Raw genomic sequence first — 230686 nt, forward strand, 5'->3', positions numbered from 1 at the left:
TGTAGGAAGAATAAATCGTTGACATGGCAAACTTTACAAGAATAGAAGTAACCACAAGTATGTATAAGACTGGCATTGTGCCAGTCTTTTATCATCCCGATCCAGAAGTCTGCAAAGCATTACTGAAAGCTTGTTATGATGGGGGAGTTAGGGTTTTTGAATTTACAAACCGGGCAGACATGGCTCATGAAGTATTTGCTGAAATCAATAAATATGCTTTGGCAGAGCTTCCTGGAATGATGCTAGGAGTAGGTTCGATAATTGATGCACCTACTACAGCACTTTACCTTCAAATTGGTGCAAATTTCATAGTGTCGCCCATTGTAGATTCAGAAATGGCTCGTATTTGTAATAAGCGAAAAGTGGCTTGGTCTCCTGGATGCGGAAGTGTAACTGAAATATCACTAGCCCATGAATTAGGGGCTGAAGTGGTTAAAGTTTTCCCTGGTGGATCAGTAGGAGGGCCATCTTTTGTAAAGGGAGTGAGAGGGCCATTACCTTGGGCCAGCATTATGCCAACGGGAGGGGTAGAACCTACTGAAGAAAACCTATCTACTTGGTTTAAAGCTGGAGTACATTGTGTTGGACTGGGGTCTCAATTATTTACTAAAGATGTAATCCAAAACGGTAATTATTCAGCGCTAGAGTCAAGCGTTAGAAAATCGATTCAGTTTGTAGAAAACTTCAGATAAGCCCAATAAAAACAAACATAGATATATGTGTTAATTCAGCTGACTGCCTGATTGTCCATAGGAAACTTGAGTAAAACAAATTTGAAATCTGCAAATTCAGATTGTTAAGTAAAACCCCAATAGACAATCGGGCAGCTCGGGTGATTTGAGTATTGACACAGATTCATTCTTAGCTTTAATCAAAGCCCATTTAATAACATACACTTCCTTTTCGATTAATTCCTTCACTCAAGCTTGTGTAATAGCTCAAACCTCGAATTTAAGTCATTCCGTAGGTGTCATTTTAATCAACTCAAGAAATAAGCTGAGTCTATAGTGGTGATTAAATGATATACTTAACCTACTTCTCCCCATAAAAATATTTCTGCAATTCTTAGCGTATTCTGTGGTGAACACTTTACTCACATCAAAAAACATCTCCTATAAAAAAGTACAGTTCTAAATCATAAGGATAAGCTGTATATTGATCGACATCACCATTAACTTTTAGAGAAGCTTCCTTCTCATATAACCTTAAATGCGCTTTTGTCATGCAGAAACTCTTCAAACCACATTTTTACACACTCCTTTTTGGATTATTACTTTTCAGTCAAGTAGCCATAAGTCAAGAAAAGAAAGCTTTATCGCTTGACGATTATGACCAGTGGAACAGCATCAGAAACACTTCTATTTCACCCAATGGGCTTTGGATGACTTATTCTTATGTGCCCAATAATGGCGATTCACGTCTTTATATTCGCAAAGTAGACGGTGATACAGTCCGCAGTGTCATTAACGGAAAGCAAGTGAATTTCTCTATGGACAATCAATGGGTGGCCTACCTTACCGATGTTCCAGAAAAACAAAAGAAAGCGGGGCAACCAAGTTCCAGTACGCTTGAATTATTTAATCTAGCCTCTAATACTGTCTTAAAGATCGAAAACACTAGCGGTTATAGTTTTTCCGAAGCATCTAATTATATAGCCATACAGAAAAACCCAAACGATAGAAAAGCTGAACATAAGGGTAGTGACCTTATTCTGAAGAACTTGAAAAGTGATAAAACGCTGAATATCGGAAACGTATCAAGCTATGCCTTCAATGAAAAGGGATCTCTCTTCGCTTATTTGGTAGATGCTGATGGCGACAACGGCAATGGTTTGTACATCATCGACCTGAGCAACAATCGCTCTTGGCCATTACATACTGGAGCTTACACCTACAGCCAAATGGCTTGGAACGAAGAAGGAGATAAGATTGCTGTATTGTTTGGCAGCACTGAAAAAGGAAATGTAGAACAGGATAACAAGATTTACTGGGCTTCTAACCTTACTTCTGGCATGTCTGCTATCAATAATGAAAATACTTACTCGCCTGATTCAAGCTTTCCATCCAATATGGTTATCAGTGAATATGGTCGATTAGCATGGAATGAAAATAGCACGCAACTCTATTTTGGAGTGAAGGCACAAACAAAGGAATTAAAGAAGGAAGATGAATTGAAAGCTAATGTAGATGTATGGCATTGGAAAGATGAGCGTGTGCAGTCTGTGCAAATGGTGCAGGCAGGCAGAGACCGCAGGGCTACTTACACAGCTGTTTTGAACTTGGGAAATAAGAAGTTTATTCAATTGGAAAATGAGGACATGCCCAATGTAAGTTACAGTGAAAAGAGTCAATGGGCAGTTGGCCAAAATAATGTGAAGTATCGTGGTGATGTTACCATTCCGGGTAATTACGCAGATATTTATAGTGTAAATACACAGACAGGAGAGAAGAAGCTGATTACGGAAAGGTTATATTGGAAATTAGGTTTGTCTCCGAATGGTGAATGGACGGTTTTCTCAAGGGAAGGAGAAATATTCGCTTACAATTTCGGAACAGGTAAAACCACCAATATGACTGCCAAAACTGGGGTGAGTTTTAAAAATGAAGACTACGATACACCTGTGGAAAAGCCTTCATATGGAGTAGCAGGCTGGTCAAAAGATGGCAAGTGGTTACTTTTGAATAACAAATATGATATTTGGGCCATTTCGTTAAATTCAAACGAAGCCAAAAACATAACCCAAGGCATGGGCGATGACGAAGAAATTCGGTTCAGGCTTACACAATTAGATCCCGAAGCAGACGACTACGACTTGAGCAAACCACTTTTATTATCTGCTTATGGCGAATGGACCAAAAAGTCGGGTTATTATTCTGTAGAAGTGGGTGAAAATCCCAAAGTACTGCGCTATGAGGACAGTATGATAGGAAGGCCAACCAAAGCAAAAGATGCCAATAAGCTCATTTTTACAGAACAGACCTTTGTGGATTTCCCGGATTATTATGTAGCAGACTTGACATTTAAGAACCCAAAGAAAATCACAGACGCCAACCCCCAACAGGCTAATTACAAATGGGGGAAAAGGGTTTTGGTAGACTATACTGACCAAAGAGGAAATAAGCTACAAGCCACTTTGGCCTTACCAGCCGATTATGAGCCGGTTAAGAAGTATCCAATGATAATGTACTTCTATGAGAAAATGTCGCAGCGCCACCATCAGTATTCTATGCCTACTTATGACGATAGACCGCACATGAGTACCTACGCCAGCAATGGTTATTTGGTGTTAATGCCCGATATCGTTTTTGACGAAGGCAAGCCAGGCTCTTCTGCTTTAGACGATGTGACCAGTGCAGCCAAAGAAGTAATTAAGTTGGGCTATGCTGATCCTGAACGCATTGGTTTACAAGGTCATAGCTGGGGAGGTTACGAGACTTCCTTTATAGTCACCCAAACTGATATGTTTGCTGCGGTTGTGACTGGTGCACCTCTGACTAACCTCATCAGTATGTACAATATTGCTTACAAGCAGTCGGGTAGTTTGAATGGACCAATCATTGAATGGTCTCAGGGTAGAATGGGCGTAAGTCCTTGGGAGAATATGCAATTGTATCAAGACCAATCTCCATTGTTTCATGCACAAAATATCAAAACACCTTTCTTGCTTTTACACGGTACTGCTGATGGAGCAGTAGATTGGAACCAAGGTTTGGAGTTTTATTCTGCCGCGCGCAGACTGGGCAAAGAAGTAATTATGTTATCTTATCCAGACGAGCCGCATCATTTGGCCAAAGAAGACAATCAGAAGGATTTCCAAATCCGGATGAAGCAATATTTTGACCATTACCTTAAAGGTGCTCCAGCTCCGTTATGGATGACTCAAGGTATTCCTAACGCAGATAAAAAGAGGGTTGGACCTGAGGTAATGGAAGGAAATAAATAAGTTAAAACTAGTAATCACTCTGAGGTTTGACTTTATAAAGTTTAACCTCAGAGTTTGTTTATTACAGAAAATTGAAAGAAGCTGGAAGTGAAGAAATGGTCATCTAATTCTTTATTACTCACTCTCACCCAAAATAAGTTTATTGTTAGTATGCGTGAAAGATGTTAACCCTAGTTATAGTTTCCCTTTGCTTTGGTCCGTATACAAAAAACATATAACAGTTTTCATTTGACAATCAGCTCATTGAGTACTAAATATGTAACCATATTCATTTATAACGATTATAGTTTTTTTGAAAAACGCACCAATAAGAAGTCATACCGTACGTGAATTAATAGAAATTCTAGGTGACGACCCAAGCCAAAGCGATGGCCTATATGTGCATATTTCTCGTAATAGGTTTGAAAGTAATCCCTTAAACTACCCATTTAAAAGAGATAGTTTTTCACTCATATTAATAACTTCTGGCACTTTAAAAATTCAATTAAATTTAATTACTCTTACTCTTAACCGTAACGAAATTATCATTGTCAGGCCTCAGGTGGTGGCACACATTCTCGAAATAAGTTCAGAGTTAAGTGTGGTTTCTGTAAGCTTTACAGTTGACTTTATTATTCAAAACGCTTTTAAGAAAGAAGACTTTGATGCCTTTGACTTCTTCTCTTCTAGCAATATTCCTAAGTTAAAGTTGTCTAATGAAGAAACGGACTCTACAATTTCAATTGCCAAAATCCTGGAGCGTAATAATCGATTTACGATTGAAGTCAATCCCTTTAAAGAAGAACTTATCAATTCATCGTTTAGATTATTACTATACCATTTCGCCTCTATTTTTAAAAAGGTTTATCCGAATTTAGAGGCAGATTTATCTCGGCAAGAGGATCTGGCACTTCGTTTTTTAAACCTACTGAATGAAAACCTAAAAAATGAACGTACAGTTAAGTTTTACGCAGACGTTCTCTGTATCACTTCAGGTTATTTATCCAAAGTTTTAAAAGAGGTTTTCGGAAAAACGGCTAATCAATTAATAGATGAAGCCGTCATATTAGAAGCAAAACTACTATTAAGCTCTCCTTCATTAAGTATTTCAGAAATAGCCTATGAGTTGCGGTTTAGTGACCAATCCTCATTCGGTAAATTCTTCAAAAAGCATGTAGGTTTCTCACCTAAAGCGTTCCGAAAAGGCGCTCAACGCTGATTATCACTGGTTTTTAATGTTTCTATCTCCTCAACTGTAAGATGAGGTTATCCGATAGTGAATAAATAGACGACTATCCAATCATAGTAAAAATAACTGTTTTGGACCAATTTGTTCTTTTTATGAACCTTTATCATGTACCTGTTTACAAGCAATTTTGCAGCATAAGTAAAAATAATTATTAGGGAAATAGACACATCAATGAAACATTTAATCGCTATAGCTGCACTTGTTCTACTTCTAACTAGCTGTTCAGATAAACCAGAGAAAATAACAGTAGAAGTAATACCAAAAGTTACATTAAGCAATTTAAAGCGTACTTCTACAAAAGAAGTACTCAATTACAGTGGTACAATAAAAGCAGACAATACTGTCTCAATAGGTTTTGCTGTTCCAGGAAGAGTTTCCGAGGTTCATGTACAAGAAGGTCAAAAAGTAGAGAAGGGTCAACTACTCGCTTCGATAGAAGAAATTAGTTACCAAAATGCTTTTGACATTGCTAATGCTAGCTTAGAACAAGCTAATGATAATTTTACTCGACTAAATGGCTTGTATGAAAAAGGAAGTTTACCAGAACGCGACTTTATTGCGGTTAAAGTAGCTTCTACCCAAGCGAGTGCTAATAAAAATTTAGCTGCGAAAAATTTAGCCGACACCAAGTTATACGCTCCATTTTCAGGAGTTATCACAGCAAAACTAACCGAACTAGGAGCTACGGCAGCACCTGGGGTTCCTGCATTTACTCTAATGAAAACCGATAAAGTTTATGCAAAAGCTTCTATTACAGAGTCGGAAATTTCTAAACTTAAAATTGGCACCTCTGCTCAAATAGAAGTTGCATCTCTAGGCGAAATATTCGATGGTAAAGTCGCTATAGTAAACCCTAGCGCTGATGCCTTGACTAGAACTTTCAATGTAAAAGTGAGGCTAGATAACTCTGATAACAAACTACTACCCGGTATGATCAGCAATATAAAAATAGAAACGGATAATGAAATAAACATTATCTCTATTCCTCCAGAAGCTGTAGTGAGAGATGCTAATAATATTGTTTATGTGTTTGTAGTAAAAGACAATAAGGCAATTAGAAAGAGGGTCACTCTCGGTGGTTTTAATGGTAATGAAATAGTTGTTACCGATGGTTTGGCTGAACAAGATGCTATAGTAATCGCTGGTCATCGAACCTTGAAAGATGGACAAACAATTACTGTCAGATCTAATTAAAAACACAGCAATAAAATGAAGAGAGTTAAGATGAATTTTATCGAAGCGGCAATGAAGTACCGACAGGTCACTATTGTTCTTACCGTGTTATTAATGCTATTGGGCATCTATTCTTTGGCTACTATGGCCAGAAGTGAGGATCCTCAGATAACGGTACGTAAGGGATTAATTATTGCTGTATTCCCTGGGGCTGATGAGCTGCAAGTAGAGCAACAATTGACCAATAAAATAGAGCAATTTTTATTTAGTTTCGAAGAAATAAGAAAGGAGAAAACTATTTCAGAAACTAAAGAAGGTCAAGTTATTATAACAGCTGAGTTAAATGAAAACGTAAAAGATACAGATCGTTTTTGGGCTACACTTCAACATGGTTTAAACACTACATTTCGACAGAATTTCACACTACCTCAGGGCATGATTGGCCCTATAGTGAATAGTGATTTTGGTGATGTGGTAGCCCAAATGATTACCGTTTCTGCACCAGGCCGTAGTTATGCTGAAATAGAATCGTATTTAGATGTTTTAGAAGATGGCTTAAAAACCATTAATGAGACTTCTAAAATAAAACGCTATGGAGGGCAGAAACAGCAGATTTATGTTACTGTTTTAGATGAAAAGCTGATGCAATACGGTTTTGATTTTACTTCAATTGCGCAGATTATTCAAATGCAAAACAACACCGGTTATGCTGGTGGGATTACTGTAGAAAACTCCGAAGTATCTGTGTTTGCGAAAAACCAGTATCAAAACAAAGCTGATATAGGTAATCAAATTATATATAGCAGTCCCGATGGCAAAGTAGTTCGCTTAAAAGATGTTGCAACTATTGAGCAGCGGTATGAAGAAACTTCAAGCTTTATTAAAGTGGACAATAATAGAGTGATGATGCTTACTGTAGAAATGCAGCCAGGAAATAACATCGTTCAGTTTGGAGAGAAGCTAAACGAGAAAATTGATCTTATCAAGCTGCAGTTACCTCAAGATGTTTCTATAAACACAATTGTCGATCAGCCATCAGTAGTAAAAGGAAGTATTAGCCACTTTATGTTAGAGTTTGTAATAGCAATCTTGGCTGTAATCATTGTGGTCATTATACTACTTCCGTTCAGGGTAGCTATTGTTTCGGCCATCGCTTGCCCCATTGCCATTGTAATCACTTTTGGAGTGTTAAATATGATTGGCATCGAAATTCATCAGGTTACACTTGCTGCCCTAATTATTGTTCTCGGAATGGTGGTGGACAACGCTATTGTTGTAGTAGATAATTACATTGAAAAATTAGATGAAGGCATAGACAGATGGACAGCCGCATGGCAAAGTGCCACTCAATTAATGGTGCCAATTTTTACAGCTACCATGGCTATTGTATTCGCTTTTCTTCCTTTAGCATTTTTCCTGAATGGTCTTGCTAAAGAGTTTATTCAAGCCTTACCAATAGCTGTTGCAGTTGCTCTATTTACTTCTTTACTCGTTGCGCTGTTACTGACACCCTACATGTGTTATATATTCATAAGAAATGGATTGAAAAACAAAGTAAGTGATCATCGGGGAAATAAATCGTTGTTAGACAGGCTTCAATATACATTTAATGAAGTCTTAGATCGTGCTTTTAGATTTCCAAGAACAACTTTATTCATTGGTTTATCATCTGTTGTATTAGCTCTAGTGATTGCTTCTGATCTTGAACAAGAGCTATTCCCAACGAGCGAGAGAAATCAATTTAACATTGAAGTTTGGCTACCCAATGGAGGGAGTTTGGAGCAAACTGAAGATGTTGTTAACCAAATAGAGTCTGAGATTAAAGATGATGAAAGGGTAATAGGAGTAGCAAGCTTTGTAGGTACTAGTTCACCAAGATTTCATTCTACCTATGCACCTGAGTTTCCTCGTAAAAATTTTGCACAAATATTCATTACAACTACAGGCAAGGAGGCAACTCAAGAATTAGCTGATGACTATGTTAAAAAGTTTGAAGGTTTTATTCCTGATGGCTATATAAGAATCAGGCAATTATCCATGAAAGATACGCCTGCGCCTTTAGAAGTACGGATCGTTGGAGAAAACTTAAGCCATCAAAAACAAGTTGCAGAACAAGTTAGGAACATATTAGAAGCTGCTGAAGGTACAAATTGGGTAAGAACATCATATCAAGATGATTACTACGGTGTAAAAGTCAATTTGAAAGATGACAAAGCCAACAGGTTAGGTGTGACCAACGCAATGGTTTCCCAGACCCTTGGAGCAGGATTGAAAGGCTTTCCGGTTTCCACTTTATATGAAGGTGATAAAGCCATCGATATCCTATTACGATATGATGCGAATAGTCGGGAAAAAATAAGTGATTTAGAGTCTTTAAGTATTTCAACTCTTTTCGGTACTAAGGTGACACTAAAAGAAGTTGCAGAGGTAACGCCTGAATGGCACACTGGAGTGATAACACACCGCAATGGCTTAAGAACATTGACTGTACTTGCCGAAGCACAAATGGGGCTGAAAGCTGCCGATGTGCAGAATAATATAATGCCAAAAATTGCCGAATTAGAGTTGCCAGATGGCATCACTATTGAATATGGAGGTGAATACGAAAGTACGAGAGAAACAGCACCAGGCATGATGATGTCATTAAGTATTAGTTTAATATTAATCTTCCTCGTTCTACTATTTCAGTTCAAAGATTTCACAAAAGTACTGGTGATATTAGCCACATTCCCTCTCAGCTTATTAGGTGCATTTTTAGGTCTTATTCTTACTGGTAATCCTCTAGGCTTTACAGCTTTTATGGGAATCATAAGTCTCATTGGTATAGTGGTAAGGAATGGGATTATTCTTGTGGATTATGCCGATGAATTGGTTTTAGAACATGGTTACTCCGTTAAAAATGCCGCTAAAGCATCGGGTAAAAGGCGTATGCGCCCAATTTTCTTGACTTCTATTGCCGCTGCAGTTGGGGTTGTCCCAATGATTATTGGTAAATCCCCACTTTGGGCACCGCTGGGCAGTGTATTGGCCATAGGGTTATTGGTTTCTATGGTGATGACATTATTTATAGTACCTGTACTATATTATAAATATGTAAAGGTAAATGTAAGTACTGAAGCTCATTCACATCAAACCACTGAACAACTAGAGTCTGCATTTCAATAATATCTTCTTGAATGCACATAAAGTCAATTGAAAATGTATTCAATAAAACTCTGCCATACTCTTAATGTGGTGAGAATCAAAGTCTTTTATAAAACCAGATTCGATATAGCAAATAACACCAATTCAAAATGAGAAAATATATTCACATCCTTTTTTATAGCCTGATACTTTTTGGTCATAGTATTAGTGCACAAAAACAAGTGCTTACTTTAGAGCAGGCAAAAACTTTAGCAAAAAACAATAACAAAAAAACGTTAATCGCCACTCAAACTATTGAGGCAGCAAAATCAGCAGAGGCATCGGTTTATTCTTCAGACAAACCTTTTATAGATGCTAGCGCTATGGGAATCCATGTTGGTGATCCTTTAAATGTTTTGTTACCCAAGTATCAAGCAACTGCTTCTTTGGGTGTAACACAGGTTATTTATTCAGGTGGAAAAATAAATACAGCAAAAAAAATGAGCACATCAGCTGTTGAATTATATACTTCTCAGAAGGAATTAACTGAATCAGAAGTCATACTAGATGTAGAAACTACTTACTGGCAAATTATAAATGTAGGTGCTAAAATAGACTTGGCAGTTAAATACAACAGCCTTTTATCAGAGCTATTAAAGGACTTAACAAACGCTTTTGATGCTGGCATTATTTATAAAAATGATGTTTTACAAGTTCAAGTTCAGCTGAACCAAGCTGAACTAGATCTAGAGAGAGCTAAGAATGGCCTTTCAATCTTGAAACTTAAAATGGCTCAATTAATTGGCTTTGCCGACAGTAACTTTGAGGTTGAAGGCACTATCGAAAACAGTGTAACAGTGACGGAAAAACCTAGTTCAGAACAGGTTTTAGGGAAAAGACCAGAAATTAAAATATTAAACAATGCTGTGGAGTTGGAAGCGCTTCAGGGTAAAATTTTGGAAGGAGACTCTAAGCCTACTGTTGCGGCAAATATTAGTGGGCTCTACACAACCGGAAAACAGATAAACTTTAAAAATGGCAGTAACGATTTAGCATCTTATTATGGTACGCTCAACGTGAGTATTCCTGTGTTTGATTGGGGAAAAAGAAAGCAAAAAGTGAAGGAACAACAATTCAAAACTGAAGCCAAACAATTAGAACTTGAAGAAACTCAAGAGTTAGTTCTTATTCAGGTTGAAAACGCATACTTAGAATTGCAACAAGCAATTAAAAGGATCGCAATTTCAGAAAGGTCACTTGAGCAAGCTGAAGAGAACCTGAGATTACACCAAGATCGTTTCGAGGCTGGAACAGTGATTGGGAAAGATGTACTTGAAGCACAAGTACTGTGGCAAAAAGCCTATACCGAGGTAATTGATGCCAAGGTGATGAAGCAAATAAGCTTAGCAAGCTACGAAAAGGCCATTGGTGAAATCAATAATTAGCATATACAATGGATGTTAAAAATAACATTTTAAAAGTGTCTACGGATTTGTTTTTTAGTCATGGTATTCAAAACATTAGTATAGAAGATATAGCAAAGCACTGTGGAGTGAATTCAAAAAGCATCTATAAGGAATTCGGAAGTAAAAGTGAATTACTAAACCAAACCATTGCCCAACAAATAGAAGGACTTTTACTCCAACTTGACAAATCGAGTTCTCAAGCTAAGAATGCCTTAGAGGCACTACACTCGCTTTTTAAATATGTTAATGGCGTATCATGTCTTATATCGCCAATCTACGGTAGAGAATTGAAGAAATTCTACCCAAATAAGTATATGGAAGTATTTGGGATAAAAAACGAAATAGTAATACCCTTTATATTGCGCAACATTGAAAAAGGAAAGACAGAGGGACTTTACAAAAGTGACATCAATACCACTGAAATGTGTGAATCGTTCAATACTATGGCGAAAGTTGTTTTTACTTCAAGTCAAGCAGTTAATTCAGAAACCAATTATAACGCAATTCAATTTTTCAATTCGCTATTTATCCACCGCTTAGTCACTGCAAGGGGGCTTGTCATTTTAAACCGGCTGAATCAAGGTTAAAGGTAATACGCATTCCTTAATCTATTTTTTGATTCAAACAGTTAAAAAACTCTTTTCTTCTATTTATATCATTAAACTCACCACCATATTCCAAAGTGGTGGTGTAGCTAGATTTATCCTTGATTCCACGCGAAGAAACACACAAATGCTTTGAAGAGATCATAACCAGAACGCTTTCTGTATTTAAAGCTTCTTGTAAATCTTTCAAAATCTGTAGGCATAGCCGCTCCTGTACTTGAGGCCTATGCGCGTAATAATCTACCAAACGATTGATTTTTGAAAGACCAATTACTCGTTCGCCTGGAATGTAAGCAACATGCGCAAACCCTGTTATGGGTAAAAAATGATGCTCGCAAGAAGAATCGATACTGATATTGCTTTCTACCAGCATTTTCCCGTAACCATACTTATTTTCGAATGAAGACAGCTTTGGCTTGTGCTCTGGGTTCAAGCCGTAAAAGAGTTCCTTTACATACATCTTTGCCACGCGATAGGGGGTTCCGGAAAGACTGTCGTCTGTTAAGTCTAGTCCGAGTTCTTCCATAATAGCTTTAAAGTGCTTCTGAATATTCTGAACCTTCTCATCATCAGTTTTAACAAAAGCATCTTCTCGTAAGGGAGTGTTCGTATTGGCAGAATAGTGCATATTGCCAATGCTCTCAAACTCTTCTGTCAGTTTCTCTTTCATTATTCTTAGTTTATTGCACAGCAATTATTATCTGCGCATTGACAATATTTTCGGTTGTAGAGGTGTAAGGCCGCCAATAAAAGTGCAGGTATATATACACTAGCTTCTGGTAAATGTATAAGTTCAAACGCTTCGTTTAAAATGGCCATTAATAATATTGACCAAACAGACCATAAAGCAGTTTTTACCCATCTTTTAGCTGTATTTTTTGAAGCATAAAACACAGCTACGAAAGAAATTATAATGAATACATAGTCGAACAAATGATACCATAATGGTGATTCAACATGACCGAGCGAAGAGCCAGCTTTAGCCAGAAATATAAAAGGAGTAGCTAGGCAATGTACAGCACATAAACTACCAGCCAATACTCCAGCTACATCTGGCTTGATTGTTCTTTCGAATAGATTCATAAATAACCATATATGCAACAGTGTTGCAAAAATAGTTATTTGTTTATAAACACAATAGATTTGATTCTAAATATCTAGAATACTTGATAACCGCTTTTAAATGTATACTCAAAATTGTACTGCTAACAACGGTTATTTGGTGTTAATGCCCGATATCGTTTTTGATGAAGGCAAGCCAGGTTCTTCTGCATTAGACGATGTTACCAGTGCGGCCAAAGAAGTAATTAAGTTGGGCTATGCCGATCCTGAACGAATTGGTTTACAGGGGCATAACGGGGGAGGTTACGAGACTTCCTTTATAGTCACCCAAACTGACATGTTTGCTGCGGTTGTGACTGGTGCACCTCTGACTAACCTCATCAGTATGTACAATATTGCTTATAAGCAGTCGGGCAGTTTAAACGGACCAATCATTGAATGGTCTCAGGGTAGAATGGGCGTAAGTCTCTGGGAAAACATGCAATTGTACCAAGATCAATCTCCATTGTTTCATGCACAAAATATCAAAACACCTTTCTTGCTTCTACATGGCACAGCAGACGGTGCAGTAGACTGGAATCAAGGTTTGGAGTTTTATTCTGCCGCGCGCAGACTGGGCAAAGAAGTGATTATGTTATCTTATCCAGACGAGCCGCATCATTTAGCCAAAGAAGACAATCAGAAGGATTTCCAAATCCGTATGAAGCAATATTTTGACCATTACCTTAAAGGTGCTCCAGCTCCGTTATGGATGACTCAAGGTATTCCTAACGCAGATAAAAAGAGGGTTGGACCTGAGGTAATGGAAGGAAATAAATAAGTTAAAACTAGTAATCACTCTGAGGTTTGACTTTATAAAGTTTAACCTCAGAGTTTGTTCAAAGAAAATAGAGAAAAGCAACAATCGCCTTGATTTGCTCATCAGTCACTGGTGGTTTAGGCTTAGGTTAGGAAAACCTTTACAATAGCATTGTCAAAGTTATTGGAATTGAACATTTTAGATTTTTGAATGGCAGACTTTGAGAGTCGATGATATAATGTAGTGTCTTCCTTCATCAGCGTGATAGCCTTAAAAAGAGAGTCTTGATCCTTACTGTCTATTAAAAAACCATTTACATGATTTTCCACCAATTCCAAAACACCACCAACACGAGGCGCTATACTAGGTAAACCGTAAGCCATCCCCTCCAAAATCGTCATACCAAAGGTTTCCACATGTTCATCCGCCAAAGACAGATTCAATAGTAATGTGGCCTTATGGTAAAACTGATGAACATCTCTCTTAGCTGAATGAACAGTGAGATTCCTGAATTCTTTGTCGTCATTAAAGATGTGCTTGATTTCATCTTCGGTGGCGTTAAGCACCAAGTCAAACTGGATATCAGGCATTCGTTTTGACAGTCCAATAAACTCATTTACGCCTTTGTACGGTGCTAAAGAACAAATCATAAGCACTCTAAAGACTTTGGAAGTAACTTTACCGTAATGAAGTGACTTAGGAACATGTGATAGAAATTCTTCTGAGAGTACATTGTGAATCCTGATGTTTTCAGCATTCTTTAGGCTTACTTCGTTAATGAGAAAGTCAGAAACAAGAATAGCTCTTTTGGCGGTTAGATTAGCAACAGCAAATAACCATTTCTTAAGTAGCATTGGGGCAGGTGCTAGTGAAATTTCATGCAAGTGATAAACTACAGCTTTTTTCATTACCCAACCTGCAAGAGCTGCTCCAAATGGTAATACAGTATTTATATAGATAGTAATACATTGACTTCTGTATTTAAGTAAGCGTATAAACAACCAAATTTGAGCAAATAAATAAGAAATAAAGGTTCCAATCCTCCGTGAGTATCGTTTATAAGGAATAGGATAAATAGAAATCCCTGGAATTTCTGACAAGAACCCCTCATAATCTATTGTAGCTGTAAAAAGGTCAATACTAAATCCTGATTTTTGGAGGGCCAAAATAGATTGTTGCAATACCCGAGTGCTACCACTAAGGTCGTTCCTTAAATGAACGACTACTATCTTTTTATCTCTTTGAATATTCTCCTTTGATGGATTCATAAAGTCTGCAATGTTAAAAAAATAAACCCATTTTAGTCATTAATATTTGCTTATAACAATTCAAAATTTGTGTAGCCGCTTGTCTATAATTATCCATCAAAAAGAGAATTAAGATTGGAGTTTCACTGATTAATTTGTTGATTTGATCTTAACGATATCATGAACCATAAGGCACCAGAATTATCTATTATTTATGTAAACTACAAATCGATTGATGACCTAAAAGTGTCTATTAACTCTGTACAGAAATTCACATCTGTTATTTATGAGATTATTGTATTAGACAATGCCTCAGAAGATAATCTTAAAAGTCTTGAAACTACTTATACATCTCTAAAAGTAGTTTATCTATCAGAGAACTTGGGTTTTGGAAAAGCTTGTAATATCGGTGTAAGTAAGGCTAAAGGCGAATTCATTCTCCTACTCAATCCAGATACAATATTGATCGATGATGCTATTTCAGATTGTTTAAGGGTTTACAAAACTTTCGATAAGGAATCCATTGGAGCACTGACATGTAGGCATCAATATCCGAATGGTGAATTTCAACATAGTAGTTGTCAACGTGATATGCTCCCTCAATTGCCATTTTTAAAGACGCTATTAAAACGTATAAAAATATCTCCTCGAGAATACTTCGTAGCTTCTGAAGGATTAATGATTCAACACCAAAAATCTCATTTCACATATGCCGTTCATGGATCATTTTTTATGGCATATAAAAAGCTTCTAATCGAGTATCCTTTTGATGAAGATTTCTTTTTGTATGCCGAAGAGATTGATCTGTGTCGTAGATTAAGCTCTCAAAATAGAAGGTCTTATTACTACGCTGATGCTATAATTATTCACTCGTCAGATAGGGCTAAGACTGTCGTACAAGTTCGCAATCAGACTTATCTATCGAATAGCCTTCTGGTCTTGAAGTTCTATGGAAAGGTAGGCTTCGCCTTCTACTATTTTCTAAGATTAATCGGAAGTTTAATCATGATAATGATTTTACCTCTTTTTCCGTCTAAAGCTAAAATGAATATTAAGTCCCACTTGGGGGATGTAAAACCTTTTTCTCAGGATTATTTAAAAATATTCTCCTACAGTCGAAAAATAAATAGCCACAAACCTTTAATATCATCAGCTTTATCGAAGCTCCAAGATCATTGAAGCTTAAGCTATGAGTTTTGGAAGAAAGACTTCACAAACCTGATTCTGAGAATAAGAATCAGAAATGAACCCAAAAGTATGGCGGCACAAACCCCATAAAGCCCCAGCGGATCTATTAATAAAAACGAAAGAATAATGGTACAAAGAATACCAAGTATAGTGGTACTGGCTAATGCTAAAGATTGCTTATCATAAGTATATGGAATCCCCATGTATATTGCCATAATGATGAAAAAATTAATGGCTGCTAACCATGGTAAAAACTCTATTCCTTCTATCAAGCCTTGAAACAAAAGAGGTATTAGAAGGTAGGCGCCTATTACTAAGCCTACAATTCCGATAGTCATGATTAGACTTACTTTCTTAATTAGTAACTTAAAACTCTCTTTCCGAGCCGAAAAGTCGGTCATATTGAGAAAGTGATCTTGAGCCGAAAAGAAGTAGAAAATCCCCAAGAAATATATGGGTGTAGCTAACTTGTCTGCAATTGCAAAAATGCCATTCATTTCATAGCCTAAGTTTGCTGAAATGATGTACTTATTAACGTTTATTAAAAGCATCCATCCCAAAGCATTGAATACTAGCGGATAAACATACTTTAATACCTCTTTAATATTTTCTAAATTCAGGTGAGTCAATGAAAATTGAGATTTTCTGAGCCCTTTCCAAACACATATAGTAAGCACCAAAAAATTGGAAATGGCGAATGAAGCCAGTAGGTTAGGTAGTTTAGCATCAGTGAAAAAAACGGCATATAGCCCGCCCATGGTAAATACAACCGACCTAATAATAGTGGCATAGGTGTAGAGGTTGACCTGTCTATTCCCACGAACTATTTGCATCATAGAACTGAGTAATATTTGGCTCATCAAAATAAGTGAGCCACCCCATAACAATGGGTCGTTATATTGTAACCATACAAATACTGTGAGGGCTCCAAGAAGAATAGTCATAGGAATTAACAGCACAATTGTAATTGTTACCCCAATTCCCTTTTGCCTTTCGTTTGAATCGCTCAGCCAACGATAAGCCACATCTCCCATCTGCAAGGAGAATATAGGCACTAAGATAGTAACAGTAGAGAGTATTAGGTCATATTTCCCTGTATCTACCAGTCCTAATTCTACCGCTATAATCGGGAATATAATTAGAGAAATAAGCTTACTAGAGTAGGTGCCCAAAGAATAAATCAAGGCGTTTTTCCCTATGTTCTTCTCTGGTAAGAGTGATGCTAAAACTTTTTTCAAAGATCGAAAAATCAATGTTTAGTAACTATTATTTATTGGATCGCTTGAGATACCCCATTATGTTGAAGGTAGCATTTTGCCCATAGAAGTTACTCCACTTCTCGTCCATTTTAAATTCAGGGTATTCGTTAAGAATTTCTTTAATGGCCTTCACTGGGCCTCCATTAAACTTTGACTTATTGATGTCTAACTGATCGAGAATTCCATCTTCTATAATATAATAAGACTCCTTTGCGACCAGTTTATTAAGCTTATCAAAAGCTTCTTTAACGTCATTATAGGTATGAGATCCGTCATCTATAATCAATATTTTTTCAAACCCTTGCGCTTCAGAGATTTCGTAGTTCTGCCATCCTCCCTCATAAAAATGAATATTATTGCAATTGTTAACAATGGTATCAAGCTGTTCCTGTTTCAAATCAATTGTATGTACAATTCCTTTCCCCATGACCTTTAATAAATCAGCAAAATAAAGCGCAGAGCCTCCCTTGTTTGTTCCAATTTCAATGAGTAAATCAGGTTTTACCTCAGAGATGATCATTTGATAATTGACCATGTCGAATGGGCATTTCAACATTGAAACACCCCTATAAGTAATTTTGTGATGAGCTACATTGATAGATTCCAAGCTAGTTTGGAATGGCTGCTCTCCGCTGTAATCATATCGAGGCTTCTTAAAGAGGTTTTGAAATAAATTCATGGCACTTATTTGAGTAGATTTCTTAGTTTAAAAAGGATCTTTTCTAATAGACTCTTATGAGTACTGCTGTAGGTAAGAACACTGTTTTTTAACGTATTGACCATTTCTGAATCTGTACAAATACCTATAAAGTATTGGGCATTCGAAACAGGGTTAATTTGGTTGTAATCACTGAAACTACCTCGATACTCTTGAAGTGCGGTATCAGTAGTTTCTTCAGTCATTATTAGTGAAGCATTAATAGTTTTTTGATAAAGAAAAGATACGTTTTCAAAATGATTGTTCAGTAAACTGGCAAACTGCTTCTTGTTTAGTTCAAGAGGGTGGAAGGGGTTTCTACCGCGAGAAGCAAGCTCATGCGTACTATCACTATCTGGTGTAGAAATGAGCAAGGCCCCATTTGGTCTAAGTACTCTTTTTAATTCCCCCATAGCCTGATCGTGTTCTGTTATGTGCTCAATAGTTTCGAAACAGGTAATTATATCAAAAGAGCCATTTTCAAAGGGTAAGGAGCGAATATCGCCTTCAACAAACACTATATTCTCTTTTTGATAAGTATTTTGAGCATGAGTGATTGCCTCTTTTTCAATATCTACACCTATAACATGCTGGGCTAGATTTGCCATTAATGAAACACCATAACCTTCACCTGAAGCAACGTCTAATACACACTTATTCTGTATAAAATCCATTGCAAAATAATAGCGATGAAGATGCTCGTAAGTATAATACTCATTCACATGAGACGTAAGCCTTTCTCCAGTAAATTTCATGCTGGCATTGAATTGTTAGGTTTTACAATAATCCCCTGACAAGTAGGTAAACAAAGAACGCTTGTGTTGTGCTTTCGAGCGAATTCATCATGTACAAGTTGTTGTTCCTCAAAACCTGGGTAGCCATAATCATCTAACACAATAATGCCGCCCGGAACTAGTTTGTTCCAAATGTAATTAAGAACGGCTTGCTCCGGTAATGCACTATTTAAGTCTAAAGAAACAAAGGCTACTTTTTTCAAATTCAGACTATCCAATACTTCTGGAACAACACCTTTAATCACTTCTACATTTGGCGCGTCCGAAAACCTGTTGATCACCTTTTTATATATTTCTTCCCAAACCATTTCAGGTTTAACACCTTGACGCTCTCGCTCAGCCTCATCTCCAGTTAATAAATTCGGAATAACTCCTGCGAAACTATCCACCAAAACGAATCTCTTAGCTTCATTCTCAAACTTGATGTAGTCCATTATAGTGGTTGAGAAAAAAGAAGTTCTTACACCGAACTCAACAAAGTCACCATCTAGTTTTAACGCCTGCTCAGAGGCCCAACACAATGTATGTAATCTCCATTCTAAATCGACACCCTTTAGAAAAACATCGTTGTCAGTAGCCTTACCTTTGTTATAGGCATTTATAAAAGCTGGTTCCGTCAGAAACGGAGCACGGTTATATGTAAATAAATTATCCTTGGCGTATGTTAAGTTTTCTTTTAAGCCAATATGGATATGCTTCCCAAAGAACTTATTAACCACTTTGACAAACAAAACATGAAGAGTGTGACTTGACATTAATTTGCGGAATAATTGATACTAGACCTTACAGAGTTATGTTTCTGCAAACAACAAATCTAAACAAATCCACTAAGTAAGAATAAGAACTTTTAAAAAGACTTTATTTGTCCCAATTCGTTCCTAAACCGAAAGTACTTGAGTAATTTTGAAGTCTTGTCAAAATCAATTTAACCATGAAAACGTTACTTTTTATTGGTCATCCAGGTCATGAACTTTTGGCTTACAAATTTTTACGAAAACATAAGCCTCTGGTGGTTTTTTTGACCACAGGCTCTGGGAATACAGGTAATCCTAGAATTCAAGGTTCAATTGAACTCTTAGAATCGTTAGGTCCTAAAGTATTTAAACCATTCGAACCCTTTACAGATCGCCAAATATATAACCTCATCATGGAGGGGAACTTTGATGAGTTTGCTAAAGTAAAGTCTGCCTTAAAGGAATTTATAAAAGAGCACAATGTAAAACGCATAGTAGGGGACGCCCTTGAAGGCTTCAATCCTTCTCATGATTTATGTAGGTATCTAATCAATGGTACTGTCCAAGACCTTTCGTCCAATAGTAGCCTTGCTAACTATGATTTCCTTCAAGACGAGGTTTTTAAAAACGTTGACACTTTAAAGAACAAAGATGACATCATCTTGACGCTCGATGATGATGAGCTTCAGGATAAGCTATCGGCCTGCCGAGTTTATAGTCAATTAAAATTTGAGGTAGACAGGTTTTTTAACAAGTATGGAGTCGACTTTTTCAGACTTGAGTATTTCAGGAAGATAACGAATACCAATCAAATAAGTACGTGGGAAGCAAAGATGCCTTTTTATGAAATTCATGGAAGGAAGAGGGTAGAAGAAGGTATTTATAAAAATGCACTCCTTTTCGAAGATCATATGAAACCATTGGCCAATTTTCTATTAAAGACAACAGGGCAATGAATGTATTGATTACCAATGTCGAAATGGATAGCTATAGCGGCACAACGCTATACGTTAAAGAGTTAGCATTGGGATTTAAAAACGCTGGAGATAGGGTAGAAGTATTTACCCTTAGGGTAGGAATCGTAGGAGAAGAGCTTCAAGCATCTGGTATTTTGGTGACCACAAAATTGAAAGCATTATCAAAACCAGATATTGTTCATCTCCATAACAATATCACAGCTTGGCCAGTGCTTTTCCATTTTAAAAATACTCCAATGGTCTTCTGGATTCACAACCGGCTATCCCCTTTAGATATACCACCGAGGCATAAGAATATAATCCAGTATATGGCAGTGGATTACAACTGTAAGGAGCGCTATACACAGCAGTATGATTTTAAACCGGAGTCGATAAAAGTCAGATATAATTGGGTAAACTTGAACCGTTTCAAGAAGAAAAAAGAACCTGCTAAATCACTTAAAAGAGCGTTGGTATTTTCTAATTATGCTACAGAAGATGGATATCTCTCAGTTATCAGGTCAGCATGTACTCAGATGAATATTGAGTTGGAGGTGATGGGAAAAGGGACGGGAACTGCTCAAAATGTTCCCGAACACTATTTGGGTAGCTATGATCTAGTTTTCGCGAAAGCAAAAGCGGCCATGGAAGCTATGGCTTGCGGATGCGCTGTGATCGTTTGTGACTTTACTGGCCTGGCAGGACTTGTTACACCCCACAACTACGATGGCTATAGGCGTTTTAATTTTGGCATGAAATTAATGGATAAGCCAATTACAGTCCAAGGTATTGTTGATGAGTGCACCCTTTACAATGCTGACGATACATTAATCGTGACAAGCAAGCTTCGAGAAGAAGCTAATTTTGATCACATTTTCACTCAACTCACTGACCTGTACAGTGAATTAATAAAGAAATATGCGGCATGTCAGATAGGTGATTATTCATTTAATATAAGAAACTACTGGATAACCCGTATAGCCACTTCTAGAATATGGATTGGGCTGTGGACAGAACAGTACTTCCCAGCATTTCGTAAGTTAATAGGTAGGTAAGGTATTGATATACAGCCTTAATTCGATGTTGCTTTCAGCATATTGGTAAATAAGAAATCTGATATGACCTTATGTCCTTTTGAATTTAAGTGCATATCACCATTGGGTAGATAAAGTACCTCAGTTTGCTTTCTGAAGTAATCTAATGGATCCATATAGTCCAAGTTATTCTGTTTACAAAATTCCCCAATACTTCGGTTAGGAAGCTCCCAATCGAAGTATTGAGTGTTAAGGTGATAATCAGTAATGGTTTTTTTAGTGTCTAATTCATTCACTTGGAATCTTTGTGGGAAAAGTATTACCTGAGTATTGAAACCTTGTTCTATCGAAAGCTCATGATACGCCTTTAGAATGGTCTCCATGTTTTTGTATAATTTGCGAATTGTCTCTGGCTGAGGAGTTAAGAATACACCTAAACCGTGGGTGAAATCATGAATATAGGGTGGTACTTTCCCTTTAATTGCAAAAATCGATTCTCCAGAATAGTTTAGGTTGGCAAACCTATTTAATAGTTTTGGGAAGACAAACTTTTCTAAATAATCATTCAATTCCGAAGCTGGTTGGTAAGAATATTCAGGCAAAACTTCTTCCAATACTTCTTTTTTAATCCTTTCTGCATTGTAATTTTCGTTTTGTATAACAGTGTTCCCTACCAGTTTCTTTTGTCCGTCATTATGTAAATGTATAAAACACTCAGAAAGATCATTACCCAGGGTTATTCCTAGAAGTACTATATCTGGCTTATATTTTAATCCGTACTTGTTCAAGTATTCCAGCCCTTGGAGCGGGTTTTGTACACATGCCACCATTATTTCATACCTAACAGAATTTTGTGCTTCATTCAAACTATTTTCCAGAAGGTAGGAATAAGTCTCATTTTGCCCCACTCTGTATCCTGCTGTAAAAGAATCACCGATAGAGAGTATTCTGATTATACCATTGGGCTTATCATAGTCGAACTCCTTGTCGTTTCTAAACCCTTTTGAGTTCGTTATCCATTGAACTTTTTCACCATAGCCATTCACCACGTTAACGCTCTTTCCTATCTTAAGAAAACCACCCTCATTCATCAACTCTTGAGAAAACACATCTCCATAGTCTAATCCAAACAAGCCAGCTCTCACGGCAACTCTGAAGCCAATCTCAACTGTTCCTATTAAAAAGAGTAGTAGAAAAAGAGTGTAACCTAAAACCCTGAGTATTCTACTCAATGGGGATTTATGGCTATTATTAACTTGAGTCTTCATGGCTGATTTGGATGCTTTTTTATTAGGCTACTGGGTGGTAGTTATAATTATGAATATGTCAATTTAGCTTTTTGTTACTTAACAATATTTCTGAAGTTGTTTTTCTTCTTGAGTAGTTCTTTCTAACCATCTAGGAGGGAGGCAAGACACGCTTCGCTAGCGCATGTGTATGGTATTTTGATGTTTGGACAAGGCTGTTATCTGAACAAGAAACAGTCCTTTTAATTGAGCTTTATATTCTTGTGTTTTCAAAAAAAATAACCCCGATGGGAAAAAGTTAGTCATTCCAGAACAATTCAATAAAACACTTAGTGGCCCATTAAGGGCATTAGTTGAGGCAACATTAACCAATTATGAGCCAATACTTCTCGTCTCTGCCAATTTTTAACATCTACTACAGAAAGTTGAATAGGGGAAGAAACCGATAGGTCTTTTCGGCTCCTAAAAAACCGACAACCGTTATTATAGCTTCCATGTATACTTTTCTAATTCTCGTCTTTAAAGAAAATTCCTATCACCAAGCTCAGCCCACCAGTTATTGCCAGAATAAATGAAAGCATAGCAATTCCTGGATAACCGAATAGAGAAAAGCTAGTTTCAACTTTCATCATTAGGGCAGAGGCTACTAATAATGCCGCTATAATTAAACCTATGGTTATTCGGTTGGCCACTTTCTGAAAACCCTTCATCAGGCTTTTTTCATCAATAGCATCTAGTTTGATTTCAAGCTCATTATTGGCCAAATTCCCCATGATGGTATTCAGCCGCTGAGGCATCTTTTCAATAAGCTCTTTACTTTCCAGTATTGTTGAAAAGAAGTTCTGTGGTGCCAACTCTTTAATCATTATCTTATTCATCAGACTCATCGCATTCTTCTGAATAGACTTATTAGGCTCAAAATCCGGTGCCAACGTATGGGCTACCAAGTCGATATTCATTAGCGCTTTACCCACAGCACTCAGCTCTAGTGGAAGTTTATAACCACATTCAGCAGCAGTTTGTATAAGGCCAAACATCATTCTCCCCGTATCAATTTGATCAACAGTAGCTTCATGCGTCTGCTGAATAATTGCAGCTATTGAAGTTTTAAATTGCTCTTCATCGGCTTCATCTGAGGCCGTACTCATTTCGATAAGCACATTTAAGGCTTCAGAAACCTTGTTGTTACTAATATTCAAAATCAGCTTCAAATAATTTTTCCGAAGGTCTTCAGAGATATAGGTCACCATACCCATATCTAATAGTGCCAACCGATTATCTTCTGTAAGATGCACATTGCCCGGATGAGGGTCGGCATGCATAAAACCATCGACCACAATCTGCTGAAGATAGGCCTTGAAAAGCTCTTCGCAAAGGCCTTCACCATCAATATCAAGCTTGCGAAGCGGATTGATTTGAGAGATGTTTTGCCCTTTTACAAACTCCATTGTCAGTACCTTATCTGTAGAATAGTCGGGTATAGATGTAGGGATTACAATACGGTCAAATTCTTTAAGGTTGTTATGAAGAATATCCATGTTTTGCGCTTCCTTCAAATAATTAAGTTCGCGCAGTAGGGTAGATTTAAACTGAAGAAATACCTGATTGAGGTTGTATTTCTTACCCAATGAAGTATTGTTTTCAAGAAATGAAGAAACCGATTCCATGGCCTCAAGTTCTTCAATCACTTTTTTGCGAATTCCAGGTCGTTGAATTTTGACTACAACGGTTGTGCCGTTTCGTAATTCAGCTAAGTGCACTTGCCCCAAAGAAGCTGCTCCAATAGGTTTCTGATCGAATGAATTGAAGGCTTTAGAAATTCTTACTCTCAGTTCATTCTGTACTAACTGCTCAACTTCTTCATAGGAAAATGGCTCCATATTGTCTTGAAGCTCTCTTAAAGCACTCAAGTAAGGCTCTGAAATAAGGTCTGGACGTGTAGAAAGCAGCTGACCCAGTTTAACATAGGTAGAACCTAGTTTCTGAAAATCTTTGATAAACGCTTCTTTATCTAAGTCATTAGTAGCGTTTTTTTCTTCTTCTATTGAAAATTCTGTAGCAAGTCCCGATTCTTTGATAATATCTGAGTTGCCATACTTTATAAGAAAAAGGGCGATGTCTTTGTATTGTGCTAGATTACTCAAAATATATAGGACTTAATGAAAAAAATAGGTTAAGAGATAACTGTAACTATTAAACCCAATTGCTGTGGCTTTGTTCTGTAAAGTTTTAGTCGATCAACTAAATAACTAGTGGCAGGCGGGGTTGGGTGTATCAGAACTATCAAGCGTGACTTATAAAACTAAATACTTACTCGGATTAGCCAGAGGGCAGTTAAAAAATTATAGGGTAAGAGATAGCCTTAGGTCTATTTTGGTAATACTACTTCTGATACTCTATTTTAAGAATTTTCCATACAAAATCACCCACTTTGGTATTAACTATAACTTCATCTCCGACAGTTTTATCAAGAAGAGCCTTAGCCATAGGGGAGTCCATAGAGATATAATTTTTGTTACCTATTAGTTCTTCGTAACCCACAATACGCAAACGGTTTTGAAGACCTTTCTTTTCGTTTTTAATTTCTACCCAAGCACCAAAACTCACTTTTCCTTCTTGGTTGGGATGGTACTCAATAACTTTAAAGTCATCAATGCATCTACGCAGATAACGAACGCGATTATCAATTTCTCGTAGACGTTTTTTGTTGTAATGGTAATCTGCATTTTCTGAACGATCTCCCAAACTTGCGGCCCATGTTACCTTAGCGGTAACGTCTGGACGTTCAACTCGCCACAAGTGATCATGTTCTTCCTTTAATTTTTCTAAACCTTCGGAAGTAATCATTTGTGAGCGATTGAGTTTTGGTAGCGTTGATTCTGGGATTTTTCGCCTCATAATAAATGCCTTGTTTTGATATTTTGTGCAAGATAATAGAATGAAGGTTAGTTTGCTTGGGAAGAATAATCTATACATTGTTATACAACTTCAACGCTTTTACCCTCGTGAAGAATCGTGGTGTTCACAGGTTGGTTGTTCCCCAAGATATTTTATGCTAAGAAGTGTAGCCAATTAGCCACATAGGAGGGGAGTAATGGGCATCTATATGAAAAGCTTGGCTGGCATGTTTGTGATATTTGTTAAAGGATTTGCAATTATCAAGTAAAATGAGTTTTACTCATAACGGGTCAATAAAGCCTTTCTCAGAAGCAGTTAGAAAAACCACACTCTTATTTTACTTCATCTAGAAAAGTTTCCTTGTTTGATTATCAAACTATCTATTAAAATTAAAAAGAGTATCTTGAATAAATTCTGGATATTAAAACAATAGACACATGAAGATTGAAAGGGTTGACATAAAAAATTACAGACTCTTAAGGGACTTTTCCATTGAATTAGAAGATGACCTTTCATTAATTGTCGGGAAAAATAACACCGGAAAAACTTCCTTACTCACAGCCTTGGATCGGTTCTTGACTGGCTCCGATCGAAACAAGTTTTCTTTTGATGACTTTAACCTGGATCTCAAAAGTGAGATTAAAACGCAAGTAAAATCAGACTTGCCAGATAAGGACAAGTATACTCCATTGGGTATTAGGCTGAATTTGTTGATACGATACTCTGAATCGGATAGCCTTGCCAATCTGAGCCGTATTATGACCGACCTTGACCCAGATCACTATTACATCAATCTTGAGTTCGGTCTATTATTGGAACATGACTCCTTAAAGCAATTGAAAAGCGACTATGCTGAATTTCAAACTAACGAGAAACAGAAGGAGGCCAAAAAAGAAGGTTATAAGGCGCGAGATCTATTTTATTTCCTTCACTCAAACCTGATTGAGTATTTCAAATTATCTAAAAAGTCTTTGTCATGCTCCAAAGCTACAGGACAGCCGGATGGAAAATTCTTTATTGATCTTGGTGGAGAGAACAACATTTCATTGAAGAATTTAATTCAGTTCAGGTATATAAGTGCAAGGCGCGATGTTACCAACAAGGAACAAAACAGCACGCTTTCTCTTCAGACTTCGCGCATTTATGAGAAAACTGAGGCTACAGACAAGCAAAATGAGCATATAGCCAACTTTAAAGATGCCTTGGGAGACACTGATTTGGCGTTGACCAAAGTATATGATGAGCTATTCAAGGAGACAGTGGATAAAGTCAGCAAGTTTGGAGGTATAGCCGAAGGTGATTCCAAGATCAGTATCAATTCCACACTACAGCATAGAGATTTGCTAAAAGGCAATACCACAGTGATGTATAGCCATGGGGAGCATACTTTTCCTGAATTCTACAATGGACTGGGCTACATGAACTTGATCAGCGTCATCTTCGAAATTGAAATTCTCCTAAAGGAATTTAAGAAAACCAAATATGAAGTGCCAGCCGATATAAACCTTCTGTTTATAGAGGAACCCGAAGCGCACACCCACCCTCAAATGCAATATGTGTTTATTAATAACATAAAAGGGTTATTAAAAGAAGGTATCAAGAGGGAAGATGGTGCAAACCGAAACCTTCAAACGGTCATTACCACCCACTCATCTCACATTGCTTCCGAAAGCGATTTTAACGACATACGGTATCTAAAAAAAGTGAACGACACCAGTGTGATAGCTAAAAATCTCAAAGCTTTGGAAGCGGAATATGATTCAGCAGGAGAAGAAGAAAATTACAGGTTCTTAAAGCAGTATTTAACTCTAAACAAAGCAGAACTATTTTTTGCAGATAAAGCAATTCTCATTGAAGGTGATACGGAACGAATCATCCTGCCGGCAATGATGAAAAAGATAGATCAAGCTGAAAGTGAGTCTCCGTTACTATCTCAGAATATTTCAATAGTAGAAGTCGGAGCCTATTCACAGGTATTCGAGAGATTCATCGATTTTATTGGACTCAAAACATTAATAATCACAGATATTGATTCAGCAGAGGTAGTAACCAAACCAGTGGCTGGAAAAGACAAAACAACCAGGGAAGCCTGTAAAGTGAGCGATCCCAAAGCCGAGTTTTCCACCAATTATTCATTAAAATTCTTCTTGAATACCGACTCACTTGCTGAATTAAAAGGTTTTGATCTGGATCAGAAGAGGGTTGAAAAAACAGAAGAGGCAGAGGGAAAAAAATGGAAAGTAAGTTCAACCGGTAATGTTCAGCTCGTTTTTCAAACTCAAGAAGCGAATGAAGCAGGTGAGGAGTACCACGCTCGAAGCTTTGAGGATGCCTTTTTCCATGTAAACAAGGCGTTTATTAAAGACCCTCATAACAAGTTTCCCTCCCTTACGCAGAAGCACCTTAAAACCTTTCGGAATGATAAGATGCATGTCTATGAATTTGCTGAAAAGGCTATAGGCAGCAAACCATCATTCGCAATTGAGATACTACTCAATAGCAAAACTAATAAGGCAGGTATTGAATTCAGCAATTGGGAAATACCTGCTTATATAAAAGAAGGTCTCACTTGGTTAAGAGATATTAAGGTATGACTGAGATAGAGGAAATTTTCGATCATATCCACAACGGTAGGAACTTCCTTTTGAGTGGTGGAGCCGGAAGCGGAAAGACCTACACCTTGGTGGAGGTCATAAAAAGAGCCATTGAAGAAAACCCAAGTGCCATGATAGCTTGCATGACCTATACCAATGCCGCTGTAAAAGAAATCGAGGAAAGGGTTGGGCATGAGCATTTAAACGTTACCACCATCCACGATTTTCTTTGGGATCAGATCAAACACTTTCAAAAAGAGCTCAAGCTTTGTTTGGTTGAATTGGCCAATGAAGAAGAAATAAAAGTCATAAAAGTGGATGGTGTTGATCCAGTACCAAATGACTATTTCGACAACTTAGAAGATGGCATTCAATACAAAGAATACTCTAGGATTAATCAAGGTGTAATTTCTCATGATGAAGTCATTGCATTAAGCAATCGAGTTTTTGAACGCTACCCAAAGTTGGGAGATATGGTCAAAGACAAGTTCAAGTTCATCTTCGTGGATGAGTATCAAGACACCCAGATCGATGTTGTACGCATTTTCCTGGACCACTTCAAGTTAACCAAGAAAAGAAATATCATCGGTTTTTTTGGTGATGCCATGCAATCGATATATGATAAGCGCATTGGCCGACTGGATGATTACAGGGGCACTGAAGAAGGACAGGTAAGAGAGGTTCAAAAGCGGCAGAACAGGAGAAACCCAAAACTCATTTATGAGCTGGCCAACCAATTAAGAACAGACGGATTGGTGCAGATCCATTCATCCGATAATTCTGCTCCAAACATGACGGGCGGGAATGTGAAAGAAGGTGAGATCACTTTTCTCTATTCAGCATCCGGAAATATCGATGATGTAAAAGCCCATTTAGCCTGGGACTTTGCTAACTCAAAAGAAACCAAGGAGTTAAATCTTACTCATAATCTGATAGCAGATAAGGCCAATTTTCAAACCTTGATGAATATTTATGACAAGGACAAAATCCTGGAATACAAGAAGCGCATTAAGGACTACATAAAGGATCATCCTGTTGATTGGGATCTGAGCGAAATGACCTTCGGTGAAGTGATTGAAAGACTTAAAGAAGGCAAAAAGGGGAGGGAATTGAAAAAGGTTGAACCAACTCCTACACAACAGGAGTTCATAGATATGCACACAAGCCTTTATCAGGTGGCCTTGGATATGGAATACGAAGCCTTTTCAAGAGTCTATGTAGATAAAGATCAACTGCTCGATGATAAAAAACAGGATGAAGACGACATTAATAAAAAGGGTAGCAAGCGTGATAACCTGATCCGGCATTTATATCGCCTTCAAGAAGTCATTTGGCTTTACCAAAACCAGAGATACTATGAGTTTTTAAGGGCTACTGATCATAAAGGCCAACTAAATACGGTGGCCGAAAAACGAAACCTAAAAAATAAAATTGAAAGTCTCGTTGATGTCGGGGAAAAGACAATCGGAAAAGTCATACAAGAAGCAAATGATTTTGGAATCTGTTTGATAGATGATAAGCTAAATAGATTCTCAGAGAATCAGAAATACATTTATGATCAGGTGATAAAAGTCCCATTCAAAGAGTTTCAAGCTTTGTTTGATTACTTGGAAGGCCGCACTCCATTTTCAACACAACACAAAACTAAAGGGACAGAATTTGACAATGTCCTAGTCATTCTGGACAATGGAGGTTGGAATAATTACAACTTTGAATATCTCTTTACAAACAGAACGGATAAGGCCAGTGTGCTTGAGCGTAGTCAGAAGATTTTCTATGTCTGCTGTACACGAGCTAAAGAACGCTTAGCAGTTTATTATCATGCTCCTGGTCAAGCAGTTATCGATAAGGCCATTGAATGGTTCGGTGTGAAGAATGTTGTCAACTTAGACGAAACCCATTGAGTCTCCTTTGAAAGCGAAAAAAGCCACCTACAACAGGAACATAGAAATGCCGGATGACCCAAGCATCATAGTAGAAAACTCCCAATTGACCTTGGAGTTTAAGGAGCCTGTTGAGCCATATATGAGATGGCCTTCACAAGAGGTTTTTCCATTAAACATTGAGGAAGTAAACAAAAGAGTTGGAGACGTATTGATGGGAGATTTAAGTGTCGCTAAGGAGTTCATTTTGCTCACCGGGTATACTTCACTTTCTCACCTAATAGACACCTTCGGAAAAGACGACTACAACAATATCAGAACAATCCGAATAGTGCTCGGCTTTGACCCAAATTTTAGAGGTAGAAAGCGATACCACATAAAGCCGCTTGACAAAGAGATCAAGGAATACTGGCTAAAAAAAGGACTTTCTATTTTACAGGGTGGGAGTGTAATTAACCTGATCGAAAAGATAAAATCCCACAGAGTTCAGGTAAGGTTTTTCAACAAGCTCCATGCAAAGATTTATGTAAGCCATAAGATGGCGATGCTTGGTTCTTCGAACTTCAGTAACAACGGATTATTGAAGCAAACCGAGGCTAACTATCGAGTTCTTGTAGACGAACACGCAAGTGTTCATGAGGACATCAAGCTTATAGCCGACAATTACTTTAAGAAGGCTACGCCATACCATGAGTTGATTGACCTTCTCGAAAACCTGATACAACCTGTGGGTTGGAAGGAAGCACTGGCGAGAGCTATTCATGAAGTAATAGAAGGTGGCTGGCTGTCAGATTTTGGAACCCTCAGCAGCAAGTTGGAAAATGTCAAATTGTGGCCTACTCAAAAAAGAGGGCTGGCACAAGCTCTCTCCATTTTACAGGAGAATTCTAATGTGTTGATAGCTGACCCAACCGGTGCAGGAAAAACGAAGATGTGTTCCACCATAATACTTGCACTTAAGAATTGGCTATGGGAGAATGGAAGAAAAGAAAGTGATAACTCAGTTATTGTTTGTCCTCCGCTCGTCATAGACAAGTGGAAAAAGGAGTTTAAAGGTCTGGCCACCGTTTCTAACAATCAAATTTCTAATGGTACGCTGAGTAACGGCAAGCAAAAGTCATTCAGAGATGCTGAAGAAGACCTAAACCTCGCTAACATTCTGGCAGTTGATGAAGCTCACAACTACCTCAATATTAAGTCCAAGAGGAGTATAGCTATCAGAAAGAACAACGCGGATTTCAAGGTTTTGATTACCGCAACACCAATCAATAAAAAGGTTGATGATCTTTTGAAAATAGTAGAGCTTTTGGATGTAGACAATTTAGGTGACGAGAGCTTTGAATCGTTTCGAAACCTGAAGGCAAGACCAGACTTGAGGCAAGATGAGGACATCAATAACCTTAAGCAATTCATCAGCAAATTCACTATAAGAAGAACAAAAGGAGAAATAAACAAGCAAATTGATCAAGAACCTCATCTATACGAAAATGCTCTTGGTGATACGTGTAAATTCCCTGATCAAATTCCAGTTCCATATCGTACCAACGAAACCAAATCGGATCAGGTAATTGCTTCGAAAATCAGCGAATTATGCACCCGGCTAAAGGGAATTAGCTACCTCAAGCAAATCAACAATTCCAAATACTTCATTTCAGAAGATGAAAAACAAGCTTACATAGACAGACGGTTTCTGGCAGCCAAACACCTTTCTATCTATATGATTCGATACCGTTTGCGCTCATCTAAAATGGCATTGATTGAGCATATATTAGGTGCAAGCGATGCTACTCAACTAGAACATTTTGAATATAAAAAGAAGCAATCCAACAAGGTCAAAATCAAGATACTTGATACTATAATCACTAAAAACACGAAGCCTCGAATCAGCAGTGATTTTAAAGACTGTGAGTTTCCTAGTTGGTTCACAAACCTCAATGAATACACTCAAGCCTGTAAGGAGGAGAAAGCACTTTATGTACAAATTGCTACCCTTGCTAAACAGCTATCAAACGAAAGAGAAAAGGGAAAAGCCAAACTGTTGGTTGAACAACTCAATGATCATCGAAAGGTGATCGCCTTCGATAGTTGTTTAATCACACTGAGCTACCTCAAGCATCTTGTAAATGAGCATTCACCAAAGACTAAGGTTCTATTAGCTACCGGAGAAAGTGAGAAAGAATCAGACGAAGTCTTAGAGAAATTCCATTTGCTATCGGATAATGAAGAAAGCATAATCGCTCTATGTTCCGATAAAATGTCAGAAGGGGTTGACCTTCAAAAAGCTTCAGCCGTTACGCTTTTAGATTTGCCCAGTGTCATACGCATCGTAGAGCAGCGCTTTGGCAGAGTCGACAGAATGGATACACCTTTCTCAGAGATTGAAATGTACTGGCCTGATGATTCTGAAGAGTTTTCATTGAACGGAGATAAGAAACTAATGGAGTTGAACGATTTAGTTCATTCAACCATAGGTTCTAATTTCAAAATACCTGATCAACTCAAGTTCAAGCATTTCAGCAAATCAGAGTCTCTCCAGGAGATGATAGAGGAGTTTAAAGCCTATGAAAAAGCAGATGATTCTTGGGAAGGGATTTCAGATAGCTTTCGCTCAATAGTCAGTTTAAAGGAAGGAGATGACACCTTATTGACAGACGAAGAGTACAATGAGTTACGAAATGTAAAAGTAACCCTAAAAACAGGAGTGAGTTTTGTCGATAGTCCAGAAGAATGGTGCTTTATCGCATTAAGAGGCGACAAACAACATTCACCAAAGTGGTACTTTATTGAGCCAAAACAGAGCGAATCAATTCATACGGACTTTCCTGTCATCTGTGAATTGCTCAAGAAGTATCTTCGAAACAAAAATCAAGACAGCATTCAGTGGAATGATCATTATTTGAATAAGTACATACAACTGTTGAAGGACAATGAACTCGAGTTACTCTCACCCAAGAAAAAAAGAGCTATTCAGGTTGCAGAACAGATTTTAACGAAGCGATATAATCAACGAAATATTCCGAATGACGAGCGAAAAATCATTCAAAGGCTACTGCAATTATTTGACAGGAAGAAGAACTTCATTGATTTTGATGCATTTTCAAAAACCTGGATTGAGTTTTTGCAACCATATTTAGATGACAAAAGGGGTAGGAATAAAGACAGAAGAAAGGTGTTCAATCTTAATGACTTAAACACTCCATACGAGATAAGAAGGATTGAATTTGATGTGGAAACATTAACTGAGATATATGAGGAAACCCCGGTCTATGAAGAAATTGACTTCAAAATCGCATCGTGTATTGTCGGGGTTCCTACTAAACAATCTTAAAAAGTATTTCAGATTAGTTGAACTAAATTACGAGAAAATGCATAAGTCATATAGCCACGAACTAAATCACCCAGAAGACTTTAGGGTAAAATACCGCTTCTACAGCAAAGAAGAAGGAGGGAGGAAGACTCTTCCATTTCAGGGTTATCGCTCAGATTTTTGGTACAACAGATTAGGAAACCAATCTGTGAGCCAATTATTTATGATATGGCCTGAGTTTGAAGATGAAAATGACCACGAAGTTCCAGCACAAGGAACCGCCAAAATGTGGATTTTAGATCCTTCTATGAGAGATTTTCACCGAGAGACTATCAGTGTTGGACTAGAAGGATTCTTTATGGAGGGTCCACGAAGAGTTGCTGAGTGTGAGGTTATTGAAATCGTTGGATTAATGGATAACCCAAGGGCTTAGCACTAATCTATTATGTTAAATAGAGACTCCGTTAAAACGGGCGCGCTGGCGAAGGAATCGCGGGGATGCGCCCGCCTTGTGTGGCTGGACGATTATTCCTTCTTGAATTCTTTGTTTACTTTCTGTTTCAAGACAGAAAGTGAAAGCCCAGCGGCTTGAGCGCACAAGACAAATTACAATGAATAAAATAATAGTCATCGGAACTACGCATTCTGAAAAGGGGAGATGTACTTCTGATTCACTATATAATATTCTAAAAGATATAAAGCCTCAAGTTCTCTATTTAGAGGCAAAACCTATTGATTATAAAAAAGTCTTGAAGAATCAGCTTCAGGATAGTTTAGAGACGCAAGCGATCAAACAATATTTGATGACTCAAACACTCAATCACCATGCTGTTGATCTAAATGATATGCCTAGCCGTGAAAAATTCCGAAAAATGCTAAACACATTTAATAGGAACCCTGAATATCAAAGAGTTATGGATGAGTATAATGATTTATGTCACTTTCATGGTTTTAAATTTCTAAACAGCGCTAATGCTGACCAAATGCAGGATTATCTGAATTTTCTTGAATCAGATATAGTAAAGTCAATAAACAATAAAGAACTAACTGATATCTACAATGAAGCATTGGATTTACATACATCTCGTGAGAATCACTGGATATCTAAGATTACAGAACAGCAGGCTAAAACAGAATTTCAGGAAGGGGTTTTTCTTGTAGGCGCTGGTCATAGAGTAACCATTAAGGAGAAACTGGATTTATTAAAGCAATCAACCATTCATTGGGATTTTGAATATTTCCGGAGCTAAACAAAGCGATGGCTCACATGTGTTTTGACAAGCAAATTCCTAAAGCCGGTGAATCGAATATTCGAAGACAATTTGTACTAAAGGACGTACACTAGAAAATAGAGCATCTGCTTTGGCTGGCAAATCTTATGTGATGGGCTGGCCAATGGCTGGAACAGACACAGCGCGGTGGGTAGAATAAAATGGTTTACGGGAATTACTATAATTGTTATATAATTTATATTATGTTAAATAAGTATGCTAAAGAATAAGGGAGATCGTTAAACCTCCCTTTCTCTTTATATTATTATTCCCCTCCGTCTAGGGCTTCAATTCTTGCTAGGATTGCATCTCTTTTCGCATCCATTCCCAACTGATCATATACAGTACTTAAAGGGTTAAGAATGTAAATATCATTTGGTTTAGATTTCTCTGCTTTCTCGAAGTGAGGTAATGCCAATCTAAACTTAGCATAAGCCTCTTCTCTTTTCTTATCGTACTCTGCATTGTCAGTAATGTCGTTTGCAGCTTTTAAGATTTCAACACCTTCGTTGAAATAAACACTACCTACAACATAAGAAGCATCTGGATAATCAGGCTGTAACTCTAATGCCTTACTAGCAGACTCTAAAGCGGCAGGATAATCTCCGGCATTATACTGTAAGAATGCAAGTGTATAGTAAAGAATAGCAGTTTTATCACCATTGTCAATGTTCTTCTGGATTCCAGCAATCGCCTCATCTAATTTGTCACCTTGAATCAAGATATCAATTTCGAAGTCTCTGTATACCTTTTCATCTGGAAATGCCTTCTGAGCCATTCTAGCATACTTCAAAGCGTTATCAAAATCCTTTTTGGTAAGATACATGTCGATAAGACCGTTGTAAGCGAAATTGGTATTCTCAAACTCTTCAGTTGATTCTACTACTCTAGTATAATACTTAATCGCATCATCCACCTTATCTGCATTATAAGCGCTATAACCTGCATAGAAGTTCATGATCACATCTGCTTTAATATCAGCTGATAAGCTGAAGTACTTATATGCATTTTCGAAATCGTCAACTTCGAAGTAATCGTTTCCTTTTTTGTTTAAAAGGTTTTGAAGAAAGATAAAACCTTCACCACCACCAATAAAGTCATTGTTGTTATTCATTACTGGCGGAAAATATAAGTCTTCCTTAAGGTCTGCGTCTCCCTTTTCCACCGCAGTGTTAAAGTAAGCGAATGATTCTTTAGCAAGGTCAATATTCTCCATATCAGCTTTAAACTGATACATCTTTGCCTTTCCAAGGATTACATACACCTCTGCATCGTCTTTGGTTTCAGCATTTTCTGAGGCCTGTTTGGCCAATGTAAGTGCTTCTGCGTATTCGCCTTTTTTCAGCGCCTTTTCGGCACTTTTTAGCACTTTCTTTTGTCCGTATACCCCCGCTACAAAAAACAATAGCAAGGCGGTAAAAAATAGCTTTTTCATGTTTTCTAGTCTCTTGTTTAATTTAAAATTTACTCTTCTGTTTTACTTTCATTTTGGTTTTCGCCTTCAACTTCTGGTGTGTCAGTAGAACCTTCGATTGATTCTACATTTTCTACCTCATCTTCTGATTCTATTTTTTGAATCTTCTCAACTGATGAAATAGCATCACCTTCGTTTAAGCGTATAAGTTTAACACCTTGGGTGGCCCTTCCCATTACTCTAAGTGAATCCACTGATATTCTAATGGTAATTCCTGATTTGTTAATGATCATAAGGTCATCGCTATCGACTACCTCTTTAATGGCCACAAGGTTACCCGTTTTCTCAGTAACGTTAATGGTTTTTACTCCCTTACCTCCTCTTTTGGTAATTCGGTAATCTTCTATTGGTGAGCGCTTACCATATCCGTTTTCAGACACAACTAATAGGTTAGCTTCTTCTCTGTTTACACATACCATGCCAATCACCCTGTCGTCTTCGCCAGCAAGCCTAAACGCTCTTACTCCTGCTGCTGTTCTACCCATTGGTCTAACATCACTCTCATGGAAGTGAATTGCCCTACCAGATTTAGCTCCGATAATGATGTGATTATCACCGTTTGTGAATTTGACCTCAAGTAAGCGATCTCCTTCGTTAATAGTTATCGCATTTATACCATTGGTACGTGGACGAGAATAAGCCTCTAAAGAAGTCTTTTTAATGGTTCCGAGTTCGGTGCACATTACTACATAATTGTTATTAATGTAGTCTTCATCCTTTAGGTTCTGAACATTGATTACTGCTCTGATTCTATCACCTGGTTCTATATTGATCAGATTTTGTACTGGTCGTCCTTTAGCAGTTTTACTACCTTCAGGTAATTCCCAAACTTTTTTCCAGAACACTTTACCAAACTCTGTAAATATGAGTAGGTAATCGTGGGTCATTCCAGTGAAGAGGTATTCAGTAAAGTCATCTGTTTTCGAGCCAGCACCTTTAGAGCCAACTCCTCCTCTACCTTGAGTTTTATATTCAGACAACAATGTTCTTTTTACATAACCCAAGTGAGAAATAGTAATTAACATTTCCTCATTCGGAATCATGTCTTCCGCACTAAAATCTTCGTATGAATGAATGATGTCTGTTCTTCGCTCATCGCCATAGCGATCTCTGATCTCAATCAATTCATTTTTGATGATTTCCATCCTAAGCTCTTCTTTTTCAAGAATTTCCTTTAGGTGGTTAATCAGCTCCATAATCTCATCGTATTCCTTCTGAATTTTATCTCTTTCCAGGCCTGTCAGTCTTTGGAGACGCATTTCCAAAATGGCTTTTGCTTGAATTTCAGAGAGTTCAAACTTCTCCATCAAGCCATTTTTGGCTATTTCAGGATCTCTTGAATTCCTGATCAATGAAATCACTTCGTCCAAATGATCTAAGGCTATTAGATATCCTTCTAAAATGTGGGCTCTTTTTTCGGCTTCATTCAGTTCATACTGAGTTCTGCGAATAACTACTTCATGCCTATGTTCTACATAGTACTTGATTAAGTCTTTGGTGTTGAGGGTATGTGGTCTTCCTTTTACAAGGGCCACATTATTTACACTGAAAGAAGATTGTAGCTGAGTATATTTAAACAAATTGTTTAATACTACATTTCCAATAGCATCTTTCTTCAATTCATAAACAATACGCATTCCATTACGATCCGACTCGTCACGTAAATCCGATATGCCTTCAATTCTCTTTTCATTGATTAATGCAGCCGTCTTTTCAATCATACTGGCCTTATTCACCATGTATGGAATTTCCGTAACGATGATTCGCTCACGACCTGAAGGCATGGTTTCAATTTCTGATTTTGCTCTCAGAACAACTCTACCTCTTCCCGTTTCAAAAGCTGATTTTACTCCAGTATAACCATAAATGGTACCTCCCGTTGGGAAATCTGGTGCAGTTATATGCTGCATCAATTCCTCTGAAGATATATCATTGTTTTCTATGTAGGCAATGGTTCCGTTTACTACCTCGGTTAGGTTGTGAGGAGCCATATTAGTAGCCATACCTACTGCAATTCCTGAACTACCATTCAATAATAGATTTGGAAGCTTACCTGGAAGCACCGATGGTTCTTTTAAGGAATCATCAAAGTTGAATTGAAAATCAACGGTTTCTTTATTGATATCAGTTAATAGCTCATCTGCAATTCTCCTGAGTCTGGCCTCGGTATAACGCATAGCCGCAGGTGAATCACCATCTACCGAACCAAAGTTTCCTTGCCCATCGACCAATGGATAACGTAAAGACCAAGGTTGGGCCATACGCACCATAGTATCATATACTGATGAGTCGCCATGTGGGTGATACTTACCCAACACCTCTCCTACAATTCTGGCCGATTTTTTATATGGTTTGTTCCAGTTTACTCCAAGGTCTAGCATACCATAGAGTACTCTTCTATGAACGGGTTTTAGGCCGTCTCTTACATCTGGTAAAGCTCTTGAAATAATCACCGACATGGAATAGTCGATGTAGGCTCCCTTCATTTCATCTTCAATATTGATAGGGATGATTGTCTCGTTCGTTCCTTCTGCCATTTAGTCTAAAAATAGTTCGAAATATAATGTGGCAAGATACTAAAATTTGTTAGAGTAAAAGGGTAAAATGAAGACTAAAAATGGCGGTTTTTAATCGTTTCCTCCGCCATATTTTACTTTCTTCTTTCTGGTTTGGCCGAACTGGCCAGTACGTGGATTTTGCGGTTGGAATATAGACCTTCCACGATAGATTTTACCATTGAAAACATGCTCCATTTGTACACGGTTTGCTCCATGTCTATTTCTTGGATATGTTGGGTATTTAATGAGTGCCCCAATATCAATGGTAAACAGGCTTAGCGAGTGTGCTGTGGTGATGAATTCATCAGACAGACTGTATTTCCTCATTTCGAAAGAAGGGCGCATATAAAGCTTGAAATACTTCGAAACTTTCTTTTCAATGATGAACCCCACATTAAAGAAAGGGTCATAGGTCACTAAGTCTTGATTAAGATGTGACGATTTAGTTTTCCAAACTCCCCCACTGGCATCGACTAGGAAGGAGAAGTCCATAAAAGTGTAAGCATTGTACGTTAGTGATCCAAAGAGTTTGGTAGTCGAAATTTTGGTTTCAGGTATATTGAAATATCTCAACCTGTCGTCCACTTCTTGATAATTGACTGTATTCGTAAATTTTAATGCACCAGTACTTATTCCTAGGCCTACACGAAGCATTTCTTTATCGGACATTACGCGCTCGCCTGTTGTTTTTAACCTCAGCTTATCTACTTTATTTAAAGAGAAAGAAACTCTTAAAGTAAGAGGATTGATTCTTCCACTATTTTTATAAATCACTGAAGCCGTATCGGTTCTTACAATTTGAGAATCGTCATCAACTCTATAAATATTTGTGGGGGTCAAATCATTGAACCAGTTAGAATAGGCATTATATGGGCCTGAGGTAGATTCTTGACCAATGGGCATGATATATAACTGATCTCCTCTTGGATTGCGAACTACAGAAACATCCGTCAATTCATTTTGATACAGAAAGAAGCCATAGCCCTTTTCTAACTGTAGATTGAATTTATTGAGCATTACCCGCACAGGGCTTACCATTTTTGCCTCTTTGGGTTCGGTAGCCTCGCCTGGGGCAAAAGCTTGTACATCGCTTTTGTTTTTCTTTTTCCAAAATTGCGCATTCACCTCAGTAGAGGCTAATGATGAAAGTAGTACCAGAAGGATAAGTAAGCGTCCGTGTTTCAAGGTTTGCAATCTTTAGACTAATAAAGGAAAACTATCGGATTTATTATCAATGACAAATAAAAAAAGGCCGCATCACTGCGACCTTTCTGACTTAGTATGTTAAGGTTGATTAAGGTTTCTCTGATACTAACTCTGCCATCATGGCGTCAATTTTTGCTTTAGTGTCTCCACCACTAGCATATGCTTTTTTTACAGCATTGTATGCTGAAGCCCCTAAAGAGTATTTTGCTAAATTATTCACTACAACACCTGCTGCATCTGTTCTGTCTTTCACTCTCTTCTGAACAATACCGTAAAATTGTTTTTCGAAGTCTGAGGCATCTGCTGGTAATTTATTGATATCTCCTTTTGCTGCAGCATCCAACTCAGCGTATCTATTACCATCAATCCCCTCTTGCTTTTCAATCAGATCATTAACATATGGGCTAATTTTGTCCGTGATAGCTTTTTGTGCCAACATAATAATGGCATAGTCTTTCATGTCTTGATCAGTGATTCCTTGAGCTTTTACTGCGGTTGAAGACAAAGTTACCATCAAGCAAACCAATACAGCTTTCGTTAAGTTTTTCATCATGTTTTCTCCTCTTAGTCGTTTAGTGTTAATTTTGATTTTACAAATAATAGCATTCGATCAAATAATACAAGAGAAAAATTGCCTAATGACTTAATTGACCGATATTTTTTTTTGTGTTCGCCAATAGTTAGCACTATTTAACGATCTTTTTAGTTTATAGACCAGAAATGCTTAATCATTGCAAATGAAAAAACTAGATAGACTTTGCATTTAGTTTTTAGAATACAAATTAGAAACATGAACCCCAATAGCACTATGAAAAAAGTATACTATCTCTCCACTTGTTCTACTTGTAAACGAATAATGGATGAACTGAATCTGTCAGATTTCGAGAAGCAAGACATTAAAACAGAAGCCATCACTCCTGATCAGTTGGAGCAGATGAAGGAAATGTCGGGCTCTTATGAATCACTTTTCAGCAGAAAGGCAATGAAATTCAGATCGATGGGACTTAACGAGATGGATTTGGATGAAAAAGATTACCGTAAATACATTTTAGAAGAATACACCTTTTTAAAGCGCCCAGTATTTATAGTCAACAATCAGATTTTTGTTGGAAACAGTAAAAAGGTGGTAGAAGAATTAAAGGCCTCATTAAACTAAGGTCGCTACTACCCTATTCTTTTTAATTCTTCTATGGTAGCCAAAGGGTCGAGTGATTTAAACACGAAGCTTCCAGCTACAAGCACATCTGCACCTGCCTCCATTAACAGTGGTGCGTTAGTAGCATTTACTCCACCATCAATTTCAATTAGGGTTTTGGCATCGTTTTCGGCAATGATTTCTTTGAGTTGACGTACTTTTTTATACGTATTTTCAATGAATTTCTGCCCACCAAAACCAGGGTTAACCGACATTATACATACCATGTCGATGTCGCAGATAATATCTTCGAGTAACTGAACATTGGTATGAGGGTTTAATGCCACGCCCGCTTTACAGTCGAGCGACTTAATTACCTGAAGGGTTCTGTGTAAATGATCGCAAGCCTCGTAATGCACAGTAATAGTGGCTGCACCTGCATTTCTAAAGTCTTCCAAATAACGATCAGGCTGTTCGATCATTAAATGAACATCTAAAGGTTTTTTAGCATGCTTGTAAATGGCTTCGCAAACAGGTAGACCGAAAGAAATATTCGGTACAAACATTCCATCCATGACATCAACATGAATCCAGTCCGCTTGACTTTCATTCAACATTTCAACATCACGCTGCAAATTGGCAAAGTCGGCAGCTAAAACGGAAGGGGCTATAATGGGTGCGTTCATGCCCCAAATATAAGGCTAATATTTTATGATTTTCTTCTTGAAACTGGTTCTTTGGCCTTTGATTCTAAGAATATAGATTCCAGCCGTTTGATTGTTCAAATCAATCTTAACACGGTTACTGCTCATTTGTGGTTCAATGTGAAAGCTACTCACCTGCTGACCATTTATATCGATTAATGTTACAGTGGCAGATTCGCTCAAGAAACCCTCTGGAAAGACAAGGTTAATGAAGTTATCTGAAGTTGGGTTTGGGTAAACCAAAACTTCATTTTCTAACGGTTCAGGGGTAAAAGCCAATTCATAAGCCCTACCATAATTTGGTATACCATAGCCCAATTCATTGTCTGGGCTATTGAATTGATGACCACTTTTTCTAATTAAATCCAACAACTCTAGGTTAGTGAGTTCTGGAAAAGCTTGCCAAAGGCATGTTGCAAAGCCTGTTACCACAGGACCAGAAAACGAAGTTCCATTCTGAAATGAGATATTGCCAGAGGCGGTTATAACGGCTGTCCCCTGTCCTAATGCACTTACATCGGGTTTTATTCGGTTATCTGCAGAGGGGCCAAAACTGCTAAAACTCGCCCTAAAACCAGTAGCATCTATGGCGCCAACTGACAATAAGTTTTCACTATCGGAAGGTGCGGTTATAAAACGCCATACTTTATTTCCTTCATTTCCAGCACTGTTGATCAATGCTATTCCTTTAGTAGCTGCAATGTTAGCGGCTTTGGTGATGACTGCTGTTTCGCCATCCATATCGCTATAAGTATAACTCATAGTAGCATCATCAAACACACTGTAACCCAACGATGTATTGATAACATCTACTCCGACACTATCAGCCATTTCTGCAGCAAAAAGCCAATTATATTCTTCTACTCTGTACTCCCCAGCCCCTTCGGTAACACATAAAATATAATTGGCCGCTGGAGCTGCTCCCACATATTCACTTGGGTTGTTGGCCGCCAGAATGGATAAAACCCTTGTTCCATGTGATTCACTGTTTTCAACAATAGTGGTATTTGTCACATAATTCTTCTGTGCTACAATTTTGTTGGATGTAAATAAATGTTGCAATGCCGCAATTTGACCAATGTTCTGAAAACCACCATCAAACACTCCTACCAACATTCCCTGCCCTTCAAAACCATCTTCATGCATTTCATCGATACCTAGCATATTGTTTTGAAAATCTGCCGCTCCTGCGTTAGCAAACTTACTATTGGCTTCATCACCGCTTATGCCACCAGAAGGCACTTGGCCTGGCGCAACATATTCTACTCTTTCCACAAAAGATAAGGCTTCCACCAAATTCACAGATGAAGTTTCCATTTCAACCAAAATGCCATTCATCCATTTGCTTCGGTGAATTGCCTTAATACCTAAGTTGTTTAAGGCATCTATATAAGTTTGGTTTACGGGCAGGTCGTTTTCAACGATCGAGATACGCTGTTTTTCCCGTCTTTGAATTGATCTTTGGGATAGGTATTGACTTGGATTGCTAATGGAATATGGAGAGTTAAACTTATCGGTAAAGAAAACCATGTATCGGTCTTGGGCCGAAAGGCTAAAACCAATAAAGATTAATATTACAATTAGTTTAGTTTTTCTACTCATTTATAAAACCATGTGCATAAATGGTTTCTCTGTAAAATCTTCCCAATTCAATTTTTTCTTCGCCCAGGCATTCTTGGCGTGAACATATCTTTACTACATTATAGAGCTTAGAAATTAAGCCAATACTATCGGCATAAACTTCTCGTCTTATATCTCTAAATGTAATTCCATCCTCGTCATTTTCATGCTCTATGGTCATGGTAGAAGTAGTCTCTAAGTCATTATTCACCGCTATATTGGTAAGAACTCCAAAATTCAAGATTTTAAACTGATCGACTGCTTTAGTATTAAAGATATTTCCATCCCAAACACGACCTGTTTGAGAAGGGAAAACCATTTTAACCACAGAAATATTGTTCTCGATCGAAACGGCCCTATCCTTTTCTACCCGAGCCGTCCACACCGAATCTAATGCCCACGGTTGAGTATCGTTGTCGCGGGTTAAACGATGAATAATTCTAGATTCCTCTCCTTGGCTATTGACAAAAGACTCATGAACCTCTTCTCTCAATTGGTACACAAGTGTGTCGCTGATATCTACTGCTGAATACCTGATTTCGCGTACATTATATTCGCGATACTTATTCTCCACCATAAAGAAATAACTCTTTCCTTGATCGGCATCCAGTGCAGGAATTGGGTCTTCACCTGTTTGGCAAGATGAAAGTGCAAGAATGACAATGAAAAAGGATAAGCAGGCTTTTTTCCACATAGGACAAATATAGAACTTCAAAACAAACGAAATATCAATCGATACATTATAAAAAAAGTGGTACTGCAAATAATATTGCACTACCACTTTCATTCTTTGACCAAACAAATATAAGGGTTTAACTAATAGATGTTCTCACTTTTTGAGTGTATTCACGCAGGGCTGTTTTAAAATCAATCCCATTTTTTTCCATTTTCTCTAAAATAAAAATGGCCGCAAACACATGTGTAAGTTGCTCACCCTCATCATCTCCTTGAATTTCTATGGCTGGTTTCTGCTCTTCCATCAAAGCTTCTTCAGTCGCTTTTAAATCTTCTAAGGCGACTTCCTCAACTAATTTTTTTATTACCGGAATCTTCATTTCAATTCAATTTCGAAATCATTTCTACTACTTGATCTTCTTTATTCGAAGCGATGGTTTCTACCAACTCACCATTCTTAAAAATAGCGAAAGTAGGTAAATTAGATACTTTACCTAGGTTACGAGCAATTGGGCTTTCTTCGGCATCTACATCCAAGAATTTAATACCATCAAAACGCTCATCTGCTGATAGTCTTTTGAATTTCGGAGAAAACAATCTGCAGCTACCACACCAGCCAGCAAAATACTTTACTACCACTTTCTCATTTTCTTGAATTTCCTTTTCAAAACTCGTGTCGTTTACTAATACAACTGCCATTTGATATATTGTTCTTTGTTAAATATGCTTAAAAATCGAATTCTATTGCTGTCTCTGCAAAGTAATCAGAAGCTTTAAAATTGTATGCAAAACAGCATTAATTCTATTAGTTTTGCCAGCATTCCGAATTCAAACAATCAATTGATTATAGAAAAACTCAATAGGCATGGCATTAAGAACTTTTGTAAAAGTAAGCGGTATAAATAACCTGAGCGATGCTCGCTATTGTGCAGGCATGGAAGTAAATCAGCTTGGATTTGAAATTGAAGAGAGCGCATCTAATTACACTGATATTCAGAAATATAAAGAGATTACTGAATGGCTTTCTGGTGTAGAATATGTAGGTGAAATATCCTCAGCCGATAGTGTTATAAAAGTAGTAATTGAAGGTTATCAGTTAAACGCCATCCAAGTTGAACATATTGAACATATTAATGAAGCATTAGAAACGGGATTGGCAGTAAGCTTTTTAGCTCATGATATAGATTCGGTAAAAGCAGCTTGGGAAGCTTCAGGTGAAAAGTTAGCCTATGTGCTCCTCGATGCTTCTGAAATTGATCAAGACAGGCTTAAAAGCTTATCCAAAGACATTCCCGTAGTATTGGCCTCTGGATTTACAGCAGAAACCGTAACAGAATTGGCTAAAAGTGACCTGAAAGGAATATCCATTCAGGGAGGAAATGAAATAAGACCAGGCTATAAAGACTTTGATGAAATGGCTGATATCTTAGAGACCCTTGAGATTGACGACCTTGCCGATGAGTAGTTTCCTTTACTAAACGCTAAAAAACTTTTTCTATATTGGCTTGAAATAATAATCAGACCATGAAAAATTTTTTACTCGTTGCCTTATTCATTTTTTGCTTTTCAGGATGTTCCTCCGAGCAGTCAACTACTGAAGTACAAGTTGTAGAAGAAACCCCTTCTACCACCTTTATTCTTGTTCGTCATGCTGAAAAAGGAACGGATGACCCACGCGACCCATCATTAAATGAAGAAGGTAAGTTAAGGGCTGAAAAGCTACATCACATGCTATCATCGGCTGAAGTTACAGCGATCTATTCCTCACCTTATAAAAGAACCAGAGAAACAGTAGTTCCTCTAGCCTCCCAACTTGGACTTGAAATTCAAGAATATAACCCTAGCCAAAATAGTTTTGCTGATGATATAGTAAAGAACTACAAAGGAAAAACTGTTTTAGTGTCTGGTCATTCTAACACTGTTCCTAGTCTAGTCAATTATCTTTTAGGCGAAAAGAAGTTCGAACAGCTGGATGAAAGTGAATACAGTAAAATATTCATTGTTACAGTTGACACAGTAGGAAAAGCCAGAGTAATGGTTTTGAATTATTAATTGCCTTTGCTTTTTGCCTCAATAGATTTTACCTGACGCAAGTAAATTAGTCCAATGAGCGAGCTAAATAGCGTTATCAGGAAAAATAGCGAGGCAAAAGCCAATGCCGCATTCTTATCTAAGTTAAAGAGATCAGGAGCGGCTCCCAAAACCATTAGGCCTTCTCGTACACCAAGCCCACCGGGTAATGATATGGGAAATGCGGCAGCTACAGAGGAAGTCAAAAAGAGCGTGAAGTAGTCTAAATAACCATCGGTAACGCTCAGACTTTTCAACATGAAAAACGCACATAGCACCTGCAATAATTGCGAAATTAAAGCCTGTAGATTCGTAATATGGTTTACCTTCTTAAAGGTTGGGAAAAGAAAATAAACAAGAAGGTAATAGCAAGGATAAGCGATAATCAGTCCCACCCAAATGAGAAATCCGTAGCCTTCCATTAATCCATAGGCCTCTCCGCCAATAAGGGCCATCAGAAAAGTTAAGAAACCAAGTGCTACTACCCCACTGATACGATCGAGAAGTGTAGCTGCAATTAGGCCTTTAACGGGTGATTTAAAACGTTTATTGAGCAAGTACACTTTATAGCCATCTCCCCCAATTCCTCCGGGGAAAACCTGATTATAGAGCATTCCCACATAATATAACTTGAGGTTAAATTGGGTATTTAAATCAAGTTGAATAGCGCGAAAGAAATGATTGAGCCTAAATGCCGCTATTAGTTTGGATAAGTTAAATGCTAAAACGGCCAAAACAAGCCAGCCAATATCCACCCCTAAAAGTCGGTTCTTATACTCTTCTAAGTCGATTTCGCCAATTACAAAGTAAATAGCAACTACGGCTATCACCAATTGGGCGGCTAGCTTAAGCCATTTATTACGCTTCTGCTTGTCCAACAAAGACTTCTTTTAAACGATAGACTTTCTTGTCTTGCGACTCATAATAGGTGCGCATCATCAGTTCAGCAATTATTCCTACAGTTATAAACTGTATACCGCCAAGTAATAGAATGGCTCCTAACAACAATAATGGCCTGCCCCAAATATCTTCACCGTAACCAAACTTTACCACCAGTAGATAAATATTAATTAGCATACCAATACTGAAAGTCAAAATTCCTAAACCACCAAAAAGGTGCATTGGCTTTCTGAAGTACTTTTGGAAGAAGATCATCAACATCAAATCGGCCATTACTTTGAATGTTCGATTGATACCGTATTTAGATTCTCCGTGAATTCGTGCGTGGTGATTTACATTTACCTCGGTCATTTTAGCGCCTTGAAGTTTAGCTAAAACAGGGATAAAGCGGTGTAATTCACCATAAAGACCAAGGTTTTTGGCGATGTCCTTTTTATAAATTCTTAATGAACAACCATAATCTGAAAGACGAACATCCGTCAGGTTTCGGATCATCCAGTTGGCTATTTTACTCGGAAACTTACGCAACACAAAACCATCTTGACGATTGGCACGCACACCAGCCACTACATCAAATTCACCTTCTTCTAGTTTGGCAAGCATGGTAGGAATATCAGCAGGGTCGTTTTGCAAATCACCATCCATGGTTACGATGTATTCGCCTTGTGCCATATCAATACCAGCAGACATGGCAGTACTTTGACCATGGTTCTTATTGAAAATCAAAAGCTTGGTGCGATTGTTTGCAAAAGATTTGATGTTTTTTACGGTATCATCAGTAGAACCGTCATCTACTAAAATCAACTCGTAATCAATGCCTTCTAGGGCTTCGTATTCTTTCTGACAAAGGGGAATAACATTGTCTTCTTCGTTGTAAACCGTAACAACTACCGATAGCTTCATAGTGTATTTTTCTGCTTGCAAAATAAATGCTTTCAATCTTGAATACCTAACAGGACGTTAAGAGACTGAAAATGGTTCAAATCCATTCCTGATCGTTGTGTGTACGCTCATGCTGCACTTCACCCGTATGTTGTGTAGCGGCAGGTTCAAAAAGCATTACCCAAACCTCTTCTCCGTTTTCTGTGCGTGGGTTGTGCTCTACTCCTTTCGGAACAACAATCATTTCACCTTCATTGATCGTTTCTGTTCTATCTCTAAACTCCATGATCAAAGTGCCCTTCCACACCAAAAACATTTCGTCTTCGTTTTCATGGCTGTGCCAAACAAAATCATCCTTCAGTTTGGCCAATTTAACTAATTGACCATTGAGCTCTCCTATTATTTTGGGGATCCAATGGGCTGAAAACTTGGAGAACTTCTCTGAAATATTGGCTTTAGTATTTTCCATAAGTTGATAGTGGCTTTTTAGGCCCTTTCTAGTGAGTAAACTTTTATCAGTTCATGCTTACCTCTCAATTCTTCTTCGCCAAGCAATTCTGGCTTAAAACCTGTCTGATGTCGGATTTTATTATAGTAGCATTCTGAAACCAATAAAAGGCGATCGTATTGATTACATTTCTCTTGTATCCGAGATGTGATGTTCATGGTATCTCCATGATATGCGATTTCTCTTTTAATTTCACCGACTTCAGCCACACTAACTTCCCCCTCGTTGATGCCCGCTTTAAAAACAGGCACAAGTCCATATTTGGCCATATAATTGGCTTCACGTTTTTTTAGTTGATCTTGAAAAGCCCAAAAAGCCTTTAAACAAACTAAGTAGTCCATCGAAGGTGTCGACTTCCAACTTAGCACCACCTCATCGCCTACGTATTGGTAGACTTCAGCACCATATTCATGAATGGCTTGTAAATCGAAAAAACAATCCTGTATAAACTGACTATATCGAATGTGCCCAAGAGTTTCGGCTATAGTGGTAGAACTCTTGAGGTCGATAAACATGAATACTCGATTTTCCACTCGGGGAGTATAAAAGTCGCCTCTCAGTAATTTCCATAAATTACCATCGCCCAACGAGAGATTGATTTGCCTTAACAAGGCCATGATAAAATTGACAAAGATGGAGTAAAAAAAGGCCAAGATTGCCGAAGGGTTGCTTATAAACTGCCAAAAATCAACAGGCTCATGAAAGCCAAACGTAAATTTGATCATGAAATAAGCCATTATAAACATAATGGACATAATGACCACATTACTCACCAAACCAAAAAGCTCTAATCTCCACAGAGGAATCCTTCGATATAAATAGCGCTCAATTTTAATTTGGGTTAAGCCAAACATAATACCAGCCAAAGGCCCAAATATGATCACTAAACGTAAAGCTTGAACTGGCTCAGTAGTAGTCGGAATATTCAGAGTTACACCATAGCTGCGCATTACTACCCAAAAAATAATAGCTATGACCCAACCAATAATGTAATCTCGTAATATCCTTAGATTTCTTTTCTTCATGCGAACTGTTAATACGGCTCTAAGTTATATCAGATATATTTAAAGGCAATTTTTGAGTCAATTCAAATTCCCAGATTGGTAGAAAACATTAGGATTGATTGGAGCTTACGGAATTTATAGTGCATAAATCGAATATGGATTGCACATTTTCTTAAAGTAAAGTATTAGAACGAATATTTAATATCTTTGGCCCATGCCTCAAAGCTACAAAAGGTATAACTTGAAGACACCACTTCCGTTTAGCATATTGCTCTGTTCTCTGATTTTCTCTTGCTCAACACCAGAGGTTTCTAATACCGTTACCTTAGAAGTAAAGCATATAGAACTACAAAGCCCCGATGACATCCTTCCTCTGAAAGATTCCCTAGTGGCTCCCCTATTGTATTCCCACATCAAAGGTATAGACACACTTGATGTGAGTGAGAAAAAGAAGAAGTTTATTTCTGCAGTTCTTCCAGCGGTTTTAGTGGCAAGATATAGAATTGAACAGAACAGAAATAAGGTAAAGAACCTGCTCAAAAAAGAGAACTGGAGCGAACAGGACAGTACTTTTTATAAGCATCTGTGTTCTGAATTTGGTACCGATAACCAAACGGTTTTACTGAACCGAATGGTAACCCACCCCAACAGTATCATTTTAGCACAAGCCATAATAGAAAGTGGATGGGGAAGTTCAAGGGTTTTTCAAGAAGCCAATAATATGTTTGGAATATGGTCATATAGCCCGAATGAGCCTAGAATAGCAGCCAAATTTCAAAGAGATGGTGAAACAATCTACCTGCGCAAGTATGCAGATTTTGCAGATTCTATTGAAGATTATTTAAAGACAGTTGCAAGAGTGAATGCTTATCGTGAATTTAGAGCAGCAAGACTTGTTACCTCAGACCCATTTAAGTTAATATCCCATCTGTCTCATTATTCCGAACGAAGGGAAGAGTATGTTATAGAACTCTCCGCTATGATTCGGTTTAATGAACTAACAAAGTTCGACAACTATACAATCGACCCTTCTTACATCAATTTAAGCGGCAGTATTCAATGAAATACCTTTTAACCTCAACCCTACTTCTAATAACCAGCCTAAGCATTTTAGCACAAGAAAACATTCAGCATGAAGTCACTTCTTTGGTGTATCACAGGTTTGGAGACGACCGATTTCCATCTACTAATATTGCCACAGCAACATTTGAAGAGCATTTGAAATTCTTGAAAGCCCAAGGTTATACTTCTCTCACCATTTCCGAGGTGGTAGACGAAGTAAATGACAGCACAGCTGCTAAACGAAAGTTGGTAGCCATTACTATTGACGATGGTTATAAAAGCTTTTTCGAAAACGGACTTCCACTGCTAAAGAAATATGGCTTTAAGGCTACCCTCTTTGTCAACACAAAATCAATAGGTTATACCGATTACATGTCATGGGAAGATATTCGTGAAGCACAAAAGGCAGGTGTTGAAATTGGAAACCACAGCCACAGCCACCCTTTCTTTTTAAGCGTTTCCGAACGAACACGAAATAGCTTTTTCAAAAGCGAAGTGCAGGAGAGTCAAGACCTGATGAAATCCAACCTCAACTTTACGCCTAAAGTTTTTGCATACCCTTATGGTGAACATGACGAAGAAATGAAGATTGCATTATCTGAAATGGGTTTCAAAGGTGCTGTTGCTCAAAATTCTGGAGTAATCACAGAATACTCCGATGTGTTTCAATTCCCTAGGTTTCCCATGTCAGAGTCTTACGGAGATGTAGATCAGTTTAAGGACAAGATGAAAATGAAAGGATTAGCAGTAACCAATGCCGAAGCCATTTCTACGGGGTATAGTGGCAGTACCGAAAAGCCTAAAATACTTATCGAATTTAAAGAGAATGGCCTTTTTGTGGAATCCATGCAATGCTTTGTGCAAGGCAGTAAATGCGCTAAATCCATGAGAATTACCCGTGACGGAAATGTAGCACTATCTATCCGTCCGCAAACAGATTTAAAAGCCCGAAGAACTTTATTTACCATTACAATTCCCGACTCTAAAGGCAATTGGCATTGGTACAGCTATTTATGGGTAAATCCAGAAATTCAATAACTAAAGTTGCAGAGCAAACTTTCGCTATAGGGTTTTAGTTCTAATTTAAGGCGTTTCTAAACTAGTGAATTATGTTAACGAATATACACCCTAAGCTTCCGATGCGCATGAAAAGTGTGACTCAGGATTTCTATATTTCTAAATTGGGTTTTACCGAATTTGGAAACTATGAGGGCTACCTAATGGTAAAAAAGGATGATATTGAAATCCATTTTTTCGAGTTTAAGGAATTGGAACCATCAGAAAATTACGGACAGGTTTATATCAGAACCAACGATATTGATGGCCTTTATCAGTCTTTCTTAGACAATAAAATTGAAATACATCCTGCAGGACATTTGCAATTAAAACCTTGGGGACAAAAAGAGTTTGCCATCCTTGATCCTGACAATAATTTGCTCACTTTTGGTCAAAGTGTTTAATCTAATACCCTAATTAGCAATTATTTAGAAAACAAAGGTGGATGCTTTTCGTCAAAATCTGTCACATTTTGATACGCTCTAGCCAAGCCTAAAATCACTCCCTCATCGTATAAATTCCCAATTAAGGTCAAACTAGTAGGTCGATTTCTTTGGTCGAAACCTGTGGGAATTGTCACTACTGGGTGTCCGGTTAGATTAGTGGTAAGCAATTGACTACCGCGAGAAGTTTGCGAAATGATTACATCATATTGCATAAAAAGGGCATTTACTTCTTCAATCAATTGTCTTCTTTGGCGGTTGGCCTGCAAATATTCCACAGCGGGAATAAAACGGGCTTGTCGCAACGAATTCGCCCTTGAGCCTGTGGTTTGCTCTACCATATGATCTACCTCACCAGAGCGCACTAGATCATCGAAAAAGGCACCTGCTTCGGAACGCAAAATAATATCGAAAACATTGAAGGGGTAATCTGAAGGAAGTTCGATGGCCGTAGGCGTAATGCCCATATCTTTAAAAACAGCCAATGCCGACCTGATGTTATTTCCCGTAGCAGAAGAGTCTCGATCTATATCTCTTTTTAAATAAGCTACTTTAAGCTCGCTTGGCTTTTTCGTTGAACGATTGAAAGGTGCTGTGTTGGTTGTAGGATCTTTTGGATCCTTGCCGTAAATGGCATTAAACACAATTTCGCAATCTTCTGCCGAACGACACATAGGGCCGATTTTATCCATCGACCAGCTTAAGCTCATTACGCCATAGCGGCTCACCCTTCCATAAGTAGGTCGTAAACCGGTAATTCCGTTTCTAGACGAAGGTGAAGTAATCGATCCTAAAGTTTCCGTTCCTAAGGAGAAAGCCACCAGGCCTGCTGATGTAGCCGAACCGGGCCCTGCAGACGATCCGCTAGCGCCTTGATTTAAATCCCAAGGGTTTTTGGTTTTTCCTCCAAACCAAACATCTCCCCTAGCCAATGAACCCGACACCAGTTTTGCAATTAGCACCGCTCCTTGGGCTTCTAGTTGTTTAACTACGCTAGAAGTGTAATCGATCATTTGATGCTCATAAGGAGCCGCTCCCCAAGTGGTTGGGTAACCTTCTACCGCCATCAAGTCTTTCACACCGTAAGGAATACCATGCAACATTCCTTTGTAGTTTCCTGCCGCAATTTCCTGATCTGCTTTTTTGGCTTGCGCCATTCCGAGTTCTTCCGTTAGGTTAATCACACTTTGGAGCTGCCCATCATAGCGCTTAATTCGGTCGATGTAGAGTTTGGTAAGTTCTACGGAAGTGATCTTTCTATTCTTTAACAGCGAAGCCAATTGCGGAATACTATAAAAGGCTATTTCCTCTTTATTGGCAGGCAATTCTACGTTATCAGGAATAACAAATGGAGCGTTTACTTGAGCCTTTGGAATTTCAAAACCAGCAGGATGTGGATCGAAAGTCATGGCAGGGAAAGTTTCGTTGTGGGTTTCGTACTTCCTCAAGGTGTCATAGCCGCGCTTATTTCTGCCCAAATACTGATACATGGTATCGATGGCATCTTTCCCGAAGTTCATACCCATTAGCTTCTGCCCACTTCGAATATCTCTTTTTGTAAAACCATATTCATTGGTTTTACAGCCAGTAGAAAAAGCCAGAACAAAGCAGGTGGCTAAAATGATCGAGAATTGCTTATTCATAATATTTAGGTTAGAGGTTTTGTAATTGAATGTACAAGATGAAAGCTCAATAAAAAGTAAAAATAGGACGAGACACATTTTGCATGTTATTACAAGAACCGAAATTCACCACTGATTTATAAGTGCAATTTACATCAGTGGAAAATATTATTTGGTGCATTATGTTCTCGCTATTAATAGGACATTTTCAATGTGAACAACGGAAACCAATCAATTCAACCTTTCTTCATGTAAAAAATAATGGACTTCTCTTTCCAGGAAGTCCATTGTAATGATAAATACATCTGTCTTGATTATTCCGTTCTCAAAGCCTTTACCGGGTTCGATTTGGCTGCTCTAATGGCATGATAACTAATCACCAATGTGGTTAAGGCAAAAGCCAAAATCCCGCTTAATAAAAACATATCTACCCCTATATTGATTTGGTAAGCAAAGTCTTTGAGCCAATTGCTCATTAAATACCAGGTAAGCGGCACCGACAATACTATAGCGATCATCAACTGCCAAGAGAAATCACTGAACAGCATTGCGAAGATTTTAACAGGTGAAGCGCCCAAGATTTTCCGGATTCCAATCTCTTTTACTTTGGTATTCACAATCAGAATAGTAAGGCCCAATAGCCCAATACTGGCAATCAGTATACTTAATACCGTAGCAATACCGACAATTTTATTTACCCTTGCTTCATCCTGATACATCAGACGTAACTTCTCATCTATAAAATCGAACCTCAATTCTTCGTTGGGAAAAGTGGAAGCCCAAGCCTGGTCTAAGATAGATTTCACTTCCAAAAGACTTGTTCCATTGTACTTGAAAACCAATTTTGGGGTGGGTGAATCGTTGATACTGATGTCGTTGATGCCAGAAAAAATCGTTTGATCGTTTTGCGTAATCACTAAGGGGCGAACCTCACTATGCAGCGATTCAAAATTAAAATCTTCGGTAACGCCAATTATGGTATGATTACCGAATCCTTCTCCTGGTATTTTCTTTCCAATGGGTTCGGTTAAACCGAAATAGTCAACTGCTGCTTGGTTGAGAATAATCGATTCTCGCTTGTCTAAATCCAGAGCAGGGTCAAAGTCTCTACCTTCCTTCATTTGAATTTCAAAACTGGAGATATAATAAGGGTCAACCACCAATAAGTTGAATTGCTTAAAAGCATCATTGTTATCGTTAAAGCCCACTTTCATCCATCCATTCGAACCAAAAATATGGCTCCCCATGGCTACATCCGATACATCAGGGTTGGCCTCCAACTTAGTTTTCAATAACTGACCGTTCTTAAAGCCTGATGTAAAATTATCGCCTAAACCCTGCCCTTCAGGGTCTGGATATAAAGCCACCGACACCATGGCCTCACGGTTAAAACCCAAATCTTCGTTCTGAATATAATTGAGCTGCTTTTTCATAATCAAAGTACTCGAAATCAAAAATACCGTAAGCAGTAGCTGAAAGACCAAAAGTGATTTACGTAAAACGTTTTTTCCGCCCATGCTAGATTGACCACCCCTCAGTACATTGGTTAATTTAAGGCTGGAAAGCACCAATGCAGGATAAGCTCCTGTAGCCAAACCGATACCCAAAGCCATTACCAAATACACCCAAAGCGACTCGAAATCGAAGGGCATTACCAAATTTGTGTTAGCCAAATTGTTGAAAAGCGGCAAGAGCAAATAGGCCACTACCAAACCAATCACCATGGCAATAAAGGTGATCAGGACACTTTCCGATAAATACTGCCAAACCAAGCCTGATTTCTGTGCGCCTACTACTTTTCTTACCCCAACTTCTTTGGCGCGCTTCATAGACTGCCCCATAGAAAGCGTGGTGTAGTTAATGCAAGCAATAAGTAACACCAACAAGCCAATGGCTCCAAGCACATATACATATTTAGGATTGCCAACCGGCATATTACCCAAAGGGAAATCAGGGTTTAAGTGGATGTCGGTGAGGGGTTGCAAGCCCAAAGTATATTCACCCTCTTCCATCCTATCACCCAACACCGTTTTTATCATTGCAGGAAGTTTTTCTTCAACCGCTTTCAGTGTAGAATTCTCTTTGACTAGCACAAATGTCTCTGGCGAAACATGAAACCAAGCTTGTAAAGCCCGTTTTTCATACAGTAGCTCATCATTTGCATTCGAAATCATCATGTCAAAACTAAAGCCTGTATTCTTGGGCAAGTCTTGCATAATGGCCGACACATTGAATATTCGATTTTCTCCATTCATGAGTACCGAAATCGGTTCACCGATGGGCGTTTTGTTGCCAAAATACTTGGTCGCATAAGCCTCGCTAATTACGATGGAAGTTCTATCTGCCAATGGGTTTTTCTGATTTCCATTTACAATAGGAAATGAAAACATCTCGAAGAATTCTGGACTGGCTATAGCAATCGTCTCATTAATTCTTGCGTTATCTTCACCCACCAAAAAGTTATTGCGGTTGTATTGCACTGCCATTTCTATGTCTGGAATATGATCTTCCAGCGCCTTTTCTAAAGGAAGTGGCGAGTTGGTGTAAAAGAACTGTTGGTCGCCACCGTAATCTTCTAAAGTCCAGGTGCGGTAAATTCTATCTCCTTTTTCATGAAATTGATCGAAGCTTATTTCCTGCTTTACATAAAGTGAAATGAGCAAAAAGCAGGCGATGCCAATGGAGATTCCGGTTACATTTAATAGGGTATTTACCTTCTGCCGCCAAAGTACCCTTGCGGCAATTTTAAAGTTGTTGCGTGTCATTGTTACAATATTTGAGTTGAACCTTGTTGTTTTCTTGATATTGGACCACTTGAAAAAGCGCAGCACATTCCAGGCATAGCGCCAATTGGCACTTCGTTTTCCATGCGCTCGATAGTTGACATGATAGATTTCTTCTAAGTCGCCACTGATTTCTTCCAGAAATTCTTCTTTGCAGAAGAAAGTGAGGAAGCGAAATACCCAGCGTGGTGGCCTTATGGATTGTTGTTCTTTCATTAACTGCTGAATGAGATATTGGGAATGCGGTTGTACAAGCTCATGCGCTGTTCTTGCACTTCGTCCAAAGCCTTTTTACCAAAGGCAGTGAGTTCGAAAATGCGCTTTCTGCGGCCTCCCCTTTCGTTGGTAGACCCGCCCATTTCAGATTTAACAAAACCCTTTTCATCCAAGCGCCTTAAGGCAGAATGAATGGCACTGATATTTACCGATCGACCTGTCTCTTTGGCAATTTCATCCATAATGCCTACCCCATAGGCTTCTGGATAAAGGGCACCTACGGTAAGTAGCACCAGTTCTTCAAATTCTCCGAGGTATGTTCCTTTCATGTGTATGGCTTAAGTTTTATTACTTACACAAATATAAAAGAAATATATCTTTCACTTATGTACAACTAATTAACACTCGTTAACACTGGAGTTGTAATGAGTTGTGGAATGGGTGTATTGAATTGGGGATCAGTGCTCAGAGCTCAGTGTATGGAAGTGAAAAGGTTTGATATTTGTTGTTTGGTTTTTGTTGTATAGTGTTGGACCTGTGAATTGTATTTGCAGAATCAAACAAATCTCAATTAACTATTGAATTAGTTGTTCGGTCGGGATGTTTTCTGCAACTTCCCGTCTCAACCGAAAAACAACCAAAACACTACGCATGAGAACCTTCAAATACATTGCCCTTACCTTACTTGCCATCATCCTTTGGGCTGCTTTTATCATCTATGGTATTTCCGATGGTTTCATTTTAAAAAGCCTTTCTAAAAACGGAAGTCCTGAAGCTTTTATAGAAGCTACCAAAGCAAAAATTGACAAGGAGTTTGTTGGTAATATGGCTATGGTTTTGGTGGAGAATGGAAAAGTAGCGGAGCAGTTCTTCCATTCAGAGGATAAGCCAGTGCATGAAAACACCGTTTTTCAAATGGCATCGGTCAGTAAATGGGTTACCTCTTGGGGGATTATGTCACTCGTGCAAAATGGGCAATTGGATTTGGACAAACCAGTGGACGAATATTTAACCCGTTGGCATTTACCTACCAGCGACTTTGACAATAATAAAGTAACCGTGCGCAGGCTACTCTCCCACTCTGCTGGTTTGGTAGACGATTTGGGCTATGAAGGTTTTGGACCCGATGAAACAGTGCAAAGCCTCGAAGAGTCGCTTACAAAGGCGACTGATGCGGGCTATTCAGATGGCGTGACCAAAGTGGGCATAGCACCCGGAACGCAATACCTGTATTCTGGAGGCGGCTATACCCTATTACAATTGCTGATTGAAGAAGTATCAGGCCAATCTTTTCAAGACTACATGACAGAGACGGTTTTTAAACCGCTAGGAATGAACAATTCTACCTTTGATTTAGAAGTACGCCCTGACCTTGAATTGGCCACCCTTTATAAATCTGATGGTACTGTTTCTGCTCCTTACAAGTTTGCTTCATTGGCTGCTGCCTCGCTGTATACTTCTGCGGCAGATTTAACCAAGTTCTTAATGGCCAATATCAACCCGAACCCAGTATTGAAGTCTGAGACCATCACACAAATGACACAAGCGGAAACCTTTATTGGTAATTTGGGCGTCTATGGCATGGGGCCTCATTTGTATAGCCAAAACGCTGAAGATTCTTATGTGATTGGCCATGACGGCAACAGCAATAGACCGACCGTAAATACAGCGGCCCGCATTGATTTAATGGCTAAAAACGGGATTATCATTATGGAAATGGGCAGCCCTAATATTGCTACTGTGTTGGCAGACGAATGGTTATTTGAAGCCGCTGGCATTGCCGACTTCGTGGTGATCCAGCGCAATATGTCCTATTTGATTATGCTCTTCAGTATAGGCACACTTTTAATAATTATTGGTGCAGTGGTTTTAGCGAGAAGGAAATCTAAAACTCATTAACCCTGTCTTATTATTTGAATCAGCTTATTTAGTTGAGAATCCTCACCCTTCAATACCTGCGCTTCATCTGCTGGAATAACAATATCGGGAACGGTGCCATTTCCATCTAAGGTTTTTCCATTTCTCTGAAAAGACAGCATGGTCGATACCTTGATGCGGATTGCTGAGTTCTTCAAGTACAATACCTGTGAATTTCCGCTTGAACCATCGGTTGTTTCTCCAACGATTTTAACATTTGGTAAACCTTTAAACACACTCGCAAAGACGCTTGCTGCACTAAAACTACTCTCGTTTACCAAAATATAAACAGGCTGAGTATAGGTATAATCTCCACTACGCAAAACCATATAAAACGGAGCACTAAACTTAGAGCTGTCTACTGTCTTTCCAGGTTGAAAGCTCTGATTAAACTTATCAATGGCTTGTCGGTCACGGTCTGTAAATTTCTCAGAGTGATAACTGTACAGGTAGCGTCCATTCATTGATTCCTCGTCTGCATTCAAGGGTTTGTCAGTTCTCAGATAAGCTACATTAGCTACCCAAGGCGACTGTGTGGGTTGCACCACATAGCTTGCCACCGTTTGCAGAATGTCTCTAACACCTCCAGGGTTATTTCTGACATCAATAATGAGTGCTTTGGTATTTGAAAAGCTAATAATCTTGTTTTGGATAAAGTCCTTTAAACCTTCTACATCATCATAATGGTACATTTCCGGAAGATTGATGTACCCAATGTTTTGCCCTAATATTTTGCTTAGCCCATCAAGTTTTCCATTCGCTACCTGCTCACTATGTTTAGCATGTTCTTCGCTTAGTATAGACCTGTAGCCTTTATGCTCATTTGTTAATTGAAAGGTTTCAGTCCTTTCGTTTGTACCATCAGTGAAAACTACTTTTACATTACTTGTACTTTCTAGGTTGTTTTTAAAAAGCAATTCTCCGTACCTCTCAATGGCCAGTGCTCCCAATGTATTTTTTGCCGCCATCGGTGCTTTGGCCGCTTTATAGTTAAAGCTGTTGATCAGCGTTTCTACTGAAACTTCATTGATACTTTTCAGGTATGGGTAATGCTGATCATAGTAGGTGTAGCCTTTTTCAGTCAAACGCTGCTTTGTCGCGACCAACTTTCCATCTATGGTAGTTAGCCCAAAAGGAAGTCTTAAATTATAGCTTTCATGCCCACGACTATCGAATGACTCGTTCTTTATTGAGGAATGTCTATCTCCTATTTTGGCCATGATTTTTGCCATTTCGTGCGCTAACTCATCAATATCTATCGTCTCTTTTTTACTGACAATTGAGCTTGATAATTCTTTTATGGCCGCCTTATAGTCGTAACCCGAAATCTGAGCGTAAGATGATTTAGACTCCAATATTTCCTCAAACTGCTGTAAATCTTCAATGGCTTGTTTATTCGTGATTTTCTGAGGCCGATTGGCTTGTTCGGCACTGGCATTGTATCGAAGTACTTGCTGTCTATTGGCCAAAGTAAATGTGCCTGTGTATGTTTTCGAATTACCATTTCTAGACAGCACTAATTCAACTTTTGCATTGGGTTTATAACCAAGGCCTTGCAATACTTCCACAAGGTCTTCAGAAAACCGCTTTTGCCATTTACCCCCAAATTCACTTTTACTAAACGCTATAATCTCCTCTTTTTTCAGGTGGTCCAACTTTTCAAAATGATACCACTCATTATCGAATCGAACGATAGGCTGGCCTTCTTCCCACTTTATGGCAGTGAAGGGCGATGCCTTTTCCAACGCTAGTTTTTGACCAAAAACCACCAGTGCATTAAAGCTCAAAGCGATTAGAATAACATAGAATCTCATTTTCGATATTTTAGTGATTTACGATCAAACGTATTTTTATTTGAGCTTCAATAAAAATGAGATAGACAAACATGGGGTCTGCACAGATGAACCTAGCTTTCTAACCGACTTAGCAGAATTTGAATTCTATATCTTTACAGGTACTTACTACATACCCATATGTTTCCACTATCGCTTAAGACCATACGAAAGATTAAAGTCATTTTTAATGTGATTTTAATCTCAATCGTGATTCTTCAACTGATAAGAAGCGCTTACTTCTTAATACCAGACGATTGGCTTTTCTTTTGGACAAGCGATGCGCTAGAGAATCTCCTATTCGCTTCAAGCGCCTATGTCTTATATTATTACAGTTTAAAATTCCGTAGCCTTTTGAAAAAAATTGGCTTGGCCAGTGCCCTCATTATTCCCCTAGTGTTATTGGCAGCTCTGAAAAATTATAGAATATATGATGAGCTTAGTTTTGAACAGACCTTTGAGTTTTTCACTAGCTTTTTGGGGCATGCGCTTTTGTATTACTTACTCATCTATTTCGTAAATCGCTTAGAGCTTTTTAGTCGTTATAAGCAACTGGAAGATGAACTGAACCAAGCCAAAGCTCAGTTATTGCGGAACCAATTGCACCCTCATTTTTTATTCAACGCATTTAATTCACTCTACAGTTTATCCCTAAAAAACCATCCCGATACCTCAGAGTATATCCTAAAATTATCGAGTATGATGCGTTATTTGACCGATGAAACGCATTTGAATAAGGTACCACTGAGTAAAGAGTTAGACTTTATTCAGAAATACATAGCCATTGAAAAAATCAGGTTTGGGAACGATGCACGGATTAACCTGAGTATCAATAAGGCTGCTGATAATGAAAAATGGATTGAACCTTTCCTCTTAATTGTTTTGGTAGAAAATGCATTCAAGCATGGTTTTTATACCAATGCCAAAGGTGCATTTGTGAATATTACTGTCACTATTGAACAGGATGAGCTTCTGTTTACAGTAGAAAATAGTGTATTTGAGCAACAGCATTTTCAGGAAAGCAATAGACAGGGAAAAGGGCTTGAAAACTTAAAACAACGTTTAGCGCTGCTATACCCCAATAGTTCGGGTTTAAAAACCACTCATACTGAAGATGCCTATACCACAAAACTTAAATTAACTTTAGCTTAAATGAAGTTGTATAAAACCATAATCATTGATGATGAACCTTTGGCGATTGACGTTATAGCACACCATTTAAAGCGGTTTTCTAATTTTGAGGTCATCCATACATTTACCGATTCGGTAGAAGCTTTTAACTTTTTAAAAGAAGCCCCTAAAATAGACCTTGTCTTTACCGACATTGCCATGCCCGAAATTTCCGGTATTGAACTGGTCAAACTTTCCAAGGCCAATACCAAGTTTATCATCACTACTTCTTTTAGCGAATATGCCGTAGAAAGTTTTGATTTGGAGGTGGTTGATTACTTATTGAAACCTATCTCTTTCGAACGCTTTGCCAAAGCCATTTCTCGCTTTGAAGGTTTGCAAAACCATGAGTATCAAGCCCCGCAATCGCCCTCCTTTTTTATAAAAGAAGGTGATGAATTTGTGAAAATTTTAGTGAAAGACATCGACTATATAGAAGGGCTGAAAGATTACGCTAAAATTGTAGTTGGGAAAAATCATTGCTTGGCTTTAAAAACCCTTAAGTCAATTGAAGAAACGCTAAGCCCCTATCAATTTATAAGAATCCATAAATCATATATTGTACCCTTAACTAAAATAAGCCAGTACAATGGCAGCTGCGTACTGATTAACAACACTGAAATACCTGTGGGCAGCAGTTACCGCGAAGCCCTAAAGACCTATTTAAATAAGAATAAGTTGTAAGCGCATTGTTGATGCCGCTTGCAGCAGTGGTGCCCTTTTGATGATTATTGGCGCGGTGGTTTTGGTGAGGAGGAAAAGGGTTAAGGGTCTAGAGAACATACAATAGGGGCATTAAAACTAAAAAACCACTTACACTCATTTAGAATATTTCATATTCATAGTCCATTTTGTATGCGCTCCTATATCATAAGGTTCATTTCTATCAACTTGACTAAAACCGAGATTATTAATTATTATTTCATCAGCCCACTTTATATAGTCAGTGTCTCCTTTTTTCAATAATTCTATAAGTGCCATCTCTTGTTCATTAGAGGGTAGAAGATCATATACTTCATACTTTAGGATCTCTAGACACCCGAGTTTTTCAGACTTCTTAAGAGGAGTCTGAACATAACCAGCATATCTATAATTCACATGTGGGAACACTTTAAACTCTAGCACCTCATTTCTCACTAACTCTTCACAGAATTCACGCCAATGAGAAATCTCTCTACCCTTACCTGAGTCGAACCAGTCTAAGAATTCTAGAGCTTTTGAGGCAGGCACCATTAATCTCAAATCATCTCGCTTCTCCCCATTTGTTGGTAATTTCTTATCCAGTTCAACATTGTATTTTTCTTGAAGCCTTGACATTTCTCCAGGCAATACTTTATATACCCCCCCCACTGGCTGATAAAAATTCCACTTTGAATTTTTAACTAGCAAATATTTGTCACTAACTCTGATACGGTATATGTATGACATCGAAAAGCGTATTAAACTTCTTCGATGCCATATTTTAGTAAGAAACCATAGTCTGAATCTTTTAATATTCTGAAGTAAACCATCTATAAACCAAGCTATTAAAGGAGCAAGAATACTTATTGTTAAAGCCACGGAAACAGTTAACCAAAAGTTCGATTGAGCTTCATCTTCAAAGAAAGTTGCCATTGCCAAAAGATAGATTATGGCTATTAAAGCTATTATAACATATCTGTTAGATTTAGAACTCATTTTATAACTGGGCTAGGTTTAATATGATTTAAAGTTTCACGGACTATATCATAATTTAATGGTGAACTAGGGAATGCAGCAGCAATAGATTCTGGGAAAAGTCGCAATCTGAGGTCGGAAAAAGAGAAGCCAATACCCTCATTTTCATTAGGGCCAGTGAGTTCTACAATACTTTTTATTTCTTCCGTACTCAAATCTGCACCATCTAGGTCTTTTTCAATCAATTCTTTTCTTTCATCATCCGTTGGTCTTTCAAATTTCACCACAATAGCAGCTCTTCTAATAATGGCTTCATCAAGAAAATGTAGTCGATTAGTTGACATAATGACAATGGCTCTTCCATTTAAGCTTCTTATCTCATCTATTTTTTGAATAAGGGTATTAACACCCGCCTTTTCTTCTTGATGCATCTGATGAGTACTCCTTGTTGTGGCAATCGCGTCTGCCTCATCTATTAGTAAAAATGCTAACCTCCTTTTACCTGCTTGAGTGATGAGTTCGGCAAAAGCATCGTTTACGAGGTTACCCATTTCACCATGTAATCCTTCACCTCTTACTCTTGTACTTAACCTCAAGAAAAACCCTTGTTTGCCGAGCTCTCGGGTCATTCTATCTGCAAGCGCCTCGGCAGAGGCCGTCTTACCAGTACCAACATCTCCCTCAAATATTATTAATGGATACTTATCTACAAGATAATCAACGGCTGGAAGACTTCCCATGTGAAATTTTTGTCTCCACGACTCTAATCCCTCTTTGTCTAGAAGAAGCCTCAAATTATTATGGATACGGTTAAATTTTTGCTCGAAACCGACTAATGTTTCTGCTTTCTCTTTAATCTGAGAATTAGGTAACTCTAAGATGTTATCAAATACTTTGTCAGACATATTAGTTAAAATTAGTTTTGCTTAGCTCATAGCCCTTGCTTCCGTAAGTCTGTGCAGAATCTGCTCTAAGATGACTGTAGCTAGTGTCAATTGATGAATTAGTCCAGTCAATTTTGAATCCATGGTCTATATATATTTGCTCTTTTTGTTCTTCAGTAAGTCTATGCCAACTACTGCTATAAAACACTATTGCGTTGAGTCTTGTATCCGGTGTATCTGGCCAATAATTTTTCCCTGCACGATCACCTTTCATTGTTCTTCCATCCATGGCAACGTTATATCTCACCGCTTGAACCGCTTTATTATTTTTGTCTAACAATGTTATATCAACCTTATCAAGGTATTTCAGCTCTGCTAATTTCACGATATCATGACAGATATCCTCCACGTAGATTTGTGTCCACTTGTTAGTCTTTCTAGCAATCATTCTAACGTCAGCGACAAAATTTTCAAATGTTTTTCTAATGTCGACCACAGTATAGGTCGCTGTATGTGTTCCGTAACTCATTCTTCTGTAATGTTAAAATGTGGTCCAAAAATAGACTTCCACTCAGAAATAGCATCTCCCATAGTACCCCTCGCTTGCGCTAGAGTTAGAGTTTCATAGGCTTCTTCAGCCTCTTCTTGAATCTCGTTCCAATCAGACTCTGTTATCTTGTTGGTTGTACTGTTTTCGTTATTTGTCGGATCTGCGATATAGACCGGAGTAGTATAGTAGGGTATAGTATTGATAGCCCCTATAAAATTGAGCTCCTTTAACTTCTCAGAACTAGCAAACTCAAAAAACCTAATCAAAGCCTCTTCAATATTTGTTTCAACTCCTTTTGTCAGGTCCAAGTGTGATACAATTAGCTCTACAGAAAAGGATTTCAAGACATCAAGTTCTTTGTAATTTCTCCACCATTTTACTGCTCTTACAACTGAAGTAAAACTGCTGTTGGCATTTTTCCTCTCTTTTGCAAACTCCAATTGCCCATCGACACTAGTTATGTATTTGCCCTTACCACCACGTTCAGGTTGCCAAACATAGCCCTCTGGAGAACTCAATGGCACTACTGGTACAATATCAACCTCCAACCCAGTTCCAGAGAATTTAATCTTAATAGACTTGGTATTTCCAGATGCATCTACATCTCTATATATATCCTTTGATGGATAGATGCTTTCTAAGTAGTCTACCACGAAGTCGTGCAATTTTTGTACGTCATTCTTCACAGTCTCATCACCCTTTATGAAAAATACGAGATCTATATCAATGGGAAAATCTCCTGTTGGTCGTAATATTGTGCCTTTCTTCCAAGAACCTGCTCGAAGAACTCTAGTTACTCTCAAGCCAGTGCTGTCATCATTCTTAATTTTGTCCTCCAGTTTAGAAACGAGGTTCTCTATCTGACCTTTATATTTCGGCATGTTGTCCCTCTTTAGTTTTATTCTGCCGATAAAATTCTGCAATTGAGTATTGGTGAGTTTCATATTTATCCTTTTGGTGGATGAGGGTCATTACCATAAGAATTTTTCTCTCTAAACTGCCCATTCTTTCCCTGAATAGTTAACTCAGAACTGTTATTAGTAGCAAGACGTTTACCTATCTCTATTGCTTCTTTTTGAGTACTGGTGTTTGCTGAAGCTCTTTGGCTTCCTCCTGATTTCACGCTCCATCCTCCTTGAGGATTGGACACGACAAAGTAATTTTTCTTTGGCATATTGTTTGTCTTTTTAAGGTTAGGAATAACCTGATGGGCAGCTTAAAACAAACAGTTTGGATAAGAGAAAGAATCAATTACCTTTGCAGTCCAATAAAAAACTACCCCTTCAGGGTAAACACACATTGAATTATCATCGAGGCTAACCGCAAATTAGCCTCGGTCTATTTTATCAAGTGGTATGCCAAACAGTACAAATACATTTATTTGTCGTTAAAACACAGATTATAAGACAGTATGTCAGTCATTGTCATGTTGCTGCTCATTTAAAAGTCTGCCAAGGCTATAAAATCATGACAATCTTCAACACCTAAATGTCTCGCTAAAAAGCCACCCAATCAGGAGTTAGCTGGCATAATTGTATCCTGAAATGAAATTATTTGTTACGGATTAAGTCTTAAGGCATATATCCTATCCTCCCAGTCACCCCATAAAAAACGGCCATTTCGTTGACGAAAAGCTGATGAAACAATTAAATCTTACTTGAGTTTTGTACTTAATCAATAGTTTTAACAACTTTCTCTTTCACTTTTGGTGGCCGCTCCCCTCTTAAATGTATAATCAGTCCATCTAAAAATTTCCTAAGGATTTGATCGCCAGCATCTACATATTTGGGGTGGTCTTCTGCCCTAAATAAATCGCCTAACGCGCCTTTGGTAATTTCAAAGTCAGCCAGTTTTAAAATCTCTACAATATGTTCGTCACGCAGTTTATGGGCAACCCTTAGTTTTTTGAGGATATCGTTGTTTGTCAGCATAGCAATCCGAATTTAAGTGTTTTATTTCTTCTCCTTTAGCAAATTTCAATGTCTTTCATCTTCCCTCCGAACAAACAGACGCTCACGGTTTCGCTTTTCAAGCTCAACCTCAGCGTGACGGGTAGTTTTACGGGCATTCTAAGTAAATCTTCTTCAATTTTGATAAATTCAATCATGGCTTACGGAGGTTCAGTTTATATTTTGACCAATAAAAATAAAACAACCCTATATACTGGTGTTACTTCCGATCTAGGCGCTAGACTTCGACAGCATCGAAATAAGGCCTTTCCAAATAGCTTTACAGCGCGGTATAATTTGACAGTGCTTGTTTACATGGAGCATTTTTCTTCTATTGAGGAAGCCATTCAAAGGGAAAAGGCGATTAAAGCAAAAACTAGGGCCAATAAGGAAAAACTTATCGATTCGGTTAACCCTAATTGGGATGACCTCGCAAACGAAGTATTGAATTGGTAGTTGCTGCTCATTTACACCGTCTTTCTGAGGGAGAGTATTTCGCGATAGAGAAATAATCGACCGTGAGAAACTGTCAGTTCTTGACACCTCCCCCGAACAAACATAGTTACCTCCCAGTCACCCCATAAAAAACGGCCATTTCGTTAACAAAAAGCTGGTGAAACTTATGGCTAGCGTAAAAGTAATTATTGCCGAATTTATTAGATAATTCGACCATTTCAAATTTTAATAATGTTCTCTTGATGCTTCAATAATGATGAAGCCAATGAATTTTCATAATCTTGTAGCGCAAACGAATACGCATTTTATGAAGAAGCTATTATTACTGGCCACACTATTCATTTTCAGCAGCCATACCCTTAAAGACGAGACCGTTTTTTGGGGTCAAATTGGCCACCGTGCCGTAGGTCATATTGCTGATGGCATGCTAACAAAAAAGGCGCAGAAGCAGGTAAAACGAGTTTTAGGCAATGAAACCCTGGCCGTAGTCAGTACTTGGATGGACGATATTAAATCAGACCGCTCTTATAGCTATGCCAGTCCTTGGCATTACTGCACCATTCCTGATGGAATGACTTACGAGACCGCCCCAACGCAAGAAGGTGGTGATGTGGTTTGGGCCATAGAAAAAATAATTAGAGAGTTGAAAGCGGGCGGACTTACCCCTGAGCAAGAAGCCACAAACCTTAAATTCCTCGTGCACCTTGTAGGCGATATTCACCAACCGATGCACGTAGGCAATGGAGAAGATAGAGGCGGAAATGACACTAAAGTGGAATGGTTTGGTAGCAGCACCAACTTACACAGCGTTTGGGACAGCCGTATGATTGAGGGCAAACAATACAGCTATACCGAGTTTGCCGATGTGGCAAATCACCCTACCAAAGAGCAGGTTAAAGAATGGCAGGCAGCTACGGTTCGCGATTGGGCGATGGAGTCTATGAGCTACCGCGATAAGATTTATGATATTCCTGAAAACGGAAGGTTGAGTTACGAGTACTCTTATAAGTATTTCGATATCCTAGAACTTAGAATTGCCCAAGCCGGTGTTCGTTTGGCGGGTATTATCAATGATATTTATAAGTAGATAAGCATCTTCGGTGAGAAGAATACGGGTCGCTCCTACGGAGCTTAATTTTCATTTTATACATTTCTACAAACAGTTCGCCCCGATGGGGCTTTTGGCTTGCATGTCTCTGTTAGTTTAGTGGAAGGTGCGACCCTGCTAGGGTCGAGGTTTGCACTAAATTATTTTTTTACAAATGTATGCCCCTTTGGGGTCTGAAGGGTGCTTTATTGATGTTTACTTTATAAACGTATGACCTCGATAGGGCTTTGGGCTCAGCTCAGAAATTGATAGTCAAAAAAGCCCTAAACCTCTTTTTCACATCAGTCAACACCCCCTAAAAGCTGGTACAGATCAACTTTGCCAAAACCTATAATCCCATAGGGATGGCCTGTTGGTAGCAGTGAATTAATCACTGCGTCAAGCTCCGTAGGTGCGACCAGATAATAATGATGGGTTATCTAATGTCTAAAATCGCCCAATCCAGTGTTCGATTTGCCGGTATCATCAACGAGATTTATAAGTAAATAAGCATCTTACGGTGAGAAGAATGCGGGTCGCTCCTACGGAGCTTAATTTTCATTTTATACATTTCTACAAATAGTTCGCCCCTATGGGGCTTTTGGCTTGCATATCTCTGCTGGTTTGGTGGAAGGTGTGCCCCTCCTAGGGTCGAGGTTTGCTCTGCATTATTCTTTTACAAATGTATGACCCCGCTGGGGTCTGAAGGGTATTTTGTTGATGTTTACGTTATAAACGTATGAAATAGATAGGGCTTTGGGCTCAACTTGGAAATTGATAGTCAAAAAGCCCTAAACCTCTTTTTCACATCAGTCAACACCCCCTAAAAGCTGGTACAGATCAACTTTGCCAAAACCTATAATCCCGTAGGGATGGCCTGTTGGTAGCAGTGAATTAATCACTGCGTCAAGCTCCGTAGGTGCGACCAGATAATAATGATGGGTTATCTAATGTCTAAAATCGCCCAATCCAGTGTTCGATTTGCCGGTATTATCAACGAGATTTATAAGTAAGAAGAGATTCCAACCCTCAAGAGCGTCTATGAAACGTTTCTTTCCCTGAGGTTACGAAGGGTCTAGATGTCTCGTCCTGATTTTAGTTGACAGTTATCAATTGATTGTGTCAACCTATTTCAGAACGGGACCATCACTTCTGCTGCAAACTCTGCTTCCCTCCTAGAATTCTTTCTGAACGGAAAAGATTGTCTGCTGCTTGCAAAATCTTCATTTTCAACTGGGCATTATAATCAGGGTTATCCTCTAAGAAATCACGCACCGTTTTTACTGCCGAAGTCGAATTGTAATTGCCTAAAGTTTGATCTAACCAACGGGTTGGGAAGAAAATATCGCCCGTTTCTTGAATCTCTTTTAGCAATTCTAAACTTGGCAGAATGTACTTTTCAGAAGACTCTTTTCTCAATGGATGATGTAAAGCACCCAAAGCAGAAAGCACCCAAGACTCGGTCTCGCGGTTTTTCGCATCCTTCAACGATTCAAAGAATGTATCGCGCACTTGTTGTGAATTGGAAAGCGCTGGCATCACAAATTCGAATCTACGTTTGGTATCAGGGTTTTTAATGGAATCTAATTGCTGTTTCAAAATGGCATCTGCCCTATCGGGTAAACGAATGGCCAATTGCGAAGCCAGCCCAACCATATCATTTTCAGATAAATTCAAACCTTTCACTTTAGAGCCATTCCAGATGTCATACAAACGTCCAATGTTGTTTTGGGTAATGGTTATGTTTCTAAAGGCATTGAAGAAGATTTTCTTCACACTCGGCTTTTCAGATTTGGTTTCCATTAGAAAGTATAAAGTGCGCTCCAAATCTGGTGCTACGCTGGCCCTTTCATCTTCCGTTAAATACGACCAGTAAATATTGTTGAGTTGTCCTAAAACCAAATTCAGAATCAATTCATTTTCTTCTTTGGCAATTACCCATTTCACCATTTCTACATAGCCAATACGAGGAACTTTCCCATCGAGGAAATTCTCGTAAAGATTCACAAAAGTGGTTCCCTTTTCTACATCTGTCATGCGTGAATACCGCTGAGTAACCATATTGATATCCACTTCAAAAAGACCATAGCCTCTTCCATCTGCATTCAACACGAGGTCTCCCAATCGTAGAATAGGTAGATCGATATCTAAAACTGCCTGCTTTGAAACAATTTTCTTATACACTTTGGTTTGATCGAGCCAAGCAGCCGCACTGAATACCTGAGGCCAAACTCGGTTTTTCCCTAATGGATCAAACTGACTCAACCGCATCTGATTTAACATTCCTTGCTCACGAACAAGCTCCAACTGAAACTCTGGGCGACCGGGAGTATTTACCCAAACCTCACTCCAAGTTTTTAAATCCTCAGGCGTTTTCTTGTCCAGAATATTGATTAAATCAGGCCAAGTAGCATTGGAGTGCGAATAGGTTTTTAAGTACTCCTGCATGCCTTCTTGGAACAGTTGTTCCCCTATCAGCATTTCTAACTGACGCATCATAATCGGTGCTTTATTGTAAATAATGGCCCCATACATTTGTCCAGCCTCGTTCAGGTTGTTCAGTTCTTGTCGGATTGGGTTTGCTCCTTCAGTTCTGTCTACCCCATAAGCAGATGGGTAATGACGCACCAAGAAATTCAATTCATGATCGATTTCAGGAAAACTTGGATTTACCATTTTGGCGGCCATAAAATTGGCAAACACCTCTTTGGTCCAAACATCATTGAACCAGTCCATGGTGACCAAATCGCCAAACCACATGTGGGCGGTTTCGTGAGCAATCAAACTGGCTCTGCTCAATAATTGAGATTGCGAAGGGTCTTCATCCAACAAAAGGCTATTGGCTTGATACTGAATTGCGCCTACATGCTCCATTCCGCCATATTGAAAACTAGGAATTAGTGCGAAATCGAATTTTTTAAAGGGATATGGAATGCCCGTGTATTCTTGTAACCATTGAATTGAAGCGCCATGGAGGTAAAAAATCAAATCGAGGTTTCTAGCTACTTTTTCGCTGTCTGTTTCTCTGTGAAGCATGGTCATTTCCATACCCCCCACATTTCGAGTTTCGGTTTTGAACTTGCCCGCTACAAAAGAGAACAAGTAAGTACTGATCAAATCAGACTTTTCGAACTGAATATTTTTTCTACCATCTTTCACACTTAAAAGTGCCACAGGGCCATTGGCTATGGCTGTCCAGCTTTCAGGTAAGTCCAAAGTCAGGTCGTAGGTCGCCTTTAAGTTGGGCTGATCGAATGAAGGAAAAAGGGTTCTTGCTCTATCGGGAACTAGCAAGGTGTACATAAACTCTTCCTTTCGGTTGAGCGAGGTTTCTCCTGCAAAAAAGTTGATTTCGATAATGTTCTTCCCTCTTCTCAATAAATCCTTACTGATAATGATGTGCTCATTCTTAAAATTGATTTCAGTGGATTGATCATTGACAATAATACCTTTAAGCTTATCGGCTGATGCTCTAAAATCTAAAAGCAGGTCTTCAGAGTTATCGCTCAGGTTAAAAGTCAAAGTTTCTAAGGACTGAATGGGCTGAGCTAGCGCTTCAGGCACCCTGAATTCAAGCTTATAATTGATATTAGAAACAATGGCCTTTCTGGATTTGGCCAAGGCCAAGGAAACGCCATTTTCAATGCCCTCAAACTCATCTTTGCTGTTACACGAAAAGATTAAAAAGGGAAGCAGGCAGATTAAAAGTAGTTTTTTCATATCAGAATAAAGTCTTTTCTCAATTCAGGAGGAATACCAAAATGCTGGTCAATAAATCCGTCCATGTCTTCTTTGGTTTCTTTTGAAAGCAAACCGTTTAATTCTTCTAAAGCCATACCTCCAATCATATAGGGTGGCATAAAATTCGTCATCAAACGATCACCTTTAAAGGAAGCCGCCACCTGATACTCGGTCATTTCTTCTTTGGGCGTGCCATGAATCATGCAATGCGACATCCACTTCTCAGGATCTTCTGGGTTTTCCTCAATGCGTTGCTGCATGGCCGAAAAATCCATATTGTTCATCATGTAATTGGAAAGGTTCTGCATGCTTTCTGCGGAAAGGCTGTCCTTCATTTTTTCATAGCAAACGCTGCACATGCCGTACTCAAAAAGCACTTGGGTGGAATCAAGGTTTGGGTACCTCTTAAATACCTTTTCGATCATATATGAGCGATCGCCTTTAAGTAATTCGTAATCGCATTGAATACAGTGCGTGATATAACCCTTGGTGTCGGAATTTTTAAATATTTCTGGAATGGGAAGGCCTTCTTGTGGCACTTCGTCATTGAATTCTTCTTCGTTCATCGTGTTTTTTGTTCTTTCCTAGAAATTAACGCTTAGTTTCTATCCACCAAAGTTGGGGAAGCCTGTGCGGCAGGTAAAATGAGCGTGTCGGCAATATTTACATGCGCAGGGCGAGTTACGATAAAACGAATTAGGTCTGCAATATCTTCGGCACGAAGGGCTTCAAAGCCTTCATAAGCCATTTTGGCCCTGTCTTTATCGCCTTTAAAGCGCACCAGTGAAAATTCTGTTTCCACCAAGCCTGGGCAAACCTGAGAAACTTTCACTCCTGTTCCGTTCAAGTCCATTCGCATGCCATTATTAATCGCGTCTACCGCATGTTTAGAACCGCAATACACATTTCCGCCCGGATAAGCTTCTTTGCCCGCAATAGACCCAATATTCACTACATGACCTGCACCGCGCTCTACCATATTCGGTACAATGGCTTTGGTGACATATAACAGGCCTTTCACGTTAATGTCAATCATGGCATCCCAGTCATCAATATTGCCTTCATGAATTTTGCCCAAACCATGTGCATTTCCAGCATTATTGATCAATACGTCAATCTGTTTCCATGCTGTAGGAAGATTGTTAAGCGATTCTGCCACCGCGGCTCTATCACTCACATCAAAAATGAGTTCTAGGGTTTTTACACCCACTTTCGCAGACAATTCTTGTAATCGTTCCTTTCGTCTTCCACAGATAATCAATTGATAACCTTCCTTGGCCAGTGCTTCGGCAGTAGCCCAACCAATACCAGAGGTGGCTCCGGTAACCATTGCTATTTTGCTCATTCCTGTTCTAAATTCTTAAGGTTCGAATTTAGAAGAAATATGGGTAAGTAAGAAGGCATTATTTATGATGTGAGTTGGGTTTTGGAATCCTTCCCTCTATTAAAGCGACTAATACTCGTTTGTAACATGCTCAAATAGGTTGGCTCACCTCCCTTACCCTCCTCGAGGAGGGAATACTCCAGAGGTTATTTGGCTTGAGTTAGGTCTGTGAAGTTGAATATTAATGGCGATCTATTCCCCTCTATTAAGAGGGTTTAGGAAATGTTTTGTCAACCTATTTCAGGACGATACAACTAATCCGTAAAATGAAAATAGATAGAGAAATTGTGTGTGGTAATTTGGCCTATGCCATTCGAGTAGAAGTTGTTTGAAGGGTTTAGCACATTCGTCAAGCCTCTGGAGTAGCGTATTTCAGGTTCAAGCTTGAAAAACTCAAAGTAGTTCTCGAAGCCAAAGCCGATTTCAGCTTTCAAGTTTCCTTTCCTTATCTCCAACTTATCCACTCCACCCAAGTCTTCAGCTTTGCCCGAACGCATGGAGGCACTTATGCCTGCAATCACGTACATTCTGAGATTGTCGCGTCTGATAGAGCGGTATTTAAGAAATAAGCCAGGCTCTATACGGGTGCTTTCAATCAATTGTTCATCCACTGTGCCATCGGTCATATTATATTGCACCATATGTTGGTACAAACCAATTTTCACCGGCACAAACCTTAGGGTAAATTGATCGGCAAGCCTGAAGTTAACCATGAAGCCTAAATTAAACCCAGAGTTTTGCTTAGACACAATAGAGGTTACATTATCGTAATCGGGGCCTTCAAAGGCATCGGAGTATTTTATTCCGTAGTAGTTCTGATGATAGCCCAAAAAGAAGCCATAATTTGCTTTTTTATCATCACTACCAATCCGATTCAGCTTTATGGGTGCTTTTTGCCCCAATGCTAAATTGGCCGTGAACAGTGCTAAAAAGAAAACTATTTTTGACCGATGTATATTGAGCTTATACCAAAAGTTAGTGGCTTGCATTCAGTTTTGTTAAATCCTACTTCCCCTAAAATATTCAAAAATCTTTCGCCATCAGGAAAAGCAGCTACCGATTCTGGCAAATACGTATAAGCCGATTGATCTTTAGACACTACTTTACCAATGACAGGTAAAATCGACTTAAAATAAAAATTATAGAGCTGCTTCATGGGGAAAGTTCTCGGTTGCGAAAACTCTACAATGACTACCTTCCCTCCTGGCTTCAATACACGGTGCATATCGCTCAAACCTTTCTTTAAGTTCTCGAAATTCCTTACGCCAAAGGAAACGATGACGGCATCAAAGGTATTGTCTTCAAAGAGTAACTTCTCAGAATCGCCCATCTGCATATCAATGATATGATCCAGCCCTTTCTTCTTCATTTTCTGCTTACCGATTTCTAGCATTCCTGCAGAAATATCAACCCCTACTACCCTATCTGGATTAAGAGCTAAAGCCTCAATGGCGAAATCACCTGTACCAGTGGCAATATCCAAAATCTGCTTCGGCTGATGCGATTTCAGCATTCTAATGGCCTTTTTACGCCAAAGAATATCTATGCCTAGGCTTAAAAAATGATTCAAGAAATCATACTTGTGGCTTATGTTATTGAACATTTCAGCCACCTGTTCTTTTTTACTCGCTTGGTTCTCTTTGTAAGGTACAACCGCCATTTTTTCGAATTTGGGTGCAATAATACGAAGGAAACAGGGGGGATAAGAGTTTTGTTGCGATTAATTGCAGTGAAAATAGTAAGTGATCGCAGATTTTTAGGGATTACGGGATAGCGTAGAACTCACTATAATCCTCGTTTTTAACGAGGATTTACCTCCATTAGCCTTTAAAAGGCCTCATATCAAACCGAAAACCTATCTATCATAGTCAGGGAAGGACAAGGTTACACATCTCTAACACAAAAAAACGGAGGACAAAAGCCCTCCGCATAACTACCTGACATATTCAAAAGCCCCGAAAGACTGAATATTAATTACTTCAATGTACTCTTATTATAGTACTCCATTGCTTTTGGTAAGGCAGCATTCAGCCTTTCAATCCTAGTTTCATGACTTGGGTGAGTGGAAAGAAACTCTGGTGGTGCTTGTCCACTACTTCCTGCCGACATTCTTTCCCAAAACTTAGGCGCTTCACTTGGGTCGTAACCAGCTATGGCCATAAAAGTCAAGCCCAATTCATCGGCTTCTGATTCATGCGTTCTTGAGAATTTCAAGAGTCCAATATCGGTACCAATACCTACTGCCTGAAATACCATTTGCTGTGCCAAAGTTGGATCCTGACCTAGTGCCACCGCACCAATACTTAAACCCACTTGTTTAGCATAATTCTGATTCATTCGCTCCTGACCATGCTTAGCAACTGCATGCGCCACTTCGTGTCCCATAACTACAGCTACCCCTAGGTCATCTTTACAAATAGGAAGTATCCCTGTATAGAAAGCCACCTTTCCGCCTGGCATAGCCCAAGCGTTTACTTGATCACTTTCAATCAGATTAAACTCCCAATCAAAACCATCCAAAAGCCCTTCATAACCATTATTGTTCATATATTGCTCTACAGCCTTTTGAATTCTGGTACCTACTCGCTTAACCATTGCCACTTGCTCTTGATTATTCGATAACTGTACCGAATCAATCACCTGCTGGTAAGCATCTGCGCTCATGGCAATTACTTCTTCACTCCCAACCACTCCAGTAAGTTGTTTTCTACCTGTAATCGGCACAGTAGTACAACCAATTACTAAGGCTACTATAAAACTCAGTGCTATTAATTTTCTCATCACTAAAAATTCTCTTTTATTAAAAATCTATCTTCCTGAACAACAAGGTATACTGGCATATTCCTTCGTTTCACAAAATTGATCATAAATGACAGGTTGTCAAATCAGATCGAAGTTTTAATTTTGTCCATTGTTACCTTTTATAGTTATCCAACCCTAACTAAACTTATCAGAATGAAGATTGTTGCTATTGGCCGTAATTATGCAGAACATATTGCAGAATTAAACAATGAACGCCCCACAGAACCGGTAGTGTTTTTAAAGCCCGATACCGCTGTATTGAGAAACAATGCACCATTCTATCATCCTGATTTCTCTGATGACATTCATTTTGAGGTAGAAATCCTTCTAAAAATAAGTAGGGAAGGAAAACACATTGAAAAGAAATTCGCCCACAAGTACTATGATGAAATTGGCGTGGGAATAGATTTCACCGCCAGAGATGTTCAGCAGCGCTGCAAAGAAAAAGGCTTACCTTGGGAAAAAGCCAAGGCCTTTAATGGCTCTGCCCCTATTTCTGAATTTGTGAGCAAAGACAAGTTTGATTTAAACAACTTGAATTTCAGTTTACAGCAGAATGGCGAAGTAAAGCAAAATGGAAATACCAATATGATGCTTTTCAGTTTTGACGACATCATTGAGCATATTTCGAAATACTTTACGTTAAAGAAGGGAGACATCATTTTTACCGGTACGCCTGCAGGTGTTGGTAAAACGGTGATTGGCGACACACTTACTGCTTATATAGAGAATGAGAAAATGTTGGAAGTTGAGGTTAAGTAGATTTTATTTTATTCCCCTTTTGTTAATTAGCATTGCGAGCTTTGCCCAATACAGCAAAATCGAAAAAGGCTATTATCAATTCCCCATACAGCCAGAGCGCACGAACTATTTGGCTGGAAATATGGGAGAATTGCGTGCCTCGCATTTTCACGCTGGGCTCGACATTAAAACCAATGGCGTAGAAGGGCTCAATGTTTATGCTGCTGCCGAAGGCTATGTAAGTCGAATTGCGGTATCTACCGGAGGCTATGGCAACGCTGTATACGTGGTTCACCCCAATGGCACCACAACAGTGTATGCCCACTTACAGCGATTTAATGATGAACTAGCCAAATACGTATTGGAAAGTCAGTACAAGCAAAAGTCATTTACTGTAAACCTATTTCCTGATCGCGGAAGATTTAAATTGAAGAAGGGAGAAGTATTGGGTTACTCAGGTAACTCGGGTTCATCTACCGGTCCACACCTTCATTTTGAAATTAGAGATGCCAATCAAGAAGTGCTCGATCCGTTAAGAATTGGTTTTACCGAAATCAAAGATAAGATCGCCCCTATTGCTGAAAGGATTGCTTTGAAAACCATGGACATCAACTCAAGGGTCAATGGGCAATTCGGTAGGTTCGAATTCAACCTAGAAAAGCGAGGAAATGAATATGTGATTACCGACACCATTCGCACCGCAGGCAAAATTGGTTTCGAAATTTGGGCACACGACAAGCTCGATGGCGCTGCCAATAAAAATGGTGTTCCTGAAATTGATGTTTATCAAAATCGGAAATTGTTGTTCAGTCAGAGAATTGATTCTGTCAATTTTTCTTTACAATACAATATTAAGTCACTTACCAATTACCAAGCTGAGCAAGAAACTAGAAGGCGCTATAATAAGCTCTATATCGATGATGGTAATAGTTTGGGTTTTTACAACGACATGAAAGACCGTGGATTCTTTTATCCACAGCAAGACTCGATTTACCTTTTCCAAATTCTTTTGGCCGATGCCTATGGCAACCAGCGTAGGGTCTCATTCAATGTAAAAGGAGAAAAGACTGCCCCCACCGAACTCACTCAAATTGACCGTAGAAATCATTCCTACTTATTAGACAATACGCTACAAATCCACAGAAAGCGTAAAGACGAACTCAACAACATTACTGTGTATACCCAACAAGGTTCACACATTCTAGAACCCGCTTATTCTGATAGCGAAGAAAACGTTTACTTGGTAGATTTGAATAAAGGCCTGCCAAAAACCATAGATTTCGGAGACAACCAAGAGGAAATGGACTTTATAGATATGGTTCCTTCAGAAAAGGAACACTCCTATCTTTCTGAATCTTTTTCTGCGGCCTTCGGTAAAAACACTCTATTCGATACGCTATACTTAAAAGCGAGGCACTACATAAATGAGGAAAAGAAAATCGAAGTACTACAGATTGGGGATGAAATTTCTGCTTTACGAGGAATTGTAGAAATAGAGCTAGTACCACTTTTAGAATATGACACACTTGAGCAGTATCAGGCCTATGCACTGAGTAATACGGGCAATGCAAGCTTTGTAGGCGGAAATTGGAGCGAAGGAAAAATCAGGTTTGCCATTTCCTCCTTTGGTAACTTCACATTGATGAGAGATTTAACCCCTCCTACAATCAAGCAACGTGCATCAAACAACGGAATTCTCTATTTCAATATTGATGATGAACTTTCGGGCATTAAAGAATACGAGGCTACGATTAACGGAGAATGGCTTTTAATGAACTACGACTCTAAAAGAAAATTAATTTGGTCAGAAACTTTAGATAAGAGCAAACCATTAAAGGGAGATTTTGCTTTAACAGTAACAGATTACGCTGGAAACAAGAAAACCCTAACGTTAAAACTTTAATTATGGCATTACAAGCAGGCGATAAAGCCCCAAATTTTGAAGGAATCGATCAAGACAGTAACCCAATTAAGCTTTCTGATTTTGCTGGAAAGAAATTAGTTCTCTTCTTCTACCCTAAAGACAATACCCCCGGCTGCACCGCAGAAGCATGCAACCTTAGAGATAATTATAATGCCCTTTTAGAGGCCGGATACGCAATTGTTGGGATTAGTTCGGATTCGGCAAAGAAGCATCAAAATTTTATTAATAAATTCGCACTTCCATTTCCGCTAATTGCCGATGAAGACAAAAGCATTCATGAGCAGTTTGGAACTTGGGTAGAAAAATCGATGTATGGCAGAACTTATATGGGAACTGCCCGCACAACATTTATAATTGATGAAAACGGAGTGATTGAAGAAGTGATTGCGAAAGTAAAAACCAAAGACCACACCGCTCAGATATTGAAATAATTTTTAACCAATCATAAATACAGCGTGAATAAACCTAGTATTGAAACCCTAGAGAAAACAGCTTCTCAGGTAAGGCGTGATATTGTACGAATGGTACATGCCGTGAACTCTGGTCACCCAGGTGGTTCTTTAGGATGCACCGATTTCCTTACTGCTTTGTACTTCAACATTATGGACATCAAAAAACCATTTGATCCAGATGGAAGAGACGAAGACATGTTCTTTTTATCGAACGGGCACATTTCTCCGGTTTGGTACAGCATTTTGGCCCGTAGCGGTTACTTTCCTGTATCCGAACTTGCCACTTTCAGAAAATTAGACTCTAGGCTTCAGGGCCACCCTGCTACTGAAGAAGGTTTACCCGGAATTCGTGTAGCATCAGGTTCATTAGGCCAAGGCCTTTCTGTAGCCTGTGGAGCAGCTCAAGCTAAAAAACTGAACAAGGACGACAAACGCGTGTATGTTTTGATGGGCGATGGAGAACTTGACGAAGGTCAGGTTTGGGAAGCAGCCATGTATGCAGCTCACCATAAAATTGATAACCTTATTGCTACGGTAGACTATAACGGTCAGCAAATTGACGGCCCTACATCTGATGTAATGGATCTTAAGGACTTGAAAGCCAAATGGCAAGCCTTTGGTTGGGACGTGATTGAAAGCGATGGTAACGACATGAAGTCTGTAATCAACGCCATGAGCTTAGCGAAATCACTTTCTGGTAAAGGAAAACCAGTAGTTAACCTTATGAAAACTGAAATGGGTGCCGGTGTAGACTTTATGATGGGGTCGCACAAATGGCATGGTGTAGCGCCAAACGATGAACAATTGGCTACCGCTTTGGCTCAGTTAGAAGAAACCCTTGGAGACTATTAATAAGCAGCAATGACGAAATTTACATATACAGATCAAAAAGATACACGTTCTGGCTTCGGTGCTGGTTTATTGGAATTAGGACGTACGAACCCTGAAGTAGTGGCGCTTTGTGCCGACCTTGTGGGTTCTTTAAAAATGCAGGATTTCATCGATGAATTTCCTGAAAGATTTTTCCAAGTAGGTATTGCTGAAGCCAACATGATGGGCGTGGCTGCTGGTTTAACCATTGGCGGTAAAATTCCTTTCACAGGTACTTTCGCCAACTTCTCTACGGGTCGTGTTTACGATCAAATCCGTCAGTCGATTGCTTATTCTGGTAAAAACGTAAAGATTTGTGCTTCTCACGCAGGTTTAACTTTGGGTGAAGATGGCGCAACGCACCAGATTTTGGAAGACATCGGTTTGATGAAAATGTTACCGCACATGACGGTGATCAATCCATGTGATTACAACCAAACTAAAGCGGCTACTATTGCGATTGCTGAATATGAAGGCCCTGTTTACTTGCGTTTTGGAAGACCAAAAGTGCCTGTATTCACGCCAGCCGACCAAAAATTCGAAATTGGTAAAGCCATTAAAATGATTGAAGGAAATGATGTAACCATCTTTGCTACGGGTCATTTGGTATGGGAAGCTATTGAAGCAGAAGCGATATTGGCCAAAGAAGGGATTAGCGTGGAAGTAATTAACATTCATACCATTAAGCCTTTGGATGTTCAAGCGATTATTGAATCTGCTAAGAAAACGGGTTGTGTAGTAACTGCCGAAGAACACCAAATGAATGGTGGTTTGGGCGATAGCGTAGCACAGACTTTAGCACTTAACCTCCCTACCCCATTAGAAATGGTAGCGGTGAATGATTCTTTCGGTGAAAGTGGAACACCAGAGCAATTGATGAAGAAATACGGTATCGATGCTGAAAATATCGTAAAAGCCGTTAAAAGAGTAATGAAGAGAAAATAATTTCCTTTAACCCCTAAAATACTGAAAGCCCGATTCGAGAGAATTGGGTTTTTTTGTGTTGGTTGAATTGTAGCCCCCTGCCCCTCTTATTCTTGGCACTCACTCTTTGAACAGGCGGACTCTAGCGGTTTCGTTTTTGAAACTTCAACCTCAGAGTAACGGTTATTTATAGTCCCACTGTCGCGGGTTCTCCGAACCTGTGAACAACTAATAATCAAGGACTCTATCCGTTTTCTTTTCAATAAGACCAATTCGGAGCGTCATTCTGAGGGAGAGTATTTCACGATAGAGAAATACACGACCGCGAGAATCTGTTGGTTCTTGGCACCCTCTCTCCAAACAAACAGACTCTCACGGTTTCGTTTTTCAAACTTCAACCTCAGAGTGACGGTAAATTTTAGTTCCTTTCTCAGCAAATCTTCTTCAATTTTGATAAATTCAATTATGGCTTATGGTGGCTCAGTTTACATTTTGACGAATAAAAATAGAACTACCCTGTATACTGGTGTTACTTCGGATTTAGGCGCCAGACTTAGACAACATCGTGATAAGGCTTTCCCAAAGAGCTTTACGGCTAAATATAATTTGACAGTGCTGGTTTACATGGAACACTTTTCCTCAATAGAGGAAGCCATTCAAATGGAAAAAGCGATTAAAGCAAAGACCAGAATTAATAAGGAAAAGCTCATCAATTCGGTCAACCCTAATTGGGAAGATTTAGCAAATGAAGTGCTGAATTGGTGATAGCTGCTAATTCTTCCCGTCATTCTGAGGGAATTCACTTGTGGATACACAATGTGAATGACCGCGAGAATCTGTCTGCTCTTTGCACTATCCCTCCGAACAAACAGACTCTAGCGGTTTCGTTTTTCAAGCTTCAACCTCAGAGTAACGGTAAATTGTAGGACTCAGCGTTCTTTGCGGTGAAGAAACCAATTCTCTTATTATGCCACAAAGGCCAAAAGCTTTGTTAATTTAGGGCTTGCCAATGAACAAGTCTACCTTTAAGCTCCGTTCCTTTTTATACAGTTTATTCATATTGATTGCCTTGGTGATTATTACAGACTTTGCGCTACCCGGAAAATCCTTTACAGATCAGGTAATAAAAGTCCAAGCAGAACGACAACAGTATTACAATGCCGCCCAGAACTACCATTATTCATACAAACTAACTACTGGACAACACGATTTTTCTGTGTCGGAAGATTTTGCAAAAACAGTCAATGAAGGTGATACTGTAAACTACCGTATTTCCCGCATATTCAAGGAAGTTAATCGCTATCAACTAAGCGAAGATAAGAATATGCACACGGATTCTTTGAGGCGGTATTCTGGCCTTATCCTTCCATTGCTAGTGCTCGTGGTTATGGGATTTGCTTATCGGCATGGAAGAAAAATGAGTGCGCTAATTTTCGTTATGCAAACCCTTACCTTAGCTGATTTAGCCTTTCTTATAATGTGACACTTTCAATTCAACGACAATTTTTTCTAAGCTAATCACTACGAAAACCTCATGTGGCTTTGGTGCTTTCTTATCTAATATCTAGGTATAAAAAAAACACCACATTTAGCCATAAAACTAAATGCGGTGTTCTAAACAAATAAACTACTCTAGTATCTTAAGCTACTTTTTCCATCATTTTCAGTTTAACTACTGTTGCGTCAATACTGGCTTTGTGACCTCTTAGCATGTTAGTTACACTTGGTGGAAGCGATAGATCACTTTCCAAAATGTCTTTATAGTCTTCACTAGCCGTTTCTTCTCCGCGAATACACTCCTGCAAAACTTTTTCTGCATTATTAGAGGCAATTGAAGATTTCAAATCCATCCATGCTCTGTGTAAAGCTGCTTTAAAACTACTCTCAGTTACTGGCTCTCCACCTAAGGCCGTTATTTCAGAAGCCAATTCTCCGGCAAACCTAGTTCTTTCCATTACCTGGTTCTTAAAGAAGTTTTTCAATTGGGCATCAGTCATGTCATCAATAGCGTTTTCATACCCTTGAATCGCATCATATGAACGTCTTAAAACATCATTTAATTTGTCGACTAATTTTTCTGTATAATTCATGTTTCTATATTTTAATTAAAAGTTATCTAGCCTTTTGAAAGAACTATGCCAGTTCTATAAAGACCTCTCAATTAAGCGTATATGCGATTTTGCTCAACATATTAATAAAAAACAGTAGAGTGAATTCCACACTAGTGGTGAAAGAAGCTACAGGTTAAAACTCCCACATCTTAGCTATCCAATATCAGTTGTAAACCCTCTAAATATTACCCTCTAAATCAGTCTGGTTGCAAAGGAGTGCGATGACTACCCTTTAAATAAAAAAGATCATAATTTGGGTAATAGCATGGGTACAGAAATAATATTGTAAAAAGTATTTTTATCTTCAACACACCTAATCAAACATTCCATTAAACATCGCCTATTATGAAAGTCCGAACCTTATTAGTATTGTTAATATGTGTGTTATCGTATTCTGTTTACGGACAATGCGAATCTATAACAGCAAAAAGTGTTTCAACCTACACACCATTCTCCTTAGATTCACTGTATGAGGCTGATGGATTACGAAACGGTGATGATTATGATGGTGCCACTTTGTACTTTCCAACCAATAGCGAATCGAATTTAAAAAGTATCGTATTAGTACCTGGCTACAAGGCCACTCAAAGGTCTGTAAGCTTATGGGCAAGATACCTTGCCGAACGTGGTTATGTTACCATGACAATTGGCACAAACGCTCTAACCGACAGCCCCGCATTAAGGGCCAAAGCACTTGTAGATGGTATGGAAACCATTCGACAAGAGAATAATAGAACGGATTCGCCCTTATTCCAAAAACTAGATACTGAAAACATTGCTGTGGGTGGGTGGTCCATGGGTGGTGGTGGCGCACAATTAGCCGCAGCGCTCGATAAAAGAGTGAAAGCTGTGATTGCAATAACACCCTGGTTATACCCTAAAACACTTGCAGAAACGGATTTAAACCATACCGCACCTGTATTGATCTTAAGCGGACAAGTTGACCCTACAGCCCCTCCCGCCAGTCATTCGAATGTGCATTATGAATATACCCCTTCAAATACTAAAAAAATGCTTTTTGAAATTACCGAAGGAAATCATTCTACCCCGCTTTACCCAAACACAGGAAACGGAGATTTAGGTAATGTAGCCTACGCTTGGCTCGAACTGTTTGTACGCGGAAACGACTGTTATAGTCAATTACTAAGTACGAATGCACTTAATCAAAACTCAACCGCTTCAAAACAGCAAAGCAATCTAAATTGAATTCAAAAACGGATAAAAATAGTCGCCCGATATTAAAACTTAAATTATCGGGTATAGATGTTGTCATGGAGCTTTTTGGCTGGCTGATCTTGATTGGGCTTTGGGTTTTAGTATTCATTAATTTTCAGGGTTTACCTGAAACCATACCCATTCACTTTAATGCGGCTGGAAAAGCAGATGGTTTTGGAGACAAATGGAACATGTTAACATTACCAATCGTTGCTTCGGTATTATACATTGGCATGACGGTTTTGAACAAATACCCTCATGTTTTTAACTACCCTACTGAGGCATTAACAGAAGAAAATGCACTGAAAAACTACACAATGGCTACCCGTTTAATACGAATATTGAAATTAGTTTTAGTGATAATCTTTGGCCTGATTATATTTAGAACTATACAGAATATTAACGGAACGGCTGAAGGCTTAGGTCTTTGGTTCTTGCCTTTAACATTGGGGATGATCTTTATTCCAATAACATACTATATCATAAAATCCATAAAGCTGGGTAAAACGAAGGCTAAGTAAGCAGCTACCACTCCGAACAGACAGACTCTCGCGGTTTCGCTTTTCAAGATTCAAACTTAGAGTAACGATACAGTTATAAGGTATTGAACTTAGTTATTCACGCTCTGATTTTTAAAATCAGGCTTTTGCTCGTATTTTGAACCTATGACCAGAGAAGAAGCACGAAACATTCTAGAATCCATGACCAAAGGGGAAAGTCTATTACGTCATGCCCGAAGTGTAGAATTGGTAATGGAAGCTTACGGAAAGCATTTTGGGGAAGACCCTGAGGAATGGGCTATAACAGGCATGCTCCATGATGCCGATTATGAGGCTTACCCCGAAGAACACCCCAACCGAATTGTAAACATGCTTAATGAAATGGGTGAAGAGAAAATCGCACATGCTATTTCTGCCCACTACACCAAATGGGGCGTTGAATATGAAACCAAGCTAGACAAAGCTTTACTCGCTTGTGATGAACTCACAGGTTTTACCATTGCCTGTTGCCAAGTTAGGCCAGAAAGCATTGAGGGTTTAACAGCTAAATCGGTAAAGAAAAAACTCAAGCAGAAAAGCTTTGCGGCCAAAGTAGAGCGTGATGAAATCGAAAAGGGTGTGGAACTCTTAGGGGTTGACCTCACCGAACACATTGAATTCATTATCAAGGTGTTGGAAGAGAATAGAAAAGAGCTTAATATTTGATGAAAAAGCTAGTTGTACTCTCTGGTGCAGGTATAAGTGCCGAAAGTGGGTTGAAGACTTTTCGTGATGCAGACGGACTTTGGGAAGGTCATTCCGTAACAGAAGTAGCCACCCCCGAAGGTTGGCGAAGCAACCCAGAATTAGTGTTGGAGTTTTACAACCAACGCAGAAAGCAAGCCTTAAAAGCCAAGCCCAACAAAGCACATGAAATCCTCAAAGAATTAGAAGCTCATTTCGAGGTGAGCATCATCACGCAAAACGTAGACGACTTCCATGAAAAGGCAGGTTCAAGCCAAGTAATTCACTTACACGGCCAGCTTTTTCAAAGTCGTAGTGAAAAAGATGAAACCCTAATTTACGACATGGACCATTGGGAACTCAAGCTCGGAGATCTTTGCGAAAAAGGACATCAGCTGCGTCCAAATATTGTTTGGTTTGGAGAAGCAGTACCTATGATGGATATCGCTGCTAAAATTACCCAAGAAGCCGATACTCTGGTGATTGTGGGAACTTCACTTGTGGTATACCCTGCTGCTAGTTTAGTGCATTATGTAGGCAATCATGTGCCTATATTTATTGTAGACCCACATCAGCCAGAAATTAGCCGTAGATCAAACCACCATTTTATTCAAGAAAAAGCAACTATTGGAATGGTATCGCTCAAAGAAATCTTACTTGAGAAATACGCTTAATTCATAATCAGTTAATTATAGCAGAATCAAGAATCGTCAAAACATGAAGCAAAGCCCTCTCCTTTGGGGAAGTTCCGACACTCCAGAATTGATGGGTCTAAAAAAAATAATTAAAGACTACATCGGGATTTTGTAAAAAGAAAAAAAACTTACACATTTGCGTCATCATGAAGTTATGAGAATTGTGTTTACCATAGTAGCCGTCAGTGCACTGGTCGCAGAAGCGAGCAAGTAAAATAGCTCGTCCCCCTATTACTCATATTTTTACATTACTTTTTTCAAGACAACAATGACAGATTTTTCAAAATCTTCTATCAAGAAGTTTATACGCTATTTTAAAATAGCCATTACCGGTAAAGAAGAGGACTTCACTACTGGTAGCATTCGCAAAGCCATCTTTATGCTTTCCATTCCAATGATTTTGGAAATGCTGATGGAATCTACTTTCGCTTTAGTCGACATGATTTTTGTGTCGCAGGTTAGCACCAATGCCATTGCCACAGTGGTACTCACAGAATCGGTAATCACCTTGGTGTATGCTTTGGCGATTGGCTTGAGCATGGCCGCCACCGCTGTTGTAGCACGTAGAACTGGCGAAAAGGACATGGCTGGTGCTTCCAAAACGGCAGTTCAAGCCATATTTCTAGGTACAATTATCGCTACAGTAATTGGTGTTTTCGGTATTATTTATCCCAAGGAAATTCTTGGTTTAATGGGTGGAGAACCCGATTTAATCGAAGAAGGCTATCGTTATACCCAAATTATGATTGGGGGAAATATTACGGTGGTACTCCTATTCTTAATCAATGCGGTTTTCCGTGGTGCAGGCAATGCCTCTATCGCCATGTGGACCTTAGTGCTTTCCAACGGCATCAACATTATTCTCGATCCGATGTTCATTTTCGGCTTTGGTCCTATTCCAGCCTATGGCGTGGAAGGTGCAGCCATTGCTACCAATATTGGTCGTGGGGTGGCAGTAATCGGCCAGCTCGTAGTGCTCTTTATGGGCGGCAGTCGCATTAAAGTCGGTCTTAAAGATTTGGTGTTCCGAGGCAAAATCATGTGGGGACTTATTAAGGTTTCTTTAGGAGGTATTGGTCAGTTCATTATTGGAACTTCCTCTTGGGTTATTCTCACCAGGATTATTTCTGAATTTGGCAGCGATGTATTGGCGGGTTACGGCATTTCCATCCGTGTAATGATGTTTACCATGATGCCCGCTTGGGGAATGAGTAATGCTGCTGCTACCCTTGTTGGGCAAAACTTAGGCGCAGGCCAGCCTGATAGGGCCGAGAAATCGGTATGGACAACAGCTAAATACAATGCCATTTTTATGGTGAGTATTTCTGTGATCTACCTGCTCTTTGCCAAAACCATTGTCGGCTGGTTTAAAGGCGATATTGCCGTAGTAGAAGCCGGAGCCTTGAGTTTACAAGTGATTGCGGCTGGTTATGTTTTCTATGCCTATGGTATGGTGCTAACCCAGTCCTTTAATGGAGCAGGAAATACCAAAGTACCAACGGTAATTAACTTCTTCTGCTTTTGGTTGTTCCAAATCCCTGTGGCTTATGTGGCTGCGCTTGTGCTTGGCTGGGGGCCATTGGGTGTTTATTTGGCCATTACCCTTTCGGAAACCTTGATTGCAGCGGTGTCTTGGTATTGGTTCAAAAAAGGAAAATGGAAAACTTTTAAGGTTTAGCCTACTTCAAACTTTAAGGAGCGCCTTATGTTGAATTTTCAGCATAAGGCGTTTTTTTAATCGCTTGTTTTCAAGTGCTTTTATAAATCCCTTACATTTGATTCAAGTAATAAATTTGGAAGCAATGAAAAAGCCAGCTGTATTATTCACCCTATTTATTCTCTTCTGCCTTTCTTGCGGAAAACCCACTGAATCTACCGTAGAAATGAATTCAATTTCTGAAGCCTATGTGAAGTTAGTATTGGAGATTGGCCAATACGATTCAGACTTTGTGGACGCTTATTATGGCCCTGAAGAATGGAAACCAAAAGGCGAAAAACTAGCGGTATTTCCTTCCACAGATTTTAGAGAAAGGGCTTTCTTGCTACTCATGCAGCTAGAATTAGTGAATAGTGACGGATTTACCGAGCTTGAACAATCACGCTTAAGCATGATGAAAAAGCAGTTGACAGCTGTAAAAACCAAAGTGGAAATGATGGCAGGAAAATCGTTCACCTTCGATGAAGAAGCAAAACTATTATACGATGCCGAACCGCCTCATTATGACTTAACACACTTCGATAGCTTATTAAGCGATCTTGATAATGCGCTTAGTGGAGAAGGCTCTATTTCAGAACGATACGCAGCTTATGCGAGTCAGTTTGTGATCCCTAAAGATAAATTAGACGCTGTGTTCAGGGCCGCCATTACCGAAGCCCGAAAGCGCACCGATTTGCATTTCAACCTACCCGAAAACGAAAACTTTGCTTTAGAATATGTGAACGATAAATCTTGGTCGGGTTACAATTACTATCAGGGCAACAGCCAAAGTTTAATTCAGTTGAACACCGATTTCCCTATTTATATTGAAAGGGCGATCGATTTGGCTTGCCATGAAGGTTACCCTGGGCATCATGTTTTTAACGCTTTGCTAGAGCAAAACTTAGTGAATGGAAAAGGCTGGAAAGAATTTTCGGTGTACCCACTTTTTTCTCCTCAGTCGCTTATTGCGGAAGGAAGCGCCAACTACGGTATTAACGTGGCTTTTCCGGGTGCAGAAAGAATCAAGTTTGAAAAGGAAGTGCTTTTCCCTTTGGCAGGAATTGACCCGAACAAAGCAGAACAGTACTATGAAATTCAAGAGTTACGTTCTAAGCTAGACTATGCAGGAAACGAAGCGGCCAGAAAGTACTTGAATAAAGAAATCAGTAGAGAAGAAGCCGCCAAATGGCTTGAGAAATACCTACTCTACGAACCTGACCGTGCTTTACAACGCACCCGCTTTTTCAATCAATACAGAAGCTATGTAATCAATTATAACCTCGGTAGAGACTTGGTTGCGAATTATATTGAAAAACAAGGCGGTACGGCAGACCAACCAGAAAAACGCTGGGAAGTCTTTAAGGTTTTATTGAGCAATCCGCATACTGCAAGTGGATTGAAATAGTTGGGATCATCTATTATAAGATGCAAGGGTACTTAGTTATCAACTGAAAACTGTTGTATAGTTTTTCATCCTGATCCCGAAATTTCGGGAGAAGGAACTATAATTAAACTCTAGACCCTTCGTAAACTCAGGGAAAGAATTCGTGATTACCTATTACTGATCTTTCTATTTTTATCCAAACCAGCTTCGGCTACAGTGACCAATAAAGCTAATTTAATAGCATCAGCGCCATTTTTGTTTAACCACCATTCGGTCAATGAATGCCCGTCTGACCCTACACCACCACGGCCCAAAGTAACTGCTGGAATGCCCAAGGATATAGGAATATTAGAGTTAGTAGAACCTCTGGTCAATGAAGGTTCTTCACCAAAGAACTGAGTAGCCGCCATAGAACGCTGCACCAAAGCTAGGCTTGTCGGCAGTTCGCCACTGGGCCTATCTCCTATTTGCTCAAGCTCTAAAGTGAGCTTCTCGCCTTTAATGCCGCTGTTGTTGTAATCTACCAATGCACGGTTCATGGCGTCTTTAAAAATCTTATCAATTTGATTTAAACGATCAGGACTTACTGAACGCATATCTACTTCCATCCATGATTCAAAAGGAATAGAATTCACCGAAGTTCCTCCGCCCATTCGGCCCACATTAAAGCTAGTTCTTGGCCCTTCTGCTGTGAATTTAGAAGCATCTTGCGTGAAATAATCAATCGCTTTTCCAATGGCATGATGAGGATTTCCCAAACCAAAAGCACCCCAAGAGTGACCACCTGGCCCTTTAAAAATGGCCTTGTACCTTTTAGACCCCAACGCTTGATTATTGACACGACCGATAGAGCCTCCATCAATCGAAATCCAAGCGTCAATTTTAACTTCACCTTTTTCAAACAAATGACGAACACCTCTTAAATCGCCCAAGCCTTCTTCGCCCACAGTACCTATAAAAAGTAAGTCGGCTTCAGTTTGGATTTCGGCCTTATTCAAAGCCCTTAAGGTGGTTAGTACTACCACCAAACCTCGGGTATCGTCACCGATTCCGGGGGCGTACATAGTGTCGCCTTTGTGTTTTACTTTTACATCGGTGCCTTCAGGAAAAACGGTATCCAAATGTGCATCTAAAGCGACAGTTCGATCGCCTTTTATACCCTTCTTTAAAGCCAAAACATTCCCCACTTCGTCAATCCATACTCGATCAGCACCCGCTTCTTCCAGCATTTCTTTATACTTTAAGGCCCGTTTGGTTTCCTTAAATGGAGGTGCTTCAATTTCTGTAAGTAAGACTAAATCACTTTGAGTTTGAGGTTCAAGCTCATCTATCACTTGGAAAGCCTTTTCAAGCTGTTTCTCCAAAGTAAGGTTCTTAATCTCTTTCGTATAGGCCTTGTCAATCTCAGCCTTTTGGGCAAAGAGGTTAATGCTTAAGAAAGTCAAGAAAAGTATGGCTGTTAGTTTCTTCATCATTTAGGTCTTTATTCGGAATGAAGATAGCGTTTAAATTTGAGTTGATTAAAGCCTTTTTGATGAACGTTTTATGTTCTTCATCACACAATACTTCTTGTCTCGCCTTAAACTTTCAGCTATATTGAACAGTCAATCAATAAGTTAAACCCACCAAATCTATACTCACATGAAAAAGCTAACCAAAGAAGAAGTCAATCCGGAAATTTTTGATCTGTACGATGATTATGCCCATAGTAAAATTGACCGAAGGGCTTTTATGGAAAGGCTCTCTATTTATGCAATTGGTGGAATAACCGTTGGTTCCCTCATGAGCTTTATGATGCCTAATTATAAAGACACCATGCTAGTAGCCCCAGATGATGAAAGAATCAGTTCAGATTATATCAACTATGATTCGCCAAAAGGTGGAGGAACTATCAAAGGTTTGTTATCTAAACCCAACAATTCGAGCGGTAAACTACCGGGGATAGTTGTGGTGCATGAAAATCGTGGTTTAAACCCTTATATCGAAGATGTAGGACGCAGAGCTGCTGTAGATGGTTTTATCACTTTGGCTCCTGATGCACTCACTCCGCTGGGTGGCTACCCCGGCAATGACGATGAGGGAAGGACCATGCAAAGCAAGCGCGATAGAAACGAGATGCTAGAGGATTTCATTGCTGCTTATGAGTATTTACGCAATCACCCCGATTGTAATGGCAAAATAGGCGTTGTCGGTTTCTGTTTTGGTGGTTGGATCGCCAATATGATGGCAGTAAAAGTCCCTACTTTAGGCGCAGCAGTTCCTTTCTATGGTGGTCAGCCTTCGGCAGAAGATGCCGCCAAAGTTAAGGCCCCTTTAATGTTACAATATGCCGGTTTAGATACACGAGTGAATGCGGGCTGGCCTGCTTATGAGGAAGTACTAAAGGCCAATAACGTAAAGTATGAGGTATTTATCTACCCAGAGGTAAATCATGGTTTCCATAACAACACTACTCCTCGTTATGATGAAGCAGCCGCGACTTTAGCCTGGTCAAGAACCATCAAGTTCTTTAAGGATAATTTGGTTTAACTCATCACCCTTTCTTAATACAAGAAATTATTACGCCCCTTCAGGGCTTATTAATTATATATTGAACATATGGAATGGGTTGCACCCATTCCTATGATATTCCACCCCTTTGGGGCTTTTTTTGGGTGAAATGGTATTTAGTCTAAAATAGAAATCACGCTACCTATTAGCCCTGAAAGGACGTAATAACTAAACGAAGGGTGTAACCCTTCGACAAGTACAATCTAATTTCTTCAAAAGCCCTGAAGGGGCTGGATACAAAACACATCAATCCTTTCAATGGAAGTTTCCAAATAGTTCGTAATCATAAAAAAATGACTTCTCTATTCACTAGAGAAGCCATTTTATTTATAGAAGATTGAAATTACATTTCGAATTCGTTGATCAGTTTTTCCTTTAGGTCTAGCAGTTGCTTCTTTTTTCCGAGGTTAAATCGCTTGTGTTCCCAACGGCTCATAATAAAGCCTACAATAAAGAAAGCCGAGATCAAGACAATGTTAAACACAGATTGATCGCTGTTGAGTACAGTAAACATAGTGAGTGCAATCACAATCAAGCAGAACCAAATCATTGATTGAGAAAGCTTAATACGGTAATTAATATTCTCGATTGCATTCTCTAAATCTCCCAAAATAGAAACATCCGTTTGCTGATCTCTTTTAATTCTTTGCCAACGTAAAAACAATATATATACCCCAACAAACATCATCATAGCTCCCATAGTAAGTGCAGCTACATTGCCACTATTTTTCAGTAAGTGTGATATAATTACCACGCCTCCCGCACAAAGGTTAGAGGCAATAAGTAAAACTTCTGAGAAACTGGTTCTACTTTTTGTGCCCATTTTCTTCGCTTTAATTCTTCTGTGCAGTGCATCTTCATTAATAACATAAAGTGCCTCATCATTCTGCGTATCCCATATTTTTTTCATTTCCTTAAATTCCATGGCGATCATGATTTTTCTGATTTCGTTGTTAAATGTTTTTTGATTCGGTTGATCTTCACTCCTACGTTGCTTTCAGAAATTCCCAAAATCTTAGACATCTCTTTATAGCTGAACCCATCTAATAATAAGAGGGTGAGTGAACGATCTACCTCATTGAGTTGGGCAATTTCCTCATACAACCAAGCCAGCCGATCGTCTGGTGGTTGATGACTTTCAATGATGTGCTGACTAACATCAATCGACTCATGTCTATCTTGGTGCTTTCGCTCCTTGGCAGTCCATTTAATGGCCGTGTTTAGCGCTACACGATAGAGCCAAGTGGTTACCGCTGATTGTTGCTTAAAACTCGTCACAGACCTCCAAACCTGAATCGCGATTTCTTGAAAAAGATCATCTCTGTCTTCTTCGTTAAAGGCATAGGACCTCACTATTTTAAATAGTAAAGCTTTGTGCTGCTTTAACCAGGTTTGAAAAATGTGATTGATTTCGTTTTCCGTCATTTTGCCTCATTCTCAAATTACTAGTACCAACAGGCAATGGATTTCTTACACAAGGACGTAAATTTTTAGAATTTCATCCGTAGCACTTCGGTGAGTTACTTCATTTATAAAGTTGAAATCAGGTTTAATGTATACCTTTGCAGCCATAATTTTCAATCCTTTGTTTTATGAAAGAAGAGGCCGATAAACAGCTAAGTCAGGAAGAAATACAACGCTGTATTGAAGTAATGGAACGCCTTATTGGCGATACCAACCAACTCTTTGAAATGCCTAAAGAACAACGAGTGGCCTTATTTATGGCGGCTGGAAAATTAACCCGTCCCGACCGAGAAGAATTTGCAAGGCGCAGAAAGGACGCTAAAAAAGCTGCCAAACGTAAAATGATTGAGCGCGATAAACACGCTCGAAAAGCCACTGGGATTAGAAGTGCGAGAGAGCAAATTGTTTTCGAAGCGCCAAAACTCATTTCTTTGGTGGAACCAGAAATGCTAGATACCCCAGAACTAGAATCGCCAAGAAACTGCTACGTGTGCAAAACGGTCTATACCAAAGTACACCATTTCTACGATGCCATGTGCAAAGATTGCGGTGACTTCAATTATGCCAAAAGATTTCAAACTGCAGACCTTACCGGCCAAGTAGCATTAGTTACTGGTTCCAGACTTAAGATTGGTTATCACATTACTTTAATGCTCTTAAGGGCTGGCGCTACCGTAGTGGCCACTACTCGTTTCCCTGTGGATTCTGCCATTCGCTTTTCTAAAGAAGCAGACTATGCCGACTGGGGTGATCGTTTGAAGATTCACGGTTTAGATTTAAGACACATTCCAAGTGTAGAGATCTTCTGCAATTACATTGAGCAGAAATACGATCGACTCGATATTCTCATTAACAATGCGGCACAAACCGTAAGAAGGCCTTCTGGTTTCTACCATCACCTGATGGAAAATGAGGAAAAACCCATTGAGAAACTAACGCCTTATGTGAAAGACCTTTTGGCTGATCATCATTACTGTTTACAAGAATTGAGAACGCTTTCTTCAGGTGCTTCGGACAAGAAGAACAACGCCCTTTCGGTCACTTGGCATGCGCAAGAACCAGGCATTGGAATCAGGGCTTCCGCGCAGTTATCGCAGATTCCGTACAGTTTCGATAATTCGCTTCCTACTAAAGAAGTATTCCCTGAAGGTCAATTAGATGCAGATTTGCAGCAAGTTGACTTGAGAAAGACCAATAGCTGGCGTTTGAAGTTGGGTCAAATTGAAACACCTGAAATGGTGGAAGTACAACTGGTAAATGCCGTAGCGCCCTTTGTGCTGTGCAATCGCCTTTCGAATTTAATGCGAAAGGAAAACACAGGCATGAAGCACATCATTAACGTTTCGGCCATGGAAGGCAAGTTCCACCGCTTCCATAAAGAAGACCGACATCCGCATACGAACATGGCCAAAGCTGCCTTGAACATGATGACGCACACTTCAGCTTCTGACTTTGCCAAGGACGGCATTTACATGAATGCTGTAGATACGGGTTGGGTTACTGATGAAGATCCTGCTGAGCTTTCTAAGATGAAACAGGAAGTACATGATTTTCAACCGCCCTTGGACATTGTAGACGGAGCAGCTCGAGTTTTAGATCCTTTGTTTGACGGAATTAACACTGGAAAGCATTGGTGCGGTAAATTCTTAAAAGACTATAGACCAATAGATTGGTAAACTAAACTTCATTAAAAAGAATAGATTTACTCATTTAGTATTCAACTGCTCGATTATCTGATGGTAACTGTTTTATGGTTTTCTATCCTGATCCCGAAATTTCGGGAGAAGGAACTATAATTAAGCTCTAGACCCTTCGTAAACTCAGGGAAAGAAACTTCCAGCAACCTAAGTGACCTTAAAAAAAAAGCCCTTTAATGAATTTTATTAAAGGGCTGTTTTGATATATAGGCTCGCTGTTACTCGCTTCTTAACGCATCTACCGGATTTGATCTGGTGGCCAAAATTGATCGGTAACTTACCGTCAGCAAGGCAATCACCATGGTCATCAATCCCGCTACAATAAATGCCATTGGACTGATGTTCACGTGATAGACGAATCCATTCAACCAATTTTTCATGATCCAAAAAGCAAAGGGGCTCGCAATGATAAAGGCAATGAATACTTGCTTCGCGAAAGTGGATGAAAGTAAATAGAACAAGCTCAACTGACTGGCGCCTAACACTTTTCGGATACCCAATTCCTTGATTCGTTTTTCAACCGTAAACGAAGCCAAACCAAATAGGCCCAAACAAGCCACGAAAATACTGAGCCCAGCTCCCACTTTATAAATCACACTGGCTTGTGTTTCGGCCTGATAGAACAAGGCGAGTTGACTGTCAAGAAAATGAGTTTCAATCACCGAGGCCTGGTCAAACTTATTATGAACTGCCGTTAAATCTTCAATCATCTTTGCAGACGCTCCGTTTTTTGTGGTTCTCACAGTAAAATAGTCTATGCCGCTAAAAGGTGCATTCCAATAGCCTAGAATTATAGGTTCTACCTTTTTGTGTAACGACTGAAAATTGAAGTCTTCCACCACTCCAATCACTTGGACTCGCACATTGCCATTTCCACTAATCACTTCAATGGTTTCTCCAATAGGGTTTTCTAAGCCAAAAGCTTTTACGGCAGCTTGGTTCAATAAAACTTTGGTGCTATCAGCAGAATCATTACCGCTAAAGCTATTACCAACCGTTAATTTGAAGCCGAATGTCTCCAAGAGATTTTCATCAAAACCCATATAAAAAGTACGAAGAGAGTCCGTGCTTTGACGATTGGCTCCATTCAATACAACATTGACTTCATTGATACTTTTCCATTCTCCCGGTACTCGGGTTGAAACACTTACCGATTCGACACCAGGCACATTAGATAATTCTGTACGCATGGCTTTAAAATTGGCACGAACATTAGCATTATTAATATCAATCACCACCAAGTCATTTTGATTGAAGCCTAGATTTTTGTCCTTAATAAAATTCATCTGATCACTGACGATAATGGTGGAAATGATCATAATGATAGACATGCAAAACTGACTGATCACCAATACTTTTCTTAAAGCGAATGGGCTACTGGTTTTGCGCTCCCCTTTTAGTACATCCACTGTTTTAAAACGGGTCATGAAAAAGGAAGGATATATCCCAGAGAGCAGGGCAATAACAGCGGTAAGCCCAAGTAACATTGGCATATAATCGCCTAAAGTAGACCAGCTAAAATCGAAATTCTTTTGAGTAAGGTCATTAAAGAATGGCATGCTGAGGTCAGTCAAACCAATGGAAACAATTAGAGAAATAAATGTGATCAATAGCGATTCCATCAAAAACTGAGTGACCAACTGTTTTTTTACCGCTCCTACTACCTTTCTAATTCCAATTTCTTTTGCTCTAAACACCGCTCTAGAAGTCGCTAAATTCATGTAATTGACAGAAGCAATTACGATTAGAAATACTGCTATGGAAATGAAAATTATGATGTAACTCCTATTTCCATTACTCTCCGCCAGACTACCTTCAATATTGGCAGAATCGAAATGAATATCTGTCAAGGCCTGAAATTCATAGTCCACCATGTCGTCAAAAGGAGCCCCCATCCTTTCATTCGCAATCGCTTCTGCTTTCTTCTGAACTTCTGCCATATCGGCTCCTTTGGCCAAAACTAAATAAGAAGCTGGACCAATTTCTTCCCAACTAGTAAACATTCTGGTCCATTGTGGATTATTGAAATTCTGAGAAAGTAACATCTCAAACTGAATGTGCGAATTGGCGGGAGTATTCTTGGCAATCCCCGTTACTATAAACTCACCGGCAAATGGCGAGGTAATAGTTCTACCTAGTACATCGGTTGTACCAAAATAACGAATGGCTTCATTTTCACTCAAAACCGCAGAATTGGGTTCAGCCAATGCTTTAACCCTATCTCCTGCCAAAAACTCAAAATCAAATACTTCGAAGAAAGATGGATCGGTGATGAAGTAATTTCGTTGTGCAAAACGCACCCCATCTATGGTGAAATTCATATGCCCACCCCGCATGAACAAGGTAGTAGCCTTGGTTACCTCTGGCAATTCTTCCACCAAAGTAGAGGCGAATATTGCTGAACTCGCTGCAAATTTTCTTGGTGCTTCCCCTGTTTTGTCCACAACGATAACCCGTACAATATCATCCGACTTACTGTGGAACTGATCGAAGGAAGTTTCATCCTTTACATAGGTGAGCAAAAGTGTGGCTCCAGTAATACCAATGGCCAAGCCAAGGATATTAATAAAGGCGTAGCCCTTACTTCTGGCAAGGGTACGAAAGGCGATTTTAAAATAGTTTCTAAGCATGTTGTGTTGTTTTTGAGTTTATTTTATTCGCTTTTCAAGGCGTTTATTGGGTTGGCTTTAGCAGCTTTAATGGCTTGTAAACCAACGGTAATAAGTACAATCACTAGAGAAATAACCAACGCGACCACGAAGGGTATTACACCAATATTGGTAGTATAAGCAAAGTTTGAAAGCCATTCTTTTCCAGCCCCAAGTGCCAAAGGAATTGAGATAACAGCAGCTATGGCCAACACCATTAAAAACTCCTTGAGAATGATGAAATTGATATTGGTGCCAGAGGCTCCTAAAACTTTACGAATCCCGATCTCTTTCAATTTTCGCTCAATCACGAAAGTGACCATGCCGAATAAGCCTAAAGCGGTGAGTACAATGCTCACAATAGAAAAGAAGCTAATGGCCTTCAACAGTCTAGTTTCGTTGGCATAGAACCTTGCAAAGTCATCATTCACAAAACTGTAGGTAAATGGTTGATCTGGTTCAAATTCAGCCCATTTGCTTTCTAAGAATGCAAGTGTCTCTGTAATATTTTCGGCCTTAATGTTCACCGATAGGTTCCATAAATTTCTGTTGGCAATTCTAAAAGCTACCGGACTTATTTTCTGATGAAGCTTTTGAAAGTGAAAATCCTTCACCACGCCTATAATCTTCATTCCCCTGTTATTGGGGTTATAAAGTGTCACTTCGTCTTCCATCGGATTATCTAAACCGAGTTGAGCGATAAAAGCTTCGTTTACGATCAGCGCAGTCGAGTCTGATGAAGATTGAGGATCGAAATCTCTACCATTCACCAACTCCAAATCATAGGTTTTGATAAAGTCGAAGTCTACTCCAAAAATGGTGGTGACTGCGCTCAAGTCAGGATTGGTCTTGGACATCATCGGCCCAGAGTTATTTGTATAGCCGCTTCCCAATACATCGGTGCTCACCGATGAAGCTACCACACCCGGATAGGCATCAATTTCACTTTTGAAGGATCTATAATTTCTACTTAAATTTTTGGTGGAAACACTGAATGTAATGACTTGATCTTTGTTAAAACCTAAATCCTTATTGTGCAAAAATTCATTTTGTCTAAATGTGATTACGGTGACAGCGATCAAAAATATAGAGATCACAAACTGAACAAACATCAATGTTTTACGTGCCCTTCCTCCTTTTAAAGATTCACGTGCCGAAGCTTTAAGTGCCTGAGAAGGCTGGAATGACGACAACACTAAAGCAGGATAAAGACCTGAGAACAAGGATGTAAAAAGGACAACACCCAATAAAACAGGCAGTAATCCCTCGTTCATTAAAGTGGCCGTGGTGAATTCTTTACCCGTCAGCTGATTGAAGGACGATAAGCCTACATCAATCAACAAAATGGAGAATATCGCGGAGATGATCGTAATCAGAATGGCCTCACCTAAGAACTGACGGATCAGCTGCCCTCTGTGCGCTCCCATTACTTTTCGTACACCCACCTCCATCGATCGCCTCGCTCCTTTTGCAGTCTGTAAATTGATGTAGTTGATACAAGCCACCAACAAAATGATAATGGCAATAAATAAGAGCGTTTGAATGGCTGAAGCACTCCCCGATGCGAAAGACATAAACTGAATGTCTCCAGATTTTAAATACATATCTGTAACGGGTAGAAACTCATAGCTGAAGTCTCCATCAAAGTCTGGTTCGTTGGCTAACTTATCATTCTTTAAAGCTCGAACTTCATCAATACTGGCTCCTGGCGTGGTTTTTACATAGGTGTAAAGCGAGTAAGCAAAGCCTTTAGCGGGTTGCGAGCCATCAGGAAAAGTCATTTCCCACGGAATAATCGCTTTAAATTTGATATGTGAATTCTTAACGTCAGCCGCAATACCCCTCACTACCAGTGCTTTGTCAGACGAAACCCCAGCCATGGTTACTGTTTTTCCAATGGCATTGGAAGTACCGAACAGGGCAATGGCGGTGCTTTCTGTAATTACAATGGAAGAAGGGTCATTCAGTACTTGGGCTGCATTTCCTTCGATTAAAGGGAAACCAAAAAACTCGAAGAAGTTGCTGCTCGCATACCAATAATCAATGTTCAGTTTCTTGGTCGAGTTATTTTCTGGGTAAAAATCACTGCTGTTATTTCTAATTATCGCAGTTTCTTTAATTCCAGCATAATTGCTCGATAAATCTTTGTAGTCATTCTCAATGGAAAGCCCCACTTTTCTTGCATTTACACCAGTTTGAGTGCCATATAGAAAATACGTATTCTCTCTTTCAGGAATGAAATCATCCATATTATATTCATACTGAACATAAAGCAATAGAAGTAGGCTGCATGAAATCCCTAAAGTAAGACCAATCAGGTTGGTGCCAGTTACCAATTTGTTTTTCCAGAGGTTACGAATAGCGAGTTTGAAGTAGTTCTTAATCATAGTTTGAGTATTTGACAATGCCCCAATGGCCAATTTTGAACCAAGAATATATTTTTCTGTATATCAATAAGTTACGTACAAACATGTCGATTTAAGCCCTTTCAATTGTCCATCAGTAAAACAGGAGTGCCCAAAATTGGGCACTTTTCAATAGATTCATATTACTAAAAGTAAATGAATCAGCATATTGTAAACTTGGTATAAATTTGGTGTTTTAGACAGTTATGAAAAACAAAGGTCGAATTCTAATTGTAGACGATGACAATTATGTGATGCTCTCCATCCGCATTTTATTGGAGCAGCATTATGACGATGTTCGGGGCATTAACAATCCATTACAAATTGAAACGGCCTTGGCCGAAAACGATTATGACCTTGTTGTTCTAGACATGAATTTCAAAACAGGCGAAAGCTCTGGAAATGATGGCCTAAACTACCTAAAACAAATAAAAAGTATTTCCCCAGAAACCTCCATTGTGCTAATCACGGCCTATGGAGAAATCCATTTGGCCGTAGAAGCCATAAAACTGGGTGCCTTCGATTTCATTACCAAGCCATGGCAGAATGAAAAGCTGCTGACCACGGTTTCGGCTGCTTTTCAACTGAATAAATCAAACCATAAGGTCAAAGAATTAAGTTCAAAGCAAACAGTGCTGAATGATATGCTGGATGCCCCCTTCACTGAAATTATTGGTGAATCGGAAAAGATCAAGCAGGTTTTTCAGCAAATTGAAAAGGTAGCCCATACGGATGCTAATATCCTGATTACGGGAGAAAACGGCACAGGAAAGGAATTGGTCGCTAGAGCGATTCATCGTGCTTCCAACCGCTCTAAATCCATTTTTGTGAATGTTGATATGGGTGCTATTACCGAAACCCTTTTTGAAAGCGAACTCTTCGGACATAAAAAGGGTGCCTTTACCGATGCCAAAACCGACCGCATTGGGAAGTTTGAAGCAGCCAATGAAGGCACTTTGTTTTTAGATGAAATCGGCAACCTGATTAAACCGCTTCAGGCCAAAATGTTACGCGTTATTCAGGATCGTAAGATTGTGCCTGTTGGGTCGAATGATGCCAAAGACATTGATGTCCGTTTGATTTGCGCTACCAACGCCAAGCTACCCGAAATGGTCAATGAAGGCGAATTCAGACAGGATTTGCTGTTTAGAATCAATACCATCGAAATCCACCTTCCTCCCCTGCGCGAACGCAAAGAAGACATTGCAGTGTTGGCCGAGCACTTCATCAATTTGTATAAAACCAAATATGGAAAGAAAGGCCTTTTTGTACCCGAATACGTCATAGCCAAACTCGAGAAATACGACTGGCCCGGCAACATCAGGGAGCTTCAGCACAGCATTGAACGTGCGGTAATCATGAGTGATGGCAAACAACTCCATGTTCAGGATTTCAACCTAAGCAGCCAAAATACCAGTGATAACGCACAGGTAGAGAGTTTTAACCTTGAAGAGCTAGAAAAATGGGCGATAGAGACCTGTATCAAAAAGCACCAAGGAAACATTAGTAATGCGGCTGGAGAATTGGGGCTGAGTCGTGGCGCCTTGTACCGTAGAATGGAGAAGTATGAACTCTAAGCATTTTCAAATTCAGATCATTGTTAGGCTGCTGCTCATCACTGTGGGTTTGGGCTTTTTGCTGTTCTACATTTTTGAGGACCGCAATTACATTCGCTTGTTCTTTATTGTCATTTTTATCTTGTCCGCTCTGATTGAGCTTTTCTACTACATCAATCGGACAAACAAGGACACCAAGAACTTTTTAGAAGCTATTCTCCATAATGATTTCACCCTGAAGTATTCAGCCGATAAAAAAGGCAAGAGTTTTAAAAAGCTCTATAACAGTTTTAACCAAGTGAACCAAAAGTTCATCGAGGCCTCTCAGCGCGAAGCCAACGAATATCAGTACCTGTCGGTGTTGGTGCAGCAGCTCGAAATTGGCGTGCTTTCTTATGACGATAAGGAAAGAATTCATTTGGCAAATAAGGCACTCAAGCAACTATTGGGTAAAGAAGAATTGATCACATTAAACAGTATAAAGACAATCAGTTCAATACTTTACAAATCCATAATTCAACTAGAGGTTGGACACAATGAATTACTAAAGGTGAATATTCATGGAAGGGAATTTCAGCTTTCTATCAAGGCTTCTATTTTCAAATTAAGGGGAACCAAATACACTTTGGTTTCTATTCACGACATCCATACCGAACTGGACAATAATGAAATGATGGCATGGCAAAAGTTGATTCGTGTACTGACCCATGAAATCATGAATTCGGTGGCGCCTATTACTTCACTGTCTGCTACGCTCAACCATTTTGTAAGTCAATCACAGGCATCAGGTCATGACTTAACCGAAGCACAGCTCCAATCCCTCCAAGAAGGCCTTGATGCCATACAACACCGCAGCGCAGGGCTCATGACCTTTACTGAAGCCTACAGAAGTTTAACACGCGTACCCCTACCCAACATTAAGCCAGTTGAAGGTCAACTTTACTTCCAGCGCATTGCTTCGCTTTTTAAGCCTACATTGACCCAAAGCAATATTCAGTTCCATATGGAGCTGCCTAAAGAAGCCTTCACCTTAACCATCGACCCAGACTTAATGGAGCAAGCGCTGATTAACCTACTGAAGAATGCCAAAGAAGCGGTGGAAGCCAGTACGGGTACCATCCGTTTAGTCGTGAAACAACCTAGCCAGTTAGAAGAAAAATCTGGTGGTTTTCAAATTTCGATTACGGATAATGGCGGAGGCATTCCCCAAGAAATTCAGGAAAATATTTTCATTCCGTTTTACACCACTAAATCCAATGGTTCGGGGGTTGGGCTCAGTTTAGTCAAACAAATTGTACAAGCCCATAAAGGGGAAATTGGCTTTACTATCGACCAACACAAAGGAACTACTGAGTTTAGGATTAAGCTGGCTGTAAAAGTTTTAAGTTGAACCTTGTACCGATCTACTCTTACTACAGATTACACCACTATAGGTTATAGAAGAATTGATGACTTAAAGATTTTTTTAATAACTTTTTAACAAGCACTATGCAGGCACAGGTGTAATTATGCTTATGAGTAAATAACTTAACGGCTCAAACTTATTAACTTTATTAGCTATGAAACTATTCAAAAAGCTCTCGATTCTAGTACTAATTTTAAGTTATACATCTATTCAAGCGCAAAGCCTTCAACAACAAAAAAAGTACTTCCCAAAAGCTATAAAAAAAATGAATGTCTTTTTGGGTTCTTCCGAACAAGAGCTTTTAACTAACTGTGATAATTGCGTAGATCAAAAGACAGAAGAATCATTCAGAACGGTATACCTCTCAAATTTAGACGATAAAGAGTTTCAATCGGCTATTTTTTATGTAAGTACCAGTAAATCGGAAGTATACGAAGTGATTTTAACTGCAAAAGAGGGCATAGATGTTAACAAAGTAGCCAATAAGCTTTTTGGAAGCCCAAATGCTGAAAACAATGAATGGCGTTACTTTTCAGATAAGACAAAACAAAAATTCACAATGGCCATGTGGGTTTTCAAAAACAAACTGGTGATTGCAGGAGATATTCAAGGAAGTGAATGGGAAAAAGGTTTCCAATAGTATAGGGTGTTGGTTGATTCAAATATTGTAATTACTTTGTAAATACATATTTTTCCATTTTGGAAATCCGATTATAAAAATTGGAAACTCAAAAGGGCTAAGACTTTCCAAAGATATTCTGACACGCTACAACATTAAAGATACCGTTGAAATGGTTCTTGAGAATGGATATATCATTTTAAAACCTACAGAACAACCTCGCAAAGGATGGGAGAAAGCTTTTAAAGAAATGCACGATCGCGAAGATGATCAGCTATTAATGAATGATGTTTTCGAAGACGAAAACTATTTGGAATGGAGGTAAAACAATGTACCCTCATCTTTGTCAACCCTTGAATCCAACTACAAAAGAGCTCCCGGTTACCCCATCGTAGAAACCATTCTCACGAGTATCAAATAGCGTGGTTTGGTTATGAATTAGCTCCTCAATCGCCTACTAAATTTTGCACTAGAAAGGATTTACAGAACAACCCACATTTTTTTAAGGAAAACCCAAAACTTTATGCTTTATCAAATAGTTGGTTTTTGAGAAAATCTTAAATCTAAATCGATCAATCATGGCGAAGGAAACAAAAAAAACTCCCCAAGACGAGTCTAAAAAACAAGACCAATTAAAGAACTATCAGAAAGATCATACAGGAAAGCCACTTACTACTAATCAGGGCATGAAGGTAAATGACACCAACAATTCTCTGAAAAGCGGTGAGCGCGGCTCCACCCTTTTAGAAGATTTCTTACTTCGTGAAAAAATCACCAGTTTCGATCACGAGCGTATTCCAGAACGAATTGTACATGCCCGAGGCAGCGCTGCCCATGGAGTTTTTGAGCTATATGAAGCCATTCCTGAATATACTAAAGCTGGCATCTTCAACGATACCTCTAGAAAAACACCTGTATTTGTCCGTTTTTCTACGGTAGCGGGCTCTAAGGGCTCTCCCGATCTTGCACGAGACGTTCGTGGCTTTGCAACTAAATTTTATACAGAAGAAGGAACATGGGACTTGGTAGGAAATAATATGCCTATTTTCTTCATTCAAGATGCGATGAAATTTCCTGATTTGATTCATTCAGTAAAACCAGAACCTAACAACGAAATTCCACAGGCAGCTTCTGCACACGATACCTTCTACGATTTTGTTTCTCACACGCCCGAAACCCTTCATAACCATATATGGGTGATGAGTGACCGAGCCATTCCCCGAAGTTTGAGAATGATGGAAGGCTTTGGTATCCATACTTTTAGAATGATTAATGACAAGGGGGAAGCTCATTTCGTGAAATTCCATTGGAAACCAATATTGGGCGTACATTCCGTAACATGGGAAGAAGCCGTTAAAATTAACGGTGCCGATGCCGACTTTCATCGCAGGGATTTATGGGACGCGATTGAAGATGGACAGTTTCCTGAATGGGAATTGGGTTTACAGATTGTTCCTGAAGCAGACGAACACAAATTCGATTTCGACTTATTGGACCCTACCAAACTGATACCAGAAGAAATGGTTCCGGTGAAAATTGTGGGTAAAATGACTTTAAACAAAAACCCAGAAAACTTCTTCGCTGAAACCGAACAGGTGGCTTTCTTGCCTGGTCATATTGTTCCAGGGTTAGATTTTACCAATGACCCACTTTTACAAGGAAGACTTTTTTCATATCGCGACACTCAATTGTCGCGTTTGGGTGGGCCTAATTTTGATCAAATTCCTATTAACCGTCCCGTTGCTGAATCTCATAACAATCAACGTGACGGCCACATGCAAACAAACGTGCCCAAGGGGAACACTGCTTATTTCCCAAACAGTATGAGTGGTGGATGTCCGCATTTAAGCAAAATGTCAGAAGGGGCATTTCATTCTTATGAAGAACGAATAGACGCAAAGAAAATCCGTGGACGAAGCGAAAGTTTCAATGATCACTTCTCTCAACCCGCACTATTTTACCGCAGTCTTTCAGAATGGGAACAGGCACATGTTGCAGACGCCTACACTTTTGAATTAGGCAAATGCAATCAAGCTCATATTAAATCTAGAATGCTGTATTTAATCAATGAAATTGATGGTGACTTGGCTAAAAAAGTGGCTGATGGTTTAGGTATGGAAGTTCCTAAAAACATTGATCAACCTGTTAATCAAGCCATTGGTGCGGATGCGGATGTGGAGAAGCATCAGCCTAGAAAAAAGAAAAACTACCTTGATAAATCTACCGCGTTAAGTCAAGCAGAAACCAAATTTGACAGTATTTCTACCAGAAAAGTCGCTGTGCTTGCCGCTGATGGCTTCGACCACAATAATTATGAAAAAATGAGAAAAGCCCTAGAAAAAAAAGGAGCCAAACTTATGATCATAGCTCCGCATGGTGGCGAAATTACTTGTAATGAAAATAAAAAGCATGCTGTAGACGCGGCCATAGCCACAACCGAAAGCGTGCTATTTGATGCCGTTTATATACCCGGTGGCGAGAAATCGGTGAAAGCACTATTGAAAGTGGCTAAGTTTACCAAGTTCGTTAATGAAGCGTTTAAGTATTGTAAAGCCGTTGCGGCAGATAATGAAGGGGAAGAATTGATTGACAATAGCGCTGTGGCAGATCACAAATCGGATAAAGCGGTATTTGTAAACGCAAAACCAGATGATTTTAAAAAAGCGATTGCCCAACACCGTAATTGGGAACGAATGAAAGTTGCCGAAACTATTGCTGTATAAGCGTTTATGTTCTATCAATAAATAGAAATAGGTCATGGGTAATGCCTCATGACCTATTTTATATAGAGTTTATATATCAGTGCAAATGCTTATTCGGAGCACCATTACTCCTTTGCTGTAGTATAAGCCTAGTGAGGCTGTCAAATCGAAGCGCCATTGCGAGAAGCAGACTTCGCGATAGCAATGTGCTGTGACGAAGCAATCTCTAGCCAGCGGTTTCTGTCATTTGAAATTGAGATTGCCTCACTTCATCGTAACCACACCTAACCGCAAACCCTCAATCGAAGCGCCATTGCGAGAAATAAGCGTTGCGACAGCAAAAGCTTATGACGAAGCAATCTAAGACGTTCGCTAACTGGGCGGGGAGATTGCTTCACGTAAACACTATCACTTCGCAAGACTTTAGCAGGTTCGCAACGCTTGCGCTGAAGCTACACTATGTTCGTATTAGCTTTAGCGGTTGCGAAGCGAAGGCGCAATGACGGGTAACGCAGGCTTTATTAGTATTTTAATACTAAATAGCCAACGAATGTTACTGTTCTAAAATTAATTTCGCTAAACTTATAACTTGTTAATAGGTGCGTATAGTACACCGTATTGGGGTGCTAACGCTCATAAATGTGAGCTATAGCCATTGTTGTAAGCAATTAAGTCAGACCAATGCTAACCATTGAAAAAATAAAAATATATAACAAATATGGAGGCGATATTGACGGATTCTCTCGAGGAGGAAAAACGTCTGAACAAAATTTGTTTGGTGACAATAATTGGTCTTTAATTGATGAATTTGAACAGGATGTAAAATTGATTTCTGATAGACTTGTATCAAAAGAATACAGAGAAAAATCTTTAATCAAACTGAATGAAAACTGTGATTTGGAAACCAAAGACTATTTCAACTCTAAAATTTCATTTTATTCGGACTTTAAAGAAGTTTCTGAAATAATGGCTAATATCAAATCAAGAATTAATGATGAAACTGATACTGTTTGGGCGGGATTTGATAATACAGAAGTTTTGATAAAAGAACTTGATTCTGACCAAAAACAAATAGAACTTTTGGACTTTGATACTCTTGAGAAAATAATGGTAGAATTTTTACCCACCAGCACTTATCAAGAATTAGCAATGTCAAATGGTTGGAGTGATGAATATTTGCAAATAGCGGAGAAATTTGACTCTATTCATAAGAGGATTAAAGAAAAACTGTTTAAAACAACGTATAAAAATAACAACGGAAGTTCTGCCAAAGCAAAGGACAGTAATAACAATAAATTTTGGTCTAAACTGAAAAGTTTGTGGTCTTAAAACCGCCACTATTCTTATACAAGACCGTTCATTCGCTCAACCCCAACTACATAAGAACCTCACACTCCTCCACCAAAATCCCCTTAACCAATAATTTTCATCATTACCAGCCTTCATTTTATAAGCTATTGATTAGTTTAGCAGCCTGAAAAGAATCCCATGAAGTCAAACGTTAACCGTATCATCGCTATTCTCGCCATTATCATCGTCAATATAGGCTGCGATCAAATCACCAAAGACATGGCCCGTGAGCAAATTGAATATAATGAGCGCATTGAAGTGATCGGTGATAACCTTATTCTAACCAAAGTTGAAAACTCTGGCGCTTTCTTAGGAATGGGCTCCGACTTGTCTCCTATTCTCAAAAACATTCTATTATTAGGCTTACCTGCCATAGTGATGATTGGCCTTTTGGTCTTCCTTTTAATTAAAAAAGACCTGACCAAATTGGCAATTGTGGGCTTATCCTTTATCGTAGGCGGTGGTATTGGTAATCTCTACGACCGCATCCTTTATGGCTCCGTCACCGACATGGTACATATGGATTTCGGAATTTTCCGTACAGGAATTTTCAATGCTGCCGATGTATCGGTAATGATTGGTACAGGTTTAATTCTGTTAGAGCAATTCTTGACCAGAAAAGATCACGAGAAGGTAAAGGAAGCCAGTTAATCTACAATACCAACCATAACAACAAGGCCACAATTAAGAGGATTGCTACCCAACTCAGGGCCTTTGACTGCCTAGGGAATTCATAAGTACAGATAGGGCAAACTTTGGCGGCTGAGTCTACTTCCATAGCGCATGAAGGGCATTCTTTTTTCATTTCGGCAATTTATGAAAATATAAAAGCGCAAAAGCGTATCACTTTTCTATTTATACCTGAAATACAAGTAGTTTTGCACCATGCAAACTGCCCATAAAAACCAAGAGGAAATCCTCACCAAGCTTCGTATAGAAAAACTCAACCCGATGCAAGAAGCGGCCCAAGAAGCCATTCATCAGCATTCGGATGTTGTATTGCTTTCCCCTACGGGCACAGGAAAAACCTTGGCCTTTTTGCTTCCTATCATTCAATCACTAGATGTCAACTGTGCTGAAGTACAAGCTTTGATCTTGGTGCCCTCAAGAGAACTGGCCATTCAGATTGAACAGGTGATTAGAGAGATGGGGACAGGTTTTAAAGCCAATGCCGTGTATGGCGGTCGCCCAGCATCGAAAGACAGAATGGAGTTGAAACACAGGCCTGCAATCCTTGTGGGCACTCCCGGCCGTGTGGCAGACCATTTAAGACGTGAAGTTTTCCCTGTGAAAGACATCAAAACATTGGTGTTAGATGAATTCGATAAGTCTTTAGAAGTGGGTTTTGAACTAGAAATGATGGAGATTATCGCTTCACTTAGTCATTTGCAGAAGAAGGTTTTGACTTCGGCCACCAACGAAACCGAAATACCAGGCTTTGTAAAACTCAAGTCACCCCAAATCCTTGATTTCGCTGACAAAGGTGATTCAACGCTTGAAGTTCAGTTGGTATTGTCATCCGATAGAGACAAACTGGAAACGCTCGTTGATACCCTCAATCGACTTGGTGACCAACCGGGAATTGTGTTCTGCAACTTTAAAGATTCCATCGAACGAATTAGTCAATACCTTTTCGATCATGAAATCAACCATGGTGTATTCTATGGTGGAATGGAACAAGTAGACCGCGAAAGAGCGCTTATTCAGTTCCGAAATGGCACTTATCAGTTGCTATTGGCAACAGACTTGGCTGCCAGAGGAATTGATATTCCAGAATTGAAATTCATTATCCATTATCATTTGCCTAACTCTGGACCAGAATTCACCCACAGAAACGGTAGAACCGCCAGAATGAACTCAGAAGGAACGGCCTATGTGCTGCAATGGGAAAAAGAAGAATTGCCCGATTTCATTTCTGAACTAAAGCCCAAAAGCGGTAGGGTTCGCGATGTATTAGAAGGAATTTCGGCACCTAAGCCTTTGATGAAAACCCTGTTTATTTCGGGTGGAAGAAAAGACAAAATTTCGAAAGGCGATATTGCTGGACTCTTCTTTAAACAAGGCCAACTGCAGAAAGATCAGTTGGGTATGATTGAAATTAAAAACGACTGTGCTTTTGTTGCGGTAGCGGCCATTGAGGCCAAACGTTTGATTAAGACCCTGAATAACACTAAACTGAAGAATAAAAAAGTAAGGATTACGGAAATTTAAGAAACCGTTGTCCCCTATTTGCATTATGGTTCGTCAATTTAATAAAACATGAAAAAGCTAAGTCTATCTCTCCTATTTGTTTTTATCTGTTTTAGCAGCTTCGGCCAAAACACCTTAAAACTTAGTAATAACAAATCTCCTAAAGCAACTTTAGCCGATATCGCCTGGCTGAGTGGCCATTGGCGTGGCGAAGCTTTTGGAGGCATTACAGAAGAAATTTGGTCTCCTCCTTTGGGCGATTCTATGATGGGTTCATTCAAACTTGTTTCAGAAGGTAAAACCAGTTTTTACGAAATTTGTCAATTGGTTGAAGAAAACGGAAGCTTATCGTTTCGCTTAAAGCATTTCAATAGTGACCTCACAGGCTGGGAAGAGAAAAATGAACGAGAAGAGTTCCCTTTGGTAAAAGTGGAAAAGGATGCCGTTTATTTTGACGGGTTTACAATCAAGCGAATTTCGAACAATGAAATTCATATGTATGTCGTCATCAGCGATGAAGGAGAAGCAGAAGAAGTTGAATTCAAGTACTTTAGGTTCAACAAGTAGTAATTTGAGCTTTATTTCTTCGATTTTCGATTTCTACTTTTCAAAGCCTTAAATACGCTGGGCTCGGGCATTCTTTGAAGTTTATAGTCGTGCCACAGTTCATTTTTACCTATTTTAGGGAAATTACGAACTTTCACAACCTTGATGAACAACCTCGAATACTGGCCAATTTTTATCATTCTGTCTATTGCCTGGGTAGTACCCTTAGTACTCTCCAGGTTAGAAATCTCAAAAGTACCTTCTGTAATTGTCGAAATCGTAATGGGCGTAATGGTAGGCCCATTCGTATTGGGCTGGGTTGAAGAAACTGCCATTACCAGCTTCTTGGCACAAACTGGTTTTCTATTCCTAATCTTCTTAGCGGGAATGGAAATTGATGTCAACAAAATTATTTCATCTTTCCCCCGAGGCCGAATCAAGTTTGTCGATTTAGTGAGTAACTCACTTTTGGTAGCACTCTTCATCTATTTTGGTTCGCTATTGCTTTCGTTGCCTTTTGCATGGCTGATGAACCAATTTATGGAGGTGGACATCGTATTCTACACCTTCTTATTGCCTACCGTAGCGCTCAGCATTACTGTACCTATTTTGAAAGCAGAAGGAGAATTGAAGCGCAAGTTTGGCCAGATTCTACTGATGGAAGGTGCCATTGCCACGGTAATGAGTATCATACTAATTTCCATTTATTCAGGCGTACTGAAAAAAGGGTTTCAGGTAGAGCTTCTCCTTTTTGCCATTATTTTCATTGTATTCATCGTTGTGTACTGGCTTGGTAAGCGCCTAATGAAGGTGCGCAGTTTTCAGCAATTGCTCTATAGACTGGAACATGCAGCCAGTCAAATTAGAGTACGTGGTGCTGTGGCTTTACTATTATTCTTTGTGGTGATTGCCCATTTAATCGGAACAGAGTTGGCCATGGGTGCTTTTTTTGCAGGCACCTTATTAAGCTTGTTTGTAAGCAAAGAGCGTTCGGCATTGCTATTTAAGTTGGACGGAATGAGCTATGGTTTCTTTATACCCATCTTTTTTATTATGGTTGGGGTGAATTTAGATTTATCAGCACTTACACAGTTTCAAGAATCCATCCCCTTTATTCTCACCTTAATTGTTGGTTTTTTTGTTACTCAGCTTATTCCAGCCTTAATCATGATTAAAGTGTTTGGGTTGAAAAAGGCTTTAGCCGGAGGTGTATTACTTACTGCTAGAATGGGGTTGACCATTGCCGCTGCCCAAATCGGGCTTTCTTTAAATGTAATTAGTTCTGCCGATAATGCCGGAATTGTAACCACGGCCATTTTAGTAAGTCTAATCTCGCCTTCCATTTACAAGATCTTTAACAATGGCAAAGAAGAGCATCATAACATTTATGTTTTTGGAGGAAGCAGGGCAAGTTTATTCTTAGCCGAAAGACTTAAAATGCACGATATGTCCTTCATAACCCTAATTCAGAAGAAGGAAATATTACCAGACTTCGATAAAAAGAGTTTGAATTATAAATTCATCCAAAATCTAAGTGCAAGTGTTGTAGACGGGTTAAAACTGAGGTCGGCCGATCTTGTGATTGTTCTGACAGAATCAAACAACTTGAATCAGGAGCTGACCCGCTACATCAAAAATGAATTAAACCACAGTAAAATTATTACTAGGAAACAATCGGCTACACATGATTTGATTGACCCTCAAGGAGAAATTAAGTTTATCGATCATGATGTAGTTTTGGCCAACCATATAGAAAATATGATTGCCAGCCCAGATTCAGTTTCTTCACTTTCAGAAAGCTTTGGAGATTACCGACTTGAAGAGATAAAGATCAGTCGCAGCGAGATTAATAGAAAACTCGTAAAGGAAGTTCCCTTCCCTCCTGCTGGCTCGTTAGTCATTCAGAAGCGAGCTGGAGAGGTCTTTATCCCTCACGGAAACACACATCTACTGGTAGGCGATATTATGACAGTAATTGGCAGTCATAGCGCCTTAGCTGAGTTTAGAAGCATATTAGAAAAATAGCACTCCTGTAAAGAAGTGCTATTGAATATTTTTAAAGACTTAAGGCTATGCTCTTATTTCTCCGAAGCGTACTTCTTCTTTACCAAATTGGGGAAATGTTCTTTTAATTTATTCACCTTAGGTACAGCTATATTGATAATATAAGGGTTACCTGGGTTCAACTCGTAATAGTTCTGATGGTAATCTTCGGCCAGCCAAAATTTAGTGTACTCCGTTACTTTTGTTGCAATAGGTTTATTGTATTTACCTGACTGATTTAACTTTGAGATATAATCGGTAGCTAGTTTCTTCTGATTCTCATCATGATAAAAAACCTCTGTACGGTACTGTGTTCCTACATCTGGACCTTGACGGTTTACTTGAGTTGGATCGTGAGTATAAAAGAAAACCTCTAAAAGTTCCTGATACGAAATCACCTTAGGGTCGTAATAAATTTGAATAGCTTCAGCATGAGTTGACCTGCCATAGCTTACGTCTTCGTAAGTAGGGTTGTTCTCTTTCCCACCTGTATAACCTGAAACTACGTTTTTAACACCATTTACGCGTTCAAATACGGCTTCGGTACACCAAAAGCAGCCCCCCGCAAAAGTGGCTATTTCATTCCCTTTTTGAACTTCTGCTTCCAGATTAACTAACTCTGTTGAGTTCACATTTGAGCATGAAGAAACTCCAAAATTGAGAAGCAGGCTTGTTATTAATGTATACGCTATGTGCATTTGTATTTTTATTTTATTTACAGCCCTAACGCCATCTACAAGCGATATGTTTTTAAATAGTGTCGTTCAGAATACTCTTAAGGTCGGCTGGAGAGTAATTCACTGATTTTAAAGTTTTGTTATCCGCAGTTCTATACACCAAAAAATGTCCGTCCGACTCTTCAATATAGCTTTCCGTTCCATCTTTATCCATATAGTGCTTTTGCGTAGCTTCAGCTTCCTCCATTGTTTTGCAGGTTTTACTCATATTTGAACGCTGTACTTCATCAAACAAGGTTTTGAAACTGTTGCCTAAACCAAACTCAAGAATAGCACCTGACAATACATACTGAATATCACACAAGGCATCGGCTACTTCAACCAAGTCGTTGGCCTGAATAGCTTCTTCTAGTTCTTTAAGTTCTTCTGCAATAAGCGATACCCTAAGCTTGCACCTATCGGCAGACGGAATTTGAGGAGTTTCTAGAATTGGGTGTTTGAATGTTTTGTGAAATTCAGCAACTGAGTTGAGTGATTGTGGTTCTTTCATGGTATAAATAAAAAGGCCTGTGTTAAACAGGCCAATGTTAAATAATTATTTGCGGTTGGTAAACTACTTATTGTCTTTTTTGAATTTTGGCGGTGTTCCTCCTTCAGGAACAAAGATTAAAGCTGCTGAATTTAAGCAATAGCGCAAACCTGTTGGCGCAGGGCCGTCTTCGAATACATGGCCTAAATGAGATCCACTTTTACTATCTACAACTTCCCAGCGCACCATTCCTTCACTTGTGTCTTTTACCAATTTAATGGCATCATCAGAAATTGGTTTCCAAAAACTTGGCCAGCCTGATTTTGAATCATATTTGGTTTCTGAGCTAAAAATGGGCTGTAAACTAGCTGCAGAGTAATACGTTCCTTTTTCATAAAACTTATTGTATTTGCCAGAAAACATGGTTTCAGTAGCTTGTTCTCTTAATACCGCATATTGCAAGGGTGTTAATCTTTCTCTCCACTCCTTCTCTGTTAACTGAATCTCGTATTTTGGTTTTTCTTGCTCAAAAGCCACTCCAGACAGTTCGTCTTCCTCGCCCCTGACCGTCATAACACTAGCCACGAGTAAAATCACCAAACCGCTAATGAGTAATATCTTTGTTTTCATATCTCTTTGTTTTGTAGTCCAACCTGATAAACGTAAAAATAGTTTGAATGGATTGACAAGTATTATACGAAAGGTCTACCAGGCGATACTTTGGCTAAAGAAACCCATGCTTTGCGGAGCATCACCATCTTTATTTATGGGGTAAAAGAAGATATTAGGAAGCTTTATTTTTTTCCATGGAGCAATTACGCCCAACGCCTTTTTTGATCGCTGATCAGATTTGAGTTGGCTGCTCGCATGCATGGGCTTTGAGTTATCATAAAGCATAATTGAAACGCCATCTGGCTTCAAGCACCTTTTCAACTCCTCATAGGCGAGTTCTTGAACTTCCTTATCATAGTTATTGATGTAATCAAATGAAAACAAGGCATCCACAGAACTATTATCAAAAGGCAGGTGATCTACATCACCCAACACTAAAATGGTTTCTCCTGGTAGTTCGTCTTTTATTGCCATCAACCTTGACAATGAAAAGTCCATATGAAAATAGTATTTGAATGAACGTCCATAAGTTAGGTTGTGAATAGAATCAACATCGTGGGTTACCACACTCATAAAGTACTCTCCTCCTTTAGGAAGTAGTCGTGCTAACTGAGTTACTTTTTCCTGACTTATTGGGTTACTCTTAAGTTCTTTGGTAGGCTTTTCAATCGCATTGCCTTCTCCAAATCCATAATCTCTATAGAACTGATCAATTTCTTCTTGAGGTACTCTTTTAAGATGGTTGGCCGTTCGATTTTTAGAAACAATAGCTGTTCTTCGTTGTAAATAACTAATGTTGTCAATTATGGGGTAAACATGCGTTTGATGAGAGGTTACCAAAGCTGCCTTTACTTCAATATTTACAGGTGCCCCAGGATAGAAGAATAAATCACCATGTTTGATTTGAGCATTTAATGAAACTAGCTCTTTTTCAGTCATCAGTCGTAGCGACTTTTTTGTAAATGGACAAACCATTAATCCTTCCATACTCATTCTATCTTTCACAGCGCTTGCGTTTATTACACTAACGTACACAAATGCCCTACCAGATCACCAAAAATAGTTTTTAAGTAATTTTTGCTAAAAAAAATTCCCATATCGGGAATTGAAATCCATAAAAAGGATTCTTAAATGTAATGTAAAAAAGGACACTTTCGCTATGCTTGCCCCTCTTGTTCCACTTTTAAGTACTTATGTCCAGCGAGAAGTACACTAGAATAAAATAGCTCTTTACCCACAGTACTCACATCATTAACATACTTAATAATACGCCCAGATTTCTCCTGAGATTCATGTAATTTACCTTCAGCGTATTTCAATATTTTTCCTCGAATTTCTTTAGTCTTTTTCATCGTATTATAGTTTGAGAATTCTATACTTAATTAAGCGATTATCTCATCAATTTGTTTCGTAATCCTTTCAATTGATGAAACAATTATTTTAACGGTTTAACAATGCTCAAGGTAAATTGTTAAAACTTTTTTCCCATACCCAAAAGAAGAGATATTAAGTGATGGAATCTTATGAAAGCATGAATAACGAATAATTCGTATTAATAGCCTTATGCAAATAGACCATAATTAGGCTCTTGAACTTGAGTGGCAAACTGAATCACTTTTCGTTTTGTATAATACTGATTTATAATACGTTGGATATCGGGCGTATCCGGGTACTTGGTAATAATCCTTTTCACCTCATCAATACTTTCGAAAGCCATATCATTTTCAAAAAAGCCAAAGCCCAAATACTTCCCGTTTTCAACCAATACTACAGACTTTTCAGTGTGGGTTCTTCCCTGCCCCAGCAAACAAAACGACTGAGAGTTTTCCTTAATACTTTGAATGGCATTTTTGAATCTTTCGCGCTGTTCTGCCGCTCCTTCTCCTCCTGTTTTAATTGTATAGCCAAAATACATCATCATAGATGCAGGCAGACTGCACAATTCAGGGTCGAGTTCAAACTTCTTCACCAGTTCAATCAAATAATCACGAGCGCGATCGAAAGAAGTAAAACCAATCAAAGGCAAGGTGCCTTTCATTTTCTTTCCAATTGATAAGCGATCGAAGCCTTTGCCATCTTGATAATGATAGAGGCCGTATTTGGCATTGGTGAATTTCTGAGCCTTGTTGTAAATAGGAAAGTGCTTTTTTATTTCTGACGACTCAAATAAAAAAGCGATCATTTCATCTCCACACTCTTCATATGAAATATCGTATAGCTTATCCTTCAACCCTTGTTTGTACACTACATCGGTATTCGAAAAATGGCCTTTAACACGCTTCTTGATATTGTTGGCCTTTCCTACATAAATGATCTCACCGTGGGCATCGTGAAAGTAATATACGCCAGTAAACTCTGGTAAAGCATCGAAAGTAGCTTTGGGTAAATGAGGAGGCAAAAAGCCTTCTTGAGAATCTTTCTTTAAAAAATTAGCAATGTGATTTTCATCATTCTGAATAATCAAATCGAGCAACTCAACAGTCGCTTTGGCATCGCCCATTGCCCTATGGCGTGCATGGTTTGCTATACCAAAATGATCGCAGAGGTTTCCTAAACTATAGGATTTCAACCCCGGAAATACCTTACGAGAAAGCCGAACCGTACAGAGTTTTTTTAAGTTTAAAGTGCCTCCAAGTTGTTGGAATTCATTTTTAAGGAATGAATAATCAAAATTGACATTGTGCGCTACAAAGATGTTACCTTCCAACATTTGATAAATTTCTTTGGCCACTTCAAAAAATCTAGGTTCATCCCTCACCATTTCATTAGAAATGCCCGTTAGCGCAGTAATATTCATTGGAATTACCCGCTCAGGATTCAAAAGTGTTTGATATTCGTCTACCACACGCTTTCCATCATGAATTAGAATGGCTACTTCGGTGATTTTTCCGTAATTGGCAGAACTGCCCGTGGTTTCTATATCGACTATGGCGTACACAGCTTCAAATTACATAAGTTTTATTTTCAATACGTAGCATTAACTGCATGAATACTATCCTTGTTAAGAAATACTCTGGCGATCTGGTTCCATTTGAAATTGAGAAACTAGAAAACTCATTATTCAAATCTGGAGCAAGCCCAGAGCTCATTGAAAAAATCACCAAAGAAGTACTCAGTTGTTTATTTGAAGGAATTTCTACCAAGGAAATTTATAAAAGGGCTTATAGCATTCTCCGAAAGTCTTCTAATGCCTTGGCTGGCCGATATAAACTTAAAAAAGCGATTCTTGAGTTAGGGCCTTCCGGTTATCCTTTCGAAGCATTTATTGCTCATTTATTTGAATATCAAGGCTATAAAGTAGAATCAGGAATTACATTAAAGGGTAAATGTGTAACACATGAAATAGATGTTAGGGCCGAAAATGACTCTGAAATTCACTTTATGGAATGTAAGTACCACAGCAACCCTGGTTATAAATCAGATGTGAAAATTGCCCTGTATGTGCATTCTAGGATGAATGACCTTATTGCCAATTACCAACCTAAATTCCCAAATAAAAAGTTTACGGGGTGGATTGTCGACAATACCAATTTCACCTCAGATGCCATCCAATATGCAGAATGCAGCGGCCTTAGAATTATGGCATGGAATTACCCTTCTAAAGGAAGCCTAAAGGATCGAATTGAAATCTCAGGCCTTTACCCTATTAGTTGCTTGGTTTCGCTTACAAAGGCGGAAAAGCAATTGCTTTTAAAAGAAGACATCGTGCTTTGTCAACAGCTTTTGGACTCTGACGAAGCACTCGATCTTATCGATAAAAGAAAGCATAAAAAGGTTCAGGAAGAATGTCGTGAACTTACGCTACCGATGGTTTCTCAGGCTTAACTATATTGAACAAGAGACTAAATAAAACCACAAGAATACAACCAAGAGCATTGTACCATAGGAATCCCATTGTGAAGATTCCTGCTATTTCTTGCGTATTCAAATAGTGAACTACAATGATTACTATTTGACTGAGTATAGCGCCCATAAATACAGCATTTGAGCGTATTTTCTTGAAAAAGAAAGCGACTATAAAGATTCCAAGTACAGTTGGGTAGAACAAGGACCCAATCAAATTAACTGCTTCTATCAGGTTGTCAAAAAGAGATAAAGTAGATGCTACAATAATTGCGAGTATTCCCCAACCAAGTGTAAACAGTTTTGAATACCTCAGGTAATGATTATCATTACCGTCTTTTTTTACTGATCGCTTATAAAAGTCTATAGTGGTTGTACTCCCCAGCGCATTCAATTCAGACGATGTAGAAGACATGGCTGCTGAAAAGATGACCGCAAATAGTAAGCCCACGATACCAACAGGCATGTTTTTCTGAACGAAATCCATGAAAATATAATCCGTATCCTTAGTTTCTGATCCTTCAACCGCTTCTCCAACGAGTGTAATCGCCCTACTCCTTACTTCATCAGATTTAGCTTGTAGTGCATTCACTGCTATTTTAGCTTCTTCTATGGCTTTTTCGTTACCAGTTCTTACCGCTTCATTAAGTCCCTCAACTGCGGTGAGTTTTTCTGTAAATATTTCTGAGTATTCATCTTCGTACGCCCTGAAATCATCGGCTCTATCAGTTTCATAAACTTGCTCCTTCAGCGTTTCATTAAAGAATATTGGTGGTTGATTATATTGATAAAACACAAACACCATTACCCCTATAAAGAGAATGATAAACTGCATTGGCACTTTAAGAAGACCGTTCATCATCAGGCCTAAGCGGCTCTCAGATAAGGTTTTTCCAGATAAATATCGTTGTACCTGAGATTGATCCGTTCCAAAATAAGACAAGAAGAGAAAAACCGCACCAGTCATTCCTGACCAAAAACTATACTTATTTTTTAGGTCAAATGTAAAGTCAACCACATTGAGTTTACCCATTTTACCAGCCACATTGAGTGCATCGTTCATATTCACACCAGTAGGTAATGCGTTTAACACCAATACACCAGCGAGGATCATTCCGCCCATCATTACCGCCATTTGCGTTTTTTGGGTTTGTGTCACAGCTTTTGTTCCGCCAGATACGGTATAAATAATTACTAAAACGCCTATTACGATATTGGTCGCTCTTAAATCCCAATCCAACAGCGATGAAAGTATAATTGAAGGTGCATAGATTGTTATTCCGGCTGCAAGACCACGTTGCACTAAGAAGATAAAGGCCGCGAGCATTCGGGTCTTTACATCGAAACGTGTTTCAAGATATTCGTAAGCAGTATAAACTTTGAGCCTATAGTAAATCGGTAAAAAGAATACGGAAATGATAATCATGGCCACTGGAAGACCAAAATAGAACTGTACGAACCCCATACCCTCGGTATAAGCTTGACCAGGAGTAGAAAGGAAAGTGATGGCACTGGCTTGAGTTGCCATTATTGAAAGCCCAATGGCCCACCATTTTACATCGTCTCCACCACGTAAATAACTATCAATATCCTTATTGCCTCGGGTTTTCCAAACCCCATAAACTACAATGGAAATCAGTGTGCCGAAAAGCACTGCCCAGTCGATCCAACTCATTCGTATGATTTTGTAAACCAGTAAAACAATAGAACTAATACAGCCAATGTACCCATTAGTAACCAGTACATTCCAGACCACTTCTTAAAAAATGGAGGTTTAGCATCCCTCAGTTCTTGTTCTGTTTGCGCACTCATTAGCGTTTGTTTTCAATTCGGTTTAGCTTGGTGCTTTTAGGCGTTTCGTTACCAAGCGAAATCATATTACTAAAAATTCGGTAAGCACCAGCTACACCTGCGGGTAATTCTCTAAACCATGAATAACCGGTATAAACAAAATAGCCTTCACCATACTGCCCTACAATCAAACCGCCATCATTTGGTTTATCGCCTGGGTCGTTACTAGAAAGGATTGCCGTATACCTATCGTCCCATTGGTTTGGAAAGTAAAGTCCTCGCTCTTGCACCCAGCCTTCAAAATCTTTTTCGGTAATCTTATTTGGCCCATTAATCAATGGATGGTCGGGTGCTAGAATTCGCACTTCAGCATCTTCAACCGTCACTCTATCTCTCGAAATTTGAAAAGGATAAGGTCCAATCTCTGGCTGCCCCCTCATACTGGTGTTATACTGGGCAATTACGGTACCGCCTTGTTTCACATATTCCATTAAATCAGGTTGAATAAATGGCATTCTATCTACAGTATTATAAGCACGCACGCCAATAATCACGGCATCAAAATCAGCCAAGCTTTCTGCCGTTATGGTATTCGGATCAAGAATAGATACGGTATATCCAATTTGCGTTAGGCTTTCTGGTACGGCATCGCCTGAGCCCATTATATAGCCCACATACTGTCCTTTTCTTTCCAAATTAAGGCGCACCACTTTGGCTGTACTTTCAGGGAAAATCGTTTGTCGAGGAATATGCTTGTAATCAATCACCTTCAAACCTTGGTGATATGACTTGCCATTATAAGTGACTTTTGCTGTTACCTTTCCTTCTTGCTGTGTAGTTGGAGGCAATACATGAAATTTGAATCGTGCTTCTTCTTGCTTTCCTTTTAAGTTGAAATCAAAATTTTCTGGACTAGATTTCCAGCCCGAAGGCAGATCTAAACTCACTTTTCCTGAAACATTATCGGTGCCCGCTTTTACCACCACATTTACTTCTTTGGCAGAATTATCGGCAAATACCAAAACACTTTCGGCAATGTTTACAAATACAGGTGGCGTAATAACAAATGGTCTGTAGACTTCTCCGTCTACCCTATCATTCTCTTTATATACTACAGAAGTAGCATAAGAATAAGGCTTTCCGTTGATAGTCAAGTTAAACGTAGCATTCAAAATGTCTGGGTTTTGAGCCAGCCCAATTAACGCTTGGTCATCTACTTTATACATCCCTACAGTTCCTTCTTCGCGAAGCCAATAAGGCTGTGAATTGGTAAGTTCTGGCAGGGTAAACTCTAAATTCTTTCTGAAAGACTGATTATTGGCCAGCGGTTGTGTAATGGTCGCTTTCTCATTAAGTTCAGGAAAATCAATTGAATTGAGTGCAACCTTAACATCGGAACGGTTAATGGCTTCTACACTTACCCTAAGCTTCTCTCCGCTTACTTTGGTTTCTTCGTCTGCTACTAACTCCAAATAAAGACCTAGTACAGATTTAATTACCAAATCAAGCTCTTCTAGTTTTACCTTTTTCCAATACTCGTTTTCAAGCTTCATCAGTTTTTCACGGGCTTGCATTAAGTCATCAATAATTATGGAAGGATTACTGAGGTTATAATTCTTATTTGCCTTCTCCAAAAGGGCTCCAATTTCCGCTCCTCCTTTTACTCTCGACCAAGTGGTGTTGATATCCTCAAATATATCAGACTTTGGCTTTTCCCCTTTCCAATACATCAATACTTCTTTGCTTTCGCCTCTGCGACCAGTGCTTCCAAAACCCTGAGATTTATGTTCGCTACGACCTAAGGAAGATATTTCGTCATACGAAAGCCCTAAAAGTGGATTATAGGCTCCAAAGTCAATGGTATAATAACCAGGAGTACCGTCAAACTCTTCTCCATCATTTCTTCCACCAAAATTATAGCCGTTCCAATAGAGGGTTTTAGGCTGCCAAGGCTGAACATACTTCAACTGCTCAGGGTATTTCGTAGGGTCATTGGCCAAATCAAAGGCTTGCATTGCCAAACGGGCCGAAGCTGTATGATGGCCGTGCATGGTTCCACTCGGCACCAAAGTAGTATCGAAACGTGTAATGATAATATCTGGGCGGAAACGTCTGATGTTCCAAACCACATCGGCCAAAGCATCATCCTTATCCCAAACATTCAAGGTCTCATTGGGGTCCTTCGAAAAACCGAAGTCATTCGCTCTGGTAAAAAATTGCTCCCCACCATCCTTTCTTCTGGCAGCCAAAAGCTCTTGGGTTCTGATAATCCCTAGATACTCACGAATTTCGGTACCGATTAAGTTTTGTCCGCCATCCCCACGCGTCATGGCCAAATAAGCCGTCCGCATGTTCTTTTCATTCGCCATGTAAGCAATCAAGCGGGTGTTTTCGTCATCGGGGTGAGCCGCCAAGTAAAGCACCGAACCCAGTACTTCCAGTTTATTAAGGGCTTGTTTTATTTCTGCGGCATCCAATTTTTTGGGTGCTTGCGCAATACCTACTGTTGAAAAGGCCGTAAGCAGAATGCAGAAAAGCATTAGTTTAGAAAGGTGTTTCATTTGGTATTAATGAGTATTCAGGCTTGTAACGGCTTCTAAGTTATCAGGTTCTATCGATTATCCGAGTGGCATTTCTGTTAATGGGGCATAAGTTTTTCATTTTTGGAAAGAAATGTCGAACTAACGACTTCATCTCCAATTCTACCATCGAATATTCCTTTTCAGATTTCATTCCCATTCTTGACCATTATCAATTAGCTTTGCAGGCAGTTCATGAGCAAACAAAAGACCCTTTTCCTGATCCTCGTTTTAGCCGTTGCGGTATGCTATGCCAATATTAGCGGATTGGATGTTTACGCATTAGATGAAGCCAAAAATGCAGAAGCGGCCAGAGAAATGTTTGAAAGTGGTGATTATGTAGTTCCCTATTACAACTACCAACTCCGTACCGACAAGCCACCACTTCATTATTATTTTATGGCTGCAGGCTATTCTATTTTTGGGGTAAACGAATTTGGAGCACGCTTCTTTTCTTCCTTAATGGGCGTTTTCACCATCATGATTACCTTTTTGTTCGCTAGGAAACACTTTGGCGAAAAAGCTGGATTGAACGCGGCATTGGTGCTTATTTCTTCCATACATTTGGCCTTACAATTCCATATGTCGGTGCCCGACCCCTATTTGGTCTTCTTTTTAACTTGGGCGTTTTATTCGTTTTACGAAGCTTATAAAACTAATAACAAATGGCAGTTACTCTCCTTCTACTTCGCCATTGGCTGTGGAGTACTCACCAAAGGCCCTGTGGCGATAGGATTACCGGGCTTGGCGGCCCTCATCTTCCTTTTCACGCAAAGGGATTTTAAATGGAAAACGATTTGGCGACTACAGCCCTTTGGAGGTTTGTTACTGGCTTTATTGATTTCTGTACCCTGGTTTTATACCGTGCATATTCAAACGGATGGCGCTTGGACACAAGAATTTTTCTTCAAACATAATTTCTCTCGTTTCTCCGACTCAATGGAAGGCCATAGCGGCAGTCCATTGCTAACCTTGGCCTTTGTGTTTGGTTTGGGCATGTTGGCCTTTATACCGTTCTCAGTGCAGTCGTTCAAAAATGCTTGGAAGGAACGAAAAGACAGCGCAATGATGTATGTGCTAATTTCAGCTTCCGTGATTGTAGTGTTTTTCGCGATTAGCAGCACCAAACTGCCCAACTACACGGTTCCGTCTTATCCCCTCATTGCCATTTTAATTGGGGCTTACATAGCTAAAATCGATAACCAGTGGTTTGCTAAACTCGGAAATCGAATTGGTCTGTTTTTCTATGCTGTTCTGCTGATAGGTTTCCCTGTCGGTATTTACTTCGGCCTAAAGGGTGATAAGTCATTAAGCGAGCTGACGAACCTTGCTTTTTATTTCATTCCGCTTGCTGTGGTAGGAATTTTTATTTTGAAACAGGGGATTGCCAGAAAGAATATTGAAAGCGTATTGTGGATGAACATCAGTGTTTGGTGTGTAACGATAATGCTTTTCTTCCATTTAATTTTCCCGCAAGTAGATGGGCAGAACCCTGTTCGACAGACTTTACCAGAAATGGACACGAGCAAAACAATTATTGCCTTCAAACGGCTTAACCCTGCATTCGTTTTTGCCCTGAAACGTGAAATACCGATGTACAATGATGTGGAGACCATCAAGCAAATTATGGGAAATCAGCCCAGTGGTTATTTGATTTCTCGTACCGAATTTCAAGAAGAACTGGAAGCCATTCCCGGTTTAGAATTTCAGGACAAAGCCAGAGACTTGTTCGAAAACCCTACTACTTTGGTGATGAAGTGGGGAATGGATTAATGCATAATCGACCCTCCAAAAGTACTTGTTTCGATTTCAAATGAAGTAATTTACACTGCTAAAATAGCAAGCTCAGCTCTTGGAGTCTTTTCTAAATGATAAACCATTCTGGAGCTTAGGTCTATCTGTATAAGGTTTCATAATGTACCAAGCGATAAGCGCAGCCATTATTCCAAAAACACTTCCGATGTAGATATCTCTTAAGAAATGTTGAAGGATATAAACCCTTGATATTCCGACCAATATGGCCAATATAAAGATCAATACATTTAAATATTTATTCTTACACAAACTGATCAGCACAAAAGCCAATGTAAAGGCTGAAGCGGTATGACCTGAAGGAAAACTATCAAAACCGCGGGTGGTAACTCCTTCTACAAAATTGAGGCTGTCCACCTGATCAGCAAAGAAAGTTTTGGGTCTTGGTTCCCCAGCAAAAAGCCACTGTTTAAAAATATGAACAAAGACTGTTTGGAGCGCAATGGCAATCAGCATATAGTAGAACTTGTGCAGATTGGTGAATAAGAAATACAAGGCCACAATAGCCAGCAAAACCCCATCGCCAAGGTAGGTCCAATACTGAAAAAAGAAATCACAAAAGCTAGTATGCCTATCATTAAGCCAAAGCACAAAGTCACCATGGTTGGTCAGAAGCATTAAAATACCGAAAGCCAGCACATAAACCAGTACAAGCCATTGCATTCCTTTGTCTATAAATGGTCTATTTTTCATGGTCGAATTTAAATTTCATGTACTTAATACTTTCACCAAGATTATAGAATTTCTCTTCAAACTTAGTCTTAATACCGTAATGGTCATCCATGTATTCTGAATCATACAGGTTACGAGTGTACTCTAAATCCATGATATCATTTCGTTCGCTTAACAGTTCCAGCGTATAATCAAAAAGCGGTGTATTGTCCGTTTTAAAGAACACTTGACCATTTTTGGTGAGTAATGATTTATAATACTCAAGGTACCTTGGTGAGGTTAGTCTTCTTTTGGCATCACCATCTCTTCTGAAAGGATCGGGAAAAGTAATCCAAATGGTTTCTACTTCGTTTGGGGCAAAAAAACTTTCTATGCTTTGAATTTGAGCCCTCAGAAAGGCCACATTGGTAAGATTTTCTTCAATGGCTTGCGTGCTGCCCACCCACAATCTATCGCCTTTTACGTCAACGCCCACAAAGTTTCTATTGGGATAAACCCTGGCCAAACCCGTAGTGTATTCACCTCTGCCACAACCCATTTCGACCGTAATCGGATGGTCATTCTTAAAGTATAATTTGTTCCAGTTCCCTTTTAATTGAGTGTAGAGTGCTTTGTAATCTTCCAGAACATTTTCACGTTCTTTTAACTCCTCAAACCTTTTCTGCTTCTGTCTCGACATCTATAACGCTTCTATTTCGGCCACCACAAAGGTACTACCTCCAATATAAATCATGTCATTTTTCGTGGCTTTTGACTTGGCCAAAGCAATTGCTTCATTTATATCCTGAACAAAATCCGCTTTCAAACCAAAAGGTGAAACCAACTCTTCAATGCGTTCCAACTTCATGGCCCGTGGTACTTTAGCTTCACAGAAAATGAATTCAGCTTGGGCAGGCAAACGTGGAATCAAACTGTCTAACTTTTTATCATTAACGAAGCCCAAAACCATATAGAGTTTTTCGAAAGAACAAGACTCTATTTGTGGAATGATATAATCAAAAGCCTCTTTGTTATGCCCCGTATCGCATACGGTCAGCGGTGCTTCTGAAAGAATTTGCCACCTGCCTTTTAAGCCTGTTTGAGTCTTCACATTGGCGAGTCCGTGCACTAAGGCTTCTTCGGAAATTTCCCAGCCTTTCTTTCTTAACACATTGACAGCGGCCAATACGCCTTTGATGTTTTTAGCCTGATACATACCGGGCAAATCAAGTGAATATTCGCTCGTATTCAAGGGCTCCTGATCTGCAAATACCAAGTCGGAATTCATCTCTTTTGCCTTCTGGGTAAAAACAGGAGTTGTTTCATTTTGGGACTCTCCTATCACCACAGGAACATTTCGTTTTATCACTCCAGCCTTCTCAAAGGCAATTTCTTGCAAGGTATTGCCGAGCATATCCATATGATCGAAGCCAATATTGGTAATCAATGAAAGCTCTGGAGTAATGATATTTGTAGAGTCTAACCTTCCGCCTAACCCCACTTCGATGATGGCAATGTCTACTTGCTCTTCAGCAAAATAATCGAAAGCCATGGCCACCGTCATTTCAAAAAATGAAGGATGAATTTCTTCAATGGTAGGTTGAATTCTTGCCACAAAATCAACCACATTTTGTTCTGGAATCGGTTGGCCGTTAATTCTTATTCTTTCGGTAAAGCTCTTTAAATGCGGACTAGTATAGAGCCCCACTTTATAGCCTGCCGATTGAAATACAGAGGCCAACATGTGCGATGAACTGCCCTTGCCATTGGTGCCCGCCACATGAATGGACCTAAACTTATGCTGTGGATTATCGAGTACTTCACAAAGTTTTAATGTATTGGTGAGGTCTTTCTTAAAAGCCACATTCCCTACCCTTTGGTACATGGGCAAAGCGGAAAACAAGTAGTCGAGCGTCTGTTGATAGTTCACTGCGCGAAGATAGTATTTCGGAGATTATTTGCCGCTAAATCAACCTGCTTGTTCTTCATTATACATCACTAAAAAAATATTTCTTCTCCATACGTGTGAGGCAGACATCAATCGTCATAAGGGTACAACAACAAACTCAAAAAGATGAAACAACAACATTTACTCCTAATGCCCTTTGCCATTTTGGCTCTTTCTAGCTGTTCCTTTGATGATATAACAGGCAATGGGCCAATAATCAACGAAACGCGTGTGGTGGAAGACTTCCATTCTGTGAGGCTACAAATTGAAGCGGATATTTACTTATTACAAGAGGATGAGCAAACGCTTAGGCTTGAAACTCATGAAAACCTACTGCCTATTGTAGATACTTATGTGAGTAATGGCGAACTCATCATAAAAAGCAATCATAACATCAGAAGGACCAGAAGATTGAAGGTCTATATTTCGGCACCCGATTTCCAAAACATCACACTTACTGGGTCAGGAGATATTGAAAGTGAAAACTGCTTGGATTTGGACAACTTGAATCTAAAAATCAGCGGCTCCGGAAAAATCAACCTTTGCGGTATGGTCGATAATCTGACCGCTTCGGTTACTGGTTCGGGAGATATCAATTCTTATGGCCTAAACGCAAAAGTAGTTGATGCAAGCCTTTCGGGGTCTGGAAATATTAAAGTAACGGCTGAAGAAATTCTAACCGTTAAAATTTCAGGTTCTGGGGATGTTTATTACAAGGGCGATCCGCAAATCAACTCTAAAGTGTCTGGCTCTGGCAGAATCATCCGTAGCTATTAATAATCCATCAAGGGGCTGGTCCATATGAGGCCAGTCTCTTCATTTTTTAAGGTGAAATAGAATTTCCCGACAAACCAACAACAAAATACCAGTCATTAAATTTAAATGCTGATAAAGAAATACTACTTTGACTAAAATCCACTTAATTGTGATTATGGAGTCAATTCAATCTTTTCTTGCTGCAGTGCCTTGGTGGGGCTGGGTTTTGTTTTTCTTGTTCATCCTTTTCTTAAGAGATATTATTCAGCGTAAGCACACGATTACGCATAATTTTCCAATCGTTGGGCATATTCGGTATATGCTCGAAAAAATTGGCCCAGAACTGCGACAGTACATAGTAGCTAATAACCGCGAAGAACTCCCTTTCAACAGAAGTCAGCGCACGTGGGTTTATGCCTCTTCAAAAAGGCAGAATAACTATACCGGATTTGGCTCAGATCAAGACCAGGCCTCTCCTGGCTTTGTGTTTATCAACCCTACCATGCTACCCTATAAGCCAGCACCTAATCACCCTAATGTTACTCAGGTAGACTTAATTCCCTGCGCCAAAGTAATGGGCCTTTATAATAAAAGAAGAAGGCCTTTTCGACCTAAATCCATCGTTAATATTTCAGCCATGAGTTTTGGCTCTTTATCGGCAAAGGCCATAGAATCGTTGAACAAAGGTGCAAAAAAGGCAGGCTGTTATCATAATACTGGTGAAGGCTCATTGTCTTATCATCATCAGCATGGGGCAGATATCGTCTTCCAATTTGGCACTGGTTACTTTGGGGTAAGAACCCCCGAAGGCAATTTCGATATGGATAAAATGGTGAAATTGGTTAACGACTATAAATACATCCGGGCCATAGAAGTTAAACTTTCTCAGGGTGCTAAGCCTGGCAAAGGAGGCGTTTTACCTGCATCCAAAATCACCAAAGAAATTTCCGAAATCAGACATGTACCAATGGGTAAAGATGTGATTTCGCCATCGACCCATACCGCTTTTAGCACCATTCCTGAATTGTTAGACTTTATTGAAGACATTGCTAACAATACCGGCTTGCCAGTAGGCTTTAAATCGGCTGTGGGAAAACTAGACATGTGGGAACAATTGACCGACCTGATGGTAGAACGCAATATTGGTCCTGATTTCATTTCCATTGATGGCGGTGAAGGCGGTACAGGAGCTGCCCCTCCGGCCTTTGCTAATCACGTAGCACTACCTTTTGTTTTTGGTTTTGCTCAGATTTATCAAATGTTTAAGCGTAAGAACCTGACGGATCGTGTAGTATTTATTGCTTCTGGTAAATTAGGTTTTCCATCCAGCGCATTAATGGCCTTCAGTATGGGAGCCGATTTAATTAACATAGCCAGAGAAGCCATGCTTTCTATTGGCTGTATTCAGGCGCTCTCATGCCATACCAATACCTGCCCAGCAGGCGTGGCTACTCAAAATAAATGGCTACAAGCAGGAATTGACCCTACCCTTAAATCGGAACGCTTTTATAACTACGCCAAAACGCTAAGGAAGGAAATCTTAGAGATTACGCACGCTTGCGGCTACGAACATCCTTGTCAATTGGAAATGACAGACGTTGATATGAGTATGGGCGATAATAATTACACTACTACCCTTCGCCAAATCTACAATTATGAAAAAGTGCCTGTTGACTTTATTAGTATGCAAAATTTGATTGAATGCGAGCATTTGGGCGGTAGAGAAGATAAGGCTTAATCCCCTATCAATTTCTTCCTCAACAACTTCTAAGATCGCTAAAACGAGATGTCCCTATTTTAAAAACGAGATGTACCAAAAATATGGTTGAATATTGCTTATACTAGTCATTTGGCTGTTATTTAAGGCTAAACTTTTAAGCCCAAAGCCCCGAGCAACTCACATTTAAAGTATCTAAGCAACCAAAATTTTAATAAAAAACAATAATGCCAATTCTGTTTCTACTTTAACAAAAGAATCATAACATACTCTATATCAATCAACAACAAGAATTTCATAATTTTAAAAGTGATTTAAAACTTGTTTAAAGAAGCACAATTAAAATAAGGTTAATCTAACGTTTTGGTACATATCGTTTTTCACTAAAATTTATAAAACACTAATAATCAAATAGTTAAAATTACCTGTTTGGTACATGTCGTTTTGCCTCCCTTACTAACAAAAACAACTAAGTTTATTTGCTATTAACTATTAAAATAGTTTACTTCGGATAAAACTTAGTTACTATGAAAAAATCAACATTATTACTTGCTGCGTTGCTATTCACAGCACTCTCATGTTCCGATGAGGACATCAGCCTTGAATCGATTGATGAAGTTGGCCAAGTCACCGGTGTTGCTGGTGTACAAAATTCAGATGAGGTTTTTCTTATTGTAGAAGAGCCGCCTACCTTCCCAGGTGGAGCAGATGCTTACAGAAGACACCTTTTGACCAACCTTAAATATCCAGAACAAGCCAAAAAACAAGGAATTGAAGGAAATGTTTTTGTGTCATTTGTTGTGACTACCGAAGGAAAACTAGAGAACATTCAGGTTATTAGAGGTATTGGTGGAGGTTGCGATACCGAAGCCGTTCGTATGCTCGAATTGTCTCCTGATTGGATACCTGGCAAACAACGTGGCAAACTGGTAAATGCCCGAATGAGTTTAAAAGTTGCTTTTAAATTATCTGGGAGTGATACTAAAGTGGATGACGATTCTCAAGCCATCGTAAAAGCACTTTCTAGCCTATAACAACACCTCTTTCTGTCAGAAGAGTGAATGGTCAAGGTCAAAACACTTGGTCAAGTAAATGGGAGTCTCTAAAGCGGGCTTCCATTTTTTATTTTTAGCCATTCTTACATTGGTTATCTTTGGCCATGTTCAGAACCGAATTAAGCCCGAAACCCTCTTCTCACAAAATACAGTTATCAAATCCATTGATTTCGATTGGCTCCTGCTTTGCTGACAATATTGGGAAGAAACTCTCTCAACATAAATTCAAGGTTGAGCATAACCCCTTCGGTATCATCTTTAATCCCCTCTCCATTTTTGAATTGATAGAAATGGCACTGGATGAAACTCGACTTCCAGAAGACAGTTATTTGGTTCGAGATGGAATTCACTTAAACTACAAGGTGCATTCTGAGCTGTATGGAAAGTCTCAAGAGCAGCTAGAATCTCATATTAACCGCCAGCGAAACCGACTTACCAAAGTGCTAAAGAAACCGACTACCATCATCATTACTTTGGGAACAGCTTGGGTATACGAAGAAAAAAAAACACAAATGCTGGTAGCCAACTGCCATAAAACTCCCGCAAGTCAATTCAATAAAAGACTGTTGAGTTCCGAAGAAATTTCAAGTGCTTTTATGTTGTTGAAAGAACAGCTTCATGCGCAAAACCCTGAATTGAAATTCATCCTTACGGTCAGTCCTATTCGGCACGTAAAAGACACGCTAGAATTGAATATGGTGAGCAAAAGCATTCTAAGGCTGGCTTGCCATCAGATTAGCACTTATGCCGATGATGTAGATTATTTCCCTGCCTATGAGCTCTTAATGGACGATTTGAGGGATTACCGCTTTTATGAAAAGGACATGCTGCACCCTAATCAATTGGCCCAAGAATACATTTGGGGAAAATTTATGGATGTTTACTTCGACAAGGAAACGAAAGCTTTTATTAAAAACTGGGGCGAAATACGCAGCGCCATGAAGCACAAGGCATTTCACCCCGAATCTGATGCACATCAGAAGTTCCTTCAAAAAACCATTGAAAAGCTAGAGCAACTTAAAGGTTTGGTGAAGGTGGATAAGGAGCTGGAGAAGCTTCGTAGTCAGTTAAGGGCTAATAGTTAGGAGTTAGGAGTTAGGAGTTAGGAGTTAGGACGAACTTTTTTACAAAAAATGAGTTCCCTAATTCACTATTTTTTTCCTGATTCACTGATCAACTGTCTCCCCTTATAACCAATAACTAATACCCCATAACTACCCCCCAAACTTCCCCCTCAAAGCAGCCAGCTTACTGGCCATATCTCCTTCTGATTCTTTTTGAACTTTGGCTTTTGGCTTAGCCCTTTCGCTCTTCTTTACCTGAGGTTTTGCTTCGCCTTTCATTGAAAGGGAAATTCGTTTTCGGCTAGCATCTACTTCCAGAACCGTAACCTCTACCCTTTGCTGAACACTGACGATATCGGCAGGATTGCTCACAAATGTATCGGACAAATGGCTGATATGAACCAAGCCGTCCTGATGCACTCCAATGTCTACAAAGGCACCAAAGTTGGTCACGTTAGTCACAATGCCCGGCAGCTTCATGCCCGCCCTTAGGTCTTCCATGCTATTCACACCCTCCATAAAACTGAAGGCTTCAAATTGTTCCCTAGGGTCACGACCTGGCTTGGCCAATTCGCTCAAAATATCCTTTAGGGTGGGTAAACCAATTTGATCGGTAATGTACTTTTTCAGGTCGATTTGCTTTCTCAGCTCTTCTTTCTGAATAAGATCTGTAACCGAGCATTTCAAATCCTTCGCCATTTGGCTGACAATGGCATAAGACTCAGGGTGTACCGCACTCTCGTCCAAAGGGTTAGCCGCTCCGCGAATACGCAAGAAACCAGCCGCTTGCTCAAAGGCTTTTTCACCCAAACGGGTTACATTTTTTATAGAGGCCCTGTCCTTAAACGGACCATTCGTATTTCTATATTCTACAATATTCTTAGCCAGCTGTGGCCCCAAGCCCGCAACATAAGTCAGCAATTGCTCAGAAGCCGTATTGACTTCCACCCCAACGGCATTTACACAACTCATCACCACATCGTCCAAAGAATGCTTTAATGCGCCTTGATCTACATCGTGCTGGTATTGCCCCACTCCTATGGACTTTGGGTCAATTTTTACCAATTCCGCCAAAGGATCCATCAGCCTACGACCAATGGATACCGCTCCACGCACGGTAATGTCTTCATTCGGAAATTCATCTCTGGCGATTTGCGAAGCAGAATAAATAGAGGCGCCACTTTCATTTACCATCACCACGGTAATGGATTTTGGCAGCCCTAAGTTATTTACAAAAGTTTCTGATTCACGGCCCGCGGTTCCGTTGCCAATGGCGATGGCTTCGATATTAAATTTCTCGGCCAAATGCTTAATGGTAGCGCCCGCTTTGGCGGTTTGTCTTTGTGGTTCGTGTGGGTAAATGGCTTCAAAATGAAGCAATTGCCCTTGTTTGTCTAAACAGACCAATTTACAGCCCGTTCTAAAACCCGGGTCGATGGCCATTACATTTTTACTGCCCAAAGGAGCGGCCATCAGCAGTTCTTTCATGTTTTTAGCAAATACCTCGATGGCTTCTTCGTCTGCTTTTTTCTTGGAAATCATGCGCAGCTCCGTTTCCATACTCGGCTGAAGCAAACGCTTATAACCATCTCTAATGGCCAATTTCACCTGTTCTGCACTTTGCGTATTTCCTTGTATCAAGTGTCGATCGAGCAGTTCAATCGCATCCTCTTCTGGCGGAACGGTATCCAACATCAAAAACATTTCGCTTTCGCCCCTGCGCATGGCCAAAACACGGTGCGAAGGAGCTTTGGCTACGCTTTCCTCCCAGTCGAAATAATCTCTGTATTTCTGCGCTTCTTCTTCCTTACCCGGATACACACGGGCTTTGAAAACGGCTTTTTCTTGAAAGAACCTACGCATTTTTGCCCTAACCTCCTGATCTTCATTGATCCATTCGGCCATAATATCACGCGCACCTTGTAAGGCTTGCTCAATATCTTCTACCTGCTTTTCAGCATCTACAAAGTCAGCGGCTTTGGTGTATGGGTCGGCATTGATTTGTTCAAAAATAAGTTTGGCTAAAGGCTCTAGTCCTTTCTCGCGGGCAATGGTAGCCTTGGTTCTGCGCTTTGGTTTATAAGGCAGGTAAATATCTTCTAAGCGGGCCATGGTTTCGGCCTCGTTTACTTGTTTTTCCAGCTCGTCTGTAAGTTTTTCTTGCTCTTTTAGCGACTTTAAAACCGCTTCTTTTCTTTTGTCCAATTCGCGCAGTTGCAAAACTCGATCACGAATGGACGCAATTTCAACTTCATCTAAACTGCCGGTTAATTCCTTTCTGTAGCGGGAAATAAAGGGCACTGTACCTCCTTGGTCCAAAAGTTCTACAGTGGTGGCTACTTGTTTTGGGTTGATAGAAAGCTCTGTGGCGATTCGCTGAAAATGTACTTGCATGTATTTGGGTTTTTAAAGGCGACAAAACTAAACAAAGATGAATTGCGAGAAAGGGTTTGAGGGGAAAAGATGTGCCCGAATTTTAAATGAAAAATTAACCATTTAAAGCGAAAGCCAAAGTGACTCAAGTCAATAAAATTTTACTTTGAGAAAGTATTAGGCGGAAAAAGAAAGTTGTATTTTGTAGAACGTCCGAGACAAGAACAATCACTTCCTACGGTATGCAGTGTAGAAGAAATACAAATGATCTTGTCAAACGTAAAAAACATAAAACATAAGGCCATTTTGAGTACCATTTATTCTGCTGGCTTAAGAATCAGTGAGGTTATTAACCTACCTATCAAGGCTATAGACTCAGATCGCATGCAAATTCATATAAAAAATGCTAAAGGCAATAAAGACAGATATACCATTCTATCAAAAAAGGTTTTAGACTTGTTAAGGGAGTATTTCAAACAGGAAAAGCCGCACTATTGGCTATTCGAGGGGATGGGAAGCACTAAGGAAAAACCTGTGCAATATTCTTCGAGAAGCATCCAAAATATTTTAAAAGTAGCAATAAAGAAAACGGGAATTAAAAAGCATATTACAGTGCATACCTTAAGACACAGTTTTGCTACACATTTATTAGAGAATGGAACAGATTTGAGGTATATACAAAACCTGTTAGGGCATAGTAACTCAAAAACCACAGAAGTGTATACCCATATTACCACCAAGGGCTTTAACCAGATTGTTAGCCCTTTAGATAAATTAGATATATAAAAAATATACGCAACTAGTTGCGCATACAGACACGTTGCCGCACATTTAAAATGACAGAAACAGAAGCCATAGTATCAGCAGCAAAACATTACTGCATTGACAATTTTAGATATTGGTCGGACAGGTATCAAAATGAAAGGACAGGTAATGACTTTCCTTACACCTACACAGACAATGACTACAATCTTTTCCCGAGATACAATGCTCTAAGTGCGATTAGACAAGGAATAGAATACTTCACAGGACAAGAGTTTCAAGATATAGAAACTTGTAAGCAAACTCTAAAAAAGACCGGACAGGAAAGCCAAAGCCATTTTACAGAAAATACCAATAATAAAATTGGACGAAAAGCAATTCAAGAAGAGCGCGACAAATTCGTGCAATTTATTGAAAATATTGACAATTCCGTTTTAGAAGCTATTGAACCACTACCATACAAAAGGAGGTTAAAAGATGACGAACGAGAGACAATACGTCAAGTATTAACAGATAAATGGAGAGTTGACGGGTATTGGGTGCCATTAATAGAAGTAAGTTCCGAACTGACAACTTTATTTATGAATAAAGAGAATTTGACGGAAACGGACGAAAAGCAGATAGTTAACTTCATTAAGCAGAAAGCTGAAGGAAGACTTTACGAAATCACAGAAGAACAACTCGATTATGAAATTGCCCATAGCGAATTTGACATTGACTGTTATGAGACCTTCTATTGCGACAGAACCTTTGATTGGCTTGTATATGGTTCACACGAAGGTACAATTGCTTTTGGTGGCAAAGAATTAATCGACTTTGTCCAACAAGTTTTTGCGGACAGAAAAGAGATGATTAATAATTGGTAAAAAAGAAAAAACGATGCGGCAACAAAGCATATAGCTTATGGCGGGTGAAGTGCTAAAATCAAAGCTTTCGGCTCTTAATCTAGTAGGTCTCGGGCGGACAGGAAAGTGCTTCGAAAACCGCCACAAGCCATATGCAAACCGTTGTGGGTAATTTAAGAAAGATGAGGCATTCCAGTTCCAGTTTCAACAAAACTCTTTAAACTTTGAGTTACAAATCTTTCCCAAGCAGGAAAACAAATCTCATAACAGTTTAACTCGGGAACTAATCCATTATGTGCGAAATTTAGAATTGTTGCGTTTTGACCTTTATCTTCCAAAACCCATTCAACAAAAGTTCCTTCCCACTCTTTTTCAATTCCTTCATAACCATTGTGAATATGTTTAGCCTCAATACATTTCCATACTATTTTTCTATTAGGTTCAAATTCGGAGATTTTAAACTTCCAATAAGTACTATCAAAACTTGTTGTGAATTCATCACCAACTGAAGAAACTGAATTATCTGTATTTCCCCACCATTTTTTGACGTGTTGTGAAATAGCATTGAATACTTGTTGTGTAGTTCCATTAATCGAAACCATTGTTGTGTATGACATAATTTAATTTTAAAATATTAATAGTGCTTGCGAATTACAAGTGCAAATATATGAAAGTACTTTTATTTTACAAGTGCATTTTTATATATTTGCATATGAAACAGATTGAAAGAAGGTCGGACTGTCCAATTAGCTTATCGCTTGACATTTTTGGAGACAAATGGACTTTACTAATTTTAAGAGATTTTATTTTCTTTAACAACAGACACTTTAACGAGTTAGTAACAGTTGAAAAAATATCTACAAATATTCTTGCTGACCGATTAAATCGACTACTTGAAAATGATATTGTAAAAAAAGAAGTTGATAGGAATAATAAATCTTCATATCTGTATTCGTTAACAGAAAAAGGAATTGATTTAATTCCGATTGTTATTGAAATTTATAAATGGGGAGCAAACAATATTGACGGAAATAATGCTAATAGTGAATTTAAAAATGAAGTGAATTCTAATTTTAATAAAGTGACATCGGAAATAGTTGACCGAATAAAAACTACCCACAACAACGTATATAAAACATAGCTATTATAGGCTTTCCGAGAGGTTAGTATATATTTGCTGAGACCGCCAAATTTTTAAATTTAGCTTTTAGTAAAATAAAGATAAAAATTTAAAAATTCGGCTTGTGTATAATCCGAAAGGAAAGCGTCTTTTTACACGCTACGTTTCATATACAAACCGTTGGGTGGCATTAAAAAGACAATGAAGAATCTATTAGTATTAGCGACAACCTTGATACTTCTTTTTACAAGTTGTAACCAATCGGACGACATGAATATTAGCGACTATGTTGACCATTGGGAAATCAATACAACCTTTAAAACATTCGAAAATTCCACTCTTGACATTGATACTGTTGAGAATGAATACAAAATTGCAGAAGGACACAATCAAGTCTTCATCGTAACGACTGAGAAAAATCCAGTATTCAAGGAAGGAAAGGAATTGACGGACTTATACAGTACTAAATCTCTACTCATAGAACTCGACACTTTAGATAATTTAGTGACACCAGAGAATCCTTCTAATTCAAGACTTTTTCAGCAACTAATTGCTTTTTCTCCAGACTATGGAATAAACCCATTAGACAAGGAAGAGAAAATAACATTTACGCGTAACAATAAAAATGTTTGGACAATTGAATCTGATATTTACGACTTTGTTTTTAGGGGACAACTTGATTTTTCAACTGAACAGTCGTGGACGAACACTATAAATGATTATTAAAAAGAAAAAAACGCCACCCAACAATGGCTAAGAAAACATAGGCCAAGTAAGGCTTTCAGAAAGGTTCGTACATTTAGTAAACTTCGGTTTCGGTGGACAGGTAATCGCTTCGAAAGCCTTACGTTTCTTAGCCGGGTCGTTGGAGGTAATTGACTGCATGAGAGCAAATTCACGAATAGATATTTTAAGGTCTCCCTTATTCCTCTTAGGACTAGCAATTCTTCTACTGAACGATTTCGTTCTCAAGTACGAATATTCGAACGTGCTAACTGGAAAACTATCCGATTTTACAGGGCTTTTCATCTTTCCAATCTTCTTTTCTGCATTGTTTCCGAAATATACCAGGATCATTTATGGTTTGACTATTTTAATATTTGGCTATTGGAACTCTTCCATATCTCAAGGGCTAATTAACTTTCTTAACAACTCTGCAATTCACGTTGGTCGAACTGTAGATCCAACTGATTTCCTTGCTTTTTCAGTTATGCCATTCTCGTTCATATATTTCAAGAGCCAAATTGCACGCCTAAGAAGGAGAATCATAATTCCGACCGGAACTGTAATTGGAGCAGTTGCCGTTTTTTCATTTGTTGCAACAACACTTCCTAAGCAAAGTGCCGAACTCGGAATTGGATCTAATAAAACCTATACACTTGAATTGGATAAGACAGAGTTTTTCGGAAAACTTCAACCAGGATATCTATTAAGCGATACGATTGAACTCAATCTTGTCGATTCCTTATTCTATTTGTACTACTATGTTCCTGATATCAGAGCTGATATGTTCGTACTTGCGAACATTACTGAACAGGATGATAAAACGATAATACGACTGGACAATTTTTTAACGGGTTCGGTAACAGGGAGCCTCTTTTCTGGTGTGGATGAGGATGATCTAAGAGCAGTTGAGAAAGTTAATAAATCCGAACATGAAGAATTCTTCCAGAAGTATTTCATTGGTCAACTCCTGAAACCTACCAACGAATCAAGAGGACTGTACTACAACAACAAAAATATTTACGATGAAATCCAAAGGAGGTACGAATAACTACCTCCAACAGGCGCTAAGCCCAATCGACTTACTTAGTTACTTGCAAAGAGCATCTGAAACCGATACTTTTGAGATATTTAAAAGGCTAAGCCGACTGTGCTTAGCTTGTCGTTGGCTGTAATTATGACAAAGTTTACCCAACTAATTTGCGGACTTCTGATAGTCATTTCGTGTACATCGACAAAGACTGACGAGAAAAAATGGCTTGAAGCAGATTGGATTTTTGTTCGTGATTCCTCCAATTATTTCGACTTTGACCCAAGATACATTGGACTAAGATTTCGAAAAGACACGTTGATAACAATTTCTGACCTTTGGTTAACTTATGAGGGAAGATATTCAGTGAATGGGAATGAAATTCAAATATTTGACGAAGACTCAACGAATTTTCAAATAATAAAATTAACGAAGGACTCATTAATGCTTTTAGGTTACACCGACACATTAAGATACTACAATCGAGCTCTCGAATTTGACAAAGACCTAAGGTTTCAAAGAATTACTCTTCAAGGTGGAGAATGCTTTGGTGAATGCCCAGAGTTTTACCTAACAATGGACGACAAAGGAAATACAGAATTTAAAGGACTTGAAAACAGTAAATTTCAAGGGATAAAGAGTTATTCAGTTGACGTTGAAGCAAAACACCGAATTGACAGCTTGTTTAAATGGTCAAATATTAAAAATATCGACACGACAGACTATTATGGTTCCGAAGACGGCTGGCGTTTAACAATCACGTTCCAGTACGGGGACAATGAATTAAGAAGAATAAGAGGGACACATAGTTCAATGCCACATCGTTTGAAAGGAATCATCAGGACTCTTTTAGACGACTTAAGAAAAAGAGGATTGGTGTAAACAATAACTACCGGCAATCGAGTAGACGGCCGTGAGCCATAAGCCCACGGTGCGCCTCCCGATACTTCGGGACACACCACCTGCCGTACGGGTCTTCCCGAAACGAGTTCGGGACAGGCTGTACTTGGCGGTTCATTGAATTTGAGGTTGCGTTTTTAAGTAGTAATCTTGCCCTACGGGACACTGCTCAAATACAAACCGTTGTGGTTTATTAAATAAAACATATGAAAGGTAGAAATAAAGACTTCTTAGTGGGAGGTATATTTTTAATCCTGACGATTACCTTCATCATAATTTCAATGACTCACAAACCTTTCTTTGATTGGGTTTTTGAACGACACCATAATCAATGGAGTTGGTACCTCAGACCATTATTTTTACTACCATTTTGTTATTTCGCTTATAAAAAAAGCTTTGCCGGAATGATGATTTCGATTTTTGCCTTGTTCACAAGTATGTTTTGGTTTCCCAAGCCGGAAATTGCGAGTGAAAGCGTAATGGATTTTTTAGAATTTGAGAAAGCGTATCTGTACGGTGAATGGAACATGAGTAAACAACTACTGACCTTAACAATCCCTATTTCATTTATTGCTTTAGGATTGGCTTTTTGGAAACGAAGTGTAACAATAGGTATTGCGGTTGTTGTTCTTATGGCCACAGGTAAAATGGTGTGGAGTATTCAAAATGCGGGTGAGTCGGGAAAATCAATATTGATACCAGCGATTCTTGGCTTATTGATCTGTTGCGGTCTGATTTTCTATGGATTTAAAAGGTTGGAAAAAAAATAACGAAATGCTAATTGAATAGACTACCTCGCCAGTTATAACTATCGATGTGCGCACCAGTCTGCCAGCAGGCCTTAGATGTTTATGCTGCAGCTCCGGCAAAGGCACAACTACCTAGGAGTCTTCCCGAAACAAGTTCGGGACAGACTGAAATTACCGAGTCAATATCTTTATTTCAATCAAATGCCCATTCCAAACCTCAAAACCATTAAAGACAATATCTACAAACCTTTGGGTTTTGAACTCACCAACTTTGAAGCAGAAAAAGAAAGCCAAGAATATGGAGCCTGCACATTCCTGCTTAATGGTTTACAGATTGTGAGTAGAAATGCGAAGGTCACCCCTACTAAAATTGGGCAGTTTGTTACGCTTTGGAAACGATTGAACAATGGCCCAATCCAGCCTTTTGATACTTCGGACCAAATCGATTTTGTAGTCGTTAATGTGCGTTCTGAAAATCAAATTGGCCAGTTCATTTTCCCCAAAAAAGTATTGATTGAAAAAGGCGTTTTCTCCACTGCTTCCAAAGAAGGAAAAAGGGCCATTCGGGTGTACCCTTTATGGGACAAGCCCACGAGCAAACAAGCCCTCAAAACGCAGCAATGGCAATTGGATTACTTCCTATTGATTGATGAGGGCGGTCAAACGGATATACAACACGCTCAAAAACTGTATTCAAAAGTTTAAATCTACACTGGTCTTAGGTACTGTCTTAAAAAGCAAGCTAATACTAGTAGTGGAGTAAAACAATTTCTATAACGTTAAATCCAGAAGCGTATTCATTTTATAAATATGCTTCTGGATTTAAATATCTGAAAGTGTATATACTACATCAAAGGTACCTGAGGCATTAAGTTCCTCAGACTCCTCTAATAGCTTGTAAGAAAAGTTAATCTCCGATTTCTGCAACTCTCCTTCAGAACCTAAAGGAAATAATGCAAAATCAACAGGGCTACCTATTTTAATCTTTTGATTATCATGAAGTATACCTGAGTTCTTAGAGTTATCCGTTAAAGCCATTTCCAAATACTGGTTTGTTGGTGATGTTCTATTTGGTTTAACTTCTACCTGAAGGTTCCTAACTTTGTTAAAGTCATCTCTCAACATTACTGACCCAGTGTAACTTAAAGAAACTCCATGTAAATTTTCTTGAGTAATATTTGATTGATTTTGAATTTCTAACGTGGCCAATTCTGGTAGAATAACTACGAACTGATGCGAGGCGAAATTATTCTGAGCCAATAGACTTTGAGCACTTAAAACACCTACTACAAACAGAAATGACATGACTTTTCTCATAATAATATTTTTTTTTCAAAGATAAGATATAATCGTTGAAAAGCACATGTCTATCGGTTAATTACAATCATCTGTGGATAGGACAGAGTTATTCGAGCGCACTTATTTATTAACAGACTTTTTGAATTCCGGAAAATCGTTAAAGGTTCTACCTTCAGAAATAGAGCAGAATTGATTAATAGCTCAGAGCCAATAATGTGAGGAACAAAACCTAGGTGCGATACACCCAATAGATTTATAACAAGAATCGGAGCCTAATTTACTGGCAGCGTAAAAAAGAAAGTCGTACCGAGGCCTTTTTCTGATTCCAGCCAAACCTTCCCTCCGTAGGAGTCTACTATTTTCTTCACTACAGAGAGTCCTATACCTGAAGATTTTTGATTGCCATCAAGGCTCTGAAAAACCTGAAATATTTTATCGAAATACTTCGCTTCAATGCCCATTCCATTATCCTTTACATAGAACTCATTACCTTCTTCAACCTTTCTGGCTCCAACTCTTATTTGGCAGAAGGGCTTGTCACTGTACTTAATACTATTTTCTATGAGGTTCTGAAATAACTGATGCAGTGTGAATAAATTACCCTGAATGGTTGGCAATTCAGTTTCCACTTCAATAGAAACATGGGCTGGAACCTTAATAGAAGAAATAGTTTTGGCCAGTAAATCAGATAAATCGACTGTTTGATTACCTGTGTTTTCTTTGTCAATTGTTGAATACTTAAGTATGCCATCAATTAAGCTATCCATTCGTTCCAGATTGTCGCTTATAAGGCTAAAAGTTTCTATTCCTTTTTCGTCAATGAGGTTTTCATAATCTTGCCTGACCCAAGTTAAAAGCGTTTCAATGTTCCTGATGGGAGACTTTAAGTCATGTGAAACCACATGTGCATAATCACTCAATTCTTTGTTTTGCTTCTCTAAATTATGCAGCAATATTTCTCTTTTTCGGAACACGTCAGAAGCTTCAAGAGAAACCCTAAACTTCTCAATAATCGGAGACAATTGATTGATTTCCATCTGCAGGAAGGCATCGCGCTTTGATCCGTATAGAAAAAGTAGCCCTTCATCTTTTAGATTAAAAACAGCCACTGCCCCACCATTTAGCTGAAATGGTGCAATTTTCTGAATATCATCAGTAATAGGTGAAGAGAAATTATCACCTCTATCGTGCAGTTCCTTCACTATGCATTTATCGCTATTCATTACCTCTAGTTGGTGTTTTTCCGGTATTGAATAAGTGATTTTGCACTCTCCTTCTCTTTGGGTGTAAATCCAGCAAGAGTTTAGGTCTTTTCTGGCCATAATGAGCCTTAGTAGTGAATTGCAATTCTCTTTATAGTCGAATGATCTTCCAATGGCCATGGAAAACTCATACAACTGTAACACGTCCATTACATTCTTACTGAATTGATCCATGTTTATTCGAATAAACCTACAACCACGGTTTTATTAAACAACTGTAGATAACCATCACCAAAGGAGGATATCTCTCCCAAAGTAAGAGCACCTTCTATAGGCATACATTCACCACTTGCATTGAGTTGGCTTGAAATAGCCTTTAGTTCTCTTTCATAATCCTCTTCCAAAAAAAGCACTCTCGAAATGCAATCACTTAAATATGCATGTTGGGGGTTTTCAATTTTGCCCATCACATCTTTAGCAGCTTCCTTCGCGGCATTAATCAAGGTTTCAGCGTCTCCATTGAGAATATCCACTACCGTATTTTCAATCACTTCTCCAATACAAATCAATTCACCCTTCTCGTTTACATCGATTGGGTCTCTAACCACATATTCAGAGCTATCCTTCAGAATTCCAAAGGGATATGCTTTGCTGATCTCAAAGAAATTATCATGTGTAATTTCCTTTTTACCATGCTCCTCAACAATGGCCTTGTACACATCAAAAGCATTTTGCCAATTGATCTGTTGAATAACGTTTCTATCTGATTTGGTGACTATGTATGGACCAGAAACCTTTTGCCAACCGTGTTTCACACCTAAGGCCATTTTTGAAGAGGCAATCAAACCAACGGCTGCATCTTGAAAAACGCCATCTTTATTAAAAACCGAAGGGATTTGTTTTAAAGAAAGGCTACCTGTTCCTGCACCGAAATAAGCCAAATCACCTCCGTAAATATTATAAAGCCGTTCGAGGTAGAGCGAAAGATTCTGGGTCAAGCCATCGGCAAAGGTGAATAAAAAGTGCTTGGATGCGTCCAGCTCGAAAGCCTCTGGCTGAAAGTCAAGACCATCGAGACCTTTAACCAAAAAGGTGTGTTTTACATTAGAAAAACCACTAATCACAATTCCCTCATCATACACCTTATTGGCTGAAATAACTTTAGGAAATATGCCTCCAATAAATTCTACACCAGCCCCATTTAGTGCTTCAATCAAATCTGTAAGACTAATTGAAGTGGCTTCTGCCACAGAAATCACCACCGTTTTTCCTTGGTAATTGGCCTGAATTTTTTCCAGCACTTCTTCGCTTTGAATTGTATTGATATACATTTAATGTCCGTTTTTCTTAAGTTTTACATAAAACGTGGTGCCCAGCCCCTCTTCACTTTGTAGGCTTATTTCACCGTTATATTGCTCTACAATCTTTTTTACTATACTGAGGCCAATACCCGTTGATCCATTTTTACGAGAAGAATCCAACGACTGAAAAATGCCGAAGATTTTTTTATGATAGCGCTCCGGAATACCTATACCATTGTCCTTTATGGCAAACAGATAATAATCTGAGGTTTCTTTACAACTAATTTCTACCAAACCCTTTGGCTTATCTATGTAGTTAATAGCATTGCTTATCAGGTTTTGAAAAAGCTGCTGAATGCGCATTTCATTGGCGAAAACTGTGGGCAAGTTGTTTTTAATTTCAACCTTTATATGTGGTGGGATATATATTAAGTCAATAATGTTCTGAACAACTTTATGAATTGAAACAGACGTTTCTTCTTCAGAAGAACGTTCTATTTCAGAATAGGTAAGAATACCATTAATCAGGTTTTCCATTTGTTCTACCGTACCTTCAATCAAATCGAGGTTCTTACTCCCTTTTTGCTCAATTATATCACTACAATCTTCTTTAATCCAGCTTACTAAAGCCGATATACTTCTTAGTGGCGACTTTAAATCGTGTGATACTACATGTGCATATTCCTTCAATTCTAGGTTACTTTTTTCCAGCTGCTCTAATAATTGCTGCTTTTGTTTTTCGGCACGCTCCTGCTCAGAAATATCCTCCAGCATAACCACTTGGTACTTAATTTCGCCTTTAGCATCACGCACTGCACTCACACTTGTTTTAGCATACAGAATATGGCCATCCTTTTTTAAATACCTTTTTTTCACTGTGAACATACTTAGCTCACCTGACATCATTCTCTTGAAATAATGGCTTGACTCTTCAGCATCGTCAGGGTGGGTAATATCTTGAAAAACCATAGTTTTAAGTTCTTCTTCGGAATACCCCATCAAATCGCAAAAGGCTTTATTTACTTTGGTAAGAGAACCTGCGTCAGATAATGCAACTCCCAATGGAGAGTTATTTACGATTATTTCTAACTGCTCTTGTTGCTCTGCCAATAACTCATTTTTCTTAGATTCTTCGGTAATATCTTCCAAAATGGAAAGGCGATATTTAGGTTTTCGATTCTCGTCAAAAATGGTGGTAACATTCACCCTTACCCTAATGAGTCCGCCACCTTTACGCTTGAGCAACTGTGTAAAAACAGCGTGCACCTTCTGCCCCAACTCCATATCGGCTTGCAGTTTTTTCACCTCTTCCATATCAGATTGCCTGATTAACTGAAGACTGTTTAGCTGCTGCACTTCTATGGCCGAATAACCAGTCATCCGTTGAAAGGCCTCATTAGACTTAATAATCTTGCCTTGTTCGGTGAGCACTATACCAAAAGGGGCGCTATTGAAAATGGTGTATAGTTCAGCACTTTGTGATTCAATAAGCTTTCTGGCTTTCGACTCTTCGGTGATATCGCGCACAATACCTTCAGCAGCAATTGGATTATTCTGTTCATCATAAACAATGCTGGAATTAATATGTACTAGTTTGTATGTGGCATCTCTGGTATATACTCTAGAAACATAATCTGTATAGGTGCCTCGTTTTAACAGCTCTTTAAAGGCATTTGCTGTGTAGAGATAATCGTCTCTATACACCAAGTCCGTAGCATTGATTAATTCTGTTTTGGGGTTATAACCAAAAAGTTCTACCGCTGCATCGTTCATTTCCAGCACATTGCCCTTAAGGTCTATTTTTACATAAGCATCTGCTAGGCCTGAATAGTTTTTCCTGCCTTGATTATAGTCAAGCTCTTTAGGTTTTTCTCGAAGAGATGCTTGGGCAATTTTGAGTTTTTGCTGAAGCTCATACAGTTCAAGTGATTTCTCTTCCAGAATCTTCTCCGCTTCGTTTCGGGCTGCTTTTTCCCTGGCCAATGCCCTTTCTAATAAGTGTATCTTATTATCAGTCATGTTGAATCATAAACTTTACTTCAGTTCCATTAGACTGAATCATTTTCAGCTCTATTTCACATTTTTCATGATAATGATCGAAGGTCTTTCTTATTAATGCTTCGGCAAACTTGTAGAGCGCTCGCTTTGAATGATAGATCATTTCCATCTGGTTTGGCCCTATCTCTCGTACTTCGAAGGTCGGCAACTCAGCATCAGGATATATCTTCCTCACCTGTACGTGAATATGTCCTTCCACAGAATGAAGAAAGGCCACCGGACTATTATACTGTTTGAAGATGTGAGGATAATTTGTTTCTAGGTAGCCGAAGAAATAAAGGCCATACTCGTAAATGAGCTTTTCTGCCGGGATAGCAGTTTTTTCACTTAAATGACCAATCAACTGAAGCATTTCCACAAAATCATATGTGCCAATAGAGGTATAAGCTCCTTTCGACTTCAAGTCTGAGCTCTCCACAATATAATCCACCATTTCAAGCCCAAACTTGGTTTCTACCATTTCTAGAAACTCAGTAAAAACAATCCCTTTCATACCGTTATTAATTGATTAATATTCCAATAAGATAGCACCTTATCGATTTTATCTACATAGTCATCGTATTTAAGGGGCTTAAGAATGTAACCAGCTATACCCATACGGTAGCACTCTAGCACATCTCTATGGTTGTTTGAAGTAGTTAAAACTATTGTAGGAATAAATTTCAACCTCTCGTCTGATTTAAGTTTTTGAAGAAACTCAAGTCCGCTAATCCTGGGCATATTTAAGTCCAGAAATATTATATTAGGTACAATGTCCTTTTCTTCTAAAACATGAAGAGCCTCTTCACCATTACTTGCTTCTATAATTTTGTTGGTGAAACCCAATTTAGTAACGGTTCGATCGAACTTCATTCGTTCAATCATATCATCTTCTATAAACAAGATGCTTGGCATTGCTTTTTGAGCCATTTTGATAAGTTCTAAGAGTGTTGAAGTGTTAAATTCTAAGTCTAATGACCAAAAAATATGAGTCATATGCTTAGTTAGTCTGTTCAAAATCAACTATTGATAGACGAAACGCAATTAAGTGTCGATGAATGGTTTTCACCGACACTGTGTAATTACTCTCTAGTTTGTATGTTTAATAAACGAAGTTAGGAGACTTCAATTTTTAACTACACCCTCTACCTGCTTTTGAAATTGTATCTCAACTCTTCTATTTCTAGCTCTGCCTACAACTGAACTGTTATCTGCTAACGGATTTCCTTCACCAAACCCGTTGGTTGACATTCTCGAAGACTCTACTCCTGCCTTAACTAGATACATTTTAACACTTTCTGCTCTTTTGGCTGACAGGCGTGTATTAATAACATCACTATCTACACTGTCGGTAAACCCACTAATGATGAGTGTAATCTCTGGGTTTTCTTTCATTAGCTCAGCTAACGACAGCAGCTTTTCATGATACAACTTCTCTACCTCAGCACTAGCAAACTTAAAGTGAACTATCTTAATTGGAAGCTCCAACTGCGGGCAACCTCCATCAATCCCTGCCTTCTCTGGGCAAGCGTCTAGACTATCTTCAATTCCGTCTCCATCAGTATCGGGACAGCCTCCAAACTCCTTCAAACCAGCTATTTCTGGACATTTATCTTCTACATTGATTATACCATCACCATCATCGTCTGGACAGCCGTTCATGTCTCCAGCCTCTAGCGGACACTCATCATCTTTATCGAGTACACCATTGCTATCAGTATCTGGATAAGGACATCCATAATTATCCTTTTCTCCATATTCATTCGGACAAGCATCGTTTTCATCCAAGACACCATCTTTATCGGAATCGGGCTTATTGCTAACGGAAAAAGATAAGCCGAGAGAAAACCTCTTAAAAGTAGCTTTGGCATTTCTATTCTCACCCACCTTAGCCACTAATTGTAAATTGTCAGTAAACCTATATGCCATACCAGCTGCTAAAGGGATAGAAACACTAGCTCCATTGTCTGTTTCAATTAGACTTTCATTAAAATAAGCCAAGCCTAATCCAACTTCTACAAAAGGAGTAAGCCGAGACTCTTCCTTTAAAAGGAGGCCGTTATTAAACTTAAACCTTCCAGCCAAACTAAAAGCAGCTAAGTTTGAGCGAACTCTGTCGTTGGCTATAAGCTCCTGTGTATTATTAGTATAATCTAATACTTTCCCCATCGAGACTTCTGCATTAAGGTTAAAGGATTTATTGAGATAATGACCAACTCCTATGGAAAAGGATGGGTTGTCTATCTTAAAAACATTTTCTATCGGGTGGTTTAATAATGAGTTATACTGATTGTTATCTAAAGTGATGGATAACCAAGTTTTTTGATCATTAAATTGAGCAAAACAAGGCAGTATAATTACTGATAGTAATGTTATAATTAAGAGCTTTTTCATGGCTTTTTGCTTTTAAGGTTTATCAAACTTAATCGCAAAAAATAGGCTATTACGGCCAACCTAGGTAGACTGCAGATAAGTGTCGATGAATGTAGTTTCTATTAAGGCAAGACAAAAAAAATTAATCGTGGTAATCAAGGCCTTAACTTCAACCCTCTCTCTTCTAATTCATTTATGATTTCTAAGACAGTTTTGGCACCACAATGACGTAATTGACGCAAATCTTCTTCAGTTATCTTTCTAACCAGTTGATCCCAAGTTTCTATACTGTTTTCCTGTAGTACTTTTTTGCACCGCTCCGAAACCTGAGAGTATTGTACACTATTTGTTTTATGTGCCCTTTTTTTAATTAGCACCATTTCAACCTCTTTCTGTAATACACCAAGCTCTTCTAGGCTTAGTTTTTCAAGAATTTCAACACCAATCATAAGCTCATATTTAAAGTACACTACCAAGCACGGTATAAACTATTTCGAAATTTTCGGTACCAGAAACTGCTAAAGAACTGGCTTTTACCCTAAACTGAACCGGTATGTTTGTTCTACAACCAATGAATTCAAACACTTTTACAGCTCTCCTGCCCGAGTTGGGAAGTTCGATGTACCCACCACCTCTCCAAGGATATAAGTTTCTGGGGCCAAGAAGAGGTGAAAGCAAAAGATCATATGCAATAAGACCAGGGTACCGATCTCCTGCATTAAAGAATGTTTTAGCTTCTATTACCACATTCTGAGGAGCATTATTGGTATGCATGTAAACTGAAAAACGAAAAATATTAGCCCTACAAGTAGCTTCAGAATCGATCAAACCTAAGGTAAGTGGATCTAATAATGGGTCTAGAATATAAGAAACAACGTTTGTGTCTATCTCTGATTCAAAGCTGACGACATTATCGTCCTCACCTGCTTCTTTTACCAAATCGTCAATAGTTTGTGTAATACTCGAAGCACCTGTAACATTAAGTGTACCAGGTAAAATCTGACTTCTCGCTTTAGATATCGAAGCGTTAAGGAATAATATGATTAGTATATATCTTTTCATAACTGTTGTGTTAGTTTGTTATCCAATTCTGTAAATCACTTGAAAACCTACTGGAAGAGATTGTGAGTTTGGGTTTTCCAAAGTGTACTTGAGCTTATAGCCGCTCCCAACGCCATCTCCCGTATAGCCATTGGCAAAGTCGTAGACGATTACTTGCTCAGTTTGGCTTAAAATGACCTCCCCAGCTCTAGGGTTGTTTGGGAAAGAACCATTTGCCCCCACCTGAACTATCTCTACCTTTAGCACCATACCGGCTGGTACCGGCTGGTTTGTGGAAACATAAATTCTAGCGGGTTGAAAGTTAGAGGCTCTATAAGTAAAGTTGATCCAAAGATTCTCTGGTAAGCCTGTTAATACTGGCATTCCCGCTTCTTGCTCTACCACCCCTCCACTTAAAAGAGCTCCATCTTCTGGCTCTACATCCAATATGGCAACTGGCAGAATGTCCACAGTGGTACTAATTGCCTTTCTGTCACCACCAAAGAGTAATAGGTTTACTCCCAATACATCTAAGACATCTTGCCCAAAAGCCGCATTAAAGCTTGACAAGGCTATTACTAGTATTATTACAATTCTTTTCATCTTAATTACCAATTTTGAAATTACTTTTCTTAATGGTGATTTTTCTCTCTTTAGGCTTCACGTTGAATACCACAGGATTATCACTCTCATTCGCATCTATAATCATTTCCTGAACTACAGACTCTAACTCTTTCTCTACTTTCATTCTAACTATACTTAGTCGGTAAGAATCTGGTACAATTTTCTTGAAGGCAAAAGCACCATTCTTATCTGACTCCACATAATAAGTGTTGTCATCATTTTCTAGCTTTAGGTAGGCACTTAGATCTTTACCGTCTGCCCCTCCCTCCAGAGCGAGTCTGCCTACCAGATTTGCTGCTTTTGTGAGTTCCAGAACCAATTCAGTACTACGGCCTTCTTCAATCTTTACTTCATATGGCAATTTTGAAATCAACACCACATCGCTAGGCAGTGTGGACTCATCTACCAATATGTAGCCATTACCTACTGGCAGATTGTTTACTTCAAACCGTCCCTGAGCATCTGATTTTACAGTGCTACCTGAGGCTATTACTTGTATACCCTTTAGTTTTATACTCGGATCTCTAGAAATAATTCTCCCCTTAATTCCTCCTTGTTTAAGTACTTTCTTAAGCGGTGCACCAAATCGGTAGGTGTACTTTAAGAAGGCAAACAACTCTTTGCTATTTACAGTATTGGGGTTCATATAATAATTCACCCTTGCCTCCAACTGGTGCCTTTTGCCCACTTTCCACAATACATTGGCATTCACAAAGTCCCTTTTTCTATAAGTTTCCTCCGGACTAAAACCACTGTTATAACTAGCTCCAACCCTGAATTTTCGGCTTACCTTGGCATTAAAACCTCCACCATACAAGTAGTAATCTGTGAGTACATTTGTTCTGTTGTATCGATTGGTTCTATTGTGATTAAAGTTCCCTCGAAGAGATAGCCCACTAGTAACACGGTAGTTAATATTCAAAAATTCGCCATAGGTATTTCTGAGATCACGGTCTTCACTCAATAGGTTTCTGGTTTGCGCTATTCGCCCATTAAAATTAACCACCCATCTATTTCTAGAGTATTTATAGCGGTAGTCTACCCCACGTTCTTGATAGTTAAAAACAGTTCTTTCCCCTCTGTCCTCTCTAGCCCTGTAGTCTGCCCGAACATTAATAAAATGATACTGATTCAATCTAAAACCAATGCCTGCGAAGTAATTTTCAAAATATGGGAGCATACCGTAAAGTGTTGTATCCCTTCGCTCATGCACCTTAGAATAGCCTTGGCCAACGCTTAAATTGAGCTTACTTAAATTGTAGCTAAAGCTATTTGAGTAGCGCACACTATTGCTCAAGCTTCCGAAAAAATCTTCACCTGCAAGGGTAAGGTTTCCTCTATATGACAACCTGCCTTCTCTGTGCGATATATTAACATCACCAGCATAGTCCATTGCATTAGCAGAAACACTGGTAGCCACTTCCATTTGCACACTGGTTTTTTCATCTTCATAGTCAGTGGAAAACGCTATAATTTGACCAGACTCACCAGCACTTTTTACTGCTGTGTAGTTGTAGTACTGAGCGATTTCTTTGGAACTGGTGATTGATAAAGCCAAGTTGAGCTTATCAGTAGGCCAGTAGTTTACCTTACCTCCAAAAATGGGTTCTTCGGAGATAGCATAAAGTCTTGGCTTGGTAAAAAAAGCGCTTAACTCCCACTTACCTATTCGCTGATCTACTTTAGCTCCAAAGCCAAAGCGCCCCATAAAACCTAAGCGATTGATATTAAAAACGTGATCTCCGATAAACACTCTAGTGCTATCTTTATATCTGTAAATAAGACTGTACTGATCATTCACTCCGAACCTAGTTAGGTTACTTTGATTTGGTGCCCTGACAATAAAGTTCAGATGGTGGTCTTGTTTTAAATCTAAATAACCGTTACCTCTTAGTTCATAGAATTGAGAGCTCTGATACTCTTCATTATTGCTATATATATTATGATAAACGCTTGCTTCAATTGGGAAACGGAAATAAGCGTCTTTCTTGGCTATTTTAGTTGGAAAAACCTTAGTAGTACTATACGCCTTTTTCGATTCGCCAGTAGACTCAACAGTAAGCTCCAAGTCGCAGCTAATCATTTGTATACCATTGGCCTGACCATTAGATTTTTCCTTTACCCTAACCAACACTGTAGAGTCTGGAGCAATCTCATAAAATTCATCATCCAGTAACTCATTGGTAGTTCTTACACTCAAACGTTCGACAATATTCCCTTCATTTCTCAATTCAAAAACAGCTTCAATGGCTTCTCCTGCCTGTATATTTTCTGGGGCAGTTAGATTTCTAATCTGAACATTATGAAACTCTTCTACAATAAATTTAACTTGTTGAGAAGCTATCACTTCCCCATTATTATTTACTAATATGAAGCCTCCACGCTTCTCTCCTGGCGATTCGCTGAAGGGAATATAAAAGCTTACCAAAACCATTTTGGATGCTCCATCTTCTAGGCTAAAATCATTACCAGCGGTAATTAAATTCCAACCCTCAGGAAGGTTTAATTCTGGAAATAATTGAATCGTAGATCCTGTATTGTTCAGCACCTCAAATGCCAATGAATGTCTGCCGCCTGGCTTGAATAGCCCTTGACTTTGTTTTGTCTCTACCTGAACTCCCGACTCTTGAGCCTGCAGTTCTGTGGCAAGCAAAACGGTTATTAATAGAGAAATGTAAAAAGTCACATTTACAGCCAGTCTATGAAAGGCAACGACTATTTGTGCTACTATAGACTTTTTTGAATTATATGTATGAGTTGGATGCAACATGACTTTATGATTTAATGGTTTTGTAAATCCTTACTAGCTTATTTCTGAGTTAGAGATATATTAGTACCTACATACTCCTTTCTTGCTTCTGCCAGTAGCAGGCACTGGTATTCTCCCTCTGGTAAATCAGATATATCAATAATGTAATCTTTACATACCCCAGGAAAAACTAGGTTACGGTCCGTTTCTAAAACCTTCACCTTATTACCTTTCGAATCATATACCTCTAAAGAGAGCTTCACACCTTCTATAAAGGCACCATCATTTTTCATTTTTATACCCAATGCTCTTTTTCCTGTTTTTTCATCAAGCTGAACTTGTTCAAAATCAAGGTTTGGCTCATCAAAGCCATTTACATTCGTCAAAAGACCAACCGCATATCTTATTTTGGTATTAAGGCCAATACTATTGTTCAGCATCTCCTCCTTTATTGGTCTTTCTACATATACCATCATTACACTCCAGAATGAACCTTTCAAACCTTGGTCTTTAGGGATTGTGATTTTGAATTTGTGTACATATCTCTCTCTGGGTAGAAGTAACCTTTCAGTTACCCCACTATCTATCCACCCACTTGATGATTGTAGATGCGGGTTCATCTCGGTAAAAACACGATTGGCACCGCATGAAAAAATAGCTTCGTTAATGGAGAACTTTACTCTTTGTTCTATGTCTGACCCATTGATTAAAACTATTTCACCTACGATTACATCGCCAGAATTTCCATTGTACATATGGGTTAGGCCATTAATAATTGTAACCGAAGCAAATGCACTGCTTGCTAAGGAAGCTATTAGTACTAGTGTTAGGAATATTTTTTTCATCGCTATTGGCTTTTTGTTATTGTTATAAGTCAAAAATGCGGTATTGAAAGCGGTTTATTTCTGAAGGCTCGGTAAAGTGCAGACTTGTATAGACGAATGGAGAAAAGCCTTCTTTTAAGCTCTTAAGAGGCTTAAACGTTTAGGTAGGTTTACAGAAAACATAGACCATTGCATAAAAAAAGGCCTGAGCTCACCACCCAGACCTAATTAACCTCAACACGAATTTCCTTTAAGCAGCTTTCCCTTTTGACGCTATCAATTCAACGCCTTCCATAGTAAGCGGTTTCTGTATATAGTCTTGTACACTCTTGTATGACTTTGCTTTAATCTTATCTCTTTCATCTAAGGAAGATGACAACATATAAATGTCAATTTTCTCAATCAGGTGAGCGTCTAAAAGTTTAAAGCGCTCTAAAAAGCCCCAGCCATCTACAATTGGCATATTGATATCTAGAAACAGTGTAATGAGCTCGTGTGACTCATTGTCGGACTGAATAAATTCTAGGGCCTCGATAGGCTGAGTAAATTCATAGACAATGGCCTCTGGTAGTACTTTCCTTATGATTACCTTAGATAAAAAGTTATTTACTGGGTCATCATCTATTACTATGAATATATTTTCGTTTTTCATGTTATTATTTTTTTTGTTTATCGACTATGCTGGTAATTCAATGGTAAAAGATGTACCCTTACCAACTTCACTATCTATTTTGATTTCTCCTCCCAAGGCCAAAACCTGAGAGTGTACCATGTATAAACCCATTCCTCTTCCTTCTTTATGGTTATGAAATCGTTTATACAGTTTGAAAATATTATCTCCGTGTTTTTTAAGATCTATACCAATTCCATTATCCTTAAAATTGATAATCACTTTACCTCTTTTTACTGAACTACTCACCTCTACGACTACATCTGAATTCTCCTTTGAATACTTAATGCTATTGCCAATTAAATTGGTGAATATGCTAAGCATATAAGCCTTAACACACTTAACCGTTCTGGTTTGGTTAAAATCCAATTTGAATTGAACATTAGGCTGATTCTGACTACCGAGAGTATCAATAGCTTCCTGTACTAATTCCTCTAAATCTACCTGAGCCTCCACCTCTTTAATTTCATCACGCATTTTCAGAATAGCATTAAGATCTTTTACCACCTGATCTAGATTGGCTGATGATTGATGTAGTCCTTGAGTAGTTGAGTCAAACAAATCATCCTCTGGATTAAGTTGAGTTATTAGTTGAGAAAGCCCTAAAATATTAGCTAAGGGAGCTCTTAGGTTATGTGAGACGATATAAGCAAACTGTTCCAAAACCTCATTTCTTTGAGTTAGTCGCTTATTCATTGCTTCCTTTTCCAGAATCAATCTTTTCTCCTGAGTGATATTTAAAAGAGCAATAGTTACACCTAGCACATCTCTTTGGCTGTTTAGAATAAGTGACATCTGTACTTTTAGCCAAATTCGTCCTCCATTTGGCAATCGAAAACAAGACTCTTCACAGAAGGTTGTACCTGTATTCAATACATGCTGAATAGCGCTCAGAGCCTTAGATTTTTTACATTCTTGAATGAAGGCTAAAAGAGGTTTGTTACTTTTGAGCTCTTCCCCATTGAGCATCTTAGAGAATTCATTAGCCTTAGGGTTATAAGTCATAACCTCAAGAGCATCATTTATGAGTACATAACCCGTTTCTGCATTTTCTAGAATATTCTTCAGATTAGACCTTGTACTTTGAAGTTGAAGTAACTGTGTTTTTTTCTCGGTAAGGTCTTGGGTAATACCAATCAAACTAATTGCTCGGCCTTTATCGAACACAAACTCACCACTTTGTTGTACATACTTTACCTTTCCGTTTTTATCTATAATTCTATGACCTACGTTAAAAGATTTCTTTAACACTAGGCTCTCGGCAACTGCTCCAATCATTTCATCCAAATCTTCAGGATGCACATGGCTGTAAAACAATTCAGAGTTTAATTTTACTTGCTTTGGTTCGTAGCCATATATTCTATACACCTGATCGGACCACTGTAAAGATTCTGATATGGACACCCCTTTATCGTTGTAGGCTATTTCCCAAGAGCCCGTTTGCGCCATTTTCTGTAAGGTGGCTACTCTTTGTATTTCTTTAGAAGCCAATAGTTCTTCTCTACTGGGGGTATCTATTTTATTGGTCTTACGAGAATTTACTGGTGTGAACCTGGCATCTATTACAAACAGATCAGAATTATCTCGATTCATTAGTGTATGGTTCTCATCCGTGCTTTTCATTGTTTCTGATTGTTGTATTATCAAATTTGATCATCTCTTTAATGAGTTATTTTGAAAAATAGACCGATTGCACTTAAGTATCGATGAAATGCACATGAGTGACTTTTATGATAACTGTGAATAAACTGTGTTCTTAACCATCACTATTAGGTAATAAAAAAAGACCCTGAGTCTTATTAGAGTCAGGGTCTTAAGTCTGTGCGATAAGATTCTTACAAATCAGACAAAGTATACCTGATAGTAGCTTGGTATAAACCTGCTTCGTAAGAGGAAAAGTTACCACTCTGCTCTAAGGTGTAAGATAGCTTTACACCGTAGTTTTCATCACCAGTGTAAACACTTTCAATACTGCTTACTAAAAGCGCGTCTGTTCCAATTGGAGTTGTGGCGCCTAAAGCTACACCACCAGCAGTAACTGATCCAGCAGAGTCTGCACTACCACCATTGGCAACAATTACAGGAGCCTCTGGAGTAATTCTTAAATCTAGACTAGCAGGGAAAGTACTTCCTGGCTCAAACTGCACATCGATTTGTCTTGTTACATCAAACCCAGATCCACTGGCACCTGTTACACTAGTGTAATTAAGGTATAGGTTTTCATAACTAATGGCTTCAAAAGCATATAAACCAGCTTCAGCATTTGCTCCAACTAAGGTAATGTTTGTCATGTCGGCAATAATGGTTCCTGCCTCAAAACCTGTGTTCGCGTCAAAAATATCTAGGAGCGCTACTTCAGGAACATTCACGTCTAATTGATGTGAAGCGATGTTGGTGTCATTGTTGTCTTGAGCTAAAGCTGTTTGAGCAAAGAAAGCCAAGATTGCTGCGAAGAATAAATTCGTCTTTTTCATAAGTAATAATGTTTAATTAGAAATTTGTTTTTCTTGTATGATTATGGTTCAAACATACGGGCAACAATTTCCATGAATTGCTAATTGGAGGTCAACAGCAATTAAGTTTCGGTGAATTGTGGGAATGAGCCTTTAAAAAATAAACGTTCGCGAGGCTGCCTCTAAACTATTCTAACTAAACATTTAAAACGGTAATCGTAACTAAAAAGCGCCAATCTATAGCAGGTTGAGCCTTCTCATTAGTTCTGGGCGCTTTGTGCGACTTATTGGCACAACACTTTTAGCAATAAGAATGGTATTATCTTGAATATCTATAATTCGGCTTAAATTAATAATGTAAGACCTATGAACTTGAAAGAACGGATCATCAGGTAGTTTTTCAGTGATTTTTCTGAGTGTGGAGTGTACTCGATAATCTTTCTCTTGAGTTTTTATATTAATGTAGTCTCCATCTGCCTCAATGAGGTTAATGGTATCAGTTTCTATCTTGATGAGAGTTCTATCTATATTAATATATAGCGTTTTCGAAGAGGTGGTCGAATTATCTGATGATTCCGATGTTCCACCCACTGCCTTGGTCGACTGAAATGATTTTGCTTTCTGAACAGCCTTGAACAGTCTATCCCTTGATATAGGTTTTACTAGATAATCAATCACACTCTCATACTCAAATGCTTCAAGAGCAAACTCCTTATCTGAAGTTGTAAGAACAATTTTTGGTGGATTTTTCAGGGTTTGGATAAAGTCAAAACCTGAGAAACCAGGCATATGTATATCAAGAAATATCAGATCTATATCATTCTTATTAAGGAATTTGATAGCTTCAATAGCATTATCAAACGCTTCTATTAAATCCAGATCTTCAATTTCTGAACATAACTGATCCAGAATAACTCTGGATGTCTCTTCGTCATCTATAATGATACAGGTCATTCTGTTTCGGTATTAATACTATTTAAAAATGTAGTCATTATTTTCAATAACCCCTCAAAATCATCTTGTAATGATTTTGCCCCTTCACGAAGTTCATCTTCAAAATCTGCTGTCAACTTGTAACCGTCTTCCATTCCTAACAAACTTACTTTATGCTTTATTTTATGCACCAACATAGCGGCTAAAGCATAATCTAGCGAATTGATGGAATTCCTAAAACCGTCAATTTCTTCTGGTAATTCTCTTTTCAATACTCCGAGTATTCTGTTCTCAAAAGTAGCATTACCATTGGCCAATTGCTTTATATAGTTCAGGTTAGGTTTCATTATGGAGGTTCTCAATAATAAGGTTCCCCTTATCTTCCCTTCAAGATAATAATTCAATTGCTATACTAAAGAAAAATCACCCAATTTAATATTGTTAGAAAGTAAACAATAAGGCCCCCTAACAATTGAGTTAAACATCAAGAATCTAATCTTCATTCAAATACGAGAACTCTAGCTGTTCATATATGAAATTGTGTTGGGAGATAGCCTAATTTGACACCAATCCTTTCAAAACAGAATAACAGTAATTCGTTTACCGTGCTCTTACTTCGTCAATTGTGATACAATATGTTAGTTGTTGTCTGTCCATGTACAGTATATATTTTAAAGGATAAGGTAAATACCACTAAAGTGTATGGTTTAACTCCTTCAAATCCAAATAAAGGATATAGCTTGCCTTATTGACGGGCTTCGTCTATCTTCCTGTCATCGTCTCAGTAATTGGACGTATTTGATTCTATTCTACTAAAGAAATGCTTATGAAAAAATCATCGGTACTGAATATAGCGGCTTGTTTTGCGCTGCTCTTTTTGGGCTTTTTACCAATGGCCAATGCACAAAAGGCCGTTCCTGTATTCGAAAATGGCGAAACACAGATTGTTCCCGCCTTCAACGATCCTGAAAAATGGATTCGACATGACCTTTGGGTTGAAACTGAATTTGACACGGATGGAGATGGCAAACCAGACCGTATGCATGTAGATGTTACCCGTCCGTACCAAACCGATACAGAAGGTTTAAAATTGCCGATTGTCTACGAATCGAGTCCTTATTTTGCAGGAACTGCCTCTTTAGCTGATGGCGTTTTATGGGACGTGAAACACGAATTGGGAGCCACCCCACCTGCAAGAGTTAATCCTACAGTAACGCGCAGAGGCGAGCGACCAATCATTTCAAATTCTCAAATCAGAACTTGGGTACCGCGCGGCTATATAGTGGTGCATTCTTCCTCTCCGGGCACGGGCCTTTCTCAGGGCTCTCCTACCGTGGGTGGCGACAATGAATCATTAGCACCCAAAGCAGTGATCGACTGGCTGAACGGTAGAGCAAAAGGCTACACCAGCCCAGATGGAAATGAAGAAGTAAAAGCCTATTGGAGCACTGGAAAGGTGGGCATGACGGGTACTTCCTACAATGGAACCATTCCATTGGCCGCAGCCACCACAGGCGTTGACGGTTTAGAAGCCATTATCCCTATTGCACCGAACACCTCCTACTACCATTATTATAGATCAAATGGTTTGATCAGATCTCCGGGTGGCTATTTAGGCGAAGACATTGATGTGCTTTATGACTTTATTCACAGCGGTGATGAATCGAAACGTGCATATAACAATAAGACTGTAAGAGACACGGAAATGAAGAACGGCATGGACAGAATCACGGGCGATTACAATGACTTTTGGGCAGGCCGTGATTACTTGAATGACATGGGACCAATGAAGGCTGCTTTACTGATGTCGCATGGTTTTAACGATTGGAACGTGGTACCTGAGCATAGCTTACGTATTTATGAAGCGGCCAAGGCCAAAGGCATTCCAAGCCAAATATTCTACCATCAAGGCGGACATGGTGGGCCTCCCCCAATGAGCATGATGAACCGTTGGTTTACTCGCTATTTACATGGGGTAGAAAATGAAGTAGAAAATGATGCAAAGGCTTGGGTAGTGAGAGAAAGCGATGCAATGGACAAGCCTACTGCTTATGCCGATTACCCAAATCCAGAAGCCAAACCTGTGCAATTCTATTTGTCGAAAGGTGCTCCTAAAGCGGGTGGACTTAGCACTAAGCGTTCGGCAAATCAAGGCAAAGAGACTTTGGTAGATAACTATTCTTTCTCGGGCGCCACTTTAGCGCAAGCCGAAATCACCGACCATAGGTTGTTATACGTTTCTCCAGTGCTTACTGCGCCAGTGCATATTTCTGGTACGGTGAAGGTTTCAATTAAACTAGCCAGCAGTAAGCCGGCCGCTAACCTTTCGGTTTGGTTGGTTTCTTTGCCATGGACAGAAGGTAGAAATTCTAAAATTACGGACAACCTCATTACCCGTGGTTGGGCCGACCCTCAGAACTATAAATCATTAAGAGGAAGTGAGCCTTTGGTACCGGGTAAATTCTACGAAATGTCTTTTGAATTGCAGCCAGACGATCAAATCATTGCTGCAGGACAGCAAATTGGCGTAATGATTATGTCTTCCGACCGTGAGTTTACGCTTTGGCCAGCGCCAGGCACCGAACTCACCGTTGACTTAGACGGCACCAGCATTTCCATTCCTATTGTAGGCGGAACAGCGGCTTTTGAAAAGGCAATTAAGAAGTAATGAGTACGGTGTAATTGGTATTGAGTAAAAAGGATTAAAGCCCGTTTCTTATGGTAAAAGGAACGGGCTTTTTGTTTTATTTCATGAATTATTTGCTAGATTTAAAACTACTCTCTCAGCACCTAAACTTTTTGACACCATCTTAATTGGAGCTTTAATTAAACTACAAACTGAATGTATTTAAAGAAATTAAAATTACTCAATTTCAGAAGCTATGAATCAATTGAAATTGAATTTGACCAAAATCTAAATGTAATAATTGGTAAAAATGACATCGGTAAATCAACAATTTTAGAAGCATTAGATATTTTCTTCGGACAAGAAAGAATTAAAATAGATATAACAGACAAAAATGTATTTCAAGGTTCTGAAATGGCAATAAGCTGTAGTTTCATTATTGAACCAGAAAAAGAGTATCTAATAGACACAGATGTAAAAACTAATCTTAAAGATGAATTTCTATTAAATAAGGATGGTTTATTAGAAATTAAAAAAGTTTGGGATTGTAGTAAGGAAAAAATCACTGCAACCAGCCTTAAAACATATATCATTAGTGAGTACCCAAAAGAATTCCACAAATCGCCTTTGCCAACATTAAAAATTGACGATTTAAAAAAAATATTAGAGAACGTAGATAATTCTGATATTGCATTTGCCCTTCACGATAAATTAAACAACAATGAACTAGAGGGACTTGAAATTGGGACATATAGTGCTGATGTAGACATCAAAATTCCTATTAAAATAGACAAGAGAAAAAGAGCTGATATCCGAAAAGCTATCTATCAAGTAATTAATGACAAAGAATTAATAACAGTCGAGTTGCCAATCGATAAGGAAGATGGTAAGAACATTTGGAATAGTATAAGCAACGACTTACCTCTCTTTTTTTTATTTCAGTCAGATAGAGCAAATAAAGACACAGATAAAGAAGTCCAAGACCCTCTCAAAGTTATAACCAAAACCGCTATTGGAAATGTACTTGAGAAACTTGAGGAAGTCAAAGAGTTAATTAAGCAAAGTGCTGAATTGATAGGTAATGAAACTATCAAGAAACTAGAGGAAATGAATCCAGAGCTTGCTAAAGTTTTAAAACCTGATGTTTCAAATAAGGCTTGGGATACTCTTTTTTCTTTCTCTTTTATTGGTGATGATAATATTCCAATGAATAAAAGAGGAAGTGGTGTAAGAAGATTGATTTTATTAAACTACTTCCGTGCAGAAGCTGAAAGAAAGAACAGTTCCAATAAGACAGTAATCTATGCTATTGAAGAACCAGAAACTTCACAACATCCGAATCACCAAGTTTTATTAATTGACGCGTTAAATGAAATTGCTCAAAAAGAAAACCACCAAGTTATTATCACGACACATTCGCCTGAAATCGCAAAACAGTCAAAAAGTGAACACCTAATCCTAATTGACAAAGTTGATGGAGTAAATAGAATAATTCAAGATGACAATAAATTAAAGGCTATTGCTGAAACATTAGGTATTACAGCTTATTTAGGAAAGTTAGTTATATGTGTTGAAGGTGAAAATGACATAAACTTTTTATTAAACCTGAATCAAACTATAACGGATTTTAAAGATATTATCGACTTGAAAAAAGAGAATATTAAAATTATCCCAATGGGTGGCTCTTCTTTAAAGAATTGGGTTGAAAGACATTACCTTGAAGGCTCAAACGTTGTTGAATACCATTTGTACGATAAAGATTCAAACGAACAATATAAGTCTACAGTGGAAAAAGTTAATTCTCGTTCTGATAACTCAAAAGGCGTATTGACAAAAAAGAGAGAAATGGAAAACTACATTCATTCATCTTTATATGATAAAGAGTTTGAAATTGATTGCTCTACCATAGAAGATTGGGATAATGCAGATATCGCAAGAATTGTAACTGATAAAACCTCAAAATTTAATGACGAAAAAATAATCAAGCAAATAACTAATGGAAAGCTAACTAAAGAGTTGAAAAAAGAACATCTGGAAGAAATGAATGCTTTTGTGGAAATTAAATCGTGGTTTGAAGACATAAAGTATTTGAATGAAAATTAACATGGCACACTTTTGCCCATGTTGGTATCCTTTCTTCCGCTCTTATTAATATTCTTCATCAATATGACACCTAAGGGAGAGAAACCACCCAGCCATTAGAACACCATCATAGTCAGCACTGCTTATAGAGACTATAATGAATTTTAATAAATCACATGAGAAATATGCTCAACAAACGTGGCATATATATAACGTTAACTGCAATCAAAAAAAGAACATAAAAAGAGTATGTTATACGATAGAGATTTCAACATTTTGACAGAAAATGAAACTGCCCTGAGTGCAAAGGCCGAAAATTATAAACGAAACAATTTAGGTAAGCTTGGAGAGTTGACACCAAAAGTCATAAGCAAATATCATGAGATAAAACCTCAGGCCATGTACCATTATGAATCTCTTTTCCCTAATAATTACTTACATCCTGACAGCCTAGATGACAAAAATGAACTAAGAAAAATTGAACAAGAATTTAAAAATCTACTAAACTCTGATATTTCCGAAAGGAAAATTCTCAATTACATAAATGAAAACAAACATTATAATCTGATCGCATCTCTATTCCATGCTGGCTATACATTTGGACATCATGGTGCTTACCTATTTAAAGAATTTGAATTTCCGACAACTTATAAAGCTGATTATTTATTGGTTGGAAAGAATTCAAATGGATATCATTTTTTATTTATTGAATTGGAAAACCCAACAGGATCAATAACAACAAATGATGGCGCATTTGGGCTAACCATTAGAAAAGGAATAAAGCAAGTTAAGAGTTGGGATAAATGGATTGAAAGTAACTTTCACAGTTTAGTTCTAACATTTGAAAAGTATAGAAATCCACGAATTGACTTACCTAATGAATTTAGAGCATTAAATAAAACAAGGATAAGCTATGCAGTTATTGCTGGTAGAAGGGCTGATTTTAATGATAACACTTACGATGAGAAAAGAAATTTATTTAGAAAAGAAAACATCCAAGTGCTGCATTATGACAACTTAATTGATTCTTTTCATCTATTCCAAACGACCAATAATTATTAAAAAGCCAACTAATCTTCGTTTGCAACGAGGATTTAAGCCCACCCCTAATAATAAAATATTTAAGTCTTAGCGAGATGCTAAGGCTAATAGGATGCCTGAGTCTAGTAGCCTATAAAATGGTTAAAACCATTGATCAAAACATTCATTCCTATAGCCCACGGTTTAAACCGTGGGCTATGTGCTCCCCTACCTACTACAACCGTTTTAACGGTTTTTACAGACAGATCGAGACACTCCGCCCCAAGCCCCTCTGGTCTTAGCCTCTCGCTGAGACTAGTGCAGGGTAAATAAAATAATTACCAATCCCCTTTAATCGGTGAAGTACCAGCAAAATTGACTACTTTTTCAACATAGATCGGGTCGTAATAATGCCCCCCTTCCTTGAATTCTGGATTCCATTTTTTAGAGCCATCGGCTTGAAGGGTATATAAAAATGGAGAAAGCAATAAGCGTTCTAAATGCCAGCGGCCTTCAGCACCACTGGGAATTTCTTCGCCATCACCATAGACCATCAAACCACCTTCGGCAAACACTTCGTTTTCTGGGTTAATGTCCTTGTACTCATGACTTACATTAATCACCTTATGCCCTATTTCATGCGCCACAGTACTTCTCAACCGATCAGGACGCTCCAAGTTGGTGATGGTAATGATACCCCTTAAATCTTTAGGAATACTAGTGGTATAAGAATATGGTGGAAACGAAAGTCCACCTGTTCTCACCGATTTGATCATCCAATTTCTTCCTTCAGAAACATCTAGGAAAGGATAAAAAACTTCCTGCAAAACCGTCAAATAAATTGTTCGGTGGTTGTCCGGGTTCGGTTCAATAAAAGTACGAAAGGCCATTTCGGTTTCTGAGGTAAGTTCAGCGGGGTGACGCTGCATGTGCTGATAGGTATTGGCATATTCCGTTTTTGGAATGCCCGGAGTTTTGTTGGCTTGAATAGAAAGGTAGCGCGAATCAATATCGCCAGTCTTCACCCATAATAAATTGATTTGCACTCCCGTTGGCGCATAGATTTCTTTGGCCGCTTCAATACTGTACATTAGTCTGTCTAGCGTCACTTTCTTAAAAGCGGTATCTAAGTTAGAGGGGAAATATACCCCTAAATCGACAGTGAGTTTACCGGGCTCTAAATCCGTATTGAAGGCTTCAATATCGATTCCTTCTACCGCACGCCACTTTACAACTTCTATTTTGTGTGAGGCATTTTCATTGGCCTCTTCTATTTTACTCTGAGGAGAAAAACAGCCGAAAAGACATAGGATTAGTGAGAAGCTTAGTAGTTTTTTCATGATTGGTCTTAAGGTCTTGTGCAGAAGAAACAACAATTTACTTACAACTACAATTCAGGCCTGTTGAGGGGTAAGCTTAAATCGGTAGATTCAGGTCGTCTTCTACATCACTCCTCACTCTGGTCTTACCGCCTTATCTAATCCCTTTTAGTCTTAGCAACTAAGACTAGTGCAGTGGAGTTACCCCCTCACTCCTTTCCACAGCAATGCTTGTACTTCTTTCCGCTGCCGCAGGGACAAGGAGAATTACGGCCAATGGCTTTGGGTTTGGAGTAAGAATCTTTGTCAATCACAGCGGTTAAATCTTGATGAAACACTTTGCTGAGGGTTTTATACAATTGAGGATGTTTCTCTTTTAGCAAATGGGGTCTTTCAAAAAAGTATTCACTGGCTACAGCAAAAAACTCTTGTCTGTTTGTAGTACCATAGCCGTCAATATCGGAGTGTCTGGCCAATATTTCATCTGTTTTCTTCTTCACAAAGTCTAGCCAAGGCAAAGCATAGGCTTTATCTTCAAAGCCCGGAGGAATACCATCTACTTCCCCATTTTCCTTATCGAATAAGTGCGCAAACTCATGTATGCCTACATTTTTCTTGTCGTTGGTAATGTCAAACCCCGCATGCAAAGCCGGTTTGGAGAGAATCATTTTACCTTCCATGGCGCCTGTGCCCACCATTCCAGTAATGATTTCCTTTTTGCTGCCAATATTATAATCTCGATCGAAGGAACTCGGATACAGCAGCACTTCATCTAAGTATTTGTAATTCCAAGCCGGAAAGCCAAACAAGGGAATCACAGCACTACTGGCTACCAAAAGTCTGTCTACCAAGTCCACTTGGGTCTGAACTCCTGTAACCCGTGTATCGGCCAAAAAGCGCTGCACATCCGATTCGAATTGACGCTGCTGATGGTCATTCAGATTACGGTAAAAATGGACATGCTCGGTGAGAATAGCTTTCCATTTTAAAGGAGTAGTCATAAGCTGAGTTACCTCCTTTCCACTCTTGTTGGACTTCTTGAATGCGAAAATCAAAATCACAATCAGACCAAGGATAATACTAAATACCATAGGCTGCAAAGTATTACAAATCCTTTACCTCAGCAATCAGTTTCTCGAATGAATATTTTTCTGCAACAATAAGCAGGCTGATTTGGCACTTAAAATTTAGTGACACCCAATTATGAATAGAAAGGACAATTGCGTCTAAGAAAAAATTTTGATTCTTTTTGAACTATATGTACATACATACAGTTTGCTATTTTGAACGTGAACATTAAAACAATTTAGCATATGGAAACTTTAACAAAAACCACATGGGCCATTGATCCTTTACATAGTGAGGTTCAATTCAAAGTAAAACACTTAGTGATCTCAACCGTCACCGGATCTTTCAAAAGCTTTGAAGGTGGATTAGAAACGGATGGAGACAATTTTGATGGAGCGAATGCTACCTTTAGCATTGCAACTACTAGCGTAGACACCAATGTAGCAGATCGTGATGCACACTTGAAAAGCCCTGAATTCTTCGATTCAGAAAATCATCCAAACATGACTTTTAAAGGTGTATTAAAGCAAGTATCAGGTGATGATTACAAATTAGTAGGTGATTTGACCATCAAAGAAACTACTAAACCTGTAGAATTAACTGTAGAGCACGGTGGTATTATGAAAGATGCCTACGGACAAACTAAAGCTGGTTTCGAGATTACTGGCAGTATCAACCGTAAAGATTTTGGCTTAACCTGGAGCATGGTAACCGAAGCTGGCGGTATGGTAGTGGGCGACAATGTAAAACTGTTGCTCAACGTGCAGTTAACCAAAGCATAATTAAAAAACAGAGTGACACTTAAAGCCAGTTTGGAGTCATCCAAACTGGCTTTTCTTTTTTACCCCTTTTGCATTTGCTGTTGAAATGTAATTCTGCCCTTGTTGGTGTTCTTCACCAACAAGCCTGAAATGATTCACCTACTACCAGCGCTGGACTCAACTTCCAAAGTACTCCATATAATGCGTAAGAAAAGAAAATCTACACTCTTCCTTCTCATAATAACTAGAGGAAGAGTAAAGATAATTCGCAGGCTCGTCAGTTAGCATCCACTTCCCTTGAACAGGATTGTTATGAACGTAATCCAGTTTTTGTTCAATCACTTCCCTACTATATAAATTTATGCTTAATGGGTTTCTTTGCCAGACTTGGTACTTTCTATCTTTTAAGTTCACCTCAAACTCTTGGTGCAAACTGGGGTTATTCGTTCTTAAATTTTTTTGGATTTGTTGACTCGTAAATTTCATAAAATCTCGCTGAACATCCTTTAGCTTATGTTCTTTTTGCACTTGCCAAATGATGTGAATATGATTTGGCATAATCACAAAACCGTAGATTTTAACTCTTTTTGCCTCTGCTAAAAACTTTAAGCTCCCTATTAAAATTGATTTATAACTGTCGTTAAAAAATAATGGCTTCCATTTAAGAACCGTAGCGGTAAAGAACTGAACATAATGTGATTCCATTTCTCAATATAAAAAAGGATATGTTCAGTGTAAAATTAACTTGGTAGCCTGTTTCTGAAGAACACGAATGGTGCGACAATTTCATATAGTCTCATTGACTATTCTTTAAACCATGATGTTACGTCACTTCTGCGGCTTGTTGGTGAAGAACACCAACAAGGGCAAAACGTGCAGTTAACCAAAGCATAATTAAAAAGTAGAGTACTATGTAAAGCCAGTTTGGAGTCATCCAAACTGGCTTTTCTTTTTTACCCCTTTTGCATTTGCTGTTGAAATGTAATTATAACAAACTCTGCAGGATGAGTAATAGCAACCTTAACAGTCACCCTCATTATTCCATCTAAAATATCTTCTGGGGTCATTGTACTGCCCAAGCCAACCGATACATTAAAAGCATCTGCAGGTTTGGATCCCACAAGTCCACCTTGTTTCCAAACACTGTTTAAAAAACTACTGATCATCGATTGAACATTAACCCAGGTATTCGCATCATTCGGTTCAAAAACATAAGCTCTAATTGCCATTTTAATGGACTGTTCAAGCATAATCATCGTTCTACGTACATTAATATATCGCCAATCGCTGCTGTTACCCTCAAGGGTTCTTGCCCCCCAAACCAAAACACCTCGGCCAATAAATAAACGCAATGCATTTACCGCTTTACCATCTGACGGAACATTCAAATCCTCTTGCATTCTATTATTTATATCCAGTGTGGGCTTAATTGCAGCACTTATCGACACATTTGCTGGGGGCACCCATACCCCTCTATTATTATCAACTACAGTGTATATGCCCGCCATGGCACCACTGGGCGGAAGTACATTCACTTCCGACAACAAGCTATTAAACAGTTCTTTATAGACTTTACTCACAATCATCAAAGCCTGATTCATATCTCCAACATTTGCATCTGTTGATGCATTTTTAATTAGTGCTATGGCCTCTTCTAATGCAGGATTGGCTCCTTCTAAATTTTGTAATAGCGCAAATAAAGCATCCGTATTTCCACCATTAAAATTAGTGTAACCTAACTCGCTACCTTGAGTAATGGTGGTTTTCAGAAACGGATAGTAAGCCACCCCATAACACAATCCCTTGCTACCAACGCCCTCTCTAAAACCCTCAATATCTTGGGTATAAAGCACAGGGTCAGGTGAGTGACCACCCAAAACATCTAAAATAGAAACTGCGGTTTCCATTTCTTCACTCTGACCTAGCATGGCCTGCATTAAACTAGCATTGTCGTCCTTACTGAGCAAAGTCGCTTCGGGCACCACATACATAGTGGGTTCTGTTTCTTTAGTAAGTGTTTGTAAGCCTGCCTTCAATTCCGAAAGCTTAATATTGGGGTTGACAATGTTTTCGTCATGCGCCATTGCAGCTTCAGAGGGACTTCCATAACCGCCAACCGATACAATATAGGCCGTTCCCCCTCCATTCTGATAAAAGAGCCTTACACTGTTGTATAAATAGTAAATGGTATTCGGGTCAGGATCGAGCGTGTAGATTTTATTCTTTAAAGTGAGATAATCTCCGTTGGCTGGTGCTGCGCTCTGCTCAGTAATATAGTATTGCGGACTGTATGGTTGCGCTGGCCTGGCCGGCATAAAGTATTCCTCGAACTCTGAAAATGAATTCACTTTAACGGGTTTATTCAAATAATTCTTGCCATTATATTCTGCCTTAGGCGTATAGCCAATAAAGGCAGGAACTGCGGTTGGAACTTGTACTATTGAGTTTGGAAAGGCATTTATTTCGTTAATATAAACGCCAGGGGTTTTTCCAGATAGTGGATCGGTCATTTTTAAAAAAGTTAGACAGATGGATTGACCACAAACAATAAAGCTAAAACGGATCTGCCACCTGTAGGTGAAGTTGATGTAAGATAGCTTTTATTGGATAAAAATACTTACGGAAATAACTTTAACTGCAATAAATTAATAAGTGTACTCAAGATTTAGCCCAGTACTTATCTTGGTTACAATACATAAATATCGGCTTTTAGTAAGCCCTTTGTCCTTATTTGCATGTATACATTTGACAAGGACGGTAAAAGGTCTCCATATACGTTAAAACAACCTCTCAAATCTTTGTGGTTAGAATAAAGTCTATTTAGTAAGTCATTCTGCAAGAATCCTTTCACGTTAAATATGTCATACCCCACTTCTATGTTGCTGAAAAAGATCCTTACGGGATAACTATTCTTGGCATTGTGTATAAACCTCCTCCCCTCATAGGTTAAAACAGACCTAGCCTTTATAGCTCCAGCTGTTCTTGGTCTTCCCCGTCTCCCGGTAGCTCTAGAGCTTTTACAGACTGAATGGCGTTGCCAGCAATGCCTTTGATTGAGCCGTACATGTCGATGGTATTGGTTACCACTTTGTCAATTTGTTTTTCGCGTTCTTTCCAGATGCGTTGCATGGCGCGTTTCTCACTGTCCAAACCATTTTTCATAGAAGTGAAACCTTCAACAATGGCTTCTACCTGCATACGGAATGTATTACTGGTAAGGAAATCATAAAGCATATGCATTTTATCGCCTTTGTTTTCCTGTGAGCTTACCGCCATACTCAACTGCACAATGGATTCACGCAGCACTGCACAAAGGCCTTTAAATTCGTCATAATTACAAATCCATATGCCGTCTCTTAAGCCCATCCGGTCCATTCCTGCAGGCATTACCTCAGTCACTAAAACGCCCACATTGGCACCTCTTTCACGGATATCCGCTTTGAATTTTTCAATCCAGCTGGGCTGAAAATCTTTGGTACGTTTACTTTCGTAATATATGGTGCCGCAATTCTGGCGGGCGCGGGTATTCACTACTTGAATACAATCGCCTCCCCTTGCTCCTTTCTTAATTTCTTCAATGCTGTCTAAAGGAAATTGCCCCATCAACCATTCTTCAATGGCCAATTCTTGCACTTCGCCTTGCAACTGCATAGAGCCCTGCTCCTGCTTACGCTTCATTTCTTCGGTAAGCTTCTTTTGGTCTTCCAGCTGCTTCTGCATTTCTTTAAAACGCATTTCATTCTTCTCTTCCTCAACCTTCCTAATTTTCTCCCTTTCGGCAATTAATGTGGCATTCAGGTTTTTCTGAGCTTCAGCTTCTGCAATTTCCTTCAGCTCCGATTTCTCGCGTTTTAGCTTTTCTATTTCCGCTTTGGTGCGATTCAGCTCTTTAATTTGCTCTGATTTCTCGTTAAGTTCTTTTTGAAGTGTCTCAAATTGATCCAATTGCTCAGCCTGAAGTTGATGCTTCAACTTCTCTTCCATAGCCTTACGTTCTTCGCGCAGCTGCTTATCAAGTCGCTCTTTGAAAAGCTCATTGGCCTCCTTCTTCTTCTGTTCAAACTCCTCTTTCGCTTTGTTCAGTGTTTCAACCTCAGATTGGTACCGCTGCTTTTCTCGGGCCAACTGCGCCTGATACTTTTGTTTGATCTCATCTTCTAACTGATGAGCGAGGATATCTTGCACATCGATGCTAGTTCCACAATTAGGACATTTGATCTGATTATTGTTCTGCATGAGCTTAAGCGTTCTTCAATTCCTTGTACTAATTCAATTAATGGCTTTTAGCGTTTCTTTTTTCTCCGTTTCGATCTCTTTGCTTCAAATTCAGCCTTTTCCTTATCGGCACCCTTAATCAACTGCTGCCAGTTATTGGCCTTTGCATCCGATATATCCAAGGTGTATTGGTAATCGTCATTGGTCACTTCCATGCGCTGAATAGGCTTGCCCAAGTTTTCTTCGATTTCGGCCAAAACAGTTTTTTCTTCTTCGGCACAAAAAGAAAGCGCCTGTCCTTTTTGAGAGCCTCGCCCCGTTCTTCCCACACGGTGCACATAGTTTTCTGCACTTTCAGGCATGTCGTAATTGATTACATACTCCACATTCGGGATATCAATTCCCCTGGCACTTACATCCGTGGCAATCAGTACTTTTAGGTCGCCAGACCTAAAGCCTTGCATGACCGTTTTTCTTTCCTTTTGTTCTCTATCACTGTGAATGGTATCGGAGACGATGTCCACACGTTCCATGGCTTTCTTCACCCTTTCTGCCCTTACTTTGGTACGCACAAAGACGAGAATCTTTTGATCTTCGTGCTGTTTGATAAAACGCTCTAAAAAGAAACGTTTATCGTCCATTTCAATAAAAGCAATAGAGTGCTCGATATTCTTAGCAACGGGGTCTTTCGGGGAAATCTGAATGCGAATGGCACGAGTAACGAGCGAATAGGCCAAGTCCTTAATTTCTTCATTAATGGTGGCCGAGAAGAAAAGCGTTTGACGCTTCTTCGGCAAGTGCTTCATCAAATCACGAATGTCTTTGATAAAACCCAAATCGAGCATATGATCGGCTTCATCCAACACTAAGATTTCAACACGCTTTAAATTTAAAGCCCCCTGACTTACCAAATCAAACATTCTACCTGGAGTAGCAATCAATATATCGACTCCTTTTTCCAATTGCTTGATCTGAGGCTCTTGGTCTACCCCACCGTGAATACAATAAGTCACCACTCGGGTATGCTTGCCTAAAGTTTTGAAAGTCTGCTCAATTTGTAGAGCCAGCTCATGAGTAGGCGCCATTACCAAGCATTTTACGCCATCGGGCCGGCTTCCCAGTTTTCTTTCCTGAAGAATATGTAGAATTGGAATAGCAAAAGCCGCGGTTTTACCCGTACCCGTTTGGGCAATGGCCAATACATCTTCTCCTTTTAATATTGGGGGAATAGATTTGTACTGAATATCGGTTGGTTTTTTATAGCCCAGCTTTTCAATACTGGTTTTAATGCCTTCGGCAATGCGGTATTCTTCGAATTTCATAAGTATTGTAGTTGTAGATGGGCTAAGCCCACTTGGAATAAAGCCTTTAGGCAAGGTACTTTTTAGCCGATGGCAATTTACGTAAAATATACTCCAACTTTATCAGATGAAGCAGTGGGTTTCAGTTGAGGTTGGGAACCTCTTGAGATTAGAATTTGGGATAGGGTGTTACTTTAAAGCATGACGTGATTAGCCACAAAAGGGCATAAAAAAACAAATCACATACTAGAGATTGAATTACCCTCGGGTTTTTCAGTGGTTTGGCTTAACACCAAAACCGTTCTAAGTATATAATTTGTCTTTCCTAATTAGGTATAAAAGAGATTAATCGATTACAGTTACGTTAACTGCGTTCAATCCTTTTTTGCCTCTTTCTACTTCATATTCAACTTTATCGTTTTCACGAATTTCGTCAACTAGACCTGAAACGTGTACGAAAATATCGCTGCTTGAGTCTGATGGAGTAATGAATCCAAAACCTTTGGTTTCATTGAAGAATTTTACTGTTCCTTGCATTATTAATTAATCATTGTTATTAAAGCGGCTCTGAGTTAGCGTAAACTAAAGTGGCACTCAAATCCATGTTTTTATAGGGCCAAATCCTATTTTTTATCTTGTAACGGCCGTAAGCCGAAAAGGTCTTATTTGTGAAGTAAAAAAACCGAATTAAATTAATCTAGATGAGAACAAAGAGATAATCGAGGTGGGTTATTAACTTTTACAATGGCAAAGATACGGAATTAGTTGGTCTTTCATGTCTTTTTAATTAATTGGCAAAGAAATAGCCAATTAATTATGTTTGGCTTGTTTAAACGGTGAATTCCATTTCAGAATACTCTGATTTTCAAGCTTATCCCCCAATCTAAGTCGCATAACAAATTACAAAGCATAAAAAAACCCGCCACAAAATGGCAGGTTTTCGATATCTCATAGAAGATCTTATAACCTTCTTCTTCTTTTTGGTCTTCCTTTATCTCGGTCAGGACGCTTGTCACGATCTGAGCGTTTACCTCGGCCTCCGCCACCATAACTGCTACCACCACCGTAACTACCTCCTTTGTTGAAGGAATCGCTACGCCTTTTACGAGGTCTTCCGTCTTCGTCTCTATTTACACGAATACTTCTGCCTTGAATTTCAGTGCCTTCAAAACTTTCACCAAAACCTTTATCTTTAGTACTGTCTACATCAAAGTAAGAACAGTTTTTCTGAAGCGACAGATCGCCAAAGAATTTTCTGTCTACTCCAGACACGTCTGACAAGAAGTGAATAATATCGGCATTGGTCATGCCATCAATTTCTCCTACATTGATAAAGTAACGGTTAAAGCCGCTCTTATCGCGATTGGCAGGCGATCCACCGTGTGTTTCGTTCAAATTTACATCCTCGTCTGGTGTCATAATATGATCCAGTTGAGTTGTAATTAAACGTTTAAGTAAATCTTCTTTACTTAAATCGCTAAAGCGCTCACTTACGGTTTTTAGAATACTGTCTGCTTGGTCGTCTACTTTAGTATTGATGATTAAATTGGCCCAGCTGTTAATTCTGCTCGACTTCATTTCTTCTAAAGTAGGTACTTCAATACGTTCAAATTTTACTTTGATACGTCTTTCAAGCTCAGTGATTTTACGGCTTTCTCTTGGGTTAATAAACACCAATGAAGTTCCTTTATTACCCGCTCTACCTGTTCTACCACTTCTGTGCGTATAGCTTTCCAGTTGGTCCGGAATAGAATGATGTAATACGTGTGTTAAATCGTTTACGTCAATACCTCTTGCTGCTACATCAGTGGCAATTAACAATTGCATTGAACGCGTTTTGAAACGTTTCATCACGGCATCTCTTTGTGCTTGAGAAAGATCACCGTGAAGTGCCTCTACCCCATAGCCCATTTGGCCCAATTCGTCTGCAATCTCTTGTGTTTCGCGCTTAGTACGACAAAACATAATACCGCGCATGTCGGGCTGAATGTCTAAGAAACGCTTAAGCGAAGGTATTTTGTTAGAAGCTTTAGTAATTACATACTTGTGCGTAATGTCTACATTACTCTTCTGCTCAGTGTTTACCGCAACCTCTAATGGGTTGTCCATGTACTTGCTTACAATTCTTCGGATCTCTTTCGGCATGGTAGCCGAGAAAAGCCATGTCACTCTATTTTCTAGCGTATAAGATAGAATTTCATCTATGTCTTCTTTAAAGCCCATATTGAGCATTTCATCTGCTTCATCGAGCACGACATATTTTACATTTTCTAAATTCACCGCTTTCCTTTTGATCAAATCGATCAAACGGCCCGGTGTTGCTACAATAATCTGCGTTGGTCTCTTTAGCGCCTTAATTTGACCCATGATGGCCGCACCACCATAAACCACTTCAATATTAAGGGCTCTATTATTTTTCGCAAAACTTACCAGTTGTTGCGCTGTTTGTTGCCCTAGTTCACGTGTTGGAGCCATTACAATGGCTTGAGTTGTAGGATCATCCAAATCGATTAAATCAATCAATGGGAGTCCGAATGCAGCTGTCTTACCTGTACCCGTCTGAGCCAATCCAATAAAATCTGTTGGGTCGTTTTGCAACAACATTGGAATGGCCTTTTCTTGTACAGGGGTTGGAGTATCGAACCCCAGTTGATCAAGAACTTCAATAATGGATTGAGAAAGTCCTAGTTTGCTAAAATTATTCAATAATTCTTTGTTAAATGAGCCGCAAAGGTAGCTAGATCATTTTGGATTAGCGGTGTAATTGACGGGTTATTTGGTAGTTGACTACTGAGAATCTAACAAAGCCCCTTTTTTTGAGTTTAATGCGACTAATTTTACTGAAAGCCTTGAATTACAAACGACTAGCTACTGGTAAAATGAACTCAATCTTAAGCTTTTACAAAAAAGAGCCGGCTTCCAAAAGGAAAACCGGCTCCGGTCAATCTCAAAACAACAATTTATCTTCGATAGGCTACAGTATTACAAAAATCGATGTAGCTGTTACTTCTTAAGTCTTCTACAGAATAGGTAAGCACGATGTCGCTATATTCTATATGGCCAACGCCTTTAATCAGATAGCCGTTTACTGTTTGACGAGGGATTCTTAATTCGTCACCATAAACATTGGCATATATTTCTATATCTGCTCCGTAAAAATTCCTTAGGTAGATCACGTTACTATACGGATCGCCACTTTTTACTATACGCATATCGTATAGTGTTAATTCATCGTAAGTCTCGCTATATTCTTCTACCTCATACCGACCAGTAAAAAGGTTTCTTGAATCTATAGGAGCTTCTTCTACATAAACAATATCACAACTGGATATTAGAAAGAGTAGGCTTAGACCGAGTAATGCTTTTTTCATTTTGAGTTTTATTTGGTTGTACTAGGTACTTTTCCAAAAGCGTGCCAAAATGAAAATTTGCTTCTAACCGAGATGGACGCGGAGAGTCACAAAGGTATGAGTTTGCGAACATTTGCTCGCCCCTATTTTAGAAGAGATTGCTTCGTGACTCGTAATGGTGGTGACCGATGGAGCTACTCAAAAAACAAACATTTGTACTCCCAATATCTACTACATCGTCATGATGAACCTATCCATGCAAATTAAAAGGAAAGAACCAATGTGAAGCCATCTCACAGATTGTTTAACCGCAAAGAGCGCTGAGTTAGGCTAAGTAGGTAATGAGTTAAAGGCTTAAATAATACGGACAGAGTCCTCAAGCCCATAATGAGTCACAGGTTCGGAGAACCTGCGACAGTGACGTGGATCGATGCTTCAATACAACACCCAAACCTTTACAACACCAAAGCCAAATATTTCGTCATGGCGAACCTATCCATCTCAATTGTAAGGATAGCGCCAACGTGAAGCCATCTCACAGATTGTTTAACCGCAAAGGGCACAGAGTTACGCTAAGTAGGTATGGAGTGAAAGGCTTAAATGATGCGGACTGAGTCCTCAAGCCCATAATGAGTCACAGGTTCGGAGAACCTGCGACAGTGGGTTTCAGTAATTAGAGTCCGTTTTTTTACCATTAGAGTTTCTTTAATACAGACATCCCCCAACACTATTCCTCTCTCCCATACCTCTTTATAGGTATTGACAAGAACCGCCCTTTTAGGGTAACGCTTTACTATTACAGTTATCCAAATTTGAATTGACTTTGAAACTAGGCAACTCAAGATTACACTCTCGCTATAACAGTGTTAAAAACAGGAATCAAAAGTCTAACAAGCAGGAAACTAAACAAGTACATTTTTATGAGAATACTTGAACTTTATGCACGATTAGCTAAAGACACTTCACCCCAGGAATCCCTCTTTACAGGTAAATTTGAGGGGCTTAAAAGTATCAACATGAGGCTCTCCGAATCTGCAACAGGAACTGCCCATTTTGCCATATTTCAAAATGGCGTAGAGAAAATCAGTAAGAACATAACTGCTGGCCAAAGTATTAAATACACACACCCCTCAGGTACTACAGTAGAGTATTACATCAACAGTTACAGTGAAACTGACTTACCTAAGGTCCACATCATGATTTCGTAAAAAACGCTACTTTTGCCAAGGTTATACAAACCAAAAACTCCAACCACTTTTCAGTAGTTGGAGTTTTTGTTATAATATCACAGATGTTTTTACTCAGCTATATTGGTATACACCGCTTGTACATCATCGTCTTCGTCAATTTTGTCAATCAACTTTTCGATTTCTTCCATTTGCTCTTCCGTAAATTCTACCGGAGTAGTAGGGAAACGCTTTAAGCTGGCACTCTTAATTTCTATCCCTTTTTCTTCCAAAGCCTTTTGTAACTGACCAAAGTTGGTATAGTCGCCATAAATGGCCACCATCATTTGATCTTCGTCTTCTTCAGTTGGGTATTCCTCAATTTCTTCGAGACCAGCATCAATAAATTCGAATTCCAGTTCTTCCAAATCCATATCGTCTGTTTTCAAAAATTCAAAAACCGACTTTCTATTGAACATAAATTCTAAAGAGCCATTAGGCACTACTGCCCCACCCGCTTTATTAAAATATGACTTCACATTGGCCACCGTACGGTTTTGGTTGTCGGTTGCACATTCAACAAAAACCAACACACCGTGTGGGCCTTTGCCTTCGTAGTTCATTTCGATATAAGCCTCAACATCTTTGCTTGTTGCCCTTTTAATGGCCGAGTCGATGTTGTCTTTAGGCATATTTTGCGCCTTAGCATTTTGAATGGCGGTACGCAATGCAGAATTCATATGGGGGTCGCCACCGCCCTCTTTAGCGGCCATGGTAATGGCTTTGGCTAGTTTTGGAAACACGCGAGACATCATGCCCCATCTTTTCATTTTTCTACCCTTACGAAATTCAAATGCTCTTCCCATAATTTCAAATGCTTAATTCTACCCGAAGCCTAAAAATTAATATCAAAAACTGCTCGGGGTTTTAACAAAGGCAAAAATAAGAAGACTTGGGAATTAGGCTTTACACAAGGCAGCTTTTTTTAGGGAGGAATTAATCCAACCCATTTCAGCCTTAACCAATCAACAACTTATAGCCCACTCCCCTTACATTGATGATGGTAATGTCTGGATTGAGGCTCAAGTATTTCCGCAGTCGGGAAATGAAAACATCCATAGTACGTGAATTAAAAAAGGAATCATCCCCCCAAATAGCATGTAAAATGGCCTTTTTGGTGAGCAACTGGTTTTGGTGTTCGCAGAAAAGCTGAAGCAAGTCGGCTTCCTTAGAAGTCAATTTTTGTACTTTGTTTTCAAAATTCAACTCAAGTCTATTGTAGTCGAATTCAAAACCGCCAAAATCAAAGAAGGTCCTTTGCGCCTCCTCCACTTGGTCTAACAAACCAGAACCGCTGAGTAACACCTTCATTCTGATCAGCAGTTCTTCCATACTAAATGGTTTTCTAAGATAATCATTACCTCCCGATTCAAAGCCTTTTACAACGTCCTTGGCTTGAATTTTAGCAGAAAGAAAAATAATTGGTGTTTTCCGATCTAGATTACGAATGGTTTTGGAAACATTAAAGCCATTTAATTTTGGAATCATAATGTCCAAAATAACGATATGAGGTTCAAAGCTGTGGAATGCTTTTAAAGCTTCATCGCCATTCATAGCCAACTCAACGTTGTAGTCATGTTGTTCAAGACTATCTTTAACCACCAATGCAAGCGAGGGCTCATCTTCTACCAATAAAACCTTAATGGATGTCTGCATTTTGTGGTTGATCTATTGTGATTTTAAAAGTACTTCCTTTTGGACTTGATTTTTCTAGTTTAATCGTGCCATTGAGCCGTGCCAAAATGGTTCGGACATAATATAGCCCTATACCGAGCCCTCCAACATCATGAACATCATCTTGGCTAACACGGTGGAATTTATCAAAAATTCTCTCAGATTCCTCCTCTGGAATCCCTTTTCCGTTATCGCTAATTCTAAGTTCTAGGCGATCCCCAACCTTCTCTGCAACAATGTCTATTTCACACGCCAAAGGATCCCCATACTTTATGGCATTATCAATAAGATTATGTAGAACGTTGATCAAATGTTGCTTGTCGGCATAAACAGTAAGGTTATCCTCACAGGTCACAGTAATCTTCAACGCCTTATCGGTCTTTTGAAGGTAATACAGCCTTACACCATCCATGAGTGATTTTAGGTCAAAATATTTGAGTTTCAACTTTACCTGACCTTGGAAAGCAACACTAGATTGCAATACGCCTTTTACAAGGTTGGAAATATGATTGACTTCCTGCTTTACCAAAGCTGTATACTGCTTAATTTTTTGTGAATCTCCTTTCTCAAAATAGTTCTCCAAACTATCCATCCCTAATGTGAGGGTTGAAACTGGTGTAAGTAATTCGTGGGTCACATTATCTATAAAGTCATCTTTCAACCGAACCAGTTCACGCTGTTTCTTGATGGTTTTTAGCATTTGCCAAAACCCTAAGGCTATAAACATCAGAACGAATAAATTCACCAGCAAAACCAGTTTTATTTCATTCAGCACTTCCCAGAATGGTTGATGAAAATTAGCAGAAACATACTGACTCCATTTCTCCTCATTCATTTGTATGGGCTGAATGGAGAAAAGGTCAGAGTTCGCTTCGGTTAAGATACTATCCTCTGACAAAACAATGTCAAAATCTGATGCGATAGAAAAAGTAGAAAGTTGATCTTTGAAGTTCTGCTTTAGTTGTTCGGGAGAGGTACGGATTGTGTCCTTATAAATTTGATACCTTGCATGAATAGTGTCTTGTAAAAACACATAGCTATCTCCCATAGACAAAACGAATTTTCTGAATTTATCTCTTAGGAATTCATCTGTAACCGTATCTGGATATTCAGTACTCATAAGATTAAAAACCAATTCTTTTTCATCCGTTTCCGGGTTTAATACAGTAATACTTAACTCACCACTTGGGCCTTTCTCTGCTTTGACTTTAACCAAGTTAGGATCATCCATATCCTGCATCCAATAAGCTCTAATTCGCGCTAACCGCTCTTCTTCTGTTTTTTGGACGGCAATTTCAAATACATGATTTGCATTTTTATTAAACTCCTTTGCCCTAAAAACATACTCTCTATAACTATAATAAATTAGAAGCATCACCAACGACACGAGCGCGGTGAACATGTACAGATTATTCCTTTTTTCCCATGTTCTCATGACCTAAATATATGGGGCATAATTGGCCTTAAAAACTGCATTAACAAACATTTACACTTCTTTTCAATACCATTAACTATTGCCAACTATGATAGCCCATACATTTATCCAAAAAAACACCCACTTATGAAAGCACTCTATTTCCCCCTTGCCTTCCTAGTCTTTACGGTTCAGGTTTTTGGGCAAACTCTAAAAATTGGCGACTCATCTTCAGACCTCAAATTGAGCTTAATGGATAAAAACAAAACATCTATTTCATTTTCCGAATTGGAAGGAAAAGTGGTAATGATTGACTTTTGGGCCACTTGGTGTTCACCATGTATTGCAGGCATGCCCCATCTCAACGATCTCCAAAATGAGTTCAACGAAAATTTGCAAATTATTGCAGTTAGTCACGAGTCAGAAGATAGAATTAAGCGATTTATAAATTCAAGGCCTCAAGCCTTTTTGTTTGGTTTAGATAACGCGAATAACCTACAAAAGGCCTTTCCACATAGCATAATCCCGCATACGGTTTTAATCAATCCGAATGGCAAAGTAGTTGCAATTACAGCTCCTGAAAACATCAATTTAAAAGTAATTGAGCAAGTATTGAAAGGTGAGACGATAGATCTTCCCCTAAAAACAGACATTATAGATTTTGATTACGCAGATGATTATTTTAAAGTGGACAGCACTATTGCTGAGCACTTTGTAATTCAGCCTTACAATGCCAGCATACCTTCTTTTAGTAAAAGATCAGGTGGAATATTTGCTAATCGAAGATTGACTATTCATAATGCTCCTATTTCAAGTTTTTTCAGAGCAGCCTTTCAAGTGAGTTCTTATCGACTGGTTTACGAAGTGGATGAAACACAATTTGATTACGAAAACACGGACAACCTGTACAATTTAGATATCATTGTTGCTCCAGAAGACAGGGATCAGTTTTACCCAATTTTTCAATCTAAGTTGAACGAATTACTGGAGGTGAAAGGTAGAATAGGAAAACAGGAAAAAGAGATTGCTGTACTCTATAAAATTGATTCTTTGGAATTCGGTTTAAACCCTGTTGAGGAACACACCAATTACTCAGGTAGAGGAGATTATTTTAAGAGCGCGGGTGCTTCAATGGATGATTTCCGCGAGTATTTAGAGAATTTCGGTCTATTCGGTTTACCAGTAGTGAACGACACAGGCATTGACGGCTACTTCTCTTTGGAATTCAGTTTTGATCCCGAAACCAAAGGCTCTTTTCAAGAAAATTTAAGGAAAATTGGCTTAGGTATCAAGAAAAATAAAAGAGAAATTGATGTGTTGATTCTTTACACTGGCGCATAAACTAAAAGCCCAACTCCTAAAAGTTGGGCTTTCGCTAATTAACAAACCACTTTTAACAAACTCAGATGATGGTGCTAAGACCGACCTGAATGTTATTTTGAGAGCCTGAGGCTTCACCGTCTAAAATATGGTTGACAATAAAATCGCCCACCCTGTCGGTGCCAAAGCCTTGGCCTTTTGATAAATCTTGTGTTACCATTCCATTGCGCAGCGAAGCATTTACTGCTTGCCTCACTTCTATGGCTTCATCGATTAAGTTCAGATGGTCCAATAACATGGCTACAGATAAAATTGTCGCAATTGGATTGGCAATATTCTGGCCTGTCGCTTGAGGGTATGAACCATGAATCGGTTCGAACATGGCTGTTTTATTTCCTACCGAGGCAGAAGGCAATAAGCCCATGGAACCACCAATAACGGAGGCTTCATCAGAAATAATGTCGCCAAACATGTTTTCGGTGAGCACCACATCAAACTGCTTTGGGTTCTGAATCATTTGCATGGCCGCATTGTCCACAAACATGCACTCAACAGTTACATCAGGATATTCCTTGGCCATCACGGTTACTTTCTCTCGCCATAAGCGGGAAGTTTCCAATACGTTGGCCTTGTCAATCAAAGTCAGTTTTTTCTTTCGATTTTGGGCAGCTTTAAACGCCAAGTGTGCTATACGCTCAATTTCAGCATAGGAATATGTACAGTGATCGTAAGCAGCATCTTCTGTCCTTCCTTTTTCACCAAAATAAATCCCGCCTGTTAATTCTCTGTACACAACAAAGTCAACCCCTGTAATTCGATCAACTTTCAGTGGCGACATGTGCAAAAGACTATCATAAGCCGTTACAGGACGAATATTCGCAAAAAGCCCAAGTTCCTTTCTTAGTTTAAGTAAGCCCTGCTCTGGCCTGACTTTGGCCGAAGGGTCATTGTCATATTTTGGATGACCAATGGCACCAAACAAAAAGGCATCTGATTGTTTACAAACCGCTAAAGTTTCATCGGGCAATGGATTACCCGTTTCGTCAATGGCTGCTGCTCCTACCAAGGCATATTCATAATCAAACTCGTGACCAAAACGCAATGCAATGGCATCGAGCACTTTGATTCCTTCTGCTACCACTTCTGGGCCTATGCCATCCCCCGGCAACACCCCTATTTTCTTCTTCACTCCCATTATATTGTTACCGCCTGCTTCTCGAAGGCTTCTATTTCGTTCTTAATACTTACCAAATAATCAATATCGTCATAGCCATTAATCAGGCATTCCTTTTTATAGGAATTCACTTCGAAGGACTCTTCAAACTCATTGAATGAAATGGACTGATTTACCAAATCCACTTCCACTTCAGTGTCGGGTCTCAACTTTACAGTCTCAATTAATTCCTGAAGGAAATCTTCAGACACTTGAACAGGTAACAGACCGTTGTTCAGTGCATTGCCTTTAAAAATATCAGCAAAGAAGCTAGACACTACTACTCTAAAACCGTAATCATAGAGCGCCCAAGCCGCATGTTCACGGGAAGAACCACATCCAAAGTTTTTTCCTGCCACAAGAATACTTCCTCCATAAGTAGAGTTATTCAGCACAAAACTAGTTTTTGGTGTATTGTCTGAATTATATCGCCAATCCCTGAAAAGGTTCTCTCCAAAACCTTCTCGGGATGTGGCTTTTAGAAAACGGGCCGGTATGATTTGATCCGTATCAATATCTTCATTGGGCAATGGAACCGCCCTGCTGAGTACTTTTACAACTTTCTCCATCTCAATTCAAAAATTCAGTGATGTCAACAATTTTACCTTGGACTGCCGTAACCGCGGCCACCAACGGACTTGCCAATAAGGTTCTAGAGCCAGGGCCTTGTCGTCCTTCAAAGTTTCGGTTCGAAGTAGAAACACAATAAGCGCCCGCAGGAACCTTATCATCGTTCATGCCCAAACAGGCAGAACAACCCGGTTCGCGAAGCTCAAAGCCTGCTTCTTTCAATACGATATCCAACCCTTCGGCAATGGCTTGTTTTTCCACTTGTTTAGAGCCCGGAACAATCATGGCCTGCACATGATCAGCTTTTTTCTTGCCTTTCACATAATCAGCCACAATCCTTAAATCTTCGATCCTAGAATTGGTGCAACTGCCTATAAACACATGGTTAATTTCTTTGCCCATGAGCGATTCGCCCGGAAGAAAGCCCATATAATCAAGAGATTTACGATAGCTATCTTGGTTAGAAGCTGCCAGTTTCTCTGGAATATTATCTTTGATTTTAATGCCCATGCCGGGATTGGTACCGTAGGTAATCATTGGTTCAATGTCGGCTGCGTCAAAATGATACTCCTGATCAAAAACGGCATCCGCATCAGAATGAAGGGTTTTCCAATAGTCAACCGCTTGTTCAAATGCTGCGCCTTTCGGTGCAAACTCTCTTCCTTCAATATAATCGAAAGTGGTTTCATCAGGCGCAATCATTCCGCCCCTCGCTCCCATTTCAATACTCATATTACAAATGGTCATTCGGGCTTCCATAGAAAGCGAACGAATGGCAGAACCTGCATACTCAATAAAGTAACCTGTACCTCCAGCGGCCGTCAATTCAGCAATAATGTGAAGGATGATGTCCTTGGCCAAAACGCCTTTATTCAACTCACCATCTACAGTAATGCGCATGGTTTTAGGCTTCGACTGTAAAAGGCACTGACTGGCCATTACTTGTGCAACTTGGCTGGTGCCAATACCAAAAGCAATGGCTCCAAAAGCTCCGTGGGTGGAAGTGTGAGAATCACCACAGACCATAGTTCTTCCCGGCAGGGTAATTCCCAACTCAGGGCCAATTACATGAACAATGCCTTGAAAGGGATGTCCTAAGCCGTAAAGCTCCACATCATATTTGGCGCAGTTTTCTAACAAACGATCTACTTGATGTTTAGACAATGCATCTTTAATCGGCAAATGCTGATCTTTTGTAGGAATATTATGGTCAGGCGTGGCCACCATTTTCTCCTTACGAAAAAGCGGCAAATTCCTTGTTTCCAGTTCCGAAAATGCCTGAGGGCTGGTGACCTCATGGATCAAATGGCGATCGATGTACAATACATCCGTTCCGCCATCAATTTGTTTCACCACATGGGCGTCCCAAACTTTATCAAAAAGTGTCTTTCCCATATTAAACTGCCATTTGATATTTCAAATCCGACAATTGATGTAAATCCTCATCAAAAACCTCTTTTTTACTGTCGGCTACCTGAAGGAAATTAGCGTAAACCACATCCAGTTCATCGCGGGTAAGTTCATAACCAATATTTTTCATTCGGTAAGCCAAGGCAGCCCTTCCGCTACGGGCAGTAAGCACGATAGAAGAGTGATCTACCCCAACATCTTTTGGGTCGATAATTTCATAAGTATCTCTTCGCTTAATCACACCATCTTGGTGAATTCCAGAAGAATGAGCAAAAGCATTTGCCCCTACAATGGCCTTGTTAGGCTGTACCGGAACCCGCATAGTTTCCGACACATACTTCGATAAGGCTGTCAATTGTTTGGTGTCAATTCCTGTGGTTTTTCTAAGGTAAGGATGTTGTTGCAAGACCATCACTACTTCCTCTAAAGCTGTATTTCCTGCCCTTTCGCCAATACCGTTAATGGTACATTCAATTTGAGTAGCTCCATTAATTACGCCTGCAATTGAATTGGCCGTGGCCATGCCCAAATCATTATGACAATGAGTAGAAATGGTTACATTTTCTATACCTCTTACATTGAACTTGAGGTAGGCAATCTTCTCTCCATATTCACTAGGCAAGCAATAGCCTGTAGTGTCAGGAATATTCACCACAGTTGCCCCAGCTTTTATGGCCTGCTCGCATACATAAGCCAAAAATTCATTGTCGGTTCTTCCTGCATCTTCTGCATAAAACTCCACATCTTCTACATACTTTTTAGCCAAAGACACTGCTGCTACTGCGCGTTCAACAATTTTCTCTCTGGTGGTATTGAGCTTGTATTTTATGTGTGATTCGGAGGTTCCAATTCCAGTATGGATTCTTGGTCGTTTGGCATACTTAACAGCTTCTGCAGCTGTAATTATGTCCTTTTCAACCGCGCGGCTTAAAGCGCAAACCGTGGCGTTTTTCACCAATTTTGAAATAGCCTCTACTGACTCGAAATCGCCAGGACTTGAAATAGGGAAGCCAGCTTCAATTACGTCAACACCAAGAAGCTCTAGCCTTTCTGCTACTTCCAATTTCTCCTTGGTATTCAACTTACAGCCAGGCACCTGCTCGCCATCGCGTAATGTCGTATCAAAGATTTGTATTTTCTGTCTATCCATCGTTTATTTGGGCTCTGTACTTTATTCTTTAAACACATTTTTATTCTTAATTGAAATTAGTGGGCGCCTACTGCGAGGCCAAAACTGATGCTAGAGATTCTACTATTTTTATAGCGAACTCTGTATTTCTATGTTACTGTATATCAATTAATTGAAAAGAATAAAATACAATGGCTAACCCTAAGCAGGATTCATTATTTGAGCTGATAAAATCGCTAACAAAATCAGAGAAGCGACATTTTAGGATGTTCGTCAACCGTAGTGGAAATTCAGAAGGTGTGAAGTTTGTCAAGCTTTTCGATGTAATGGATAGCATCAAGCTCTACGATGACAAGCTGATTTTAGACAAAGTAAAGAGTATTAAAAAGGAACAACTGTCTAACCAAAAGGCAAACCTTTTTAAGCAAATTCTAGCAAGTTTAAAGCAATTCCATATTGGGCATCATGTAGATATGCAGTTGCGCGAAAGTCTAGATCATGCTAAACTTTTATACAACAAAGGCTTTTACAAACAAGCCTTAAAACTACTCGACAAAGCGAAAAATCAAGCCAAAGACACAAAACACCATGCATTGGTTTTAGAAATATTGGAGTTCGAAAAAATGATCGAGTCGCAGTACATTACTAGAAGTATTGAAACCCGTGCAGAGCAATTAACTAATGAGGTAAATGAGACTTCCGATCTACTAGTTTCTACCCACCAATTGTCCAATTTAACACTCAACCTTTACAGCCTTTTCCTTCAAAAAGGTTATGCTAAAAATGAGGACGATTTTATTGAAGTAACAACCTACTTTAAGGCCAATTTTCCTGCTCTGGATATTTCTAACCTTAGTTTCTACGAGCAAATGTATTTTCACCAATGTCAGATTTGGTATAATAACATTGTTCAGAATTTCCCTAACTCCTATAAACATGCCAAGGCTCTGGTTGATTTGTTCAAGCAAAACCAAGACATGGCCACCAAACAGCCCGTATTGTTTATCAAGAGTTATAGCAATTTGCTCACTGCCTTATTCCAGCTTCAGTATTATTCTGTTTTTTGCGAAGTATTGAACGAAGTAGAGGAACTTTCGAAAAACAAAGAGATAGTAAAAGACCTAAATACCGAGGTTTTGATTTTTAAATTTATGTGGGTTTCAAAAATCAACAAAGCCTTTATGGAAGGTAATTTTGAGGAAGGAACGCACATGGTGCCAAAGCTTTTGAAAAAACTGAGTGAATATGAAGACAAGATCGATCCGGAGCGTGTATTGCTCTTTTATTATAAAATAGCCACGCTTTACTTTGGTTCAGGAAATAACCGAAAGGCAATTTTCTACCTCAATAAGATTATCTACTTTAAAGATATTAGCCTAAGAGAAGACATTCATTGTTTTGCTAGAATCCTTAACCTGATTGCTCATTTTGAGGATGGGCAAGATTTTCATTTGGAGTATCAAATCAAGTCTACTTTCCAGTTTATTGGAAAAATGAACGACCAACAGGCAGTTCAAAGAGAGATTTTCAACTTCTTAAGAAAAACAGGGAAAATTAAACCAGACCAACTGAAACATGAATTTCAGTTACTTTATGATAGACTGGAGATACTGAACAATAACCTTTATGAAAGGCGTCCTTTCCTTTATTTAGATATTCTTTCTTGGCTCAAGAGTAAAATTGAAAACCGACCAGTACAGGAAGTGGTACAAGAGAAATTTAAAACTTTAAAATAAGCCCGAGCAGGCCTATAGAACAAAAAAGAGACTGCCTTTTACAGCAGTCTCCTATTGGAAAATTTAAAGTTGAGCTTAGGGTTTTGCCTATTCAATTGTTGTAGCACTTTTAACCGTTGATGGGGTTGAAGTGACTGTTCCTTTTTTAGCATACACTCTGTAATAGTATTTGGTTTTGGCAGTCAAACCAGTAACTGTAGCACTTGTTGTAGAGATTTCCTTTTTGTCGAAACCAGTAACCTTTGTGCCAAAGTGCGCTTCTTTAGAAACATCTAGTAAATACTTATCGGCTCCCGTAACCTCCGTCCAGCTCACCTTAAAAGTAGTGGCTGCAATTTCAGTGGCTGCATTAACAGTTGGTGTAGCCACACTTGGCGCTGGGTCGTCATCGTCTTTACAAGCGCTAACACTAAACAATACTGTAAGTAATAAAGCGAATGAAATCAATTTCAATACGCTGCTCTTTTTGTTGATCATTTTCATTTGTTTAAATATGTGTAACATGTTGTTTATGCCCCTTTGACGCACATATTTTGATTTCCGTTGGAATGAAAATTTCAGAATTGACTAAATATTTTTTGTGTATAAAATTTCGTTTTCCCAATACAATTAGGAGTAGATTATTTTCGTTTTAAACGGTTTGGTTGGCTACAGCCATTTACTTCAAAGCTGATTAAAATAGCTATTTCATAGCTCTATGTAACCCTCAGCTAAAGTTGCTTTGACAACATTCACGTTTCAATCTTTACACCATCGGTAAACCTGAGTTTAATTTAGATTGATATCTTAGACCACAATCCAAATTAATAAAGATGAAAAAAGCACTTAAATTATTTATGATTTTAGCGTTCTGCCTGAGTATCAATACCTATGCTCAAGACACGAAAGCTATTGTAGACAAAATCGTAGCCGAAGCCAATGATAACTCTCAATTGGAGAGATTGGCTTATGAGTTACTTGATAAAAATGGACCCCGTTTGGTAGGTACTCCACAAATGAATTCAGCCAACGACTGGGCTGTCGAAACTTACAAAACTTGGGGTATTGATGCCCGCAACGAAAAATGGGGTGAATGGAAAGGTTGGGAACGTGGAATTACTCACGTAGATATGATTTCTCCTCGTGTAAAAACATTAGAGGCTATGCAATTGGCATGGAGCCCTTCTACTAATGGTAAAGATGTAACAGGTGAGGTTGTAGTTATTCCTGATGTAGCTAACGAAGCTGAATTTCAAACTTGGTTAAAAGGCATCAAAGGAAAATTCGTAATGATCGACATGGCGCAGCCTACAGGTCGCCCAGACTATAACTGGGAGAAAAACGGTACTGAACTTTCTGTTGAAAACATGAGAAAAGACAGAGCCGAGCTATCTAGAGCATGGTCTCAAAGAGTTAGAAACACAGGTTTAACCTCACGTAGTTTACCTGCTGCTTTAGAAGAAGCTGGTGCGGCTGGTATTTTGATTTCTAACTGGTCAAGAGGTTTTGGTGCTAACAAAATTTTTGGTGCCTCAACTAAAAAAATCCCTACTATCGATATAGGGTTAGAGGATTATGGAACACTTTTCAGAATGACTGAATATGGTGACGCTCCAAAAATCACTGTAAAAACTACTGCAAAAGACCTGGGCATGATGCCAACCTTCAATACAATAGCTGAAATTAAAGGTTCTGAGCTGCCTAATGAATATGTTGTGCTTTCTGCACACTTCGATTCTTGGGATGGCGGAACTGGTGCTACTGATAACGGTACTGGTACTTTAGTTATGATGGAAGCCATGAGAATCTTGAAGAAGGTTTATCCTAACCCAAAGAGAACTATCCTTGTAGGACACTGGGGTAGTGAAGAGCAAGGATTAAATGGTTCTTCTGCTTTTGTTCAAGATCACCCAGAAGTAATTAAAGGCTTACAAGCCCTTTTCAACCAAGACAACGGTACAGGTAGAGTAGTAAACATTAGCGGACAAGGTTTCCTTCACGCTTATGAGTTTATCAACAGATGGTTAGCTCCTGTTCCAAGTGCTATCAGAAGAGAAATTGATACTAACTTCCCTGGTTCTCCTGGAGGAGGTGGTTCTGACTACGCTTCTTTTGTAGCTGCTGGTGCTCCAGGTTTTAGCTTAAGCTCTACTAGCTGGGATTATGGCGCTTACACTTGGCACACCAACAAGGATACTTATGATAAAATCGTATTCGAAGATGTAAGAAACAATGCTATTCTTACGGCTATCATGACATACATGGCTTCTGAGGATGATAAATTCTTCCCAAGAGATAAAAGTGTGTTGCCTGTTAACCCAAGAAACGGTCAGCCAATGGAGTGGCCAAGCCCAAGAAACCCAAATAGAAAAGGAGGTGAATAATTAACCTTCTGAATCTATAAAAACTGAAAGGCCTCGATAATTCGAGGCCTTTTTTAATATTTAGGTGGCTTTCGCATTTCCTTTTTTTCGGAATGACTCTTTTTGCTTGTTAGCCGTTTTTCAATTGCTCCTTTAGAAGGCTTTGTTTTCTTACGAGGTTTGGGTTTGGTAAAGACCTGCTCCACCGCCTTTCTAAACTTAGCAATTACTTCATCTTTGTTCCGCAACTGGGTTCTATGTGCTTCGGAACTGATCAGTAAGTCACCTTCATTGGTCAATTGTTTTTCCCACTTCTTAAGTAAAGTCTCCTTTTCCTCTTCTGAAAAAACATTGGAACTTTCAACATTGAAGCGCAAGGTTACTCGTGTTTCAAGCTTATTTACATTTTGACCACCTGGCCCAGAGCTGCGCGAAGTCTGAAACTGAAGTTCAGGCAAAAAATCTCGTGAGGCTATGGTTTTTGGGTCTTTCACAATTTCTTAAAACTAATCTCTTTTAAACAGCAAGTTACTTTCGTCAGAACCAGCTTCATCAAAATAGTAACCTTCGTAATCAAAGCCTTTTAATAGCTCTACTTCGTTAATTCTATTCTTAATAATGTACTGCGCCATTAAACCCCTAGCCTTTTTGGCAAAGAAGGAAATGATTTTGTACTGCCCATTTTTAAAATCCTTAAACTCAACGTTAATCACCTTGGCTTTGAGTGCTGGCCTGTCGATGGCTTTGAAATACTCTTGCGAAGCCAAATTGATGAGTACTTTATCGCCTTGCTTTTTCAAATCACGATTGACCTGATTGGCAATGGTGTCTGCCCAATAATTATACAATGTGGTATAATCATCAAAAGCCAAACGAGTACCCATTTCCAAACGATATGGTTGAATCAAATCAAGTGGTCTAAGCAAACCATAAAGGCCAGAAAGAATGCGTAAATGATTTTGAGCATACAGAATATCTTCATTCGAAAATTCTTCGGCTTCTAAGCCAACATAGACGTCACCTTTAAAAGCATACACTGCTTGTTTGGCTACTTTTGGGTCTTTAGATTTCCTGAATTTGTTATAACGGTCCACATTCAGTTCTGCCAAATTCTCACTGATATCCATCAATTCTTGAATCTCCTCAGGCGTTTTCTTTTTCAATACACCAATCAATTCCAACGTTTCTTTCTGAAAACGAGGATAAGATTTTTCGGCATTACATGGGGTTTCGAAATCGAGGGTTTTGGCAGGAGAAAGTACAAATAACATAGTTGAAATTAAGCTTTATACAAACATACCATTTGCAGCCCTGACTTGTTCGGGAAAAGTATTGAAAGTTTAAATAAGCGATTGAAAACTTAGAGCGGGCTACAAAAGAAAAAAGCCCTTTCGGGCTTTCTGATTGATTTATCTTTGGATTTGTTTACCTCCAGCTTGCCAAGCAACAATACCTCCTTCAAGTTCATAGATTTTCTTAAAACCCATTTCCTTCATAATTTCAAAGGCTTGATTACTTCTAGCTCCTGAATGGCAATACACCGCCACAGCTTTATTCTTGTCCAAACCTTCTAGCTGTGTTTTAAAACTAGGGTTATTAAAGTTGATCAAAGTCGAATTTTTAATAAAACCTTGAGCGTATTCATCTGGTGTTCTAACATCAATAACCTGCACCGTAGCGTCATCAGCCATTAATGTCTCAAACTCATTGGCATCTACTTGCTTGGCCACTTGTTCGGTACACCCTAGGGTTAGAAAGGCCATTCCTAAAATAAAAAATATAGTTTTTTTCATCATGTCAGTAAATTGCCGTCATCGTCCCAAGTAGCAATATCCATTCGTTTTGATTGATCAACACATTTTGCCAGCCATTCTTCTTCATAAGCCAAGCCTTGTTGTTCCAGTACATCTTCTGGAATACCATCCCAAACACCCGGCATATTCCCTTTATAACCTAGGTCCTTCACACCCATTTCGGAAGTAAAGTAACCCGTCATAGTAAGGTTTCTCATGTTGGTAAAGAACCTTTCACCATGCTTTAACTCAGGAGCCGTTTTGCCCGGATAAGCAATGCTATCGCAAATGGCTTTGTGTTGTTCATCATTCAGTTTTTTGAATTCCATTCCATATAATTTATTGGAATGAGAATCAAGCCAAGCCAAACCACCACGAATAGGCAATTGGTTATTCGGCATATCCTTGGCAATAAATTCAATAAACTCAGGAACACCTGCATCGCTTGCCGACCCAAATTCTGCATTTGCAGGAAGAATGATATCGCACAATACCGCAATGGTTTCTAATTCATGTTCGGTGAAGAATGTTTCTGAAAGCACTTTGGCATCGTGCTCCTTTTCTGCTTCATTTCTTCCATAACCTGGAAGTTGCGGCTTTTCAGGTGTTTCAACTGTGCTTTCTGGCGCACAACCAGTCACGAGCAGGCCACCTGCTACAGAACCGACCAATAAAGATTTTAATGATTCGCGTCTATCCATGACTTAAATATTTCTTTGTTTTACTTGTTCAACTAAATAATCTGATGCTCTCCAAGCCAAGGCCAATATGGTCCAAGTTGGGTTTTTATCGGCTTGCGACACAAACGGGCCTGCATCCATAACAAATACATTCGGGCAATCATGAAGCTGATTGTATTTATTGGTCACCGACTCTTTTTTGTCGTTACCCATTCTGGTAGTACCCACTTCGTGAATAATTTCGCCAGGAGCGGTTAATCCATAATTTCGGTCTTTTCCAGGCTTATCGCCTAACAAAATACCTCCTGTAGCATCTAAAATTTGCTCGAAAGTATCTTGCATGTGTTTGGCTTGATTCACTTCATGCTCTGTCCATTGATAGTTGAACTTGAGTACAGGAATTCCCCACTCATCAACTACATTATTATCAATCTCGCAGTAATTATTGCGTTGCGGAATGCTCTCTCCTCGACCTGACACTCCCAATACAGCACCATAGTACTTCTTAACATCAGCCCTAAGTGATTCTCCATAACCACCTACTTCGCCCCCCATTATCTTATTCAAATTATTTGGGTTGAAACCGAAGCCATAACTTGGCATTCCCATTCCGCCCCAAACCTCAATATGGTAGCCTCTAGGGAAATCTAATTTCTTATCATTTAGCCACCAAGGCGTGTAAACATGCATTCCACCTACTCCATCTTCATTATAAATCTTACGATCCATCAGTTTTGGAAGGAATACAGAACGACTAGCTCCAGTAGAGTCGTGCAGGTATCTACCTACCAAACCACTGCTGTTGCCTAAGCCATCTTGGTGAACACTGCTTTTTGAGTTCAGTAAAATTCGAGCCGAAGAACAAGCCGAAGCCGCCATTACTACCACTTTGGCTTTTAGGTGATATTCCTTTCTATCAAGCTTATTTACATAGTTTACACCTGTGGCTTTTCCTTCCTTATCTGTGGTTACTTCGCGCACCATAGAATTGGTAAATAATTCAATTTTTCCTCCATTCTTTTGGGCTGGAAAAATCAAGCAAGTTCCGGAAGAGAAATCGGCATAAGCTGAGCAAGCACGGTTACACTGACCACAATAAAAACAACTTCCTCGTTGGTTATTAATTCGTTTAGTAAGAATTGAAAGCCTTGAAGGAATTACAGGAATACCTGCTTTTCTGGCTCCATTAATATAGTATAGCTCGTGAAGCCTTGGTTTTGGCGGAGGCAAAAAGAAGCCGTCTGGTTCGTTGTGAATATTTTCTTTACTACCGAAAACGCCAATGAGTTTGTCCACCTTATCGTAATAAGGTTTTACATCATCATAGCCAATCGGCCAGTTGTCGCCAAGGCCATCAACGCTTTTTCGCTTAAAGTCTAAAGGCCCAAAACGAAGCGAAATTCTACCCCAGTGGTTAGTTCTTCCGCCCAACATTCTGGAACGGAACCAAGCAAAACGAGTTCCTGGCGCTTCGGTATAAGGTTCTCCGGCCAAATTCCAGCCTCCATAGGCGGCATCATAATCACCAAAAGACCTTCGGTCGGAGCTAGCACCGCGTCTAGGAGATTCCCAAGGCCAACGCAATTGGGTTCTATATTCGTCTTGTGCGGGGTCAAAAAATGGACCGGCTTCGAGTACTGCTACATCAAAACCCGCCTCTGACAATATCTTAGTTGCCATTCCCCCACCGGCTCCTGAGCCGACAATGACAACATCATAAACTTTTGAGGATTCTATAACTTGCATAAGGTACGGTTGATTTCAGCTTAAAATTTAAGGAATTCAACTGTAACGAAGGCCTTTCGCCAAAGAAGTTTTTACAAATGGCTTATTTTATAGATAACAAAACACTGACTTTCAATAGTTTTAATAAACTAGACTGATTCTAAATTAACATAAGCGACTACAATCTATTAATTGCATACATGTCCATACAGACAATTCTATTACCGTATAGTATATTCCTTTAATGTAAAACCACCTTCAAAGCTTCAATTAAATTTTTCGTTGTCGTTAAACTTTAATATTTTCGATAAACACTTTGTACTCTCTTTATGAAAAAACAACTTCTGTTTTGCATGGCTTTTAGTTTTTTAGCCTTCACAAGCTTTGCACAAACACCACCTCCCGACACAGAAATCTTTGTTTTCGACCTGAAAGAAAAAAAGGGAAATGTATCGATTGAAAAAGGTAAGAACGTAACAGAACGAAAGGGCTACGACAATCAACCTTATTTTTATGGGGAAGATTATATGCTCTACACTGCCTACGAGAATGGTCAAACAGACATTATTATGTTAGACTTACTTGAAGGGAAGAAAACCAACCTGACCAACTCTAAAGAAAGCGAATACTCTGCCGCAATGGTTCCGGGCTTCGAGTCGTTTGCAGCGGTAAGGGTTGAAGAAGATGGTACGCAAAGGCTTTGGTTGTTCCATTTAAACACAAAAAAAGCTCCGCAACTTGTATTTGAAGACATTGCTCCTGTTGGCTATCATGCATGGAGCGGCTCTAATGTAGCCATGTTTATTTTAGGTACACCCATAACTTTATTGATGGCCGATGCCCGACAACCTGGCGAAAAAAAAATTACTGACAACATAGGCAGAACTATAAAACTTATACCGGGTTCAGCCGACTTTGCCTTTGAAAGAACTGAAGAGAATGGTGATAAAAACATTTACCGTTTAAACTCAAAAACTGCAAGGTTTGATGTAACCGTAAAAAAACCTGATAATTCTAGTGATTGGACGATTACAAACGAAGGCACTTACGTAACCAGTGTGGACTCTAAAATACTGACCTTCAATCCGAAATATGATAAGGACTGGAAGGAGGTTACAGACTTGAGTTCTATGGGGCTTTCAGGAATCACCCGAATGGCTGTGAATGAAAACAACACAAAAATTGCGATAGTAATTAACCGATAGCAGATTTTCAGTTTTTAAATCGAAAACTTTTTCAGAAATTCCAGCGATTTTTCAATGATACAGCCAAAAAAAAGCGATTAAATCGTATTATTGTCTTTCGTTCAAACCGCTCTAAAATATTTGCATACCAAATCATTAACTATGTTCAAAACCTATACTTTCCCAAGTGTCTTTGAAGGAAATAATACTGACCTCAAAAACGTATCACCTGACCTGATCAATGGACTGAAAATTTTTCATAATGGTGAAGGTTATGTGATAGGCAACCTAGCCTTAACTGAAGGAGTTTCCCCACATAAAAATATCAACAGTGCTCCAGATGAATTGGATTACCAAATTCTATTGAAGGCAGCACTACTTATTGCCAACCAAAAGTTAGGCAACCCAATTACAATCACCACAGGATTTCCCTTTTCAACTTTTCAATTGAATAAAGAAAAGGCCACGCAACTTATTGATGGGCAACATACTGTTGAATATGATGCGGCAACCTACGGGGGTGGCATTAAAAAGAATGTTCAAGTTGAAGTAGCTGGAGCACAGGTAATACCTGAAGTTATTGGCTGTACGATTGCTTTGAGAAAAGGCATTACAAAAGCACAAGGCAACTTCTTTGTAATGAGTTTGGGTTACGGAACACTCGAAGGACTTTTGAGCACTGAGGGCGGAATTGTACAAAGAACTTCACTTTCAACTTACGGCCTTCGTTACGCTATAAACTTGCTTGAGAAAGAATTAGCCAAGGAGCACTACTTAGAATTGAAAACAGAACATCAGATTGATGCTGCTTTCCAAAAAGGAGTGATTTTCTTGAACAGAAAAAGAATTGACATCAGAAGCATGCGCGATAGAGTGCTGAAGCAATATTACGAGGATGTAATATCACCAGCCATGCGCAAAGCATTTAATGATAATGACTTTATGGCAAGTCAGATTATGTATTTAGCTGGGGGTGGTGCTATATACACCGCGCTTGTAGATTGTTTTAAAGAAGAATTCCGTGATGTACTTGACCTTGAAATCGCTCATGAGCCACAATCTTTGGCGAGCCGTGGCTATTGCATCAACTCTGCACAGCTCAATGGTGGTGTAAAAAGCACTGCAGTAGGTTTAGATATTGGAAATGCAACAACAGTCGTTTCAATTTTTGACGACAACAATACCGTATCTGAAACTTCAATTCCTTCTGAATATTAATAAAGCATTATAAATGGCTGCTATTACTCCATCTACGCATATCACTCAAATTAAGCAAGGTTCTATTATAACTGGAAACTTAAAGTCTAGTCAGAGTATACGCGTAGATGGTAATATTACCGGAGATTTGCTCTCTGATGAAAAAATCATCATTGGTATTAATGGTGAAATTGGTGGGAACCTTAGAGGTATTGATATTACTGTTGAAGGCTTTGTGAATGGAGATGTAATGTGTAAGGGCTTTTTACATGTTACAAAAAGTGCCAAAATTTTTGGTAAAATCTACGCCAAAGAAATCTCAATAGAAAAAGGTGCCGAACTGAACGGAAAAGTGAACGTAGGCAAGGAAATAGAAATTCCAGAGCTCAATACTTCATCCCCTTCTCGTTCTTCTAGCCAAGATAAAACCAAAAGTATTTCTTCTCCACCTGAGAAGAAGGATAATTACGGCTCTGTGGCTTGGTAGCATAACTCATAAGAATTCATTGACTTTTAATCCCCTTCTTCAATTTCAATTGACAGATGGGGTATTCCTTGTTTCTTTCTGACGGCCACATTTATTTAAATCAAAGCAGTTTCACTTCATTCAGTGAAATTACTCTTTACTAAATGAAGTGAAAATTGTGCTTAGCAAACAATTCAATTGGTTATTTCGAGAGTTTTTGGCAACTTAAAAGTGAATCTAAGAACATTCTAAAAAGGACATTTGGAAAACGACTATCTTAGGTAATCACTTTTAAGAATTAGATCTGAAATAAAAACTTAGAGTGTGACTAAACACACCCATAACCTCATATGAAGAATTGGACTCTCATATTACTACTCAGTTTTAATTTAACTTCCTATGCTCAAGAAAGTTCCCAAAACCTAGTTGATAAGGTTTTAACTATTTTGAAAATAGAGAAAGAGGCATGCCTAACGGATTTCATCATCGAAAAGCCCATTTCAGATTCCGAGTCCATTATTCTGATTCCTGAAGTCTTAGAAAAAGAGGAAGGGTATATTTCTATTAACGCACATGTTTTGATAGTCAACCGCACAAATGCCGAGATAAAATCTCGTTTCTTCGAAAAGGAATCATGGTATAGTGACGCTATTAGGTTAAATAAGATCGAAGTCCTCTACCAGCCTTATATCATCTCACAAAATTATGAAACCGTAGGAATAGTAATTGATTATTATGGCAGCAGCAGGGTAAATCCATATGAGTCAACAGAACTTTCTTTATTCGTTCGAAACGGAGCTACATTAGAGAGGGTACTTAAGGATTTCTCAATTTCTCAACTCAATGGAGAAACTGATGGAATGAGTAGTGGAGAATATATAGAGCACGAGAAAACTATTAGTCCAATTATTAACTCGCTATCAGAATTTTACGATTTATCAATAACGGACACAATTACCACAACGGTAATGGAAGACGGCACAGAAAAAAGTGTTAAAACAGTTACAACTACGGAAACTTTGAAGTACAAAAACGGTGAATACAAAAACAGTTTTTAACCAAACCCCAATTCACTTAATATCCAATCCAAAACTTTAATTTTCGCACATTAAGATAATGAGAAACTGTTTTGAGCAAATTACGTTTGCAGAATTCCTTACTGACTTTAATTGATGATTATTCAAGTTTTGTTGCTCATTTCAGGCCTGGCATTATTGATTACCGGAGCTCACGGTTTAGTAGATGGCGCCTCTGCCCTAGCCAAGAAATTCAAGGTTTCCGACCTAGCCATTGGGCTTACCATTGTGGCTTTTGGTACCTCTGCTCCTGAATTGGTAGTCAGTGTTTTTGCCTCATTTCAGAGCCATCAAGATATTGTTTTTGGCAATGTCATTGGCAGTAACAACTTCAACCTCTTTATTATTTTAGGTATTACTGGCCTGATCGCCCCTATGGTAGTACAGTCAAGCACTATTTGGAAGGAAATTCCAATATCATTTTTAGGTATTGTACTCGTTTACATACTTACCAATCATATTTTTGGCACCGACCAAAATATACTTACCCGCATAGATGGCTTAATACTATTAATACTATTTGGTTTCTTTCTCTACTATGTATACAACCAACTGAAATCCGACCCAGTTGCTATTGAAAATAAAGTAGTCGCTTATTCAAACCTTAAGACCCACAGTTATATCATATTTGGGCTAGCGGGGTTGGTAACCGGAGGTAGACTGTTGGTAACTACCGCGGTAGATATGGCTACCACATTTGGAATGAGTGAAAAATTGATCGGCTTGACCATTGTAGCAGCAGGTACATCATTGCCTGAATTGGCCACTTCTGTAGTGGCGGCATTTAAAAAGAACAGCGATATAGCCGTAGGTAACATTATTGGCTCAAACATCTTTAACCTATTTTTCATTTTGGCCACCTCGGCTGTAATTCGACCAATAGCCTACGATACCGTTTTCGACCTAGATTTATACATTCTAGCTGGTGGAACCATATTCGTTTTCATGGCTATGTTTACGGGTAAAAAGAAAAAACTCGACCGGTGGGAAGCTGCAATCCTTATGGTAAGCTATATTGCTTATTTGGTATATGTCATTCAGAAGTAATGTCTACTTTACTTCTGAATGACCGAATACCTTTCTTCTCTTTATTTGCTTAGAATAGGTTTATTAGTGAGTTTTACGCAATTTTCGGAAAACGTAAATAAATGAAAGAGGGCTTAATCAAAGATGCCTACGAAGCCATAATTAAGGAAATTCAAACTGTAATTACCATTTGTTATCTTTTAACCGTAGGCATCGGAATGCTTTTCAATTACCAACTCTATTCTGAGTTTGGTATCAATATATTTGATTATTCCGATGTGTTTGATTTTCTAATCGCACCCTTTGCCGATTTCAAGATTTTGCTCTTCTCCTTGGCTTCTATTGGAATTTCGTCCATTCTACTACAAATGGATGTCGTTTGGAAAAGGAAATTCCCGGTCTCCTATTCGAGATCTAATTTTGGTTGGGATAAAAAACCTTGGTTTAACAGATATCGCTATTTTGCTTTTGGCTTTCTCTTTATAACTTATTTATTCCTTTCAGCAGATTCATATGGCAGTTATGTGAGCAATCAAATTAAGGAACAATCACCTATTGAGATTCGATTTGCAGACAATGAAATTAAAACGGGTATTTTAATTGGTAACACGGCCAAGGTAATGTTCTTATTAAACGATGGAAAAGTGACCGCCATTCCAGTTACTTCCATGGTAAAGGAATTTGAAGTCAAATAAAAATTGTTCTAAAATTAACTCATGGAAAAGAGAGTAAAGTTTGATTTTGAGATTTATTTCTCAAATGGTGGCAGTTTAAAAGGAGAAGACTTTAGACTTGACATTGAAGGTGACTCCATTTCTGATGAAGCATTGGCAGATTATATTGTAGAAGACATGCGATTGCTAATGGTTGGTGAGGTAAGAATACTTAGAAAAGAAATTTTTGAAGAAGCACATAAACGAAAATAGGCTGTAAAGTACCCTAAGTGGAACCTTTCAATCCACTATCTTGCAACATGAAACGGATTTTAGCTGCCATTTTCATTTTTCCAATTCGGGTGTACCAATATGCCATCTCACCAATGTTAGGTGCTAATTGTAGGTTTAGTCCCACATGTTCGGCATATACTGTGGACGCCATTAAAGAATGGGGCGCATTTAAAGGGCTTTGGTTAGGCCTTAAGCGATTTAGCAAATGCCACCCTTGGGGCGGCCATGGTTATGATCCTGTTCCGAAAAAAGACCATAAGCACTAAGATTACAGTTTAAAATCCCCGTTCCTAAGTCCCTGATCAATCATCTCTTCAGTATAGTCCCAGAGTGTGTTTGAGCCTTTCTGAATACCATTGATCTTCTTGATCACCGTTTCAAACTTAACACTAAATTCAGTCCAAGTACCCCCACCATTCGAAAGGTTCTGCAAAACGGGTTGTAGTCTGTCGATTGCCTTAGCAAACTTAGCCTCGTTACTCTCACCTGCTTCAAACTCTTTCCAAACCGCAATACACTCCTCCTCTTGATCATTTGGTAACAAACCAAAAATTCTTTCGGCTGCAGCAAACTCCTCATTCCAGTTATCATGACTTTTGGAAGTATCGTATAAGAAGGTATCACCAGCGTCAATCTCCACGATGTCATGTAATAGTACCATTTTAAGTACTTTCAGAATATCAATTGGCGCATTCGAGTGTTCGGTCAATACCATCACCATCATGGCCAAATGCCAACTGTGTTCTGCATCATTTTCATGGCGATTGCTCCTGAACAACTTTGTTTTTCTCTGAATGTATTTCAGCTTATCTATTTCATGAATAAACTCAATCTGCTTTCTTAATCTTTCCATTCGTATTTGGTATTCTTATTTTAGATTTACTGTGCAAATAAACTCGGCCATTATTTATTAAGAAAGGACAATTGTCCCAATATGTCATCATGATAAGAATCAATTACGAATTCCTTGATCTTATTGAAAATCTAAGAGAAAACCCTGATTATCAGGGTCTAATTACAGCGCACAATTTTAAATCTGGTCGTGTTATTTTAGATCAGAATAGCAAAGTGAATAATGTTTATATGGTCAAAGAAGGACTTACAAAATGTTATCTAACAGAGGACACTGGAAAGGACTTTATTCAAGAGTTTTTTGGACCAGGTGAAATATTTGGTGAGGTAGAAATATTTAGCGAAACCTATAGTTTCTGTGCAATAGAGACTGTAAGTCAGGTTTCGCTATACAAAATCACACATAAAGGGTTTGTAGAACTGCTCAAGAAGCATAAAGAATTCAACTGGTTGATGTTAAAATCACTAGCCTCAAAAGTGAAATATAAGGCTATTCGCCACTCATTTAACCAATCGCACAATACAGAGACCAACCTAATGCGACTCAAATCGGAACACGAAAATATTTATAACCTAATTCCAAAGAAGGATTTGGCCAATTATTTAGGGGTCACGGAACGAAATTTAAATCGAGCAATCAATAGGCTTAAAGAAAGCGTTTAGTTCTTCTCAATAATTTCTCTTGGTGTCCAAACTTCGTAAATAGGATTTCCAGTACTGCTCAAACCACTATGGTGCCAAGCCTTATCAACTACTTTATAATCAAACTCTAAAGAAGCCCCTACTCGGTTTACATCTCTTGAGAAGAACTCAATATTTTCAGTATACTTTCCATTGATGGTGGTGTAAGTTCCTCCGCCCGTTCCAGAAAACTCTCCAGTATCTACATTGTAGGCAATCCATTGAAATCTAGTTCCAGACAATATTTTCATGGTTTTTCTAGCCCTAATCGGACGCTCTACAATTTCTCCATTCTGTTGTCTACCAGTAATAAGAAATGCATTAGCTAAATCACCACCTGTACCATTATCAATCCTTGTCCAAACTCTACTATCTCCTTTAAAAGTCAGTTTATTTCCCTCAATCTTATATTCATTAGACTCTGATTTGCCTACCATCTCAGAGTTTTGGGTATTGAATTCATAAGTCTGAACTATTTTATTCCCCTCAACCTTCCATGAGCCACCCATGGTATATAAAAACGAATTATCATCGGTATAATAAGCAGCAGAACTCACATAGCCACCACTCATTATAGCAACTGCATGTACTTCCCCTCCATCATCATTTTTGAAAGTAGTTTCCCAAGCCCCAGTTAAGGCCTCTGGCGAAATAGAATTTCCAGTTGATGGAAACAAACTAAACAAAACAGCAGCGATAGAAAGAAATAAAGTTTTCATAGGTTCAAAATTTTGAGATATTACAAGATATTGAAGGGTATTGACATAACCAATAGCGAAGTATATTGACGGTCAAATGAAGAAATTAATTTGAAGTTATGTTTTTAGAGAATTAGTGACTTGAACCGATGACACCTATTTTGACAATAGTTTTAAAACATATTTTGTATCATAAGACGTTTTCTATTAAAAGCTCGGAATTATGAAATGGACGTACAGCATAAAAAACAAAATAACTGCGGCAGTACTCCTTGCGGCAGTGCTCATTGTAACTTTAGCAAACAATTTAGTCGAAAGAAGTCATTTTAAGCAACTCGATGCATCTTTTGCATCGATGTATGAAGACCGAATGTTAGTAGAAAGTTATATTTTCAAGCTTTATGAAAACCTTCACCAACGTCAAGCTTTGATTCTGGCTTCTGATAATCAAAAAGGGTTCGATCACCTAAAAACAGCGTTTTTAAATTCTAAAAGTGAAAGAGAACTATTGATTCAAAAATACTCAACCACTTACCTTACTCCAGAAGAAGAAATTGAATTTGAAAAATTAAAAGAAATTGTTCAGCGCATAAATAACATTGAAAGTGGACTGACTCAAGGTCAAAGTACTGAAGACCAACTAAGTCGTTTTGTAAGTGATAATAACGAAGTTGCTTCTCGGGCCTTCGATAGCCTATCAGCCCTTTCCGCTATTCAAACTAGTGAGGCTCAAAATATTCGTGAAGAATCGGAAAAAATCATTTTAGGAAATATCTCTATTTCTCAATTGGAAATGGCCATTCTAATTATCATTGGCCTTGTTATTCAAGCGCTTATTTTCTCTTCCAAATCATTAAAAGCTACAGCAAAACAACAGCCTCACTTAAATTAATTTCAATTAATGAATGGCTTTAAACATTGGTCATGAAATCCCAATCATCATTGATTTGGGCAATGCTGTGATAGGCTGTCATATCGTACTGACAAGGCACTACAGAAACATAATTATGGTCTACCGCCCATACGTCAGTATCTTCACCTTTATCATTATTCACAAAATTACCTGCTAACCAAAAGTAAGGTCTTCCATAAGGGTCTTTTCGCTGATCAAATTCTTCCTGCCAATGTGCTTTGGCCTGTCGACAGACTTTAATCCCTCTAATTTTCTGGTTTTGCTTGGGTGGAATATTAACATTTAGGGCTACATTCTTAGCAAGTCCCTTATCCAAAACTTCTTTGGCAATATGAACAATGTGATCAATGGCGTGAGAAAAATCAGCCTTTAAAGAGAAATCGGCTAAGGAATAACCAATAGATGGAAAACCTTCAATAGCTGCTTCAATTGCAGCAGACATGGTGCCTGAATAAAGTACACTTATGGCTAAATTACTTCCGTGATTCACACCACTTACTACCAGATCCGGCACTCTATCTTTCAACACGTAGTGTTTGGCCAATTTAACACAGTCGGCAGGTGTACCCGAACACTTATAGGCAATCACACCTAAATCATTAAAGATATCGGTTTCTATCAACCTTAAAGTATTGCCAATCGTAATGGCATGCCCCATTCCGGATTGCGGACTATCGGGTGCTACAACAATTACTTCACCAACTTGACACATGGCTTCGATGAGCACACGAATACCTTTAGAGGTGATACCGTCATCGTTTGAAACAAGAATAAGGGGCTTGGACATTTAGTTTACTTCTTGGTTAAAATATTGCACCAATTTCGCAACATCCTGTAAGCGATCAAGCTTTAATCTCTCTTTTTTAACGTACTTCTTCAGTTCAGAGCGAGCATTACCAAATTGATTAAGCACATCATTTGTTTTCCCCGAGGATTCCCTAATTACTCCATCTTCTTTTGCAAAAAACATTTTATGAGCCAAGTAACTTCTGCTCTCTCTAAAGTTCGGGTAGTTCGAATACCTATTTCTATTATTGAAGCTTGAAGTAGTGGGTGAATTTCTAATTACAACATACTCTCTAGCCAAAAGCGTCATTTTACCGGCAACCACTACCTCAAAAAACACTGGACGCTTATAATTATTTTGAATGGCATAAGGAAGAGCGTAAAAGGTTCTTCGCGCTTTAATAGACTCTTGCAAAAAAGAGAATGAAATTACTTGGCTGGCATCATAGGCCTGAGTCCGCTCACCAATCTGTAATTGAACTGTTTGCCTATCCAAATCATATTTAATATTACCCGTTTTAACACTTCCATCGGTCAATCTAATTTCCCCATCATGCCATAATTCGGACGGAAAAGTTTGTGCATTAACCCCAAATGCCATAAAACTAAATATCACAAGAAAATAAATGTACAATTTCATATCGCACAGAACATTTGTTTTGGGTTGAACGCTTTGTAAACCCTAATGTTTATTTTTTCTTTAACGTAACGTGCTCAACGATTTCAAGGCCATAACCAATAAGTCCAACACGTTTTGTAGGATGATTCGTAATCAAACGGATTTTAGACACACCAAGATCGCGCAAAATTTGGGCGCCAATTCCAAAATCTTTCTGATCCATTTTCACTCCGAACTTACCTTCTTTTTGACCTGCAGCCTTGATGGCTTTAAGCTCATCTAATAAACGAGCGCCTCTAGCACCTTGGTTCATATAAAGTACTACCCCTTTGCCTTCATCTTCTAACATACAGAGTGCATGCTTTATTGGATTGCCAGTATCTCGATTAAAGCCGAATACATCACCTAAAGTGCTAGAAGAATGCACACGAACCAAAACTGGTTCATCTTCTTTCCATTCGCCTTTTACAACGGCCAAATGCACTTCTTCAGTATTGGTTTGTTTGAAGGCCTGAAGGTGGAAATCACCGTAATCTGTTGGTAAATCCACAGAATCAACACGTTCAATAAGACTTTCCTTTTCTAAACGGTACGAGATTAAATCCTCTATAGAAATCAGTTTCAAATTAAACTTTTCGGCTACTTTTTTTAGGTTAGGAAGACGGGCCATTGTACCATCTTCATTCAGTATTTCTACCAAAACACCACAAGCTTGGAAGCCCGCTAAACGTGCCAAGTCAATAGCAGCTTCAGTATGACCTGTTCTTCTCAATACACCACCTCTCTTTGCTCGTAAAGGGAAGATATGTCCTGGTTTTCCAAGTTCTTCTGGTTTTGTATTTGGGTTTACCAATGCTTGAATCGTTTTGGAACGGTCGCTGGCAGAAATGCCTGTGGTACAACCGTGGCCAATTAAATCAATAGAAACTGTAAATGGGGTTTCGTAGGCCGCAGTATTTGAGCCGACCATCATTTCAAGACCAAGCTCATCGCAACGGTCTTCAATCACTGCTGCACAAATTAATCCACGACCATGAGTAGCCATAAAATTGATAACCTCAGGTGTTATTTTCTCTGCAGCGCAAATAAAATCACCTTCATTCTCACGGTCTTCATCATCAACCACAATAACTACTTCGCCATTTTTTATAGCTTCAATGGCTTCTTCAATTGTATTTAATTGAATTTTATCTGTTGTGGTTTCCATTGTATTTGCTTCTGTCATGCTCTTTATTATAAGCGTATATAAATTCTTTTACTTTGACACCACAATTCCCAATTCGGTGGTCACCTGATCGAAAAGTGTCTTTAAATGCTTTATCATTAGAAGGAGTTCGTCTTGCTCGTCTATACTAGACGACTTCTTCAAAAGTTCTTCATTATGGTGAATCATCTCTTCGATTTTCTTTCGTTTCAATCGCAGAATGACTTTATAGGTTGCTTTTGATAAATCTTCCTTTTCATGGCTGGTACTAATTCTATGAAGTTCTTCCCAGCCATCGCTTATGAAATACTTCATATCCAAAAGGTCAATCACCAACTGACTCATTTTTGGATGGTCTGGCCCAATAAACATATCGGGTTCTACCTTTTTACCTGCCCTAATAAATTCAGAAGCTTTAGAAATAGTTTCATTAATCAACAAATCATCAAATTTCAAATCAACGGTTTCATTCAAAATAAACTCCCCTATTTTCTGATGTTCATCAAATGGTTCGTTAGCATAATTAATGATCATTCTCAGGCATTCCCGTTCTACATAAAATGGAGTATAACCGGGTTGTTCTTCTTGTTTTGCTTGTAGCGAGTTAGCCAACTGCTCATCTACCGCTGACACTCGTTCATCATGCTGCTTGTCCTTTTTTCGGTTTTTAATCAGAATTTTATTCAATTCCGAAATCAAAACCTGCTCATCAATTTCGAGCAAATTGGCACAAGACTTTATATAAACAGAGCGCTTAATCCCATCGGGAATTAGCGAAATACTTTCTACTACATCGCGAATAACGGCTACCTTTTTAACCGGATCAATATTTTTACCGCCTTCGGTAAGGATGTTCGTTTTAAAAGTGATGAAATCTTGAGCATTATCTTTCAGAAATTGCTGAAAGGCCTCTGAGCTCATACTACGCGAAAAACTATCAGGGTCTTCCCCCTCAGGGAAAACTACTGCGTGTACATCTAGATCATGCTCAAGAATTAAGTCAATACCTCTAAAGGAAGCTTTAATTCCTGCCGCATCTCCATCGTAAAGTACCGTAATGTTCTTTGTGTATCGACCAATCAAACGTATTTGCTCCTTGGTTAAGGACGTTCCCGAAGAAGAAACCACGTTTTGAACACCTGATTGATGCATAGAAATCACATCGGTGTAACCTTCTACCAAATAACAAAGGTCTTCGTTCCGAATGGCTTGTCTGGCTTGGTGGATACCATAAACGATGTCACTCTTATGATACACCCCCGTTTCGGGCGAATTGATGTACTTAGGCTGCTTTTTATCTTTACGAAGTGTTCGGGCACCAAAGGCAATTACTTTTCCACCCACATTGTGGATTGGGAACATTACCCTACCTCTAAACCTATCATAGGTTTTGTTCTCAGATTTAAGGATCAAGCCCGCCTTTTCTAAGATTTCTTCAGAATAGCCTTTTTCCAGTGCAGGCTTCATCAGCCCATCCCAAGCATCGAGGCTATAACCTAAATCGAATTTCTTTATTGTGGCTTCAGAAAAACCTCGTTCTTTAAAATAACTGAGCCCAATACTTTTCCCTTCGCTATGATTCCACAGGACATCTTGAAAAAACTCTCCGGCAAATTTTAGAGCAATAAAAAGACTATCTCGTTCATTCTGAGCAGTTATTTGCTCATCAGTCTGTTCCTCTTCTTGAACCTCAATACCATATTTATTAGCAAGGTACTTCAGCGCTTCAATGTAATTAATGCCTTCTACTTCCATTACAAAAGCAATGGCATCGCCCCCTTTTCCGGAGCTAAAACATTTGAAAATATCTTTGGAAGGAGAAACGTAAAAGGAAGGACTTTTTTCGTTCGTGAAAGGGCTGAGTGCCCTATAATTCGATCCCACTTTTTTCAGCGACACAAAATCACTGATCACTTCGACTATATCGATGCGGTTCTTGATTTCCTGTATTGTACTGTCGCTGATTGCCATCCCTTCTGGCCTCAAATATAGGGCATTGCTAAGGCTTGAAAAAGCACGGAACGAATTTCATTTAAAGCTGTTATTCAGACTAGACAAAAAGCCGTTAATTTGCAGCGGAATTAAAGAACTATGGCAGCACTTACTAAAGAAAATGTAATCAAAGCACTTCGTCATGTTGATGACCCAGATATTAAAAAGGATCTGGTTACGCTAAACATGATTCAAGAGATTGAAATTGAAGGAAATAAACTCTCCTTCACAGTGATGTTAACCACACCTGCTTGCCCATTGAAAGAAGTAATCAAAAACGATTGCTTAAAAGCCATTGAAGAGCATGTGGGCGCTGATATCGAAGTGAGCGTAAATATGAGTTCTCATGTAACCAGCACAAGAGATAATGCCCCTCTTCTACCTCAGGTAAAGAATATTATTGCAATTGCTTCGGGAAAAGGCGGAGTAGGTAAATCTACCGTTACTGCCAACCTTGCCGTTGCCTTGTCCAGAAGTGGTGCCAAAGTGGGCTTGATCGATGCCGACATCTATGGCCCGTCCATCCCAACTATGTTTAATTGCGAACATGAGCAGCCTAGCATTAGAAAAGAAGGTGAAAGAAATTTGATCATTCCAATTGAGCAATATGGAGTGAAATTAATCTCAATTGGTTTCTTAACCCCTGCCGAAAACGCTGTGGTTTGGAGAGGCCCAATGGCCAGTAGCGCATTAAAACAGTTTATTGGCGATACAGATTGGGGCGAGCTTGATTATTTATTAATCGATCTTCCTCCTGGTACTGGCGACATTCACTTGACTTTAGTGCAAACCGTACCGGTTACAGGAGTTGTTTTGGTAACTACACCGCAAAAAGTAGCTTTAGCCGATGCGCAAAAAGGATTAACCATGTTTATGCAACCACAAATCAATGTGCCTATATTAGGTATTGTTGAGAACATGGCTTATTTCACTCCAGAAGAATTACCCGACAATAAGTATTATATTTTCGGAAAAGATGGAGGAAGGAACTTAGCAGAAAAACATAAAGTACCTTACCTAGGTCAAATTCCATTGGTACAAAGTATTCGCGAAGCTGGAGATATTGGTTACCCAGCGGTAATGCAGGATTCCGTTACTGCCAATGCCTTTAAATCACTTTCACAACAAGTTGCCCAACAGGTTGCGATAAGAAATGCGCAATTAGCTGAAACAAAACGGGTAGAATTAAAAGTTTAACGTACATTTATACCTATGAAACAAAGAGTTGAAGCAGCTTTAGAGAAGATCAGGCCATTTCTTTTGGCTGATGGTGGTGATGTGAAAGTGCTTGAGATCACAGACGACATGATTGTAAAGCTTGAATTACTTGGGGCTTGCGAAAGTTGCCCAATGTCGCATATGACGATGAAAGCTGGAATTGAAGAGGCAATAAAAAGAGATATCCCAGAAATAAAGGGCGTAGTTGCTATAAATGCAGCAACGGTATAGTTTTCTCAACCAACACCTAATAAATGGGCATAGTGTAAAAGCATTATGCCTTTTTTGATTTTTTGGCCAATGGTAAAGCTCAATAAAAAATAACTTGTTGTGTTCATGCTATTATTAAACATTTGACCGTTTTCTTAATTGATTATCTTTGCGGACGAAGTAACCTAGGAACCATTGCATTTTTAACCTACTTCAACCAATATCAAACCTTATGAGTGACAAATCTTTTACGTTTAGCAGATTTTTGAAGAATGTATTGATCATGGCCGGTATCGGAATCGTTTTCGTGCTGTTCTTTTTCTATATCTACCTTCCTTCTTCTACCAATCACAACGAAACTATTACTGTGCCTGAACTGATTGGCTTGACCTATGAAGATTTAGACGAGTTTGTAATCAAAAGAGACTTGAGGTATGAAATTGTAGAAGACTCAGGTTATTCAGAATCGGCCGCTCCGCTTTCTATACTTAGCCAAAACCCAAAGCCTGGTTCGAAAGTAAAAATGAACCGCAAAATATATATCGCACTGAACGCTAAGGTTCCACCAAAAGTAAAAATGCCAAACCTTATTAATACTGATGTTCAAAACGCTGAAGACATTTTAAATACCAATGGTTTAAAACTCGGTTCATTAACCTACGAACCGAACCTTGCAAATAACGCAGTATTGGCACAAACACTAGATGGAAAACCTATAGAAGCAGGAACCTCTATTTTCAAAGGCTCTTCTATTGATTTAGTAATTGGCGATGGCGAAGGCATGCAGCGTTTTCTTGCTCCCAACTTTATTGGAAAAACTTTAGAAGACGTAAAGTTTCAGATTAATGCATCAAAACTTAAACTCGATGTAATCAACTTTATTCAGGTAGACAGCGTAGCTGAAAACACCGTATATAAGCAATTGCCTCCAGCCGGAAGTATGATCAGATCGGGAAGTTTGGTAGAAATATGGGTCAACAGCAAGGAAACTAATGGTGAAGAGCCAGAAGATTCACCAGAGGGAGATGTTAAAATGCAATAATAGTTAGTGAAGAAACTACTGGTCATATCGTTCGTTTTTTTTGCCATGCAAACCATGGCTCAGATTACCGAGCTACCCCTACCTATTAAAGCTAAACCAAAAAGCAGCAATAACCTTGTTTCAGCAGCGGCAGGACTTAACCAAACCCAAGCCAGTTTAACCCTGCCTTTTTGGGATGATTTTTCACAAGCGAATACTTCTCCTAACCCTGCCTTATGGAAATCGGGAGAGAACGTGCGTATTAGTAGCTCAATTGGTAAATCTGCACCTACTTTAAATGTTGCTGTATTTGATGGTGTTGATGCCACAGGAAGACCATACAACGCGACCAGTTTGCTAAATGGCGCGACAGACAGTCTGGTCTCTCAGCCCATTGACTTAAGTACTTTACCCGTAAATCAAGCCGATTCGGTTTACATCAGTTTCTTTTGGCAGGCCACAGGAAACGGAGAATTACCTGATAGGCAAGACTCACTGGTGCTTCAATTCAGAAAGCCCAATGGCAGCTGGCAAAGTGCATGGCGGCAGATTGGAGGCATTGACAATCAATCAGAAGAATTTAACCAAGTAGTTTTAAAAGTTGATTCCGAGTTTTTCTATGATGGCTTCCAATTTCGTTTCAAATCATTTACTCGTTTAGCAGGGGCATACGATACTTGGTTGGTAGATTATATTTATCTAAACGATAGCAGATATGAAGGTGACGTGGCTCATGTAGACCGTGCACTCACAAGAAAACCATCGTTTTTGATTGCCCCATATTCTGCTATGCCTACCGAGCAATTCTTTGCTAACCCAACAAAATACTTATCCGAAACCAATACGGAGTTCTACAATCTCAACGACTTCTTTCAACCCATTCAATTCACTACAACTGTAAAAGACCTTGGCACAGGAAACCAATTGGAGGTATTGAACAATGAAAGTGTAGCCAACCCTCCACCAGGACCTTATGCTCGAAGAACTTTCACTTCGCCAATACTCTCTATGGCCAACATTGACACTGATGCAGACTCACTTTGGCTGGAAACCACCTATTATATTAAATCAGGAGATAATTTCTATGTGGAAAATATTTCGAATACGAACGATACCACATTCAGTACCAACCTTGATTACCGTGTAAACGACACAGTTAGGGTGGTAACTAAGATTGATGATTTCTTTGCATACGATGATGACGATGCAGATTTCGCTGCTGGAATTAACCAAAATGGGGGCAAACTTGCCTATGAGTTTTATGCCGAAGAAAGGGCTTTGCTTACTCATATCGATATCAATTTTCCATTTATCCAGCAAGCTGGTGAGCCTATTGAGCTGTTTGTTTGGACGAATATTGAAGAAGAAGGCAGATCTGAAGAAATACTGTTTCAAGATTCCTACAGTGTTTTACGCCCTACTTCCATTGGCGCAATGACCACCTATGAATTGGACACGCCCGTTTTTGTTCAAGACACTTTTTTCATTGGTTTTCAGCAAGCTACAAATGAGTTTCTAGCTGTGGGGCTTGATAAAAATCAAGATTCAGGAGACAAAATGTTTTACAATGTTGATGGCACATGGAGAAAAAACGAAAATGTAAAAGGCAGCTTCCTTATGCGTCCTAGGTTTGACACATCCGTTGCTTCAACTTTTGTACCCGGTAAAGTAGCTCCAGAAGTTCGCTTGGAGGTATACCCAAACCCTAGTGAAGGTGAGTTTAACATTAAAGGCCAAGTTGAGCATATCCGGCTTTTCGATAGCTGGGGAAAGGAAGCACAGTTTTCCGTAGAAGAAACGGAAACTGGCCTAAAAGTTCTTTTCGGAAAAAATCAAAAAGGCATATATTTGCTCCACGTTAAAAAAGAAGGTAAAATCATCACAAAAAGGTTGATTCTAAACCACTGACCATGGCTGACATTACGGTAAAAGAACTCAAAGAAATAATGCTCAACGGAGAAGTTAAAAACTTTATTGATGTTAGAGAAGAGTGGGAATATGACGAAGATAACCTAGGCGCCAAATTAATTCCCCTTGGTGATATTCCTCACAGAGTTGCTGAAATTGAAGACCTAAAAGAATCTGAACTTATCATCCACTGTAAGTCAGGTGCAAGGGCAGGCCGAGCTCAGAAATACCTTATTTCTAGAGGCTTCACCAATGTAAGAAACCTCGTTGGCGGTATTGAGGCTTTCAGAGCCGATCAAGACTAGTACAAAGCCCAAATTACCGTTTATTCAACGCGTCATTCCTAAAGATTTCGCGCAGGGATTCCTTTTTCAGGTGACCGCAGGAATCCTTCGGTTCAAACCCACTCATCCTCGTTACTACCTTAAATCCGCAGGTCACCATTATTCATTGACACTTTGTCGAAATTTATCCTTTGGGTGGTCAGTTAGACGAAACTTGAGGCTGCTTTTTAAATGGATTGGTTTTACGGTTTTTATAGCCATGAACACTTACTACAATTAACAGGATAACCACCCAGAAAACGGATGTCCATTGCAATAATGGTATTTCATTCCAATGCCGGACGGCAATGGCGGTAATAGCCCATACGCCCACCAAAGCAAACTCACGCATATTTCTGGTGTAAATCATAAAAAGATTTAGAAGCCCAGCAATACTTATCATTATCACTGCCCATTGCTCGGCAGAAAAAAACACTTCCCATTCTATCTTACCCAAATAGGCCGCAATATTGGCGATGGTTGCTACGGCTATCCAGCCACTATAAGCGCAAATTGGCCACCAAACCGTTGCTATTACTTTTAAAGGTGCGTCCCATCGTTCCATGTTCAACCTAAGAATCATCTGAATTAGTGAAAACAGAATTACAAGCATTACGATTACGCTGATCCCCGTTTGTTCATTCAACCAAAACCACAACCAAGCAGCGTTACCAACATTCGCAATAATTAACCAAGGCCCTATTTGAAGAATACTTTCACTGTGTTTCGCATTTGAAAAGGCCAATTTGACTTGGTTTACCCCTAATACAATCAAACCAATGAAAATAATACCCCAAATAGAAAACGCATAGCCTGCTGGTGTAAAAAGATTGAAATACTCACTACTTAGTTCGCCTACGGTTTTACCATTTACGCCTCTGGTATTACTCCAATAGTTCCAAAAAATTACTGCAAGTATTACCAGCAGGTTGAGTACAGCATAAAGTTTTTTCATCACAAGTATTTATCAATTGTATCGGGTTAACAAATAATATGGCGCTTGTGTTTAAAGCTAGAATAAACTTGATGACTTGCCATTATATTGTTCTGACTGTTTCAGCTTTGGTCATACCTTGATTGGCGGTTTTGTCTATACTTTCTCTTTTTATTCTAGTGGGAAAAGTCAAAAATAAAAACTACCAAACAGAGGTCTTATTTTTAAATAATTATAATCAATATGCTTTGATTATAATTTTCTAGCACTGATATTCAAAACGCAATCATTGATGTGCTCATTACTTGAGTATTTAAACTATAAAACGAATATGAAACTCTCGCTTTCCCTACTCCTATTAATCATTTCGCTTTCCGCAACCGCTCAAACTTGGGCAGTAACTCAAAAGGGCGATACCATATACATTTATGACGATGGAACTTGGAGCTTTGACAGGGACGACAGACCTCAAGAAATAGGCATTCTAGATTATCTCAAAACATCGTTTAAATATGATACCCTTTCAACCCCTTATTCTGTTTCACCAAATGCTAAAAAGAACATAACGAGCAAATACGGTTTTTTTGAAGTGTTTTACGATGAAAATGTTTGGAGAAGAGTGCCACCTGCCCAGCTTAATGATGAAGCAGAATTCGCTTTTATGGGAAAAGACAATGACATTTATGTAGCTATTCTATCTGAAGAGATAGAAATTGGACTTGATAATATTTATAAGATTGCCAAAAACAACATCGAAGAAAACTTAAACACTGAGGTCGACATCCTTAAATCTGAAATAAGAAACGTGAATGGTTCTGATTTAATACGAGGAGTAATGAGTTTCGATTTGAACGGATTAGACTTAGTTTTTGATTCTTATTACTACTCTGATGAAAGAGGAACCGTTCAGTTTACTACATGGACAGCCACCAATTTGCACGCAAAGTATGAAACCAAAATTCTCGAGTTATTAAATGGAATTGTAATTAAGAAGAAATAGAGTCGCTTTTTAGATTACTTTAGGAAGATATCCCAACCCTTTACCTTATTATAAAGCAGCTCGCCTTTTCTGATTTCTAAGGGAGAACCTATGTTATTATGATAGAGTTGGCCTGTACCTAAACCTTGCGGTAAGATGGATTGGTACTGAGCAGTAAATTGCGCAATGGCATTTAAACCAATATTTGCTTCAAGCATAGAGGTCATCCACCAGCCAATATTTAGGCTTTCGGCTATTTCAATCCATTCTTGGCAAGAAAGAATACCACCCAATAAAGCGGGTTTTAAAATGATATACTGGGGTTGAATGCGTTCTAAAAGCCTTCTTTTATCTTCTTTGGCATTTACACCAATAAGCTCTTCATCTAAAGCAATATCCAAGGGACTTTCATCACAAAGCCTTTTCATGAGCTCATATTGATGAGGCTTTACAGGTTGTTCAATCGAGTGGATTTCCAAAGCAGCCAATTCCTCCAACTTATGCATCGCATCAGCCTCGGTGAAAGCACCATTGGCATCTACTCTTAATGTTATGTCATTGGCAGAATACTGTTCTCTAATACCTTCTAATAAAGCCAATTCAGTAGCAAAGTCAATCGCTCCTATTTTTAATTTGATGGTATTATAGCCGTCCCTCAGCTTTTCATCAATTTGCTTTTGCATAAAGGACTTCTCTCCCATCCAAATCAAACCATTGATAGGAATTCGGGTTTTTCCCTGCGCAAATGGAGTATCAAAAATAATTCGTTTGCCTCCATTATGCAGATCGAGCAAGGCAGTTTCTAAGCCAAAGCGAATGGAAGGTTTTTCAGTTGGTGTATTGGCGGAAATGAACTCAAGCAGTTCTCCAGCTTCTTCGGGAAAATCTAACTCCGAAAGGGTATTCAGCAAAGTTTGAAGTTCGGTTTCGTAGTTAGGGCTATAGTCTATGCTCAAACCTTTAAGCGGACTGGCTTCGCCCCAACCTACGCAGTCAGGATTTTCCTTTTCCCAAACCTTGATGAACCAAGTTTCCTTTTCGGTAAATGAACCCCGGCTGGTACCAGCTTCGAAGCGAAACTTTAAAAGGTGCGGAATAACTTCAAACTGTAAACGCATTACTATCCTAATAAGCGCTTGACGTACTTTCCTATAATGTCGAACTCAAGGTTTACCTTGTCACCCGCCTTCAATTGGTGGAAACAAGTATGTTTGTAGGTATATGGAATAATGGCCACTCTAAAGCTTCCTTCTTCTGAATTGAAACAGGTCAAACTTGTGCCATTCACACAGATAGAGCCTTTTTCTACGGTAACATTCCCTAAACTAGGGTCATACTCAAAATCGAAAAGCCAGCTTCCATCCTGTTCCTGCACTTGGGTAACTGTACCAATTTGATCCACATGCCCCTGCACTACATGCCCATCAAAACGGCCATTAGCCACCATACAGCGCTCTAAATTGACAACCGTTCCTGTTTTCCAGCTGGCCAAGTTTGTCTTTTGAAGTGTTTCATCAATGGCGGTTACCACATGAATACCGTCCTTCACCTCTACTACGGTTAGGCAAACACCATTGTGTGCTACACTTTGGTCTATTTTTAATTCACCACTCAGACTACTTTCTACAGAAAAATGAGCGTTGGTGCCCTCTTTTTCAACCTTAGTAATATTGCCTGTAGTTTCTATAATTCCTGTAAACATTGCTTTCTATTCTATTTTACACCTAGCTCTGGGTATTTACCTGTTTTGGTACGGTAAAATGTCTTCATTTTTTCAATATCCTCTTCCACATTTCCCGAAGGGTAAATGGTTGGTCCAATACCGGCTATTTTATGCTTGTAATCTAAAAAGCCCAAAACGATTGGTACTCCACCTTTAATTGCGGTATAGTAAAAACCGGTTCTCCATTCGGGAACATATTTTCTGGTTCCTTCTGGCGTAACCATAACCGCCAACTCATCTCGGCTTTGAAACAAACCAGCCATAGCGTCTACTGTGCTCTGGCGTTTTTCTCCTGGCTTTTTAGGAGAACGGTCTATTGGTATGGCGCCCATACTTTTGAGCATCCAGCCCAGCGGCCCCACCATAAATTCCTTTTTAATAGTGTAATTCAATGGTACTTCCAACAAATAGAAAGCAGCCCTAGCATATACAAAATCCCAATTGCTTGTATGTGGTGCTGCCGTAATTACCACCTTCTTTACTCCTTCAGGAAATTTCCCTTCAAGCTTCCAGCCCGTAATCCAAAACAAAAACCTAGAGAGTAATTTCATCATGAGGCAGTAGTTGAAGTTTGTGTTTTGGCCTTGGTTAAGAGTTTAATTACAACAGGGTCGTCTTGATGAGTATCAAAATAGTGATAAGCCGATTCGTAACCAATCTTATAAATTTCGTGCGCTTTCTTCATATCAAAAGTAGAGTATTTTCTTAATGAAGTGGGTTCAATCAGAATATCACAATGCTCTTTACTTGCCGACACATTGGCGTTTATGCCTACCATTGAAATTCTTTCAATCATACGCTTTGGGCCTCCCAACTCATTTTCGCGAATGACTGGCGCTACGCTTACTCCAATCACGATATCACAAGTGGAACGTAAAACCTCAGCAGGCAAATTATTTACAATTCCTCCATCTACATAAGCTTCATCTCCAATTCTTACGGGATCGAAAATAAAGGGAATACAGCTAGATGCCATCATGGCTCTTACCAACGGGCCTGTTGAAAACACATGTTTTCTGCCTTCATTTAAGTTGGTAGCAATTATTTGTAAAGGAATTTGAGCATTATCGAAGGTGTCTTCTTTAAAGAATTTCTTAAAAACATCTTCACTTTTACTCATATTGATCAGGCCAGAAAGACTAAAAGCAGGCCAGATAATCTTAAAAAGATTAGTTTTAGAAATCAGTTCCAAAGCCTCAGTAGGCTTATAACCATGGGCATAAAAAGCGCCAGCAATAGAGCCCGCACTGGTGCCTGAAACTGCATTAATCTCTATACCGAGTTCATCTAAGGCTTGTAAAACACCAAAGTGGGCAAATCCTCGAGCACCTCCGCCCGATAAAGCAATTCCTGTTTTCATTTTATAATACTTCTGACAATGGAAAAGTACGATCTAATCTTACTCCTTTTTCCGTGTTTTTGACAGTACAACACTCGTTCACTGAATCGTGTTCAAGAAAAAGGATGTATTCGTTATCGGCCGCTTCTTTCAAGAATTTCTCCTTTTCTGAAAGTGTGAGCAACGGACGCGTATCATAACCCATAACATAAGGTAATGGAATATGGCCAGTAGATGGCAGCAAATCAGCCATAAAAACAATGGTTTTGTCTTTATACTTGATTTTAGGAATCATCTGCTTGTCGGTATGGCCATCGGCAAAGAAAATATCGAACTGAGAAAAGGGAGATTTTCCATCCAAAGGAACCTGATTCAAATGTCCGCTTTCTTGAATGGGCAGAATGTTTTCTTTTAGAAATGAAGCCTTCTCACGTGCATTAGGTTCAGTAGCCCATTTCCAATGATCAGCATTGCTCCAATATTTTGCGTTAGGAAAATGCAATTGAAGCTTATCCTTGTTGTCACCCACATAATCAACTCCACCACCGCAGTGATCGAAGTGCAAATGGGTTTGAAACATGTCAGTCACATCATTGGGTGAAAAACCAGCTTTCTTTAATGAGCTGTCTAAACTGGCATCTCCGTGTAAATAATAATGGCTGAAAAACTTTGCGTCTTGTTTGTTACCAATACCATTGTCAATCAAAATCAGTTGATTTCCATCTTCAATTAAAAGGCAACGCATGGCCCAAGTGCACATATTATTTTCGTCCGCTTCGTTGGTTCTTGTCCAAAGCGATTTGGGCACAACACCAAACATGGCACCACCGTCAAGTTTAAAAAAGCCTGTATCTATAACGTGTAATTTCATAAGCAATGGATTTCAATTCAAGCAGGGCGCTCATGTACCTGCGATTTACTGCAAGGTCGTTTAATTCAAATATTTGCCCAAATGGAATGATAAATTTAAGCTAGCTCCGATGGGACTGGTTGGTATAAGTCATTTTGGAATATATACCTTCATTTCAACAATACTGCCCTTATTTAAAAATGTATCTTCTAATGTCAATTTAAGAGTGTCACCAGAACCAAACTCATAACTATTAAGTACATCAAACCTCTCAAAAACGGCCAAAGAGCTTTCTCCAGATACTTCTTTCAACATTACTACAATGGATCTTTCAATAGTAGCATTTGATGGAGAATAGTAAATTCTGATTGTTTTACCTTCATGATTTAGTTCCTCTAGTAACACCGATTCATTTTCAAACAATTCAAAATTAGCCAAGAAAATCAACGCAATTACCACTCCTGTGAAAAACAAAATGGAAAGCCATTTCACAACTTTATGAACCATTTCAAAAGATTAAAAGTGAAAATCTCTAACTCAACTTCTCTATCAATTTATCCATAAACTCCATACCCTGGATCAGTTGGTCTTTATGAATAAACTCGTTCGCACGGTGGGCCTGAGCGATATCACCCGGGCCACAGATTACGGCCTGAAAACCACCTTCTGCAAACTGGCCTGCCTCGGCAGCGTAGGACACTGCATCCAGTTTGGGGTTTCTCACCAAATCTTTCACTAAAGCCACAACCTCTTGATCATTAGCAGTATTTAAGCCCGGCACAGCTGGATGCACATTGCTGGTCGAGATTTTAAAATCAGGGTGAATTTTTCTTAACTCAGCCTCTCGCTGCCTACAATAGAGATCGAATTCCGCTTTGATTTCTTGTGGTGTTTCCGATGGAATGGTGCGCACATCCCAACTGAATTTACATTCTTGGGCAATTACATTGGGAGCAATTCCACCCTTCACCATTCCAATATGAATTGAAGTGTGATTAGGAGTAAAACGATCATCGGTCCTTCCTGCTTCAATCAGTGAATTCATTTTGTTTTCGAGCCAAAGGATTAAACGCATGGCTTCGTGAATGGCGCTTACTTCTTGCTTAATTCGGCTACTATGGCCTTCAGAACCGCTCACGGTAGTTTCAAAAATACAGATGCCTTTTTGCCCTGTTACTGGTCGCATCATGGTCGGTTCTCCAATAATGGCGAACTTAGGTTTTACTTTGTAATGGACGTTGATGGCTTTCACCAAATCGGGAGCGCCTAAGCAGCCAATTTCTTCATCGTATGAAAAGGCAAAGTAAATTGGTGCCTTTAAGTCGGCCTTAAGCATAGCAGGTAAAGCAGCTAAACAGCAAGCCACAAAGCCCTTCATATCGCATGAACCACGACTGTACAGTTTACCATCTTCCTTGTCAGTCAATACCCATGGATCGGTATCCCAAGCTTGACCTTTTACGGGCACAACATCCATATGCCCAGAGAGAATCACTCCACCTTCCACTTCTGAGCCAATGCGGCAATGGAGGTTCGCTTTGGTTCCGTCTTCATTTGGCACACGGTGATGTTCTACCCCATGTTTATCGAGGTACTCTTCAATCCAACTTAAAATAGAAAGATTGCTTTCGCCCCCTAATACCGGGAATGAAACGAGTTTGGTTAGTATTTCTTCTACGGTCATAATTTGGTCGTTAGTCACTTGTCATTGGTCATGGGTATATGAGCTTCTCAATACTCAATACCTAATACTCACTTATCCTATACCTTAAAAAGGTCCCCAGTCGATGCTCACACTGAAGAGCAAAAATAGCCATGAAACCACCAGAATCACACCCACAACAGGCATAATAAATCTGAGCCAGCGGTCAAAGGAAATTCGGCACATGGCGAGCATGGCAATTAAACCACCCAAAGTTGGATTGAAAAGGTTGGTTACTCCATCGCCTATTTGAAAAGCGAGAATAGTGGTTTGCCGGGTTAAGCCTAAAACATCCCCCAGTGGAATCATAATGGGTAAAGTGGCAAAGGCTTGTCCACTGCCCGAAGGAATTAAGAAATTGATACCGCACTGCGCCAAAGACATGGAGACAGCAGAAGCATAAGTGGGTAAGTCACGAAGCGTTTCAGCCAAATTGAAAGCGATGGTATCGGAGATATTGCCCATTTCCATGGCTACCTTAATGGAAGTCGCTAAACCCACCATAAAAGCTCCCGGAGCGACTACGGCTACGGAAGATAAAACGGTCTCTCCTATTTCTGTCCCTGACATTCGGGCAGCAAGTGCCGCCACGATGGAGATAATAATGAACATGGCGCTGATTTCGGTAAGGTACCAACCATGGGTGAATACGCCATAAAGCATCACCACCAAACCACCAACGAAAATGATTAACATTAACCAATCTTTGCCTGTCATTCCATAAGTATCCAGTGGTTTAGAAAGTTGAAAACCTTTCGTGTCTAGCCCAATGGAAAGGCTCTTTTCTGGATTCTTTAATGTTTTTCTGAAGTAACGAACATTGACATAAGCCAAAGCGCTAAGCGCTACAAAACAAAGCACGGAACGTAAGAGCCAACCCGAAAACATGGGCATTTCAGCCAAAGAATGACCAGTACCAACGGTGTACGGATTGACAGGCGAAAGACCAAAACCCACCGTAACTCCTCCTACGGCAATTCCTGCAGCCAACATTAAATCTCCACCTAAAGCCAAGCTGGCAATGGCCGCAATCGGAATCATGGCGATGTTATTTTCATAACCTACAAAAACACCCAATGCCCCAAAAAGGTAGGTCATTATTACAACCAGCAGTATTCTTCTTTCGAAGCCCATTTTCTTAACGAAAGTACCGACTGCGTTTTCGATCATTCCAGTCTTTTCCAAAACCCCGAACATAATACCGCTGGAAAGCACAACAAAAATGATAAGAATGGCAGAAGAGAAACCGCCTGGAATGGCCCTAAACATGTCTAGAAAAGACAAAGGTGTTGGGTCGATTTGATGATATGAGCCCGGTTCTACCATTTGGCGGCCATCTATTTCTACTCTATCGTATGTTCCGGCTGGAATAAAGTGGCTTAATAAAGTAATGAGGATCAGAATACCGAAGAGCATCACAACTGGATGTGGGATACTCGAATACCATTTCTTCTTTTCCATAGGCTATTTTGGTAGAAGCTAGCTGAATTATGGATTAGGCTTTCTATTCCATAGATAAATCACTTCAGAAGAGTCACTTAACATGAATATATTGATTCACCATAGCGGTGCTATGCCTCTTCAATATAAGCAACTCTTTCTTTGCGCTTTATCTCTTCATTACGAAACCTAATATATAAATCAGGTTAAAAAAAAAGAACCCTCCAAAAATTCGAAGCTTTTGGAGGGTTCACTTAAAAGGTTGATGTTTATTTCAATTCTTCTAAAGCTTTTTTAATTGCGTTGTATTCTGCTTTAAGCTCTTCTAAACGTTCGTAAACATCTTGTCCTGGCGCTTGGTCTGCTCTGCTCAACATACCATTTAGGTAGCCTAGCTGACTTTGAAGCATTCCCTGCATGTATGTGCCTGGAGGAGTTACAATTCTATAGTAAAGTGCTTCAAGCTTATCCTTTTTCTCTTGTTCTTTTTTACTGATTTTCTCCTTGTTCAATGAGTTATCCAAAGCTTCTCTAGCTTCAGTAACACTGATTAACAAGCGAGTAACATCCTCTGAAAAATCCTGAAGTAATAGCGCTACTCTTTCTTGTTCCTTCACATCAGCATCGGTTACCAAAGTAGCTCTCGGGTCTAAACTCAAAGTAAACTTCTCTGTTAATACCTTATCGCCTACTTTTAATTTTACAGTAAACTCACCTGTTGACACCATTGGACCAAAACCTTGGTAAGACCTTCTTGGGTTGGCATCCCAGCCACCTGCATTACGCATGTTCCAAGTGAATCGATTCAATCCTTTGTCTTTACTCAAACCAGAAGATGGAGGAGGCATAGAGAAACCAGTTGCCATATCAACTTCAAGGTTTTCAACTGGAGCTGGTCTACCACTGGTAAATGACTTCACGATTCGACCTTCTTCGTTAATAATATCCAATTGAACTTCTTCATCAGTGTCGTTCAAGTAATAGTCAATCGCTACTGCAGAGCTTGGGTATTGAGGAACACCTCTTCCTCCACGATATCTAAATCTATAAGTATCTTTTGGTTTGAATAGGAAGGCATCAGCTTTAACAGCTGCTTCCATATTGTAAAGACTAGTGATGTTATCTAAAATCCAGAAACCTCTACCCATAGTAGACATTGCTAGGTCATTCTTATAAATCTTAAGGTCTGTAATTGGTGTAACAGGAAGGTTGTTTTGGAATGTTACCCAATCCTTTCCATCATTCATAGACATAAACAAACCAAATTCAGTACCTGCAAACAGAAGCCCCTCTTTGGCCGGATCTTCTCTTACCACTCTTACTGGATGATCATTAGGAATACCTTTGGTAATTAGCTCCCAAGTTTTACCATAATCTTCTGTTTTGTAGATATACGGTCTGTAGTCATCTAATTGATATCTCAATACAGTAATAAATGCTTTTGCCGGGTTATGTGGTGAAGGTTCTACTGAATCCACACGGCCATCCTTCGGCATGTTAGGTGTTACGTTCGTCCAGTTTTTACCGCCATCGCGTGTTACATGCACAGGGCCATCATTGGCTCCAACCCAAATTAATCCAGGTTGAATTCTTGACTCCTGAATAGAATAAATCGTACTGAAATACTCTTCACCTGTAACGTCTCTTGTTATTGGTCTACCTGCAGAAACTTGCTTAGTTGGATCGAAAGCGGTTAAATCTGGAGAAATGATTTCCCAAGTTTTACCGTTATCTGAAGTTTTATGTAGGTATTGAGAACCATGATAAACTACATTGGGGTTATGCGGAGAAACGGTAATTGGCGCTACACGCTGGAACCTAAACTTTAATTTATCACCATCGTGACCATAAATATTCATGGCACCTACGCTGTACTGCATTTCTTGTCCTGTACGTTTATCGTACACTCCAAAATTTCCTTTACAGTTTGAATATACGATATCTGGATTACCTGGCTTTGGTACTGCAGGACCAGTTTCGCAACCGCCTAAGTTAAAGATTGGGAAATCGTTTGAACCTGTTGGTAAACTAGGTACAGCCAAAGTAGCATTGTCTTGCTGACCTGCATATAACCAATAAGGCTCTTGATCATCAATATCTACTTGGTATAGCTCAGCCGTTGGTTGGTTCAATTGTGTGGACCATGTTTTACCATTGTTGATGGTTACGTTTGCACCACCGTCATTTCCTTGTACCCAAATTGAAGTATCATTTGGGTTAATCCAAATGTCATGGTTATCACTGTGAGGTGTTGAAACGCTTTTCCAAGTTTTACCTCCATCAGATGACTTAATAAAACGTAATGCACTGTTATATACTACATCGGCATCTTTTGGATTAGCATAAATGTTAGTGTAGTAGAATGGTCGGTTAGTAAGATTTGAATTATCGCTTACAAACTCCCAAGATGCACCACGATCATCTGATCTGTAAAGCCCGCCTTTGTCATCTCCTGCTTCAATATTTGCATACACTCTATTTGGGTTCGCAGGTGAAACAGCAAAATCTATCTTACCGATAAGTCCATTTGGCAATCCGTTGGTTAATTTCTTCCAAGTTTCACCACCATCAGTAGACTTGTATACTCCACCTTCCATAGACCCAGAAATGATATCCCAAGGTTTTCTTTCAGCACGCCACGCACCAGCATAAATAGTGTTTGGATCATCCGGAGCAAATTCTAAATCAGAGAAACCAACACTATCAGAGTGATAAAGCACTTTATCCCAGTTCTTACCACCATCTTTGGTTCTAAAAATACCACGCTCAGTATTTCTACCAAACGCGTTACCAATAGCGGCTACAAAAACTACATCAGGATTGTTTGGATGAATTTCTACCGCACCAATTTGGCCAGTTTCTTTCAGTCCAATAAACTCCCATGTTTTACCAGCATCTGTAGATTTATACATTCCTTTACCGGTAATAACGTTCGATCTTAATCCGTCAGAACCAGTTCCTACATAAATAATATCTGGCTTCTTTTGGTATACCGAAATGGCACCAATTGAAGGGGTTGAAAAATATCCGTCCGAAATATTTTCCCATGAATTTCCATAATCATCAGTTTTCCAAACGCCTCCACCAGTAGCACCCATGTAGAAAGTAGAGGGTTGTGATTCCACACCCATAACGGCTGTTACACGGCCACCACGGTTTGGACCTACATTTCTAAATTGAAAGGCATCGAGTTGAGGGTTATCCTGCGCTTGGCCGAAATTAAAAATCAGCAAAAAAAGCGCGGAAAGGGTTAGTAATCTAGTTTTTCGCATATCCTATAATTCTTGAATGGGAAGATAATAAACTAAGGTTTAGAACCCTTCAAAAATTGGTTGACTGGTAATATGCTTATGGTTATGACATGAAAAGGGCTAATTATGCGGTTGAATGCACAGTCAATTAAAGAAAAGGCCAAACTCGGATAATTGACCTTTCTTCATTCACCAGATTATAATTTCTCTGTTTTACTTCTCTAAGCTCAATCTTACAATATGGACCCAACTATCAGAGAAATTATTTTCCTTTTTCAGTGCCAACATGGCCTCAATTGCTTTATCGAAATTTGAGAAAGCCATAATATAAACATAATCGTAGCCGCGCTTTTTACTCTTGAAAATTCCGGAATTGGGATATGCCGCTTTTAAGCTATTTAGATTTTTTACTGCCAAAGGACTATTATATGTAAATGAATTCACTACTAAAATGTAATCTCCATTCACCTGATTATCATCTACTTCCTCTTTGATTACTGATTCTCCCTCTAATAATTTACGTTCGGCCAAAGCTTTATCCTTGGCTTCTTGAGCTAAACGATCCTCTTGTTCTTGGGCTTTCCGCTGAGCTTCCAATTGCGCTAATCGCTCTGCTTCCTTTCGTTCATTAGCCTCTGCTTGTAATCGCGCCAAACCTTTGTTCTTTATTGCTGAAAGGATGTCTTCAAAAGCTTCATTTCCTTTTACTTCCCTTTCTTTCTTATTCCCCTTTTCTAATGATGATAAGTAAGCAAGCACCGCTTCCTGATCTGGAGTGCTGATGAGCTTACGCTCATAAATTTCATCTTTCTGGATCTTATCAATGATGGTAAGCGCCTCAGTTTCTAACTTAAGACTTTTCTCTTTCTTATTCTGAAAGGTGAAATGCAACCCTATTTCGTTGAACCCATCAGAAATAAAAGGCACATCGCTTTTACCAAAGTCATAATTGTAAGTAAACAACATGTTTGACTTTAATTTGACGCCAATCCCTGCTGTTGCTCCGTAGTTTTCTCTATAACCAGTACTAAGCTGAAATTTATCATTCAAATCTAGCTTAGCAGCCAAATCAAAAGTACCACCCAGTACTTCCTTATATCGCCACGTAATAGTTGGAGTGAAAACGATTTTATTTATGGAGTTAATTCGAAATGCATACCCTAATGCCGCCATGTAATCGGCTCTATTATTATCATTTAGTTCTACAAAGTCATCGTTTGAAAGGCTTTCATCTATTATATTAAGTGCAGAAAAATGAGCCAGCAATGACTTGTATTGATAAGAGAGTGAAAGGTTCATATTTAAAGCACTACCATTTCTGCCCAATAGGTTCTGAATCAATTCATCATTCAAGCTTTCAATACTAATTTTCGATTCATTTAAACGATAAAGAGAAGCTCCTATTTCAGCACCTAATGAAAGTTTATGAGCTTTTAAATTAAACGCTTTAGAAAACCCCGCAGCCAAATAAGTCTGTTTTAAAAAACCAAACTCAAAACTATGTACATTGACATTGTAGCCCCATTTATTCTTTAATGGATTGGAAAAACTCAAAGCGAATATTTCTGGTGCTCCTTCTAACCCCGACCACTGCCCTCTATACAATAAGCTTAGTTGAGGACGCTGCGAAAGCACACTTGCTGAAGCATAACCAAGTGAAGGTTGTGTAAAATACTGGTTGAACAAAGGTGCTTGTTGTGCGCTCATTGTATTGAACAACCCAAATAAACCACATGCTAACAACACGATTTTTATTCTATTCATCATCTTTGGGCTATTTGGTAAGGATTAAAAGTATGCCTCTTATTATGGCCCTTCCGTTAGAAATATTAATGTCGTAGTAATATGTACCGGTTGGCAATAATTGACCCTCAAACTTTCCTCCCCAATCATTTTGATAGGACTTCGCACTAAAAACAACCTTGCCATTTTGCGCAAACACTTTTACTTCATTTTCGGGGTTATCGATAATATCTTCGATAATCCATACATCATTTACTCCATCACCATTTGGTGTAAAGAAATTCTTGATACGAGCGCTTGGTTTATCTTTAGTAAAGTCTCGAATCTCTTCATTCACTACATTATTAACCGCAATCTCAAAAGGTTTTTCAAAGGTCAAACCACCCGCATCAATCACTCTTACACGGATTGAAAGTAGTTCATGAGTCTCAAAATTTATGGCTTGAGAAGTATGTAATTCGTTATTAATAATCTTAAAGAAGCCGTTATTATCATCTCCGTTTCCGCTCACTAATTCATAGGTAAAACTTTCTCCATCATCCTGATCTTCCGCAGCAAACAGACCTACCAATATGTCTGTTTCATCAGTTTCATCAATCAAAGTATTGCTTAGGCTAATATTAGTAGGTTGCTCGTTTAAGTCATTAATGGATATTACAAAGGTCTTTTCAAAGACACCTCCTCTTCCATCATCTGTTTTAATTCTAATATTGTATATAGACTTGATTTCAAAGTCGAAAATCGATGCCGCCCTAAGCATATTAAAAGTGATACTGAATTTATCGTTATCTTCTGAACCTACCCCTGCTACCAAGCTATAGGTCTGAACATCACCAACATCAGCATCGGCTGTGGTAAATTGCCCAATTTCAGCCGCTAGTGAATTGTTTTCGTCAATACTCAACGAAGACAAAGAAATATCCATTGGCAAACTATTGAAGGAAATATCTACAACGGTTTCAGTAGTGTTGGCATTCGTTGCCAAGTCATAAACTGTATTAGCAGGTAGTGTTAATCTTACTTCTTGGTTCGACTGTGCCTTAAAGCTGACATTATAATTGATATTATCAGTAGTACTAAAATCTACCAATTGAGCATTTACCAACTGAAAATCAGTACCAGCAAAGCCCGTCACTTTTTCCGAAAAGGAATATATAATGGTAAAAGGCTCGAAATTATTCAGCTCAATAGGAATACCTGACATGCTTACCTCCGGGTCAGTCAAATCTGCAATAATACTGAATTGTGTTGCTGCTACATTTCCATTTCTAGCTACATCTTGAGCAATATTTTCAGGAACATCCACAGTTACGACCCCATCAGCTGTTGGGCTAATAGAGGTCGTGTAAACTGATGGATTGATTGAGGTAAAGTTACTTGTTGTACCATTTACAACCGAAATATCTCCTATCGTAAAACCTGTAACTGCTTCACTGAAAGTGAAAGTTGTAGTAAATGCGCCATCAATTGGATCAGCCGCAGTACTTGTGATTGCCACGGTTGGACTGGTCAAGTCAGCTGTAGTACTAAACTGAGCGGCAGCAGTATTTCCATTCGTAGCAACATCTTGTGCTACATTTGCAGCTACATCAATCGTTACAGCACCATCGGTAATTGGGGTAAGGATAGCAGAGTAAGCATTATTACTAATTGCCAAAAAATTACTCGCTACCGCATTACCCAAAACAATATCACTTACATCAAAACCCGTGACAGCTTCACTGAAAGTAAATGTCGTTGTAAATACTCCATCAATTGGGTCAGCTGCTGTGCTTGTAATTGCCACGGTTGGACTGGTCAAGTCAGCTGTAATACTAAATTGAGTTGCTGCTGTATTTCCGTTCGTTGCTGCATCTTGGGCTACATTGGCGGCTACATCTACTGTCACTGCACCATCAGTAGTTGGAGTGATAAGGGTTGTATAAACAGAAGCACTTGTTGCATTGAAAGCACTTGCAGTGCCGTTGCCTACATTGATATCCCCTACTGCAAAGCTTGTTACAGCTTCGCTAAAAGTGAAGGTAGCCGTAAATGCACCGTTAATTGGATTGGCTGCTGTGTTTGTGATTGCCACGGTTGGACTGGTCAAGTCAGCAGTAAGGCTAAACTGAGCGGCAGCGGTGTTTCCATTCGTTGCTGCGTCTTGAGCCACATTCGCAGCTACATCCACAGTTACTGCACCGTCCGTAGTTGGAGTTATTAATGCAATATAAACCGTTGCACTGATGGCTGTAAAGTTCGAAGCCGAAGCATTATTTAAAGTAATATCTCCTATCGTAAAACCCGTAACAGCTTCCCTGAAAGTAAATGTCGTTGTAAATGCACCATTGATTGGATTAGCTGCGGGGCTTGTGATTACCACGTTTGGGTTGGTCAAATCAGCATCAATACTAAACTGAGCAGCAGCGGTATTTCCATTCGTTGCTGCGTCTTGAGCCACATTCGCAGCTACATCCACAGTTACTGCACCATCCGTAGTTGGAGTAATTAATGCAGTGTAAACAGAGGGACTTGTTGCATTGAAAGCACTTGCAGTGCCATTGCCTACATTGATATCTCCCAATACAAAACCCGTAATAGCTTCACTAAAAGTAAAGGTTGTTGTAAATGCTCCGTTGATTGGATTGGCTACTGTGCTTGTGATTGCCACGGCTGGACTAGTTAAGTCAGCAGTAATACTAAACTGAGCGGCTGCAGTATTTCCGTTCGTTGCGGCATCTTGTGCTACATTCGCGGCTACATCCGCAGTTACAGCACCATCAGTTGTAGGAGTAATTAATGCAGTATAAATCGTTGCACTAGTGGAAGCGAAGTTACTTGCCGTACCATTTGCAACCGTAATATCTCCTATGGCAAAACCCGTGACAGCTTCACTGAAAGTAAATGTCGTTGTAAATGCTCCATCAATTGGGTCAGCTGCCGTGCTTGTGATTACCACGGTTGGACTGGTCAAATCAGCAGTAAGACTAAACTGAGCGGCAGCGGTGTTTCCATTGGTTGCTGCGTCTTGAGCTATATTGGCGGCTACATCTACTGTCACTGCACCATCAGTTGTAGGAGTAATTAATACAGTATAAACCGTTGCGCTGATGGCTGTAAAGTTCGAAGCCGAAGCATTGTTTAAAGTAACATCTCCTACTACAAAACCAGTTACAGCTTCGCTAAAAGTGAAAGTTGTAGTAAATGCACCGTTGATTGGATTGGCTGCGGTGCTTGTAATTGCCACGGTTGGACTGGTCAAATCAGCAGTAAGACTAAACTGAGCGACAGCGATATTTCCATTGGTTGCTGCGTCTTGAGCTACATTCGCGGATACATCCACAGTTACTGCACCGTCAGTAGTTGGAGTAATTAATGCAGTATAAACCGTTGCACTAGTGGAAGCGAAGTTACTTGCCGTACCATTTGCAACCGTAATATCTCCTACTACAAAACCGGTTACTGCTTCACTAAAAGTGAAAGTAGTCGTAAAAGCTCCGTTGATTGGATTAGCTGCTGTACTTGTGATTGCCACAGTTGGACTGGTCAAATCAGCAATAATACTAAACTGTGTGGCAGCCGCATTGCCATTCGTAGCGGCATCTTGGGCTACATTTGCAGCTACATCAATCGTTACAGCACCATCAGTTGTAGGAGTAATTAATACAGTATAAACCGTTGCACTAGTGGAAGCGAAGTTACTTGCCGTACCATTTGCAACTGTAATATCTCCCAATACAAAACCAGTTACATCTTCGCTAAAAGTGAAAGTTGCAATAAATGCACTGTTGATTGGATTAGCTGCTGTGCTTGTGATTGCCACGGTTGGACTGGTCAAGTCAGCTGTAATACTAAATTGAGTAGCTGCTGTATTTTCGTTGGTTGCTGCGTCTTGAGCTACATTCGCGGATACATCCACAGTTACTGCACCGTCCGTAGTTGGAGTAATTAATGCAGTATAAACCGTTGCACTAGTGGAAGCGAAGTTACTTGCCGTACCATTTGCAACCGTAATATCTCCTATGGCAAAACCAGTTACCGCCTCGCTGAAGGTAAATGTCGTTGTAAATGCTCCATTGATTTGATTGGCTGCTGTGCTTGTAATTGCCACGGTTGGACTAGTTAAGTCAGCAGTAATACCAAACTGAGCAGCAGCGGTGTTTCCATTCGTTGCTGCGTCTTGAGCCACATTCGCGGCTACATCCACCGTTACAGCACCATCCGTAGTTGGAGTAATTAATGCAGTATAAACCGTTGCGCTAGTGGAAACGAAGTTACTTGCCGTACCATTTGCAACCGTAATATCTCCTATGGCAAAACCCGTGACAGCTTCACTGAAAGTAAATGTCGTTGTAAATGCTCCATCAATTGGGTCAGCTGCTGTGCTTGTAATTGCCACAGTTGGACTAGTTAAGTCAGCTGTAAGGCTAAACTGTGTGGCAGCGGTGTTTCCATTCGTTGATGCATCTTGGGCTACATTTGTAGCTACATCCACCGTTACAGCACCATCCGTAGTTGGAGTAATTAATGCAGTGTAAACAGAAGGACTTGTTGCATTGAAAGCACTTGCAGTGCCGTTGCCTACATTGATATCACCAACGGTAAACCCAGTCACATTTTCACTGAAGGTAATCGTTATATCAAAACCATTTGTCGGTGAGGTGGCTAGGCTGCTCAATGAAACTGTTGGAGCCACTGGACTTGAAATTACGGTAGTATTGGCGTCTGTGTCATTTCGTTCACCATCACTCAGTTGAATAGTAAAAGTTGTTTTCTCAGTACTTCCTGAGGCAACCCTATTATCCGTTGGGTTAAATACCAAAGCTCTTAAACTGGCCTGTAAACTGGCAGCATCCGTGCTTGCTAAGGTATATGGCCCCGAACCCGTAAGACCTGTTCCTGACAAGACTCCTTTGGCATTGTCGTCTAAGGCTATGGTGGCTGAAACATTGTCTCCATTAGGGTCGGCTATTGTAATTGCAGAAAATGGACTAATTGTAGCATTATCGTTTACCGCTTGATTAGCAACAGCACCAGTAATTACAGGGACAGCTAGGGAGTATTCGTTGATATCTTTTCCTTCAAAACCTAGTACAAACATTTTGGTACCATCAGAATTGAAAGTAACTGAATTAGGTTGAC

At 39.1% G+C, this 230686-nt stretch carries 206 protein-coding genes (2 of these 206 cut by a window edge); 91 read left to right on the forward strand and 115 right to left on the reverse strand.

The genetic code is table 11. The features are described 5' to 3' along the window. The 8 genes from MB14_RS12735 to MB14_RS12770 form a co-directional block, all read left to right on the forward strand. Positions 1 to 22, forward strand: the 3' portion of a protein-coding gene (locus MB14_RS12735) for a sugar kinase (RefSeq protein ID WP_062592150.1). The gene continues 1010 nt to the left of window position 1, outside the view; 22 of the gene's 1032 nt are visible here — the last part of the coding sequence; its start codon lies off the left edge, out of view; it ends in the stop codon at positions 20 to 22. A 1-nt stretch (position 23) separates the two neighbouring features. Further along, positions 24 to 692: a bifunctional 4-hydroxy-2-oxoglutarate aldolase/2-dehydro-3-deoxy-phosphogluconate aldolase gene (locus tag MB14_RS12740; protein WP_062592151.1), complete on the forward strand. Its 669-nt coding sequence runs from the start codon at positions 24 to 26 to the stop codon at positions 690 to 692. Between the two features lie 530 nt (positions 693 to 1222). Then, a complete protein-coding gene (locus MB14_RS12745) occupies positions 1223 to 3943 on the forward strand; it encodes a S9 family peptidase (protein WP_062592153.1) in 2721 nt (906 codons plus the stop codon). 379 nt (positions 3944 to 4322) lie between these two features. Continuing rightward, on the forward strand, positions 4323 to 5141 hold the full coding sequence (locus MB14_RS12750; protein ID WP_157716590.1) for a helix-turn-helix domain-containing protein: 819 nt from the start codon (positions 4323 to 4325) through the stop codon (positions 5139 to 5141). 201 nt (positions 5142 to 5342) lie between these two features. Further along, positions 5343 to 6365, forward strand: coding sequence for an efflux RND transporter periplasmic adaptor subunit (locus MB14_RS12755; protein WP_062592156.1), 1023 nt, complete (start codon positions 5343 to 5345; stop codon positions 6363 to 6365). Between the two features lie 15 nt (positions 6366 to 6380). Further along, positions 6381 to 9509, forward strand: coding sequence for an efflux RND transporter permease subunit (locus MB14_RS12760; protein WP_221405488.1), 3129 nt, complete (start codon positions 6381 to 6383; stop codon positions 9507 to 9509). Positions 9510 to 9637: 128 nt separating this feature from the next. Then, entirely contained in the window at positions 9638 to 10912 is a 1275-nt protein-coding gene (locus MB14_RS12765) for a TolC family protein (protein ID WP_062592158.1), read from the forward strand. 8 nt (positions 10913 to 10920) lie between these two features. Then, on the forward strand, positions 10921 to 11520 hold the full coding sequence (locus MB14_RS12770; RefSeq protein ID WP_062592160.1) for a TetR/AcrR family transcriptional regulator: 600 nt from the start codon (positions 10921 to 10923) through the stop codon (positions 11518 to 11520). Positions 11521 to 11536: 16 nt separating this feature from the next. On the opposite strand, the gene folE is transcribed toward MB14_RS12770, so the two are convergent. Together folE and MB14_RS12780 are read right to left on the reverse strand one after the other, a co-directional pair. Beyond that, positions 11537 to 12208 carry a GTP cyclohydrolase I FolE gene (folE, locus tag MB14_RS12775; RefSeq protein WP_062592162.1) on the reverse strand — a complete coding sequence of 224 codons (672 nt, stop codon included), beginning with the start codon at positions 12206 to 12208 and terminating at the stop codon, positions 11537 to 11539. 5 nt (positions 12209 to 12213) lie between these two features. Next, on the reverse strand, positions 12214 to 12621 hold the full coding sequence (locus MB14_RS12780) for a MerC domain-containing protein (RefSeq protein WP_062592164.1): 408 nt from the start codon (positions 12619 to 12621) through the stop codon (positions 12214 to 12216). Positions 12622 to 12721: 100 nt separating this feature from the next. Here MB14_RS12780 and MB14_RS12785 point away from each other — a divergent pair, with 100 nt between their 5' ends. Further along, complete coding sequence (locus tag MB14_RS12785) at positions 12722 to 13420, forward strand: alpha/beta hydrolase family protein (RefSeq protein ID WP_062592166.1); 699 nt, start codon at positions 12722 to 12724, stop codon at positions 13418 to 13420. Between the two features lie 122 nt (positions 13421 to 13542). Here MB14_RS12785 and MB14_RS12790 read toward each other — a convergent pair whose 3' ends face one another. Next, entirely contained in the window at positions 13543 to 14667 is a 1125-nt protein-coding gene (locus tag MB14_RS12790) for a glycosyltransferase family 4 protein (RefSeq protein WP_062592168.1), read from the reverse strand. Positions 14668 to 14826: 159 nt separating this feature from the next. Here MB14_RS12790 and MB14_RS12795 point away from each other — a divergent pair, with 159 nt between their 5' ends. Continuing rightward, on the forward strand, positions 14827 to 15825 hold the full coding sequence (locus tag MB14_RS12795) for a glycosyltransferase family 2 protein (RefSeq protein WP_062592170.1): 999 nt from the start codon (positions 14827 to 14829) through the stop codon (positions 15823 to 15825). Positions 15826 to 15833: 8 nt separating this feature from the next. Here MB14_RS12795 and MB14_RS12800 read toward each other — a convergent pair whose 3' ends face one another. The 4 genes from MB14_RS12800 to MB14_RS12815 are packed head-to-tail and all read right to left on the reverse strand — an operon-like array spanning position 15834 to position 19339. Continuing rightward, positions 15834 to 17072, reverse strand: a complete 1239-nt coding sequence (locus tag MB14_RS12800) for a lipopolysaccharide biosynthesis protein (RefSeq protein WP_062592172.1) — start codon at positions 17070 to 17072, stop codon at positions 15834 to 15836. A gap of 28 nt (positions 17073 to 17100) precedes the next feature. Continuing rightward, complete coding sequence (locus MB14_RS12805) at positions 17101 to 17772, reverse strand: CmcI family methyltransferase (RefSeq protein WP_062592174.1); 672 nt, start codon at positions 17770 to 17772, stop codon at positions 17101 to 17103. A gap of 5 nt (positions 17773 to 17777) precedes the next feature. Beyond that, positions 17778 to 18545, reverse strand: a complete 768-nt coding sequence (locus tag MB14_RS12810) for a class I SAM-dependent methyltransferase (protein WP_062592176.1) — start codon at positions 18543 to 18545, stop codon at positions 17778 to 17780. Further along, on the reverse strand, positions 18542 to 19339 hold the full coding sequence (locus MB14_RS12815; RefSeq protein WP_084376070.1) for a TylF/MycF/NovP-related O-methyltransferase: 798 nt from the start codon (positions 19337 to 19339) through the stop codon (positions 18542 to 18544). Before MB14_RS12815 ends, MB14_RS12810 begins: the two co-directional genes overlap by 4 nt. A gap of 176 nt (positions 19340 to 19515) precedes the next feature. Here MB14_RS12815 and MB14_RS12820 point away from each other — a divergent pair, with 176 nt between their 5' ends. Further along, positions 19516 to 20274 (forward strand): hypothetical protein, encoded by a 759-nt coding sequence (locus MB14_RS12820; RefSeq protein ID WP_062592180.1) that lies wholly within the window; start codon positions 19516 to 19518, stop codon positions 20272 to 20274. Further along, complete coding sequence (locus tag MB14_RS12825; RefSeq protein WP_062592182.1) at positions 20271 to 21329, forward strand: glycosyltransferase; 1059 nt, start codon at positions 20271 to 20273, stop codon at positions 21327 to 21329. The genes MB14_RS12820 and MB14_RS12825 overlap by 4 nt, the downstream gene beginning before the upstream one ends. A 17-nt stretch (positions 21330 to 21346) precedes the next feature. Here the strand turns inward: MB14_RS12825 and MB14_RS12830 are convergent, their stop codons facing one another. The 3 genes from MB14_RS12830 to greB form a co-directional block, all read right to left on the reverse strand. Further along, the gene (locus MB14_RS12830) at positions 21347 to 22576 is read right to left on the reverse strand and encodes an SGNH/GDSL hydrolase family protein (RefSeq protein WP_132643994.1); all 1230 of its coding nucleotides are present in this window, start codon (positions 22574 to 22576) and stop codon (positions 21347 to 21349) included. A 485-nt stretch (positions 22577 to 23061) separates the two neighbouring features. Beyond that, complete coding sequence (locus tag MB14_RS12835; protein ID WP_084376071.1) at positions 23062 to 24699, reverse strand: ABC1 kinase family protein; 1638 nt, start codon at positions 24697 to 24699, stop codon at positions 23062 to 23064. A gap of 238 nt (positions 24700 to 24937) precedes the next feature. Then, a complete protein-coding gene (gene greB / locus MB14_RS12840) occupies positions 24938 to 25453 on the reverse strand; it encodes a transcription elongation factor GreB (RefSeq protein WP_062592188.1) in 516 nt (171 codons plus the stop codon). Positions 25454 to 25890: 437 nt separating this feature from the next. On the opposite strand from greB, the gene MB14_RS12845 reads away from it, so the two are divergent. From MB14_RS12845 to MB14_RS12865, 5 genes are all read left to right on the forward strand, one after another. Next, positions 25891 to 28047, forward strand: a complete 2157-nt coding sequence (locus tag MB14_RS12845; protein WP_062592190.1) for an AAA family ATPase — start codon at positions 25891 to 25893, stop codon at positions 28045 to 28047. Further along, on the forward strand, positions 28044 to 29951 hold the full coding sequence (locus MB14_RS12850; protein WP_062592192.1) for a UvrD-helicase domain-containing protein: 1908 nt from the start codon (positions 28044 to 28046) through the stop codon (positions 29949 to 29951). Before MB14_RS12845 ends, MB14_RS12850 begins: the two co-directional genes overlap by 4 nt. Positions 29952 to 29958: 7 nt before the next feature. Continuing rightward, positions 29959 to 33258 (forward strand): SNF2-related protein, encoded by a 3300-nt coding sequence (locus MB14_RS12855; protein ID WP_132643993.1) that lies wholly within the window; start codon positions 29959 to 29961, stop codon positions 33256 to 33258. Between the two features lie 37 nt (positions 33259 to 33295). Beyond that, positions 33296 to 33670, forward strand: a complete 375-nt coding sequence (locus tag MB14_RS12860) for a hypothetical protein (protein ID WP_062592196.1) — start codon at positions 33296 to 33298, stop codon at positions 33668 to 33670. A gap of 178 nt (positions 33671 to 33848) precedes the next feature. After that, positions 33849 to 34487 carry a hypothetical protein gene (locus MB14_RS12865; protein ID WP_132643992.1) on the forward strand — a complete coding sequence of 213 codons (639 nt, stop codon included), beginning with the start codon at positions 33849 to 33851 and terminating at the stop codon, positions 34485 to 34487. A 286-nt stretch (positions 34488 to 34773) separates the two neighbouring features. Here the strand turns inward: MB14_RS12865 and MB14_RS12870 are convergent, their stop codons facing one another. The 4 genes from MB14_RS12870 to MB14_RS12885 form a co-directional block, all read right to left on the reverse strand. Further along, positions 34774 to 35943: a tetratricopeptide repeat protein gene (locus MB14_RS12870; RefSeq protein ID WP_062592199.1), complete on the reverse strand. Its 1170-nt coding sequence runs from the start codon at positions 35941 to 35943 to the stop codon at positions 34774 to 34776. Positions 35944 to 35972: 29 nt separating this feature from the next. Next, positions 35973 to 38519: a DNA gyrase subunit A gene (gyrA, locus tag MB14_RS12875; RefSeq protein WP_062592201.1), complete on the reverse strand. Its 2547-nt coding sequence runs from the start codon at positions 38517 to 38519 to the stop codon at positions 35973 to 35975. A 90-nt stretch (positions 38520 to 38609) separates the two neighbouring features. Next, entirely contained in the window at positions 38610 to 39725 is a 1116-nt protein-coding gene (locus tag MB14_RS12880; protein WP_132643991.1) for a hypothetical protein, read from the reverse strand. A 109-nt stretch (positions 39726 to 39834) separates the two neighbouring features. Next, complete coding sequence (locus MB14_RS12885) at positions 39835 to 40299, reverse strand: hypothetical protein (protein WP_062592205.1); 465 nt, start codon at positions 40297 to 40299, stop codon at positions 39835 to 39837. A gap of 255 nt (positions 40300 to 40554) precedes the next feature. Between MB14_RS12885 and MB14_RS12890 the strand changes: the two genes are divergently transcribed. After that, complete coding sequence (locus MB14_RS12890; protein WP_062592752.1) at positions 40555 to 40902, forward strand: arsenate reductase family protein; 348 nt, start codon at positions 40555 to 40557, stop codon at positions 40900 to 40902. A gap of 8 nt (positions 40903 to 40910) precedes the next feature. On the opposite strand, the gene rpe is transcribed toward MB14_RS12890, so the two are convergent. The 5 genes from rpe to MB14_RS12915 all read right to left on the reverse strand — a co-directional run bounded on the left by rpe (position 40911) and on the right by MB14_RS12915 (position 44579). Continuing rightward, the gene (gene rpe / locus MB14_RS12895; protein WP_053222609.1) at positions 40911 to 41567 is read right to left on the reverse strand and encodes a ribulose-phosphate 3-epimerase; all 657 of its coding nucleotides are present in this window, start codon (positions 41565 to 41567) and stop codon (positions 40911 to 40913) included. A gap of 15 nt (positions 41568 to 41582) precedes the next feature. Further along, positions 41583 to 43187, reverse strand: coding sequence for a S8 family serine peptidase (locus MB14_RS12900; RefSeq protein ID WP_062592206.1), 1605 nt, complete (start codon positions 43185 to 43187; stop codon positions 41583 to 41585). Continuing rightward, positions 43180 to 43899, reverse strand: a complete 720-nt coding sequence (locus MB14_RS12905) for a hypothetical protein (RefSeq protein WP_132643990.1) — start codon at positions 43897 to 43899, stop codon at positions 43180 to 43182. Before MB14_RS12905 ends, MB14_RS12900 begins: the two co-directional genes overlap by 8 nt. 118 nt (positions 43900 to 44017) lie before the next feature. After that, positions 44018 to 44260, reverse strand: coding sequence for a DUF6952 family protein (locus MB14_RS12910; RefSeq protein WP_062592210.1), 243 nt, complete (start codon positions 44258 to 44260; stop codon positions 44018 to 44020). A 1-nt stretch (position 44261) separates the two neighbouring features. Then, the gene (locus MB14_RS12915) at positions 44262 to 44579 is read right to left on the reverse strand and encodes a thioredoxin family protein (protein WP_053222613.1); all 318 of its coding nucleotides are present in this window, start codon (positions 44577 to 44579) and stop codon (positions 44262 to 44264) included. A 166-nt stretch (positions 44580 to 44745) separates the two neighbouring features. On the opposite strand from MB14_RS12915, the gene trpF reads away from it, so the two are divergent. Both trpF and MB14_RS12925 read left to right on the forward strand, forming a co-directional pair. Further along, a complete protein-coding gene (gene trpF, locus MB14_RS12920; RefSeq protein WP_062592212.1) occupies positions 44746 to 45345 on the forward strand; it encodes a phosphoribosylanthranilate isomerase in 600 nt (199 codons plus the stop codon). Positions 45346 to 45404: 59 nt separating this feature from the next. Continuing rightward, the gene (locus tag MB14_RS12925; protein ID WP_062592214.1) at positions 45405 to 45932 is read left to right on the forward strand and encodes a SixA phosphatase family protein; all 528 of its coding nucleotides are present in this window, start codon (positions 45405 to 45407) and stop codon (positions 45930 to 45932) included. Here MB14_RS12925 and MB14_RS12930 read toward each other — a convergent pair. The 4 genes from MB14_RS12930 to MB14_RS12945 all read right to left on the reverse strand — a co-directional run bounded on the left by MB14_RS12930 (position 45929) and on the right by MB14_RS12945 (position 49265). After that, positions 45929 to 46828: a lysylphosphatidylglycerol synthase transmembrane domain-containing protein gene (locus MB14_RS12930; RefSeq protein ID WP_062592216.1), complete on the reverse strand. Its 900-nt coding sequence runs from the start codon at positions 46826 to 46828 to the stop codon at positions 45929 to 45931. The two genes, MB14_RS12925 and MB14_RS12930, sit on opposite strands and share 4 nt — an antisense overlap. Continuing rightward, positions 46809 to 47753, reverse strand: a complete 945-nt coding sequence (locus tag MB14_RS12935; RefSeq protein ID WP_062592754.1) for a glycosyltransferase family 2 protein — start codon at positions 47751 to 47753, stop codon at positions 46809 to 46811. The genes MB14_RS12930 and MB14_RS12935 overlap by 20 nt, the downstream gene beginning before the upstream one ends. Positions 47754 to 47829: 76 nt before the next feature. Next, on the reverse strand, positions 47830 to 48201 hold the full coding sequence (locus MB14_RS12940) for a cupin domain-containing protein (protein ID WP_062592218.1): 372 nt from the start codon (positions 48199 to 48201) through the stop codon (positions 47830 to 47832). 17 nt (positions 48202 to 48218) lie between these two features. Beyond that, complete coding sequence (locus tag MB14_RS12945; RefSeq protein ID WP_084376073.1) at positions 48219 to 49265, reverse strand: adenylate/guanylate cyclase domain-containing protein; 1047 nt, start codon at positions 49263 to 49265, stop codon at positions 48219 to 48221. A gap of 220 nt (positions 49266 to 49485) precedes the next feature. Between MB14_RS12945 and MB14_RS12950 the strand changes: the two genes are divergently transcribed. The 3 genes from MB14_RS12950 (at position 49486) to MB14_RS12960 (ending at position 51766) form a co-directional block, all read left to right on the forward strand. Beyond that, positions 49486 to 50307: a glucosaminidase domain-containing protein gene (locus tag MB14_RS12950; protein ID WP_157716591.1), complete on the forward strand. Its 822-nt coding sequence runs from the start codon at positions 49486 to 49488 to the stop codon at positions 50305 to 50307. Continuing rightward, positions 50304 to 51344: a polysaccharide deacetylase family protein gene (locus MB14_RS12955; protein ID WP_062592225.1), complete on the forward strand. Its 1041-nt coding sequence runs from the start codon at positions 50304 to 50306 to the stop codon at positions 51342 to 51344. Before MB14_RS12950 ends, MB14_RS12955 begins: the two co-directional genes overlap by 4 nt. 71 nt (positions 51345 to 51415) lie before the next feature. Continuing rightward, positions 51416 to 51766 (forward strand): bleomycin resistance protein, encoded by a 351-nt coding sequence (locus MB14_RS12960; protein WP_062592227.1) that lies wholly within the window; start codon positions 51416 to 51418, stop codon positions 51764 to 51766. Between the two features lie 20 nt (positions 51767 to 51786). Here the strand turns inward: MB14_RS12960 and MB14_RS12965 are convergent, their stop codons facing one another. The 3 genes from MB14_RS12965 to MB14_RS12975 all read right to left on the reverse strand — a co-directional run bounded on the left by MB14_RS12965 (position 51787) and on the right by MB14_RS12975 (position 56755). After that, a complete protein-coding gene (locus MB14_RS12965) occupies positions 51787 to 53448 on the reverse strand; it encodes an amidase (RefSeq protein ID WP_062592229.1) in 1662 nt (553 codons plus the stop codon). Positions 53449 to 53741: 293 nt separating this feature from the next. Then, positions 53742 to 56426, reverse strand: coding sequence for an ABC transporter permease (locus MB14_RS12970; RefSeq protein ID WP_062592231.1), 2685 nt, complete (start codon positions 56424 to 56426; stop codon positions 53742 to 53744). Next, positions 56426 to 56755 (reverse strand): PadR family transcriptional regulator, encoded by a 330-nt coding sequence (locus MB14_RS12975; protein ID WP_053222624.1) that lies wholly within the window; start codon positions 56753 to 56755, stop codon positions 56426 to 56428. The genes MB14_RS12970 and MB14_RS12975 overlap by 1 nt, the downstream gene beginning before the upstream one ends. Positions 56756 to 57077: 322 nt before the next feature. Here MB14_RS12975 and MB14_RS12980 point away from each other — a divergent pair, with 322 nt between their 5' ends. Continuing rightward, complete coding sequence (locus MB14_RS12980) at positions 57078 to 58325, forward strand: serine hydrolase domain-containing protein (RefSeq protein ID WP_062592756.1); 1248 nt, start codon at positions 57078 to 57080, stop codon at positions 58323 to 58325. Here MB14_RS12980 and MB14_RS12985 read toward each other — a convergent pair. Beyond that, a complete protein-coding gene (locus MB14_RS12985) occupies positions 58322 to 60157 on the reverse strand; it encodes a S41 family peptidase (protein WP_062592233.1) in 1836 nt (611 codons plus the stop codon). The two genes, MB14_RS12980 and MB14_RS12985, sit on opposite strands and share 4 nt — an antisense overlap. Before the next feature lie 210 nt (positions 60158 to 60367). Here MB14_RS12985 and MB14_RS12990 point away from each other — a divergent pair, with 210 nt between their 5' ends. Both MB14_RS12990 and MB14_RS12995 read left to right on the forward strand, forming a co-directional pair. Beyond that, positions 60368 to 61327 (forward strand): sensor histidine kinase, encoded by a 960-nt coding sequence (locus MB14_RS12990; protein ID WP_172796113.1) that lies wholly within the window; start codon positions 60368 to 60370, stop codon positions 61325 to 61327. After that, a complete protein-coding gene (locus tag MB14_RS12995) occupies positions 61328 to 62029 on the forward strand; it encodes a LytR/AlgR family response regulator transcription factor (protein WP_062592237.1) in 702 nt (233 codons plus the stop codon). A 135-nt stretch (positions 62030 to 62164) separates the two neighbouring features. Here MB14_RS12995 and MB14_RS13000 read toward each other — a convergent pair whose 3' ends face one another. The 6 genes from MB14_RS13000 to MB14_RS13025 all read right to left on the reverse strand — a co-directional run bounded on the left by MB14_RS13000 (position 62165) and on the right by MB14_RS13025 (position 66366). Beyond that, positions 62165 to 63022 (reverse strand): SMODS-associated NUDIX domain-containing protein, encoded by an 858-nt coding sequence (locus tag MB14_RS13000; RefSeq protein ID WP_062592238.1) that lies wholly within the window; start codon positions 63020 to 63022, stop codon positions 62165 to 62167. Beyond that, positions 63019 to 63906 carry an ATP-binding protein gene (locus tag MB14_RS13005; RefSeq protein ID WP_062592240.1) on the reverse strand — a complete coding sequence of 296 codons (888 nt, stop codon included), beginning with the start codon at positions 63904 to 63906 and terminating at the stop codon, positions 63019 to 63021. The genes MB14_RS13000 and MB14_RS13005 overlap by 4 nt, the downstream gene beginning before the upstream one ends. Position 63907: 1 nt before the next feature. Beyond that, complete coding sequence (locus MB14_RS13010) at positions 63908 to 64414, reverse strand: HORMA-1 domain-containing protein (protein ID WP_062592243.1); 507 nt, start codon at positions 64412 to 64414, stop codon at positions 63908 to 63910. Beyond that, a complete protein-coding gene (locus tag MB14_RS13015) occupies positions 64411 to 65379 on the reverse strand; it encodes a CBASS oligonucleotide cyclase (protein WP_062592245.1) in 969 nt (322 codons plus the stop codon). The genes MB14_RS13010 and MB14_RS13015 overlap by 4 nt, the downstream gene beginning before the upstream one ends. Before the next feature lie 2 nt (positions 65380 to 65381). Beyond that, positions 65382 to 65609, reverse strand: coding sequence for a DUF2188 domain-containing protein (locus MB14_RS13020; RefSeq protein WP_062592247.1), 228 nt, complete (start codon positions 65607 to 65609; stop codon positions 65382 to 65384). Positions 65610 to 66105: 496 nt separating this feature from the next. Next, a complete protein-coding gene (locus tag MB14_RS13025) occupies positions 66106 to 66366 on the reverse strand; it encodes a DUF1456 family protein (protein ID WP_062592249.1) in 261 nt (86 codons plus the stop codon). A 48-nt stretch (positions 66367 to 66414) separates the two neighbouring features. Between MB14_RS13025 and MB14_RS13030 the strand changes: the two genes are divergently transcribed. Continuing rightward, positions 66415 to 66840 carry a GIY-YIG nuclease family protein gene (locus MB14_RS13030; RefSeq protein ID WP_311316242.1) on the forward strand — a complete coding sequence of 142 codons (426 nt, stop codon included), beginning with the start codon at positions 66415 to 66417 and terminating at the stop codon, positions 66838 to 66840. Between the two features lie 307 nt (positions 66841 to 67147). Further along, positions 67148 to 67927, forward strand: a complete 780-nt coding sequence (locus MB14_RS13035) for a S1/P1 nuclease (RefSeq protein WP_062592760.1) — start codon at positions 67148 to 67150, stop codon at positions 67925 to 67927. A gap of 1146 nt (positions 67928 to 69073) precedes the next feature. Here MB14_RS13035 and MB14_RS13040 read toward each other — a convergent pair. The 6 genes from MB14_RS13040 to MB14_RS13065 form a co-directional block, all read right to left on the reverse strand. After that, positions 69074 to 71647 (reverse strand): M1 family metallopeptidase, encoded by a 2574-nt coding sequence (locus tag MB14_RS13040; protein ID WP_062592251.1) that lies wholly within the window; start codon positions 71645 to 71647, stop codon positions 69074 to 69076. Then, positions 71644 to 72234: a hypothetical protein gene (locus MB14_RS13045; RefSeq protein WP_062592253.1), complete on the reverse strand. Its 591-nt coding sequence runs from the start codon at positions 72232 to 72234 to the stop codon at positions 71644 to 71646. The genes MB14_RS13040 and MB14_RS13045 overlap by 4 nt, the downstream gene beginning before the upstream one ends. Positions 72235 to 72266: 32 nt before the next feature. Then, the gene (locus MB14_RS13050) at positions 72267 to 73013 is read right to left on the reverse strand and encodes an SDR family NAD(P)-dependent oxidoreductase (RefSeq protein WP_062592255.1); all 747 of its coding nucleotides are present in this window, start codon (positions 73011 to 73013) and stop codon (positions 72267 to 72269) included. A gap of 293 nt (positions 73014 to 73306) precedes the next feature. Then, a complete protein-coding gene (porT, locus tag MB14_RS13055; protein ID WP_062592257.1) occupies positions 73307 to 74041 on the reverse strand; it encodes a type IX secretion/gliding motility protein PorT/SprT in 735 nt (244 codons plus the stop codon). Next, positions 73990 to 74712, reverse strand: coding sequence for a bifunctional demethylmenaquinone methyltransferase/2-methoxy-6-polyprenyl-1,4-benzoquinol methylase UbiE (gene ubiE / locus MB14_RS13060; protein ID WP_053222599.1), 723 nt, complete (start codon positions 74710 to 74712; stop codon positions 73990 to 73992). The genes porT and ubiE overlap by 52 nt, the downstream gene beginning before the upstream one ends. Positions 74713 to 75026: 314 nt before the next feature. Further along, on the reverse strand, positions 75027 to 75833 hold the full coding sequence (locus tag MB14_RS13065; protein WP_062592259.1) for a M48 family metallopeptidase: 807 nt from the start codon (positions 75831 to 75833) through the stop codon (positions 75027 to 75029). A 174-nt stretch (positions 75834 to 76007) separates the two neighbouring features. Here MB14_RS13065 and MB14_RS13070 point away from each other — a divergent pair, with 174 nt between their 5' ends. The 7 genes from MB14_RS13070 (at position 76008) to MB14_RS13100 (ending at position 82248) form a co-directional block, all read left to right on the forward strand. Then, positions 76008 to 76616 (forward strand): fumarylacetoacetate hydrolase family protein, encoded by a 609-nt coding sequence (locus tag MB14_RS13070; RefSeq protein WP_062592261.1) that lies wholly within the window; start codon positions 76008 to 76010, stop codon positions 76614 to 76616. 19 nt (positions 76617 to 76635) lie between these two features. Continuing rightward, positions 76636 to 78498, forward strand: coding sequence for a M23 family metallopeptidase (locus MB14_RS13075; RefSeq protein ID WP_165899461.1), 1863 nt, complete (start codon positions 76636 to 76638; stop codon positions 78496 to 78498). 2 nt (positions 78499 to 78500) lie between these two features. Further along, the gene (gene bcp / locus MB14_RS13080; RefSeq protein WP_062592265.1) at positions 78501 to 78950 is read left to right on the forward strand and encodes a thioredoxin-dependent thiol peroxidase; all 450 of its coding nucleotides are present in this window, start codon (positions 78501 to 78503) and stop codon (positions 78948 to 78950) included. A gap of 24 nt (positions 78951 to 78974) precedes the next feature. Beyond that, the gene (locus tag MB14_RS13085; protein ID WP_062592267.1) at positions 78975 to 79823 is read left to right on the forward strand and encodes a transketolase; all 849 of its coding nucleotides are present in this window, start codon (positions 78975 to 78977) and stop codon (positions 79821 to 79823) included. Positions 79824 to 79832: 9 nt separating this feature from the next. Next, positions 79833 to 80786, forward strand: a complete 954-nt coding sequence (locus tag MB14_RS13090; RefSeq protein WP_062592269.1) for a transketolase family protein — start codon at positions 79833 to 79835, stop codon at positions 80784 to 80786. 429 nt (positions 80787 to 81215) lie between these two features. After that, a complete protein-coding gene (locus tag MB14_RS13095) occupies positions 81216 to 81530 on the forward strand; it encodes a GIY-YIG nuclease family protein (protein WP_246032574.1) in 315 nt (104 codons plus the stop codon). A 244-nt stretch (positions 81531 to 81774) separates the two neighbouring features. Continuing rightward, entirely contained in the window at positions 81775 to 82248 is a 474-nt protein-coding gene (locus MB14_RS13100) for a hypothetical protein (RefSeq protein ID WP_062592273.1), read from the forward strand. A 157-nt stretch (positions 82249 to 82405) separates the two neighbouring features. On the opposite strand, the gene MB14_RS13105 is transcribed toward MB14_RS13100, so the two are convergent. Further along, the gene (locus tag MB14_RS13105; RefSeq protein WP_062592275.1) at positions 82406 to 82855 is read right to left on the reverse strand and encodes a ferritin-like domain-containing protein; all 450 of its coding nucleotides are present in this window, start codon (positions 82853 to 82855) and stop codon (positions 82406 to 82408) included. Positions 82856 to 83221: 366 nt separating this feature from the next. On the opposite strand from MB14_RS13105, the gene MB14_RS13110 reads away from it, so the two are divergent. The 6 genes from MB14_RS13110 to MB14_RS13135 all read left to right on the forward strand — a co-directional run bounded on the left by MB14_RS13110 (position 83222) and on the right by MB14_RS13135 (position 89113). After that, positions 83222 to 84082: a poly(ethylene terephthalate) hydrolase family protein gene (locus MB14_RS13110; RefSeq protein ID WP_062592277.1), complete on the forward strand. Its 861-nt coding sequence runs from the start codon at positions 83222 to 83224 to the stop codon at positions 84080 to 84082. Next, a complete protein-coding gene (locus MB14_RS13115; RefSeq protein ID WP_246032573.1) occupies positions 84079 to 84612 on the forward strand; it encodes a DUF1648 domain-containing protein in 534 nt (177 codons plus the stop codon). Before MB14_RS13110 ends, MB14_RS13115 begins: the two co-directional genes overlap by 4 nt. Before the next feature lie 144 nt (positions 84613 to 84756). Continuing rightward, complete coding sequence (locus MB14_RS13120; protein ID WP_062592282.1) at positions 84757 to 85296, forward strand: HD domain-containing protein; 540 nt, start codon at positions 84757 to 84759, stop codon at positions 85294 to 85296. After that, on the forward strand, positions 85296 to 85988 hold the full coding sequence (locus MB14_RS13125; RefSeq protein WP_062592284.1) for an SIR2 family NAD-dependent protein deacylase: 693 nt from the start codon (positions 85296 to 85298) through the stop codon (positions 85986 to 85988). The genes MB14_RS13120 and MB14_RS13125 overlap by 1 nt, the downstream gene beginning before the upstream one ends. A gap of 289 nt (positions 85989 to 86277) precedes the next feature. Beyond that, complete coding sequence (locus MB14_RS13130) at positions 86278 to 87687, forward strand: MATE family efflux transporter (RefSeq protein ID WP_062592287.1); 1410 nt, start codon at positions 86278 to 86280, stop codon at positions 87685 to 87687. A gap of 124 nt (positions 87688 to 87811) precedes the next feature. Continuing rightward, positions 87812 to 89113 carry a hypothetical protein gene (locus MB14_RS13135; RefSeq protein WP_062592289.1) on the forward strand — a complete coding sequence of 434 codons (1302 nt, stop codon included), beginning with the start codon at positions 87812 to 87814 and terminating at the stop codon, positions 89111 to 89113. 146 nt (positions 89114 to 89259) lie between these two features. On the opposite strand, the gene MB14_RS13140 is transcribed toward MB14_RS13135, so the two are convergent. Further along, positions 89260 to 90567 carry a M20/M25/M40 family metallo-hydrolase gene (locus tag MB14_RS13140; protein WP_246032572.1) on the reverse strand — a complete coding sequence of 436 codons (1308 nt, stop codon included), beginning with the start codon at positions 90565 to 90567 and terminating at the stop codon, positions 89260 to 89262. Between the two features lie 166 nt (positions 90568 to 90733). On the opposite strand from MB14_RS13140, the gene MB14_RS13145 reads away from it, so the two are divergent. Further along, positions 90734 to 91621 carry a dienelactone hydrolase family protein gene (locus MB14_RS13145; protein ID WP_062592291.1) on the forward strand — a complete coding sequence of 296 codons (888 nt, stop codon included), beginning with the start codon at positions 90734 to 90736 and terminating at the stop codon, positions 91619 to 91621. A 364-nt stretch (positions 91622 to 91985) separates the two neighbouring features. Here the strand turns inward: MB14_RS13145 and MB14_RS13150 are convergent, their stop codons facing one another. Both MB14_RS13150 and MB14_RS13155 read right to left on the reverse strand, forming a co-directional pair. Then, positions 91986 to 92567, reverse strand: a complete 582-nt coding sequence (locus MB14_RS13150) for a hypothetical protein (RefSeq protein WP_132643989.1) — start codon at positions 92565 to 92567, stop codon at positions 91986 to 91988. Positions 92568 to 92572: 5 nt separating this feature from the next. Then, entirely contained in the window at positions 92573 to 93067 is a 495-nt protein-coding gene (locus MB14_RS13155; RefSeq protein WP_062592295.1) for an RNA polymerase sigma factor, read from the reverse strand. 167 nt (positions 93068 to 93234) lie between these two features. Here MB14_RS13155 and MB14_RS13160 point away from each other — a divergent pair, with 167 nt between their 5' ends. Beyond that, positions 93235 to 94782 carry an SDR family NAD(P)-dependent oxidoreductase gene (locus MB14_RS13160; RefSeq protein WP_062592298.1) on the forward strand — a complete coding sequence of 516 codons (1548 nt, stop codon included), beginning with the start codon at positions 93235 to 93237 and terminating at the stop codon, positions 94780 to 94782. A gap of 239 nt (positions 94783 to 95021) precedes the next feature. On the opposite strand, the gene MB14_RS13165 is transcribed toward MB14_RS13160, so the two are convergent. Together MB14_RS13165 and MB14_RS13170 are read right to left on the reverse strand one after the other, a co-directional pair. Beyond that, a complete protein-coding gene (locus tag MB14_RS13165; protein ID WP_062592300.1) occupies positions 95022 to 97433 on the reverse strand; it encodes an ABC transporter permease in 2412 nt (803 codons plus the stop codon). A gap of 23 nt (positions 97434 to 97456) precedes the next feature. Then, entirely contained in the window at positions 97457 to 99838 is a 2382-nt protein-coding gene (locus MB14_RS13170) for an ABC transporter permease (protein WP_062592302.1), read from the reverse strand. 224 nt (positions 99839 to 100062) lie between these two features. On the opposite strand from MB14_RS13170, the gene MB14_RS13175 reads away from it, so the two are divergent. The 10 genes from MB14_RS13175 (at position 100063) to MB14_RS13220 (ending at position 112249) form a co-directional block, all read left to right on the forward strand. Continuing rightward, on the forward strand, positions 100063 to 101433 hold the full coding sequence (locus tag MB14_RS13175; protein ID WP_062592304.1) for a sigma-54-dependent transcriptional regulator: 1371 nt from the start codon (positions 100063 to 100065) through the stop codon (positions 101431 to 101433). Then, positions 101423 to 102802, forward strand: coding sequence for a sensor histidine kinase (locus MB14_RS13180; protein WP_062592306.1), 1380 nt, complete (start codon positions 101423 to 101425; stop codon positions 102800 to 102802). Before MB14_RS13175 ends, MB14_RS13180 begins: the two co-directional genes overlap by 11 nt. Before the next feature lie 169 nt (positions 102803 to 102971). Continuing rightward, positions 102972 to 103457 carry a hypothetical protein gene (locus MB14_RS13185; protein ID WP_062592308.1) on the forward strand — a complete coding sequence of 162 codons (486 nt, stop codon included), beginning with the start codon at positions 102972 to 102974 and terminating at the stop codon, positions 103455 to 103457. A gap of 151 nt (positions 103458 to 103608) precedes the next feature. Continuing rightward, the gene (locus MB14_RS13190) at positions 103609 to 103761 is read left to right on the forward strand and encodes a hypothetical protein (protein WP_246032571.1); all 153 of its coding nucleotides are present in this window, start codon (positions 103609 to 103611) and stop codon (positions 103759 to 103761) included. A gap of 253 nt (positions 103762 to 104014) precedes the next feature. Continuing rightward, entirely contained in the window at positions 104015 to 106159 is a 2145-nt protein-coding gene (locus tag MB14_RS13195) for a catalase (RefSeq protein ID WP_062592312.1), read from the forward strand. A gap of 660 nt (positions 106160 to 106819) precedes the next feature. Next, positions 106820 to 107467, forward strand: a complete 648-nt coding sequence (locus MB14_RS13200; RefSeq protein ID WP_062592314.1) for a hypothetical protein — start codon at positions 106820 to 106822, stop codon at positions 107465 to 107467. Between the two features lie 159 nt (positions 107468 to 107626). Further along, positions 107627 to 108139, forward strand: coding sequence for a signal peptidase II (gene lspA / locus MB14_RS13205; protein ID WP_062592316.1), 513 nt, complete (start codon positions 107627 to 107629; stop codon positions 108137 to 108139). A gap of 234 nt (positions 108140 to 108373) precedes the next feature. Continuing rightward, positions 108374 to 109699 carry a DEAD/DEAH box helicase gene (locus MB14_RS13210; protein ID WP_062592318.1) on the forward strand — a complete coding sequence of 442 codons (1326 nt, stop codon included), beginning with the start codon at positions 108374 to 108376 and terminating at the stop codon, positions 109697 to 109699. A 48-nt stretch (positions 109700 to 109747) separates the two neighbouring features. Then, positions 109748 to 110245 carry a DUF6265 family protein gene (locus tag MB14_RS13215; protein WP_062592320.1) on the forward strand — a complete coding sequence of 166 codons (498 nt, stop codon included), beginning with the start codon at positions 109748 to 109750 and terminating at the stop codon, positions 110243 to 110245. A gap of 144 nt (positions 110246 to 110389) precedes the next feature. Then, positions 110390 to 112249: a cation:proton antiporter domain-containing protein gene (locus tag MB14_RS13220; protein ID WP_062592322.1), complete on the forward strand. Its 1860-nt coding sequence runs from the start codon at positions 110390 to 110392 to the stop codon at positions 112247 to 112249. A gap of 53 nt (positions 112250 to 112302) precedes the next feature. Here the strand turns inward: MB14_RS13220 and msrA are convergent, their stop codons facing one another. From msrA to MB14_RS13250, 6 genes are all read right to left on the reverse strand, one after another. Continuing rightward, complete coding sequence (gene msrA, locus MB14_RS13225; protein WP_246032570.1) at positions 112303 to 112899, reverse strand: peptide-methionine (S)-S-oxide reductase MsrA; 597 nt, start codon at positions 112897 to 112899, stop codon at positions 112303 to 112305. A 118-nt stretch (positions 112900 to 113017) separates the two neighbouring features. Then, positions 113018 to 113494 (reverse strand): pyrophosphohydrolase domain-containing protein, encoded by a 477-nt coding sequence (locus tag MB14_RS13230; RefSeq protein WP_053225094.1) that lies wholly within the window; start codon positions 113492 to 113494, stop codon positions 113018 to 113020. 63 nt (positions 113495 to 113557) lie between these two features. Then, positions 113558 to 114103, reverse strand: a complete 546-nt coding sequence (msrB, locus tag MB14_RS13235) for a peptide-methionine (R)-S-oxide reductase MsrB (RefSeq protein WP_062592326.1) — start codon at positions 114101 to 114103, stop codon at positions 113558 to 113560. A 75-nt stretch (positions 114104 to 114178) separates the two neighbouring features. Next, on the reverse strand, positions 114179 to 115090 hold the full coding sequence (locus MB14_RS13240; protein WP_084376074.1) for a class I SAM-dependent methyltransferase: 912 nt from the start codon (positions 115088 to 115090) through the stop codon (positions 114179 to 114181). Between the two features lie 152 nt (positions 115091 to 115242). Continuing rightward, entirely contained in the window at positions 115243 to 115437 is a 195-nt protein-coding gene (locus tag MB14_RS13245) for a hypothetical protein (protein WP_062592330.1), read from the reverse strand. Positions 115438 to 115646: 209 nt separating this feature from the next. Beyond that, a complete protein-coding gene (locus MB14_RS13250) occupies positions 115647 to 117023 on the reverse strand; it encodes an exonuclease domain-containing protein (RefSeq protein WP_062592332.1) in 1377 nt (458 codons plus the stop codon). Between the two features lie 47 nt (positions 117024 to 117070). Between MB14_RS13250 and MB14_RS13255 the strand changes: the two genes are divergently transcribed. After that, complete coding sequence (locus tag MB14_RS13255; RefSeq protein WP_062592334.1) at positions 117071 to 117910, forward strand: ATP cone domain-containing protein; 840 nt, start codon at positions 117071 to 117073, stop codon at positions 117908 to 117910. Here MB14_RS13255 and MB14_RS13260 read toward each other — a convergent pair. Continuing rightward, on the reverse strand, positions 117882 to 119603 hold the full coding sequence (locus tag MB14_RS13260) for a sodium:solute symporter family protein (protein ID WP_062592336.1): 1722 nt from the start codon (positions 119601 to 119603) through the stop codon (positions 117882 to 117884). The two genes, MB14_RS13255 and MB14_RS13260, sit on opposite strands and share 29 nt — an antisense overlap. Positions 119604 to 119739: 136 nt before the next feature. Next, a complete protein-coding gene (locus MB14_RS13265; protein WP_062592339.1) occupies positions 119740 to 122280 on the reverse strand; it encodes a PIG-L family deacetylase in 2541 nt (846 codons plus the stop codon). A gap of 213 nt (positions 122281 to 122493) precedes the next feature. On the opposite strand from MB14_RS13265, the gene MB14_RS13270 reads away from it, so the two are divergent. Then, positions 122494 to 124071, forward strand: a complete 1578-nt coding sequence (locus tag MB14_RS13270) for an ArnT family glycosyltransferase (protein ID WP_062592341.1) — start codon at positions 122494 to 122496, stop codon at positions 124069 to 124071. Between the two features lie 72 nt (positions 124072 to 124143). On the opposite strand, the gene MB14_RS13275 is transcribed toward MB14_RS13270, so the two are convergent. The 3 genes from MB14_RS13275 to MB14_RS13285 are packed head-to-tail and all read right to left on the reverse strand — an operon-like array spanning position 124144 to position 126691. Further along, positions 124144 to 124803 carry a phosphatase PAP2 family protein gene (locus MB14_RS13275; RefSeq protein WP_062592343.1) on the reverse strand — a complete coding sequence of 220 codons (660 nt, stop codon included), beginning with the start codon at positions 124801 to 124803 and terminating at the stop codon, positions 124144 to 124146. After that, positions 124793 to 125461, reverse strand: coding sequence for a tRNA (guanosine(46)-N7)-methyltransferase TrmB (gene trmB / locus MB14_RS13280; RefSeq protein WP_062592344.1), 669 nt, complete (start codon positions 125459 to 125461; stop codon positions 124793 to 124795). Before trmB ends, MB14_RS13275 begins: the two co-directional genes overlap by 11 nt. Next, complete coding sequence (locus MB14_RS13285; protein WP_062592346.1) at positions 125462 to 126691, reverse strand: bifunctional folylpolyglutamate synthase/dihydrofolate synthase; 1230 nt, start codon at positions 126689 to 126691, stop codon at positions 125462 to 125464. Positions 126692 to 126835: 144 nt separating this feature from the next. Between MB14_RS13285 and MB14_RS13290 the strand changes: the two genes are divergently transcribed. The 4 genes from MB14_RS13290 to MB14_RS13305 all read left to right on the forward strand — a co-directional run bounded on the left by MB14_RS13290 (position 126836) and on the right by MB14_RS13305 (position 131322). Continuing rightward, entirely contained in the window at positions 126836 to 127486 is a 651-nt protein-coding gene (locus MB14_RS13290; RefSeq protein WP_084376075.1) for a head GIN domain-containing protein, read from the forward strand. Between the two features lie 154 nt (positions 127487 to 127640). Further along, entirely contained in the window at positions 127641 to 129203 is a 1563-nt protein-coding gene (locus tag MB14_RS13295) for an FMN-binding glutamate synthase family protein (RefSeq protein WP_062592351.1), read from the forward strand. A gap of 506 nt (positions 129204 to 129709) precedes the next feature. Continuing rightward, on the forward strand, positions 129710 to 130216 hold the full coding sequence (locus tag MB14_RS13300) for an energy transducer TonB (RefSeq protein ID WP_062592352.1): 507 nt from the start codon (positions 129710 to 129712) through the stop codon (positions 130214 to 130216). A 125-nt stretch (positions 130217 to 130341) separates the two neighbouring features. After that, a complete protein-coding gene (locus MB14_RS13305; RefSeq protein ID WP_062592354.1) occupies positions 130342 to 131322 on the forward strand; it encodes a GSCFA domain-containing protein in 981 nt (326 codons plus the stop codon). Between the two features lie 129 nt (positions 131323 to 131451). Here MB14_RS13305 and MB14_RS13310 read toward each other — a convergent pair whose 3' ends face one another. Then, positions 131452 to 133695: a Tex family protein gene (locus MB14_RS13310; protein ID WP_062592356.1), complete on the reverse strand. Its 2244-nt coding sequence runs from the start codon at positions 133693 to 133695 to the stop codon at positions 131452 to 131454. 174 nt (positions 133696 to 133869) lie between these two features. Here MB14_RS13310 and MB14_RS13315 point away from each other — a divergent pair, with 174 nt between their 5' ends. Together MB14_RS13315 and MB14_RS13320 are read left to right on the forward strand one after the other, a co-directional pair. Further along, entirely contained in the window at positions 133870 to 134460 is a 591-nt protein-coding gene (locus MB14_RS13315; protein ID WP_511476714.1) for a phage lytic cycle repressor MrpR family protein, read from the forward strand. 50 nt (positions 134461 to 134510) lie between these two features. Further along, on the forward strand, positions 134511 to 135302 hold the full coding sequence (locus tag MB14_RS13320) for a hypothetical protein (RefSeq protein WP_062592360.1): 792 nt from the start codon (positions 134511 to 134513) through the stop codon (positions 135300 to 135302). A 152-nt stretch (positions 135303 to 135454) separates the two neighbouring features. Here the strand turns inward: MB14_RS13320 and MB14_RS13325 are convergent, their stop codons facing one another. Then, on the reverse strand, positions 135455 to 135898 hold the full coding sequence (locus tag MB14_RS13325; RefSeq protein WP_132643988.1) for an SRPBCC family protein: 444 nt from the start codon (positions 135896 to 135898) through the stop codon (positions 135455 to 135457). A 95-nt stretch (positions 135899 to 135993) separates the two neighbouring features. Here MB14_RS13325 and MB14_RS13330 point away from each other — a divergent pair, with 95 nt between their 5' ends. The 6 genes from MB14_RS13330 (at position 135994) to MB14_RS13360 (ending at position 140508) form a co-directional block, all read left to right on the forward strand. After that, the gene (locus MB14_RS13330) at positions 135994 to 136422 is read left to right on the forward strand and encodes a winged helix-turn-helix transcriptional regulator (protein ID WP_044634128.1); all 429 of its coding nucleotides are present in this window, start codon (positions 135994 to 135996) and stop codon (positions 136420 to 136422) included. 180 nt (positions 136423 to 136602) lie between these two features. After that, positions 136603 to 137127: a hypothetical protein gene (locus MB14_RS13335; protein WP_132643987.1), complete on the forward strand. Its 525-nt coding sequence runs from the start codon at positions 136603 to 136605 to the stop codon at positions 137125 to 137127. Positions 137128 to 137284: 157 nt separating this feature from the next. Continuing rightward, positions 137285 to 138175, forward strand: a complete 891-nt coding sequence (locus MB14_RS13345) for a hypothetical protein (protein WP_132643986.1) — start codon at positions 137285 to 137287, stop codon at positions 138173 to 138175. A gap of 126 nt (positions 138176 to 138301) precedes the next feature. Continuing rightward, the gene (locus tag MB14_RS13350; RefSeq protein WP_132643985.1) at positions 138302 to 139036 is read left to right on the forward strand and encodes a DUF6438 domain-containing protein; all 735 of its coding nucleotides are present in this window, start codon (positions 138302 to 138304) and stop codon (positions 139034 to 139036) included. Between the two features lie 224 nt (positions 139037 to 139260). Then, the gene (locus MB14_RS13355; RefSeq protein ID WP_062592373.1) at positions 139261 to 139824 is read left to right on the forward strand and encodes a hypothetical protein; all 564 of its coding nucleotides are present in this window, start codon (positions 139261 to 139263) and stop codon (positions 139822 to 139824) included. Between the two features lie 180 nt (positions 139825 to 140004). Then, positions 140005 to 140508 carry a MepB family protein gene (locus tag MB14_RS13360; RefSeq protein ID WP_062592375.1) on the forward strand — a complete coding sequence of 168 codons (504 nt, stop codon included), beginning with the start codon at positions 140005 to 140007 and terminating at the stop codon, positions 140506 to 140508. A 117-nt stretch (positions 140509 to 140625) separates the two neighbouring features. Here MB14_RS13360 and MB14_RS13365 read toward each other — a convergent pair whose 3' ends face one another. The 17 genes from MB14_RS13365 to MB14_RS13445 form a co-directional block, all read right to left on the reverse strand. After that, complete coding sequence (locus MB14_RS13365) at positions 140626 to 141120, reverse strand: hypothetical protein (RefSeq protein ID WP_132643984.1); 495 nt, start codon at positions 141118 to 141120, stop codon at positions 140626 to 140628. A 254-nt stretch (positions 141121 to 141374) separates the two neighbouring features. After that, positions 141375 to 142538 carry a sensor histidine kinase gene (locus MB14_RS13370; protein ID WP_062592380.1) on the reverse strand — a complete coding sequence of 388 codons (1164 nt, stop codon included), beginning with the start codon at positions 142536 to 142538 and terminating at the stop codon, positions 141375 to 141377. 2 nt (positions 142539 to 142540) lie between these two features. Next, a complete protein-coding gene (locus MB14_RS13375; protein WP_062592382.1) occupies positions 142541 to 143635 on the reverse strand; it encodes an FIST signal transduction protein in 1095 nt (364 codons plus the stop codon). After that, complete coding sequence (locus MB14_RS13380; protein ID WP_062592384.1) at positions 143636 to 145624, reverse strand: PAS domain-containing sensor histidine kinase; 1989 nt, start codon at positions 145622 to 145624, stop codon at positions 143636 to 143638. Next, entirely contained in the window at positions 145617 to 146156 is a 540-nt protein-coding gene (locus MB14_RS13385; RefSeq protein WP_062592386.1) for a heme NO-binding domain-containing protein, read from the reverse strand. Before MB14_RS13385 ends, MB14_RS13380 begins: the two co-directional genes overlap by 8 nt. Further along, a complete protein-coding gene (locus MB14_RS13390) occupies positions 146153 to 146572 on the reverse strand; it encodes a response regulator (protein ID WP_062592765.1) in 420 nt (139 codons plus the stop codon). Before MB14_RS13390 ends, MB14_RS13385 begins: the two co-directional genes overlap by 4 nt. 195 nt (positions 146573 to 146767) lie before the next feature. Beyond that, a complete protein-coding gene (locus MB14_RS13395) occupies positions 146768 to 148036 on the reverse strand; it encodes an OmpA family protein (protein ID WP_062592388.1) in 1269 nt (422 codons plus the stop codon). A gap of 134 nt (positions 148037 to 148170) precedes the next feature. Next, complete coding sequence (locus MB14_RS13400; protein WP_062592390.1) at positions 148171 to 148464, reverse strand: DNA-directed RNA polymerase subunit alpha C-terminal domain-containing protein; 294 nt, start codon at positions 148462 to 148464, stop codon at positions 148171 to 148173. Between the two features lie 10 nt (positions 148465 to 148474). After that, on the reverse strand, positions 148475 to 149077 hold the full coding sequence (locus MB14_RS13405; protein WP_062592392.1) for a hypothetical protein: 603 nt from the start codon (positions 149075 to 149077) through the stop codon (positions 148475 to 148477). Positions 149078 to 149095: 18 nt separating this feature from the next. Continuing rightward, positions 149096 to 149659 carry a hypothetical protein gene (locus tag MB14_RS13410; RefSeq protein WP_062592394.1) on the reverse strand — a complete coding sequence of 188 codons (564 nt, stop codon included), beginning with the start codon at positions 149657 to 149659 and terminating at the stop codon, positions 149096 to 149098. 1 nt (position 149660) lies between these two features. Further along, entirely contained in the window at positions 149661 to 152450 is a 2790-nt protein-coding gene (locus MB14_RS13415) for a porin family protein (protein ID WP_062592396.1), read from the reverse strand. Positions 152451 to 152488: 38 nt separating this feature from the next. Further along, entirely contained in the window at positions 152489 to 153274 is a 786-nt protein-coding gene (locus MB14_RS13420; RefSeq protein WP_062592397.1) for a hypothetical protein, read from the reverse strand. A 229-nt stretch (positions 153275 to 153503) separates the two neighbouring features. Continuing rightward, complete coding sequence (locus MB14_RS13425) at positions 153504 to 153905, reverse strand: response regulator (RefSeq protein ID WP_062592399.1); 402 nt, start codon at positions 153903 to 153905, stop codon at positions 153504 to 153506. Positions 153906 to 153929: 24 nt separating this feature from the next. Continuing rightward, positions 153930 to 155546 (reverse strand): PAS domain-containing sensor histidine kinase, encoded by a 1617-nt coding sequence (locus tag MB14_RS13430; protein WP_062592401.1) that lies wholly within the window; start codon positions 155544 to 155546, stop codon positions 153930 to 153932. Between the two features lie 212 nt (positions 155547 to 155758). Further along, positions 155759 to 156397, reverse strand: a complete 639-nt coding sequence (locus MB14_RS13435; protein WP_062592403.1) for a hypothetical protein — start codon at positions 156395 to 156397, stop codon at positions 155759 to 155761. A gap of 216 nt (positions 156398 to 156613) precedes the next feature. Beyond that, the gene (locus MB14_RS13440) at positions 156614 to 157330 is read right to left on the reverse strand and encodes a LytR/AlgR family response regulator transcription factor (RefSeq protein ID WP_062592405.1); all 717 of its coding nucleotides are present in this window, start codon (positions 157328 to 157330) and stop codon (positions 156614 to 156616) included. Continuing rightward, positions 157327 to 157656: an Hpt domain-containing protein gene (locus tag MB14_RS13445; RefSeq protein WP_062592406.1), complete on the reverse strand. Its 330-nt coding sequence runs from the start codon at positions 157654 to 157656 to the stop codon at positions 157327 to 157329. Before MB14_RS13445 ends, MB14_RS13440 begins: the two co-directional genes overlap by 4 nt. 479 nt (positions 157657 to 158135) lie before the next feature. Between MB14_RS13445 and MB14_RS13450 the strand changes: the two genes are divergently transcribed. The 3 genes from MB14_RS13450 (at position 158136) to MB14_RS13460 (ending at position 163079) form a co-directional block, all read left to right on the forward strand. Beyond that, positions 158136 to 159977, forward strand: coding sequence for a Xaa-Pro dipeptidyl-peptidase (locus MB14_RS13450; RefSeq protein WP_062592767.1), 1842 nt, complete (start codon positions 158136 to 158138; stop codon positions 159975 to 159977). Positions 159978 to 160151: 174 nt separating this feature from the next. Beyond that, positions 160152 to 162038: an ATP-binding protein gene (locus tag MB14_RS13455; protein ID WP_062592408.1), complete on the forward strand. Its 1887-nt coding sequence runs from the start codon at positions 160152 to 160154 to the stop codon at positions 162036 to 162038. A 228-nt stretch (positions 162039 to 162266) separates the two neighbouring features. Beyond that, positions 162267 to 163079, forward strand: coding sequence for a Shedu anti-phage system protein SduA domain-containing protein (locus MB14_RS13460; RefSeq protein WP_062592410.1), 813 nt, complete (start codon positions 162267 to 162269; stop codon positions 163077 to 163079). A gap of 296 nt (positions 163080 to 163375) precedes the next feature. Here the strand turns inward: MB14_RS13460 and MB14_RS13465 are convergent, their stop codons facing one another. Both MB14_RS13465 and MB14_RS13470 read right to left on the reverse strand, forming a co-directional pair. After that, on the reverse strand, positions 163376 to 164377 hold the full coding sequence (locus tag MB14_RS13465) for an ImmA/IrrE family metallo-endopeptidase (protein ID WP_062592412.1): 1002 nt from the start codon (positions 164375 to 164377) through the stop codon (positions 163376 to 163378). Between the two features lie 188 nt (positions 164378 to 164565). Then, a complete protein-coding gene (locus MB14_RS13470; protein WP_062592413.1) occupies positions 164566 to 165447 on the reverse strand; it encodes a zinc-dependent peptidase in 882 nt (293 codons plus the stop codon). A gap of 222 nt (positions 165448 to 165669) precedes the next feature. On the opposite strand from MB14_RS13470, the gene MB14_RS13475 reads away from it, so the two are divergent. Continuing rightward, positions 165670 to 166206: a YceI family protein gene (locus MB14_RS13475; RefSeq protein WP_062592415.1), complete on the forward strand. Its 537-nt coding sequence runs from the start codon at positions 165670 to 165672 to the stop codon at positions 166204 to 166206. 156 nt (positions 166207 to 166362) lie between these two features. Here MB14_RS13475 and MB14_RS13480 read toward each other — a convergent pair whose 3' ends face one another. The 7 genes from MB14_RS13480 to MB14_RS13510 form a co-directional block, all read right to left on the reverse strand. Further along, positions 166363 to 166890, reverse strand: a complete 528-nt coding sequence (locus MB14_RS13480) for an REP-associated tyrosine transposase (RefSeq protein ID WP_062592417.1) — start codon at positions 166888 to 166890, stop codon at positions 166363 to 166365. 248 nt (positions 166891 to 167138) lie between these two features. Next, entirely contained in the window at positions 167139 to 168695 is a 1557-nt protein-coding gene (locus MB14_RS13485; RefSeq protein ID WP_062592418.1) for a contractile injection system sheath protein, read from the reverse strand. Between the two features lie 454 nt (positions 168696 to 169149). Beyond that, a complete protein-coding gene (locus tag MB14_RS13490) occupies positions 169150 to 170421 on the reverse strand; it encodes a DUF2130 domain-containing protein (RefSeq protein WP_062592421.1) in 1272 nt (423 codons plus the stop codon). A 47-nt stretch (positions 170422 to 170468) separates the two neighbouring features. Then, positions 170469 to 171722: a DEAD/DEAH box helicase gene (locus MB14_RS13495; protein ID WP_062592769.1), complete on the reverse strand. Its 1254-nt coding sequence runs from the start codon at positions 171720 to 171722 to the stop codon at positions 170469 to 170471. Positions 171723 to 172046: 324 nt separating this feature from the next. Then, complete coding sequence (locus MB14_RS13500; protein WP_053224098.1) at positions 172047 to 172241, reverse strand: cold-shock protein; 195 nt, start codon at positions 172239 to 172241, stop codon at positions 172047 to 172049. Positions 172242 to 172661: 420 nt separating this feature from the next. Next, positions 172662 to 174407, reverse strand: a complete 1746-nt coding sequence (locus tag MB14_RS13505) for a DEAD/DEAH box helicase (protein WP_062592422.1) — start codon at positions 174405 to 174407, stop codon at positions 172662 to 172664. Between the two features lie 254 nt (positions 174408 to 174661). Then, a complete protein-coding gene (locus tag MB14_RS13510) occupies positions 174662 to 175072 on the reverse strand; it encodes a hypothetical protein (protein ID WP_062592425.1) in 411 nt (136 codons plus the stop codon). 899 nt (positions 175073 to 175971) lie between these two features. Here MB14_RS13510 and MB14_RS13515 point away from each other — a divergent pair. Continuing rightward, complete coding sequence (locus MB14_RS13515) at positions 175972 to 176259, forward strand: hypothetical protein (RefSeq protein WP_132643983.1); 288 nt, start codon at positions 175972 to 175974, stop codon at positions 176257 to 176259. Between the two features lie 89 nt (positions 176260 to 176348). On the opposite strand, the gene MB14_RS13520 is transcribed toward MB14_RS13515, so the two are convergent. The 3 genes from MB14_RS13520 to MB14_RS13530 all read right to left on the reverse strand — a co-directional run bounded on the left by MB14_RS13520 (position 176349) and on the right by MB14_RS13530 (position 179386). Further along, on the reverse strand, positions 176349 to 177083 hold the full coding sequence (locus tag MB14_RS13520; RefSeq protein WP_062592429.1) for a YebC/PmpR family DNA-binding transcriptional regulator: 735 nt from the start codon (positions 177081 to 177083) through the stop codon (positions 176349 to 176351). Between the two features lie 151 nt (positions 177084 to 177234). Continuing rightward, entirely contained in the window at positions 177235 to 177933 is a 699-nt protein-coding gene (locus tag MB14_RS13525) for a response regulator transcription factor (RefSeq protein WP_062592431.1), read from the reverse strand. Next, the gene (locus MB14_RS13530; protein WP_062592434.1) at positions 177917 to 179386 is read right to left on the reverse strand and encodes a sensor histidine kinase; all 1470 of its coding nucleotides are present in this window, start codon (positions 179384 to 179386) and stop codon (positions 177917 to 177919) included. The genes MB14_RS13525 and MB14_RS13530 overlap by 17 nt, the downstream gene beginning before the upstream one ends. Before the next feature lie 126 nt (positions 179387 to 179512). On the opposite strand from MB14_RS13530, the gene MB14_RS13535 reads away from it, so the two are divergent. Then, positions 179513 to 180706, forward strand: coding sequence for a redoxin domain-containing protein (locus MB14_RS13535; RefSeq protein WP_062592435.1), 1194 nt, complete (start codon positions 179513 to 179515; stop codon positions 180704 to 180706). Between the two features lie 61 nt (positions 180707 to 180767). Here the strand turns inward: MB14_RS13535 and leuB are convergent, their stop codons facing one another. Genes leuB through MB14_RS13555 form a run of 4 tightly spaced genes read right to left on the reverse strand, consistent with a single transcriptional unit; the run spans position 180768 to position 185028 of the window. Next, positions 180768 to 181874, reverse strand: coding sequence for a 3-isopropylmalate dehydrogenase (gene leuB, locus MB14_RS13540; protein ID WP_062592771.1), 1107 nt, complete (start codon positions 181872 to 181874; stop codon positions 180768 to 180770). Between the two features lie 5 nt (positions 181875 to 181879). Next, positions 181880 to 182467, reverse strand: a complete 588-nt coding sequence (leuD, locus tag MB14_RS13545) for a 3-isopropylmalate dehydratase small subunit (RefSeq protein ID WP_062592437.1) — start codon at positions 182465 to 182467, stop codon at positions 181880 to 181882. A gap of 1 nt (position 182468) precedes the next feature. Beyond that, entirely contained in the window at positions 182469 to 183863 is a 1395-nt protein-coding gene (gene leuC, locus MB14_RS13550; RefSeq protein ID WP_062592439.1) for a 3-isopropylmalate dehydratase large subunit, read from the reverse strand. Between the two features lies 1 nt (position 183864). Beyond that, on the reverse strand, positions 183865 to 185028 hold the full coding sequence (locus MB14_RS13555; protein WP_053224106.1) for a 2-isopropylmalate synthase: 1164 nt from the start codon (positions 185026 to 185028) through the stop codon (positions 183865 to 183867). A 170-nt stretch (positions 185029 to 185198) separates the two neighbouring features. On the opposite strand from MB14_RS13555, the gene MB14_RS13560 reads away from it, so the two are divergent. Then, on the forward strand, positions 185199 to 186743 hold the full coding sequence (locus tag MB14_RS13560; RefSeq protein ID WP_062592441.1) for a hypothetical protein: 1545 nt from the start codon (positions 185199 to 185201) through the stop codon (positions 186741 to 186743). 87 nt (positions 186744 to 186830) lie between these two features. Here MB14_RS13560 and MB14_RS13565 read toward each other — a convergent pair whose 3' ends face one another. Continuing rightward, a complete protein-coding gene (locus tag MB14_RS13565) occupies positions 186831 to 187220 on the reverse strand; it encodes a fibronectin type III domain-containing protein (RefSeq protein ID WP_157716593.1) in 390 nt (129 codons plus the stop codon). Between the two features lie 335 nt (positions 187221 to 187555). Between MB14_RS13565 and MB14_RS13570 the strand changes: the two genes are divergently transcribed. Then, positions 187556 to 189106, forward strand: coding sequence for a M20/M25/M40 family metallo-hydrolase (locus tag MB14_RS13570; protein WP_062592444.1), 1551 nt, complete (start codon positions 187556 to 187558; stop codon positions 189104 to 189106). 53 nt (positions 189107 to 189159) lie between these two features. Here MB14_RS13570 and arfB read toward each other — a convergent pair whose 3' ends face one another. The 5 genes from arfB to MB14_RS13595 all read right to left on the reverse strand — a co-directional run bounded on the left by arfB (position 189160) and on the right by MB14_RS13595 (position 193304). Next, positions 189160 to 189579: an alternative ribosome rescue aminoacyl-tRNA hydrolase ArfB gene (gene arfB, locus MB14_RS13575; protein WP_246032568.1), complete on the reverse strand. Its 420-nt coding sequence runs from the start codon at positions 189577 to 189579 to the stop codon at positions 189160 to 189162. Positions 189580 to 189591: 12 nt separating this feature from the next. After that, positions 189592 to 190356 (reverse strand): peroxide stress protein YaaA, encoded by a 765-nt coding sequence (gene yaaA / locus MB14_RS13580; protein ID WP_062592446.1) that lies wholly within the window; start codon positions 190354 to 190356, stop codon positions 189592 to 189594. Between the two features lie 138 nt (positions 190357 to 190494). Next, positions 190495 to 190881: a rhodanese-like domain-containing protein gene (locus tag MB14_RS13585; RefSeq protein ID WP_062592449.1), complete on the reverse strand. Its 387-nt coding sequence runs from the start codon at positions 190879 to 190881 to the stop codon at positions 190495 to 190497. Then, positions 190878 to 191579, reverse strand: coding sequence for a gluconate 2-dehydrogenase subunit 3 family protein (locus MB14_RS13590; protein WP_062592451.1), 702 nt, complete (start codon positions 191577 to 191579; stop codon positions 190878 to 190880). Before MB14_RS13590 ends, MB14_RS13585 begins: the two co-directional genes overlap by 4 nt. Before the next feature lie 3 nt (positions 191580 to 191582). Then, a complete protein-coding gene (locus MB14_RS13595) occupies positions 191583 to 193304 on the reverse strand; it encodes a GMC family oxidoreductase (RefSeq protein WP_053224117.1) in 1722 nt (573 codons plus the stop codon). Positions 193305 to 193612: 308 nt separating this feature from the next. Between MB14_RS13595 and MB14_RS13600 the strand changes: the two genes are divergently transcribed. The 8 genes from MB14_RS13600 (at position 193613) to yidD (ending at position 199445) form a co-directional block, all read left to right on the forward strand. Then, positions 193613 to 194488, forward strand: a complete 876-nt coding sequence (locus MB14_RS13600; protein ID WP_132643981.1) for a TolB-like translocation protein — start codon at positions 193613 to 193615, stop codon at positions 194486 to 194488. Between the two features lie 141 nt (positions 194489 to 194629). After that, on the forward strand, positions 194630 to 195685 hold the full coding sequence (locus MB14_RS13605; RefSeq protein ID WP_062592455.1) for a ParM/StbA family protein: 1056 nt from the start codon (positions 194630 to 194632) through the stop codon (positions 195683 to 195685). 13 nt (positions 195686 to 195698) lie between these two features. Further along, positions 195699 to 196151: a bactofilin family protein gene (locus MB14_RS13610; protein WP_062592457.1), complete on the forward strand. Its 453-nt coding sequence runs from the start codon at positions 195699 to 195701 to the stop codon at positions 196149 to 196151. Positions 196152 to 196576: 425 nt separating this feature from the next. Then, positions 196577 to 197188: a PA3715 family protein gene (locus tag MB14_RS13615; protein ID WP_132643980.1), complete on the forward strand. Its 612-nt coding sequence runs from the start codon at positions 196577 to 196579 to the stop codon at positions 197186 to 197188. Between the two features lie 114 nt (positions 197189 to 197302). Then, entirely contained in the window at positions 197303 to 198253 is a 951-nt protein-coding gene (locus MB14_RS13620) for a calcium/sodium antiporter (protein ID WP_062592462.1), read from the forward strand. Positions 198254 to 198354: 101 nt separating this feature from the next. Further along, the gene (locus tag MB14_RS19080) at positions 198355 to 198927 is read left to right on the forward strand and encodes a hypothetical protein (protein ID WP_185097021.1); all 573 of its coding nucleotides are present in this window, start codon (positions 198355 to 198357) and stop codon (positions 198925 to 198927) included. Between the two features lie 21 nt (positions 198928 to 198948). After that, entirely contained in the window at positions 198949 to 199158 is a 210-nt protein-coding gene (locus MB14_RS13630) for a hypothetical protein (RefSeq protein ID WP_053224123.1), read from the forward strand. A 47-nt stretch (positions 199159 to 199205) separates the two neighbouring features. Further along, on the forward strand, positions 199206 to 199445 hold the full coding sequence (yidD, locus tag MB14_RS18830; RefSeq protein ID WP_053224124.1) for a membrane protein insertion efficiency factor YidD: 240 nt from the start codon (positions 199206 to 199208) through the stop codon (positions 199443 to 199445). Positions 199446 to 199447: 2 nt separating this feature from the next. Here the strand turns inward: yidD and MB14_RS13635 are convergent, their stop codons facing one another. Further along, a complete protein-coding gene (locus tag MB14_RS13635) occupies positions 199448 to 200032 on the reverse strand; it encodes an HD domain-containing protein (RefSeq protein ID WP_062592464.1) in 585 nt (194 codons plus the stop codon). Positions 200033 to 200121: 89 nt separating this feature from the next. Between MB14_RS13635 and MB14_RS13640 the strand changes: the two genes are divergently transcribed. Further along, the gene (locus MB14_RS13640; protein WP_062592467.1) at positions 200122 to 200694 is read left to right on the forward strand and encodes a Crp/Fnr family transcriptional regulator; all 573 of its coding nucleotides are present in this window, start codon (positions 200122 to 200124) and stop codon (positions 200692 to 200694) included. Here the strand turns inward: MB14_RS13640 and MB14_RS13645 are convergent. Beyond that, positions 200691 to 201431 (reverse strand): hypothetical protein, encoded by a 741-nt coding sequence (locus MB14_RS13645; protein WP_062592469.1) that lies wholly within the window; start codon positions 201429 to 201431, stop codon positions 200691 to 200693. The genes MB14_RS13640 and MB14_RS13645 overlap by 4 nt on opposite strands. 202 nt (positions 201432 to 201633) lie before the next feature. On the opposite strand from MB14_RS13645, the gene MB14_RS13650 reads away from it, so the two are divergent. Continuing rightward, positions 201634 to 202302: an MCP four helix bundle domain-containing protein gene (locus MB14_RS13650; RefSeq protein ID WP_062592471.1), complete on the forward strand. Its 669-nt coding sequence runs from the start codon at positions 201634 to 201636 to the stop codon at positions 202300 to 202302. A gap of 19 nt (positions 202303 to 202321) precedes the next feature. On the opposite strand, the gene surE is transcribed toward MB14_RS13650, so the two are convergent. The 4 genes from surE to dnaG are packed head-to-tail and all read right to left on the reverse strand — an operon-like array spanning position 202322 to position 206918. Beyond that, positions 202322 to 203110, reverse strand: a complete 789-nt coding sequence (gene surE, locus MB14_RS13655; RefSeq protein ID WP_062592473.1) for a 5'/3'-nucleotidase SurE — start codon at positions 203108 to 203110, stop codon at positions 202322 to 202324. Further along, positions 203111 to 203749, reverse strand: a complete 639-nt coding sequence (locus MB14_RS13660) for a hypothetical protein (RefSeq protein WP_062592475.1) — start codon at positions 203747 to 203749, stop codon at positions 203111 to 203113. Between the two features lie 49 nt (positions 203750 to 203798). Next, positions 203799 to 204953 carry a 3,4-dihydroxy-2-butanone-4-phosphate synthase gene (gene ribB / locus MB14_RS13665; protein ID WP_062592476.1) on the reverse strand — a complete coding sequence of 385 codons (1155 nt, stop codon included), beginning with the start codon at positions 204951 to 204953 and terminating at the stop codon, positions 203799 to 203801. A gap of 30 nt (positions 204954 to 204983) precedes the next feature. After that, the gene (gene dnaG / locus MB14_RS13670) at positions 204984 to 206918 is read right to left on the reverse strand and encodes a DNA primase (protein WP_260310762.1); all 1935 of its coding nucleotides are present in this window, start codon (positions 206916 to 206918) and stop codon (positions 204984 to 204986) included. Positions 206919 to 207023: 105 nt separating this feature from the next. Here dnaG and MB14_RS13675 point away from each other — a divergent pair, with 105 nt between their 5' ends. The 5 genes from MB14_RS13675 to MB14_RS13695 all read left to right on the forward strand — a co-directional run bounded on the left by MB14_RS13675 (position 207024) and on the right by MB14_RS13695 (position 211586). Then, the gene (locus MB14_RS13675) at positions 207024 to 208121 is read left to right on the forward strand and encodes an Mrp/NBP35 family ATP-binding protein (RefSeq protein ID WP_062592480.1); all 1098 of its coding nucleotides are present in this window, start codon (positions 207024 to 207026) and stop codon (positions 208119 to 208121) included. A 15-nt stretch (positions 208122 to 208136) separates the two neighbouring features. After that, positions 208137 to 208373 (forward strand): NifU family protein, encoded by a 237-nt coding sequence (locus MB14_RS13680; RefSeq protein WP_062592482.1) that lies wholly within the window; start codon positions 208137 to 208139, stop codon positions 208371 to 208373. Between the two features lie 211 nt (positions 208374 to 208584). After that, complete coding sequence (locus MB14_RS13685) at positions 208585 to 209394, forward strand: PASTA domain-containing protein (protein ID WP_062592484.1); 810 nt, start codon at positions 208585 to 208587, stop codon at positions 209392 to 209394. A gap of 54 nt (positions 209395 to 209448) precedes the next feature. Beyond that, positions 209449 to 211281 carry a T9SS type A sorting domain-containing protein gene (locus MB14_RS13690; protein ID WP_172796114.1) on the forward strand — a complete coding sequence of 611 codons (1833 nt, stop codon included), beginning with the start codon at positions 209449 to 209451 and terminating at the stop codon, positions 211279 to 211281. Between the two features lie 2 nt (positions 211282 to 211283). Then, complete coding sequence (locus MB14_RS13695; protein WP_062592488.1) at positions 211284 to 211586, forward strand: rhodanese-like domain-containing protein; 303 nt, start codon at positions 211284 to 211286, stop codon at positions 211584 to 211586. 178 nt (positions 211587 to 211764) lie between these two features. Here MB14_RS13695 and MB14_RS13700 read toward each other — a convergent pair whose 3' ends face one another. Then, a complete protein-coding gene (locus tag MB14_RS13700) occupies positions 211765 to 212559 on the reverse strand; it encodes a TspO-related membrane protein (protein ID WP_062592490.1) in 795 nt (264 codons plus the stop codon). Between the two features lie 271 nt (positions 212560 to 212830). On the opposite strand from MB14_RS13700, the gene MB14_RS13705 reads away from it, so the two are divergent. Next, on the forward strand, positions 212831 to 213538 hold the full coding sequence (locus tag MB14_RS13705; protein ID WP_132643978.1) for a hypothetical protein: 708 nt from the start codon (positions 212831 to 212833) through the stop codon (positions 213536 to 213538). A 14-nt stretch (positions 213539 to 213552) separates the two neighbouring features. Here MB14_RS13705 and MB14_RS13710 read toward each other — a convergent pair whose 3' ends face one another. From MB14_RS13710 to MB14_RS13760, 11 genes are all read right to left on the reverse strand, one after another. Then, positions 213553 to 214635, reverse strand: a complete 1083-nt coding sequence (locus MB14_RS13710; RefSeq protein ID WP_062592494.1) for an o-succinylbenzoate synthase — start codon at positions 214633 to 214635, stop codon at positions 213553 to 213555. 2 nt (positions 214636 to 214637) lie between these two features. Next, complete coding sequence (locus tag MB14_RS13715; protein WP_062592496.1) at positions 214638 to 215219, reverse strand: riboflavin synthase; 582 nt, start codon at positions 215217 to 215219, stop codon at positions 214638 to 214640. Between the two features lie 11 nt (positions 215220 to 215230). Then, positions 215231 to 215794 carry a 1-acyl-sn-glycerol-3-phosphate acyltransferase gene (locus MB14_RS13720; RefSeq protein ID WP_062592497.1) on the reverse strand — a complete coding sequence of 188 codons (564 nt, stop codon included), beginning with the start codon at positions 215792 to 215794 and terminating at the stop codon, positions 215231 to 215233. Continuing rightward, complete coding sequence (locus MB14_RS13725; protein ID WP_062592499.1) at positions 215791 to 216600, reverse strand: patatin-like phospholipase family protein; 810 nt, start codon at positions 216598 to 216600, stop codon at positions 215791 to 215793. Before MB14_RS13725 ends, MB14_RS13720 begins: the two co-directional genes overlap by 4 nt. A 1-nt stretch (position 216601) precedes the next feature. Further along, positions 216602 to 217450: an MBL fold metallo-hydrolase gene (locus MB14_RS13730; RefSeq protein WP_053224872.1), complete on the reverse strand. Its 849-nt coding sequence runs from the start codon at positions 217448 to 217450 to the stop codon at positions 216602 to 216604. Positions 217451 to 217579: 129 nt separating this feature from the next. Continuing rightward, complete coding sequence (locus MB14_RS13735) at positions 217580 to 217936, reverse strand: hypothetical protein (protein WP_062592501.1); 357 nt, start codon at positions 217934 to 217936, stop codon at positions 217580 to 217582. 25 nt (positions 217937 to 217961) lie between these two features. Next, positions 217962 to 219113 (reverse strand): acetylornithine deacetylase, encoded by a 1152-nt coding sequence (gene argE / locus MB14_RS13740; protein ID WP_062592774.1) that lies wholly within the window; start codon positions 219111 to 219113, stop codon positions 217962 to 217964. 84 nt (positions 219114 to 219197) lie between these two features. Beyond that, a complete protein-coding gene (locus tag MB14_RS13745) occupies positions 219198 to 220592 on the reverse strand; it encodes a YfcC family protein (RefSeq protein ID WP_062592503.1) in 1395 nt (464 codons plus the stop codon). Between the two features lie 248 nt (positions 220593 to 220840). Continuing rightward, positions 220841 to 223843 carry a WD40/YVTN/BNR-like repeat-containing protein gene (locus MB14_RS13750; RefSeq protein WP_062592504.1) on the reverse strand — a complete coding sequence of 1001 codons (3003 nt, stop codon included), beginning with the start codon at positions 223841 to 223843 and terminating at the stop codon, positions 220841 to 220843. A 192-nt stretch (positions 223844 to 224035) separates the two neighbouring features. Further along, positions 224036 to 225589: a PorP/SprF family type IX secretion system membrane protein gene (locus MB14_RS13755; RefSeq protein ID WP_062592506.1), complete on the reverse strand. Its 1554-nt coding sequence runs from the start codon at positions 225587 to 225589 to the stop codon at positions 224036 to 224038. 7 nt (positions 225590 to 225596) lie between these two features. Further along, positions 225597 to 230686, reverse strand: the 3' portion of a protein-coding gene (locus MB14_RS13760; RefSeq protein WP_062592508.1) for an Ig-like domain-containing protein. Its footprint extends 1645 nt past the window's final position; only the last 5090 of its 6735 coding nucleotides appear in the window; its start codon lies beyond the right edge, outside the window — the gene reads right to left on this strand; its stop codon occupies positions 225597 to 225599.

The sequence above is a fragment of the Roseivirga ehrenbergii genome (assembly GCF_001593005.1).
GTDB lineage: Bacteria > Bacteroidota > Bacteroidia > Cytophagales > Cyclobacteriaceae > Roseivirga > Roseivirga ehrenbergii.

Bases quoted from the DNA above. Each gene is read 5' to 3' on its own strand.
- MB14_RS12740 (WP_062592151.1), top strand. From the start codon at position 24: ATGGCAAACTTTACAAGAATAGAAGTAACCACAAGTATGTATAAGACT.
- MB14_RS12745 (WP_062592153.1), top strand. From the start codon at position 1,223: ATGCAGAAACTCTTCAAACCACATTTTTACACACTCCTTTTTGGATTA.
- MB14_RS12755 (WP_062592156.1), top strand. From the start codon at position 5,343: ATGAAACATTTAATCGCTATAGCTGCACTTGTTCTACTTCTAACTAGC.
- MB14_RS12760 (WP_221405488.1), top strand. From the start codon at position 6,381: ATGAAGAGAGTTAAGATGAATTTTATCGAAGCGGCAATGAAGTACCGA.
- MB14_RS12765 (WP_062592158.1), top strand. From the start codon at position 9,638: ATGAGAAAATATATTCACATCCTTTTTTATAGCCTGATACTTTTTGGT.
- MB14_RS12770 (WP_062592160.1), top strand. From the start codon at position 10,921: ATGGATGTTAAAAATAACATTTTAAAAGTGTCTACGGATTTGTTTTTT.
- folE (WP_062592162.1), bottom strand. From the start codon at position 12,208: ATGAAAGAGAAACTGACAGAAGAGTTTGAGAGCATTGGCAATATGCAC.
- MB14_RS12780 (WP_062592164.1), bottom strand. From the start codon at position 12,621: ATGAATCTATTCGAAAGAACAATCAAGCCAGATGTAGCTGGAGTATTG.
- MB14_RS12785 (WP_062592166.1), top strand. From the start codon at position 12,722: ATGTATACTCAAAATTGTACTGCTAACAACGGTTATTTGGTGTTAATG.
- MB14_RS12790 (WP_062592168.1), bottom strand. From the start codon at position 14,667: ATGAATCCATCAAAGGAGAATATTCAAAGAGATAAAAAGATAGTAGTC.
- MB14_RS12795 (WP_062592170.1), top strand. From the start codon at position 14,827: ATGAACCATAAGGCACCAGAATTATCTATTATTTATGTAAACTACAAA.
- MB14_RS12805 (WP_062592174.1), bottom strand. From the start codon at position 17,772: ATGAATTTATTTCAAAACCTCTTTAAGAAGCCTCGATATGATTACAGC.
- MB14_RS12810 (WP_062592176.1), bottom strand. From the start codon at position 18,545: ATGAAATTTACTGGAGAAAGGCTTACGTCTCATGTGAATGAGTATTAT.
- MB14_RS12815 (WP_084376070.1), bottom strand. From the start codon at position 19,339: ATGTCAAGTCACACTCTTCATGTTTTGTTTGTCAAAGTGGTTAATAAG.
- MB14_RS12820 (WP_062592180.1), top strand. From the start codon at position 19,516: ATGAAAACGTTACTTTTTATTGGTCATCCAGGTCATGAACTTTTGGCT.
- MB14_RS12825 (WP_062592182.1), top strand. From the start codon at position 20,271: ATGAATGTATTGATTACCAATGTCGAAATGGATAGCTATAGCGGCACA.
- MB14_RS12830 (WP_132643994.1), bottom strand. From the start codon at position 22,576: ATGAAGACTCAAGTTAATAATAGCCATAAATCCCCATTGAGTAGAATA.
- greB (WP_062592188.1), bottom strand. From the start codon at position 25,453: ATGAGGCGAAAAATCCCAGAATCAACGCTACCAAAACTCAATCGCTCA.
- MB14_RS12845 (WP_062592190.1), top strand. From the start codon at position 25,891: ATGAAGATTGAAAGGGTTGACATAAAAAATTACAGACTCTTAAGGGAC.
- MB14_RS12850 (WP_062592192.1), top strand. From the start codon at position 28,044: ATGACTGAGATAGAGGAAATTTTCGATCATATCCACAACGGTAGGAAC.
- MB14_RS12860 (WP_062592196.1), top strand. From the start codon at position 33,296: ATGCATAAGTCATATAGCCACGAACTAAATCACCCAGAAGACTTTAGG.
- MB14_RS12865 (WP_132643992.1), top strand. From the start codon at position 33,849: ATGAATAAAATAATAGTCATCGGAACTACGCATTCTGAAAAGGGGAGA.
- MB14_RS12870 (WP_062592199.1), bottom strand. From the start codon at position 35,943: ATGAAAAAGCTATTTTTTACCGCCTTGCTATTGTTTTTTGTAGCGGGG.
- gyrA (WP_062592201.1), bottom strand. From the start codon at position 38,519: ATGGCAGAAGGAACGAACGAGACAATCATCCCTATCAATATTGAAGAT.
- MB14_RS12885 (WP_062592205.1), bottom strand. From the start codon at position 40,299: ATGATGAAAAACTTAACGAAAGCTGTATTGGTTTGCTTGATGGTAACT.
- MB14_RS12890 (WP_062592752.1), top strand. From the start codon at position 40,555: ATGAAAAAAGTATACTATCTCTCCACTTGTTCTACTTGTAAACGAATA.
- rpe (WP_053222609.1), bottom strand. From the start codon at position 41,567: ATGAACGCACCCATTATAGCCCCTTCCGTTTTAGCTGCCGACTTTGCC.
- MB14_RS12900 (WP_062592206.1), bottom strand. From the start codon at position 43,187: ATGAGTAGAAAAACTAAACTAATTGTAATATTAATCTTTATTGGTTTT.
- MB14_RS12905 (WP_132643990.1), bottom strand. From the start codon at position 43,899: ATGTGGAAAAAAGCCTGCTTATCCTTTTTCATTGTCATTCTTGCACTT.
- MB14_RS12910 (WP_062592210.1), bottom strand. From the start codon at position 44,260: ATGAAGATTCCGGTAATAAAAAAATTAGTTGAGGAAGTCGCCTTAGAA.
- MB14_RS12915 (WP_053222613.1), bottom strand. From the start codon at position 44,579: ATGGCAGTTGTATTAGTAAACGACACGAGTTTTGAAAAGGAAATTCAA.
- trpF (WP_062592212.1), top strand. From the start codon at position 44,746: ATGGCATTAAGAACTTTTGTAAAAGTAAGCGGTATAAATAACCTGAGC.
- MB14_RS12925 (WP_062592214.1), top strand. From the start codon at position 45,405: ATGAAAAATTTTTTACTCGTTGCCTTATTCATTTTTTGCTTTTCAGGA.
- MB14_RS12935 (WP_062592754.1), bottom strand. From the start codon at position 47,753: ATGAAGCTATCGGTAGTTGTTACGGTTTACAACGAAGAAGACAATGTT.
- MB14_RS12940 (WP_062592218.1), bottom strand. From the start codon at position 48,201: ATGGAAAATACTAAAGCCAATATTTCAGAGAAGTTCTCCAAGTTTTCA.
- MB14_RS12945 (WP_084376073.1), bottom strand. From the start codon at position 49,265: ATGAAGAAAAGAAATCTAAGGATATTACGAGATTACATTATTGGTTGG.
- MB14_RS12955 (WP_062592225.1), top strand. From the start codon at position 50,304: ATGAAATACCTTTTAACCTCAACCCTACTTCTAATAACCAGCCTAAGC.
- MB14_RS12960 (WP_062592227.1), top strand. From the start codon at position 51,416: ATGTTAACGAATATACACCCTAAGCTTCCGATGCGCATGAAAAGTGTG.
- MB14_RS12965 (WP_062592229.1), bottom strand. From the start codon at position 53,448: ATGAATAAGCAATTCTCGATCATTTTAGCCACCTGCTTTGTTCTGGCT.
- MB14_RS12970 (WP_062592231.1), bottom strand. From the start codon at position 56,426: ATGAAAGAACAACAATCCATAAGGCCACCACGCTGGGTATTTCGCTTC.
- MB14_RS12975 (WP_053222624.1), bottom strand. From the start codon at position 56,755: ATGAAAGGAACATACCTCGGAGAATTTGAAGAACTGGTGCTACTTACC.
- MB14_RS12980 (WP_062592756.1), top strand. From the start codon at position 57,078: ATGAGAACCTTCAAATACATTGCCCTTACCTTACTTGCCATCATCCTT.
- MB14_RS12985 (WP_062592233.1), bottom strand. From the start codon at position 60,157: ATGAGATTCTATGTTATTCTAATCGCTTTGAGCTTTAATGCACTGGTG.
- MB14_RS12995 (WP_062592237.1), top strand. From the start codon at position 61,328: ATGAAGTTGTATAAAACCATAATCATTGATGATGAACCTTTGGCGATT.
- MB14_RS13000 (WP_062592238.1), bottom strand. From the start codon at position 63,022: ATGAGTTCTAAATCTAACAGATATGTTATAATAGCTTTAATAGCCATA.
- MB14_RS13005 (WP_062592240.1), bottom strand. From the start codon at position 63,906: ATGTCTGACAAAGTATTTGATAACATCTTAGAGTTACCTAATTCTCAG.
- MB14_RS13010 (WP_062592243.1), bottom strand. From the start codon at position 64,414: ATGAGTTACGGAACACATACAGCGACCTATACTGTGGTCGACATTAGA.
- MB14_RS13015 (WP_062592245.1), bottom strand. From the start codon at position 65,379: ATGAAACTCACCAATACTCAATTGCAGAATTTTATCGGCAGAATAAAA.
- MB14_RS13020 (WP_062592247.1), bottom strand. From the start codon at position 65,609: ATGCCAAAGAAAAATTACTTTGTCGTGTCCAATCCTCAAGGAGGATGG.
- MB14_RS13025 (WP_062592249.1), bottom strand. From the start codon at position 66,366: ATGCTGACAAACAACGATATCCTCAAAAAACTAAGGGTTGCCCATAAA.
- MB14_RS13030 (WP_311316242.1), top strand. From the start codon at position 66,415: ATGTCTTTCATCTTCCCTCCGAACAAACAGACGCTCACGGTTTCGCTT.
- MB14_RS13035 (WP_062592760.1), top strand. From the start codon at position 67,148: ATGAAGAAGCTATTATTACTGGCCACACTATTCATTTTCAGCAGCCAT.
- MB14_RS13040 (WP_062592251.1), bottom strand. From the start codon at position 71,647: ATGAAAAAACTACTTTTAATCTGCCTGCTTCCCTTTTTAATCTTTTCG.
- MB14_RS13045 (WP_062592253.1), bottom strand. From the start codon at position 72,234: ATGAACGAAGAAGAATTCAATGACGAAGTGCCACAAGAAGGCCTTCCC.
- MB14_RS13050 (WP_062592255.1), bottom strand. From the start codon at position 73,013: ATGAGCAAAATAGCAATGGTTACCGGAGCCACCTCTGGTATTGGTTGG.
- porT (WP_062592257.1), bottom strand. From the start codon at position 74,041: ATGCAAGCCACTAACTTTTGGTATAAGCTCAATATACATCGGTCAAAA.
- ubiE (WP_053222599.1), bottom strand. From the start codon at position 74,712: ATGGCGGTTGTACCTTACAAAGAGAACCAAGCGAGTAAAAAAGAACAG.
- MB14_RS13065 (WP_062592259.1), bottom strand. From the start codon at position 75,833: ATGAGAAAATTAATAGCACTGAGTTTTATAGTAGCCTTAGTAATTGGT.
- MB14_RS13070 (WP_062592261.1), top strand. From the start codon at position 76,008: ATGAAGATTGTTGCTATTGGCCGTAATTATGCAGAACATATTGCAGAA.
- bcp (WP_062592265.1), top strand. From the start codon at position 78,501: ATGGCATTACAAGCAGGCGATAAAGCCCCAAATTTTGAAGGAATCGAT.
- MB14_RS13090 (WP_062592269.1), top strand. From the start codon at position 79,833: ATGACGAAATTTACATATACAGATCAAAAAGATACACGTTCTGGCTTC.
- MB14_RS13100 (WP_062592273.1), top strand. From the start codon at position 81,775: ATGAACAAGTCTACCTTTAAGCTCCGTTCCTTTTTATACAGTTTATTC.
- MB14_RS13105 (WP_062592275.1), bottom strand. From the start codon at position 82,855: ATGAATTATACAGAAAAATTAGTCGACAAATTAAATGATGTTTTAAGA.
- MB14_RS13110 (WP_062592277.1), top strand. From the start codon at position 83,222: ATGAAAGTCCGAACCTTATTAGTATTGTTAATATGTGTGTTATCGTAT.
- MB14_RS13120 (WP_062592282.1), top strand. From the start codon at position 84,757: ATGACCAGAGAAGAAGCACGAAACATTCTAGAATCCATGACCAAAGGG.
- MB14_RS13125 (WP_062592284.1), top strand. From the start codon at position 85,296: ATGAAAAAGCTAGTTGTACTCTCTGGTGCAGGTATAAGTGCCGAAAGT.
- MB14_RS13130 (WP_062592287.1), top strand. From the start codon at position 86,278: ATGACAGATTTTTCAAAATCTTCTATCAAGAAGTTTATACGCTATTTT.
- MB14_RS13135 (WP_062592289.1), top strand. From the start codon at position 87,812: ATGAAAAAGCCAGCTGTATTATTCACCCTATTTATTCTCTTCTGCCTT.
- MB14_RS13140 (WP_246032572.1), bottom strand. From the start codon at position 90,567: ATGATGAAGAAACTAACAGCCATACTTTTCTTGACTTTCTTAAGCATT.
- MB14_RS13145 (WP_062592291.1), top strand. From the start codon at position 90,734: ATGAAAAAGCTAACCAAAGAAGAAGTCAATCCGGAAATTTTTGATCTG.
- MB14_RS13150 (WP_132643989.1), bottom strand. From the start codon at position 92,567: ATGGAATTTAAGGAAATGAAAAAAATATGGGATACGCAGAATGATGAG.
- MB14_RS13155 (WP_062592295.1), bottom strand. From the start codon at position 93,067: ATGACGGAAAACGAAATCAATCACATTTTTCAAACCTGGTTAAAGCAG.
- MB14_RS13160 (WP_062592298.1), top strand. From the start codon at position 93,235: ATGAAAGAAGAGGCCGATAAACAGCTAAGTCAGGAAGAAATACAACGC.
- MB14_RS13165 (WP_062592300.1), bottom strand. From the start codon at position 97,433: ATGCTTAGAAACTATTTTAAAATCGCCTTTCGTACCCTTGCCAGAAGT.
- MB14_RS13170 (WP_062592302.1), bottom strand. From the start codon at position 99,838: ATGATTAAGAACTACTTCAAACTCGCTATTCGTAACCTCTGGAAAAAC.
- MB14_RS13175 (WP_062592304.1), top strand. From the start codon at position 100,063: ATGAAAAACAAAGGTCGAATTCTAATTGTAGACGATGACAATTATGTG.
- MB14_RS13180 (WP_062592306.1), top strand. From the start codon at position 101,423: ATGAACTCTAAGCATTTTCAAATTCAGATCATTGTTAGGCTGCTGCTC.
- MB14_RS13185 (WP_062592308.1), top strand. From the start codon at position 102,972: ATGAAACTATTCAAAAAGCTCTCGATTCTAGTACTAATTTTAAGTTAT.
- MB14_RS13190 (WP_246032571.1), top strand. From the start codon at position 103,609: ATGGTTCTTGAGAATGGATATATCATTTTAAAACCTACAGAACAACCT.
- MB14_RS13195 (WP_062592312.1), top strand. From the start codon at position 104,015: ATGGCGAAGGAAACAAAAAAAACTCCCCAAGACGAGTCTAAAAAACAA.
- MB14_RS13200 (WP_062592314.1), top strand. From the start codon at position 106,820: ATGCTAACCATTGAAAAAATAAAAATATATAACAAATATGGAGGCGAT.
- lspA (WP_062592316.1), top strand. From the start codon at position 107,627: ATGAAGTCAAACGTTAACCGTATCATCGCTATTCTCGCCATTATCATC.
- MB14_RS13210 (WP_062592318.1), top strand. From the start codon at position 108,374: ATGCAAACTGCCCATAAAAACCAAGAGGAAATCCTCACCAAGCTTCGT.
- MB14_RS13215 (WP_062592320.1), top strand. From the start codon at position 109,748: ATGAAAAAGCTAAGTCTATCTCTCCTATTTGTTTTTATCTGTTTTAGC.
- MB14_RS13220 (WP_062592322.1), top strand. From the start codon at position 110,390: ATGAACAACCTCGAATACTGGCCAATTTTTATCATTCTGTCTATTGCC.
- MB14_RS13230 (WP_053225094.1), bottom strand. From the start codon at position 113,494: ATGAAAGAACCACAATCACTCAACTCAGTTGCTGAATTTCACAAAACA.
- msrB (WP_062592326.1), bottom strand. From the start codon at position 114,103: ATGAAAACAAAGATATTACTCATTAGCGGTTTGGTGATTTTACTCGTG.
- MB14_RS13245 (WP_062592330.1), bottom strand. From the start codon at position 115,437: ATGAAAAAGACTAAAGAAATTCGAGGAAAAATATTGAAATACGCTGAA.
- MB14_RS13255 (WP_062592334.1), top strand. From the start codon at position 117,071: ATGAATACTATCCTTGTTAAGAAATACTCTGGCGATCTGGTTCCATTT.
- MB14_RS13260 (WP_062592336.1), bottom strand. From the start codon at position 119,603: ATGAGTTGGATCGACTGGGCAGTGCTTTTCGGCACACTGATTTCCATT.
- MB14_RS13265 (WP_062592339.1), bottom strand. From the start codon at position 122,280: ATGAAACACCTTTCTAAACTAATGCTTTTCTGCATTCTGCTTACGGCC.
- MB14_RS13270 (WP_062592341.1), top strand. From the start codon at position 122,494: ATGAGCAAACAAAAGACCCTTTTCCTGATCCTCGTTTTAGCCGTTGCG.
- MB14_RS13275 (WP_062592343.1), bottom strand. From the start codon at position 124,803: ATGAAAAATAGACCATTTATAGACAAAGGAATGCAATGGCTTGTACTG.
- trmB (WP_062592344.1), bottom strand. From the start codon at position 125,461: ATGTCGAGACAGAAGCAGAAAAGGTTTGAGGAGTTAAAAGAACGTGAA.
- MB14_RS13290 (WP_084376075.1), top strand. From the start codon at position 126,836: ATGAAACAACAACATTTACTCCTAATGCCCTTTGCCATTTTGGCTCTT.
- MB14_RS13295 (WP_062592351.1), top strand. From the start codon at position 127,641: ATGGAGTCAATTCAATCTTTTCTTGCTGCAGTGCCTTGGTGGGGCTGG.
- MB14_RS13300 (WP_062592352.1), top strand. From the start codon at position 129,710: ATGAAAAAATCAACATTATTACTTGCTGCGTTGCTATTCACAGCACTC.
- MB14_RS13305 (WP_062592354.1), top strand. From the start codon at position 130,342: ATGTTCAGAACCGAATTAAGCCCGAAACCCTCTTCTCACAAAATACAG.
- MB14_RS13310 (WP_062592356.1), bottom strand. From the start codon at position 133,695: ATGCAAGTACATTTTCAGCGAATCGCCACAGAGCTTTCTATCAACCCA.
- MB14_RS13320 (WP_062592360.1), top strand. From the start codon at position 134,511: ATGACAGAAACAGAAGCCATAGTATCAGCAGCAAAACATTACTGCATT.
- MB14_RS13325 (WP_132643988.1), bottom strand. From the start codon at position 135,898: ATGTCATACACAACAATGGTTTCGATTAATGGAACTACACAACAAGTA.
- MB14_RS13330 (WP_044634128.1), top strand. From the start codon at position 135,994: ATGAAACAGATTGAAAGAAGGTCGGACTGTCCAATTAGCTTATCGCTT.
- MB14_RS13335 (WP_132643987.1), top strand. From the start codon at position 136,603: ATGAAGAATCTATTAGTATTAGCGACAACCTTGATACTTCTTTTTACA.
- MB14_RS13345 (WP_132643986.1), top strand. From the start codon at position 137,285: ATGAGAGCAAATTCACGAATAGATATTTTAAGGTCTCCCTTATTCCTC.
- MB14_RS13350 (WP_132643985.1), top strand. From the start codon at position 138,302: ATGACAAAGTTTACCCAACTAATTTGCGGACTTCTGATAGTCATTTCG.
- MB14_RS13355 (WP_062592373.1), top strand. From the start codon at position 139,261: ATGAAAGGTAGAAATAAAGACTTCTTAGTGGGAGGTATATTTTTAATC.
- MB14_RS13360 (WP_062592375.1), top strand. From the start codon at position 140,005: ATGCCCATTCCAAACCTCAAAACCATTAAAGACAATATCTACAAACCT.
- MB14_RS13365 (WP_132643984.1), bottom strand. From the start codon at position 141,120: ATGAGAAAAGTCATGTCATTTCTGTTTGTAGTAGGTGTTTTAAGTGCT.
- MB14_RS13370 (WP_062592380.1), bottom strand. From the start codon at position 142,538: ATGGATCAATTCAGTAAGAATGTAATGGACGTGTTACAGTTGTATGAG.
- MB14_RS13375 (WP_062592382.1), bottom strand. From the start codon at position 143,635: ATGTATATCAATACAATTCAAAGCGAAGAAGTGCTGGAAAAAATTCAG.
- MB14_RS13380 (WP_062592384.1), bottom strand. From the start codon at position 145,624: ATGACTGATAATAAGATACACTTATTAGAAAGGGCATTGGCCAGGGAA.
- MB14_RS13385 (WP_062592386.1), bottom strand. From the start codon at position 146,156: ATGAAAGGGATTGTTTTTACTGAGTTTCTAGAAATGGTAGAAACCAAG.
- MB14_RS13390 (WP_062592765.1), bottom strand. From the start codon at position 146,572: ATGGCTCAAAAAGCAATGCCAAGCATCTTGTTTATAGAAGATGATATG.
- MB14_RS13395 (WP_062592388.1), bottom strand. From the start codon at position 148,036: ATGAAAAAGCTCTTAATTATAACATTACTATCAGTAATTATACTGCCT.
- MB14_RS13400 (WP_062592390.1), bottom strand. From the start codon at position 148,464: ATGATTGGTGTTGAAATTCTTGAAAAACTAAGCCTAGAAGAGCTTGGT.
- MB14_RS13405 (WP_062592392.1), bottom strand. From the start codon at position 149,077: ATGAAAAGATATATACTAATCATATTATTCCTTAACGCTTCGATATCT.
- MB14_RS13410 (WP_062592394.1), bottom strand. From the start codon at position 149,659: ATGAAAAGAATTGTAATAATACTAGTAATAGCCTTGTCAAGCTTTAAT.
- MB14_RS13415 (WP_062592396.1), bottom strand. From the start codon at position 152,450: ATGTTGCATCCAACTCATACATATAATTCAAAAAAGTCTATAGTAGCA.
- MB14_RS13420 (WP_062592397.1), bottom strand. From the start codon at position 153,274: ATGAAAAAAATATTCCTAACACTAGTACTAATAGCTTCCTTAGCAAGC.
- MB14_RS13425 (WP_062592399.1), bottom strand. From the start codon at position 153,905: ATGAAAAACGAAAATATATTCATAGTAATAGATGATGACCCAGTAAAT.
- MB14_RS13430 (WP_062592401.1), bottom strand. From the start codon at position 155,546: ATGAAAAGCACGGATGAGAACCATACACTAATGAATCGAGATAATTCT.
- MB14_RS13435 (WP_062592403.1), bottom strand. From the start codon at position 156,397: ATGAAAAAGACGAATTTATTCTTCGCAGCAATCTTGGCTTTCTTTGCT.
- MB14_RS13440 (WP_062592405.1), bottom strand. From the start codon at position 157,330: ATGACCTGTATCATTATAGATGACGAAGAGACATCCAGAGTTATTCTG.
- MB14_RS13445 (WP_062592406.1), bottom strand. From the start codon at position 157,656: ATGAAACCTAACCTGAACTATATAAAGCAATTGGCCAATGGTAATGCT.
- MB14_RS13450 (WP_062592767.1), top strand. From the start codon at position 158,136: ATGAAAAAATCATCGGTACTGAATATAGCGGCTTGTTTTGCGCTGCTC.
- MB14_RS13455 (WP_062592408.1), top strand. From the start codon at position 160,152: ATGTATTTAAAGAAATTAAAATTACTCAATTTCAGAAGCTATGAATCA.
- MB14_RS13460 (WP_062592410.1), top strand. From the start codon at position 162,267: ATGTTATACGATAGAGATTTCAACATTTTGACAGAAAATGAAACTGCC.
- MB14_RS13465 (WP_062592412.1), bottom strand. From the start codon at position 164,377: ATGAAAAAACTACTAAGCTTCTCACTAATCCTATGTCTTTTCGGCTGT.
- MB14_RS13470 (WP_062592413.1), bottom strand. From the start codon at position 165,447: ATGGTATTTAGTATTATCCTTGGTCTGATTGTGATTTTGATTTTCGCA.
- MB14_RS13475 (WP_062592415.1), top strand. From the start codon at position 165,670: ATGGAAACTTTAACAAAAACCACATGGGCCATTGATCCTTTACATAGT.
- MB14_RS13480 (WP_062592417.1), bottom strand. From the start codon at position 166,890: ATGGAATCACATTATGTTCAGTTCTTTACCGCTACGGTTCTTAAATGG.
- MB14_RS13485 (WP_062592418.1), bottom strand. From the start codon at position 168,695: ATGACCGATCCACTATCTGGAAAAACCCCTGGCGTTTATATTAACGAA.
- MB14_RS13490 (WP_062592421.1), bottom strand. From the start codon at position 170,421: ATGCAGAACAATAATCAGATCAAATGTCCTAATTGTGGAACTAGCATC.
- MB14_RS13495 (WP_062592769.1), bottom strand. From the start codon at position 171,722: ATGAAATTCGAAGAATACCGCATTGCCGAAGGCATTAAAACCAGTATT.
- MB14_RS13510 (WP_062592425.1), bottom strand. From the start codon at position 175,072: ATGAAAAAAGCATTACTCGGTCTAAGCCTACTCTTTCTAATATCCAGT.
- MB14_RS13515 (WP_132643983.1), top strand. From the start codon at position 175,972: ATGAGAATACTTGAACTTTATGCACGATTAGCTAAAGACACTTCACCC.
- MB14_RS13520 (WP_062592429.1), bottom strand. From the start codon at position 177,083: ATGGGAAGAGCATTTGAATTTCGTAAGGGTAGAAAAATGAAAAGATGG.
- MB14_RS13525 (WP_062592431.1), bottom strand. From the start codon at position 177,933: ATGCAGACATCCATTAAGGTTTTATTGGTAGAAGATGAGCCCTCGCTT.
- MB14_RS13530 (WP_062592434.1), bottom strand. From the start codon at position 179,386: ATGAGAACATGGGAAAAAAGGAATAATCTGTACATGTTCACCGCGCTC.
- MB14_RS13535 (WP_062592435.1), top strand. From the start codon at position 179,513: ATGAAAGCACTCTATTTCCCCCTTGCCTTCCTAGTCTTTACGGTTCAG.
- leuD (WP_062592437.1), bottom strand. From the start codon at position 182,467: ATGGAGAAAGTTGTAAAAGTACTCAGCAGGGCGGTTCCATTGCCCAAT.
- leuC (WP_062592439.1), bottom strand. From the start codon at position 183,863: ATGGGAAAGACACTTTTTGATAAAGTTTGGGACGCCCATGTGGTGAAA.
- MB14_RS13555 (WP_053224106.1), bottom strand. From the start codon at position 185,028: ATGGATAGACAGAAAATACAAATCTTTGATACGACATTACGCGATGGC.
- MB14_RS13560 (WP_062592441.1), top strand. From the start codon at position 185,199: ATGGCTAACCCTAAGCAGGATTCATTATTTGAGCTGATAAAATCGCTA.
- MB14_RS13565 (WP_157716593.1), bottom strand. From the start codon at position 187,220: ATGATCAACAAAAAGAGCAGCGTATTGAAATTGATTTCATTCGCTTTA.
- MB14_RS13570 (WP_062592444.1), top strand. From the start codon at position 187,556: ATGAAAAAAGCACTTAAATTATTTATGATTTTAGCGTTCTGCCTGAGT.
- yaaA (WP_062592446.1), bottom strand. From the start codon at position 190,356: ATGTTATTTGTACTTTCTCCTGCCAAAACCCTCGATTTCGAAACCCCA.
- MB14_RS13585 (WP_062592449.1), bottom strand. From the start codon at position 190,881: ATGATGAAAAAAACTATATTTTTTATTTTAGGAATGGCCTTTCTAACC.
- MB14_RS13590 (WP_062592451.1), bottom strand. From the start codon at position 191,579: ATGGATAGACGCGAATCATTAAAATCTTTATTGGTCGGTTCTGTAGCA.
- MB14_RS13595 (WP_053224117.1), bottom strand. From the start codon at position 193,304: ATGCAAGTTATAGAATCCTCAAAAGTTTATGATGTTGTCATTGTCGGC.
- MB14_RS13600 (WP_132643981.1), top strand. From the start codon at position 193,613: ATGAAAAAACAACTTCTGTTTTGCATGGCTTTTAGTTTTTTAGCCTTC.
- MB14_RS13605 (WP_062592455.1), top strand. From the start codon at position 194,630: ATGTTCAAAACCTATACTTTCCCAAGTGTCTTTGAAGGAAATAATACT.
- MB14_RS13610 (WP_062592457.1), top strand. From the start codon at position 195,699: ATGGCTGCTATTACTCCATCTACGCATATCACTCAAATTAAGCAAGGT.
- MB14_RS13620 (WP_062592462.1), top strand. From the start codon at position 197,303: ATGATTATTCAAGTTTTGTTGCTCATTTCAGGCCTGGCATTATTGATT.
- MB14_RS19080 (WP_185097021.1), top strand. From the start codon at position 198,355: ATGAAAGAGGGCTTAATCAAAGATGCCTACGAAGCCATAATTAAGGAA.
- MB14_RS13630 (WP_053224123.1), top strand. From the start codon at position 198,949: ATGGAAAAGAGAGTAAAGTTTGATTTTGAGATTTATTTCTCAAATGGT.
- yidD (WP_053224124.1), top strand. From the start codon at position 199,206: ATGAAACGGATTTTAGCTGCCATTTTCATTTTTCCAATTCGGGTGTAC.
- MB14_RS13635 (WP_062592464.1), bottom strand. From the start codon at position 200,032: ATGGAAAGATTAAGAAAGCAGATTGAGTTTATTCATGAAATAGATAAG.
- MB14_RS13640 (WP_062592467.1), top strand. From the start codon at position 200,122: ATGATAAGAATCAATTACGAATTCCTTGATCTTATTGAAAATCTAAGA.
- MB14_RS13645 (WP_062592469.1), bottom strand. From the start codon at position 201,431: ATGAAAACTTTATTTCTTTCTATCGCTGCTGTTTTGTTTAGTTTGTTT.
- MB14_RS13650 (WP_062592471.1), top strand. From the start codon at position 201,634: ATGAAATGGACGTACAGCATAAAAAACAAAATAACTGCGGCAGTACTC.
- surE (WP_062592473.1), bottom strand. From the start codon at position 203,110: ATGTCCAAGCCCCTTATTCTTGTTTCAAACGATGACGGTATCACCTCT.
- MB14_RS13660 (WP_062592475.1), bottom strand. From the start codon at position 203,749: ATGAAATTGTACATTTATTTTCTTGTGATATTTAGTTTTATGGCATTT.
- ribB (WP_062592476.1), bottom strand. From the start codon at position 204,953: ATGACAGAAGCAAATACAATGGAAACCACAACAGATAAAATTCAATTA.
- MB14_RS13675 (WP_062592480.1), top strand. From the start codon at position 207,024: ATGGCAGCACTTACTAAAGAAAATGTAATCAAAGCACTTCGTCATGTT.
- MB14_RS13680 (WP_062592482.1), top strand. From the start codon at position 208,137: ATGAAACAAAGAGTTGAAGCAGCTTTAGAGAAGATCAGGCCATTTCTT.
- MB14_RS13685 (WP_062592484.1), top strand. From the start codon at position 208,585: ATGAGTGACAAATCTTTTACGTTTAGCAGATTTTTGAAGAATGTATTG.
- MB14_RS13690 (WP_172796114.1), top strand. From the start codon at position 209,449: ATGGCTCAGATTACCGAGCTACCCCTACCTATTAAAGCTAAACCAAAA.
- MB14_RS13695 (WP_062592488.1), top strand. From the start codon at position 211,284: ATGGCTGACATTACGGTAAAAGAACTCAAAGAAATAATGCTCAACGGA.
- MB14_RS13700 (WP_062592490.1), bottom strand. From the start codon at position 212,559: ATGAAAAAACTTTATGCTGTACTCAACCTGCTGGTAATACTTGCAGTA.
- MB14_RS13705 (WP_132643978.1), top strand. From the start codon at position 212,831: ATGTGCTCATTACTTGAGTATTTAAACTATAAAACGAATATGAAACTC.
- MB14_RS13710 (WP_062592494.1), bottom strand. From the start codon at position 214,635: ATGCGTTTACAGTTTGAAGTTATTCCGCACCTTTTAAAGTTTCGCTTC.
- MB14_RS13715 (WP_062592496.1), bottom strand. From the start codon at position 215,219: ATGTTTACAGGAATTATAGAAACTACAGGCAATATTACTAAGGTTGAA.
- MB14_RS13720 (WP_062592497.1), bottom strand. From the start codon at position 215,794: ATGATGAAATTACTCTCTAGGTTTTTGTTTTGGATTACGGGCTGGAAG.
- MB14_RS13725 (WP_062592499.1), bottom strand. From the start codon at position 216,600: ATGAAAACAGGAATTGCTTTATCGGGCGGAGGTGCTCGAGGATTTGCC.
- MB14_RS13730 (WP_053224872.1), bottom strand. From the start codon at position 217,450: ATGAAATTACACGTTATAGATACAGGCTTTTTTAAACTTGACGGTGGT.
- MB14_RS13735 (WP_062592501.1), bottom strand. From the start codon at position 217,936: ATGGTTCATAAAGTTGTGAAATGGCTTTCCATTTTGTTTTTCACAGGA.
- argE (WP_062592774.1), bottom strand. From the start codon at position 219,113: ATGACCGTAGAAGAAATACTAACCAAACTCGTTTCATTCCCGGTATTA.
- MB14_RS13745 (WP_062592503.1), bottom strand. From the start codon at position 220,592: ATGGAAAAGAAGAAATGGTATTCGAGTATCCCACATCCAGTTGTGATG.
- MB14_RS13750 (WP_062592504.1), bottom strand. From the start codon at position 223,843: ATGCGAAAAACTAGATTACTAACCCTTTCCGCGCTTTTTTTGCTGATT.
- MB14_RS13755 (WP_062592506.1), bottom strand. From the start codon at position 225,589: ATGATGAATAGAATAAAAATCGTGTTGTTAGCATGTGGTTTATTTGGG.